The organism is Streptomyces sp. AC1-42W (assembly GCF_003248355.1).
In the GTDB taxonomy this organism is placed as follows: domain Bacteria; phylum Actinomycetota; class Actinomycetes; order Streptomycetales; family Streptomycetaceae; genus Streptomyces.
The window spans coordinates 2177170-2405839 of the sequence record NZ_QKWY01000001.1 but is presented as its reverse complement, the minus strand read 5'-3'; the positions used below and the strand labels follow the sequence as shown (position 1 = coordinate 2405839).

At 72.7% G+C, this 228670-nt stretch carries 211 protein-coding genes, 1 tRNA gene, 1 pseudogene and 1 riboswitch (2 of these 214 running past the window's edge); of the genes and pseudogenes, 74 read left to right on the top strand and 139 right to left on the bottom strand.

Annotated features, from left to right (window positions below; all coding sequences use genetic code 11):
* From tpiA to DNK56_RS10985, 9 genes are all read right to left on the bottom strand, one after another.
* A protein-coding gene (gene tpiA, locus DNK56_RS11025) for a triose-phosphate isomerase (RefSeq protein WP_111333046.1) crosses the window boundary here: on the bottom strand, window positions 1–57 show its 5' portion. It extends 720 nt beyond the left edge of the window; the window shows 57 of its 777 coding nt (coding positions 1–57); the start codon lies at window positions 55–57; the stop codon falls past the left edge of the window.
* 6 nt (window positions 58–63) lie between these two features.
* Complete coding sequence (locus DNK56_RS11020; protein ID WP_111333044.1) at window positions 64–1275, bottom strand: phosphoglycerate kinase; 1212 nt, start codon at window positions 1273–1275, stop codon at window positions 64–66.
* A 111-nt stretch (window positions 1276–1386) separates the two neighbouring features.
* Complete coding sequence (gene gap / locus DNK56_RS11015) at window positions 1387–2397, bottom strand: type I glyceraldehyde-3-phosphate dehydrogenase (protein WP_111333041.1); 1011 nt, start codon at window positions 2395–2397, stop codon at window positions 1387–1389.
* A 259-nt stretch (window positions 2398–2656) separates the two neighbouring features.
* Window positions 2657–3646, bottom strand: a complete 990-nt coding sequence (whiA, locus tag DNK56_RS11010; protein WP_030919772.1) for a DNA-binding protein WhiA — start codon at window positions 3644–3646, stop codon at window positions 2657–2659.
* Entirely contained in the window at window positions 3637–4671 is a 1035-nt protein-coding gene (locus DNK56_RS11005; protein ID WP_111333038.1) for a gluconeogenesis factor YvcK family protein, read from the bottom strand. Before DNK56_RS11005 ends, whiA begins: the two co-directional genes overlap by 10 nt.
* The gene (rapZ, locus tag DNK56_RS11000) at window positions 4668–5633 is read right to left on the bottom strand and encodes an RNase adapter RapZ (RefSeq protein ID WP_111333035.1); all 966 of its coding nucleotides are present in this window, start codon (window positions 5631–5633) and stop codon (window positions 4668–4670) included. Before rapZ ends, DNK56_RS11005 begins: the two co-directional genes overlap by 4 nt.
* Window positions 5630–7675: an excinuclease ABC subunit UvrC gene (gene uvrC / locus DNK56_RS10995; RefSeq protein ID WP_111333032.1), complete on the bottom strand. Its 2046-nt coding sequence runs from the start codon at window positions 7673–7675 to the stop codon at window positions 5630–5632. The genes rapZ and uvrC overlap by 4 nt, the downstream gene beginning before the upstream one ends.
* 108 nt (window positions 7676–7783) lie before the next feature.
* On the bottom strand, window positions 7784–8662 hold the full coding sequence (locus DNK56_RS10990; RefSeq protein WP_111333030.1) for a hypothetical protein: 879 nt from the start codon (window positions 8660–8662) through the stop codon (window positions 7784–7786).
* A gap of 4 nt (window positions 8663–8666) precedes the next feature.
* Window positions 8667–9332: a papain-like cysteine protease family protein gene (locus tag DNK56_RS10985; RefSeq protein WP_111333027.1), complete on the bottom strand. Its 666-nt coding sequence runs from the start codon at window positions 9330–9332 to the stop codon at window positions 8667–8669.
* 226 nt (window positions 9333–9558) lie between these two features.
* Between DNK56_RS10985 and DNK56_RS10980 the strand changes: the two genes are divergently transcribed.
* A complete protein-coding gene (locus DNK56_RS10980) occupies window positions 9559–10485 on the top strand; it encodes a hypothetical protein (RefSeq protein ID WP_111333025.1) in 927 nt (308 codons plus the stop codon).
* 30 nt (window positions 10486–10515) lie between these two features.
* On the opposite strand, the gene DNK56_RS10975 is transcribed toward DNK56_RS10980, so the two are convergent.
* Both DNK56_RS10975 and uvrA read right to left on the bottom strand, forming a co-directional pair.
* Window positions 10516–10944, bottom strand: coding sequence for a Rieske (2Fe-2S) protein (locus DNK56_RS10975; RefSeq protein ID WP_111333022.1), 429 nt, complete (start codon window positions 10942–10944; stop codon window positions 10516–10518).
* A gap of 216 nt (window positions 10945–11160) precedes the next feature.
* Window positions 11161–14169, bottom strand: coding sequence for an excinuclease ABC subunit UvrA (uvrA, locus tag DNK56_RS10970; protein ID WP_111333020.1), 3009 nt, complete (start codon window positions 14167–14169; stop codon window positions 11161–11163).
* 176 nt (window positions 14170–14345) lie between these two features.
* Here uvrA and DNK56_RS10965 point away from each other — a divergent pair, with 176 nt between their 5' ends.
* Both DNK56_RS10965 and DNK56_RS10960 read left to right on the top strand, forming a co-directional pair.
* Complete coding sequence (locus DNK56_RS10965; protein ID WP_111333018.1) at window positions 14346–15035, top strand: maleylpyruvate isomerase family mycothiol-dependent enzyme; 690 nt, start codon at window positions 14346–14348, stop codon at window positions 15033–15035.
* A gap of 10 nt (window positions 15036–15045) precedes the next feature.
* Window positions 15046–15699: an MBL fold metallo-hydrolase gene (locus DNK56_RS10960; protein WP_111333015.1), complete on the top strand. Its 654-nt coding sequence runs from the start codon at window positions 15046–15048 to the stop codon at window positions 15697–15699.
* A gap of 55 nt (window positions 15700–15754) precedes the next feature.
* On the opposite strand, the gene DNK56_RS10955 is transcribed toward DNK56_RS10960, so the two are convergent.
* From DNK56_RS10955 to DNK56_RS34940, 3 genes are all read right to left on the bottom strand, one after another.
* Window positions 15755–16087 carry a hypothetical protein gene (locus tag DNK56_RS10955; protein WP_111333013.1) on the bottom strand — a complete coding sequence of 111 codons (333 nt, stop codon included), beginning with the start codon at window positions 16085–16087 and terminating at the stop codon, window positions 15755–15757.
* 98 nt (window positions 16088–16185) lie between these two features.
* Entirely contained in the window at window positions 16186–16857 is a 672-nt protein-coding gene (locus DNK56_RS10950; protein ID WP_199563793.1) for a phage antirepressor KilAC domain-containing protein, read from the bottom strand.
* Between the two features lie 266 nt (window positions 16858–17123).
* Window positions 17124–17510 carry a helix-turn-helix domain-containing protein gene (locus DNK56_RS34940; protein ID WP_158558530.1) on the bottom strand — a complete coding sequence of 129 codons (387 nt, stop codon included), beginning with the start codon at window positions 17508–17510 and terminating at the stop codon, window positions 17124–17126.
* A gap of 259 nt (window positions 17511–17769) precedes the next feature.
* Between DNK56_RS34940 and DNK56_RS10940 the strand changes: the two genes are divergently transcribed.
* Window positions 17770–18192: a DCL family protein gene (locus tag DNK56_RS10940; protein ID WP_111335677.1), complete on the top strand. Its 423-nt coding sequence runs from the start codon at window positions 17770–17772 to the stop codon at window positions 18190–18192.
* A gap of 141 nt (window positions 18193–18333) precedes the next feature.
* On the opposite strand, the gene DNK56_RS10935 is transcribed toward DNK56_RS10940, so the two are convergent.
* Window positions 18334–19506 carry a tyrosine-type recombinase/integrase gene (locus tag DNK56_RS10935; protein WP_111333006.1) on the bottom strand — a complete coding sequence of 391 codons (1173 nt, stop codon included), beginning with the start codon at window positions 19504–19506 and terminating at the stop codon, window positions 18334–18336.
* A gap of 187 nt (window positions 19507–19693) precedes the next feature.
* On the opposite strand from DNK56_RS10935, the gene DNK56_RS10930 reads away from it, so the two are divergent.
* The gene (locus DNK56_RS10930) at window positions 19694–19894 is read left to right on the top strand and encodes a helix-turn-helix domain-containing protein (protein ID WP_241989838.1); all 201 of its coding nucleotides are present in this window, start codon (window positions 19694–19696) and stop codon (window positions 19892–19894) included.
* A 164-nt stretch (window positions 19895–20058) separates the two neighbouring features.
* Window positions 20059–20445: a hypothetical protein gene (locus DNK56_RS10925; RefSeq protein ID WP_111333001.1), complete on the top strand. Its 387-nt coding sequence runs from the start codon at window positions 20059–20061 to the stop codon at window positions 20443–20445.
* A 7-nt stretch (window positions 20446–20452) separates the two neighbouring features.
* On the opposite strand, the gene DNK56_RS10920 is transcribed toward DNK56_RS10925, so the two are convergent.
* From DNK56_RS10920 to DNK56_RS10840, 18 genes are all read right to left on the bottom strand, one after another.
* Window positions 20453–21184, bottom strand: coding sequence for a hypothetical protein (locus DNK56_RS10920; RefSeq protein ID WP_111332999.1), 732 nt, complete (start codon window positions 21182–21184; stop codon window positions 20453–20455).
* Window positions 21185–21425: 241 nt separating this feature from the next.
* On the bottom strand, window positions 21426–21968 hold the full coding sequence (locus tag DNK56_RS10915; protein WP_111332996.1) for a hypothetical protein: 543 nt from the start codon (window positions 21966–21968) through the stop codon (window positions 21426–21428).
* A gap of 56 nt (window positions 21969–22024) precedes the next feature.
* Window positions 22025–22759 carry a hypothetical protein gene (locus DNK56_RS10910; protein ID WP_111332993.1) on the bottom strand — a complete coding sequence of 245 codons (735 nt, stop codon included), beginning with the start codon at window positions 22757–22759 and terminating at the stop codon, window positions 22025–22027.
* Between the two features lie 161 nt (window positions 22760–22920).
* On the bottom strand, window positions 22921–23097 hold the full coding sequence (locus DNK56_RS34935; protein ID WP_158558532.1) for a hypothetical protein: 177 nt from the start codon (window positions 23095–23097) through the stop codon (window positions 22921–22923).
* A gap of 44 nt (window positions 23098–23141) precedes the next feature.
* The gene (locus tag DNK56_RS10905; RefSeq protein WP_111332990.1) at window positions 23142–23534 is read right to left on the bottom strand and encodes a RapZ C-terminal domain-containing protein; all 393 of its coding nucleotides are present in this window, start codon (window positions 23532–23534) and stop codon (window positions 23142–23144) included.
* Between the two features lie 44 nt (window positions 23535–23578).
* On the bottom strand, window positions 23579–24196 hold the full coding sequence (locus DNK56_RS10900; RefSeq protein ID WP_111332987.1) for a hypothetical protein: 618 nt from the start codon (window positions 24194–24196) through the stop codon (window positions 23579–23581).
* A gap of 55 nt (window positions 24197–24251) precedes the next feature.
* Window positions 24252–24398: a hypothetical protein gene (locus tag DNK56_RS34930; RefSeq protein WP_018850699.1), complete on the bottom strand. Its 147-nt coding sequence runs from the start codon at window positions 24396–24398 to the stop codon at window positions 24252–24254.
* A gap of 69 nt (window positions 24399–24467) precedes the next feature.
* A complete protein-coding gene (locus tag DNK56_RS35320; protein WP_199563794.1) occupies window positions 24468–26771 on the bottom strand; it encodes a winged helix-turn-helix domain-containing protein in 2304 nt (767 codons plus the stop codon).
* An 88-nt stretch (window positions 26772–26859) separates the two neighbouring features.
* Entirely contained in the window at window positions 26860–27279 is a 420-nt protein-coding gene (locus tag DNK56_RS10885; protein ID WP_111332984.1) for a conjugal transfer protein TraB, read from the bottom strand.
* A gap of 5 nt (window positions 27280–27284) precedes the next feature.
* Entirely contained in the window at window positions 27285–29474 is a 2190-nt protein-coding gene (locus DNK56_RS35315; protein WP_111332982.1) for a hypothetical protein, read from the bottom strand.
* Between the two features lie 127 nt (window positions 29475–29601).
* Window positions 29602–30024 (bottom strand): hypothetical protein, encoded by a 423-nt coding sequence (locus tag DNK56_RS35310; RefSeq protein ID WP_199563795.1) that lies wholly within the window; start codon window positions 30022–30024, stop codon window positions 29602–29604.
* Entirely contained in the window at window positions 30024–30530 is a 507-nt protein-coding gene (locus tag DNK56_RS10870) for a hypothetical protein (protein ID WP_111332979.1), read from the bottom strand. The genes DNK56_RS35310 and DNK56_RS10870 overlap by 1 nt, the downstream gene beginning before the upstream one ends.
* Window positions 30531–30695: 165 nt before the next feature.
* The gene (locus DNK56_RS10865; RefSeq protein ID WP_111332977.1) at window positions 30696–32345 is read right to left on the bottom strand and encodes a DUF2637 domain-containing protein; all 1650 of its coding nucleotides are present in this window, start codon (window positions 32343–32345) and stop codon (window positions 30696–30698) included.
* Window positions 32346–32441: 96 nt separating this feature from the next.
* Complete coding sequence (locus DNK56_RS35305; protein WP_241989956.1) at window positions 32442–32981, bottom strand: hypothetical protein; 540 nt, start codon at window positions 32979–32981, stop codon at window positions 32442–32444.
* Between the two features lie 73 nt (window positions 32982–33054).
* Window positions 33055–33345 (bottom strand): hypothetical protein, encoded by a 291-nt coding sequence (locus DNK56_RS10855; protein ID WP_111332975.1) that lies wholly within the window; start codon window positions 33343–33345, stop codon window positions 33055–33057.
* A 73-nt stretch (window positions 33346–33418) separates the two neighbouring features.
* Entirely contained in the window at window positions 33419–33610 is a 192-nt protein-coding gene (locus DNK56_RS10850) for a hypothetical protein (protein ID WP_146610499.1), read from the bottom strand.
* A gap of 212 nt (window positions 33611–33822) precedes the next feature.
* Window positions 33823–34005, bottom strand: a complete 183-nt coding sequence (locus tag DNK56_RS10845; RefSeq protein WP_111332969.1) for a hypothetical protein — start codon at window positions 34003–34005, stop codon at window positions 33823–33825.
* A complete protein-coding gene (locus DNK56_RS10840) occupies window positions 34002–34475 on the bottom strand; it encodes a hypothetical protein (protein WP_111332967.1) in 474 nt (157 codons plus the stop codon). The genes DNK56_RS10845 and DNK56_RS10840 overlap by 4 nt, the downstream gene beginning before the upstream one ends.
* 383 nt (window positions 34476–34858) lie before the next feature.
* Here DNK56_RS10840 and DNK56_RS10835 point away from each other — a divergent pair, with 383 nt between their 5' ends.
* On the top strand, window positions 34859–35590 hold the full coding sequence (locus tag DNK56_RS10835) for a GntR family transcriptional regulator (RefSeq protein WP_111332964.1): 732 nt from the start codon (window positions 34859–34861) through the stop codon (window positions 35588–35590).
* 355 nt (window positions 35591–35945) lie between these two features.
* On the opposite strand, the gene DNK56_RS10830 is transcribed toward DNK56_RS10835, so the two are convergent.
* From DNK56_RS10830 to DNK56_RS10805, 6 genes are all read right to left on the bottom strand, one after another.
* Complete coding sequence (locus DNK56_RS10830) at window positions 35946–36431, bottom strand: hypothetical protein (RefSeq protein WP_111332961.1); 486 nt, start codon at window positions 36429–36431, stop codon at window positions 35946–35948.
* Window positions 36428–37285: a hypothetical protein gene (locus DNK56_RS10825; RefSeq protein ID WP_111332959.1), complete on the bottom strand. Its 858-nt coding sequence runs from the start codon at window positions 37283–37285 to the stop codon at window positions 36428–36430. The genes DNK56_RS10830 and DNK56_RS10825 overlap by 4 nt, the downstream gene beginning before the upstream one ends.
* Window positions 37286–37430: 145 nt before the next feature.
* Window positions 37431–38840, bottom strand: a complete 1410-nt coding sequence (locus DNK56_RS10820) for a replicative DNA helicase (protein WP_111332956.1) — start codon at window positions 38838–38840, stop codon at window positions 37431–37433.
* Window positions 38841–38922: 82 nt separating this feature from the next.
* On the bottom strand, window positions 38923–39900 hold the full coding sequence (locus DNK56_RS10815; RefSeq protein ID WP_146610500.1) for a helix-turn-helix domain-containing protein: 978 nt from the start codon (window positions 39898–39900) through the stop codon (window positions 38923–38925).
* A gap of 285 nt (window positions 39901–40185) precedes the next feature.
* A complete protein-coding gene (locus DNK56_RS10810; protein WP_111332951.1) occupies window positions 40186–40377 on the bottom strand; it encodes a hypothetical protein in 192 nt (63 codons plus the stop codon).
* A complete protein-coding gene (locus tag DNK56_RS10805; protein WP_111332948.1) occupies window positions 40374–40583 on the bottom strand; it encodes a hypothetical protein in 210 nt (69 codons plus the stop codon). The genes DNK56_RS10810 and DNK56_RS10805 overlap by 4 nt, the downstream gene beginning before the upstream one ends.
* Window positions 40584–40729: 146 nt before the next feature.
* Here DNK56_RS10805 and DNK56_RS34680 point away from each other — a divergent pair, with 146 nt between their 5' ends.
* Window positions 40730–41320, top strand: a complete 591-nt coding sequence (locus DNK56_RS34680; protein WP_146610501.1) for a helix-turn-helix domain-containing protein — start codon at window positions 40730–40732, stop codon at window positions 41318–41320.
* A gap of 79 nt (window positions 41321–41399) precedes the next feature.
* On the opposite strand, the gene DNK56_RS10795 is transcribed toward DNK56_RS34680, so the two are convergent.
* A complete protein-coding gene (locus DNK56_RS10795; RefSeq protein ID WP_158558533.1) occupies window positions 41400–42914 on the bottom strand; it encodes a recombinase family protein in 1515 nt (504 codons plus the stop codon).
* Window positions 42915–42932: 18 nt separating this feature from the next.
* Here DNK56_RS10795 and DNK56_RS10790 point away from each other — a divergent pair.
* Window positions 42933–43118, top strand: a pseudogene (locus DNK56_RS10790) (MBL fold metallo-hydrolase); the annotation flags it as partial.
* Window positions 43119–43139: 21 nt separating this feature from the next.
* On the opposite strand, the gene DNK56_RS10785 reads toward DNK56_RS10790, so the two are convergent.
* The 5 genes from DNK56_RS10785 to DNK56_RS10765 form a co-directional block, all read right to left on the bottom strand.
* A complete protein-coding gene (locus tag DNK56_RS10785; protein ID WP_111332942.1) occupies window positions 43140–44117 on the bottom strand; it encodes a TerC family protein in 978 nt (325 codons plus the stop codon).
* A gap of 263 nt (window positions 44118–44380) precedes the next feature.
* Window positions 44381–46318, bottom strand: a complete 1938-nt coding sequence (locus tag DNK56_RS10780) for a TerD family protein (RefSeq protein WP_111332939.1) — start codon at window positions 46316–46318, stop codon at window positions 44381–44383.
* A gap of 169 nt (window positions 46319–46487) precedes the next feature.
* A complete protein-coding gene (locus DNK56_RS10775; RefSeq protein WP_111332936.1) occupies window positions 46488–47066 on the bottom strand; it encodes a TerD family protein in 579 nt (192 codons plus the stop codon).
* A gap of 163 nt (window positions 47067–47229) precedes the next feature.
* Entirely contained in the window at window positions 47230–49380 is a 2151-nt protein-coding gene (uvrB, locus tag DNK56_RS10770) for an excinuclease ABC subunit UvrB (protein ID WP_111332933.1), read from the bottom strand.
* Window positions 49381–49441: 61 nt separating this feature from the next.
* Window positions 49442–50320, bottom strand: a complete 879-nt coding sequence (locus DNK56_RS10765) for an MHYT domain-containing protein (protein ID WP_111332931.1) — start codon at window positions 50318–50320, stop codon at window positions 49442–49444.
* 231 nt (window positions 50321–50551) lie between these two features.
* Here DNK56_RS10765 and DNK56_RS10760 point away from each other — a divergent pair, with 231 nt between their 5' ends.
* The 4 genes from DNK56_RS10760 to DNK56_RS10745 all read left to right on the top strand — a co-directional run bounded on the left by DNK56_RS10760 (window position 50552) and on the right by DNK56_RS10745 (window position 54043).
* Window positions 50552–51487, top strand: coding sequence for a glycerophosphodiester phosphodiesterase (locus tag DNK56_RS10760; protein WP_111332928.1), 936 nt, complete (start codon window positions 50552–50554; stop codon window positions 51485–51487).
* 50 nt (window positions 51488–51537) lie between these two features.
* Window positions 51538–52080 (top strand): methylated-DNA--[protein]-cysteine S-methyltransferase, encoded by a 543-nt coding sequence (locus DNK56_RS10755; RefSeq protein ID WP_111332925.1) that lies wholly within the window; start codon window positions 51538–51540, stop codon window positions 52078–52080.
* A gap of 119 nt (window positions 52081–52199) precedes the next feature.
* Entirely contained in the window at window positions 52200–53141 is a 942-nt protein-coding gene (locus DNK56_RS10750) for a pseudouridine-5'-phosphate glycosidase (RefSeq protein ID WP_111332922.1), read from the top strand.
* On the top strand, window positions 53138–54043 hold the full coding sequence (locus tag DNK56_RS10745; RefSeq protein WP_111332920.1) for a carbohydrate kinase family protein: 906 nt from the start codon (window positions 53138–53140) through the stop codon (window positions 54041–54043). The genes DNK56_RS10750 and DNK56_RS10745 overlap by 4 nt, the downstream gene beginning before the upstream one ends.
* Window positions 54044–54101: 58 nt before the next feature.
* On the opposite strand, the gene DNK56_RS10740 is transcribed toward DNK56_RS10745, so the two are convergent.
* Window positions 54102–54740 carry a uridine kinase gene (locus DNK56_RS10740; protein ID WP_111332917.1) on the bottom strand — a complete coding sequence of 213 codons (639 nt, stop codon included), beginning with the start codon at window positions 54738–54740 and terminating at the stop codon, window positions 54102–54104.
* An 87-nt stretch (window positions 54741–54827) separates the two neighbouring features.
* Here DNK56_RS10740 and DNK56_RS10735 point away from each other — a divergent pair, with 87 nt between their 5' ends.
* Entirely contained in the window at window positions 54828–55193 is a 366-nt protein-coding gene (locus tag DNK56_RS10735) for a nuclear transport factor 2 family protein (RefSeq protein WP_111335672.1), read from the top strand.
* 28 nt (window positions 55194–55221) lie between these two features.
* Here the strand turns inward: DNK56_RS10735 and DNK56_RS10730 are convergent, their stop codons facing one another.
* Window positions 55222–55728: a cupin domain-containing protein gene (locus tag DNK56_RS10730; RefSeq protein WP_111332914.1), complete on the bottom strand. Its 507-nt coding sequence runs from the start codon at window positions 55726–55728 to the stop codon at window positions 55222–55224.
* A 109-nt stretch (window positions 55729–55837) separates the two neighbouring features.
* Window positions 55838–56515 (bottom strand): winged helix-turn-helix transcriptional regulator, encoded by a 678-nt coding sequence (locus tag DNK56_RS10725; protein WP_111332912.1) that lies wholly within the window; start codon window positions 56513–56515, stop codon window positions 55838–55840.
* Between the two features lie 85 nt (window positions 56516–56600).
* On the opposite strand from DNK56_RS10725, the gene DNK56_RS10720 reads away from it, so the two are divergent.
* A complete protein-coding gene (locus tag DNK56_RS10720) occupies window positions 56601–57812 on the top strand; it encodes a pyridoxal phosphate-dependent aminotransferase (RefSeq protein WP_111332909.1) in 1212 nt (403 codons plus the stop codon).
* Here DNK56_RS10720 and DNK56_RS10715 read toward each other — a convergent pair.
* The gene (locus tag DNK56_RS10715; protein ID WP_241989837.1) at window positions 57772–58371 is read right to left on the bottom strand and encodes an HXXEE domain-containing protein; all 600 of its coding nucleotides are present in this window, start codon (window positions 58369–58371) and stop codon (window positions 57772–57774) included. The genes DNK56_RS10720 and DNK56_RS10715 overlap by 41 nt on opposite strands.
* A 98-nt stretch (window positions 58372–58469) precedes the next feature.
* Here DNK56_RS10715 and DNK56_RS10710 point away from each other — a divergent pair, with 98 nt between their 5' ends.
* Window positions 58470–59171: a TetR/AcrR family transcriptional regulator gene (locus DNK56_RS10710; protein WP_241989836.1), complete on the top strand. Its 702-nt coding sequence runs from the start codon at window positions 58470–58472 to the stop codon at window positions 59169–59171.
* On the opposite strand, the gene DNK56_RS10705 is transcribed toward DNK56_RS10710, so the two are convergent.
* The 3 genes from DNK56_RS10705 to DNK56_RS10695 all read right to left on the bottom strand — a co-directional run bounded on the left by DNK56_RS10705 (window position 59063) and on the right by DNK56_RS10695 (window position 64279).
* Window positions 59063–60376 carry an SWIM zinc finger family protein gene (locus tag DNK56_RS10705; RefSeq protein WP_111332906.1) on the bottom strand — a complete coding sequence of 438 codons (1314 nt, stop codon included), beginning with the start codon at window positions 60374–60376 and terminating at the stop codon, window positions 59063–59065. The two genes, DNK56_RS10710 and DNK56_RS10705, sit on opposite strands and share 109 nt — an antisense overlap.
* Window positions 60373–63255 carry a DEAD/DEAH box helicase gene (locus tag DNK56_RS10700; protein WP_111332903.1) on the bottom strand — a complete coding sequence of 961 codons (2883 nt, stop codon included), beginning with the start codon at window positions 63253–63255 and terminating at the stop codon, window positions 60373–60375. The genes DNK56_RS10705 and DNK56_RS10700 overlap by 4 nt, the downstream gene beginning before the upstream one ends.
* Window positions 63256–63361: 106 nt before the next feature.
* Window positions 63362–64279 carry a slipin family protein gene (locus DNK56_RS10695; RefSeq protein ID WP_241989835.1) on the bottom strand — a complete coding sequence of 306 codons (918 nt, stop codon included), beginning with the start codon at window positions 64277–64279 and terminating at the stop codon, window positions 63362–63364.
* Window positions 64280–64504: 225 nt separating this feature from the next.
* Between DNK56_RS10695 and DNK56_RS10690 the strand changes: the two genes are divergently transcribed.
* Both DNK56_RS10690 and DNK56_RS10685 read left to right on the top strand, forming a co-directional pair.
* Complete coding sequence (locus DNK56_RS10690; RefSeq protein ID WP_111335667.1) at window positions 64505–64852, top strand: hypothetical protein; 348 nt, start codon at window positions 64505–64507, stop codon at window positions 64850–64852.
* A gap of 100 nt (window positions 64853–64952) precedes the next feature.
* Window positions 64953–65246 (top strand): DUF6343 family protein, encoded by a 294-nt coding sequence (locus DNK56_RS10685; protein ID WP_111332900.1) that lies wholly within the window; start codon window positions 64953–64955, stop codon window positions 65244–65246.
* On the opposite strand, the gene DNK56_RS10680 is transcribed toward DNK56_RS10685, so the two are convergent.
* From DNK56_RS10680 to rpsA, 4 genes are all read right to left on the bottom strand, one after another.
* Entirely contained in the window at window positions 65243–65623 is a 381-nt protein-coding gene (locus DNK56_RS10680) for a tetratricopeptide repeat protein (RefSeq protein ID WP_111332897.1), read from the bottom strand. The two genes, DNK56_RS10685 and DNK56_RS10680, sit on opposite strands and share 4 nt — an antisense overlap.
* Window positions 65624–65696: 73 nt before the next feature.
* On the bottom strand, window positions 65697–66299 hold the full coding sequence (gene coaE, locus DNK56_RS10675; protein WP_111335665.1) for a dephospho-CoA kinase: 603 nt from the start codon (window positions 66297–66299) through the stop codon (window positions 65697–65699).
* Window positions 66300–66581: 282 nt separating this feature from the next.
* Window positions 66582–67520 (bottom strand): PAC2 family protein, encoded by a 939-nt coding sequence (locus tag DNK56_RS10670; protein ID WP_199563797.1) that lies wholly within the window; start codon window positions 67518–67520, stop codon window positions 66582–66584.
* A 182-nt stretch (window positions 67521–67702) separates the two neighbouring features.
* A complete protein-coding gene (rpsA, locus tag DNK56_RS10665; protein ID WP_111332891.1) occupies window positions 67703–69211 on the bottom strand; it encodes a 30S ribosomal protein S1 in 1509 nt (502 codons plus the stop codon).
* 408 nt (window positions 69212–69619) lie between these two features.
* Here rpsA and DNK56_RS10660 point away from each other — a divergent pair, with 408 nt between their 5' ends.
* Together DNK56_RS10660 and hrpB are read left to right on the top strand one after the other, a co-directional pair.
* Window positions 69620–70420 (top strand): class I SAM-dependent methyltransferase, encoded by an 801-nt coding sequence (locus DNK56_RS10660; RefSeq protein WP_199563846.1) that lies wholly within the window; start codon window positions 69620–69622, stop codon window positions 70418–70420.
* A 26-nt stretch (window positions 70421–70446) separates the two neighbouring features.
* Window positions 70447–72951, top strand: coding sequence for an ATP-dependent helicase HrpB (hrpB, locus tag DNK56_RS10655; RefSeq protein ID WP_111332886.1), 2505 nt, complete (start codon window positions 70447–70449; stop codon window positions 72949–72951).
* A 61-nt stretch (window positions 72952–73012) separates the two neighbouring features.
* Here hrpB and DNK56_RS10650 read toward each other — a convergent pair whose 3' ends face one another.
* Window positions 73013–74767 carry a lytic transglycosylase domain-containing protein gene (locus tag DNK56_RS10650; RefSeq protein ID WP_111332883.1) on the bottom strand — a complete coding sequence of 585 codons (1755 nt, stop codon included), beginning with the start codon at window positions 74765–74767 and terminating at the stop codon, window positions 73013–73015.
* Window positions 74768–74990: 223 nt separating this feature from the next.
* Here DNK56_RS10650 and DNK56_RS10645 point away from each other — a divergent pair, with 223 nt between their 5' ends.
* Window positions 74991–75920, top strand: coding sequence for a DUF4184 family protein (locus tag DNK56_RS10645; protein ID WP_111335663.1), 930 nt, complete (start codon window positions 74991–74993; stop codon window positions 75918–75920).
* Here the strand turns inward: DNK56_RS10645 and polA are convergent.
* A complete protein-coding gene (gene polA / locus DNK56_RS10640; protein WP_111332880.1) occupies window positions 75906–78617 on the bottom strand; it encodes a DNA polymerase I in 2712 nt (903 codons plus the stop codon). The genes DNK56_RS10645 and polA overlap by 15 nt on opposite strands.
* A 155-nt stretch (window positions 78618–78772) precedes the next feature.
* Here polA and DNK56_RS10635 point away from each other — a divergent pair, with 155 nt between their 5' ends.
* The 7 genes from DNK56_RS10635 (at window position 78773) to DNK56_RS10605 (ending at window position 87929) form a co-directional block, all read left to right on the top strand.
* A complete protein-coding gene (locus tag DNK56_RS10635; protein ID WP_111332877.1) occupies window positions 78773–81046 on the top strand; it encodes an FdhF/YdeP family oxidoreductase in 2274 nt (757 codons plus the stop codon).
* Window positions 81047–81170: 124 nt separating this feature from the next.
* Window positions 81171–81641: a PaaI family thioesterase gene (locus DNK56_RS10630; protein WP_111332874.1), complete on the top strand. Its 471-nt coding sequence runs from the start codon at window positions 81171–81173 to the stop codon at window positions 81639–81641.
* Window positions 81642–82287: 646 nt separating this feature from the next.
* On the top strand, window positions 82288–83505 hold the full coding sequence (locus DNK56_RS10625; protein ID WP_111332871.1) for a branched-chain amino acid ABC transporter substrate-binding protein: 1218 nt from the start codon (window positions 82288–82290) through the stop codon (window positions 83503–83505).
* A gap of 102 nt (window positions 83506–83607) precedes the next feature.
* The gene (locus tag DNK56_RS10620; protein WP_111332868.1) at window positions 83608–84537 is read left to right on the top strand and encodes a branched-chain amino acid ABC transporter permease; all 930 of its coding nucleotides are present in this window, start codon (window positions 83608–83610) and stop codon (window positions 84535–84537) included.
* A gap of 5 nt (window positions 84538–84542) precedes the next feature.
* Window positions 84543–86333 (top strand): branched-chain amino acid ABC transporter permease, encoded by a 1791-nt coding sequence (locus DNK56_RS10615; protein ID WP_111332865.1) that lies wholly within the window; start codon window positions 84543–84545, stop codon window positions 86331–86333.
* Between the two features lie 4 nt (window positions 86334–86337).
* A complete protein-coding gene (locus tag DNK56_RS10610) occupies window positions 86338–87216 on the top strand; it encodes an ABC transporter ATP-binding protein (protein ID WP_111332862.1) in 879 nt (292 codons plus the stop codon).
* On the top strand, window positions 87213–87929 hold the full coding sequence (locus DNK56_RS10605; RefSeq protein WP_111332859.1) for an ABC transporter ATP-binding protein: 717 nt from the start codon (window positions 87213–87215) through the stop codon (window positions 87927–87929). Before DNK56_RS10610 ends, DNK56_RS10605 begins: the two co-directional genes overlap by 4 nt.
* 68 nt (window positions 87930–87997) lie before the next feature.
* Here DNK56_RS10605 and DNK56_RS10600 read toward each other — a convergent pair whose 3' ends face one another.
* Window positions 87998–88648 (bottom strand): ANTAR domain-containing response regulator, encoded by a 651-nt coding sequence (locus DNK56_RS10600; RefSeq protein ID WP_111332857.1) that lies wholly within the window; start codon window positions 88646–88648, stop codon window positions 87998–88000.
* Between the two features lie 91 nt (window positions 88649–88739).
* Here DNK56_RS10600 and DNK56_RS10595 point away from each other — a divergent pair.
* A tRNA-Leu gene (locus tag DNK56_RS10595) sits at window positions 88740–88822 on the top strand.
* Between the two features lie 80 nt (window positions 88823–88902).
* Window positions 88903–89688, top strand: coding sequence for a helix-turn-helix domain-containing protein (locus DNK56_RS10590; protein ID WP_111332854.1), 786 nt, complete (start codon window positions 88903–88905; stop codon window positions 89686–89688).
* A 6-nt stretch (window positions 89689–89694) separates the two neighbouring features.
* Here DNK56_RS10590 and pyk read toward each other — a convergent pair whose 3' ends face one another.
* Window positions 89695–91128 (bottom strand): pyruvate kinase, encoded by a 1434-nt coding sequence (pyk, locus tag DNK56_RS10585; RefSeq protein WP_111332851.1) that lies wholly within the window; start codon window positions 91126–91128, stop codon window positions 89695–89697.
* Between the two features lie 146 nt (window positions 91129–91274).
* A complete protein-coding gene (locus tag DNK56_RS10580) occupies window positions 91275–91976 on the bottom strand; it encodes an SIMPL domain-containing protein (RefSeq protein ID WP_111332849.1) in 702 nt (233 codons plus the stop codon).
* Between the two features lie 241 nt (window positions 91977–92217).
* Here DNK56_RS10580 and DNK56_RS10575 point away from each other — a divergent pair, with 241 nt between their 5' ends.
* Window positions 92218–94029 (top strand): bifunctional metallophosphatase/5'-nucleotidase, encoded by a 1812-nt coding sequence (locus DNK56_RS10575; RefSeq protein ID WP_111335661.1) that lies wholly within the window; start codon window positions 92218–92220, stop codon window positions 94027–94029.
* Window positions 94030–94105: 76 nt separating this feature from the next.
* Here DNK56_RS10575 and DNK56_RS10570 read toward each other — a convergent pair whose 3' ends face one another.
* The 5 genes from DNK56_RS10570 to DNK56_RS10550 all read right to left on the bottom strand — a co-directional run bounded on the left by DNK56_RS10570 (window position 94106) and on the right by DNK56_RS10550 (window position 101196).
* Window positions 94106–95518, bottom strand: a complete 1413-nt coding sequence (locus DNK56_RS10570) for a lysine N(6)-hydroxylase/L-ornithine N(5)-oxygenase family protein (protein WP_111332846.1) — start codon at window positions 95516–95518, stop codon at window positions 94106–94108.
* Window positions 95515–96918 carry a pyridoxal phosphate-dependent decarboxylase family protein gene (locus DNK56_RS10565; RefSeq protein WP_111332843.1) on the bottom strand — a complete coding sequence of 468 codons (1404 nt, stop codon included), beginning with the start codon at window positions 96916–96918 and terminating at the stop codon, window positions 95515–95517. Before DNK56_RS10565 ends, DNK56_RS10570 begins: the two co-directional genes overlap by 4 nt.
* A 457-nt stretch (window positions 96919–97375) precedes the next feature.
* Window positions 97376–99916, bottom strand: a complete 2541-nt coding sequence (pepN, locus tag DNK56_RS10560) for an aminopeptidase N (protein ID WP_111332840.1) — start codon at window positions 99914–99916, stop codon at window positions 97376–97378.
* A 66-nt stretch (window positions 99917–99982) separates the two neighbouring features.
* Window positions 99983–100306, bottom strand: coding sequence for a chorismate mutase (locus DNK56_RS10555; RefSeq protein WP_111332837.1), 324 nt, complete (start codon window positions 100304–100306; stop codon window positions 99983–99985).
* A gap of 11 nt (window positions 100307–100317) precedes the next feature.
* Window positions 100318–101196 carry a helix-turn-helix domain-containing protein gene (locus DNK56_RS10550; protein ID WP_111332835.1) on the bottom strand — a complete coding sequence of 293 codons (879 nt, stop codon included), beginning with the start codon at window positions 101194–101196 and terminating at the stop codon, window positions 100318–100320.
* Window positions 101197–101344: 148 nt separating this feature from the next.
* Here DNK56_RS10550 and DNK56_RS10545 point away from each other — a divergent pair, with 148 nt between their 5' ends.
* Both DNK56_RS10545 and DNK56_RS10540 read left to right on the top strand, forming a co-directional pair.
* Entirely contained in the window at window positions 101345–103132 is a 1788-nt protein-coding gene (locus tag DNK56_RS10545; protein ID WP_111335659.1) for a glycoside hydrolase family 35 protein, read from the top strand.
* A 92-nt stretch (window positions 103133–103224) separates the two neighbouring features.
* Window positions 103225–104118 (top strand): hypothetical protein, encoded by an 894-nt coding sequence (locus DNK56_RS10540; RefSeq protein ID WP_111332832.1) that lies wholly within the window; start codon window positions 103225–103227, stop codon window positions 104116–104118.
* 67 nt (window positions 104119–104185) lie between these two features.
* Here the strand turns inward: DNK56_RS10540 and DNK56_RS10535 are convergent, their stop codons facing one another.
* From DNK56_RS10535 to DNK56_RS10525, 3 genes are all read right to left on the bottom strand, one after another.
* Window positions 104186–105724: a DEAD/DEAH box helicase gene (locus DNK56_RS10535; protein WP_111332830.1), complete on the bottom strand. Its 1539-nt coding sequence runs from the start codon at window positions 105722–105724 to the stop codon at window positions 104186–104188.
* A gap of 85 nt (window positions 105725–105809) precedes the next feature.
* A complete protein-coding gene (locus DNK56_RS10530; RefSeq protein ID WP_018104519.1) occupies window positions 105810–106013 on the bottom strand; it encodes a cold-shock protein in 204 nt (67 codons plus the stop codon).
* Window positions 106014–106219: 206 nt separating this feature from the next.
* A complete protein-coding gene (locus tag DNK56_RS10525) occupies window positions 106220–106726 on the bottom strand; it encodes a pyridoxamine 5'-phosphate oxidase family protein (RefSeq protein WP_111332827.1) in 507 nt (168 codons plus the stop codon).
* Between the two features lie 185 nt (window positions 106727–106911).
* Here DNK56_RS10525 and DNK56_RS10520 point away from each other — a divergent pair, with 185 nt between their 5' ends.
* Together DNK56_RS10520 and DNK56_RS10515 are read left to right on the top strand one after the other, a co-directional pair.
* Complete coding sequence (locus tag DNK56_RS10520; RefSeq protein ID WP_111332825.1) at window positions 106912–107835, top strand: rhomboid family intramembrane serine protease; 924 nt, start codon at window positions 106912–106914, stop codon at window positions 107833–107835.
* Window positions 107836–107877: 42 nt separating this feature from the next.
* Window positions 107878–109098: an SLC13 family permease gene (locus DNK56_RS10515; protein ID WP_111335657.1), complete on the top strand. Its 1221-nt coding sequence runs from the start codon at window positions 107878–107880 to the stop codon at window positions 109096–109098.
* A 109-nt stretch (window positions 109099–109207) separates the two neighbouring features.
* Here the strand turns inward: DNK56_RS10515 and DNK56_RS10510 are convergent, their stop codons facing one another.
* The 3 genes from DNK56_RS10510 to DNK56_RS10500 all read right to left on the bottom strand — a co-directional run bounded on the left by DNK56_RS10510 (window position 109208) and on the right by DNK56_RS10500 (window position 116368).
* Window positions 109208–110668: a glutamate synthase subunit beta gene (locus tag DNK56_RS10510; protein ID WP_111332822.1), complete on the bottom strand. Its 1461-nt coding sequence runs from the start codon at window positions 110666–110668 to the stop codon at window positions 109208–109210.
* Window positions 110661–115220, bottom strand: coding sequence for a glutamate synthase large subunit (gene gltB, locus DNK56_RS10505; protein ID WP_111332820.1), 4560 nt, complete (start codon window positions 115218–115220; stop codon window positions 110661–110663). Before gltB ends, DNK56_RS10510 begins: the two co-directional genes overlap by 8 nt.
* A 413-nt stretch (window positions 115221–115633) precedes the next feature.
* Window positions 115634–116368: a VIT1/CCC1 transporter family protein gene (locus DNK56_RS10500; protein WP_111332817.1), complete on the bottom strand. Its 735-nt coding sequence runs from the start codon at window positions 116366–116368 to the stop codon at window positions 115634–115636.
* Between the two features lie 270 nt (window positions 116369–116638).
* Here DNK56_RS10500 and DNK56_RS10495 point away from each other — a divergent pair, with 270 nt between their 5' ends.
* The 7 genes from DNK56_RS10495 to DNK56_RS10465 are packed head-to-tail and all read left to right on the top strand — an operon-like array spanning window position 116639 to window position 124374.
* On the top strand, window positions 116639–117745 hold the full coding sequence (locus DNK56_RS10495) for an ADP-ribosylglycohydrolase family protein (protein ID WP_111332814.1): 1107 nt from the start codon (window positions 116639–116641) through the stop codon (window positions 117743–117745).
* Window positions 117742–118980, top strand: a complete 1239-nt coding sequence (locus DNK56_RS10490; RefSeq protein WP_111332811.1) for an ADP-ribosylglycohydrolase family protein — start codon at window positions 117742–117744, stop codon at window positions 118978–118980. The genes DNK56_RS10495 and DNK56_RS10490 overlap by 4 nt, the downstream gene beginning before the upstream one ends.
* Window positions 118889–120109, top strand: coding sequence for an ADP-ribosylglycohydrolase family protein (locus DNK56_RS10485; RefSeq protein WP_111332808.1), 1221 nt, complete (start codon window positions 118889–118891; stop codon window positions 120107–120109). The genes DNK56_RS10490 and DNK56_RS10485 overlap by 92 nt, the downstream gene beginning before the upstream one ends.
* Entirely contained in the window at window positions 120106–121485 is a 1380-nt protein-coding gene (locus tag DNK56_RS10480) for an ADP-ribosylglycohydrolase family protein (protein WP_111332805.1), read from the top strand. Before DNK56_RS10485 ends, DNK56_RS10480 begins: the two co-directional genes overlap by 4 nt.
* On the top strand, window positions 121482–122366 hold the full coding sequence (gene rbsK, locus DNK56_RS10475) for a ribokinase (protein ID WP_111332802.1): 885 nt from the start codon (window positions 121482–121484) through the stop codon (window positions 122364–122366). The genes DNK56_RS10480 and rbsK overlap by 4 nt, the downstream gene beginning before the upstream one ends.
* Window positions 122363–123562, top strand: coding sequence for a CaiB/BaiF CoA transferase family protein (locus DNK56_RS10470; protein WP_111332800.1), 1200 nt, complete (start codon window positions 122363–122365; stop codon window positions 123560–123562). Before rbsK ends, DNK56_RS10470 begins: the two co-directional genes overlap by 4 nt.
* On the top strand, window positions 123559–124374 hold the full coding sequence (locus tag DNK56_RS10465) for an HpcH/HpaI aldolase/citrate lyase family protein (protein WP_111332797.1): 816 nt from the start codon (window positions 123559–123561) through the stop codon (window positions 124372–124374). The genes DNK56_RS10470 and DNK56_RS10465 overlap by 4 nt, the downstream gene beginning before the upstream one ends.
* A 75-nt stretch (window positions 124375–124449) precedes the next feature.
* Here DNK56_RS10465 and lgt read toward each other — a convergent pair whose 3' ends face one another.
* The 11 genes from lgt to hisI all read right to left on the bottom strand — a co-directional run bounded on the left by lgt (window position 124450) and on the right by hisI (window position 133484).
* On the bottom strand, window positions 124450–125436 hold the full coding sequence (gene lgt, locus DNK56_RS10460; protein ID WP_111332794.1) for a prolipoprotein diacylglyceryl transferase: 987 nt from the start codon (window positions 125434–125436) through the stop codon (window positions 124450–124452).
* A 116-nt stretch (window positions 125437–125552) separates the two neighbouring features.
* Entirely contained in the window at window positions 125553–126371 is an 819-nt protein-coding gene (locus DNK56_RS10455; RefSeq protein ID WP_111332791.1) for a thioredoxin domain-containing protein, read from the bottom strand.
* Between the two features lie 75 nt (window positions 126372–126446).
* The gene (gene trpA / locus DNK56_RS10450) at window positions 126447–127259 is read right to left on the bottom strand and encodes a tryptophan synthase subunit alpha (RefSeq protein WP_111332788.1); all 813 of its coding nucleotides are present in this window, start codon (window positions 127257–127259) and stop codon (window positions 126447–126449) included.
* On the bottom strand, window positions 127256–128542 hold the full coding sequence (gene trpB, locus DNK56_RS10445) for a tryptophan synthase subunit beta (protein ID WP_111332785.1): 1287 nt from the start codon (window positions 128540–128542) through the stop codon (window positions 127256–127258). The genes trpA and trpB overlap by 4 nt, the downstream gene beginning before the upstream one ends.
* Before the next feature lie 148 nt (window positions 128543–128690).
* Window positions 128691–128858, bottom strand: a complete 168-nt coding sequence (trpM, locus tag DNK56_RS36675; protein WP_330238393.1) for a tryptophan biosynthesis modulator TrpM — start codon at window positions 128856–128858, stop codon at window positions 128691–128693.
* A 7-nt stretch (window positions 128859–128865) separates the two neighbouring features.
* On the bottom strand, window positions 128866–129675 hold the full coding sequence (gene trpC, locus DNK56_RS10440; RefSeq protein WP_111332782.1) for an indole-3-glycerol phosphate synthase TrpC: 810 nt from the start codon (window positions 129673–129675) through the stop codon (window positions 128866–128868).
* 125 nt (window positions 129676–129800) lie between these two features.
* Window positions 129801–130283: a DUF2752 domain-containing protein gene (locus DNK56_RS10435; protein ID WP_111332779.1), complete on the bottom strand. Its 483-nt coding sequence runs from the start codon at window positions 130281–130283 to the stop codon at window positions 129801–129803.
* A 74-nt stretch (window positions 130284–130357) separates the two neighbouring features.
* Entirely contained in the window at window positions 130358–130606 is a 249-nt protein-coding gene (locus tag DNK56_RS10430; protein ID WP_111332776.1) for an HGxxPAAW family protein, read from the bottom strand.
* 121 nt (window positions 130607–130727) lie between these two features.
* Window positions 130728–131384, bottom strand: a complete 657-nt coding sequence (locus DNK56_RS10425; RefSeq protein WP_111332774.1) for a TIGR02234 family membrane protein — start codon at window positions 131382–131384, stop codon at window positions 130728–130730.
* 54 nt (window positions 131385–131438) lie between these two features.
* Window positions 131439–132926, bottom strand: a complete 1488-nt coding sequence (locus tag DNK56_RS10420; RefSeq protein WP_111332772.1) for an anthranilate synthase component I — start codon at window positions 132924–132926, stop codon at window positions 131439–131441.
* Window positions 132927–133034: 108 nt separating this feature from the next.
* Window positions 133035–133484: a phosphoribosyl-AMP cyclohydrolase gene (gene hisI, locus DNK56_RS10410; protein ID WP_241989834.1), complete on the bottom strand. Its 450-nt coding sequence runs from the start codon at window positions 133482–133484 to the stop codon at window positions 133035–133037.
* Window positions 133485–133569: 85 nt separating this feature from the next.
* On the opposite strand from hisI, the gene DNK56_RS10405 reads away from it, so the two are divergent.
* The gene (locus tag DNK56_RS10405; protein ID WP_111332769.1) at window positions 133570–134202 is read left to right on the top strand and encodes a TIGR03085 family metal-binding protein; all 633 of its coding nucleotides are present in this window, start codon (window positions 133570–133572) and stop codon (window positions 134200–134202) included.
* 96 nt (window positions 134203–134298) lie between these two features.
* On the opposite strand, the gene hisF is transcribed toward DNK56_RS10405, so the two are convergent.
* From hisF to hisD, 8 genes are read right to left on the bottom strand one after another with little or no spacing between them, the layout of a single operon-like run.
* Entirely contained in the window at window positions 134299–135054 is a 756-nt protein-coding gene (hisF, locus tag DNK56_RS10400; protein WP_111332766.1) for an imidazole glycerol phosphate synthase subunit HisF, read from the bottom strand.
* Complete coding sequence (locus tag DNK56_RS10395; RefSeq protein ID WP_111332763.1) at window positions 135051–135455, bottom strand: RidA family protein; 405 nt, start codon at window positions 135453–135455, stop codon at window positions 135051–135053. Before DNK56_RS10395 ends, hisF begins: the two co-directional genes overlap by 4 nt.
* Complete coding sequence (priA, locus tag DNK56_RS10390) at window positions 135452–136177, bottom strand: bifunctional 1-(5-phosphoribosyl)-5-((5-phosphoribosylamino)methylideneamino)imidazole-4-carboxamide isomerase/phosphoribosylanthranilate isomerase PriA (protein ID WP_111332760.1); 726 nt, start codon at window positions 136175–136177, stop codon at window positions 135452–135454. Before priA ends, DNK56_RS10395 begins: the two co-directional genes overlap by 4 nt.
* Complete coding sequence (hisH, locus tag DNK56_RS10385; RefSeq protein WP_111332758.1) at window positions 136177–136818, bottom strand: imidazole glycerol phosphate synthase subunit HisH; 642 nt, start codon at window positions 136816–136818, stop codon at window positions 136177–136179. The genes priA and hisH overlap by 1 nt, the downstream gene beginning before the upstream one ends.
* Window positions 136819–136835: 17 nt before the next feature.
* On the bottom strand, window positions 136836–137003 hold the full coding sequence (locus DNK56_RS35295; protein ID WP_199563798.1) for a hypothetical protein: 168 nt from the start codon (window positions 137001–137003) through the stop codon (window positions 136836–136838).
* A complete protein-coding gene (gene hisB, locus DNK56_RS10380; protein ID WP_111332755.1) occupies window positions 137000–137602 on the bottom strand; it encodes an imidazoleglycerol-phosphate dehydratase HisB in 603 nt (200 codons plus the stop codon). The genes DNK56_RS35295 and hisB overlap by 4 nt, the downstream gene beginning before the upstream one ends.
* Window positions 137599–138735: a histidinol-phosphate transaminase gene (locus DNK56_RS10375; protein WP_111332753.1), complete on the bottom strand. Its 1137-nt coding sequence runs from the start codon at window positions 138733–138735 to the stop codon at window positions 137599–137601. Before DNK56_RS10375 ends, hisB begins: the two co-directional genes overlap by 4 nt.
* Window positions 138732–140054 (bottom strand): histidinol dehydrogenase, encoded by a 1323-nt coding sequence (gene hisD / locus DNK56_RS10370; protein WP_111332750.1) that lies wholly within the window; start codon window positions 140052–140054, stop codon window positions 138732–138734. Before hisD ends, DNK56_RS10375 begins: the two co-directional genes overlap by 4 nt.
* Window positions 140055–140200: 146 nt before the next feature.
* On the opposite strand from hisD, the gene DNK56_RS10365 reads away from it, so the two are divergent.
* From DNK56_RS10365 to ybaK, 4 genes are all read left to right on the top strand, one after another.
* Window positions 140201–141802: an oxidoreductase gene (locus DNK56_RS10365; protein WP_111332747.1), complete on the top strand. Its 1602-nt coding sequence runs from the start codon at window positions 140201–140203 to the stop codon at window positions 141800–141802.
* Window positions 141803–142024: 222 nt separating this feature from the next.
* Window positions 142025–143062, top strand: a complete 1038-nt coding sequence (locus tag DNK56_RS10360; RefSeq protein WP_111332745.1) for a hypothetical protein — start codon at window positions 142025–142027, stop codon at window positions 143060–143062.
* A 5-nt stretch (window positions 143063–143067) separates the two neighbouring features.
* Window positions 143068–143811, top strand: a complete 744-nt coding sequence (locus tag DNK56_RS10355) for an LON peptidase substrate-binding domain-containing protein (protein ID WP_111332742.1) — start codon at window positions 143068–143070, stop codon at window positions 143809–143811.
* A gap of 26 nt (window positions 143812–143837) precedes the next feature.
* Window positions 143838–144341, top strand: a complete 504-nt coding sequence (ybaK, locus tag DNK56_RS10350) for a Cys-tRNA(Pro) deacylase (protein WP_111332740.1) — start codon at window positions 143838–143840, stop codon at window positions 144339–144341.
* A gap of 156 nt (window positions 144342–144497) precedes the next feature.
* Here the strand turns inward: ybaK and DNK56_RS10345 are convergent, their stop codons facing one another.
* The 4 genes from DNK56_RS10345 to DNK56_RS10330 form a co-directional block, all read right to left on the bottom strand.
* A complete protein-coding gene (locus DNK56_RS10345) occupies window positions 144498–145241 on the bottom strand; it encodes an ABC transporter permease (protein ID WP_111332737.1) in 744 nt (247 codons plus the stop codon).
* Window positions 145242–145275: 34 nt separating this feature from the next.
* Complete coding sequence (locus DNK56_RS10340) at window positions 145276–146058, bottom strand: ABC transporter permease (protein WP_111332734.1); 783 nt, start codon at window positions 146056–146058, stop codon at window positions 145276–145278.
* Entirely contained in the window at window positions 146055–147029 is a 975-nt protein-coding gene (locus DNK56_RS10335; RefSeq protein WP_111332731.1) for an ABC transporter ATP-binding protein, read from the bottom strand. Before DNK56_RS10335 ends, DNK56_RS10340 begins: the two co-directional genes overlap by 4 nt.
* A 153-nt stretch (window positions 147030–147182) precedes the next feature.
* Window positions 147183–148502 carry an NYN domain-containing protein gene (locus tag DNK56_RS10330; protein WP_111332728.1) on the bottom strand — a complete coding sequence of 440 codons (1320 nt, stop codon included), beginning with the start codon at window positions 148500–148502 and terminating at the stop codon, window positions 147183–147185.
* A 222-nt stretch (window positions 148503–148724) separates the two neighbouring features.
* Between DNK56_RS10330 and DNK56_RS10325 the strand changes: the two genes are divergently transcribed.
* Entirely contained in the window at window positions 148725–148904 is a 180-nt protein-coding gene (locus DNK56_RS10325; RefSeq protein ID WP_111332726.1) for a hypothetical protein, read from the top strand.
* A gap of 87 nt (window positions 148905–148991) precedes the next feature.
* Here the strand turns inward: DNK56_RS10325 and dnaE are convergent, their stop codons facing one another.
* Window positions 148992–152528 (bottom strand): DNA polymerase III subunit alpha, encoded by a 3537-nt coding sequence (dnaE, locus tag DNK56_RS10320; RefSeq protein WP_111332723.1) that lies wholly within the window; start codon window positions 152526–152528, stop codon window positions 148992–148994.
* Window positions 152529–152730: 202 nt separating this feature from the next.
* Between dnaE and DNK56_RS10315 the strand changes: the two genes are divergently transcribed.
* From DNK56_RS10315 to DNK56_RS10305, 3 genes are all read left to right on the top strand, one after another.
* Window positions 152731–154056: a DUF2252 domain-containing protein gene (locus tag DNK56_RS10315; RefSeq protein ID WP_111332720.1), complete on the top strand. Its 1326-nt coding sequence runs from the start codon at window positions 152731–152733 to the stop codon at window positions 154054–154056.
* A gap of 81 nt (window positions 154057–154137) precedes the next feature.
* Complete coding sequence (locus tag DNK56_RS10310) at window positions 154138–154854, top strand: hypothetical protein (protein ID WP_199563799.1); 717 nt, start codon at window positions 154138–154140, stop codon at window positions 154852–154854.
* A 47-nt stretch (window positions 154855–154901) separates the two neighbouring features.
* Entirely contained in the window at window positions 154902–155726 is an 825-nt protein-coding gene (locus tag DNK56_RS10305) for a thioredoxin domain-containing protein (RefSeq protein WP_111332715.1), read from the top strand.
* Between the two features lie 80 nt (window positions 155727–155806).
* Here the strand turns inward: DNK56_RS10305 and DNK56_RS10300 are convergent, their stop codons facing one another.
* Window positions 155807–156385: a dienelactone hydrolase family protein gene (locus tag DNK56_RS10300; RefSeq protein ID WP_111335655.1), complete on the bottom strand. Its 579-nt coding sequence runs from the start codon at window positions 156383–156385 to the stop codon at window positions 155807–155809.
* Window positions 156386–156422: 37 nt separating this feature from the next.
* On the opposite strand from DNK56_RS10300, the gene DNK56_RS10295 reads away from it, so the two are divergent.
* Window positions 156423–157556 (top strand): mechanosensitive ion channel family protein, encoded by a 1134-nt coding sequence (locus DNK56_RS10295; protein ID WP_111332712.1) that lies wholly within the window; start codon window positions 156423–156425, stop codon window positions 157554–157556.
* Window positions 157557–157562: 6 nt separating this feature from the next.
* Here DNK56_RS10295 and DNK56_RS10290 read toward each other — a convergent pair whose 3' ends face one another.
* The 4 genes from DNK56_RS10290 to DNK56_RS10275 are packed head-to-tail and all read right to left on the bottom strand — an operon-like array spanning window position 157563 to window position 161532.
* Window positions 157563–159149 carry a Na+/H+ antiporter gene (locus DNK56_RS10290; RefSeq protein WP_111332709.1) on the bottom strand — a complete coding sequence of 529 codons (1587 nt, stop codon included), beginning with the start codon at window positions 159147–159149 and terminating at the stop codon, window positions 157563–157565.
* 13 nt (window positions 159150–159162) lie between these two features.
* Window positions 159163–160104: an RluA family pseudouridine synthase gene (locus DNK56_RS10285; RefSeq protein ID WP_111332706.1), complete on the bottom strand. Its 942-nt coding sequence runs from the start codon at window positions 160102–160104 to the stop codon at window positions 159163–159165.
* A gap of 23 nt (window positions 160105–160127) precedes the next feature.
* Window positions 160128–160751 (bottom strand): signal peptidase II, encoded by a 624-nt coding sequence (lspA, locus tag DNK56_RS10280; protein WP_111332703.1) that lies wholly within the window; start codon window positions 160749–160751, stop codon window positions 160128–160130.
* A gap of 58 nt (window positions 160752–160809) precedes the next feature.
* Complete coding sequence (locus DNK56_RS10275) at window positions 160810–161532, bottom strand: TraR/DksA family transcriptional regulator (protein WP_111332700.1); 723 nt, start codon at window positions 161530–161532, stop codon at window positions 160810–160812.
* A gap of 561 nt (window positions 161533–162093) precedes the next feature.
* On the opposite strand from DNK56_RS10275, the gene ileS reads away from it, so the two are divergent.
* Window positions 162094–165279, top strand: coding sequence for an isoleucine--tRNA ligase (gene ileS, locus DNK56_RS10270; protein WP_111332698.1), 3186 nt, complete (start codon window positions 162094–162096; stop codon window positions 165277–165279).
* A gap of 67 nt (window positions 165280–165346) precedes the next feature.
* Here ileS and DNK56_RS10265 read toward each other — a convergent pair whose 3' ends face one another.
* The 17 genes from DNK56_RS10265 to rsmH all read right to left on the bottom strand — a co-directional run bounded on the left by DNK56_RS10265 (window position 165347) and on the right by rsmH (window position 184482).
* Window positions 165347–166606 carry an IS30 family transposase gene (locus tag DNK56_RS10265; protein ID WP_111332695.1) on the bottom strand — a complete coding sequence of 420 codons (1260 nt, stop codon included), beginning with the start codon at window positions 166604–166606 and terminating at the stop codon, window positions 165347–165349.
* A 105-nt stretch (window positions 166607–166711) separates the two neighbouring features.
* Window positions 166712–167845, bottom strand: coding sequence for a DivIVA domain-containing protein (locus DNK56_RS10260; protein ID WP_111332692.1), 1134 nt, complete (start codon window positions 167843–167845; stop codon window positions 166712–166714).
* Between the two features lie 49 nt (window positions 167846–167894).
* A complete protein-coding gene (locus DNK56_RS10255) occupies window positions 167895–168179 on the bottom strand; it encodes a YggT family protein (protein ID WP_111332689.1) in 285 nt (94 codons plus the stop codon).
* Between the two features lie 71 nt (window positions 168180–168250).
* Complete coding sequence (locus DNK56_RS10250; RefSeq protein WP_111332686.1) at window positions 168251–168868, bottom strand: cell division protein SepF; 618 nt, start codon at window positions 168866–168868, stop codon at window positions 168251–168253.
* Between the two features lie 125 nt (window positions 168869–168993).
* Window positions 168994–169713: a YggS family pyridoxal phosphate-dependent enzyme gene (locus DNK56_RS10245; RefSeq protein ID WP_111332683.1), complete on the bottom strand. Its 720-nt coding sequence runs from the start codon at window positions 169711–169713 to the stop codon at window positions 168994–168996.
* A gap of 6 nt (window positions 169714–169719) precedes the next feature.
* The gene (pgeF, locus tag DNK56_RS10240; protein ID WP_111332680.1) at window positions 169720–170457 is read right to left on the bottom strand and encodes a peptidoglycan editing factor PgeF; all 738 of its coding nucleotides are present in this window, start codon (window positions 170455–170457) and stop codon (window positions 169720–169722) included.
* Between the two features lie 17 nt (window positions 170458–170474).
* Window positions 170475–171698: a cell division protein FtsZ gene (ftsZ, locus tag DNK56_RS10235; protein WP_111332677.1), complete on the bottom strand. Its 1224-nt coding sequence runs from the start codon at window positions 171696–171698 to the stop codon at window positions 170475–170477.
* A 276-nt stretch (window positions 171699–171974) separates the two neighbouring features.
* Complete coding sequence (locus DNK56_RS10225; protein ID WP_111332671.1) at window positions 171975–172769, bottom strand: cell division protein FtsQ/DivIB; 795 nt, start codon at window positions 172767–172769, stop codon at window positions 171975–171977.
* A gap of 51 nt (window positions 172770–172820) precedes the next feature.
* A complete protein-coding gene (murG, locus tag DNK56_RS10220; protein ID WP_111332668.1) occupies window positions 172821–173915 on the bottom strand; it encodes an undecaprenyldiphospho-muramoylpentapeptide beta-N-acetylglucosaminyltransferase in 1095 nt (364 codons plus the stop codon).
* Between the two features lie 6 nt (window positions 173916–173921).
* Window positions 173922–175256 carry a putative lipid II flippase FtsW gene (gene ftsW / locus DNK56_RS10215; RefSeq protein ID WP_111332665.1) on the bottom strand — a complete coding sequence of 445 codons (1335 nt, stop codon included), beginning with the start codon at window positions 175254–175256 and terminating at the stop codon, window positions 173922–173924.
* Between the two features lie 86 nt (window positions 175257–175342).
* On the bottom strand, window positions 175343–176770 hold the full coding sequence (murD, locus tag DNK56_RS10210; protein WP_111332662.1) for a UDP-N-acetylmuramoyl-L-alanine--D-glutamate ligase: 1428 nt from the start codon (window positions 176768–176770) through the stop codon (window positions 175343–175345).
* Window positions 176767–177837 (bottom strand): phospho-N-acetylmuramoyl-pentapeptide-transferase, encoded by a 1071-nt coding sequence (mraY, locus tag DNK56_RS10205; RefSeq protein WP_111332660.1) that lies wholly within the window; start codon window positions 177835–177837, stop codon window positions 176767–176769. The genes murD and mraY overlap by 4 nt, the downstream gene beginning before the upstream one ends.
* The gene (locus tag DNK56_RS10200; RefSeq protein WP_111332657.1) at window positions 177834–179240 is read right to left on the bottom strand and encodes a UDP-N-acetylmuramoyl-tripeptide--D-alanyl-D-alanine ligase; all 1407 of its coding nucleotides are present in this window, start codon (window positions 179238–179240) and stop codon (window positions 177834–177836) included. The genes mraY and DNK56_RS10200 overlap by 4 nt, the downstream gene beginning before the upstream one ends.
* 4 nt (window positions 179241–179244) lie before the next feature.
* Complete coding sequence (locus DNK56_RS10195; RefSeq protein ID WP_111332654.1) at window positions 179245–180960, bottom strand: UDP-N-acetylmuramoyl-L-alanyl-D-glutamate--2,6-diaminopimelate ligase; 1716 nt, start codon at window positions 180958–180960, stop codon at window positions 179245–179247.
* Between the two features lie 18 nt (window positions 180961–180978).
* Window positions 180979–182964: a peptidoglycan D,D-transpeptidase FtsI family protein gene (locus DNK56_RS10190; protein WP_111332651.1), complete on the bottom strand. Its 1986-nt coding sequence runs from the start codon at window positions 182962–182964 to the stop codon at window positions 180979–180981.
* 4 nt (window positions 182965–182968) lie between these two features.
* On the bottom strand, window positions 182969–183466 hold the full coding sequence (locus DNK56_RS10185; protein WP_111335653.1) for an FtsB family cell division protein: 498 nt from the start codon (window positions 183464–183466) through the stop codon (window positions 182969–182971).
* A gap of 50 nt (window positions 183467–183516) precedes the next feature.
* A complete protein-coding gene (rsmH, locus tag DNK56_RS10180) occupies window positions 183517–184482 on the bottom strand; it encodes a 16S rRNA (cytosine(1402)-N(4))-methyltransferase RsmH (RefSeq protein ID WP_111332648.1) in 966 nt (321 codons plus the stop codon).
* Window positions 184483–184860: 378 nt separating this feature from the next.
* On the opposite strand from rsmH, the gene DNK56_RS10175 reads away from it, so the two are divergent.
* The 4 genes from DNK56_RS10175 (at window position 184861) to DNK56_RS10160 (ending at window position 190516) form a co-directional block, all read left to right on the top strand.
* The gene (locus DNK56_RS10175; protein ID WP_111332645.1) at window positions 184861–185400 is read left to right on the top strand and encodes a beta-class carbonic anhydrase; all 540 of its coding nucleotides are present in this window, start codon (window positions 184861–184863) and stop codon (window positions 185398–185400) included.
* A gap of 292 nt (window positions 185401–185692) precedes the next feature.
* Window positions 185693–186745, top strand: a complete 1053-nt coding sequence (locus DNK56_RS10170; protein WP_111332642.1) for an AAA family ATPase — start codon at window positions 185693–185695, stop codon at window positions 186743–186745.
* Window positions 186745–188097 (top strand): DUF58 domain-containing protein, encoded by a 1353-nt coding sequence (locus DNK56_RS10165; RefSeq protein ID WP_241989833.1) that lies wholly within the window; start codon window positions 186745–186747, stop codon window positions 188095–188097. The genes DNK56_RS10170 and DNK56_RS10165 overlap by 1 nt, the downstream gene beginning before the upstream one ends.
* Window positions 188098–188107: 10 nt before the next feature.
* Window positions 188108–190516, top strand: a complete 2409-nt coding sequence (locus tag DNK56_RS10160; RefSeq protein ID WP_111332639.1) for a transglutaminase TgpA family protein — start codon at window positions 188108–188110, stop codon at window positions 190514–190516.
* 62 nt (window positions 190517–190578) lie between these two features.
* Here DNK56_RS10160 and DNK56_RS10155 read toward each other — a convergent pair whose 3' ends face one another.
* From DNK56_RS10155 to DNK56_RS10145, 3 genes are all read right to left on the bottom strand, one after another.
* Entirely contained in the window at window positions 190579–190977 is a 399-nt protein-coding gene (locus DNK56_RS10155; RefSeq protein ID WP_111332636.1) for a DUF3040 domain-containing protein, read from the bottom strand.
* 284 nt (window positions 190978–191261) lie between these two features.
* Window positions 191262–192020: a class I SAM-dependent methyltransferase gene (locus tag DNK56_RS10150; RefSeq protein ID WP_111332633.1), complete on the bottom strand. Its 759-nt coding sequence runs from the start codon at window positions 192018–192020 to the stop codon at window positions 191262–191264.
* A gap of 101 nt (window positions 192021–192121) precedes the next feature.
* A complete protein-coding gene (locus DNK56_RS10145; protein WP_111332631.1) occupies window positions 192122–192649 on the bottom strand; it encodes an SAV_6107 family HEPN domain-containing protein in 528 nt (175 codons plus the stop codon).
* Between the two features lie 165 nt (window positions 192650–192814).
* On the opposite strand from DNK56_RS10145, the gene DNK56_RS10140 reads away from it, so the two are divergent.
* The 5 genes from DNK56_RS10140 to DNK56_RS10120 all read left to right on the top strand — a co-directional run bounded on the left by DNK56_RS10140 (window position 192815) and on the right by DNK56_RS10120 (window position 198755).
* On the top strand, window positions 192815–193573 hold the full coding sequence (locus DNK56_RS10140; RefSeq protein WP_111332629.1) for an ATP-binding cassette domain-containing protein: 759 nt from the start codon (window positions 192815–192817) through the stop codon (window positions 193571–193573).
* Window positions 193545–195632 (top strand): YhgE/Pip family protein, encoded by a 2088-nt coding sequence (locus DNK56_RS10135; RefSeq protein WP_111332626.1) that lies wholly within the window; start codon window positions 193545–193547, stop codon window positions 195630–195632. Before DNK56_RS10140 ends, DNK56_RS10135 begins: the two co-directional genes overlap by 29 nt.
* A 29-nt stretch (window positions 195633–195661) precedes the next feature.
* Window positions 195662–196273 carry a TetR/AcrR family transcriptional regulator gene (locus DNK56_RS10130; RefSeq protein WP_111332623.1) on the top strand — a complete coding sequence of 204 codons (612 nt, stop codon included), beginning with the start codon at window positions 195662–195664 and terminating at the stop codon, window positions 196271–196273.
* 296 nt (window positions 196274–196569) lie between these two features.
* Complete coding sequence (locus DNK56_RS10125) at window positions 196570–197196, top strand: DUF4126 domain-containing protein (RefSeq protein WP_199563801.1); 627 nt, start codon at window positions 196570–196572, stop codon at window positions 197194–197196.
* A 38-nt stretch (window positions 197197–197234) separates the two neighbouring features.
* The gene (locus DNK56_RS10120) at window positions 197235–198755 is read left to right on the top strand and encodes a phytoene desaturase family protein (protein WP_241989832.1); all 1521 of its coding nucleotides are present in this window, start codon (window positions 197235–197237) and stop codon (window positions 198753–198755) included.
* Between the two features lie 25 nt (window positions 198756–198780).
* Here the strand turns inward: DNK56_RS10120 and DNK56_RS10115 are convergent, their stop codons facing one another.
* From DNK56_RS10115 to DNK56_RS10095, 5 genes are all read right to left on the bottom strand, one after another.
* Window positions 198781–199638, bottom strand: coding sequence for a hypothetical protein (locus tag DNK56_RS10115; protein ID WP_111332615.1), 858 nt, complete (start codon window positions 199636–199638; stop codon window positions 198781–198783).
* Window positions 199639–199688: 50 nt separating this feature from the next.
* Complete coding sequence (metF, locus tag DNK56_RS10110) at window positions 199689–200606, bottom strand: methylenetetrahydrofolate reductase [NAD(P)H] (protein WP_111332612.1); 918 nt, start codon at window positions 200604–200606, stop codon at window positions 199689–199691.
* A gap of 152 nt (window positions 200607–200758) precedes the next feature.
* Window positions 200759–201412: a thiamine phosphate synthase gene (thiE, locus tag DNK56_RS10105; RefSeq protein ID WP_111335649.1), complete on the bottom strand. Its 654-nt coding sequence runs from the start codon at window positions 201410–201412 to the stop codon at window positions 200759–200761.
* 110 nt (window positions 201413–201522) lie between these two features.
* Window positions 201523–201888 (bottom strand): Rv2175c family DNA-binding protein, encoded by a 366-nt coding sequence (locus DNK56_RS10100; RefSeq protein WP_111332609.1) that lies wholly within the window; start codon window positions 201886–201888, stop codon window positions 201523–201525.
* 50 nt (window positions 201889–201938) lie between these two features.
* Window positions 201939–203189: an NAD(P)/FAD-dependent oxidoreductase gene (locus DNK56_RS10095; protein WP_111332607.1), complete on the bottom strand. Its 1251-nt coding sequence runs from the start codon at window positions 203187–203189 to the stop codon at window positions 201939–201941.
* 141 nt (window positions 203190–203330) lie between these two features.
* Window positions 203331–203442, top strand: a riboswitch (TPP riboswitch).
* On the opposite strand from DNK56_RS10095, the gene thiO reads away from it, so the two are divergent.
* The 5 genes from thiO to DNK56_RS10070 all read left to right on the top strand — a co-directional run bounded on the left by thiO (window position 203440) and on the right by DNK56_RS10070 (window position 208636).
* Window positions 203440–204639 (top strand): glycine oxidase ThiO, encoded by a 1200-nt coding sequence (thiO, locus tag DNK56_RS10090; protein ID WP_111332604.1) that lies wholly within the window; start codon window positions 203440–203442, stop codon window positions 204637–204639. (Overlaps the previous riboswitch by 3 nt.)
* Entirely contained in the window at window positions 204636–204854 is a 219-nt protein-coding gene (gene thiS / locus DNK56_RS10085; protein WP_111332601.1) for a sulfur carrier protein ThiS, read from the top strand. The genes thiO and thiS overlap by 4 nt, the downstream gene beginning before the upstream one ends.
* Window positions 204855–204857: 3 nt before the next feature.
* Window positions 204858–205652, top strand: coding sequence for a thiazole synthase (locus tag DNK56_RS10080; protein WP_111332599.1), 795 nt, complete (start codon window positions 204858–204860; stop codon window positions 205650–205652).
* 129 nt (window positions 205653–205781) lie between these two features.
* A complete protein-coding gene (pknB, locus tag DNK56_RS10075; RefSeq protein ID WP_111335647.1) occupies window positions 205782–207734 on the top strand; it encodes a Stk1 family PASTA domain-containing Ser/Thr kinase in 1953 nt (650 codons plus the stop codon).
* 8 nt (window positions 207735–207742) lie between these two features.
* Window positions 207743–208636 (top strand): deoxyribonuclease IV, encoded by an 894-nt coding sequence (locus tag DNK56_RS10070; protein WP_111332596.1) that lies wholly within the window; start codon window positions 207743–207745, stop codon window positions 208634–208636.
* On the opposite strand, the gene DNK56_RS10065 is transcribed toward DNK56_RS10070, so the two are convergent.
* Entirely contained in the window at window positions 208600–209232 is a 633-nt protein-coding gene (locus tag DNK56_RS10065) for a sulfite oxidase-like oxidoreductase (RefSeq protein ID WP_111332593.1), read from the bottom strand. The two genes, DNK56_RS10070 and DNK56_RS10065, sit on opposite strands and share 37 nt — an antisense overlap.
* 153 nt (window positions 209233–209385) lie before the next feature.
* On the opposite strand from DNK56_RS10065, the gene bfr reads away from it, so the two are divergent.
* On the top strand, window positions 209386–209865 hold the full coding sequence (bfr, locus tag DNK56_RS10060) for a bacterioferritin (protein ID WP_111332591.1): 480 nt from the start codon (window positions 209386–209388) through the stop codon (window positions 209863–209865).
* Window positions 209866–209878: 13 nt separating this feature from the next.
* On the opposite strand, the gene DNK56_RS10055 is transcribed toward bfr, so the two are convergent.
* Both DNK56_RS10055 and DNK56_RS10050 read right to left on the bottom strand, forming a co-directional pair.
* Window positions 209879–210127: a (2Fe-2S)-binding protein gene (locus DNK56_RS10055; protein WP_111332589.1), complete on the bottom strand. Its 249-nt coding sequence runs from the start codon at window positions 210125–210127 to the stop codon at window positions 209879–209881.
* Window positions 210128–210297: 170 nt separating this feature from the next.
* The gene (locus tag DNK56_RS10050) at window positions 210298–211644 is read right to left on the bottom strand and encodes a class II 3-deoxy-7-phosphoheptulonate synthase (protein WP_199563848.1); all 1347 of its coding nucleotides are present in this window, start codon (window positions 211642–211644) and stop codon (window positions 210298–210300) included.
* A 158-nt stretch (window positions 211645–211802) separates the two neighbouring features.
* Between DNK56_RS10050 and DNK56_RS10045 the strand changes: the two genes are divergently transcribed.
* From DNK56_RS10045 to DNK56_RS10035, 3 genes are all read left to right on the top strand, one after another.
* Window positions 211803–214583, top strand: a complete 2781-nt coding sequence (locus DNK56_RS10045) for an N-acetylmuramoyl-L-alanine amidase (protein WP_199563802.1) — start codon at window positions 211803–211805, stop codon at window positions 214581–214583.
* A 93-nt stretch (window positions 214584–214676) separates the two neighbouring features.
* Window positions 214677–214733 (top strand): trp operon leader peptide, encoded by a 57-nt coding sequence (locus tag DNK56_RS36670; protein WP_073735655.1) that lies wholly within the window; start codon window positions 214677–214679, stop codon window positions 214731–214733.
* 102 nt (window positions 214734–214835) lie between these two features.
* The gene (locus DNK56_RS10035) at window positions 214836–216722 is read left to right on the top strand and encodes an anthranilate synthase family protein (RefSeq protein ID WP_111332584.1); all 1887 of its coding nucleotides are present in this window, start codon (window positions 214836–214838) and stop codon (window positions 216720–216722) included.
* Between the two features lie 29 nt (window positions 216723–216751).
* Here DNK56_RS10035 and DNK56_RS10030 read toward each other — a convergent pair whose 3' ends face one another.
* The 4 genes from DNK56_RS10030 to DNK56_RS10015 form a co-directional block, all read right to left on the bottom strand.
* Complete coding sequence (locus DNK56_RS10030; protein ID WP_111332582.1) at window positions 216752–217756, bottom strand: 2-hydroxyacid dehydrogenase; 1005 nt, start codon at window positions 217754–217756, stop codon at window positions 216752–216754.
* Between the two features lie 90 nt (window positions 217757–217846).
* Window positions 217847–218539 carry a response regulator gene (locus DNK56_RS10025; RefSeq protein WP_111332580.1) on the bottom strand — a complete coding sequence of 231 codons (693 nt, stop codon included), beginning with the start codon at window positions 218537–218539 and terminating at the stop codon, window positions 217847–217849.
* The gene (macS, locus tag DNK56_RS10020; RefSeq protein ID WP_111332577.1) at window positions 218536–219768 is read right to left on the bottom strand and encodes a MacS family sensor histidine kinase; all 1233 of its coding nucleotides are present in this window, start codon (window positions 219766–219768) and stop codon (window positions 218536–218538) included. Before macS ends, DNK56_RS10025 begins: the two co-directional genes overlap by 4 nt.
* Window positions 219769–219804: 36 nt before the next feature.
* Window positions 219805–220542, bottom strand: coding sequence for a lysophospholipid acyltransferase family protein (locus DNK56_RS10015; RefSeq protein WP_111332574.1), 738 nt, complete (start codon window positions 220540–220542; stop codon window positions 219805–219807).
* Window positions 220543–220794: 252 nt separating this feature from the next.
* Between DNK56_RS10015 and DNK56_RS10010 the strand changes: the two genes are divergently transcribed.
* On the top strand, window positions 220795–221580 hold the full coding sequence (locus DNK56_RS10010; protein ID WP_111332571.1) for an alpha/beta hydrolase: 786 nt from the start codon (window positions 220795–220797) through the stop codon (window positions 221578–221580).
* Window positions 221573–222238, top strand: a complete 666-nt coding sequence (locus tag DNK56_RS10005) for a hypothetical protein (RefSeq protein WP_111332568.1) — start codon at window positions 221573–221575, stop codon at window positions 222236–222238. The genes DNK56_RS10010 and DNK56_RS10005 overlap by 8 nt, the downstream gene beginning before the upstream one ends.
* A gap of 10 nt (window positions 222239–222248) precedes the next feature.
* Here DNK56_RS10005 and DNK56_RS10000 read toward each other — a convergent pair whose 3' ends face one another.
* The 6 genes from DNK56_RS10000 to DNK56_RS09975 all read right to left on the bottom strand — a co-directional run bounded on the left by DNK56_RS10000 (window position 222249) and on the right by DNK56_RS09975 (window position 227387).
* Complete coding sequence (locus DNK56_RS10000; protein ID WP_111332566.1) at window positions 222249–223007, bottom strand: endonuclease/exonuclease/phosphatase family protein; 759 nt, start codon at window positions 223005–223007, stop codon at window positions 222249–222251.
* A gap of 252 nt (window positions 223008–223259) precedes the next feature.
* Complete coding sequence (locus DNK56_RS09995; protein WP_111332564.1) at window positions 223260–224201, bottom strand: ROK family glucokinase; 942 nt, start codon at window positions 224199–224201, stop codon at window positions 223260–223262.
* A 74-nt stretch (window positions 224202–224275) separates the two neighbouring features.
* Complete coding sequence (locus tag DNK56_RS09990) at window positions 224276–224731, bottom strand: DUF5304 domain-containing protein (protein WP_111332561.1); 456 nt, start codon at window positions 224729–224731, stop codon at window positions 224276–224278.
* Window positions 224732–224813: 82 nt separating this feature from the next.
* On the bottom strand, window positions 224814–226010 hold the full coding sequence (locus DNK56_RS09985) for an ArsA family ATPase (protein WP_111332559.1): 1197 nt from the start codon (window positions 226008–226010) through the stop codon (window positions 224814–224816).
* A 4-nt stretch (window positions 226011–226014) separates the two neighbouring features.
* Window positions 226015–226464, bottom strand: coding sequence for an SRPBCC family protein (locus tag DNK56_RS09980; RefSeq protein WP_111332556.1), 450 nt, complete (start codon window positions 226462–226464; stop codon window positions 226015–226017).
* Window positions 226465–226580: 116 nt separating this feature from the next.
* On the bottom strand, window positions 226581–227387 hold the full coding sequence (locus DNK56_RS09975) for a metallophosphoesterase family protein (protein ID WP_111332553.1): 807 nt from the start codon (window positions 227385–227387) through the stop codon (window positions 226581–226583).
* A 297-nt stretch (window positions 227388–227684) separates the two neighbouring features.
* Between DNK56_RS09975 and DNK56_RS09970 the strand changes: the two genes are divergently transcribed.
* Window positions 227685–228670, top strand: partial view of an AMP-dependent synthetase/ligase gene (locus DNK56_RS09970; RefSeq protein ID WP_111332551.1) — the 5' portion only. The gene runs 811 nt beyond the window's last position; the window shows 986 of its 1797 coding nt (coding positions 1–986); its start codon is at window positions 227685–227687; its stop codon lies beyond the right edge, outside the window.

The following is a 228670-nucleotide window of genomic DNA, read 5'->3' as shown; positions in this document are numbered from 1 at the left end:
GAGGTGGTTGAGGTTCATCTTCCAGTTGCCCGCCATCAGCGGGGTGCGAGTGGTCATGAAAGGTCAGTCCTCCAGAGCGGCGAGGCCGGGAAGCGTCTTGCCCTCGAGGTATTCGAGGCTGGCACCGCCACCGGTCGAGATGTGTCCGAACGCGTTCTCGTCGAAGCCCAGGATGCGGACCGCGGCGGCGGAGTCGCCACCGCCGACCACGCTGAAGCCCGAGGAGTCGACGAGGGCCTGGGCGACGGCCCGGGTTCCCTCGGCGAAGTCGGGGTGCTCGAAGACGCCCATCGGGCCGTTCCAGAAGACGGTGGCCGCGTCGGCGAGCTTCGATGCGTAGAGCTTGTTGGTCTCCGGGCCGTTGTCCAGGCCCATCTGCCCGGCCGGCATGGCGTCGGCGGGGACGGTGTCCGGGTGCGCCGGGGCCTTGGTCTTGAGGTCCGGGAAGGCGGGCGCGACGACGACGTCGACGGGGAGCACGAACTCCACGCCCTTCTCCTTCGCGCGCCGCAGGTACTCCTGGACCGCCGGGATCTGGTCCTCCTGGAGCAGCGAGCTGCCGACCTCGTGGCCCTGGGCCTTGAGGAAGGTGTACGCCATGCCGCCGCCGATCAGGATGCGGTCGGCGCGCTCCAGCAGGTGGTCGATGACGCCGAGCTTGTCGGAGACCTTGGCGCCGCCGAGGACCACCGCGTAGGGGCGCTGGACGTCGTCGGTGAGCTTCTTGAGGACGCCGACCTCGGTGGCGATCAGGTCGCCCGCGGCGTGCGGGAGGCGGGCCGGGAGGTCGAACACCGAGGCGTGCTTGCGGTGGACGGCGCCGAAGCCGTCGCCCACGTAGAGGTCGGCCAGCTCGGCCAGCTGGTCGGCGAACGCGCCGCGCTCGGCGTCGTCCTTGGAGGTCTCGCCGGGGTTGAAGCGGAGGTTCTCGATGACGGCGACCCGGCCGTCGGTGAGCGCGGCGACGGTGGCGCGGGCGGAATCGCCGACCGTGTCGGTCGCGAACGCGACGTCGGTGCCGAGGAGTTCACCGAGCCGGGTGGCGGCGGGGGCCAGCGAGAACGCCGGGTCCGGGGCGCCCTTGGGGCGGCCCAGGTGCGAGGCGACGACGACCCGCGCGCCGGCCGCGGCCAGCTTGCGGACGGTCGGGGCGACGGCGCGGATGCGGCCGTCGTCGGTGATGGTGGTGCCGCTGAGCGGCACGTTGAGGTCGGCGCGGACGAATACCCGCTTGCCGGCGACCCCTTCGGCGAGAAGTTCGTCGATCGTCTTCATCTGTCTGGACTCCTTGGAGGGCGAGGGAGCATGCGAGGGGGCTCGAACAGCGCAGCGTCGCGCTGTTCGAGCCCCGTGCTCACATCGAGATGCCTGCCGGTGCGGCGGTGCTCAGAGCTGGCCGCCGACGAAGACGGTGAGGTCGACGAGACGGTTGGAGTAGCCCCACTCGTTGTCGTACCAGCCGAGGATCTTCACCGTGTTCCCCTCCTGGACCATGGTCAGGGAGGAGTCGAAGGTGCAGGACGCCGGGTCGCTGACGATGTCCGAGGACACGATCGGGTCCTCGGTGTAGTACAGGATGCCCTTGAGGGCGCCGTCGTCGGCGGCCTTCTTGAACGCGGCGTTGACCTCGTCCTTGGTGACCTCGCGCTCCAGGGTCACGACCAGGTCGGTGGCCGAGCCGGTCGGGACCGGGACGCGCATCGCGATGCCGTCGAGCTTGCCCTTGAGCTGGGGCAGGACCAGGGCGGTGGCCTTGGCGGCACCGGTCGTGGTCGGGATGATGTTCTCGGCGGCGGCGCGGGCGCGGCGCAGGTCCGAGTGCGGGAAGTCCAGGATGCGCTGGTCGTTGGTGTACGCGTGGACCGTCGTCATGAGGCCCTTGACGATGCCGAAGTTCTCGTCGAGGACCTTGGCCATCGGGGCGACGCAGTTGGTCGTGCAGGACGCGTTGGAGATGACGTGGTGGTTGGCCGCGTCGTACTTGTCCTGGTTGACGCCCATCACGATGGTGATGTCCTCGTCCTTGGCCGGGGCCGAGATGAGGACCTTCTTCGCGCCACCGGCGATGTGCTTCTCGGCGTCGGCCTTCTTCGTGAAGATGCCGGTCGACTCGATGACGATGTCGACGCCCAGGTCACCCCAGGGGATGTCGGCCGGGTTGCGCTCGGAGAGCACCTTGATGGTGTGGCCGTCGACGGTGATGGTGTCGGCGGTGTGGCTGACCTCTGCCTTCAGACGACCCAGGATGGTGTCGTACTTCAGCAGGTGGGCCGTGGTCGCGGTGTCACCCAGGTCGTTGACAGCCACGATCTCGATGTCCGCACCCTGCTCGAGCAGCGCGCGGAAGTAGTTGCGACCGATGCGGCCAAAGCCGTTGATGCCTACGCGGATCGTCACGAACCGATCTCCTCGTTAGGTACGCCGGTTTTCGACGCCGGCGAGTTGTATGGGATGTCCCCGACCGCCTACGACCCTACCTCTCCGGAGCCGCCGGGGTGACATCGAGCGGGGCCGTAAGAACGCGGAAAGCCCGTACTCCCCGGTAGGAGTACGGGCCTCCGGCCGCCCTCCGCCGCTTCCTGCGGCGATTACGCAGCGTCAACGCCCGCGGGCCGGCGGGCCGTTCCCCTCGCGGGGGGCGAATCCGCGGCTCGGCTCAGCCGACCAGGCCGTCCGCCAGCTCTTCGCTGAGAGTGGATTCCGTGCCGGGGATGCCGAGGTCCTGGGCCCGCTTGTCGGCCATCGCCAGGAGCCGGCGGATGCGGCCCGCGACGGCGTCCTTGGTCAGCGGCGGGTCGGCGAGGGCGCCCAGCTCCTCCAGCGACGCCTGCTTGTGCTCCATGCGCAGCCGGCCGGCCGCCGCCAGGTGCTCCGGGACCTCCTCGCCCAGGATCTCCAGCGCCCGGCCCACCCGGGCGCCCGCGGCGACGGCGGCGCGGGCGGAGCGGCGCAGGTTGGCGTCGTCGAAGTTGGCGAGGCGGTTGGCCGTGGCCCGGACCTCGCGGCGCATCCGGCGCTCCTCCCAGGCCAGCACCGACTCATGGGCGCCGAGCCGGGTGAGCAGGGCGCCGATCGCGTCCCCGTCGCGGACGACGACCCGGTCCACCCCGCGCACCTCGCGCGCCTTGGCGGCGATGGAGAGCCGGCGGGCGGCGCCAACCAGGGCGAGCGCGGCCTCCGGTCCGGGGCAGGTCACCTCCAGGGAGGAGGAGCGGCCGGGCTCGGTGAGCGAGCCGTGCGCCAGGAAGGCGCCGCGCCAGGCGGCCTCGGCGTCGCAGGTGGCCCCCGAGACCACCTGCGGGGGGAGGCCGCGGATGGGCCGGCCCCGGCCGTCGACCAGGCCCGTCTGGCGCGCCAGCTGGTCGCCGCCCGCCACCACCCGTACGACGTAGCGCGAGCCGCGCCGCAGCCCGCCGGGGGCCATCACGATCAGCTCCGAGCTGTGCCCGAAGATCTCCAGGATGTCCCGCTTGAGCCGGCGGGCCGCCATCGCGGTGTCCAGCTCCGCCTCGATCACGATCCGGCCGCTCACCAGGTGAAGGCCACCGGCGAACCGAAGAATCGCCGAGACCTCAGCCTTCCTGCAGCAGGTCCGGGTCACGGGAAGCCGAGAGATTTCGTCCTTCACCGCGGGCGTCATCGCCATGGGCCGATCCTTCCATGCATCCGAAAAATACGGTCGTACGCGGCGGCCAACAGCTCCGGATCATGGATCGGAACGCCGTCGGGTGAGGCCACGGGCGCCAGCTCGACCGCCGCGCCGAGCCGCTTGGCTGCGTCGGCGAGGGACTCGCGGTCGGGCACGGCGGCCTGGTCGGCCAGCACCACGTCCAGGGCGAGTTTAGGGGCGTGTCGTCCCAAAACCTCCAAATGACGCTGCGGTGAGAAGCCATCTGTTTCGCCGGGCTGCGGTGCGAGATTCAGCGAGAGGACCTTGCGGGCCTGGGTCTCGACCAACGCGTCCAGCAGTTCGGGGACGAGCAGGTGCGGGATGACCGAGGAGAACCAGGAGCCGGGGCCGAGGACCACCCAGTCCGCGTCCCGTACGGCGGCGACCGCCTCGGGGACGGCCGGCGGGTCGGCCGGGACCACGTGCACCGACTGCACCTCGCCCGGGGTGAGGGCGACGGTGGCCTGGCCGCGCACCGTGTCCACGTCGTCCGGGCGGTCCGGGTCGTGGCCCTTGACAAGGGCCTGGAGCTCCAGCGGCACGGCGGACATGGGCAGCACCCGGCCGTGCGCGCCGAGGAGCTTGCCGACGAGGTCCAGGGCCTGGACGTGGTCGCCGAGCTGCTCCCACAGGGCGACGATCAGCAGATTGCCGACCGCGTGCTCGTGGAGGTCGCCCTTGGACTGGAAGCGGTGCTGGATGACCCGGGCCCAGGTCTGGCCCCATTCGTCGTCGCCGCACAGGGCGGCGAGCGCCTTGCGCAGGTCGCCGGGCGGCAGCACGCCCAGCTCCTCGCGGAGCCGGCCGCTGGAGCCGCCGTCGTCGGCGACGGTGACCACGGCGGTCAGGTCGCCGGTGATCCGCCGCAGCGCGGTGAGCGAGGCGGACAGGCCCATGCCGCCGCCGAGGGCGACGACCTTGGGCTGGGCGCCCCGCTTGCGGCCGAGCGGCGAGGGGACTCCCCTGCGCAGCCGGCGCAGACGCATGTTGCGACTGGTCACTCGCGCCCCATGTCCCTGTGTACGAGCACGGTCTCGATCCCCTCCGTGGCGAGCCGGGCGGCCAGCTTCTCGGACATGGCCACCGAGCGGTGCTTGCCGCCCGTGCAGCCCACGGCGATGGTCACATAGCGCTTGCCCTCGCGGCGGTAGCCGGCGGCGACGAGCTGGAGCAGCTCCGTGTACTGGTTGAGGAACTCCTTGGCGCCCGGCTGGTCGAAGACGTACGAGGAGACCTCCTCGTTGAGCCCGGTGAAGGGGCGCAGCTCCGGCACCCAGTGCGGGTTGGGCAGGAAGCGGCAGTCGACCACCAGGTCGGCGTCGACGGGCAGACCGTACTTGAAGCCGAACGACATCACCGTGGCGCGCAGCTCGGGCTCCTCGTCGCCGGCGAACTGGGCGTCCATCTTGGCGCGCAGTTCGTGGACGTTGAGGCTGGAGGTGTCGATGACCAGGTCGGCGTCGCCGCGCAGCTCGCGCAGCAGGTCGCGCTCGGCGGCGATGCCGTCCACGATGCGGCCGTCGCCCTGGAGGGGGTGCGGGCGGCGGACCGACTCGAAGCGGCGGACCAGGGCGTCGTCGGAGGACTCCAGGAAGACCACCCGGCGGGTGACGCCCTTGGCCTCCAGGTCGGCGAGGGACTCGCGCAGGTTGTCGAAGAAGCGGCGGCCGCGTACGTCGACGACGACGGCGATCCGGGCCACGTTGCCCTGGGAGCGGGCGCCGAGCTCCACCATGGTGGGGATCAGCGCGGGCGGCAGGTTGTCGACGACGAACCAGCCGAGGTCCTCCAGACACTTGGCGGCGGTGCTCCGCCCGGCTCCGGACATGCCGGAGATGATCACCAGCTCGGGGATGGCCGCGGCCGTGTCGCCCGTCTCGGTCTGGGTGCCCGTACTCACGTGTGCTGCTCCGTCTGCTCGGTTCGTGCGGTCGTGCCCGTGTTCATGTGCGTGGTCGGTCATGTCGTCGTGCCCCCGTCGTCCTCTTCCATGATCTCTCCTGTGGCCGTGTTCACGGCGGGTGCGGCCGGGGCGGCCGCAGCCAGGGCGACGGCCACGGATTCCGCGGTCCTGCGGCCTATGCCGGGGACCTCGCAGATGTCGTCGATTGTCGCCTGCCGCAGCTTCTTGACGGAGCCGAAATGCTTGATGAGGGCCTGTTTCCGGGTCTCTCCCAGGCCGGGGACGGCGTCCAGCGGGCTGGAGCGGATGCGCTTGGCCCGCTTGGCGCGCTGGTAGGTGATGGCGAAGCGGTGGGCCTCGTCGCGGATGCGCTGGAGGAGGTAGAGGCCCTCGCTGGAGCGGGGCAGGACCACCGGGTCGTCGTCATCGGGCAGCCAGACCTCCTCCAGGCGCTTGGCGAGGCCGCAGACGGCGATGTCGTCGATGCCCAGCTCGTCCAGGGCCCGCTTGGCCGCGGCGACCTGCGGCTGCCCGCCGTCCACGACGAGGAGCTGCGGCGGGTACGCGAAGCGCTTGGGGCGTCCGTCGTCCTCGCGGGACCCGTCGGCGGCCGGGGCGCTCCCGTCCGCGCCGTCCGGGGCCGGTACGGGGCCGGTGGGGGCCGGGCCCTCGGCGGCGGCCTCCTCCCACTCCCCCGTGCGCTCCTTCTCCTGGAGGTAGCGGCGGAAGCGGCGGCTGATCACCTCGTGCATCGAGCGGACGTCGTCCTGGCCCTCGAAGCCCTTGATCTGGAAGCGGCGGTACTCCCCCTTGCGGGCGAGGCCGTCCTCGAAGACGACCATGGAGGCCACGACGTCGTCGCCCTGGAGGTGGGAGATGTCGTAGCACTCGATGCGCAGCGGGGCGGTGTCCAGGTCCAGGGCCCCGGCGATCTCCTCCAGGGCCCGCGAGCGGGTGGTGAGGTCGGAGGCGCGCTTGGTCTTGTGGAGTCCGAGGGCCTGCTGGGCGTTGCGCTGGACGGTGACCATCAGGTCCTTCTTGTCGCCGCGCTGCGGGACGCGCAGGCTGACCTGGGAGCCGCGCCGGCCGGCGAGCCACTGGGAGACCGCCGCCGGGTCCTCGGGAAGGGCCGGGACCAGGACCTCCTTGGGGACGGCGTCGCCGCTCTCCTCGCCGTACAGCTGCTGGAGGGCGTGTTCCACGAGGCCGGAGGTGTCCACGTTCTCCACCTTGTCGGTGACCCAGCCGCGCTGGCCGCGCACCCGGCCGCCCCGGACGTGGAAGATCTGGACGGCGGCCTCCAGCTCGTCCTCGGCGACCGCGATCAGGTCGGCGTCGGTGGCGTCGGCGAGGACGACGGCGCTCTTCTCCATGGCGCGCTTGAGCGCCTCGACGTCGTCGCGGAGCCGGGCGGCCCGTTCGTACTCCATCTCCTCGGCCGCCGCCATCATGTCCTTCTCCAGGCGGCGGATGTAGGTGCCGGTGCGGCCGGCCATGAAGTCGCAGAAGTCGTCGGCCAGTTCGCGGTGCTCCTCGGGGGTGACGCGGCCGACGCAGGGGGCCGCGCACTTGCCGATGTAGCCGAGGAGGCAGGGCCGGCCGGTGCGGGCGGCGTTCTTGAAGACGCCGGCGGAGCAGGTGCGGACGGGGAAGACGCGGAGCATCAGGTCGACCGTCTCGCGGATCGCCCAGGCGTGCCCGTAGGGGCCGAAGTAGCGCACGCCCTTCTTCTTGGCGCCGCGCATCACCTGGACGCGGGGGAACTCCTCGTTCAGCGTGACCGCCAGGTAGGGGTAGCTCTTGTCGTCCCGGTACTTGACGTTGAACCGGGGGTCGTACTCCTTGATCCAGGAGTACTCCAGCTGGAGCGCCTCGACCTCGGTGGCGACGACGGTCCATTCCACGGAGGCGGCCGTGGTCACCATCGTGCGGGTGCGCGGGTGGAGGCCGGAGAGGTCCTGGAAGTAGTTGGCCAGGCGCTGGCGCAGGCTCTTGGCCTTCCCGACGTAGATCACCCGGCGGTGTTCGTCGCGGAATTTGTAGACCCCCGGGGAGTCGGGGATCTGTCCCGGCTTGGGGCGGTAGCTGGAGGGGTCTGCCATGCCCACCACCCTACTTGCGGGCGGTGACAGTACGGGGTGGGCGCGGTCGGCCGCGCTCCGGGGCGGGGATCGCCCGTCCCGGAGCGCGGGGTCAGGGGCGGGGCGGGGTCACCCCGTCCGGCGGCGGCCGCGCAGCCGCAGGGCCGTGGCGCCGCACAGGGCGAGTACGGCGAGGGCTCCCCCGGCGGCCGCGGTGGACCCGGCGGTCAGCGCGGTGTCCGCGGTGCTCGCGGTGTCCGCGATGGCCCGGCCGGACCGCTCCCGCTCGGCGGGCTTCGGGGCGGCGGGTCCGTATCCGCCGGCCTCGCCCTTGCGGGCGTAGGCGGAGCCGGGCAGCTTGTCGGCGTAGGCGGCGTGGACCCGGCTGCGGTAGGCGGACAGGGTGGTGCCCTTCTTGCCGACGGCCCGGACGGCGTCCTGGTCGAGCGGGAGGACCCGGTTGCCCTTCTGCACGTACCAGGCGTTGATCTGCGGTTCGTGGAAGACGATGCCGCCGGGCAGTTTGCGGGCGCCGGCGGCGGCGTAGCGTGCCTCGTCGTCGCCGGTGGCGATGTTCACCACCTGCCAGTCGCCGTCCGCGCCCGGCTCGGGCAGCGTCCACAGGGACGCCTTCTGCCCGTCCGAGGACACGGCCGTGCTGGCCAGGTATTCCAGGGAGGCGACGGGGGCGCCCGGCTCTCCCGCGACGAACCGCGCGGACAGGGTGCGTACGGGGACGGCTGCGCCCGTGATACGGGGTGCGGCGGCCTCCGCCCTGACGGCGCCCTCGCGGGCGAAGAACCGGGACAGGGTGTCCAGGGTCGTCGCGTCGGTGGCCGCCTCGTGGGCGGCGGCCAGGGCGGCGGGGCCGGCCGAGGGTCCGTCGGCGGCAGCGGCCTGCGGGGCGGAGGTGAGGAGGGCCGCGCCGGCCAGCACTCCGGCGGCGGCGAGGGCCGCGGCGGCGCTGCGGACGGGGGTGCGGGCGGGGGTACGGGTGGAGGAGGTCATGCCGTCACGCCCCGATCCGGTAGAGCGAGTGGGTCCAGGAGAACTGGGCGTTGTTCACGTACCAGGCGTGCGAGGCCCAGTTGTAGCGGTTGCTGGAGGGCCAGGGGTCGCCCCAGTAGACGAGGCTGTTGGCGTCGTCGTAGCCGTACAGGACGTGCATGTGGCCGCCGCCGGAGGACCACTGGATGCGGGTCTCCACCGGGCGGCCGTTGGCTATCTCGGACTGCACGGTCGAGTAGCGCAGCCAGCCGTTGACGTACGAGCCGGGGTAGATGCCGGCCCAGTACAGGCCGTTCTGGACGTCGCCGAGGGTGGCCTGCGAGTTGGGGCACTCGTAGCCCTGGGCTCGGCCGAAGGCGGCGTTGCAGAACTGGTTCTGGCTGTAGTTGCGGCCGTACCAGGTGGCGATGGTGTTGCCGGAGGCGGCCCAGCACCAGTTGGACTTCTGCTGCGCCTGCATCGTGATGTTGAGCCGCCGGGTGGAGGCGAGGGCGGCGGTGGTGGTGAGTTCCGGGGCCGCGGGGGCGGCGGCGGTGTGGCCCTGGACCACTGCGGTGGCGGTGCGGGGCTGGTCGGCGGCGGTGGCGGTCGCCGTGGGTGCGGTGAGCAGCGCGGCGGCGAGCGCGGCCGTCACCGACCACCGGACCGACCGGTTTCTCGGGTGACGCATGGCGTTCCTCCCAGAGCGGGGGGTGGGGGTTCGAAGGAGCGCGTCCGGACGCTGTGAAGGAGCATCAACCGTTGTCGGGGACGGGTCAACACGCTTGAATGCGGGTGAACACCGCGGTGTGAACGCCAGGGGCCCCGGTGTGAACGCGCGCCCCCGACCACCTGCGGACCGGCACCCGCCGCCGGGCCCCGTGCCCGGACGGCGTGAACGTTCACCTGGAGGACCCATGCGGCACACCGAGGCCGAACTGGCGCAGGTGCTGCACACCGGACCGTTCCATCTGGCGCTGCGCACCGCGCTGTCGGTGCGCGGACTGCCGCTCCAGCGGGTCCGGCATCATCTGGCGCATCGGGGGATCACCGTCGGCGTGACCAGCCTGAGCTACTGGCAGCAGGGTGCCCGGCGTCCGCAGCGCCCGGAGTCGCTGCGGGCCGTGAAGGCCCTGGAGGAGGTCCTGGGGCTGCCGGTGAACTCACTGCTCGGGCTGCTGGACACCGGGGAGGCCCGCCCGGACTCCGACCGGCCGCCGGCCCGTTCGTACCGCTCCCTGGTGGAGGCGTCCGGGGCGGTGGAGCGGCTGCTGACGGCGATGGAGTCGCCGGCCGACGGCGGGCTGCACACGGTGGGCCACCAGGAGCGGGTGCGGATCGGGCCGGGGCGCCGGATGCTGCTCCGCGACTCCCAGCACGTGGTGCGCGCGCACCGGGACGGCGTGGACCGCTATCTCGCGGTGTACGTGGGCGATCCCGGCTGCGATCCGGCGCGGGTCGTGGTGCACGCGCGGGAGAACTGCCGCACGGGCCGGGTCCGCTGGGACCGGGAGACGGGGGTGCTGGTCGCGGAGCTGCTGTTCGACACCCGGCTGCGGGCGGGCGAGACGTATCTGCTCGGCTACGGCTTCGAGGACGGCACGGGCGGCCCCTGCGGCGAGTACATGCGCGGCTTCACCTTCGGGGGCGGGCAGTACGTGCTCCAGGTCGGGTTCGACGAGGAGGCGCTGCCGGTGCGGTGCCGCAGCTTCGCCCAGGCGTCGGCGGGCGCGCCCCGCGCCGCGCGGGCCGACCTCACGCTGACCGGCCGGCACCGGACCGTGCATCTGGTGGAGCCGGGGGTGCGGCCGGGGGTGGTGGGGATCGACTGGGACTGGGACTAGGGGGTGTCTGACAAATCCCCTACGGCCGGGTCACGCCTTGGGGCCGGCGATCAGCTTTCCGCCCTCGACGCGGACCGGGACGGACGGCAGCGGCACGGTCGCCGGGCCCTGCGTGGCCTTGCCGGTCGTGGTGTCGAAGAGGCTGCCGTGGCAGGGGCAGTGGCCCTCGTTCTTCTCGACCCGGTCGAGCAGGCAGCCGGCGTGGGTGCACTGGGCGCTGAACGCCTTGAACTCGCCCTTGGCCGGGCAGCTGACGATCACGCGCTGCTCGCGGTAGAGCTTGGACTGGCCGACCGGGATCTCGTCGGGCGCGCCGAGTTCGACGGGGGCGGTGGGGGTCGGCGTCTGGGCGTGGCCGAGCTTGGAGTCGGTCGAGCAGGCGGCGGCTCCCAGCCCGGCGACGCCCGCGAGAGCGGCGCCCTTCAGCACGGTACGGCGGGCGGCGGGCTGGCCGGACATGCGGTCTCCACGGGTCGAGGCGTCAGGGGGCAGAGCTCAATGCCGTGCCGGGGCTGCCCGGGGGCGGCGGCGGCATCGGTGACGTAACCGACGATACCGGCGGAGACGGACGGCTCCGCGCGCGGGCCGGTCCGGCCGGGTCGTGGCTGGTCAGTGGCGGGAACGCGGCGGGGCGGCGGCCCTCGTGGGTGCCGCCCCGCCGCTCGCGTCCGGGTGTCAGCCCTTGCGGGCGCGGGCCGTCTTCTTGGCGGCGGTCTTCTTCGCCGCCGGTGCCTTGGCCGTCGCCGTCCTGGCGGCCGGGGCCTTGGCGGCGGCCGTCTTCTTGGCGGTCTTCCGGCCGGCGGACCTGCGGGCGGCCGGCACGGCGGCCTCGCCGATCCGGTCGGCGTCCAGGATGTCCTGGAGGAACTTCCCGGTGTGGCTGGCGGGGACGCCGGCCACGTACTCGGGGGTGCCCTCGGCGACGACCGTGCCGCCGCCGCTGCCGCCCTCGGGGCCCATGTCCACGACCCAGTCGGCGGTCTTGATGACGTCCAGGTTGTGCTCGATGACGATCACCGAGTTCCCCTTGTCGACCAGGCCGGACAGCACCTTGATCAGCTTGGAGATGTCCTCGAAGTGCAGACCGGTGGTCGGCTCGTCCAGGACGTAGACCGTGCGGCCGGTGGAGCGCTTCTGCAGCTCGCTGGCGAGCTTGACCCGCTGGGCCTCGCCGCCGGAGAGCGTCGGCGCGGACTGGCCGAGCCGCACATAGCCGAGACCGACCTCGTTGAGCGTGCGCAGATGGCGCGCGATGGTGGGCACGGCCTCGAAGAACTCCAGGCCCTCCTCGATCGGCATGTCCAGCACCTCGGCGATGGACTTGCCCTTGTAATGGACCTCCAGCGTCTCCCGGTTGTAGCGCGCGCCGTGGCAGACCTCGCACGGGACGTACACGTCGGGCAGGAAGTTCATCTCGATCTTGATGGTGCCGTCGCCGGAGCAGTTCTCGCAGCGGCCGCCCTTGACGTTGAAGGAGAACCGGCCCGGCAGATAGCCGCGGACCTTGGCCTCCATCGTCTCGGCGAACAGCTTGCGGACGTGGTCGAAGACGCCGGTGTACGTGGCCGGGTTGGACCGGGGCGTACGGCCGATGGGCGACTGGTCGACGTGCACCACCTTGTCGACGAGGTCGTCCCCGTCGACCCGGGTGTGCCGGCCGGGCACCGACTTGGCGCCGTTCAGCTCGCGGGCGAGGTGGGTGTAGAGGATGTCGTTGACCAGCGTGGACTTACCGGAGCCGGAGACACCGGTGACCGCGGTGAGCACGCCGAGCGGGAAGGACACGTCGATGTCCCGGAGGTTGTTCTCGCGGGCGCCGTGCACCGTGAGCAGCCGCTCGGGGTCCACGGGGCGCCGGATGTCGGGGACGGGGATCGACCTCTTGCCGGTGAGGTACTGGCCGGTGACCGACTTCTCGTTGGCCAGCAGTTCCTTCAGCGAGCCGGAGTGGACCACCTTGCCGCCGTGCTCACCGGCGCCGGGGCCGATGTCCACGACCCAGTCGGCGACCTTGATGGTGTCCTCGTCGTGCTCGACGACGATGAGCGTGTTGCCCATGTCGCGGAGGCGGACCAGGGTCTCGATCAGCCGGTGGTTGTCGCGCTGGTGCAGCCCGATGGAGGGCTCGTCCAGCACGTAGAGCACGCCGACGAGTCCGGAGCCGATCTGGGTGGCGAGCCGGATGCGCTGGGCCTCGCCGCCGGACAGGGTGCCGGCGGCGCGGTTCAGCGAGAGGTAGTCCAGGCCGACGTCGACCAGGAACCTCAGCCGCTCGTTGACCTCCTTGAGCACCCGCTCGGCGATCTTCTTGTCGCGGGCGTTCAGCGTCAGCCGGCCCAGGAACTCGGCGCAGTCGCTGATGGACATCGCGGAGACCTCGGCGATGGACCTGTCCATCACCGTGACCGCGAGGACGATCGGCTTGAGCCGGGTGCCCTCGCAGGTGGGGCAGGGGACCTCGCGCATGTACCCCTCGAAGCGCTCCCGGCTGGAGTCGCTCTCGGCCTCGGAGTGGCGCCGCTTGACGAACTGGACGGCGCCTTCGAAGGACGGGGTGGTGTAGGCGCGCTCGCGCCCGTACCGGTTGCGGTAGCGGACCTCGGTCTGGATCTTGTGGCCGTGCAGCAGGGCCTTCCTGGCGCGCTGCGGCAGCCCCGCCCAGGGGATGTCGGTACGGAAGCCGAGGGCTTCGGCCAGGGCATTGATCTGGCGGCCGAAGTACTCCTTGGTGTGGCCGTGGGACCAGGGGTGGATCGCGCCCTCGTCGAGCGACTTCTCCTCGTCCGGGACGATCAGTTCCGGGTCGACCTCCATGCGCGTACCGATGCCGGTGCAGTCGGGGCAGGCGCCGAACGGGGAGTTGAAGGAGAAGGAGCGTGGCTCCAGCTCCTCGAAGGAGAGGTCGTCGTACGGGCAGTAGAGGTGCTCGGAGTACATCCGCTCGCGCTCGGGGTCGTCCTCGGGGAGGTCGACGAAGTCGAGCACGACCATGCCGCCGGAGAGGCCCAGCGCGGTCTCGACGGAGTCGGTGAGCCGGCGCTTGGCGCTGTCCTTCACGGTGAGGCGGTCGACGACCACCTCGATGGTGTGCTTCTCCTGCTTCTTGAGCGCGGGCGGCTCGGAGAGCTGGATGGTCGCGCCGTCCACCCGGGCGCGGCTGTAGCCCTTGGTCTGGAGGTCCGAGAAGAGGTCGACGAACTCGCCCTTGCGCTCGCGCACCAGCGGCGAGAGCACCTGGAAGCGGCTGCCCTCGGGCAGGCCCAGGACCTTGTCCACGATGGCCTGCGGCGACTGGCGCGAGATCGGGCGGCGGCACTCGGGGCAGTGCGGCTTGCCGATCCGGGCGAAGAGCAGCCGGAGGTAGTCGTAGACCTCCGTGATGGTGCCGACCGTCGAGCGCGGGTTGCGCGAGGTCGATTTCTGGTCGATGGAGACGGCGGGCGACAGGCCCTCGATGAAGTCGACGTCCGGCTTGTCCATCTGGCCGAGGAACTGCCGCGCGTACGAGGAGAGGGACTCCACGTAGCGGCGCTGGCCCTCGGCGAAGATCGTGTCGAACGCGAGCGACGACTTGCCCGACCCGGAGAGCCCGGTGAAGACGATGAGGGAGTCGCGGGGAAGGTCGAGCGAGACGTTCTTGAGGTTGTGCTCGCGAGCGCCACGGACGATGAGACGGTCGGCCACGCCGGTCCGAACCTTTCTGGAGAGAAGCGGGGGAACTGAGCCCCTGGCCCAGGTTATGGGGGGCGCCACAGCGGTGTACGGAGCTTTCGACTCCGAGCGTATAGCACGCACATTCGAATTGCGGACGGCTGAGAACTCCTTCACCCGATCGAGTGGACGCGGCTAGGCTCGGCCCCATGACGGATCATGCGCACGACCTGGAAGCACTGCGGGAAGCGACCGATCGGCTGCTGAGCGCCACGGAGAAACTGGACGACGCGGCGCTGGCCGGACCGTCGCGGCTGCCGGGCTGGAGCCGCGGTCATGTCGTCGCGCACCTCTCACGTAACGCCGACGCCCTCGTAAACGTTCTCCAGGGCCGGCCGATGTACGCAGACAGCGAAACCCGCGACCGCGACATCGAGCGGGACGCCGTCCGGCCGCCGGCGGAGCAGCAGGCCGACCTGGTCGCGAGCGCGGCCCGGGTCACCGAGGCCGCGGCCGTCCCGGCGGACTGGTCGCGCACGGTGACCCTGCGTGGCGGCGTCACGGACACGGCCTCCCGGCTGCCCTTCCGGCGCCGCGTGGAGGTGGAGCTGCACCACGTCGACCTGGACATCGGCTACGAGCTGGAGGACCTGCCGGAGGAGTTCACCGCACGGGAGATCGACTTCCTGGCCGAGCGGTTCGCCGGGCACCCGGAGGTCGTGTCGACCGCGCTGGTGGACGCCACCGGGCGTACGTGGACGACCGGCGGCGGCGCGGAGGGCGGCCCCGTGGGGGTCCGGGGCACGGCGGCCGACCTGCTGGGATGGCTCAGCGGCCGGCGCGACGGCGCGGCCCTGACGGTCGAGGGAGGAACGCTTCCGGCGCTGCCCCCGCTATAGGCTGGGAACCATGACGTACAGCGGAGCGGTCAGGGTCGGCGGGCCCGCCGACGTGCACGAACTGACGGATCTGATGATCTCGAAGGTCGCCGTCGGCCCCGCGGACAACAACGCCTATCTGCTGCGCTGCCGGGAGACGGGCGAGCAGCTGCTGATCGACGCGGCGAACGACGCCGGGACGCTGCTGCGGCTGATCGGGGACGACTCCATCCTCTCCGTCGTCACCACCCACCGGCACCGCGACCACTGGCAGGCCCTGGGCGAGGTGGTCGCGGCGACCGGGGCGCGCACCTACGCCGGCCGGTACGACGCCGAGGGCATCGAGGTGCCCACGGAGGTGCTGGTCGAGGACGGGGACATCGTCCGGGTGGGCCGGGTACCGCTCACCGCCCGCCATCTGACCGGGCACACGCCGGGCTCGATCGCCCTGCTGTACGACGACCCGCACGGGGCCCCGCATCTGTTCACCGGGGACTGCCTCTTCCCTGGGGGTCCTGGCCGGACAACACGGCCGGAGGAGTTCAACTCCCTCATGGATGGCCTGGAGGCCAAGGTGTTCGGCGTCCTCCCGGACGAGACCTGGGTCTACCCCGGCCACGGCAACGACACCACCCTCGGCGCCGAGCGCCCCCACCTCGCTGAGTGGCGCGCCCGCGGCTGGTGACCATACCAACGACGACCGCCCCCGCTCGAAGTCGAAGCGGGGGCGGTCGCTGCGTTCAGGCGTGCCGACGCTCTGGGAAGGGGCTTGGGGTGGGCTCAGCCGGTCCGTCAGGGTCCGGGGGCCGGGGCCGGGTGCTGGTGAGCCAGGAGGCGACCAGGGTGTCAAGGTCGTCCGGGGTGGCCGGGCGCAGCGTAGGCGGCCGGGGTGTGGTGACGCGCATCCGGGCGCCGGCCTCGCGGAGGAGGCGCTGGACGGTGGATCGGCTGATGTCGTGCCGGGCGACGAGGACGGCCACGGAGGCGCCGGCCTCGTACTCGGTGCGCAGGAGCGCGGCGACCCGTGCGCGGCCGTTGCGTGCGCGAAGGTAGGGGCGGCGTGGGGTGGTCACGGCCGGGGGCGTGAGTCGGGCACGTGCTGCTCCTGGTCGTCGTCGGGGTCGAGGACGGGGCGGCCCGGTGCTGGGGGGCCAGGCCGCCCGTGGTCCTTCTACCGGGAGGGGTTCCAGCCGCTGCCGAGGGTGGGGCCTGCGAGGCGCCGGCCGATGCGTGCGTGGATCAGGGCGAGCCCGGCGGGCCGAACGTACAGGGTGTAGTGCGCGCACTCTCCGGGGCGGTGGTTGTGCCGTACCAGGGTCTCGGAGGCGGCGAAGTGGTCGGCGTGCCCGGCGTAGAAGTCGTATTCGACGCCGCCACAGGGGCGTTGCCGCTGGTAGATGAGCCGTTCAGCGAGGAGGAAGCCGCGGAGGTCGGCCTCCCTCCAGCCGAGTTCCTTCGCGGCCTGGCGGACGAGGCGGTCCCCGCGTTCCGCTGCCAGGAAGCGGTCATGGACGGCCGCTTTCGGCTCCAGCTCGGCCGCACGCTCCTCGGCCTGGCGCTGCGCGCGGACGCTGCCGAGGAGCGCGGCAAGGGCGTCCTCGTAGCTCTGGGGCACGGCGGGGACGGCCGTGGGCGTCTCGGCCTGGCGGGTGCGTACGGCGAAGTACGCCTGTGCTGCGGCCACCTCACGCTTGTTCGGGTCGCCGTTCATCGCGACGAGGTACGCGGCCATGCGCGACAGTTCGTAGTCCTCGCTCGGCCGGCCGCCGTTGCGGGCGGAGTTTCTCCGGGATCCCCGGAAAACCTCCTCGACGTCGAGGCCGATGTTCCGGACCGCGGCCATGGCTCGCTCCAATGGGCGGCGGAAGTGGTCCCACCTGCTGTAGCCCATGAGGGGCTGGAGGTCCCTGGCAGTCCAGAACTCGGAGCCGTCGGGGCGGAGGTGTCGGTGACGGTCGAACGGACTCCCGGCCGGGCCCGGTGTGTCATCTGCCGGTTTGGGGAGGTGCATCATCATCGTGTTGCCTCCGTAGAGGTGTCGCAGAAGTCGCCCGGCCCACAACCAGCGGCGATGACGGCCCGTCCGACTCACCGGGCGGGCCGTCGTGTTCAGCGGGTGGTCGGCGGCTCGACTCCGGAGCGGTGGACCCTCCAGACGCCGCCGAAGTCCCGGCCGGGCAGGGTGCCGGCCGCGAGGTGCTTGCGCACGGTGCGGACCCCGATGCGCAGGATGCGGGCGGCTTCTTCGGTGGTCAGCCACTCGGGGACGGCCGCGGCTTGTTCCAGGCGCTCGACTTGCGCGGCGGCTTCCTGTCGGGCGGCCTTGTCCGCTTGCTGCTGCCGGCGGAAGGCGTGGATGGTCTCGGGGTCGAACCACCAGGAGCCGAGGTCATCGCGGACGGCGGGGATCTTGCCGTCTGCTGCGCGGCGGCGGACGGTGCGGGGGTGGAGGCCGAGGAGTTGGGCGACGTCGTCCACGGCGAGGGTGGCGGGCATGGGGGCTCCACGGGTGCGTTCGCGTGTGTCCGGCCCATAACCAGCGACGACGAGGGATCTTAGGGCATGTGAGGGGATCGTTCCCGGCCTCTGGCTGCTGGTCGGGCCGTGGTCCCGAGACTCCCCCAGGAGCAGCGCGAGGGCCCGCGACGGGCAGAGTGCTCCGTCAGGTCCATCGTCGCGTCCCAACCGGGCGTCGCCCCGGCCGTCCCGGCGCACAGAGAACGCACCTCCCGTCTCACTCTGATGCACCCCCGTGATGCATCCGGCGCAGCCCGACCGCATGCTGGTGACCTGGCACACGATTGGAGGCGGCATGGCCCGCAGCACCCCAGTCTGGATCGGCAACAGGCATTACCCGTCGAAGACGAAGGCCCAAGAGGCGTGCCGGGACCTTGTGGCCAAGTATCCCGGCAACGGCGAAGGCGTCGGCCCTGTGTCGCCCCAGGGACACCCTCAGCTAGTTGACGATCCAGACGATATTGCGTTCCTTCACGACCTGGTGAAGCTCCATCCCACGCCCGACCAAGTCACCGGGTCAGGGGTAAAGCACTTCCTGGTCAGCGTGAACGCTGAGGGCTGGAACAACAACCGATGCTTCTGGGTGTGGCGTGAGGACGATTCGGCGGACGACTTCTCATGGCCGGACTGCTTGAAGAACGCTCCAACCCAGGCCCCTTGATCGCTACTGCCGTTCGCGCAGCCCCCGGCTGAGGGCATGAGCGGCTGCCGGGTTGTCTGGTCGGCACACATCGGCTCTTCTCGGCGGCGGCCGCGCGGGCGGCGGTGACCTGACGGCGGAAAGGAGGGTGTGGGCGGGCAGTCACAGGACGCCCTTCAAGGCGTTGGCCTGGTCGCTCCAGCGGTTGGTGGTCTGGATGTAGCCGTCCAGGACCGGGCTGCCGTCCACGTGGCCGGAGATGGCGGCGATGGCCTTGCGGTCCTTCCCGGCGAGGGTGGCCTCAGTGATGAGCCCGGAGCGGACGGAGTGGCCGGTGAACCGGACCTTCACCCCGGCCCGGGTGCCGGCATCCGTGATGAGCCTGCCCACGGAGGCCGGGGCGAGACTGGCGCGGGTGACGCTCCCGGTCCGGTGCATCCGGCGCAGCACGGGGGAGTCCGGGGCGATCCCAGCGGCCTCCTGCCACGCCAGCCACGCCCGTACGGGACAGACGGCCGGGTCGGAGCCGTACGGGACGGCGACCTTGCGCGGGTGGGTCTTCGAGACGCGCACGTCGACGTCCAGGCCCTCGCCGTCGACCAGGACGAGGTCCCGGCCCATGAGGGCGGCTGCCTCATGCCGGCGCGCGGCGATGGAGAACGCCAGGAGCACGGCCGCCCGGTCGCGCAGCCCGGTCAGGGTGTCCGGGCAGGCGGCGACGATGGCGCGCAGGGCGTCCAGGCGCATTGCGGGCGCCTTGCCCCGACCGCGCGGCGGTTCCTTGCGCTCGGCCGCCTGCCGCTTCAGGTCCTTCAGCAGCTCCCGGGCGGCCGTGGTCACCTCCGGCGGGATGACGACCTGGTGGTCCCGGCGCAGGGTGACGGCGAGACCGGCGAGCTTGCGGTCGATCGTCGTCCCGGCGCGGCCCTGGTGCTCCCACAGCCACGTCACGTACGCGCGGAGGACGCCGACGCGGACGGCGGCCGTGGCCGGGACGCCGAACTGGGCGGCGAACTCGCACCAGGTGCGCCAGTCGGCCGCGTAGGAGCGGGTGGTGTTGGCGGGGCGCTGGGCGGCGGCGTGGACGTCGGACGCGGCATCGAGGGCGTCCAGGCGCGCGGTCAGCTCGGGGCCGTACTCCGAGGGGAGGACGAGGCCCGTCGGGTGGGTGTCGGGTCCGGAGACGCGGCGGCCGTCGCGGGGCGGGAGGAGCGCCGCGTCGAAGAACGGTTCCGGGTGCCTGCCGCGATCGGCCGGCACGGGGAACAGCGCGTCACCGGAGGGCGGCCCGGAGGTCGACTCCGGGGCGGTCTCGGGCGCCTGATTGATACTCACGATATGTGAGCTTATCGCGAGTTGTACGGGGCGGGCGAGAACACGAGAACTCACACGGGGACATCCGGGAGCACCGGAGCGAGGGGCGGACGGCAACGCGGAACCGGGGTCCGGCAGATGGGCTATTGTCCCCGCCCGCCCATGACTGTCCCGGCCTGTCCCCATACGGGCCCGAAGGGAGATTCCCGTGAACCTGCTCGACCCCGAGACGTCGGAGTGGCTGACCCGCGCTCAATTCGCCGCGCTCCTCCAGGTCCACCCCAAGACGGTGTCCCGCTGGATCGCGGCAGACCCGTCCATGCGGGTGCAGCGGCTCGGTCCGACGGGGCACCGGGTCCGCATCCACCGGTCCGAGCTGGAGCGCGCTCGTACGGCCGCCGCGTCCTGAGCTGCCCGACGTCGACCCGGCCCAGGGGTACGGAACCGCTCGCCGGTCCCTGTCCGTCCGGGCCGGGCGTCGGGCCTGTATCGCATACGCGTCGCGGCTGGTCGGGGCCGACGTCGCCGTATGCACCCCGCCCCGCTGTGTCCCCGCTTCCGGAAGGGCCGGTCATGCCGTCGTCCCCTGTCTCCACCCGTGTCCCGCCGTACGTCCACGCCAGGCTCACGGAGCGGGCCGCTGAGCACGGGACGACCCTCTCCGCCCTGGTGGCGTCGCTCCTGACGGCCGCCGTGGACGACGACGGCGACGGGCCCGCCCCGAGGGTCGACGGCCCCCTGGTCGCCGCTGTGCGCCGCGTCCTGGAGGAGGGCGAGGAGGGCGACGTCGACGCGCGCACCGGGGTCCACCGGGAGTTGTGTCTCCTGCTGGCGAGGACGGTGGAGCGGAGAGAGCCCGGGTACCTGTCGGCGATCGCCCCGCTTCACCGGGCGCTGACGTCCGCCGCCCCGTCCCCGGCGGACCAGGCGATGAACCGGGTGCTCGCCGGTCTCCTGTGAGGGGCGGTCAGACGTCGACGTCGACGTCGACCAGCTCCATCACGGCGGCGAGGAGCGCGGCCACGTCGACGTCGGGTTCGGCGTCGGCCGCAACCGCGGCGTCCGTCTCCGCCTGCTCCTCGGCGTCGGCCGCCTCGCGCTCCAGGACGACGAGAGCAGCGGCGACCGACTCCGCCGTCACCGGCTGCCCGGCGTCATGCCGGCCATCCCGCGCCCAGTGCCACACGGTCGACTTCGACACCCGCAGGAGACGGCCCACGGTGGAGAGGCTGAACCCGGCCGCGACCATCGTCCGGGCAGCGTCGACCCGCTCCCGCTGCTCCTGGGCGCACTGCTCGGCGTAGCTGCGGGCGTCGGCGCCGTACGGGAAGCCGAGTTCGGCCAGGGCGCGGCGGAGGACCGCGTCAGGCTTCTCCTCCGCCGGGACCGCGTCCCGGAACCGGTCGGCGGCCCGGCCCGGGTCGTCGGCGATCGAGGCGGCGACGGCTACCTTCCACGGCCAGTAGACGGCCGCGTACCAGCGTTCCCGGTGCTCCCGGCGTTCCCCGGGGGAAAGGCCGGCAGGCGGGGGCGGCATCCTCGGTGCCCACCGTCGGCGAGGGGGCCAGGCGTCCAGGCTCCCCGCAGTGACCTTCCACAGGGTGAGGGTGTCCGGGTCGTCCGGGTCGGGCACCGCGTACGTGCCATCGGGGAGCGTCGGGAGCTTCGGGCGGGCGGCGATCTGCGCGGCGGAGGCCATGTGTGTCCTCGTCTATGTCAGGGCCGGTCGAACGGACACGCCCCGGGGCGACGTCGCGGAGGGGTGTGGGCGGTTGCCGTTTCCGGGTCGGTTTCGGTGCCGTACGGGGGGCGGAGTGTGCCGGTGATGGGTGGCTAGTGCGGGTTCTGTGCCCCTGCGCGGTCCTGTACGACGGGGAGAGGGGCCCGCTCCGGTCTGCCGGTGTGCGGGCCCCTCGTGCTACTCCTGCGCGGTCCCGTGGCTATCGGGCGGTCGCGCGCTCCAGGACCTCGACGGCCAGTTCCTCGGTCGGCAGACCGGCGGCGACGGCGGTGATGAGCTGTCCGAGGAGCGTCTCGGTCTCGTAGACCAGGACCCGGGCCATGCCGGCGAGGACGCCCGGGAAGACGGCGAGGCCGTGCTCCTCCAGGATCTCGGCGTGCGTACGGATGCGGACGGCGTGCTCCGGGTCGCGCTCGCGGGCGCGGTGGTCGGCGAGCGCCGCGGCTCCGAGGTGATCGCGGCGCAGCTCGTCGGAGCTGATGGCCAGGAACCCGCCGGAGGTGTCGACGCGCTCGGCGAGGTGCTGCCCGGGGTCCTCTGTGTCGCGGGTTCCGGCGACGGACGGACGGCCCCCGCATCGGCGCTGCAGAACGGCCGCGGCTGCCTCGACCTGAGCGGCGCGGCCGGGCCAGTTGCCGGTGTCACGGACAGCGGTGAGGAGGAGGTCGAGCAGGCGGCCGGTCGGCTCGTCGCGGAAGGTCTGCCGGAGGGTCGGGGCGGCGGCGGGGGCGGCTGGGCTCACGGGGATCTCCTGGTGTGTCGGTAGGGGGTGCCGGGCGGCGGTATCCGTCCGGCGGGTCAGTGGCGCCGCTGCTCCTGGTGGACGCGGGCGGCGGCGAGCAGCTCGGCGGGCGTCGTGTCCGTGGTCACCCAGTCCTCGCAGGCGACGGCGAACGCTTCGGCGTGGGCGCTCCGGCGCGGTCCGGAGAAAGCCGCGTGCCAGGCGGCGACCGTCTCCGCCCTCTCCAACGAGACGACCTCGTCGGCGACGTGTGCCAGCTCGTGGGCGAGGGTGGGGCCGGTGCGCCCGGCCGGGACGGCGGCGGACACGACGACGTCGACCCACGGGGCGCCGGTGAGCGGGTCGACGGGGAACAGGGCGTGCCCCCTGCGGTCGGCCGGCAGGGCGTCCCGGCGGACACGGAGGCACTGGAACGGACCGGCCGCGACGAGTCCGGCCGCGAGGCGCTGCCACTGCCGTCCGTCCGTCGCGGCCGGGTCGATGTGGACCCACCGCCAGGTGTTGTCGCGGCCGATGAACTGGACCGCGCCGGGCGGACGGTCGGGCCCTCGCATCGCGTACTGGGCGGCCGGTGCGGGCCGTGGAGCGGGCGGGCGGACCGGAGGGGCCGCCGGTCGCTGTACGGGCCGTGGCGGGGCCACTGCGGCCGTACAGCGGGCGCGGGCCGCGCCGACGTCCAGCGGGGGCAGGGTCCGCCCCTCCATGCGGGCCAGGAGCTCCCGTTGCCGGAGGTCCCCCGGATTGCGGCGTGCGTAGTCGCGGGCGGCGTCGATGACGTCCTGTCGGCTCACTGGGTGCTCTCCTCCCGGGGCGGGCGGCGAGTGTGCCACACCGTCAGGAACCCCCCAGCGCAACGCAAAAAGGCCCCCCGGCCGCATCCTCACGGGGAGGACGCGGCCGGGGGGCCACGGGAGTGCCGGCATACCGGGGGTCAGGGGGCGGGGTTGGTCGGTTACGGCCGCTTGCCCAGGAGGGCGGCGCGTACACGCTCGGCGTCCTCGTCGGTCCGGCCCTCCAGGACGGCGAGCGCCTGGAGGATGCGCGCCTCCGCGTCGGTCGACCGGTGGTGCAGCTCGGTGATGGTGGCGTTCAGCTGACGGTTCGTACGGCGGCTGATGATGTGGAACATGGCGGGTACCTCCGTGGTGGTGTTCGGGCGGGGCGGGGCGAGGGTCAGCGGGGGCGGCGCAGAACGGGGCGGTCCACATGGAGGTGGACGACGTCGGGGGCGAGGTCGGCGAGCCGGGCCCCGATGGTGGCGGCCACGACGTACGAGCGGTGACGTCCGCCGACGCAGCCGACCGCGATGTTCAGCGGCCCGGCGCTCGGTCCGGTGAGGAACGCGCGCGCGGCCTGGGTGGCCGCGGCGATCAGCTCGGGGATGCCCGGGGTGGCGAGGACGACCGCGGCCACCTCCTGGTCCCGGCCGGTCATCTGGCGGAGCGCGGGGTTGATGTGCGGGTCTCGGAAGTGGTGCCGGAGGTCGAGGATCAGGTGGGCGGCGGGCGGCTGCTCGTGCGGCTGGTGCCCGTACCCGAAGGAGGTGATCGTGAGGCTGGTCGTCATGCTGCTGCTCCTGGTCGTCGTCGTCATCGGTCGGTCTTCGTTGCTCAGTTGCCGTTGATGGTCAGGCGGTCGATACGGACGCCGGTCCCGCCCCGGGAGCCCCACCGGCCGCCCTGTCCGCCGGTGCCGTTCACGGTGACCGTGACGGGCGCCGGAGGGGCGGCGGCCGGGGCCGTGGAGGACGACGGACGCCCGGCGAAGCCGAACGCGCGGAGGCCGAGGAGACCGGCGAGCGTGGTCCCGAGGAGGACGGCTCCGCCGATGGCGAGGTCAGCGGCGGCGGCGAGGGTGGCGGCTCCGACCATGGCGAGGGCTCCGGCTCCGGTGAGGGTGAGGGCGCAGACCGAGGAGACGACGACGATCGCGCCGCGCTCCAGGGCCGACAGCGGGCGGCGGGACGTGGCGGTGGGCGCGGCCTGGACGATGACCGGCGGCGCTGCCGGCACGTGGGCGAGCACCCACTGGCCGGTCTCCTCGACCTGGACGAGGGCGCGGCGCGGGTCGGTGGCCGGCACGGGGAACGCGTGCTGCAGCTGGTGCCCGTACGGGGCGGGGGCGAGGTGCTGGGGGCGGTAGACGGCCGGGGCCGGGGTGGTGTCGTGCAGCTGCTCGGCGGGGGTCGGCTCGTACATGTCGGGGTCCTCCAGGAAGGGGGCGGGCACGGCAACGGCCCGGACCGTGATGGGTCCGGGCCGTCGGTGTTGCTGGCGGGTGGGGTCAGTCCTCGGGGGTGCTGTTGATGGCTCCGCAGCACCAGCACGACCATTCGGAGTCGAGCCGGTACCGCTCGGTCCAGAAGCCGACCGGCTTGCCCCAGACGAGGCATTCCGCCCCGCACCGCCAGCAGATGAACTCGAAGTGCATCGGGCTCCCTCCTGGTGATCCGTCCAGTCTGGCGGGCGGAGTGCACCGGGAGGGCGGTTATCGGCCGGTTCAACCGGTCGTGAGGGACCAGGTGCCGCGAGTCGGCTGGGTCACCAGGCCCTCGTCGCGGAGCTTGCCCAGCGTGTTGTCGACCGTGCCGGAGGCGGGCCCGTCGGGGGTGCCGACGCCGACCGCCGTCCGGATCTCCCGGGTGCGGCGCGGCCCGTCGGCGAGGGCGTCCAGGATGCGGTCCCGCAGGGTGCGCGGGGCCGAGGGCGGGACCGGCCCGGCGGCGGGCGCTGCGGGCCGCTGTGCGCCCGTCTCGCCCCCCTCGGCGGTGTCGGCGTCCTCTCCGGCGAGGAACCGTTCCGCAGCGTCCAGGGCGACCGTGTAGGCCCGCTGGAAGACGGCGGCCTCCTCCGGGGTGAGCTGCGGGATGGGGGCCGACTCGTACAGGGCGATTAGGCCGGGGAAGGTGCGGTTCTCCTTCACGGCCTTGAAGACGCGGGTGTTGAGGCACTTCCCGCCCTGGATGAGCCAGGCGCGCCCGGCGGTCACCGGGCCGCGCGGGACCTCCTCGCCGGTCCACGCGGCTTCGACGTCGGCGGCCACCGACCCGAAGTGCTTCGGGATCGGGGTGACTTCGGTGCCGTCGGTGACCATGTCGGACGCCATGCTCTTCGTGGTCGAGGAGTTGACCCGCCCCAGCCAGACCGTGCCGTTCTTCGCGTTCGCCCGGATCTTCTCGGCGTCCCCGAGGTCGGCGACGTGGATGGACTGACCGGCGAACCGCAGGCCCATGCCGAGCTTCCGGCCGGTGAGCTGGAAGCGGCCGATCATGCCGGTGATCCACTTCCGGTACTCCTGGGGGACGTCGACCTCCGCCCCGAGGACGCGGTTGATCTCGTCCAGGCTGACGTTCACCAGCGCCCAGGGCTCCCCGAGGGCGAAGGCGCCCCAGCCGTTCGCGGAGCTGACGGTCTCCCGGTAGTCGGCGACGGCGCACGCGGCGGCGAGTGTCGCACCGAGCGCGGCGATGCCGGCACCGAAGTGGAAGACGCGGCCGTTGGCCTCCGGCAGGCTCATGCCGTTCTGCGCGTCGGCGACGATCGAGACGACGCTGCTGATCCGCTCGGCGGCGAGGATCGTGTTCAGCGTGACCGACTTGCCCGACCCGGGGGCGCCGACCACCAGGTCCGTGATCGCGCCCAGCTCCGGGTCGTACAGCGGGATGCGGGCGACGCGGCCGTCATGGCATAGACCGAGCGCGATCGTGCCGTCCGGGCGCATCGTCAGGTCCTCGACGGTGGCCTCCCTGATGTTGATCAGGGGGTGTTCCCGGTAGACGGAGACGACGCCGGAGGCCATGCCGTCCGTCTCGACCATGACCAGCTCGGGGTCCGTGACGCCCAGGGCGCGGGCGAGGCGGACCCGGGGCAGGCTGATCATCTTGGAGTCCTCCGCGACGATCCGCAGGAGCGCCCGGTCCTCCTCGATCCGGTAGTCGGCGAGGAGCATCCCCGGGGCGATGCCGCGCGGTGAGGAGACCTTGGCGGCCCACAGGGCGTCCAGGCTCACCGCGTCTCCCTGGCCGGTCGCCTGCTGGGCGGCGCGGGTCGGGGCGACCTGGACGGCCAGGCGGCCGGGCCCGTACCCGGGCACCGGGGCGAGGCTGACGGCCGTCTCGGGGACGTCGAAGACGGCGGCGATCGCGCGTTCGTCGAGCGTCCGGGGGACGGCCTGCCCGGCCGGGGCGACGATGACGGCCTCGAAGTCGGGGGCGTTCTCGTCGTACAGGCGGACCCGTGCGAGGGTCGTCTCGCCGGTCGACGTCGCGGCGGACCACAGGGCGGGGAGACCGGCGACGTACCGGGCGGCCCGGCCGCCGCGCGCTGCCGGCACGGGCCCGGCGGGCTGCGCACCGAGGGTCGCGGGCAGCGTCTCGGCCGCGTGGACCAGGCCCCGGGACCGGGTGAGCGGGACGGCGACCCCGGCGAGGGCGGCGGTAGCGGCCGGGGCGGCGAACTCCCACCACGACGCCCCGGGGGCGACCAGGGCGGCGGTGTAGCAGCCGGACAGCCCGAGGACCGGGAGCGCCCGGGTGCAGGCCGTCAGCAGGCGGGCGCCGTCCCCGGAGCGGGTCCGGGCCCACAGGCCGCTCACCGCGAGGACACCGGCCCCGATGACGCCCGCGTGAATCCACCCGTTCCCGAGCTGGGGACCGGCGGCGGTGAGGATGCCCCCGGCGCCGTAGAGGACCCGCTCGGCGATGGCGAGGCGGCGGGCGGTGCCCGGGGTGAAGCCGGTCGCCGTGGCGGTGGGAGCGGCCGGGGCGGCGGTGTCGGGGGCGGTCTTGGCGAGGTCGGTGGTCACGGTGTCCTCCAGGACGGCGAGGGCGGGGGGATGGGTGAGGGGCCCGGCCGGGTCGGCGCGGGCCCCTCGGTGGTGCGGTGGCGGGGTGTCAGCGGGTCTCGTAGAACCCGGGCTTCGCCTGCTGGACGCCGGACGCCTTCACGGCCTCGTAGACGCCCCGGTACTCGGCTTCGTGGGCGTCACCGAACGCGCGGGCGTCGGCCTCCATGGAGTCGGCGGCCCCGGCGAGCTCACCGGACGCCTCCGCGACGGCCCGGAGGGCGGAGGCGGCATCCGTCATGAGCGCGGTGAACCGCGGCTCGACCTCCGCCGTGCCGCACTGCTCGGCCAGGCGGTCCAGGCCGTCGGCGTCCTTCTCCATCCGCCGCCGCAGCATCCACAGGCCCTCTTTCAGGGCGAGGGCCGCACCGGTCAGCGTCGTGATGCGCCCGGCGAGGCTCAGGAACGACAGGCGTCCGCCGCTGCGCTCGGGAAGGCCGGCAGGGACGTAGGGCTCCAGCTCGGTCATGGTGATCAGTCCTCGTTGTGGATGCGGGCGGAGGGCATACGCAGACCGGCGTCGGCCGCCGCCTGCTGTACGGGGCGGTAGGCGTCGTGCATCTCGTCGTGCGCGGTCTCGACGGCCTCAGCGGCGGCGAGGGACTTCGGGCGCATCTCCTCGGCCTTGCGGGCGAGGAGGTCCATGGACTCCGACAGGCGGACCATCGCGCCGCTGGTGAGTCGGCCGATGACGTTGTTCCGCTCGGCCAGCTCCTCCGCCAGGTCGGTCAGGGAGTCGCGGAGCTTGCGGGCCTTGTCGGCGAGGACGGCGCACTCGTCGTACGTGGTGAAGCACTCGTCCTTGGCGTCGGTCAGGTCGTCCAGGACGTCATCGAGCGTGACGTCCGTGGTGTGCTCGGCGGCCGGTCCGGACATGCCGGGCAGGGAGAGAGCAGACACGCGTGTGTCCTCCTTCGTGCTGGTGGTGCCGGGGCCAAGGGCGGCTGTCGGCGGTTCTGGGTCTGGGCGGCGTGCGGCGTCCCCGGGCTGGTCCAGGCGCTCCAGGGTGATGACCGTCTCCGTCGCGGCCGTGGCGGTGTGGACGGAGTCGGCCGCGCTGCGGCGCGCTCCTCGGGGCGGCGGCGCCCCGGCCCCGGGAGGCGGAGGGGGCGAGGCCGCGCCGTGGGTGGCGCCTGCCGTCCCCGGGGGCGGCCCGGGTGCAGGGCCGGGCGCTGCTCCCGGGGCCCCTGGCGGGGGCGTGGAGGGCTTCGGCGGGATCGGCCCGGCCCCGGAGCCCGACGGAGTGCCGGGAGCGGCTCCAGAGGGCGGAGGGGGCGTTGCCGGGCCGGGCGTGGCGCCCGGGGTCGGCTTCCCTCCGGCCGCCGCTCCGGCTGCTCCTGGGGGCGGGCTGGTGGGCCTGGGCGGGACCGTCGGCCCCTTGCCCGGAGCGGCGGGGCCGCCCTTGCCGCCCGGGGCCGCCGTCGGCCCGGTGGGGGGCTTGGGGGCAGCGGGCGGGGTGGTGGCCGGTCCGGCAGCGCCGGGCGCGGCGCCCTTGCCGGGGGGCTTGGGCTTCTTGGTCAGGTCCACCTTCGACGTCCCCGGCGGGGCCGTGGTCGGCTTCGGGGGCGCGGTCGGCCCCGTACCGCCCTTGCCCTTCCCGGGGGCCGCTGGCGGGCCGCTGGGAGGCTTCGAGCCGCCGCCCTTGCCGGAGGTCGGCGGCGGTATCGACGGCCCGCTGGTGGGCGGCTTGGGCGCTCCGGGGGCGCCCTTGCCGGACGGCTTCGGCTTCTTCGTCAGGTCCACCCCGCCGCCGCCCTTGCCCGACGGCGAGGAGCCGCCCGGCTTGCCGCTCCCGCCGCCCTTGCCGGACGGCTTGACTGGCGGGGGCGCGGACGACCCGCCGCCCTTCGCCGTGCCGCCCGCGCTCCCGCCCTTGCCGGACGGCGAGGAGCCGCCCGGCTTGCCGCTCCCCCCGCCGCCCTTCCCCGCGGCCGGGGCGGGCTTCGGGCTGGCGGCCGGGCCCTTGCCGCCGGATGCGCCGGCACCCGACGCGGCGCCGTTCGACTTCGTGACTCCGCCCGGCTTGCTCCCGCTCGGGGAGCTGCTGCCGGTCGGCTTGGGCGAGGACGACGGCTTGGGCGGCGAGGAGGAGTTCGTACGGCCGCCCCCTCCGCCGGAGCCCAGGGTCTTACGCCCGTACTCCTGGCTGCTGGGGACCTTCCTCGCGGCGCTGGCGGCTGCCGCCTGCTCCTCCTCGGCGATCCGGCGCTTCATCCGGGCCTCGCGGAGCGGCGCGGCTTCGGCGGCCTGCTCCGTCCTCCGCTGCCGCCAGTCGGACACGGCCGTCGCGGTGCCGCGCAGGGCGGCCAGGGCGACGGCGAGGATCGCGGAGAGGGTGAGCGCGCCCAGCCGGGGCGCCGGGGTCTCCTGCTGGTCGTCCAGGCCGTCACTGCGGAACGTGGCCGGCACGTGCCCCGGCTCCGGGGCGGATACCGGCGGGGGCGGCGCGGTGAGGGCGGCGAGGGAGTCGGCGGCCGACCGGCGGCGGTGGTCCGGGACGACGTCCGCCCCGCCCGCCGGGGTCGGCGGAGGCGGGGCGGCGGGCGGCGCTGCCGGAGGCGGAGGCGGGGCGGTAACGGCCGGGGGCCGGGGCGGCGGGAGGACCGGCGGGGGCGGGGTGCTCGGCCCCCTCGGCTTGAAGCTGATCACGTTGTCGTCGGTCATATCGGGCGTCTCCTGGGTTGACAGAGGGTGACGCCTCGCGTACGCGCGCAGGCCCGCAGAGGCATTACGCGCGCAGGCGAGGCGCTGAGTTCACGCGTGATGAAGATGAAGATGAAGACGGGAGCAGCTACGGGCTGTAGCGGTCGGCGAGGTTCTTCAACGTCAGTCCGAGGTCGGCCCAACCGGTGTCGCCCTCGGCTGCGGCGACCGAACGGGCCCGGTCCCACCAGGCCGACGCGACCGTCTTCGGGTCGGCGTCGGCGAGGTCGGCGAGCCGCTGTTCCCAGTGCTCGGCCTGGCGGACCGTGCGCCGGTCGGCGGGGTCGGCGGGCGGGTGCCGGGAGCAGAACCACTCAAGGTGGCGCGCCAGGTCCTCCCAGCCGGAGGAGTCGCCCCGGCGGGCCCGGTCCCGGGCGACGGCGCGGACCTGCTCGGCCCAGGCCGCGGCGATGCCCTTCGCGCCCAGGGCCTCGGCCTGCTCCGCGCGCTGCTTGTGGTGCAGGCGGCGGTTGTTCTCGCTCCGCCGCCTGCGGTTGACCGGCCGGTCCATCAGGCGCCCTTCTTCCACAGGTCGTTGATGCCGCGCACCTGGTCGGCGGCCGGGGCCGGGGTGGTGTCGGGCCCGGCGTCGGCCGGGGCCGGGGCGAGCGTCGATGCCGTCTTGTGCAGGGACTTCGCCGTCAGCTCCCCGAGCGCCTGGCGGCGCCCGGCCCGCTTGAGCGCCTTGGCCTCGCGCCGTGCCGGCAGGGCCGTGACGTGGGCGATGTGCCCGGCGTACGAGGTGCGCAGGGCCTCCGCTTCGGCGGCGGCCTTCCGGGACGCCTTGGCGAGGGCCTTGATGTGCTTCTCGACGCGGCGGGCGCGGAGCCGGGCGGACAGGGCGCCGTCCCCGGGGACGGTCTCGGAGCGAAGCGCGGTCTGGAACGCGGCGAGGGTGGCCTCGTACGCGGCCAGGTCGGCGGTGTGCTCCCGCTGCCGGTCCAGGGTCCAGGCGGCGAGGGCGTCAAGGTCGAGGAGCCGGGAGTAGTCCGGCTGTCCGGCGTTGATGCTGGTCACGGCGATGTCCTCCGTCAGTCGGGCGGTCGGGGTGTGGCTGGTGGTCCCGCAGCCGCGCCCGGCCCGCAGGGGGAGGGCCGGGAACGGCAGCGGCAGCGCCAGGACGTGCGGGAGGGCGGCGCCGGCAGTGGCCGGGCCGCCCTCCTGGCGGGTCGTGATGGTCGTTCAGTGCCGCGCGGTGACCTCGGGGTCAATGCCGCGCGCCGGGTCGTACCCGGCTTCGATCAGGGCGACCGCGTCGGCCTTCGTCGTGGACGCGGTGCTGCCGGAGGTGACGCCGATCGCTGCGGCGACCTCGTCCAGGGAGACGTCCTCCGGGGACTTCGCGAGGATCAGCCGGGCGACGATCCGGACCCGGCGCTGACGCGGGGTGAGGTTCGCGGCGTCCTCCGCTTCGATCGCGCGGCGGAGGATCTGGGCGGCGGCGTCCCGGGCTTCGGCTGCTCGCCGCTGTGCTTCGGCCACTCCGGCTTCGGCTTCGGCCGCTCGCTGCTCGGCTTCGAGGACCCGCGCCCGCTCCGCCTTCGTGCGCGCCAGCGCGGCCGTCTTGTCCGCTTCGGCTTCGGCCGCTCGGGCGTCGGCTTCGACCGCTCGGGCCGTCGCTTCGGCTGCTCGCTCCCGGGCTTCGGCGGCCTCCTTCGACTCCATCGCTTCGGTCAGCGCGCTGGCGGCCCGTGCCTGCCTGTCAGCCCGCGCCTCCGCCTCTGCGATCGCTCCCCGGGCCTGAGCCCCGGCGACGCCTTCCGTGGCGCTGAGATCGGCGTTCAGCGCCGCCATCTCCTTGCGGTGCGCGACGCGCTCCTTGGCGGCCTGGTGCTCGGCCCGTTCCTTCTCCAGCTCCAGTTCGCGGTCTCGCCGCTCCTGCTCCTGCTGACGGCGCAGCTCCTCGCGGGCCATCTCGTCCGGCAGGGCCAGGGCCTCATCGACCGTCAGGCCGAACGGTGCCAGCTTCTTCGGGAGGCGGGCGAGGGCCTCCTCGCTGCCCTGCTCCAGCCCGGCCTTGGCGACCTCCGCCTTGTACTCGGTCCAGGCGTCGAAGACCGCCCTGCGGCGCTGGCGGGCGACGACCGCGCTGTACGGCTCGCCCCAGACCTTCATCTGCTTGAAGATGCGCCAGGTCGGCAGGGGGGCGAGCAGCCAGCGGTGTCCGGGGATGACGTCGTGGTCGGCCGGCAGTGCCGCCTGGTGGACGAGGATGCGGCGTCCGGCCTCCACGCCGATCACGAACAGGATCGGCATCAGGCCGTGGCTGGCGGCCTTGTCGACGTGGTCGAGGATCGCGCCGTGAGCCTTGGCGTTGAAGTAGATCGACGCCCCGGTCATCAGGTGGGCCAGGAGCCGCAGGAGCGGCCATCCGGTCCGGATCGCGGCCATGAACAGGTCCAGGACCAGGCACGTCACGATCGCGACGTCCACGCCGACGGCGAAGATCCGGGCGTCGTCGGCGGAGAACCCGAAGACGGTGTGCCCGGCCGTGCTGAGGTTCCCGAAGGACAGGTAGAACCCGGCGGCGCCCATCACGAGACCGCCGACGACGGAGGCGACGCCCAGGGCGACCTTCGTCCCGCGTCCGGGTCCGGTAGCCGGTGTGCCCGAAGCGTCCGCCGGAGTGGCCGAAGCGGCGGGGCGAGTGCCCGAAGCGGTGTCGTCGCGGGCGGTGCCGGCAGCGGGGGCGGAGGGCGCCGGGAAGGTGTTCCCGGGGCGAGTGCCCGAAGGCTCGTGCCGAGTGGTCGAAGCCGCGGGGCGAGCGCCCGAAGCGGGCGCCGGTCCGGCCAGGGCCGGGGCCGAAGTCGTCGGCTCAAGGGTGGTCGTCATGTCTCTCCATCCGAAGGTGTCCGGGGGCGCGGCCTCGAGTGGCCGAAGCTGCCAGGGGCCGCGCCGTCGTCCGCGCGGGCGTGATGGGCGGCGGGGTCAGTCGACGCCCCCGAGGGGGAGCGCCTGGACCCGCCACGGGGTCTCTGCAGCCGGGGGGAGCGCGGCTCCGGGCTTGAGGGAGGTCCACCCCTCGCGGGGGGCGCCCTCGGCCTCGGCCGCGGCTTCCGCCGCCTCCGGGCTGGCGTGGACGCTGTGCAGCGCCCCGTACCGGAACAGGACGTGCACGCGGGCCGTGCGGGCGGTCTGCCGCCGCGCGGTGCGCAGGAGCGCCCGCAGGGCCACGCGGTCCTCGGCGTCGAGGAGGACCTGAGCGCGGGCGGCGTCCCGTTCGGCGGTCGCCTGACCGAGGACGGTGCGCATCCCCTCGAACTGCTCGTCGGCGGTGCGCTGCGCCTGGTCGAGCTGCGCGGCCAGGCGCTCGGCGGTGTCCTCGGCGCGGATCGCGGAGTCGTTGGCCATCTCGACGACGGTCTGGGCGGCGGTCAGGTCCGTGCGCGTCTGCTCCAGCTCGGCGCGGACCCGGTCCAGCTCGGCGCGGTCGCCGTGGAGGGCGTTCAGGGCGGCGGTACGGATCATGCGGTACACGGGGCGTCTCCTCGACGGGGGGCGCCGGGCCCGGTGGTGGGCCCGGCGCGGTGTGTGCGGGTGGTCAGCGGTAGCGGCGGCCGGTGCGGTCGACGCGGTCCAGGAGGGCGTCGAACCCGGTGAGGGCCCGGAGCGTGCCGGCAGAGAGCCAGAACGCGAAGGGGTCCCCGGAGAGGCGGCCGTGCAGGCCGTCCAGGAGGGCGGCGAGCCAGCTCGGGAGCGGCTCGTACCGGCGGCGGGCGAGGATCGCGGCCGTCGTCTCCGTGGCCATGTAGAGCGGCACGGAAACGACGGCGACAACCAGGAGCAGGAGCAGCCGGTCCATGTTCCGGGCGAGGGCCCGGCGGGCGGTCACTTCCCGCTCCCGCCGGACGACCGGCGGTTCGTCTCGGCGAGCTTCCGGTGCATCGCTTCGCGCTCGGCGTCGGTCATCGCAGGGCCTCCAGGTGGAGCTCCACGCGGACCTTCGGGGGCAGCTCGACGTGGCCGGTCGTCAGGGCGAGGACGGTGGCGAGCAGCCGCCAGGTGCCGGCATCGGCGGAGCCGGACACGGCGCGGGTCTCGGCCCGCTCCCGGAGCTGGCGCAGCTCCTCGCGGTCGGTGGCGGGGGGAGTCGTCACGGCGGTCACCGGCCCTGCCGGACGCGGCGCAGGGCCTCGTCCATGATCGGGTCGCTGTCGCCCTCGTGGTCGGCGGCCGGGGTGATGTTGGTACGGTCCACGTGCGTTCCCTCTCTCCTGGTGATGTAGGCGGTTGGGGCGCAGCGACGGCCCTCCGGGCTCACGGCGTCTGTAGCGCCGCCGGGGGGGCCGTCGTGCTGCGCCCGGGTGGTTCAGGGGGTGCGGTGCCGGGGGCACTCGCAGGGGGGCCACTCGGAGGTGGTCAGCGGGGCGAGCTTGTCGTCCGTCGTGATCACGCGCGGCGGGCCGTACGTACGGCCGCTGTCGCGGCTGACGCGGAGGACGAGGAGCGGCGTCGGCTCCGGCTTCGGGGCCGGGGCGTCGGGGGCGCTCACGCGGCGACCAGCACGGGGGCGGCGGCCGGGGCGGGCGCGGCCAGTTCCTCGGCGACCGTGACGCGCAGGGAGGCGGCGCAGGAGCGCATGGGGACGTCCCCGAGGTCGAGGCGGGCGTAGGTGGCGCGGATGGCCTCCAGGTCCGGGGTCTGGCGGGAGGACTGGACGCGCTCGATCAGGACCGCGCCGTACCGTCCGGCGGGGACGCGATCGAGTAGGCGGCGCGCCTTGCGCTTGCCCCGGTCCCCGGCGCGGGCCAGGTCGGCGGCGTCGGCGTAGGCGGTGCCGGCCGTCTCGATCTCCTCGGCCATCGCGGCGGCCTCCTCGGGGGTGAGGACGTCGGCCGGGTCCGGGACGGCGGTGGCCGGGGCGTGGTCGCGGACCAGGGCGGCCGGGGCGACGACGGAGCGGACGGCGTCCGCGAGGACGCGGGCGGCACGCGCGGTACGACGGGTGATCAGGTTGAGCATGGGGGGCCTCCTGGTGAGCGGCGGTGCGGTGGTGCGCGGCGCTTCCGGGGGTCTGTAGCTCCCTGGTACGCCGAGTGCCCCGGTCCGGAATCGAACCGGCCTGACCTGCATGAACGTGGTCTCCCTGTCGGGGCTCCATCACCAGTTCCACCAACACGAGCTGGTGGTTGTAGGTCTGGTGACCCACCGTCCGGCGTTGCCCAGGCGCACCCGTGGGCGCGTGCCGACGAACCTCGCCCCGCTCTGTCCCGGGACCCTTCACCGTCTGTGAGGCGGCGCACCCCCAATGTAGACCACTTTCCCTGTCAAGCGCTACTGGTAGCGATACAACTTCACGTCAGTTACGCTCGTAGTGCAACCACCACACCAGGAAGGAGGTAGCTATGTCCGAGAGCACCGGGTACACGGACATCGCGGCGCACTACAGGCGCCGCATCCAGGACGGAGACTTGCGACCGGGCGACACCATGCCGTCGCTTCGGCAGGTCTGCGAGCAGTTCGGCGTAGCGCAGACGACGGCCAACCGCGCCTATCGGATGCTCAAGATGGAGGGTCTGACCCTCGCGAAGACAGGCGTCGGAACGGTCGTTGCAGGGCCGTCAAGCAGCAACATCGCGGCCCGCGTCCAGATGTACGAGGCCACCGGCAGCGCTCTCGGCGGCGGCGAGTCCTCCCGCATTCTGGAGATCGGCACGGTCGGCGCGGACGAGCTGGTGGCTCCTCGGCTGGACGTGACACCGGGGACGCCGGTCCATGTCCGCCGACGGGTCGTGAGCCGGGGCGGTGCACCGGTACACCTCAGCAGCTCCTACTACCCCGCGTACGTGATGGCGGTGACGCCCGAGCTGGCCGAGCCTGTGTCCACTGGCGGGTCGCGGGAGTTGGCGGCGGAGCGCCTGGGGGCGGCTCAGGACCAGGTGCTGGAAGAGGTGACGTCCCGACTCGCCACGGAGGCCGAGAAGACGGCTCTCGGCCTCACGGCGGGGGACGTGGTCGTGACGCAGGTGGTGAGGACCGTGACCCTCACGGACGGGCGCGTGGTGGAGGTGGCCGTGAAGGTCGCTGGCGGATCGACCATCCTCCGCTGGACCACATCCTTGCGGCCCACGCCGTAACCACGATCGGGGTGCATCCCCTTGGCGCCGCCGAAACGCGACGGAGGCCCGGCACCATCAGGTGCCGGGCCTCCGCTGTCGCCTCCGCTGGGAGGGCATCGCGATCGCGGGGATGGAGACGAACCCGCAGTGCCGCGAAAGTATCCCCCGCCACGGCGTCCGGCTCTGTGCCCACCGTCCTCGAGGTGGTCCACGCAACCGGTAGCCTCCACCTCGCCGGCCCCGGCCGCTCCGCTCCGCAGGCGAGCACCTGGGGCCGTGCACAGCACTGCGGCCGTCCCCCTTCCATCAGCCCTCGGCCGAGGTCGTCATAGGGGGACGGCCGCAGTCGCGTCCGCCGGTCAGTGAGCCCGGGTCACCACTCCTCGTACGGGGGCCGGTTGTGCACCGCACGCCCCTCCACGTCCTCCAAGGCGTCCGTGGCGTCCTCCCCGCGAGTGAGGCGGCCCACCAGCGATGCGACCCCGGCGAGCGGGTTGTAGAGCAGCACCAGGGCGTCGTCCTCGACCGGCAGCGGGTCCGGCGCCGAGCACAGGTTCAGCGTCACCCGGTTCCCCATGGCTGCTCGCACTTCCCCGGCCGGGACGGCCAGGAATCCGTTCGCCTGGAAAACGACTCGCCGCATCAGGTCAACGTCTGGCAGTCCCGAGTCGGGGCGCGGGCCACGCGGGCCCTGGTGGAGCGGGAAGCTGTACCGGTACTGGAGGATCGAGGCGGCAGCGGCCAGCTCGGCCGCGCGCCCGGTTCCGCCTGCGAACTCGGCGGCCAGGACGCGCACCTCCTCCAGCAGCTCGGCGCTGCGCATCTTCCTGTACCGGTCGCGGAGGTCGGCCGTCGTCACCGCTGCTCCCCCGTTCCCTGCTGGGAGAGGGCGGCCAGGGACGCCGCGTCGTGCGCCGTCACATGGCCGCACGGCCACGGGTTCCAGCGGTGCCCCGGCGGGGCGGGGCGGGGGTCCACCTCGTACCCGGCGCCCGTGATGCGCTCCACGGCCGCGGCCCGGTGAGCGGCGCACGCGTAGATCACGCCGTGGTGGGTGCCCAGCTTCCCGGGCCCCGGGGCACTGGCTTCCACGATCAGCGAGGCGCCCCCGCTGCACTCCCACCCGGTGTGTCCGTCCGCCGACGCGGTGCCCGGGTTGCCGCGCAGCTCCTCGGCGTAGCGGCGGGTGGATTCCTTCACGGGCTCCGTGTCGTCGTGCTGCTCCTCGGCGGGGGCCACGGTCGAGGCCGGCGCCTCGTCGTCGCTGCGCTCGCACAAGGCGAGCACGACCTCGTGCGCGGCGGTGTCCAGCCCGAACGGGCGGATGCCTTCGGCCTCGTTCCGCAGCCACATGTTCCGCTGCCTCTGCGCCCACGTACGCAGCAGTTCCCTGGCCTCGTCCGGCTCAACGTCCAGCGCGCGAGCCACCTCGGACCAGGACGCCCCCAGCAGCAGCGCCTCATGGACCCGAGTGCCGCGCCCGTGCTCGACGTCCCGGCGGATGGACTCCCGCAGGGCGAGAACGGCCAGGGCGTCACCAGCCGTCCCGCGCTCCACCTCGTGCGGGAAGTCGGCGGGCAGCAGGTTGTTCATCAGCCGGTCCGCGTGGACGGTGTGCTTGGCCACCTGCCACGCCAGGGGCGTGACGGCTGGCACCTGGCCCGGCTCTCGGACCTCCAGCGCGTTCCAGCGAGCGCGTTCCTCGGTCGTCATCTCGGTCTCCTCCTGGTGATCGCTTGTGCGGCCCTGTGCGGGCCTGTGATGGGTTGGCGGGGGGCCCTGGGGGCCGGGTCTGCCCTTGTGCGGGCCGCAGGGCTCCGCCTTGGGGGGCTTCCGGCCAGGTCCGTGCGCGCGGTGATCACATGGCTTCGAATGCCTTGGCGCGGCTGTAGTGGCCCTGGAATGCGGCGGTCACGGTGCCGGTGGCTCCGTGCCTGTTCTTGCCGACGCTGAACTCGATCTCTCCGGCGGCCGGGTGCTCCTTCTGGTAGTAGTCCTCCCGGTGGAGGAGGACCACGGCGTCGGCGGCCTGCTCGATCTCGCCGGACTCACGCAGGTCGGAGAGCTGCGGGCGCTTCTCCTCGCGGCTGGTGGTCGCGCGGGAGAGCTGGGCGGCGGCGAAGACGGTGACGTTGAACTCGATGGCGAGTTCTTTGAGGCCGCGGGCGATGGCGTCCACCTCGTTGGTGCGGTTGCCTCCCCGGCCGGTGGTCTGCTCGGGCTTGACGATCTGGAGGTAGTCCACGGCGACGGCGACGGGCAGCCGGTCCTCGATGGCCCACTTGCGGAGTTGCGCCCGGATCTGGGCGACGGTGATGCCGCCAGGAGGCACGACCAGGCGGAGCGGGGACTGAGCGATCCGCGTTCGGGCGGCCTGGTATCGGTCCCAGTCAGCCGCGTCCAGCTCGCGGCGGCGAATGTGGTGCTGCGGGATGGACGCCTCGGCCGCGATCAGGCGGGAGACCAGTTCGGGACGGCCCATCTCCAGGGAGATGAACGCGGCGGTCATGTCGCTGGCGATGGCCAGGTGGCGGACGAGGTCGAGGAGGACGACGGACTTGCCCATGCCGGGGCGGCCGGCGACGACGACGAGATTCCCGGGCCCGGACGTGAGCATGGTGCCGAGGTCGTCATAAGGCATGGGAAGGCCGGGGGCGGGGCCGCTGGCTTGCTCGCCCTCCCACTCGTCCAGGAGGTCACCCATCGGGGCGTCCCATCCGGCGGGGTCCTGGCCGGTGTCGAGCGCGGGGGCGAGGTTCAGCAGCTCGGCGGCGCTGGCGTCGATCAGGGCGCGAACGTCGTCGCCGCTGGCGGCTGCCGCGTCATAGCCCATCTGCACCAGGCGGGTGCCGGATTCGATGGTGCGGCGGACGAGGGCCTTCTCCAGGACGATCTCGGCGTAATAGGCCGCGTTCCCGGCCGTGGGGACTTCCTGCACGCAGGCGTGGAGGTACGAGGCGCCTCCGACCCTGGCGAGGTCGCCGGCCTTGGCGAGTTCGGCCGCGACCAGGATCGGGTCGGCCTGCTGGCCGCGGCCGTGGACGGCCATGATCGCGGCGTAGATGGTGGCGTGTGCGGGCCGGTAGAACGCCTGGGCTCCGAGCGGGTGGAGCGCTTCGGTGGCGGCCTGGTAGGCGTCGGCGGCGTACGCGCCGGGGAGCAGCAGCGCGCCCAGGACGGCGCGTTCGGCATCGAGGTCCTGCGGGGGGACACGGGTGAAGTCGGCCAGGCCGGCGTGGTCATGCTGGGTCGGTACGGTGGTGGTCATCGGCACTCCCGGGATCGCGTTCGGGTTGGGTGTCGGCGGGCCGTCCCGGGCAAGGGGGCGGCCCGCTTCGTGTTGCTGGTGGTCAGGCGGTGGCGCGGCGGGTGCGGCAGGTGCAGCGCAGCGGGGACTCCTGGCGGGCGTCGTCCGGCCGGTAGGCCACACCCGAGCCGTCGCAGCGGCCGTCAGGGCACGTCCGGCCGCCGGGGGCCTGGCCGTTGGCGGCGGGTCGGGCGGACGGGCAGTCGCGGTGGGTCAGGGCCCGGCCGAGGTCCAGGTAGCGGCGGCTGACCATGAACGGCACCACGGCGGACAGGAGCCAGTCCGGCGCGGCACCGTCTTGCTGTGCTGCGGCGGCGTCGGCGGCGATGTCGCGGAGCTGGCTGCGTCCGGGCCGGACTCCGTGCGCCTGGTGCCAGGAGGCGGCGAGGGCCTGAGCGATGAAGTCGCCGGGCACCGGGGCGGCAGTGCCGGTGACCTCCGGGGAAGCGGCAGGCTGACCCGGGATGTCTTGCCGCGCAGCGCTGGTCTCTCTCTCCGCCGTCGCTGTGGGTTCCGGTGAGGCGTCCGGGCCGTCTGAGAGAGAAGAGGGCTCAGGAGAGGAAGGGAGAAGGGGGGCGGAATCCGCCGGGGGCGTAGAGGCGGGATCCGCCGCCCCTCCTGCGGAATCCGCCGCCCCCCTGGCGGAATCTGCCGGGGGGTTTGACCTGCTGCTTTCCTCGGGGGTGGTGAAGGTGAGTTCCTCGACGACGGTCGGCCCGTAGTCCTTCGGCTTGCGCTGCATCTGCTTGAGCAGATCGACGTTCACGCGGTACAGGTCCGCGATGCGCGCACCGTTCTTCGGGTGGTACCGCTCGGCGGCGGCGAGCAGCCCGCGCTTGATAAGCCGCTGCTTGTTGTCGCGGGCCGTCCGCTCCTTCATGTGCGACTCGTCGGCGAGCTGCTGCATGGACGCGATCACGTAACCGCGATCGTCCGTGTGGTTGCAGCAGGCCATCAGGAACGCACCCTCGCCGACGGTGAGACCTTCGGCGCCGAAGACCAGGTTCATGTGCTGGATCACCGGGCACCCCCATTGATCGAGGCGCCGGCCGTGGCGGCGGTGCGGCAGGCGGACAGGTGCGTCATGCTGGGGGCCTCCAGTAGGAAGCCGCTCGGCCTGGTCCCCAGACCCCCGGAGACGACGGGCCGAGCGGTGTTCGTACCGGCGGCCCAAAACCAGCCCGGATTGTTGGTGCGGACTACGGGGCCCGCTAGGGTGTGGCGCACAGAAGGTGCTCCTACGGAGTGCTTGGAGAGGCCCGGCGACTGTGAGAGGGAGCCGGGCCTTTCGCATGTCTGCGTGCGGTTAGGCGGCATCGGTGTCCGCCTCGGAGGCCGCGCGTTGCGCGACCTTGGCCAGGGCGGGCCGGAAGATCGCGCGTAGCTCGGTGACCTCCGCCCCGGTGAGCGGGGGCCGGGATGCGACGAACTCAGCGATGAACGCCTCGACGTCCTGTCCTGCGGCCGGTGAACACCAGCCGTCCGGGCTGACGTTCACGCGGCGACCGCCCCGCCCAGCAGGGCCTCGACGTCCGCGCGCCGGTACCAGATGCGGCCGGTCGGGAGCTTGATGTACGGCAGGCCGATCCCGAGAGAGCGATTGTTCGCGAGCGTCTGGAGGGCGTAGTGCGTCGCCGCCGACACCTGGCGGGGCGTCATCCACTCGCCCGACTGAAGCGTCTGGGGCGTGGGCATGTGCGACATAACCAGGACTCCTGCCTGTGTAATCAAGACAACCCACTCGGTACAACCGGTAAGTGTCGGAACTATCGCGACACTAGCAGCGACCTTCTTCCGTCGCCACAACGCACACGCACACCTCGGAAATCTCGACAGATATTGTCGCGGTTATGGCGACTGGACCCATGGACCTCGGCCCCACTTCCCGGGCCGTCGCGGACAATCTCCGCAGGCTTCGCGAGGCGCGAGGACTGAGCCTCCGCGCGCTCTCAGCCGACCTCAAGCGGCGCGGCCACAATCTCAGCGCCGACGCCCTCAACAAGATCGAGAACGGGCGGACCCCCGAGGCCGGCGCCGAGCCGGCGAAGAACGTCCGCCGCATCGACGTCGATGACCTGACCGCCCTCGCCGCGGCCCTCGGCGTGAACCCGAACGCTCTGCTGCTCCCCCACCAGGGATCGGGCAGCATCACTCTGACCGGCATGGGCCACGTCGACGCGACGATCGTGTGGGCATGGGCGGAGGGCCGCCGCCCGCTCACCGTTCCCGAGGGCGACGACGGGACCGTGAACGCCGACTTCCAGCGTTACGCCCGGCCTCTGGGCATCCGCAGCTACGACCGCTCACCGGCCAGCAGGGCGGCACATTTCGAGGACTCCGGCGGTCGCGGGTACTACCAGCGTGGCCGGGACGGGAAGCTGCGCGAGGTCAGCACCGGCGAGCAGGTCGAGTTCGACCAGCACGGCAACCACGACGACTGAGCCGCCCCCCGACCTCGGCCGGAACGACAACGTGGCCCCGGGATGTCCCGGGGCCACTCCCGCTACGGCATCCGTGCGCTCAGTCGTCCGTCCGCGCCCACTGGAGCTCGATGGTGCTCTGGTCGAACCCGGGGCCGCGCCGCGCCACCGGGTGCACCCTCAGCCGCAGGCCCAGGCCGTCCAGGACCCGCCGCCGCTGCGGCACCTCAAGTGCTTCCCACGTCTCCGCCGACCGTGGTCCTACGAGGCCGTCGAACGCGTCGAGGTCGAAGGCCGGGCGCAACCGGCGCGCCTCGTTCTGCGCGTCCGTGATCTGCTTCGCCAGCTTCGCCGTGATGCGCCGCAACTGCTCTCGGGTGATGATCCCGTCCGCGTAGTCGTCCGCCGCCGCCTCCTGGCGCGCCTTCAGCCCCTCCGCCCGTTCCAGAGCCGCCAGGGCTGCCGAGTCGTCCCCGCGGAAGACCTCGGCCGCCTCGGGCCGCGACAGCAGCCCCACGACCACGCGCCCCACATGACGGTCGAGCGCTTCCTCATTCCGGCCGACACAGCCGTTCGCGTCGCAGACGTACGTCGGCTTCTTCTTCCCGTACTTCGCGTTTCCCCTCAGCGCGACCCGGAACACGGCCCCGCACGGCCCGCATGTGGCGACCTCACCCCATGTCAGCAGGTGCTTCCGCGCGCCCGGCAGCTCCCGGACCACGGTCCGCTCCGCGAACAGGTTCCGCAGCTGCGCGTACTGCTCGTCCGTGATGAGCGCGGGCCACGCCGCCTTGTACTCCACGCCCTGGTGCACACGCAGTCCCACGTTCGCCGGCCGCAGCGCGAGCTTCTTCACGCTGGTCTTGTTCCATAGCGAACCGTCCTCGTTCTGCCCGACCGCCCGCCGCTTGAGCCGCATGCCAGCTCCGGGCGATGGCACACCTCGTTCGTTCAGGTCGGCCGTGATGCCGATAAGGCTGGCTCCGGCAAGCAGCCGGGTGACGATGTCGCGGACGACGGCGGCCTGCACCGGGTCCTCGACGTCATGGAATCCGCTGACCTGCCCCCGGGCGTCATACTCGTACTGACGCCGCCATCCATACGCCACAGCGCCGTTCGCCCGGCCCTCTTGGGCGCGTTCGAGGGCGGCCCGAGCCACCCGCTCACTCTTCACCTCGGACTCGGCGGTGTCGGACTCACCGAGGTTGGCGAGCTGCGACCGGTCCGACGCCTTCGCCATGTTGAACAGGCCGCCCGACTCGAACGCCACCCAGCACCCCGCGTGCCGCAGATCCTCGATCGCCTGCGCACGCTCGACACGGCGCCGCCAGACACGCGACGGGTGGTAGCCCGCGACGATGACACGAGCACCCGGCTCCTTCGCGGCGTCGATGGCGTCGGCCATCAGCCGGTCGTACTCGGGGCGCTCCTCCCCTGAGTGAGCGGAGACATCGTTCTCGATGTACTCGCCGCCGACCTCCCAGCCGTTCTCCTCGGAGAACGTGCGCAGGTCGCTCATCTGCCGGTTGACGCCCCGCCGGCGGTCGCGCGGGTCCTCGGAGATCCGCGCGTACAAGAAGACGATGGTGCGGCGCGGGAGCGTCTTAGTGTTCACGGGGCAGAACCCTAGGGCTTCCCCGGCGGCCTCGGCAACACACGCCGGGACCCCGAGGCGTTCGCGAGTCTGCTGCACGACGTGGAGACCAAGGTCTTCGACCCGCTGCCGGACGAGACCTGGGTCTATCCGGGCCACGGGCGCGACACCACGCTGGGGGACGAACGGCCCCACCTGCCCGAGTGGCGCGCCCGCGGCTGGTGAACGGCGGGGCCGTCCGTCGCGCTAGACGCGGTCGGCCGTCTTCTCCTGGTCGGCCGCGGCCTGCTTCTTGTTGGCCATCAGGCTGGTGATCGTGGTGATCACCAGGACGCCGCAGATGACGCCGAGGGAGACCGGGATGGAGATCTCCGGGACGTTCACCCCGGACTCGTGCAGGGCGTGGAGCACCAGCTTGACGCCGATGAAGCCGAGGATCACCGACAGGCCGTAGCTGAGGTGGACCAGCTTCTTCAGCAGACCGCCGATCAGGAAGTACAGCTGGCGCAGTCCCATCAGGGCGAAGGCGTTGGCGGTGAAGACGATGTACGGGTCCTGGGTGAGGCCGAAGATCGCCGGGATCGAGTCCAGCGCGAACAGCACGTCCGTGGTGCCGATGGCGAGCATGACGACCATCAGCGGGGTCAGGACGCGCTTGCCGTTGTTGCGGATGAAGAGCTTGGTGCCGTGGTACCGGTCGGCGACGCCGAAGCGGCGCTCGATGTTCTTCAGGAGGCGGTTCTCCTCGAACTCCTCTTCCTCCTCGCCGGCCCGCGCCTCCTGGATGAGCTTCCAGGCGGTGTAGATGAGGAACGCGCCGAAGATGTAGAACACCCACGAGAAGTTGGCGATGACCGCGGCGCCGGCGGCGATGAAGATCGCCCGCAGCACCAGCGCGATCAGCACGCCGATGAGCAGCACCCGCTGCTGGAGGTGGGAGGGCACCGAGAACTTCGCCATGATCAGCACGAAGACGAAGAGGTTGTCGACACTGAGCGACTTCTCGGTGATGTAACCGGCGAAGAACTCGCCCGACGCCTGGGTCTCACCGGCCACGAGCAGCCCGAGCCCGAAGAGGGCGGCGAGCACGATCCAGACGATCGTCCAGATCCCGGCTTCCTTGGTCGACACGTCATGCGGCTTGCGCCCGATGAAGAAGTCGACGGCGATGAGGGCGCTGAGACCGATGATGGTCAGCGCCCAGAGGGTCCATGAAACGTCCACTGCGCCTCCGGCAGTTCGCTACGGGCTTCTGATCAGCGTCGTCGCTGCCGGAGGTCTCTTCCACCTGGCGCACGGGCTGCGCGCCGAGGCCGACGCCCCGGAACCGGTCACGGTCCGTATTGACGGGAACGTCGCGTACGGGAGTACTCCCCTCCGTCCCATGAACGGTACAGGAAGTCCCAAGGAAAGGTAAAGAGAAGCCTAAATAATCTCCAAAAGCCCAGGTCAGAGGCGTTTCACTCGGTGCGGGGAAAGGCTGCGGGTCAGCGGTGTCCGGTACGGCGCGCCTCGGCCACCCGGGCCAGCACGTCGTCCAGGACCGCGCTGCCCGGCGGCGTCCTCGGCGGCTCGTACGTCCAGGCGTGACCGACCCAGGGGTCGGCCAGATGGTCGTCGGCGACCGGGGTGACCCGCAGCAGCGAGCGCCACAGCGGGTCCAGGACCGGGCCGTACTCGGACGCCTCCTCGCGGTCCGCGACCATCATCAGATGGACGCCCACGGAGGGCCCCTCGTCGGCGAGGTAACGCAGCTGGGTGACCGCGCGGTCGTCGAAGCCGTGCGGGAAGTCGTTGACGATCAGCAGCTGCTCGGCCGGGTCCAGGTCGGGCGGCAGCGAGTCCGCGGCACCGGCCCGGATCGCCATCTGCACCAGGTCCACCCGCCGGGTGAGGTGGGCCAGGACCGCGGCGACCCCCTGCGCGCCGGACGCGGGCGGCGAGGGCAGTACCCCGGAGCGGACCAGCGGGGCGAGCGGTCCCGCCGCCGAACCGGCCGGGTCGATGACGTGGACCGTGAACTCGTTGGGCGGGTAGACGGCCAGCAGCCGGGCCGCGTGCAGCACGGCGGCCTCCATCGCCAGCCTGCGCAGCTCGTCGGTGCCGGTCAGCGCGGCGGCCTGGGACGCCGTGCGCCCGCTGTCGATCCACATGCCCCGCTCCAGCGGCAGCCGGACCAGCAGCGGGATGCGCACGTCGGCGCTCTCCGGCAGGTGCAGGTCGCCGATCCGCAGCGCCATGGGGATCTCCATCGGGGCCCGGTAGCCGTGCCAGACGGGGTTGTCCCAGCCGGCGTAGGGGGCCGGGAGCGCGGGTTCCACCACGGCGGACTCGGCGGCGAGCTGGGCGAGGTCGCGGTCGAGGGACTCGCGGGCGCGGGCGGTCAGCTCGTCGCGCTTGGCGCGGGCCTCCTGGCGGGCCAGGTCGCCGGTGTTCCCGATGCGGCTGCGCGGGTCGGACAGGGTGCGTTCCAGCTCCTGGTCCATCCGGGACTCGGCGAAGTCGACGGCGCTGCGGTAGGCGGCGACGGTACGGGACAGGTCCTCGAACATGCCCCACACCTGGTTGTACAGGCGCTCGTCCATGGACCAGCCGGTGGCGTCCCCGGCGACGGGCTGGGCGGGCCGGCCGGGCTCGGCGGGCGGCGCGGCCGGGGGCGGCGGCGGGGGCGCGGTGGACTGCCGGCGCGGGTGCGCGTAGTTGATCGGGCCGCCCGGCGCGGCGGGCTCGGCCAGCGGCTCGGGCTGCGGCGGGGCGGCCGGCGGCACGGGCGGGGCGGGGGGCTGTGCGTCGCCGCCCGGCGCGGGGGCCGGGGCGTGCCGGACGCGGTCGCCCTCCGGGGTGCGGGGCGGCGGCGGGGCCACCGAGCGGGCCAGCCCGCGGGCGACCGCCTCCTGGATGGTCCCGGCCAGTTCGGCGGCCCGGTCCACGCCCTGGTCGGCGAGCATGTCGGCGAGGCCCCCGGCGTAGCCCTGGCCGACCGCCCGGACCTTCCAGGCGCCCTGGCGGCGGTACAGCTCCAGGGCGGCGACCGCGGACTCGCTGTCGAGCCCGGTCAGGGTGAACGTGGCGATCTCGTCGCCGTCGAGGCCGGTGACCGCGACGAAGGGCGAGGCGACGGCGCCGAAGGTGGCGGGGCCGCCGGCGTCCACCGGGAGGGCCAGCAGCACCGTGACCCGGTGGACCCCCTCGGGCAGGGCGTCGAGGTCGACGGCGAGCCGGTGGCCGGCGGCGGCCTGCCGGGAGACCTCGAGGCCGTGCAGCTGCGGGGAGCCGGGGTGGGCGATCCATTCGATGCCGGGCACCCTGCCGTGCTCGTCGCCGAGCGTGGCACCGGCCACGACGGGCGTCCCGGCCGATATCCGGATCTCCAGACGGGTCTGGGGCAAGGTGTGGTTCTGCCCCCGGACCAGCTCGGCCGTCATTGCCCTGTCCCCTCGACGATGTACCGCTGGTGTGCTGTGGTGTGGCGCGTGGTGCTCCCGGCGGAGGTGCCGGGTGGTGGTGCCGCGATGCGGGCAGCTCCCGGCGGCCGTTGCCGCCGGGAGCTGCCCCGGCCCCGGTGCGGACCCGTCCGCGCGGGTCCGGTGCCTGCTACAGGTGCGGCAGGATCGCCGGCATGAGGTCCTGGAAGGTACGGCCGTTGGCCGGAGTGCCGATGGCGGTCATCTTCCAGGCGTTGCCCGCGCGGTGCACCTTCGCCATGATCTGCGCGGTGTACTGCCCGCCGCCGTCCAGCGTGTAGCGCGCCATCTCCTGGCCGTTGGTCTCGTCCACGATGCGGCAGAAGGCGTTCTGCACCTCCTGGAACGTCTGGCCGGTGAAGGAGTTCACCGTGAAGACGATCTGGTCGATGTGGACCGGCACCCGCTGGAGGTCCACGAGGATCGCCTCGTCGTCGCCGCCGGAGCCGGCGCCGCCCACGAGGTTGTCGCCCGTGTGCCGAACCGAGCCGTCGTCGCTGGTCAGGTGGCGGAAGAACACCACGTCGACCGGCTGCTTGTCGGCGAACAGGACCGCCGAGGCGTCCAGGTCGATCTCACGGGTGCGCGAGCCGAACAGACCGCGGCGCGGCGCCGCCTGCCAGCCGAGCCCCATCCGTACCGCGGTCAGGGTCCCCCCATCGCTCTTCTGCAGGCTGATGGCCTGGCCCTTGGTCATATTGACCGTCACGCGCTGTCCCCTCTCCGCTTTCCCCGCAACCGTCCTTGTGCGGTTGCCCAGCACCCTACGCAGTGGTGTCACCCGCGCGGAGGGCGCGGGCCGTTTTGTGTCGTTCCTGCAACACACGGCGGGCCCCTCCGGACCCGCCGCGCGTCCGTCGCGCGCCCGGCCGTCAGGCGAGGCCCGCCTCGCGCATCTGGCGCAGCTCCTTCTTCAGCTCGCCCACCTCGTCGCGCAGCCGGGCGGCGACCTCGAACTGGAGGTCGGCGGCGGCCGCCCGCATCCGGTCCGTCATCTCCTCGATGATCCCGGCGAGTTCGGTGGCCGGCCGGTCGGTGACCGCGGCGGCGTCCCGGCCGCGCCCGGCCCCCTTGCCGGACCGCGCCGCCTTCCCGTCGCCCGGCACGGCGTGCTTGCCGAGGGCGGGCACCGGGGCCTTGCCCTCCTTGCCCTGCCGGTAGCCGGTGCCGAGGAGCTGCTCGGTGTCCACCTCCTCGCGGGCGATGGTGGCGACGATGTCGTTGATCTTCTTGCGCAGCGGCTGCGGGTCGATGCCGCGCTCGGTGTTGTACGCGATCTGCTTCTCGCGGCGCCGGTTGGTCTCGTCGATCGCCTGGGCCATGGCCGGGGTGACCTTGTCGGCGTACATATGGACCTGCCCCGAGACGTTGCGCGCCGCGCGGCCGATGGTCTGGATCAGCGAGATGCCCGAGCGCAGGAAGCCCTGCTTGTCGGCGTCCAGGATGGCCACCAGGGACACCTCGGGCAGGTCGAGGCCCTCGCGCAGGAGGTTGATGCCGACCAGCACGTCGTACTCGCCGGAGCGCAGCTCGCGCAGCAGCTCGATGCGGCGCAGCGTGTCCACGTCGCTGTGGAGGTAGCGCACCCGGATGCCCAGCTCCAGGAAGTAGTCGGTGAGGTCCTCCGCCATCTTCTTGGTGAGCGTGGTGACCAGGACGCGTTCGTCGCGCTCGGCGCGTTCGCGGATCTCGTGCACCAGGTCGTCGATCTGGCCCTCGGTGGGCTTGACGACGACCTCCGGGTCGATGAGGCCGGTGGGGCGGATGATCTGCTCGACGAACCCGTCCCCGCGGGACAGCTCGTAGGCGCCCGGGGTGGCGGAGAGGTAGACCGTCTGGTTGATCCGCTGGAGGAACTCCTCCCACTTGAGCGGGCGGTTGTCCAGGGCGGACGGCAGCCGGAAGCCGTGGTCGACCAGGGTCCGCTTGCGGGAGGCGTCGCCCTCGTACATGGCGCCGATCTGCGGCACGGTGACGTGCGACTCGTCGAGGACCAGCAGGAAGTCCTCGGGGAAGTAGTCGAGGAGGGTGTTGGGGGCGGTGCCGGGGGAACGGTCGTCGAAGTGCATCGAGTAGTTCTCGACGCCGGAGCAGGTGCCGATCTGGCGCAGCATCTCGATGTCGTACGTGGTGCGCATGCGCAGCCGCTGGGCCTCCAGCATCTTGCCCTGCCTCTCCAACTCGGCGAGGCGCTGCTCCAGCTCCTGTTCGATGCCGCTGACGGCCTTCTCCATGCGTTCGGGTCCGGCCACGTAGTGGCTGGCGGGGAAGACGTGCAGGGACCGGTCCTCGCTGATGACCTCGCCGGTGATCGGGTGCAGCGTGGACAGGGCCTCGATCTCGTCGCCGAACATCTCGATGCGGACGGCCAGCTCCTCGTAGACCGGGAAGATCTCGATGGTGTCGCCGCGCACCCGGAAGGTGCCCCGGGTGAAGGCCAGGTCGTTGCGGGTGTACTGGATCTCCACGAAGCGGCGCAGCAGCTGGTCGCGGTCGATCTCCTGGCCGACCTTGAGCTGGACCATGCGGTCCACGTACTCCTGGGGCGTACCGAGGCCGTAGATGCAGGAGACGGAGGCGACCACGACGACGTCGCGCCGGGTGAGCAGGGAGTTCGTCGCGGAGTGGCGCAGCCGCTCGACCTCCTCGTTGATCGAGGAGTCCTTCTCGATGTACGTGTCCGACTGGGGGACGTACGCCTCGGGCTGGTAGTAGTCGTAGTACGAGACGAAGTACTCGACGGCGTTGTTGGGCAGGAGCTCGCGGAACTCGTTGGCCAGCTGGGCGGCGAGCGTCTTGTTGGGCGCCATCACCAGGGTGGGGCGCTGCAGCTTCTCGATCATCCAGGCGGTGGTCGCGGACTTGCCGGTGCCGGTCGCGCCGAGGAGCACGACGTCCTTCTCGCCCGCGCGGACGCGCTTCTCCAGCTCGGCGATGGCCGCCGGCTGGTCGCCGCTGGGCTGGTAGGGGCTGACGACCTCGAAAGGCGCCACCGTACGTTCGATCTTCGAGACTGGCCGCATGCAACCACCGTACGGCCCGCCACTGACAACGGGCTCCGTCGGCGGCCGCGCGGGGGGCGTTTCACCAGTCCACGGGGCGTACGGCGTCGCGCGGCCGGGCGGAGAAGGACGCCGGATCGGCGTACGTGCCGAAGCGGGGCACCCGCGCCGGGACGCCGGGGGCCCGGCCGGGCGCGGTCAGCGGGTCGTCCCAGTCGGGCGTGCCCATGATCACCAGCGGATCGAACATCACCACGACGGCGGCCAGCACCAGGAAGCAGACGGGTCCGAGCAGCATCGGCACCAGCAGGTCGCCGGCGCCGTCCCCGGCGGGGGCCACCTCGGTCAGCGCGGCGGGGTGGAGGTGGACCCGGAGCGCGGCCATGCCGGTGTAGTGCATGCCGCTGACCGCGACGCCCATCACGACGCTCGCGCCGAGGCTCGACAGGAAGCCGCGGACGGAGGCGGCGGCCCACAGCGCGGCGGTGGAGGCCACCACGGCGATGACCACGGAGAGGGCCACGGTCAGCGTGTCGTACTCGAACCGCCCATCAAGCCGTATGCCCGCCATGCCGAGGTAATGCATGGAGGCCACACCGAGCCCGGTGATCGTGCCTCCCGTCACCAGGGCCATCCGGGTGGCGCCCCGGTACCCGACGAGAAAGATTCCGAGGCCGACCACGACGATCGCGACGGCGAGGCTGGCGAAGGTGATCGGTTTGTCGTAGCCGATGGTCACCTCTTCGACGGAGAACCCCACCATCGCGACGAAGTGCATGGTCCAGATCCCCGAACCGATGGAGGTCGCCCCGAGAGCCAGCCGGCCGGCCCTGAAGGATCGCTCGGTACGCAGTGACCGCGTGGTGCAGCGCAGGCCGAGCGCCGCACCGAGGCAGGCCATGAGGAACGCCGCCGCAGGGGTCACCGCCCCGTAGCCGAAGCCGTCGATTGTGCCCTGCATCCTTGTACGCCCTTCGCAGCAGCAAGCTCCGGGTCAGGACGATCCCAGGGCCTGTCGTCCGGACGCAAGGCCCGGCGGACACAACAGAAGTGCCGCATCTTATCGACCGGGCCGAGGGCGCGTGGCGCGGTCCCCGGGGTGCGTTCACACGGTGGCCATCCTTCGCCTGTCCTCCGTTCGGGGGCGGCTGGGACGCTCGGGCCGTCCGCAACTCTGACGCAAGGAGTCCACGTGTACGCAGGCACCGCTACCGCCTCCGTCGCCGCCGCCGCCGTCATGGGCGCCGGCACGTTGCTGATGCCGAACCCCGGCACTCCGGCCGGGGACACCCCCGTGACCCGGCCGCCGGCACAGGTCGCCCCGATGCGCCAGGCCACCGACGCCGCGGCGCGCGGCCCGCGCGTCTACGCCCACCGGGGCGCCTCGGCGTACGCCCCCGAGAACACCCTCGTGGCCGTGGACCGGGCGGACCGGATGGGCTTCGACTGGGTGGAGAACGACGTCCAGCTCACCCGGGACGGGGTGCTGGTCGTCATGCACGACACGGATCTGAAGCGGACGACGAACGCGGAGGAGGTGTTCCCGGACCGGGCGCCGTGGGCGGTCCGCGACTTCACGCTCGACGAGATCTCCCGGCTGGACGCGGGCGGCTGGTTCGACCGGCGGTACACGGGCACGCGGGTGCCGACGCTGCGTCAGTACCTGCGGCGGCTGACCCACAACCGGCAGAACCTGCTGCTGGAGATCAAGAGCCCGGAGCTCTACCCGGGCATCGAGCGGGCCACGCTCCGGGTGCTGAACGAGGAGGGCTGGCTGGACCGGGCCCATGTCCGCGACCGGCTGGTGGTCCAGAGCTTCGGCGCGGACAGCGTGCGTACGGTGCACGCGCTGCGTCCGGACGTCGTCACCGGCTTCCTGGGCAATCCGGCCGTCGCCGAGCTGCCCGCGTACGCGAAGTTCGCCGACCAGATCAACCCGTCCCGGACGAAGCTGTCCGGCGACTACGTGTCGGCGGTGCACGCGCTGAAGGGTCCGCACGGCAAGCCGCTCCGGGTGAACACCTGGACGGTGAACGACGCGGCGGCCGCGGTCGAGGCGGCCGGGACGGGCGTGGACGGCATCATCTCCAACGCCCCGGACGTGGTCCGCGAGGCCACGGGCGGCTGATCCGGCCGGAAGGCGGCCCCGTTGTCAGTGGCCGGCCGTACGGTGGGGGCATGGACAGCAACGGGGTCGTCGAGTGGGCCGTCGTCGAGAGCGACATCGGTCCGCTGATGCTGGCCGCCACCGGAGCGGGGCTGGTGAGCGTCGTCTTCCACGCCCGCCCGGAGATACGGGACGCCGCGCTGGACCGGCTGCGCGACCGGCTCGGCGCGGAGCCCGTCGAGGCGCCCGGCTCCGCCCGGCTGGCGGAGCCGGTCCGCCAGTTCGCCGCGTACTTCGCGGGCACGCTGCGGGAGTTCTCGCTCGACCTGGACTGGTCGCTGACCGCGGGCTTCAACCGCCAGGTGCTGCGCGAGCTGGCGCGGGGTGTGCCGTACGGGGCGGTCGCGGGGTACGGCGAACTGGCCGACCGGGTCGGCCGGCCGGGGGCGGCCCAGGCGGTGGGGGCGGCCATGGGTGCCAACCCCCTGCCGGTGGTGGTGCCGTGCCACCGGGTGGTGGAGAACGACGGCGGCATGGGCGGCTTCGGCGGCGGCCTGGAGACGAAGCGGCGGCTGCTGGCCCTGGAGGGGGTACTGCCCGAACCACTGTTCTGACGGGGGTGCCGTCCGCGTGTTCCCCTGGCGCCCGGACGGGCGGAGGGCTGTGGGGGTTTCGCGCCATCCGGGCAGGCCCGCGCGTTTGCGTCCCGGCCGGCCGCGACAGGGATGTGCACATGTCACTCAATGCGCCTGTCGGTACCACCCCGTACGCGCCGGTCGTCTCCGCCGAGGTGCGGGCCGCGCTCGCCGACGGCCGGCCGGTCGTCGCCCTGGAGTCGACGATCATCGCCCACGGCCTGCCCCGCCCCCGCAATCTGCGGGTCGCCGCAGAGCTGGAGGGTCTTGTGCGGTCCGCCGGCGCCGTGCCCGCGACCGTCGCCGTGCTGGACGGCCGGGCCAGAATCGGGCTGGACGGGGCCGGGCTGGAGCGGGTGGCCGGGGACGAGGGGATGCGGAAGCTGGGCCACCGCGACCTCGCCCCGGCGCTGGCCACCGGGGCGAGCGGGGCGACGACCGTGTCCGCGACCGCGTTCCTGGCGGCCAGGACCGGGCTGCGGGTCTTCGCGACGGGCGGCCTCGGCGGGGTGCACCGGGGCTGGACGCAGACCCAGGACGAGTCGGCGGACCTGCGGCTGCTGGCCCGGACCGGGATCACCGTGATCTGCGCGGGCGTGAAGTCGATCCTGGACGTCCCGGCCACACTGCAACGGCTGGAGACGCTGGGCGTCGGGGTGCTCGGCTACGGCACCGGCATGTTTCCCGGCTTCTATCTGAGCAGTTCCGGCGAGCCGGTCGACTGGACGGTGACCTCGCCCGGGGAGGTGGCCGAGGTGATGCGGGCCGCGGACGCGCTCGGCGGGCCCGAAGCCGCGCTGATCGTGGCCAACCCCGTACCGGAGGAGGAGCAGCTGGACCCCGCGCTGCACGACCGGGTGCTGGCCGAGGCGCTGGCGGCGTGCCGGGAGCGGGGGATCACGGGCCAGGCGGTCACGCCGTTCCTTCTCGGCCATCTGGTGCGGCACACCGGGGGCGCTTCGCTGGAGGCCAATCTCGCGGCGGTCCGGGGCAATGCGGTGCTCGCCGCGCGGATCGCCGGCGCCTGGGCGGCGCGGTGAGCGGCGGCCTCCTCGTCGTCGGGGACGTGGTCACCGATGTGGTGGCCCGGCACACGGCGGCGCTGGCCCACGGCACGGACACGGCCGCCGTGATCCGCACCCTGGCCGGCGGCGCGGGCGCCAATGTGGCCTGCTGGGCGGCGCGGGCGGGCTGCCGTGACGTGCGGCTGCTGGCCCGGGTCGGCGCCGACGCGGCGGACTGGCACCGGGGCCTGCTGCGGCGGGCGGGCGTACGGGGGCTGCTGGCGGTGGACGAGGAGGCGCCGACCGCGACCGTCGTCGCCCTGGTGGACTCCGCCGCCGAGCGCACGTTCCTCACGGACAGCGGCGCGGTGCTGCGGCTGTCCCCCGCCGACTGGTCGCCCTCGCTGCTCGACGGGATCGCCCACCTCCATCTCTCGGGCTATCTGCTGTTCGCCGGGCCGAGCCGGGCGACGGCCCTGCTCGCGCTGCGGGAGGCGGTACGGCGCGGCGTCCCGGTGAGCGTCGATCCGGCGTCGGCGGGCTTCCTGGCCGGTCTGGGCGTCGACCGGTTCCTGGCCCTGACCGCGCGGGCGGATCTGCTGCTGCCCAACGCGGACGAGGCGCTGCTGCTCACGGGTCTGGCGGAACCGGCGGACGCGGCGGCCGAGTTGAGCCTGCCGGACCGCCGGGTGGTCGTCACGCTGGGCGGGGGCGGGGCGCTGCTGGCCGCCGGGGGCGTGGTGACGGGCCGGGTGCCGGCGGCGCCGGTGCGGGCGGCCGTGGACTCGACGGGGGCGGGCGACGCGTTCACCGGCGGGTTCCTGGCGGCGCGGCTGGCGGGCGCGGACGAGGTGGCGTGCGCGGAGGCGGGCTGCCGGGCGGGTGCGGAGGCGGTGGGCACGGTGGGCGGGCGGCCGCCGCTGCCGGACGGCGCGTAACGGGCGGCGCGTAGCGGGTGGCGGACCGGGAACGGCCGCGCCGGACAGGCCCCGGCCCTCAGCGCACGCCGGTCCAGGCCGGGTGGTGCGGGTCGTCGGCGCGTACCACCGCGTCCGCGTGGTCGGCGGGCGCCACCTCGTCCTCGTACCGGGCGAACGCCGGCAGGGTCCACCGTTCGTCCTGCGGGGTGCGGCGGCGCAGCGCGCCCGGGGAGAGGCGGAGGTGGACGGCGAGGTCGAAGGGGAACCAGTGCCCGAGGAGCAGCGGGCCGTGCAGGATCAGCACTCCGCCCTCGGCCAGGGGCCGGTACGGGCTGCGCGTCGCGCGGTCGGTCGCCGGGTCCCAGAGGTCGGGCAGGACGCGTCCGCTGCCGCCCGGCTCCAGGGGTGCGAACACCTCGCGCCACAGCGCGGCGGTGTCGAACCAGCTGCCGAAGTACGAGTCGGGGTCCTGCTTGCCGTACTCGTACCGCAGGCTCGCCGGTCGCAGGAAGCCGCCGGTGGCGACGGGGAGCACGGCCCGGCCGCGCAGCCGCAGGGCTTCGGCGAGCGGCGCGGCGAGGTCGCCGGGGCGGGCGGCGGGGGCGCCGTCGACGGCGATCTTCAGCCAGGGGCCGCCGTCGCCGGGCTCCAGCGCGTCGGTGTGCGCGGCGAGCGCGTCCGTCAGCCGTTCCCGGGAGATCGCTTCGAATCGCACGCGTCCATCATCGCGCGTCCCGGCCCGGACCGTCCGGATGCCGGAAATCGCCCGGTGGCCGCCGCCGGGCCGGTTACGGTCGGCGCCATGGACCTCGCATTCGCCCGTACGTTCGCCGCGCAGTGGCAGGACGACTGGAACTCCCATGATCTGGAACGCATCCTGGCGCACTATCACGAGGACGTGACGTTCAGTTCGCCGATGATCGCGCGGCTCACCGGTGCCCCCTCGGGGACCGTACGCGGCAAGGACGCCCTGCGCGCGTACTGGGCGCGCGGGCTCGAACTCATCCCGGACCTGGAGTTCGAGGTGATGGACGTCCGGGCGGGCGTCGACACGCTGGTCATCGACTACCGCAACCAGATCGGCGGCCGGGTCTACGAGGTGCTGACCTTCCGCGACGGACTGGTGAGCGCCGGTCTCGGCGCGTACGGCGAGACCGGCGCCCGCTGACCGCGGCGGGCCGGCGTCCCGGAGCGTGTCACTTCGCAGGACCGCACATCACCGGGTCGGCGTCGTAGGAGAGTTCGCTGCCCTGCGGCAGCAGATAGGTCACCCAGAGGACGACGGGCTCGCTGCCCAGGTTGCGCCCGATGTGGCGGTGGTCCGACCCTGCGGGCTCCACGAAGGATGTGCCCGCGGGCGTCACCTCGACGGTGCAGTCGTCCAGGGTGCGGGTGAGCGTCCCGGACTTGACGACGACGATCAGCTGGCCCTTGTGGGTGTGCCAGCCGGTGGAGCCGCCCGGCGCGATGGTGGCGGTGGTGAAGGTGACGTCCGCCCGGCCCCGGGGCGCCCGCACGTGCAGCGGGCCGGTCGATGTGCCCTTGGCGACCTCGGTGGCGACCACCCCGCTGCCGGGCGTGGCACCGGCCGCCGTCGGTACGAAGGCGAGGGCGGCCACGCCCGCCGCGGTGACCAGGGCCCTGACCGGCCGGCCCTGCGGTCCCCGCCGTCCTGTGCGCCCCCGCTGTCTGTCGGTTCTCACGTGTCTCTCCCGTCGTCGGGTGTCACGGGCATCCCAAATGCCGCGAAGCTACCCGGAACGGGACCGCGGGAATCAGGCCCCCGGCATCCGGCCCAATCCATGGCGGCCGTCAGCGGCCGCGCAGCTCCTTGGCGAGGGCGCCGTCGCCCGACACCTCGATCCGGCCGTCCCCGACCGCCTCGGCGAGCGTCGGCTCGCCGCGCCCCAGCGCGAGGCACAGCTCCGCGTCGAGGGCGATGCGCGCGTCGGCGCGGTCGGCGGGCCCGTCCCCGTACACCGGCTCACCGGCCGCCACCTCCCCCGTGCGGACGTGGAATTCGCCCTCGTCGAGATGGACGTCGAGCACGCCTTCGGTGGCCGGGCCGCCCGGGGCCCGGAGGGCGCGCAGCAGCGGGAGCGCGAACCAGTGGGCGCGGACCGCGTCGGTGGGCCGCCGTTCGGCCAGCGCGGGGGCGCCCCACTCGGCGAGCGCGGCGAGGACCGGCAGCAGTCCGTGCCCGCGCGCGGTGAGCGCGTACACCGAGGCGGCGGCCGGGGGCGGGAGCCGGCGGCGGGTGACGAGGCCGTTCTGCTCCATGTCCTTGAGCCGGGAGGCCAGGACGTCCGTGCTGACGCCCGGCAGGTCGGCGTGGAGATCGGTGTAGCGGCGGGGACCGGCCAGCAGTTCACGGACGATCAGCAGGGTCCAGCGGTCACCGACCGCGTCCAGCGCGCGGGCACTGGCGCAGAACTGGTCGTAACTCCGGCGGCGGGCCGGGCGGGTTGCGGGCTGTTGCTGACGTGGCATGCGACGCAGTCTAGACATGTTGTTGGACTTTCCAAGCCCGAGCTTGGTAAAACCAAGTATCGCAATCGGGTCGGGGAGGCACCGCATGGAATTCCGCCAGTCCAGCAAGCTCAACGAGGTCTGTTACGAGATCCGGGGCCCCGTCATCGAGCACGCCAACGCCCTGGAGGAGGCGGGCCACAGCGTGCTGCGGCTCAACACGGGCAACCCGGCCCTCTTCGGCTTCGAGGCGCCGGAGGAGATCGTCCAGGACATGATCCGGATGCTGCCGCAGGCCCACGGCTACACGGACTCGCGCGGCATCCTGTCCGCCCGCCGCGCGGTGGCCCAGCGCTACCAGGCGATGGGCCTGACGGAGGTCGGGGTGGACGACATCTTCCTCGGCAACGGCGTCTCCGAGCTGATCTCCATGGCCGTCCAGGGGCTGCTGGAGGACGGCGACGAAGTGCTCATCCCCTCCCCGGACTACCCGCTGTGGACCGCCGTGACGACGCTGGCCGGCGGAAAGGCCGTGCACTACACGTGCGACGAGGCGTCCGACTGGAACCCGGACATCGCCGACATGGCCTCGAAGATCACCGACCGCACCCGCGCCGTGGTGATCATCAACCCCAACAACCCGACCGGCGCCGTCTATCCGCGCGAGGTCCTGGAGGACATCCTCGACCTGGCCCGCCGGCACGGCCTGATGGTGTTCGCCGACGAGATCTACGACCAGATCCTCTACGACGGCGCCGAGCACCACAGCGTGGCGGTGCTCGCCCCGGACCTGGTCTGCCTCACCTTCAGCGGCCTGTCGAAGACGTACCGCGTGGCCGGGTTCCGTTCGGGCTGGATGGTCGTCTCGGGCCCGAAGCAGCACGCCCGCAGCTATCTGGAGGGGCTGACGATGCTCGCCTCCATGCGGCTGTGCCCCAACGCCCCCGCCCAGTACGCCATTCAGGCCGCGCTCGGCGGGCGGCAGTCGATCCGGGACCTGGTGGCGCCGGGCGGCAGGCTGCACGAGCAGCGCGACCGTGCCTGGCAGAAGCTGAACGAGATCCCCGGCGTCTCCTGCGTGAAGCCGAAGGGCGCCCTGTACGCCTTCCCGCGCATCGACCCGAAGGTCCACCCGATCGCCGACGACGAGAAGTTCGTCCTGGACCTGCTGCTGCGCGAGAAGATCCAGGTCGTCCAGGGCACCGGCTTCAACTGGCCCCGCCCGGACCACTTCCGCATCCTGACCCTGCCGTACGCCGACGACCTCGACGCCGCGATCAGCCGCATCGGCCGGTTCCTGGCGGGCTACCGGCAGTAGGGCCGGGGCCGCCCCGGCGTCCCGCCGGGCGCCGGCGCGACAGCAGCCGGGCCGCCGTGTGCACCCCGACCACGGCGACCGGCAGATACGCGAGGCCGGAGACGGCCGAGCGGGTCCCGCCCAGCGGGATGCCCGCCGCCCGCAGCCGGCGCACCGCCCAGAGCGAGTACGGGATGACGACGGTCGGCGAGGTGGCCGCCCCCGGTGTGTAGCCGCCGTACGCGGCCGACTGCGCCAGGTGCACCACGCCGTGCAGCCCGAATCCGGCCAGCGTGGAGCGGAAGAAGGCGCTGCGGCCGCCCGTGCGCGCGCCGTCCGCCGCGGCCGCCGCGACGACCACGCCCATGAGGCCGATGGCCGTGTTCACCTCGCGCTGCGAGAGGTCCAGGCGCTCCCACACCCGGTCGGGCAGCCACGGCAGCCGCTTCCGCAGCTCCGGCCGCGCGGTCCGCAGCCAGCCCGCCATGGTCGCGATCTCCTCCAGGTCGTTGGCCGCCCAGGCGGCCAGCAGCCCCCAGCTCACCGCCCCGGACACCCCGGTGGCCCCGTCGTCCTTCATGAACACCCCTCCGCGCCTCATGTGCCGGCAGTCGGCCGCAGCATATAATGCAACGCAACGTTGCGTTGTATTTTTGTCCCGGACCGACTGGAGCCGCCATGTCCGCCCCTCCCCCGCAGCCCCGCCCGGGCAAGGGCCCCCGCGCCGCCGAGGCGATCTTCGACGCCACCCTGCGGCTGCTCGCCGAGCGCGGCTATCCGGGGCTCACCATCGAGGCCGTCGCCCAGGAGGCCGGGGTCAACAAGACGACCATCTACCGCTGGTGGCCCTCGAAGGCGGCGCTGCTGCGCGCCGCGCTGCTCCGGGCCCCCGTCCTGGACATCGCCGTGCCCGACACGGGTTCGCTGCGCGGGGATCTGATCGCCCTCACGGAGCAGGTGACCGCGCTGGTGACCGGCGTACGCACCCAGGCGATCGTGCGGGCCCTGGCCTCCGGGTCGGGGCTGGCGGACGACGAACTGGCGGCGCTGGCGCGGGACTTCTTCGCGGACCGGTTCGCGCGTGAGCAGCCGGTATTTCGGCGGGCCGCCGCGCGCGGCGAGCTGCCGCCGGGGGCCGACCCGATGCTGCTGCTCGATCTGACGGCCGGGGCGGTGTGGGTGCGGGCGCTGCTCAGGAACGAGCCCGTGCCGCCCGGATTCACCGCGGCCGCCGTGGACGCGGTGCTGCCCGTACGGGGCTCTCGGGTTTCTCAGTCGTCGTCCGGGTCGCCTGCGGTCAGGTCCAGCAGCGCGGTCACCGGGTCGGTGTCCGGTGCGGCGCGGGGCCACCACTCGTCCGCGCCCGGATCGGACTCGTAGCCGTACCAGCGGCCGTCCCGGCCGAAGCGGAGCTGGAGGGCGCCGCCGGGGTGGGTCAGATGGTTGCGCCGGGGCTGGAAGCGGGGGAAGCCGGCCGCCGCGAGGGCCGGGCGGGCCCGGTCGAAGGGGCCCGCCGGCGGGTCCCACGGCGTCTCCAGGACCGCCAGCCCCTCGGCCCCGCCCTGCCGCCAGGCGGCCACGGCCCTGGCCAGGTCCGTGGTGTTGCGGCCGGTGGCGGAGGCCAGCTCCCGGTAGAGGGCGCGGGTGGTCGCGGTGAGCCCCGCGGTGGGTCCGGCCGCCGCGAGCCGGACGGCGTCCTGCCAGAGGGTGAGCCCGGCGACCGGGTCGTGGCCGGTGGTCAGCAGGGCGTGGGCGCGGGCCGCCGCGTCCGTGGCCAGCTGGTCGAGGGCGAGCGGGTCGCGGGCGCCGGGCAGCGCGGGGTAGGCGGGCGGCCGGCCGGGATACGGCTCCACGGGGAGCGGAGCGGGCAGCGGCGGCAGGAAGCGGGCGGCCAGCGCCTCCCCGGCCGGTACGGACGGGGTCTCGGGGGCGGCGGGCCGTTCGCGGGCGGAGTGCGCGGCGTTGCGCCGGCCCAGCTCCTCCAGGAGTTCGCGCTCGCCCCGGCCGCGCAGCAGGAGCAGCACGAACGGATCGGTGTCCAGCAGCAGCGCCATCTGGTAGCTGAGGGCCGCGACGTGCTTGCAGGGGCGGCCGCGGTCGGGGCAGTTGCAGGCGGGGTCGAGGTCGCCCGGCGCGGGCAGCAGGGTCATGCCCGCGTCCGTCGCGGTGTCGGCCAGGGAGTGCGGCATCTCCTTGGCGAGCAGCGCGGCGAGATGGCCGGGGCGGGCGGCGACCGCGTCCAGCAGGGTGTCCCAGTCGGGGTCGCCGAATGTGCGCAGCCGCAGTTCGGCGCGGTAGGGGCGGGGGCGGCTGCCGTGCACATAGGCGACGACGTGCCCCGGGGTGACGGTGATCGCGGCGACGTGGCCGCCGTCCGCGTAGTCCCGGCCGCGGGCGAGCCGGGGGCCGTCCATCGACAGGGACTCCAGGGCCGCCACCCAGGCGCGGCCCCACCAGCTCTCCGTGAACGGCTCGCCCTCGCCCGAGGTGCGCTCGGGGACGGCCTCGAAGGTGCGCCGCAGATCGTCGGGTCCGGGGCGGGAGCGGGCGCCGGGGCGGGCCGGGCTCGGGCGGCCGGGGGTCATGACGGCCTCCGCAGGGAGACGAGGTCGGCCAGGTCCTGGTCGCTCAGCTCGGTCAGCGCGCTCTCGCCGCTGCCGAGGACGGCGTCGGCCAGGGCCCGTTTGGCGAGCAGCATCTCGCCGATGCGGTCCTCCACCGTGCCCTCCGCGATCAGCCGGTGGACCTGGACGGGCTGGGTCTGGCCGATGCGGTAGGCCCGGTCGGTGGCCTGCTCCTCGACGGCCGGGTTCCACCAGCGGTCGTAGTGGACGACGTGGGCGGCGCGGGTGAGGTTGAGGCCGGTGCCCGCCGCCTTGAGGGAGAGCAGGAAGACCGGGACCTCGCCGGACTGGAAGCGGTCGACCATCCGTTCCCGCTCGGCGATCGGGGTGCCGCCGTGCAGCAGCTGGGAGGGGACGGCGCGCGCGGCCAGATGGGCGGAGAGCAGCCGGGCCATCGTCACGTACTGGGTGAAGACCAGGACGGAGCCGTCCTCGGTGAGGATCGTGTCGAGGAGTTCGTCGAGGAGGGCGAGCTTGCCGGAGCGGCCGGTGAGCCGGGACGCGTCCTCCTTCAGATACTGCGCGGGGTGGTTGCAGATCTGCTTGAGGGAGGCGAGCAGCTTCATGATCAGGCCGCGCCGCGCGATGCCCTCGGACGCCTCGATGTACGCCATGGTCTCGCGCACGGTGGCCTCGTAGAGCGTGGCCTGTTCGCGGGTGAGGAAGACGGGGTGGTCGGTCTCCGTCTTGGGCGGCAGCTCGGGCGCGATGCCGGGGTCGGACTTCTTGCGGCGGAGCAGGAAGGGCCGGACGAGCCGGGACAGCCGCTCCACCGCCTCGTCGTTGCCGAGGCCCGCCGCCGTACCGGTGTTCTCCACGATCCGGGCGTGCCGGGCGCGGAACGCCTTGAGCGGGCCGAGCAGGCCGGGCGTGGTCCAGTCGAGCAGCGCCCACAGCTCGGAGAGGTTGTTCTCCACGGGGGTGCCGGTCAGGGCGACCCGCGCCGGGGCGGGGATGGTGCGCAGCGCCTTCGCGGTGGAGGAGTGCGGGTTCTTGACGTGCTGGGCCTCGTCGGCGACGACCAGGCCCCAGCGGTGGGCGGCCAGTTCGGCGGCGCTGGAGCGCATCGTGCCGTACGTGGTGAGGACGAAGCCCCGGTCGGCGCCGGTGAGGGTGCGGCCGGTGCCGTGGAAGCGGCGGACGGGGACGCCGGGGGCGAAGCGGTTGATCTCGCGGTGCCAGTTGCCCAGCAGGGAGGCCGGGCAGACGACCAGCGTGGGCGCGGGGTGGGCGCGGTGGAGGTGGAGGGCGATCAGGGTGATCGTCTTGCCGAGGCCCATGTCGTCGGCGAGGCAGCCGCCGAGGCCGAGCGAGGTCATCCGGTCCAGCCAGGCCAGGCCGCGCAGCTGGTAGTCGCGGAGGGTGGCGTGGAGTCCGGGCGGCGGGGCGGGCAGGGGGTCGTCGGCGAGGAGGCGGTCGCGCAGCCGGGCCAGGGCACCGGCCGGGACCGCCTCGACCTGTTCGCCGTCCACCTCGGCGCTGCCGGTCAGGGCGACGGCCAGGGCGTCCACCGGGTCGAGCAGGCCCAGCTCCCGCTTGCGGGCCTTGCGGACGAGCGCGGGATCGACGACGACCCACTGGTCCCGCAGCCGCACCACGGGCCGGTGGGCCTCGGCGAGCAGGTCCATCTCGGCCTCGGTGAGCCGTTCCTCGCCCAGCGACAGCTGCCAGTCGAAGGCGAAGAGCCGTTCGGCGTCGAAGAAGGCGGTGCCGTCCGTGGCCGTGCCGGGGGCGGGGCGGACGACGGCCGTCGCGGTGAGGGAGCGGGCCAGCTCCCTGGGCCAGTGCACGCTCACCCCGGCGGCGGCCAGCCGGGCCCCGGCGTCGCCCAGCAGTTCGTACAGCTCGTCCTCGCCGAGGGCCAGCACGTCGGGGACGGGCTGGCCGAGGAGCCGGTCGAGCGGGGCCCAGACGCGGGCGGCCCGGCGCAGCGCGAGCGCGGTGTCGACCCTGGCGCGCGGGCCGAAGGGGTCGCCCGCCTCCCCGGCCCACAGCGCCGCCGCGTCGACGACGTGGGTGGGGTCGGCGAGGCTGTGCACCTGGGTGACCGCCGCCGCGGCGTGCCGGGCGGCGGGGCGCGCCGGTGCGGGGCCGCCGGCCGTGCCGTCGGGGCCGGTGGTGTCGAAGAGGGTGTACGCGGAGAGGTCCAGGCGCAGCGAGATCCGCACCCCGGCGTCCAGCCCGGAGGCGACCTCCACGGCCCATTCCCGTGCGCCGGGCAGCCGCTGGGGCTCCTCCGCCGCGAAGGGGGCGCCCATGGCCGGGGCGGCGGCGGGCGTCCGGGGCAGGGTGTCGGCGACGGCGTCGAGGAAGGCGCCGATCAGCGGCTCGGGGGCGGGCAGCCGCGGCGGGGTCGGGCCGGGCAGCGGGACGGCGTGTCCCTCCCAGGGCAGGGCGGCGGCCACCGCGCGCAGATGGGCCACGTCCCCGGCGTCACGCGGGCCGGCCCGCCAGGCGTCGTGGTCGTCGGCGGTGAGGCCGGGGAGCATGCGGCCGCCGGCCACCAGCCGCAGGGCGTGCAGGGCGGCGGCGCCCCAGCAGCGGGTGGCCGGGTGGGCGGAGCGCTGATGGCGGGCGCGGGCGAGCAGCGGCAGGGCGGCGGCGACGGGCAGCAGCAGCGCGGGCACGGTCCGCAGCTCCACCCCGTCCGGTGCGCCGGAGGGCCGGACCACCGTGATCTCCTCGGCGCGGGCGCCGGGGGGCGCCTCGGGGAGCGGGCCGTCCAGCGGGTCCCAGAAGGCGACGCGGCCGCGGCGCGGCGGCGTACCGGGCAGGAAGACGGCGGCGCAGCGCGGCAGTCGGCTGTCGTCCGCGTCCTGCGGCGGCGGTGCGGTGCCCACCCGGTCCCTCCCCTCGCGTCGTGCGCGGCCCTCGCGGGCCGCGTACCGGCGGGCTCCGTGCCTGGTCGGCACGGCTCCCGGCTGTCGTTTCCTCTGCTGCGCGAGTCTAGGCGGAGGGTCTGACAACGTCCTCGGCGACGGACGGCCGCACGTCCTCGGCGGCGGACGGCCGCACGTCCTCGGCGGCGGACGGCCGCACGTCCTCGGCGGCGGACGGCCGCGCGCCCGGGTCCGGGGGCCGCGCGGTGTCGGGCGGGGGCGGGTTCTGCTGGGCCCGTTCCAGGAAGCGGAGCAGCTCGACCGGGAACGGGAGCACCAGCGTGGAGTTCTTCTCGGCCGCGACCGCCACCACGGTCTGGAGCAGTCGCAGCTGGAGCGCGGCGGGCTGGGTGGACATCTGCGACGCCGCCTCGGCCAGCTTCTTGGACGCCTGGAGTTCGGCGTCGGCGTTGATGACGCGGGCGCGCCGCTCACGGTCGGCCTCGGCCTGGCGGGCCATGGAGCGTTTCATCGTCTCCGGCAGCGAGACGTCCTTGATCTCGACCCGGTCGATCTGGACGCCCCAGCCCACCGCCGGGCTGTCGATCATCAGCTCCAGGCCCTGGTTGAGCTTCTCCCGGTTGGACAGGAGGTCGTCCAGATCGCTCTTTCCGATGATCGAACGGAGCGAGGTCTGCGCCATCTGGGAGACCGCGAAGCGGTAGTCCTCGACCTCGACGACGGCGCTCGCCGCGTCGACCACCTTGAAGTAGATGACGGCGTCCACCCGGACCGTGACGTTGTCGCGGGTGATCCCGTCCTGGGCGGGCACGGGCATGGTGACGATCTGCATGTTGACCTTGCGCAGCCGCTCGACGCCGGGCAGCACCATCGTGAATCCCGGCCCGCGTATGTCGTCGCGGAGCCGTCCGAGCCGGAGCACCACGCCCCGCTCGTACTGTTTGACGATCCGCGCGGCCGCCGCCAGATACAGGGCGCCTGCCAGCGCCGCCGCGACCACCGCGATCAAGAGGTCCTGGACCATGACGGCCCCCTGCCAGCCGGAGGACCCCGGCTCTCGGCCTCGCACCTCTTCGTGCGCTATTACCACGGTATGCCTGGTCGCGCCGCGGGTCGAACGGCTCTCCCCCGCCCGGCCGCTCCCCGGATGCCGGGGACCCGGGAAGCGGGCAGGGTGGCCAGCACCGGCACGTACACCCGGCCCGCGCACCGCGGTGTGCGCGGGGACGAGACAGACGAGGACCCGCCCATGCCCGTGATCGACCGCCGACGCCGCCGGCTCGCCATCGCCGCCCAGGCCGTGTTGCTGACCCTGACCGTCGCAGGCTGCTCGGGCCTGGGCCGGACCGCGGTCGGCCCGGTCATCTACACCACCGAGCGGGACGCCGTGATCCAGGTGAACAGCCCCTCCGTCAAGGGCTGCCACCGGCTCGCCCCGGCCGGCGCGAAGGCGGTGGCCAACGAGACGCTGGTCGACATCATCCTGTACCCGACGCCGGACTGCTCCGGGCCGGGGACGGCGTACGTGGCGACCAGCTTCTCCGACGAGAACGCGCACACCGCGCCGGCCTGGCGCAGCTTCAGCACGGTCCACTGACGCGCGGACACGACCGGCCCACTGACCGCGCGACCGGCTCGTCCGGCGTCGGGCCGCAGGTGTCCGGTCGCGGGTCCATGCTGGTAGGTGAGGCGATGCCATGCGTACCGGCAATGAACCGACGAACGCCCGCAGTCCGCTGCGGATGCGGCTCTGGCTGAGCCTGTGGGGCCTGGCCTGGACCGTCTTCGGAGTGACGGCCTTCGCGGTGAACGGCCGCACCGGCTGGGCCGTCGTGTGCGGGGTGCTGCTCGCGCTGGTCCTGGTGGATCTGTGCGTGGTCGTGCACCGGCTGCGACAGGGCGCCCACTACCAGCCGGGCCGCTCCGTGCCGCCGTACGAGCCCGACCACGGACCGGACGGCGGCACGGGCCCTCCACCGGGCACGCCCTAGGAGGCGGCTCCGCCCCGGTCGTCGAAGCGGGCGGCGCGCAGGTATTCCGGGTTGGGGTCCAGCGCGGCCGCGAGCCGGAAGTGGCGTACGGCCCGCTCCGGGTGGTTGGAGCGCTCGAAGGTGCGGGCCAGCGCGAAGTGCGCGAAGGCGTTGTCCGGCTCCCGCTCCAGCACCAGCTCGAATTCCAGCTCGGCCGGGCGCAGTTGCGCCGCCGCGAAGAAGGCGCGGGCGCGCAGCAGCCGGGCGGCGGTGTTCTCGGGGTGGGCGGCGATCACCGAGTCGAGCAGCCGCACGGCCCCCCGGGGGTCGCGCGCGGCGAGCAGTTGCTCGGCCGCGCGGAAGTCGATGACGTCGGTCTCCGGGTTCCTCTCGGGCACGGTCGCTTCCTTCCGCTGGTCCGTCCCGGCATGAACGCCCGCCCGGTCGCGGGTATTCCTCGCGCGGGAGCCCTCAGTCCGTCTCGGCGCGCCGGACCAGCTCGGCCCACACCTCGCGGACCCGGTCCGCCAGTTCCTCGACGGGTCCGTCGTTGTCGATGACCAGGTCAGCGATGGCGCGCCGCTGTTCGCGGGTGGCCTGGGCGGCCATGCGGGCGCGGGCGTCCGCCTCGGTCATGCCGCGCAGCCGTACGAGCCGGTCGAGCTGGGTCTCCGGGGCGGCGTCGACCACGACGACCAGGTCGTAGAGGGGGGCAAGGCCGTTCTCGGTGAGCAGGGGGACGTCGTGGACGACCACGGAGTCCGGCCCGGCGGCCTTCTCCAGTTCGGCGGAGCGCTCCCGGACGAGGGGGTGGACGATCGCGTTGAGCGCGGCGAGGCGGTCCGGGTCGGCGAAGACGACGGCGCCGAGCGCGGGCCGGTCCAGGGCGCCGTCCGGCGTCAGGACACCCGCACCGAACTCCTCGACGACGGCGGCGAGACCGGGGGTGCCGGGTTCGACCACCTCGCGCGCGATGCGGTCCGCGTCGATGAGGACGGCCCCGTGGCCGACGAGCAGCCGGGACACTTCGCTCTTGCCGGCACCGATGCCACCGGTCAGGCCCACTTTCAGCATGCCCGGAAGCATAGGGCCTTTCGTTCGGATCAGGCCGGATCAGGGAGCGGGGGCTGGTGCCGTGCATCGCAAGGCGGAGGATTGAGGCGGATGGGGTCTCCCCTGTTCGAGCACGGCCGAGAACTTGGGGAAGGAGCGTTGGTGATTGACGACAACGCCGCGAGGTGCGGCACCAGCCCCCGCGAGCCCGGCATGATCCGAACGAAAGGCCCTGGGTGCCCGCCTTCCCTGATCGGTGCGGTCGGGGGAGGCGGGCACTGGGAGGCGGCTCGGGTGGTGGGGTCAGGCATCGCCCTCGCGCTCGGCGAGGAACTTCTCGAACTCCAGGCCGATCTCGTCGGCGGACGGCAGGTCCGCGGGCTCGGCGACCAGGTTGCCGCGGGTCTCGGCGCCCGCGACCGCGTCGTACTGGTGCTCAAGGCCCTCGACCAGCGAGACCAGCTCCTCGTCGCCCTGGCCGATCTGGCGGTCGATCTCCGTCTGGGTGCGGTGCGCCTCGGTGCGCAGGGCGTGCGCGACGGACGGGAGCACCAGGCCCGTGGCGGCGGTGATCGCCTCCAGGGCGGTGAGCGCCGCGTCGGGGTAGGCGGAGCGGGCGACGTAGTGCGGGACGTGGGCGGCGACGCCGAGCACGTCGTGGCCCGCCTCCATCAGCCGGTACTCGACGAGCGCCTCGGCGGAGCCGGGCACCTGCGCCTCCTCGAAGGGGCTGCGGTGGCCGGGCATCAGGTCGGTGCGGTTGCCGTGCGGGGTGATGCCGACGGGGCGGGTGTGCGGAACGCCCATCGGGATGCCGTGGAAGTTGACCGCGAGCCGGACGCCGAGCCGTTCGACGACCTCCTCGACGGCGGCGGCGAACCGCTCCCACTCCACGTCGGGCTCCGGGCCGGAGAGCAGCAGGAACGGCGCGCCCGTGGCGTCCTGGACGACACGGACCTCCAGCGCCGGGGTGTCGTACGCGGACCAGCGGTCGCGCTTGAACGTCAGCAGCGGGCGGCGGGCACGGTAGTCGATCAGGCGGTCGTGGTCGAAGCGGGCCACCACCTGGTGCGGCAGCGATTCGAGCAGGCCGTCGACGATCTGCTCACCGGTCTCACCCGCGTCGATGTACCCCTCGAAGTGGTAGAGCATGACCAGGCCGGCCGACTCCTGGGCGAGCGCCATGTCGACGACAGCCAGGCCCTTCGGCTCCCATTCGTACAAACTCTGCGGATCAGGCACGGTTACCGCTCCTCCTTGTGTTCCTGGGAAACAACGTCCCGCGGATCAACGGCATTCCCCGTACCCGGTGTTTCCCCGTACCCGGCGTTTCGGCGGCGGAAAACGCGTGAGGCCCGCCCCCCGAAGGGGACGGGCCTCACGGTCACTCACCTACCGCGGTCGATGCCGGGAGGGCCGGAGCGTCAGCTCTGGCCGCCCGCCAGCTTCTCGCGGAGCGCGGCCAGGGCCTCGTCCGACGCCAGGGCGCCGGAGTTGTCCGAGGACTCCGAGGAGTAGGAGCCGCCGCTGCCGCCCGAGGCGGCCTGCGTGTTGCCGGCGGAGGCGGCAGCGCCCTCGGCGGCAGCGGCCTCGTCGGCCTCGCGGGACTTGATGACCTGGGCCTGGTGCTGCTCGAAGCGCTGCTGCGCCTCTGCGTACTGGGTCTCCCAGACCTCGCGCTGAGCCTCGAAGCCCTCGAGCCAGTCGTTGGTCTCGGGGTCGAAGCCCTCGGGGTAGATGTAGTTGCCCTGGTCGTCGTAGGACGCGGCCATGCCGTACAGGGTCGGGTCGAACTCGACCGAGGCCGGGTCGCCGCCGAACGCCTCGTTGGCCTGCTTCAGCGAGAGGCTGATGCGACGGCGCTCGAGGTCGATGTCGATGACCTTGACGAAGATCTCGTCGTTGACCTGGACGACCTGCTCCGGGATCTCCACGTGGCGCTCGGCCAGCTCGGAGATGTGGACCAGGCCCTCGATGCCCTCGTCCACGCGGACGAACGCACCGAACGGAACGAGCTTGGTGACCTTACCGGGGACGACCTGCCCGATCTGGTGCGTACGGGCGAACTGCTGCCACGGGTCTTCCTGCGTCGCCTTGAGCGACAGGGAGACGCGCTCGCGGTCCATGTCGACGTCGAGGACCTCGACGGTGACCTCCTGGCCGACCTCGACGACCTCGGAGGGGTGGTCGATGTGCTTCCAGGACAGCTCGGAGACGTGCACCAGACCGTCGACGCCGCCCAGGTCCACGAAGGCACCGAAGTTGACGATCGAGGAGACGACGCCGGAGCGGACCTGACCCTTCTGGAGGGTCGTGAGGAACGTCTGGCGGACCTCGGACTGGGTCTGCTCCAGCCAGGCACGGCGGGACAGGACCACGTTGTTGCGGTTCTTGTCCAGCTCGATGATCTTGGCCTCGAGCTCCTTGCCCACGTACGGCTGGAGGTCACGGACGCGGCGCATCTCGACGAGCGACGCCGGCAGGAAGCCGCGGAGGCCGATGTCGAGGATGAGACCACCCTTGACGACCTCGATGACGGTACCGGTGACGATGCCGTCCTCTTCCTTGATCTTCTCGATGGTGCCCCAGGCACGCTCGTACTGAGCGCGCTTCTTCGAGAGGATCAGGCGGCCTTCCTTGTCCTCCTTCTGGAGAACCAGGGCCTCGATCTCGTCACCGACCTTGACGACCTCGTTCGGGTCGACGTCGTGCTTGATCGAGAGCTCGCGGCTCGGGATGACGCCTTCGGTCTTGTAACCGATGTCGAGGAGAACCTCGTCCCGGTCAACCTTGACGATGACACCGTCAACGATGTCGCCGTCGTTGAAGTACTTGATCGTCTCGTCGATCGCCGCGAGGAACGCGTCCGCGTCGCCGATGTCGTTGACCGCAACCTGCGGAGTGGTGGCGGTGGTCTCGGTGCTGCTCGTCATGTGGGAAAGGGCTCCGGTACGGACATTGAGTCGTAGGTACTGCCACGCCGAAAGCCCGTATCGCCTCTGCAGAAGCCGGACAGCCTGGGAAGCGCCCCACCCGATGAACCGGGCGGCGCCTCGACAACCGAGGGACATGCAACAGGTGCGAGCGCGGCCTGCTAGGTCTGAGGAGCGCAGGCTCGCAGCGCAACTTGTAGCATACGGGGGCAGCAGGGCAGGGTCAATGCGCGAAGGCGGACACCACGGGCGAAACGCCCCATGCCCGGCACAACTCGGCTTCACCGAGGCCGGATCGTGTCCGAACACGCCCGGACACACGGATTCCGCACCGCACCCGCCCCTTGGTACGTACCGCGTACGACGGGGTGAAGGCAAACTACAACGACGGACACGATGAGCCAAGAGATGGACGCCGCCGAACCCGAGGCGACCCGCCGCAGCGCCGGTACCGCCGAGAGCAGCCGGGCCAGCCGCGGCTGGTGGGACCGCAACGCCGACGAGTACCAGAACGACCACGGCGCCTTCCTCGGCGACGACCGCTTCGTCTGGGGCCCGGAGGGGCTGGACGAGGCGGACGCCGCGCTGCTGGGCCCCGCCGCCTCGCTCAAGGGCCTCGACGTCCTGGAGATCGGCGCCGGCGCGGCCCAGTGCTCGCGCTGGCTGGCCGCCCGGGGCGCCCGCCCCGTCGCCCTGGACCTCTCCCACCGCCAGCTCCAGCACGCCCTGCGCATCGGCGAGGGCCTGCCGCTGGTCGAGGCGGACGCCGGACGGCTGCCGTTCCGCGCCGGCTCCTTCGACCTGGCCTGCTCCGCCTACGGCGCCGTGCCCTTCGTCGCCGACCCGGTCCAGGTCTTCCGCGAGGTCCACCGCGTGCTGCGCCCCGGCGGCCGCTGGGTCTTCTCCGTCACGCACCCCGTGCGCTGGGCCTTCCCCGACGAGCCGGGCCCCGAGGGCCTGTCGGTGGCCGCCTCCTACTTCGACCGCACCCCCTACGTCGAACAGGACGAACGCGGCGAGGCCGTGTACGTGGAGCACCACCGCACGCTCGGCGACCGGGTGCGGGACGTCGTCGCGGGCGGCTTCCGGCTGGTGGACCTGGTGGAACCGGAGTGGCCCGCCTGGAACGACCAGGAGTGGGGCGGCTGGTCCCCGCTGCGCGGCAACCTGATCCCGGGCACCGCGATCTTCGTCTGCGTACGCGACTGAGCCACCGCCCGTACGAGACTGGGGGCGTGATCCGCACCGACGCCCTCGACCCGCTGCCCGTCCGCACCGCCGTGCCCGCCCTGCGGCGCGCGCTCGACGACCGGGGGGTCGCGGTGCTGTGCGCACCCCCCGGCACCGGCAAGACCACCCTCGTGCCGCTCGCCCTCGCCGGGCTGACCGGGGACGGCCCGGTGCGCCGGGTCGTCGTCGCCGAGCCCCGCCGGATCGCCGCCCGCGCCGCCGCCCGGCGCATGGCGTGGCTGCTGGGCGAGCGGACCGGGCAGCGCGTCGGGTTCACCGTGCGCGGCGAGCGGGTGGTGGGCCCGGACACCGTGGTGGAGGTCGTCACCACCGGGGTGCTGCTCCAGCGGCTCCAGCGCGACCAGGAGCTGGCCGGGGTGGACGCGGTGATCATCGACGAGTGCCACGAACGGCACCTCGACGCGGACACGGTGGCCGCCTTTCTCCTGGACGTACGCGCGGCGCTCCGCCCCGACCTGCGGCTGGTGGCCGCCTCCGCGACCACGGACGCCGAGGGCTGGGCCCGGTTGCTGGGCGACGCCCCGGTGGTCGAGGCGCGGGGCGTGTCGCATCCGGTGGAGGTCGTCTGGGCCCCGCCGGCCGCGCCGGTGCGGCCGCCGCACGGGATGAGGGTGGACCCGGCGCTGCTGCGCCACGTCGCCTCCGTGGTGCGGCGGGCGCTGGCCGAGCGGGACGGCGACGTGCTGTGCTTCCTGCCCGGCGTCGGCGAGATCGGCCGGGTGGCCGGTGAGCTGGCGGGCGTCGGGGCCGAGGTGCTCCAGGTGCACGGACGGGCCCCGGCGGCGGTGCAGGACGCGGTGCTGGCGGGTTCGTCCGGGGGCCGGCGGGTGGTGCTCGCGACCTCGGTGGCGGAGTCGTCGCTGACGGTCCCCGGGGTGCGGACGGTCGTGGACTCCGGGCTGGCCAGGGAGCCGCGCACCGATCACGCGCGGGGCCTGAGCGCGCTGACGACCGTACGGGCCTCGCAGGCGGCGGGCCGCCAGCGCGCGGGCCGGGCGGGGCGCGAGGCACCGGGCACCGTCTACCGCTGCTGGGACCACGCGGAGGACGGGCGCCTCGCCCGGTTCCCGTCCCCGGAGATCAGGGTGGCCGATCTGTCGGCGTTCGCCCTCCAGGCGGCCTGCTGGGGCGATCCGGACGCCTCCGGGCTGGCGCTGCTCGACGCGCCTCCGGAAGGGGCGATGGCCGCCGCGCGCGAGGTCCTGGCCGCGGTCGGCGCGGTCGGGCCGGACGGCCGGGTCACCGAGCGGGGCGTGCGGATGTCCCGGCTCGGGCTGCATCCCCGGCTGGCCAGGGCGCTGCTGGACGGGGCGGCCGAGGTCGGGGGCCGCCGGGCCGCCGAGGTGGTGGCGCTGCTGAGCGAGGAGCCGCCCCGCGCGTACGGGGACGACCTGGCGGCGGCGCTGCGCACCGCGCGCCGGGGCCGGGACGCCTACGCGGACCGCTGGCGCCGGGAGGTGCGGCGGCTGTCGTCCGGGGTCGAGGGCGACGGCGGCGGTGGCCGGCCGGTGTCGGACGACGCGGCGGCCGGTCTGGTGGCGGCGCTGGCCTTCCCGGAGCGGGTGGCGCGGGCGCGGGGCGGCGGGGCGTTCCTGATGGTGTCGGGCACGGGCGCGGAGCCGGGCGAGGGCTCCGGGCTGCGCGGCGCTTCCTGGCTGGCCGTCGCGGTGGCGGACCGGCCGGCGCACGCGGCGTCCGCGCGGGTGCGGCTCGCGGCCGTCGTGGACGAGGACACCGCGCGCCTGGCGGCCGGGCCGCTGCGGTTCGCGGGCGAGGAGGTGCGCTGGGACGGCCGGGACGTGGTGGCGCGCCGGGTGGAGCGGCTGGGGGCGGTCGAGCTGTCGGCGCGCCCGCTGAAGCAGCCCGATCCGGCGCTGGTGCGCGCGGCCCTGCTGGAGGGGCTGCGGCGGGAGGGGCCGGGGCTGCTGCGCTGGGGCCGGGACGCGGCGCAGCTGCGGGAGCGGCTGGCCTTTCTGCACCGGGTGCTGGGCGGGGCCTGGCCGGATGTGTCGGACGGGGCACTGCTGGCGCGGCCCCAGGAGTGGCTGGAGCCGGAGCTGTCGCGGGCGCGGCGGCGGGCCGACCTGGCCGCGATCGACGCGGGCCAGGCGCTGCGCAGGCTGCTGCCGTGGGCGACGGGTGAGGCGGTGCGGCTGGACGAGCTGGCGCCGGAGCGGATCGAGGTGCCGAGCGGTTCGCGGATCAGGGTGGAGTACGGCGGGGAGCAGCCGGTGCTCGCGGTGAAGCTCCAGGAGCTGTTCGGACTGCGGGAGACGCCGCGGGTGGCGGGGGTGCCGGTCCTGGTCCATCTGCTGTCCCCGGCCGGGCGGCCCGCCGCGGTGACGGCGGATCTGGCGTCGTTCTGGGGCGGGGGCTACAAGGCGGTGCGCGCCGAGCTGCGCGGCCGGTATCCGAAGCATCCGTGGCCCGAGGACCCGGCGACGGCGGAGGCCACCCGGTTCACGAAGGCGCGGCTCGCGCGGGAGTGAGCGCGGGGCAGCCCCCGGGCCGGGGTGCGGCGCGGGGGCTGCCGGGCGGGCGCTGACGGGGTCAGGGGGCGGTGGTGGCGGCCGGGGTGGCCGTGGGGGTCGGGGTGGCCGTGGCGTCCGCGCGCTCCTCGACGGTGAGCTCGATGACGAGCGAGCCGCCGCCCTCGGCGGTGAGCCGCAGCTTGTACGTACCGGCCGGGCCGTCCGCGTAGAACGTCGGGAGCTTCAGGCTGCCGTCCGCCGCCGTGGTGAGCACGACGCTGCGGACGGGGTTGCCCTCGTCGTCGGTGCAGTACGGGCCCTTGTCGTTCTGGGCGGGCACCTCGGCGTCGGTGATCATCGTCGCGGTGACGGCGACCCCGCCCGCGGCCGCGCCCTTGTGGGTGGCGGCGACCGTGATGGCGTCGTACGCCCCGCCGGCGACGGCGGTCAGCTCCGCGGTGCCGGTCCGGGTGAGGGCGTCGGCCTGCCGGGCGGTGACCGTCGCCGTGAACGCGACGGCCCGCGCCGAGGTGCCCGCCACCGCGGCCCGGACGGTGAACTCGCCGGTCTTCTCGCCCGCGTGGAGCGCCGGGGCGGTGGCGATGCCGTCCGCGCCGGTCCTGACGGTGGCCGTCCTGGCGCCGCCCTCGAACGTGGCGCCGGTGTCGCCGGCGATGGTGAAGGTCACCGACGCCTTGGCGACCGCGCCGCCGGAGCCGTTGCGCGCCCGGACGGCGATGTCCTGGTCGAAGGTGTCGCCGGCGGTGGCGGTCAGCGTCGCGGAGCCGGTGTTCTGCAGCACCGTGACCGTCTGGGTCGGGCTGGGCTCCGGCTTCGGGGTGTGCGTCGGCGGCTTGCCGGCCTCGCCCGGCTTGGACGGCTCGGGGCTCGGCTCGGAGGGGGGCGTGGGCTTCTTCGAACCGCCCGGCTCGGGGGTCGTGGACGGCGAGGGCGTCGACGGCGAGGTGGAGGGGCCGCCGCCGGGCCGGGTGGGGCCGGGGTTGCGGCTGGTCGGGCCGGTGGGCAGCACGCCGGTGCCGTCCGGGACCTCGTGCGTGCCCCGGTTGTAGTACGAGAACCAGGAGCGGACCGTACGCAGGTACACGTCCGAGTGGTTGTAGCTGAGGACGGCCCGGTCCAGGTCGGTGGCAATCGACAGGTCGCGGGGGCCGGCGCAGAGGTAGCGTCCGGCGGCGAGCGCGGCGTCGTAGATGTTGTTGGGGTCCTTGCGGCCGTCGTCGTTGCCGTCCTGGCCCCAACTGGCCCAGGTGGACGGGATGAACTGCATCGGGCCGACCGCCCGGTCGTGCGTCCGGTCGCCGTCGTAGGCGCCGTTGTCGGTGTCCTTGATGAGGGCGAAGCCGTTGCCGTCGAGGGCGGGGCCGAGGATCGGGGAGAGCGTGGTGCCCTGCGCGTCGACCCGGCCGCCCCGGGCCTGTCCGGACTCCACCTTGCCGATCGCGGCGAGCAGTTGCCACGGCAGCCGGCAGGCCGGGTCGGTGGCCGCGATGGTCCGCTCGGCCTTCCGGTACGCCGCCAGGACGGAGGCGGGTATGCCGGACTCACGGCTTCCGGTCACCGGTACGTCCACCGAACCGCCGGGCTTCTGCGGCGTGTTCAGCGGCGGCAGGTCGGTGTAGTACGGCGAGTCGCCGGAGGCGCCGCCGCCCTGCTCGGTGGGGGTCGAGGCACCGACGGGCGGGTGGTCGCCGCCCTCGGCCGCGACCAGCGGGGAGCCGGGAGCCTGCGAGGCGGAGAGAGCCGCCACCGCGAGCGCTGCGACGGCGGTGGTGGCCGCCCCTCTGTACAGCCGGCGACCGAATTGCGCTGCCATGACGTGTGGGCCCTCCCCCTCGTCGCTCTCGGCGCTCCCCCGCGCCTGGACTCAGGCGACCCTACGGCACGTCTTGCGGTGCGCACACGGCGGCCGGGCCTGTTCTTACCGCTTTCTCACCTTCCTGAACACAAGTTGTCCATGTGCGGACGTGTTCGTGACGTGGGCCGTCGCACGATCGGGCGCCGTCCGCCGGTCCTTCCGGGTCACGCATACTGCCCGCATGCCCTTCACGCTCAGTCATGCCGCCGCCGTGCTGCCGGGGATACGGCGGGACGGCACGGGCCGCGGTCCGCTCATCGCCTCGGCCCTGGTCGCCGGGTCGTTCGCCCCCGATCTCACCTACTTCGCGGATTCGGTGATTCCGGGCGCGATGGAGTTCGGGGAGGTCACCCACGCGGTGTGGGGCGCGCTCACCGTGGATGTCCTGATCACGGCCCTCGCGCTCGCCCTGTGGCTGCTGCTGCGCGATCCGCTGGTGGCGCTGCTGCCTCCGCGCCGGCAGGGGCGGGTCCACGCGTGGCTGCGGGGCGGCGGGTCCGGGGCCGGGGCCGCGACCGGGGCCGGGCTTCGGGCGGTGGGGCTGCGCGGCGCCGCCCGGTTCGCGGTGTCGGCGGCGCTCGGCTCCGCCACGCATGTCGTCTGGGACGCCTTCACGCATCAGGGCCGGTGGGGCGTCCGTCTGGTGCCGGGGCTCGACGGCAGCGCGGCGGGGCTGCCCGTGGCCACCCTGGTCCAGTACGGCACGTCGGCCCCGGCGCTGCTGCTGCTCGGCTGGTTCGCCGTGTCGGGGCTGCGGCGGACCGGGGAGCGGCCGCTGCCCGCGTCGGTGCCTGACCGGCGGGCGCGGCGGTGGGCGTTCGCCTGGATCGGGCTGTGCGTGGTCCTGGGCACGGCGCACCGGTGCGCCCGCTGGTACGCGTACTTCGGGCACATCGACACCCCGCTGGACATCATCCCGACGCTCTGCTTCGGCGCGGGCTCCGGCCTGGCCGCGGGGCTCCTGCTGTACGCGGCGGCGGTACGGCTGGCTCCCGTACGCCGGAACACGGGCCCGCGCGCCGGGGACGGCGCCGAGGACGGTACGGAGACGGAGACGGGCGCGGCCGGGGCCTTCGGGGGCCCCGGCCGGAGCGGGTCAGTGGGCCGCTGACTCCCAGTCGCCGCCGACGCCGACCGACACGTCCAGCGGGGCGCGCAGCCGCACCGCCGTGGACATCTCGTGGCGCAGGATGCCCTCCACCCGCTCCCGCTCGCCCGCGGCGATCTCCAGCACGATCTCGTCGTGGACCTGGAGCAGCATCCGCGACTTCAGCTCCGCCTCGGTCAGCGCCCGGTCGACCTGGAGCATGGCCACCTTGACGATGTCGGCGGCGGTGCCCTGGATCGGGGCGTTGAGCGCCATCCGCTCGGCGGTCTCGCGGCGCTGGCGGTTGTCGCTGTTCAGGTCGGGGAGGTAGCGGCGGCGGCCGAAGATCGTCTCGGTGTAGCCGGTGGCGCGGGCCTCCTCCACCACCCGGTGCAGATAGTCCCGCACCCCGCCGAACCGCTCGAAGTAGGTGTCCATCAGGACGCGCGCCTCGCCCGCCTCGATGTTCAGCTGCTGGGAGAGGCCGAAGGCGGACAGCCCGTACGCCAGGCCGTAGCTCATGGCCTTGATCTTGCGCCGCATCTCCGGGTCGACGGCCGACTTCTCGACGCCGAAGACCTGCGAGGCGACCGTCGTGTGCAGGTCCTCGCCGGAGGTGAACGCCTCGATCAGTCCGGCGTCCTGCGAGAGGTGGGCCATGACCCGCAGCTCGATCTGGCTGTAGTCCGCCGTCATCAGCGTCTCGAAGCCCTCGCCGACGACGAAGCCCCGGCGGATCGCCCGGCCCTCGTCCGTCCGGACCGGGATGTTCTGCAGGTTCGGGTCGGTGGAGGAGAGCCGGCCGGTCGCCGCCACCGTCTGGTTGAACGTGGTGTGGATACGGCCGTCCGCCGCGATCGACTTCACCAGGCCCTCGACCGTGACCCGCAGCTTCGCCTGCTCGCGGTGGCGGAGCATGAGCACCGGCAGCTCGTGCTCCGTCTGGGCGGCCAGCCAGGCCAGCGCGTCCGCGTCCGTCGTGTACCCGGTCTTCGTCTTCTTGGTCTTCGGCAGGCCCAGCTCGCCGAACAGCACCTCCTGCAGCTGCTTGGGCGAACCGAGGTTGAACTCCCGGCCCACCGACGCGTGCGCCTCCTTCACCGCCTGCTGGACGGCCCCGGCGAACTGCTGCTCCATGCCCTCCAGGTGGGCCCGGTCCGCCGCGATGCCGTGCCGCTCCAGACGGGCCAGCAGGATCGACGTCGGCAGCTCCATGTCGTGCAGCAGCTCGGCCGCGCCGACCTCCTTCAGCCGCTCCGTGAACGCCTCGCCCAGGTCCAGGACGGCGCGGGCCTGCGTCATCAGCGCGTCGGCCTCGGCCTGGTCCTCCGCGCCGAAGGCCAGCTGCCCGTCCGCCGCGGCCGCCGGGGCCAGCTCCCGGCCCAGGTACTCCACGGCCAGGGCGTCCAGCGCGAAGGAGCGCCGGCCGGGCTTGACCAGGTAGGCGGCGAGCGCGGTGTCCATCGAGACGCCGCCGATCCGCCAGCCGTGCTCCGGGAAGACCCGCATCGCGCCCTTGGCGTTGTGCATGACCTTGGGCCGGGCCGGGTCCGCGATCCACGCCGCGAACGCCCGCTCGTCGCCCTCGTCCAGCAGCGCCGGGTCGAACCAGGCCGCCGCCCCGCCCGCCGCGGCGAGCGCGATCTCCGTCACCGTGCCGCTGCCGAGCGACCAGGTGTCCACCGTGGCGACGCCGAGCGGCTCACCGCCGTGCTCCGCGAGCCAGGGGGCCAGCTCACCGGCGCCCAGCACCGCGCCGTCCAGCTCGATCCCGGCGGCCGGCGCGGGCGGCTGGGCCTCCGCGGCGCCCGGATCGACGGCGAGCAGGCGCTCGCGCAGGCTCGGATTGCGGATCTCCAGGATGTCCAGGATGCCGGTGACCGCCGTACGGTCGTAGGGGGCGCGCTCCAGCTCGGCCGGGGTCTTCGGCAGCTCCACGTCCCGGACCATCTCCGTCAGCACGCGGTTCAGCTTCACCGCGTCCAGATGGTCCCGCAGGTTCTGCCCGGCGACGCCCTTGACCTCGTCGGCCCGCGCGATCAGCTCGTCGAACGAACCGAACTGGTTGATCCACTTCGCGGCGGTCTTCTCCCCGACCTTGGGAATGCTCGGAAGGTTGTCCGACGGGTCACCGCGCAGCGCCGCGAAGTCCGGATACTGCCGGGGCGTGAGCCCGTACTTCTCGACGACCTTCTCCGGCGTGAACCGGGTCAGCTCGGAGACGCCCTTGGTCGGGTACAGCACGGTCACGTCGTCCGTGATCAGCTGGAACGAATCGCGGTCGCCCGTGACGATCAGCACCTCGAAACCGGCCGCCTCGGCCTGCGTCGCCAGCGTCGCGATGACGTCGTCCGCCTCGAAGCCCTCGACCGCGAACCGGTCCGCGTGCATCGCGTCGAGCAGCTCGCCGATCAGCTCGACCTGCCCCTTGAACTCGTCGGGGGTCTTCGACCGGTTCGCCTTGTACTCCGGGAACTCCTGCGCCCGCCACGTCTTGCGGGAGACGTCGAACGCCACCGCGAAATGCGTCGGCGCCTCGTCACGCAAGGTGTTCGCGAGCATCGACATGAAGCCGTACACCGCGTTCGTCGGCTGGCCCGCCGCCGTCGTGAAATTCTCCGCGGGCAGCGCAAAGAACGCCCGGTACGCCAGGGAGTGCCCGTCCATCAGGAGCAGGCGCGGTCGGTTGTCTGCCGTCTTCTTCGATGCCGTCTCAGCCACACCCCGATCCTGCCACGACCCACTGACAATCCGGACCGGCCGCCTCGCCGGGCGCACCACCCGCCCCGCGTGCCAGGATCAGAGACAAGGAAACACACCCGGCGGACCCACCAGACACCTCCCGGGGGCCCGCAGCAGACCCGAAGGGGAGCAGCATGGCCGGCAAGCCGCCCGCAGGAGACCCCGTCCAGGACGCCCCGCAGGTCGGCCCGGCCAAGCATGCCGCGGCCGGGCTGCCCGCCGTCGCCGAGAGCCTGCGCGTCGCCCAGCGCCAGATGGGACTGCGCCGCTCCGCGCAGACCCTCCTCAAGGTCAACCAGAAGGACGGCTTCGACTGCCCCGGCTGCGCCTGGCCCGAGGGCGACAAGCGGCACGTCGCCGAGTTCTGCGAGAACGGCGTCAAGGCCGTCGCCGAGGAGGCCACGCTGCGCCGGGTGACCCCGGACTTCTTCGCCGCCCACCCCGTGGGCGACCTCGCCGGGCGCAGCGGCTACTGGCTCGGCCAGCAGGGCCGCATCACCCAGCCGGTGTACCTGCCGGAAGGCGCCGACCGGTACCAGGCGGTGACCTGGGAGCGCGCCTTCGAGATCATCGCCGAGGAGCTGGGCGCCCTCTCCTCCCCCGACGAGGCCGTCTTCTACACCTCCGGGCGCACCAGCAACGAGGCCGCCTTCCTCCTCCAGCTCTTCGCCCGCGAATTCGGCACCAACAACCTGCCGGACTGCTCCAACATGTGCCACGAGTCCTCGGGCTCCGCGCTCACCGAGACCATCGGTGTCGGCAAGGGCTCGGTCTCCCTGGAGGACCTGCACCACGCCGACCTGATCATCATCGCCGGACAGAACCCCGGCACCAACCACCCCCGGATGCTCTCCGCCCTGGAACAGGCCAAGGCCGCCGGCGCGAAGATCATCTCGGTGAACCCGCTGCCCGAGGCCGGCCTCGAACGCTTCAAGAACCCGCAGACCCCGCACGGCATGGTCAGGGGCACCCCCCTCAACGACCTGTTCCTGCAGATCCGCATCGGCGGCGACCAGGCCCTCTTCCGCCTCCTCAACAAGCTGATCCTGGACACCGAGGGCGCCGTCGACGAGCGGTTCGTCGCCGAACACACCCACGGCTACGAGGAGTTCGCCGCCGCGGCGGCCGCGGCCGACTGGGACGAGACCCTCGCCGCGACCGGCCTCGACCGCGCCGCCATCGAGCAGGCCCTCGCACTCGTCCTCGCCTCCGAACGCACCGTCGTCTGCTGGGCCATGGGCCTCACCCAGCACAAGCACTCCGTGCCGACCATCCGCGAGATCGTCAACTTCCTCCTGCTGCGCGGCAACATCGGCCGGCCCGGCGCCGGGGTCTGCCCCGTGCGCGGCCACTCCAACGTCCAGGGCGACCGCACCATGGGCATCTTCGAGCGCCCCTCCACGGCCTTCCTCGACGCCCTCGACACGGAGTTCGGCATCACCTCGCCGCGCCACCACGGCTACGACGTGGTCCGCGCCATCCGCGCCCTGCGCGACGGCGACGCCAAGGTGTTCTTCGCCATGGGCGGCAACTTCGTCGCCGCCACCCCCGACACCGACGTCACCGAGGCGGCCATGCGCAACGCCCGCCTCACCGTCCACGTCTCCACCAAGCTCAACCGCTCGCACGCCGTCACCGGCACCCGCGCGCTGATCCTGCCCACCCTCGGCCGCACCGACAAGGACGTCCAGGCGAGCGGCAAGCAGTTCGTCACCGTCGAGGACTCCATGAGCAAGGTCCACGCCTCGCGCGGCAACCTCACCCCCGCGAGCCCCCACCTGCTCTCCGAGCCCGCCATCGTCGCCCGCCTCGCCCGCGCTGTCCTCGGCCCCGGTTCCGCCACCCCCTGGGAGGACTTCGAGCACGACTACGCCACCATCCGCGACCGCATATCCCGCGTCGTCCCCGGCTTCGAGAACTTCAACGCGCGCATCGCGCACCCCGGCGGCTTCACCCTGCCGCACGCCCCCCGCGACTCCCGCCGCTTCCCCACGGACACCGGCCGGGCCAACTTCACCGCCGCGCCCGTCGAGTACCCGAAGCCGCCCGAGGGCCGGCTGCTGCTCCAGACGCTGCGCTCCCACGACCAGTACAACACCACGATCTACGGCCTCGACGACCGCTACCGGGGCATCAAGGGGGGCCGCCGCGTCGTCCTCGTCCACCCCGACGACGCCACCGCGCTCGGGCTCGCCGACGGCTCCTACACCGACCTCGTCAGCGAGTGGAAGGACGGCGTGGAGCGCCGCGCACCCGGCTTCCGCGTCGTCCACTACCCCACCGCCCGGGGCTGCGCCGCCGCGTACTACCCGGAGACCAATGTCCTGGTCCCCCTCGACTCCACCGCCGACACCAGCAACACTCCCGCCTCCAAGTCCGTCGTGGTGCGCTTCGAACCCGCGCGCTGAGAACGCGCGGCCCCGTGAAGGCGTGGCCCCGCGACCCTGCGGACCCGTGGACTAAGCGCTCGCTCAGTCGTCTGATAGGAACAACACAGACACGCACCACCGCACAGCGACGGAAGGCGGCCCCATGGGCGAGCACACCGCACCCACGTTCCCCCAGGAGATCATCGACGAGTACGCCGCGCTCGGCGTGGACCTGCCCGCCCTGTTCTCCGCCGGCCACCTCGGGGAACGCATGGGCGTACGCGTCCTCGAAGCCTCCGCCGAGCGCGTCGTCGGCACCATGCCCGTCGAGGGCAACACCCAGCCCTACGGACTCCTGCACGGCGGCGCCTCCGCCGTCCTCGCCGAGACCCTGGGCTCCGTCGGCTCCATGCTCCACGGCGGCCCGGCCAAGGTCGCCGTGGGCGTCGACCTGAACTGCACCCATCACCGAGGGGTACGGAGCGGCCTCGTCACCGGCGTCGCGACCCCCGTACACCGCGGCCGGTCCACCGCCACGTACGAGATCTCCATCACCGACGAGCACGACAAGCGCGTCTGCACCGCCCGCCTCACCTGCCTCCTGCGCGACGCCCCCGCCCCGCAGGCCGGCTGACCCCGCGCCACACCCCCACCCCGCTGCCCGGCCGTCCGCCAGAACGGCCGGGCAGCGGCATACCCGGGCACAACCACCGCCCCACGCAAGGAATTTGGCCCGCCGCCACCTCAACCCCCTTGACCCGGTGGGCCGTTCCGTGGCCCACTCAGCTACCGCATCCCCCACACCCCCGCCACCACACCGTGTCGCCGCACCCCCGTCACCGTAACGCTGCGTAACCAACGCGCGAGGTGCGGGGCCCCGCCCCGGCGCTCCCAGCCCGGCCCCCTCCGCCGCCGGGCCCTGCGGCCTGCCTCCGTACGCCCGCACCGCGGCCCCACGGGCGACAGCAGCAAGATCAGCCCAAGCCCCTTAGCAGAGCTGCGCGTTCTCACATTGCGGTCACTTCACGGTCCGGTAAATAGCCGTACATGTCCGCCCACCCACCTCAAGCCTTGCTCAAGGGCATAACAAGAGAGTCACATCCTTGGCAGGCAGCACTCCCGACCCCCACCACTGCCCTTAGAGTCACGGCCAGTCACCGCGCCGCCGGGCGCGTCTGCAGCACGGCCCTGTACCAACCCAGTACGGCCCGGCGAACGACACGGCTCCTCCAGCAGAGGAGACCGCGCCAGGGAAAGGACCTTTCGTGCGACACCGTTCTTTGCTCATCCTCACAGCAGTGCTCACCACAGGGGCGCTCACACTCACCGCCTGCGGGTCGCGCGACGACGACAACAAGAGCGACGGCAACAGCTCCGGCGGCAACACCACCGTCGTCATCGGCGTCGACGCACCGCTGACCGGCGACCTCTCCGCCCTCGGCCTCGGCATCAAGAACTCCGCCGACCTCGCCGCCAAGACGGCGAACAAGGAGAAGACGGTCCCCGGCATCACCTTCGAGGTCCAGCCGCTCGACGACCAGGCGCAGCCCTCCGTCGGCCAGCAGAACGCCACGAAGTTCATCGACAACAAGAAGGTCCTCGGCGTCGTCGGCCCGCTGAACTCCGGCGTCTCCCAGTCGATGCAGAAGCCGCTCAACGACGCCGGCCTCACCCAGGTCTCCCCCGCCAACACGGGCACCGAGCTGACCCAGGGCAACGACTGGAAGACCGGCGACAAGAAGCGCCCCTTCAAGACCTACTTCCGCACCGCCACCACGGACCAGATCCAGGGCGCCTTCGCCGCGAAGTACCTGTACAACAACGCGAAGATCAAGCAGGTCTACCTCATCGACGACCAGAAGCCCTACGGCGCCGGTCTCGCGGCCTCCTTCAAGACCACCTTCACCAGCCTCGGCGGCAAGATCGTCGGCGCCGACCACGTGAACCCCGAGGACCGCGACTTCAACGCCGTCGTCACCAAGGTCAAGAGCTCCGGCGCCAAGGCCGTCTACTACGGCGGCGAGTACCCCGCCGGCGCCCCCCTGAGCCAGCAGCTCAAGGCCCGCGTGCAGATCCCCCTCATGGGCGGTGACGGCATGTACAGCGCCGACTTCATCAAGCTCAACAAGAAGGCCCAGGGCGACATCGCCACCTCCGTCGGCAAGCCCGTCGAGGAGCTCGACTCCGCCAAGAAGTTCATCGCCGACTACGAGGCCGCCGGCTACGAGGACGCCTACGAGGCGTACGGGGGCGGCACCTACGACGCCACCTGGGCAATCATCGAGGCCGTCAAGATCGCGGTCGCCGAGAACGGCGGCAAGCTCCCCGACAACGCCCGCGCCAAGGTCCTCGAGGCCATGAGCAAGGTCAAGTTCGACGGCGTCACCGGCCCGGTCTCCTTCGACCAGTACGGCGACACCACCAACACCATGATGACCGCCTACCAGGTCGACGGCGGCAAGTGGGTCTCCAAGCTCAGCGAGGTCTACAAGCCGTAACCACCCCGGCCACCCGCCGACACACCCCACCCAGACCGCGCGGGAGCGCTACGAGCACTCCCGCGCGGCGCCATATCCGAACCACTCCACGGAGGCCCTGCGGTGAACGAACTGCCGCAACAGCTGGCCAATGGACTCATCCTCGGCGCGATGTACGGACTCATCGCGATCGGCTACACGATGGTCTACGGAATCATCCAGCTCATCAACTTCGCCCACGGCGAGATCTTCATGATCGGAGGCTTCGGAGCTCTCACCGTGTACCTCTGGATGCCGGCCGGCTCCAACCTCCTCGCCATCCTCCCCCTCATGATCATCGGCGGCGTCCTCTGCTCCGTCGCCATCAGCGCCGCCGCCGAACGCTTCGCCTACCGGCCGCTGCGCACCGCTCCCCGCCTGGCCCCGCTGATCACCGCGATCGGACTCTCCCTCGCCCTCCAGCAGGCCATCTGGAAGTGGTACCCCGACGCCACCAAGGACCACCCCTTCCCGCAGTTCAAGGGCGCGTCCATCGGCATCTTCGGCGCCCACATCCAGCGCGGCGACCTCTTCGTCCTCATCGCCGCCCCCCTCTGCATGCTCGCCCTCGGCCTCTTCGTCGCGAAGACCCGCACCGGCCGCGGCATGCAGGCCACCTCGCAGGACCCCGACACCGCCAAGCTCATGGGCATCAACACCGACCGCATCATCGTCATGGCCTTCGCCATCGGTGCCGCGTTCGCCGCCGTCGCCGCCGTCGCCTACGGGCTCAAGAACGGCCAGATCGGCTTCAAAATGGGCTTCATCATGGGCCTCAAGGCCTTCACCGCCGCCGTCCTCGGCGGCATCGGCAACATCTACGGCGCCATGCTCGGCGGCGTCGTCCTCGGTGTCGCCGAATCCCTCGCCACCGGCTACATGAACGAAGTCCCCGGCATGGACCTCTTCGGCGGCGGCGCCTGGAAGGACGTGTGGGCCTTCGTCCTCCTCATCGTCGTCCTGCTGCTGCGGCCACAGGGCCTGCTCGGCGAACGCGTCGCGGACAGGGCGTGATACGGATGACCACCCACGCCTTCCTCCCGCTCCCGGCACCCGCCGCACGCGCCGCCACCCTGGCCGGCGCGGCCGCCGCACTCGCCGGAACGTTCCTCCCCTGGACCTGGACCTCCGAATTCCCCGGCGACCTCACCGTCACCGGCTACCCCGGCGGCCTCCAGGTCCTCACCCTCACCGCCGCCGTCCTCACCCTGCTCTTCACCCTCACCGGCTACGGCATCCCCGGACTGCGCACCCTCACCCCCGGCGGCACCAACAGCCCCGTCCGCCTCCTGGCCCTCGGCACCCTCGGCACCACCGGCTACACCATGGGCGCCATCTCCTACCAGCTCGGCGGCGTCGTCAACCTGGAACCCGGAGCCTGGGTCAGCGGCATCGGCGCACTCGTCGCCGTCATCGCCTCCCTCGGCCTCCCCGACGACGTCCCGCCCGCCACCGAAGGCCCCACGCCCAGCACCTGGCAGCGCTTCCGCCACAGCTTCACCGCGCCCTCGGCACCCCGCGCCAAGGCCCTCCCGGCCTGGGCCGAGATCATCATCATCGCCGTCGCCTTCGGCTTCGCGCTGTACGTCTTCACCTACGGCATCGGCATCCCCACCGAGGACTCCGAACAGTTCATCGGCTTCCTCATCACCGCGGCCTTCGGCTTCACCGCGCTCACCCGTGCCGGACTCGTCGCCCGGCTCACCGCACTCACCTCCAAGCACCGCAACGTCACCCTCACCGCGGCCCTCGTCGCGGCGCTCTGCTTCCCCTTCACCCAGGACACCGCGGAATACGCCCTCATCGGCGCGAACATCCTCATCTTCGCGACCGTCGCCCTGGGCCTCAACGTCGTCGTCGGCCTCGCCGGCCTCCTCGACCTCGGCTACGTCGCCTTCCTCGGCGTCGGCGCCTACGCCGCCGCACTCGTCTCCGGCGCACCGCTCTCCGCGATCGGCGTGACCTTCCCCTTCTGGGCCGCCGTCCTCACCGGAGCCGTCGTCTCCCTGATCTTCGGCGTCCTCATCGGCGCCCCGACCCTCCGACTGCGCGGCGACTACCTCGCCATCGTCACGCTCGGCTTCGGTGAGATCTTCCGCGTCACCGTGAACAACCTCAACGGCAACAGCGGACCCGACCTCACCAACGGCTCCCAGGGCATCCCCAGCATCCCCGACCTCAACCTCCTCGGCATCGACTTCGGGCTCAGCCACGACATCGGCCCCTTCACCCTCAGCAGGCCCGCCAACTACTACCTGCTGATGCTCGTCGTCACCGCCGTCGTCGTCCTCGTCTTCCGCCGCTCCGGAGACAGCCGCATCGGCCGCGCCTGGGTCGCCATCCGCGAGGACGAGACCGCCGCCACCGCCATGGGCATCAACGCCTTCCGGCTCAAGCTGCTCGCCTTCGCCCTCGGCGCCACCCTCGCCGGCCTCGCCGGCACCGTACAGGCCCACGTCAACTACACCGTGACGCCCGAGCAGTACCAATTCGCCGGCTCCGTGCCCCCGAACTCCGCGTTCCTCCTCGCCGCCGTCATCCTCGGCGGCATGGGAACCCTCAGCGGACCCTTCGTCGGCGCCGCGCTGCTCTACCTCATCCCGGCCAAGCTGCAGTTCATGCAGGACTACCAGCTCTTCCTCTTCGGCATCGCACTCGTCGTCCTGATGCGCTTCCGCCCCGAGGGCCTGGTCGCCGACCGCAGGAAGCAGCTCGAATTCCACGAGAACGACGAGCCCGACCAGCCCGACGTGCCCACACCCCGGAAGTCCGACGCGACGGACGCCGGCATCGCCAAGGCGGGGGCGTAACACCATGACCAGCACCAGCACCGCCACGACCGTGCTCGACGCCGGCGGGGTCACCATGCGCTTCGGCGGCCTCACCGCCGTACGGAGCGTCGACCTCACCGTCAACTCCGGCGAGATCGTCGGTCTCATCGGCCCCAACGGCGCCGGCAAGACCACCTTCTTCAACTGCCTCACCGGCCTCTACGTCCCCACCGAGGGCACCGTCCGCTACAAGGGCACCGTCCTGCCGCCCAAGCCCCACCTCGTCACCCAGGCAGGCATCGCCCGCACCTTCCAGAACATCCGGCTCTTCGCCAACATGACCGTCCTGGAGAACGTCCTCGTCGGACGCCACACCAGGACCAAGGAAGGACTCTGGTCCGCCCTCCTGCGCCTGCCCGGCTTCAACCGGGCCGAGCAGGCCGGCCGCGAACGCGCCATGGAACTCCTGGAGTTCATCGGCCTCCAGGACAAGGCCGACCACCTCGCCCGCAACCTCCCCTACGGAGACCAGCGCAAGCTGGAAATCGCCCGCGCCCTCGCCAGCGACCCCGGACTCCTCCTCCTGGACGAGCCCACCGCCGGCATGAACCCGCAGGAAACCCGCGTCACCGAAGACCTCATCTTCGCCATCCGGGACCAGGGCATCGCCGTCCTCGTCATCGAGCACGACATGCGCTTCATCTTCAACCTCTGCGACCGCGTCGCCTGTCTCGTCCAGGGCGAGAAACTCGTCGAGGGAACCCCGTCCGAGGTCCAGAGCGACGAACGCGTCGTCGCCGCCTACCTCGGCACCCCCTTCGAAGGCGCCCCCGGCGCCGAGGAGGCCGCCGAGGTCGAGAAGGCCGAAGCGGAAGCCCACACCGGCACGGACGCGAGCACGGAAGAGGAGGACAACCGATGACCGCACTGCTCGAGGTCGAGGACCTCCGCGTCGCCTACGGCAAGATCGAAGCCGTCAAGGGCATCTCGTTCACCGTCGAGAGCGGCCAGGTGGTCACCCTCATCGGCACCAACGGCGCCGGCAAGACCACCACCCTGCGCACCCTCTCCGGGCTGCTCAAGCCGCTCAGCGGCCGCATCCTCTTCGAGGGACAACCACTCACCAACGTCCCCGCGCACAAGATCGTCGCCATGGGCCTCGCCCACTCCCCCGAGGGCCGCCACATCTTCCCCCGGCTGACGATCACCGAGAACCTCCTGCTCGGCGCGTACCTCCGCACCGACAAGGCGGGCATCGAGAAGGACGTCCAGCGCGCCTACGACCTCTTCCCCATCCTCGGGGAACGCCGGAAGCAGGCCGCCGGAACCCTCTCCGGCGGCGAGCAGCAGATGCTCGCCATGGGCCGTGCGCTGATGTCCCAGCCCAAGCTGCTCATGCTCGACGAGCCCTCCATGGGGCTCTCCCCGATCATGATGCAGAAGATCATGGAGACCATCGTCGAACTCCGGGCCTCCGGTACGACGATCCTCCTGGTCGAGCAGAACGCCCAGGCCGCGCTGTCCCTCGCGGACCAGGGCCATGTCATGGAGATCGGCAAGATCGTCCTCTCCGGCACCGGGGCGGACCTCCTCCACGACGAGTCCGTCCGCAAGGCGTACCTCGGCGAGGACTGAACCCTCGCGGAAACGGGAAGGGCCCGCGCCTGGTGGCGCGGGCCCTTCCTTGTCCTTGTACGGCCGCCCTACTCCGCGGCCTTCTTCTTCTCCTCGGCGTCCGCGATCAGCGCCTCGGCGAGCTGCTGCATCGACAGCCGGCGGTCCATCGACGTCTTCTGGATCCACCGGAACGCCTCCGGCTCCGACAGCCCGTAGTCCGTCTGCAGAATGCTCTTCGCCCGGTCCACCAGCTTCCGCGTCTCCAGGCGCTGCGCGAGGTCCGCGACCTCGTTCTCCAGGGCCTTCAGCTCGGAGAACCGCGAAACGGCCATCTCGATGGCCGGGACGACGTCGCTCTTGCTGAACGGCTTCACCAGGTACGCCATCGCCCCGGCGTCCCGGGCCCGCTCCACGAGGTCGCGCTGCGAGAAGGCGGTGAGCATGAGGACCGGGGCGATGGACTCCTCGGCGATCTTCTCGGCGGCGGAGATCCCGTCCAGGACGGGCATCTTCACGTCCAGGATGACCAGGTCCGGGCGGTGCTCCCGAGCCAGCTCGACGGCCTGCTGCCCGTCCCCGGCCTCCCCGACCACGGAGTACCCCTCCTCCTCGAGCATCTCTTTGAGATCGAGGCGGATGAGCGCTTCGTCCTCGGCGATGACGACACGGGTCGTCAGCGGCGGAACGTGCGACTTGTCGTCATCGGCGACGGGCTGGGGCGACTCGGGGGTGGTCACGGGGCTCCTTGAATCAGGGCAGGACTGCTGACCACAAGCCTACCTAGCTGCAACTGCATGTGGTGACCCGGTACACTCCGAATCACACCCAGCCGGGTTGGCGGAACGGCAGACGCTGATTGCTCAAACCAATCTGCCCGAAAGGGCGTGCGGGTTCGACTCCCGCACCCGGCACAGCGAAGCGGATGTTCACGTTCTCGTGAACATCCGCTTTTTGCTGCGCGCGGCAGGCCCGGATTGCTCATCGTATTCCCATGAACTTCCACGGCACGGAATTACGACAGAAGGCCCTCACCCTTCTGCGCGGCGGCGCACGCAACGCGGATGTCGCGCGGAAGCTGAACGTGCCCGCCGGCACGATCAGCTACTGGAAACACATGGACCGGGCCAAGCGCGGCGAGCCTACGAGAACCCGCTACCACCTCTGCCCTCGATGCGATGGTCGGCTCGATCAGGCCGCCTACTCCTACCTTCTCGGCCTGTACTTGGGCGACGGACACATCATTCAGAACAAGGCCATGAAGACGCCCAGCCTGTCTGTCTTCTGCGACGAATCCTGGCCAGGTCTCATGGCCGAGTGTGAGAAGGCGATGCGCGCCGTTCTCTCCGAGAACTCGGTGTGCCGGGTACGCAGAAAGGGGTGCCGTGAAGTGAAGGTCTACTCGAAACACCTGTGGTGCCTCTTTCCTCAACACGGCCCCGGCATGAAGCACACCCGCCGCATCGCCCTCGAACCCTGGCAGCAGGAGATCGTCGACGCCCACCCCTGGGACTTCGTCCGCGGTCTCATCCACTCCGACGGCTGTCGGACCATGAACTGGACGACCAGGGTGGTCGGCGGCGTCAAGAAGCGGTACGAGTACCCGCGGTACTGGTTCACCAACGTCTCGGACGACATCCGGCAGCTCTACACCGACACCCTCGACACGCTCGGCGTCGAGTGGACGCACTGCACGCGTGCGGGCAAGAAGTACAACATCTCCGTCGCCCGACGGGCGTCCGTAGCCCTCATGGACGCTCACGTCGGGCCGAAATTCTGAACCGCCCTACTTCGGGCTGTCGTCCTCGCCGATGTGGTGGACGCGGACCAGGTTCGTCGAGCCCGCCACTCCGGGCGGGGAGCCGGCCGTGATGACGACCACGTCGCCCTTGCGGCAGCGGCCGATCTTGAGGAGCTCCTCGTCGACCTGGGCGACCATCGCGTCCGTGGAGTCCACCTGCGGGCCCAGGAACGTTTCGACGCCCCAGGTCAGGTTCAGCTGCGAGCGGGTGGCCGGGTCCGGGGTGAAGGCCAGGAGCGGAATCGGCGAGCGGTAGCGCGACAGCCGCTTCACCGTGTCGCCGCTCTGCGTGAACGCCACCAGGAACTTCGCGCCGAGGAAGTCGCCCATCTCCGCCGCCGCACGGGCCACCGCGCCCCCCTGGGTGCGGGGCTTGTTGCGCTCGGTCAGCGGCGGCAGCCCCTTCGCGAGGATGCCCTCCTCGGCCGCCTCCACGATGCGCGCCATCGTGCGCACCGTCTCGATGGCGTACTTGCCGACGCTCGTCTCGCCGGACAGCATCACCGCGTCCGTGCCGTCGATGACGGCGTTCGCGACGTCGGACGCCTCGGCGCGGGTCGGCCGGGAGTTGTCGATCATCGAGTCGAGCATCTGCGTCGCCACGATCACCGGCTTCGCGTTCCGCTTGGCGAGCTTGATCGCCCGCTTCTGGACGATCGGCACCTGCTCCAGCGGCATCTCGACGCCAAGGTCGCCGCGGGCGACCATGATGCCGTCGAAGGCGGCGACGATGTCCTCGATGTTGTCGACGGCCTGCGGCTTCTCGACCTTGGCGATGACGGGGAGGCGGCGGCCCTCCTCGTCCATGACGCGGTGGACGTCCTCGATGTCCCGGCCGCTGCGCACGAAGGAGAGGGCGATGATGTCGGCGCCGGTGCGGATGGCCCAGCGCAGGTCGTCGATGTCCTTCTCGGAGAGCGCGGGGACGGAGACGGCGACGCCGGGGAGGTTGAGGCCCTTGTGGTCGGAGACCATGCCGCCCTCGATGACGGTGGTGCGGACGCGCGGGCCGTCCACCTCGGTGACTTCGAGCGTGACGCGCCCGTCGTCGATCAGGATGCGCTCGCCGGGGGTGACGTCGGTGGCGAGGCCGTCGTACGTGGTGCCGCAGCCGTGGCGGTCGCCCTCCAGCGGTTCGACGGTGATGGTGAAGTCGTCGCCGCGTTCAAGGAGTACGGGGCCTTCGCTGAAGCGTCCGAGGCGGATCTTCGGGCCTTGAAGGTCGACCAGGACGCCGACGCTGCGGCGGCCCTCGTCGGACGCCTTGCGGACGCGGTGGTAGCGCTCTTCGTGTTCGGCGTAGCTGCCGTGGCTGAGGTTGAGGCGGGCGATGTCCATTCCGGCCTCGACCAGGGACTTGATCTGGTCGTATGTGTCGGTGGCTGGTCCCAGGGTGCAAACGATTTTGGCTCGGCGCATGGGTCGAGCCTAGACCTTACCTATGGGTAGGTAATTGGCTCTGTATGACTGTCCAACCACCTTTGGATGAAGGGTTATTGACAACTGTTGAATTGTGCGGCGGCGTGCTCGGATGAGCACGCCGCACCGTGCGTGCGGGTGGGAATTCAGAGTTTCGGCGGGGTCATGGTGAAGCGGGCGTTCACCTGTGCGTAGACGGTCTGCTGCTGGGGTTCGAGGTCGATGGCGGGGGCCGGCGGGGCGCCCGCTCCGGCGGGGGCGGGGAGCGCGCCGCCGTAGCCGGCGCGGCGGGCGTAGGCGACGGGGGCGGCGTTCTCGGCGCCTATGTCGGCGAGTTCGACGAGGGCGGCCAGTTCGGCGCCGAGTGCTCCGGCGTATTCGCGGGCGCGCTGGACGGCTTCGCGGACGGCCTGGCGGCGGGCTTCGCCGTGGGCGGGCGAGGTGGGGCGCAGGGCCCACCAGGGGCCGTTGACGTGGGTCATGTCGAGGTCGCCGACGCGGGTGACGAATTCGCCGAGGGCGGTGAAGTCGTTGAGGACGGCGGTGATGTAGACGCGGCCGTGGTAGGCGCGGATCTTCTCGTCGCGGCCCCGGTGGACGAGTTCGGGGCTGATGGAGAGGGCGCCGGTTTCGAGTTTTTCGACGGCGTCGCCGTAGGTGCGGGCGAGTTCGAGGACGGCGGCGTTGCGGCGGGTGAGGTCTTCGAGGGCGGCGCGCCGGTCCTTGCCGCGGGCGGTGACGGTGATGGAGAGGCGGGCGATCTCGGGGTCGACTTCCAGGCGGGCTTCGCCGCGGACGGCGAGGCGGGGCTGGTCCGGGGTGCCGTAGGGCTGGGCGGTGTCGTTCATGGGTCCACTCTGGCACCCGGGTACGACAGCGGGACGTCCGGTGGTCGGTGTGTGGTCATGGCATGGAAACCTGCCGGGGGTGTTGCCGGGGGTGGTGTGCGGGTGATTGTCTACGCGCGTCGCCCGCTCGTTCGTGTGGTTCGTCGGCTGTTCTCCACGCGTCGACCGGCGGGGTGGGCGGCGTGCGGGGAGCTTCGCAGCAAGAGATGCGCAGCAGGAGAACAGAGATGTGGGAGACGAGATGCCGCTGAACCGAAGGACGTTCCTGGGGACATCGGCCGCGGCCGGCGCGGGTGCGGTGGTGGCGGGTGGTGCCGCGTCGCCGGCTCAGGCGCACGGGCGGGGGCACGGTCGGGGGCACGGGCGTCCGCCGAAGCGGTACTCGTTCACCGTGATGGGGACGACGGATCTGCACGGGAACGTTTTCAACTGGGACTACTTCACGGATGCCGAGTTCGACGACAAGGACCACAACGATGTGGGTCTGGCGAAGATCTCGACGCTGGTGGAGGAGGTGCGGCGGGAGAAGGGTCGTCACAACACGCTGATGATCGACGCGGGTGACACGATTCAGGGCACGCAGCTCTCGTACTACTACGCGAAGATCGACCCGATCACGGCGAAGCGTGGTCCGGTGCATCCGATGGCGCAGGCGATGAACGCGATCGGCTATGACGCGGCGGCGCTGGGGAACCACGAGTTCAACTACGGGATTCCGGTGCTGCGGAAGTTCGAGGAGCAGTGCGACTTCCCGTTGCTGGGGGCGAACGCGCTGGATGCGAGGACGCTGCGGCCGGCGTTCGCGCCGTATGTGATCCGGAAGCTGCGGACGCCGCACGGCCGGGATGTGCGGGTGGCGGTGCTGGGGCTGACGAATCCGGGGATCGCGATCTGGGACAAGGCCAATGTGGGCGGGAAGATGGTGTTCCCGGGTCTGGTGGAGCAGGCGGCGAAGTTCGTGCCGCGGCTGCGTTCGATGGGTGCGGACGTGGTGATCGTGTCGGCGCACTCGGGGACGAGCGGGACGTCGTCGTACGGGGATCAGATCCCGCATGTGGAGAACGCGGCGGCCCTGGTGGCGGAGCGGGTGCCGGGGATCGACGCGATTCTGGTGGGTCACGCGCATCTGGAGATCCCCGAGTACTTCGTGGAGAACGAGGAGACGGGGAAGCGGGTCGTGCTCTCGGAGCCGTTGAAGTGGGGGCAGCGGCTGACGCTGTTCGACTTCGACGTGGTGTGGGAGAAGGGCCGCTGGGTGGTCGAGCGGGCGGGTTCGCGGGTGCTGAACTCGAACACGGCGGTGGAGGACCCGAGGATCACGAAGCTGCTGGCGGACGAGCACCGGAAGGTCGTGGCGTACGTCAATCAGGTGATCGGGACGTCGGCGGCGGCGATGACGACGGCGGAGGCGGCGTGGAAGGACGAGCCGATCATCGATCTGATCAATGTCGTCCAGACGGAGACGGTGCGGGCGGCGCTGGCGGGTGGTGAGTACGCGGAGCTGCCGGTGCTGTCGCAGGCGTCGTGCTTCTCGCGGACGGCGCGGATTCCGGCCGGGGATGTGACGATCAAGGACGCTGCGGGGCTGTATCCGTTCGAGAACACGCTGGAGGCGCGGCTGCTGACGGGTGCGCAGGTTCTGGAGTATCTGGAGTACTCGGCGAAGTACTACGTGCGGACTCCCGCGGGTGCTCCGGTCGATCCGGCGGAGCTGACGAATGCGGAGAACACTCCGGACTACAACTATGACGCGGTGTCGGGGCTGACGTATGACATCGACATCGCGAAGCCGGTGGGTTCGCGGATCGTGAATCTCGCGTTCGGGGGGAAGCCGGTCGATCCGGCGGCGCGGTTCGTGCTGGCGGTGAACAACTACCGGGCGAGCGGGGGCGGCAACTTCCCGCATGTGCCGGGTGCGAAGCAGTTGTGGGCGAATTCGGAGGAGATCCGGAACACGATCATCGCCTGGGTGCGGGCGAAGGGTTCGGTGGACGCTGCGGAGTTCGCCTCGGTGGACTGGCGGCTCACGCGGGACGGTGTGCCGGTGTTCTAGTCGGCTGGTGGTTCGGGCGGTCGTTCCGCCTCCTGTTCGGGAGGCGGGGCGGCCGCTTTTTGCTGTGTGTACGGGGTTAGTTGGGGTGGGTGAGGGGGACGAGGGTGGGGGGCTGGGCGGGGATGGCGGGCTGGGTGAGGCCGAAGGTGGTGAAGGCGGTGCGGTGTGGCAGGGGGTAGGGGTTGGTGCCGGTGAGGTCGTTGAGGATGGTGGCGCTGCGCCAGGCGGCGAGGCCGAGGTCGGGGGTGCCGACGCCGTGGGTGTGGCGTTCGGCGTTCTGTACGTAGATGTGGCCGGTGATGGCGGGGCCGAGGTCGAGGCGTTGGTGTGCGTCGACGCGGGGGCGTCCCGCGGTGTCGCGGCGCAGGTGGGGGCGGAGGTGTTCGAGGAGGGTGTCGAGGGGGCGTTCGCGGTAGCCGGTGGCGAGGACGACGGCGTCGGTGGTGATGCGGGTGCGGGTGCGTTGCTGGGTGTGTTCGAGGTGGAGTTCGACGCGGGTGTTGGCGACGCGTCCGGCGGTGCGTACGGCTACGCCGGGGGTGAGGGTGGCGTCGGGCCAGGCGCCGTGGAGGGTGCGGCGGTAGAGCTCGTCGTGGATGGCGGCGATGGTGTCGTGGTCGATGCCCTTGTGGAGCTGCCATTGCTGGGGGACGAGGGTGTCGCGTACGGGTTCGGGGAGTGCGTGGAAGTAGCGGGTGTAGTCGGGGGTGAAGTGTTCGAGGCCGAGTTTGGAGTACTCCATGGGGGCGAAGGCGGGGGTGCGGGCGAGCCAGTGGAGTCCTTCGCTGCCGGTGGGGCGGGCGCGCAGGAGGTCGAGGAAGATTTCGGCGCCGGATTGTCCTGAGCCGATGACGGTGATGTGGCGGGCGTCGAGGAGGCGGTCGCGGTGGTGGAGGTAGTCGGCGGAGTGGATGACGGGGGCGGTGGTGGGGTGGGTGTCGGTGAGGGGTTTGAGGGGTTCGGGGATGTGGGGTTCGGTGCCGATGCCGAGGGCGATGTGGCGGGTGTGGGTGCGGCCGAGTGAGGCGGCTTCGCCGTGGGCGTCGAGTTGGGTGTGGTCGATTTCGAAGTGGGCGGCGTGGGGGTCCCAGCGGATGGTGTCGACCTGGTGGCCGAAGTGGAGTGCGGGGAGCTGGGTGCTGACCCAGCGGCAGTAGGCGTCGTATTCGGAGCGGTGGATGTGGAAGCGCTCGGCGAAGTAGAAGGGGTAGAGGCGGTCCTGGGTGCGTTGGTAGTTGAGGAAGCTCCAGGGGCTGGTGGGGTCGGCGAGGGTGACGAGGTCGGCGAGGAAGGGGACTTGGAGGGTGGCGCCTTCGATGAGGAGTCCGGGGTGCCAGTGGAAGGCGGGGCGCTGTTCGTAGAAGGCGGTGGTGAGGGGGGTGGGCAGGCCGTGGGCGAGGGCGGCGAGGGAGAGGTTGAAGGGGCCGATGCCGATGCCGACGAGGTCGTGGACGCGGTGGGGGTCGGTGGGTGGGGCGGCGGCGGTCATCGGAGGGTGCTGCCTTCCTTGAGTTCGGCGGTGAGGTGGGTGACGAGGCCGAGGAGTCGGTGGAGGTCGTCGGGGGTGGTGTGGGGGTTGAGGAGGGTGGCCTTGAGCCAGAGGCGGCCTCGGGTGCGGGTGCGGCCGAGTACGGCGTGGCCCCGGGTGAGGAGGGTGCGGCGGACGGTGGCGACGGTGTGGTCGTCGGCGTCGGTGGGGCGGAAGAGGACGGTGCTGATGGTGGGGCGGTCGTAGAGGTCGAGGCCGGGGGTGCGGGTGATGAGGTCGGCGAGGGTGTGGGCGGTGGCGCAGGTGCGGTCGACGAGGTCGGCGAGGCCGGTGCGGCCGAGGGCGCGGAGGGTGACGGCGATCTTGAGTGCGTCGGGGCGGCGGGTGGTGCGCAGGGAGCGGCCGAGGAGGTCGGGGAGGCCGGCTTCGGTGTCGTCGTCGGCGTTGAGGTAGGGGGCCTGGTGGTGGAGGGGGTGGAGGTGGTGGTGGTCGGGGACGGCGAGGATGCCGGCGGATGCGGGCAGCCAGCCGAGTTTGTGCAGGTCGAAGGTGACGCTGTGGGCGCGGTCGAGTCCGTCGAGGAGGTGGCGGTGGGTGGGGCTGAAGAGGAGGGGGCCGCCGTAGGCGGCGTCGATGTGGAGTTCGGCGCCGTGGTGGGCGCAGAGGTCGGCGATGTCGGTGAGGGGGTCGATGTGGCCGGTGTCGGTGGTGCCCGCGGTGGCGGTGACGAGGAGGGGGCCGTGTCCGTGGTTGCGGCTGAGGGTGTCGTGGAGGGCGTGGAGGTCGATGGTGCCGTGGGGGGCGGGGACGGTGAGGGGTTCGGGGAGGCCGAGGAGCCAGGCGGCGCGGGTGATGCTGTGGTGGGCGTTGGCGCCGGTGACGGTCTGGACGGGGCCGTTGCGTTCGCGGGCGAGGAGGAGGCCGAGTTGGTTGGCTTCGGTGCCGCCGGTGGTGATGAGGGCGTCGGGGGCGGGGTGGTGGGGGTAGATCTCGGCGGCCAGCGCGGCGGTGGTTTCGGCTTCGAGGGTGGAGGCGGCGGGGGCCTGGTCCCAGGAGTCCATGGAGGGGTTGAGGGCGGAGGCGGCGAGGTCGGCGGCTGCGGCGAGGGCGAGGGGCGGGGTGTGGAGGTGGGCGGCGCAGAGGGGGTCGGCGGGGTCGGCTGCGCCGGCGGTGAGGGTTTCGACGAGGGTGGCGAGGGCGTGGTGGGCGCCGGTGCCCCGGTCGGGGATGAGGGGGGTGAGGGTGGTGCGGGTGCGGGGGGTGACGGCGTCGGGCCCGCCGGCGGGGAGGGGGCCGCCGCGGCGGAGGGCGCCTTCGGTGAGGGCGGTGAGGACGGTGTCGAGGAGGGGGCGCAGTGCGGCGGGGCCGGTGGTGGTGCCGGCGAGGGGCGGGAGGGGCATGGGGTGGCCGGTCCTTCGGGCGCGCGGTGGCGGGGTGCGGGCATGGGTGTGCGTGCCAGCTTGTCCGGGTTTCGAGCGGCGCGGCCGGGGAGCGGGGTGATCTGAACACGAAAGGGTGGCGGGGCGCGAAGGGGGCCGGGTGGCGAGGGTCCGGGGTGGTATGGGGGCGGGAGCGGGCACGGGTGGCGGGGGTGCGGCGGGGGCCGGGGCGGGTCCGGTGTGGCGGCGGGTGCGGTCGACTCCTGATGCGCGGGTGCCCGGCAGCGGTGTGACGCGTCGTCGTACCGGGCGCGCCGGCGGGCAGGGGCTGCCGGAGCGGGGCGGGTTCGGCGCTGTGGCGGGTGGGGTTGGTCACCGGTGCGCGTGTGCCGGGTGGGAGCGGGCACGGGGCGGTCGGCGATGTGCGCGTGCCCGGCGCGCTCCTCGGTGGGGGCGGGCCGGGCACGGGCTGGTGGGGTCAGTGGGCGTCGCGTACGTGCAGGGCGCGGCGCAGGTCGTCCACCTGGTCGATGAGTTTGCGGCGGAGGGCGGGGATGAGCGCGGGGTCGTCGAGGGCTTCCTCGCCGAGGCGGAGGCTGTCCGCGTCGATGACGGACACCGGGAAGGCGTGGCGTCCGGCGGCTTCGGCGATGGCGGGGCCGCGGCGGGCGGCGAGTTCGGCGACCTCGGGGTAGAAGCGGGGCACGTACGCGCGTACGAGGTCGGTCTGTTCGGGCTGCCAGAAGCCCTGGGCGGTGGCGGTGAAGAGGTAGTTGGAGAGGCTGTCGTCGTGGAACATGGCGTCCCAGGCGGCGGCCTTGGCCTCGGGGGTGGGGAGGGCGGCGCGGCAGCGGGCGGCGTTTTCCTGGCCGGTGGCGCTGGGGTCGTTCTCCAGGGCGGCGGCGATGGCCTGTTCGTCGGTGGCGCCGAGGACGGCGAGGCGGGTGAGGATGCGCCAGCGCAGTTCGGGGTCGAGTTCGGGTCCGCCGGGGACGGTGTCGTCGGCGAGCCAGCCCTGGATGGTGTCGGGCTGGGTGGCGGCGTCGATGAGGTGGCGTACGGCGGTGAGGCGGAGGCCGGAGTGGGTGCCGTCCTCGGTGCGGCGGATGAGGTCGCGGCAGAGGGCGGTGAGGGTGGCGAGGGCGGCGGGCCGGTCCTCGGGGGCGGTGTAGCAGGCGGCGACCTGGCCGTCGGCGAATTCGAGGACGCCCTGGAGGAGGGCGAGGTCGGTTTCGTGGGGCAGGTGGGCGCGGGCGAGGTCGAGGTAGGTGCGGGGGGCGAGTTCGCCGTCGCGGACCATGTCGCGGGCGGCGTTCCAGATGACGGCGCGGGTGAGGGGGGCGGGGATGCCGGAGAGGCTGTCCTGGACGGTGGTCCAGGAGGCGGGGTCGAGGCGGATCTTGGCGTAGGTGAGGTCTTCGTCGTTGATGACGACGAGGGCGGGGCGGCGGCCGGGGCGGGTGGTGGGGGCGTCCTCGGGGATGCCGGCCTCGAAGCGTTCGCGCAGGACGAGGGGGGTGGGGCCGTGCTGGGTGTCGAGGGAGTGGTCGTAGGCGCCGACGCTGATGCGGTGGGGGCGGGTGCCCCGGTGGTCGACGGTGAGGGACCAGGTGGTCTCGGTCTCGGTGGTGCGGGCGGTGAGGGTGTCGACGCCGGTGGTGCGCAGCCACTGCTCGGCCCAGGCGTGGACGTCGCGGTCGGTGGCGGAGGCGAGGTTGTCGATGAAGTCGGCGAGGGTGGCGTTGCCGAACTTGTGGCGGGCGAAGTGGGTGTTGATGCCGGCGAGGAAGTCCTTCTCGCCGAGCCAGGCGACGAGCTGGCGGAGTGCGGAGGCGCCCTTGGCGTAGGAGATGCCGTCGAAGTTGAGGAGGGCGGAGGCGGTGTCGGGGACGTCGGCGGGGTCGGGGGCGACGGGGTGGGTGGAGGGGCGCTGGTCGGCGCTGTAGCCCCAGCCCTTGCGGGCGACGCCGAAGTCGACCCAGGTGTCGGGGAATGGGGCCTCCCCTGCTCGAACGGAGTTGAGAGCTCGGGGAAGGGTGGCTTCGGCGAGGGTCTGGTAGCCCATGTACTCGGCGAAGGACTCGTTGAGCCAGATGTCGTCCCACCAGGCGAGGGTGACGAGGTCGCCGAACCACATGTGGGCCATTTCGTGGGCGATGACCATGCCGCGGGTCTGGCGTTCGGTGTCGGTGACGGCGGAGCGGTAGATGAACTCGTCGCGGAAGGTGACGAGGCCGGGGTTCTCCATGGCGCCGGCGTTGAATTCGGGGACGAACGCCTGGTCGTAGGAGTCGAAGGGGTAGGGCTCGTCGAATTTTTCCTGGAAGCGGTCGAAGCAGGCGCGGGTGATGTCGAGGATCTCGTCGGCGTCGGCGTCGAGGTGGGGGGCGAGGGAGCGGCGGCAGTGGATGCCGAAGGGCAGTCCGGCGTGCTCGGTGGTCACGGAGTGCCAGGGCCCGGCGGCGACGGCGACGAGGTAGGTGGAGAGGAGGGGGGTGGGGGCGATGGTCCAGCGGCCTTCGCCGGTGTGGCGGGTGATGCCGTTGCCGAGGACGGTCCAGCCTTCGGGGGCGGTGACGGTGAGGGCGAAGACGGATTTGAGGTCCGGCTGGTCGAAGGCGGCGAAGACGCGCTGGACGTCCTCCATGAAGAGCTGGGTGTAGACGTAGGTCTCGTTGTCGCTGGGGTCCGTGAAGCGGTGCATGCCCTCGCCGGTGCGGGAGTAGTGCATCGCGGCGTCGACGCGCAGTTCGTGGCGGCCCGTGGTGAGGCCGGTGAGCGGGTACCGGTTCTCGGTGAGGTGTCCGGGGTCCAGCGGCTGCCCGTCGAGGCTGATGGCGCGGAGGGTGGCCGGCTTGAGCTCGACGAAGGTGTCACCGTCGGTGCGGGCGGTGAACTCGATCACGGTGCGGGAGTCGAAGGTCTCCTCTCCCGTGGTGAGGTCGAGTTCGATGGTGTATCGCTGAACGTCGAGGATCTGGGCTCGGGCCTGCGCTTCATCGCGCGTCAGTACGGACATGGGGACATGCTGCCGTATGGGCGGTGCGGCGCGCAGGCGGGTTGTGGTGCGCGGGCCCGGCCCGGCTCAGTGGCCGTCCTGGGCGGACTCCTCGGCGATCCGCTCGTGGTGGCGGATGACCTCGGCGACGATGAAGTTGAGCAGCTTCTCGGCGAAGGCGGGGTCGAGGTGGGCGTTCTCGGCGAGCTGGCGCAGGCGGGCGATCTGGCGGGCCTCGCGGGCCGGGTCGGCCGGGGGGAGCTGGTGGGCGGCCTTGAGGTGGCCGACTTCCTGGGTGCATTTGAAGCGTTCGGCGAGCATGTGGACGACGGCCGCGTCGATGTTGTCGATGCTCTGGCGCAGCCGGTCGAGCTCGCCGCGTACGGAGTCGTCGATGTCGTTCGTGGTCATGGGCAGCGAGCTTACGGCGTGATCGTCGGCGGGTGGTCCGGGTCCGGTACGTGGTCGCTCCAGCCGCCGGGTACGGTGCGGCGCTGCTGGTCGCGGAAGCGTACGGGGGCCGTGCCGACGCGGCGGGTGAAGAGGCGGGAGAAGTAGGCGGGGTCGTCGTAGCCGACGCGGCGGGCGACGGCGGCGACGGGGAGGTCGCCGGTGGCGAGGAGTTCCTTGGCGCGGCCGAGCCGGATGCCGAGGAGGTAGTCCTTGGGGCTGCATCCGGCGCTGCGGCGGACGGCGGTGCGCAGTTCGGCGGGGGTCATGCCGTGGCGGGCGGCGTGTTCGGCGACGGTGAGCGGCTGGAGGGCGTCGCGGGCGAGGGCGCGCAGGACGGGGTCGTCGTCCGGTCCGGTGCCGGTGCGGGCGCGGCGCAGGGCGACGAGGAGTTCGTGGACGGCGGCGCCGGTCTCGGTCTCCAGGAGGGGGTTGCCGGGGCGGGCGGCCCTGACCATGCGGTGGACGGCGGCGCGGGGTGCGGTGGTGTCGGTGAGCGGGACGAGGGGGCGGTCGGGTTCGATGTAGCCGAGTTCGGTGTAGGCGGTGGTGGCGGGTCCGGTGAAGTCGACGAAGCTCTCGTCCCAGCCGGTGTCGGGGTCGGCGCCGTAGTGGTGCGGGGTGCCGGGGGTGAGCCAGAGGAGGGCGGGGGCGGTGACGGGCCGGCGCCGTCCGTCGGGGGCGGTGAACCATCCGCTGCCGGAGTGGACGACGACGGCGACGTGGTGGTCGAGGGTGCGGGGGCCGACGGGGGGCAGGGTGCCGTGCTGGAGGCCGACGCCGAGGCAGACGAGGCCGAGGCGGTGGTGGAGTGGTCCGGGGGTGAAGAAGCGCATCCAGGTCTGGTACATCGGCTCCTCCGTGCTCCCCGGTTCTCCTGCCTGTGTGCGTGGTGAGCAGGTGGTTTGTCCAATCAGCCGCGATTTTTGTCCATGGACCGGCCGGGCGCCAGGGGTGAGGCTGGAACGAGACATTTCACGCATCGGGAGAGTGGGCACCATGGCTGAGTTCGGCGTCGGGGACGAGGATTTCCGGATCGGCGGGCGGCCGGTGCGGCTGCTGTCGGGGGCGCTGCACTACTTCCGGGTGCACGAGGGGCAGTGGGACCACCGGCTGGCGATGCTGCGGGCGATGGGCCTGAACTGTGTGGAGACGTACGTGCCGTGGAATCTGCACGAGCCCCGGCCGGGCCGGTTCCGGGACGTGGGTGCGCTGGGCCGGTTCCTGGACGCGGCGGCGCGGGCCGGGCTGTGGGTGATCGTGCGGCCGGGCCCGTACATCTGTGCCGAGTGGGAGAACGGCGGGCTGCCGGTGTGGGTGACCGGGCGGTTCGGGCGGCGGGTGCGTACGCGGGACGAGGGGTTCCTTGACGCGGTGCGGGCCTGGTTCGCGCGGCTGCTGCCGCAGGTGGTGGAGCGGCAGGTGGACCGGGGCGGGCCGGTGATCATGGTGCAGGCGGAGAACGAGTACGGGAGTTACGGCAGCGACGCGGTGTATCTGCGCCGGGTGGCCGCGCTGCTGGGCGAGTTCGGGGTGACGGTGCCGCTGTTCACCTCGGACGGGCCGGAGGACCACATGCTGACGGGTGGTTCGGTGCCCGGTCTGCTCGCGACGGCCAATTTCGGTTCGGGGGCCCGTGAGGCGTTCGGGGTGCTGCGTCGGCACCGGGCGTCCGGTCCGCTGATGTGCATGGAGTTCTGGTGCGGCTGGTTCGAGCACTGGGGTGCGCCGCCGGTGGTGCGGGAGCCCGTGCGGGCGGCGGAGGCGCTGGCGGAGATCCTGGAGTGCGGGGCGTCGGTGAACGTCTACATGGCGCACGGCGGTACGAACTTCGCGGGCTGGGCGGGCGCCAACCGTTCGGGGCCGCTCCAGGACGGGGAGCTGCTGCCGACGGTGACGTCGTACGACTACGACGCGCCGGTGGACGAGTACGGGCGGGCCACGGAGAAGTTCCGCCTGTTCCGGGAGGTGCTCGCCCGGTACGCGGAAGGGCCGCTGCCGGCGTTGCCGGCCGAGCCGGTCGGCCTCGCCGCCCCGGTGCGGGCGGAGCTGACCTCGTGGGCGCCGCTGCCGGTGGTGCTGGAGGCGCTGGGCGAGGAGGAGCGGGCGGAGTCGGGGGTGCCGCCCACGTTCGAGGAACTGGGGCTGGACCGGGGGCTGGTGCGCTACCGGGTGGCGGTGCCGGGTCCGCGCGGCCCGTATCCGCTGGGTGTCTCGGGGCTGCGGGACCGGGCGGTGGTGTACGTGGACGGGGTGCGGCGGGGTGTGCTGAGCGAGGAGGAGGCGACGCTGGCGGAGCCGGTGGCCGGGCCGGCCGGGGTGGAGCTGTGGGTGGAGTCGCTGGGCCGGGTCAATTACGGGCCGCGGCTGGGCGAGCCGAAGGGGATCACCGGGGGTGTGCTGCACGAGCGCCAGTATCTGCACGGGGTGCGGGCGCGGGCGCTGCGGCTGGACGCGTTCGACGAGCCGGGGGCGATGGCGCGGGTGCCGTTCGCGCCGGTGGACGGGGCGGGCGGGCCGGGTCTGTACCGGGGTGTGTTCGAGTCGGTGGAGGTGGCGGGGGCGGATCACGCGGGTCTTGAGCTGCCCGGCTGGACGCGGGGGTTCGTCTGGGTGAACGGCTTCTGCCTGGGCCGGTACTGGTCGGCGGGCCCGCAGCACACGCTGTACGTTCCCGGTCCGGTGCTGCGGGACGGGGTCAACGAGGTGTGGGTGCTGGAGACGGAGGGCGCGGGCGCGGCCCATGTGGAGCTGGGTCCGGGGCTGCCGGTGCGGGCGGCGGGCTGAGGACGGGCGGCTGCGGGGCGGGCAACCGCGGGGCGGCCGGTCGCGTTCTACAGTGAGGAGGGGTCGAGCGTCGCGGGAGCGGGGGTACGGACGTGTCGGACAGTCTCCGCCGCAGCCCCGTCGAGCACGGCTTTCCGCATCTGGCGACGGTCCGTTCGGCGATCACCGCGCTGTACCGGCGGCTGGGGCCCGACGGGGTGCGGCGCTTCGACGCGAGTCTCGTCCCGGCCGACGCGGCGTTCACGGACGCGGAGGATCTGCATCCGGGGGCGCAGCGGGTGGCGCGGGCGATGGTGCGCCACTACCGGCTGCCGGACGCCCGGATGATCGTGGCGTTCCGGGCGATGGAGCACGCGGGGAGTGTGGAGCTGGCGGCGGGCCCGGAGTACTTCGTGGAGCTGAACGACCGCTTCCGTACGCATCGCCGGGACATCGGGGCCGCGCTGGCGCACGAGGTGGCGCATGTGCTGCTGCACCGGCTGGGTCTGGAGTTCCCCGGTACGCGGGACAACGAGATCCTGACGGATACGGCGGCGGCCTATCTGGGGGCGGGCTGGCTGCTGCTGGACGCGTTTAGGGAGGACGGGGTCTCCAGCCAGAAACTGGGCTATCTGACCCCGGAGGAGTTCGGCTATGTGCTGGCGGAGCGGGCGCTGGTGTTCGGGGAGGACCCGTCGCCGTGGTTCACCAGTGCGCAGGCGTACACCGCGTATGTGGAGGGCCGGGCGCGGGCCCTGCGGGACGCCGCGCGGCCGCCGCTGGCGGCGGCCGGCCGGTGGGAGCGCCACCGTTACGCGAAGGACCGGCGGGAGGGGCGTGCGGCGCGCGGCCGGAATGCGGCCGGGTACGCGTTCACCGGGGGCGGGGCAGGGTTGCGGGTGGAGTTTCCGTGCCCGGTCTGCCATCAGTGGAACCGGGTGGCGGTGCGGGGCCGGGTGCGGGTGCGGTGCGCGCTGTGCGGCGCGGTGCTGGACTGCACGACCTGAGACCGCCGGTCCGGGCGGGCCGCTGTGCCGGAGGGGTCCGGGCGGGCCCGCCCCTCCGGCATGGAACCTAGGCGCCCCGGCGGCTGCGCGGTGCCGCACCGCGCGGCGCGGCGCTGCGGGAGCCTCCGGCACCCGTACCGGCTCCGGCTCCGGCGCCGGTGCGGCGGCCGCGGCTGCGGCTGCGGCCCGTCGAGCGGGTGCCGGTGGCGGTGGCCGGTCTGCGCTGGGGCTGGGTCGGCTGCGGCACCTCTATGACGACCGCGACGCCGGAGGGTTCGCGGGCGCCGGTGAGGCGGGAGAGTTCCTCGTCGGTGGACTTGATGCGGGTGGTGCGGGGGGCGATGCCCGCGTCCTGCATCAGGCGGGTCATGTCCCGCTTCTCCTCGGGGAGCACCAGGGTGACGACGCTGCCGGACTCCCCCGCGCGGGCGGTGCGTCCGCCGCGGTGGAGGTAGTCCTTGTGGTCGGTGGGCGGGTCCACGTTGACGACGAGGTCGAGGTCGTCGACGTGGATGCCGCGGGCCGCCACGTTGGTCGCGACGAGGGCGGTGACCTGGCCGTTCTTGAACTGGTCCAGGGTCCGGTTGCGCTGCGGCTGGGTGCGTCCGCCGTGCAGGGCGGCGGCGCGTACCCCGCTGGCCAGCAGCCGCTTGGCGAAGCGGTCGGCGCCGCGCTTGGTGTCGACGAACATGATCACGCGTCCGTCGCGGGCGGCGATCCTGGTGGCGACGGCCTTCTTGTCGGTCTCGTCCAGGACGTGGAGGACGTGGTGCTCCATGGTGGTGACCGCGCCGGCCGAGGGGTCGACGGAGTGCACGACGGGGTCGGTGAGGAACATCTTGACCAGGCGGTCGATGTTCTTGTCCAGGGTCGCCGAGAACAGCATGCGCTGGCCGTCCGGCTCGACCTGCTTGAGCAGGGCGGTGACCTGGGGCATGAAGCCCATGTCGGCCATCTGGTCGGCCTCGTCCAGGACGGTGATCGCGACCTGGTCCAGGCGGCAGTCGCCGCGTTCGATGAGGTCCTTGAGCCGGCCGGGGGTGGCGACGAGCACCTCGGCGCCGCGCCGCAGGGTGGCGGACTGGCGGGTGATCGACATGCCGCCGACGACGGTGGCCAGGCGCAGGTTGACGGCGGTGGCGTAAGGGGTCAGCGCGTCGGTGACCTGCTGGGCCAGTTCGCGGGTGGGGACGAGGACGAGGACCAGGGGTGCCTTCGGTTCGGCGCGGCGGCCGACGGTGCGGGCCAGGAGCGCGAGGCCGAAGGCGAGGGTCTTGCCGGAGCCGGTGCGGCCCCGGCCGAGGATGTCGCGGCCTGCCAGCGAGTTGGGCAGGGTGGCGCCCTGGATGGGGAACGGCGCGGTGACGCCCTGCGCGGTGAGGGTCTTCAGCAGGGCGGCGGGCATGTCCAGCTCGGCGAACGCCTCGGCGGCGGGCAGTGCGGGGGTGATGGTTTCGGGCAGCGCGAATTCGCCCTGCGGCGGGGTGGCCCTGCGACGGGGCGACGCCTTGCCGGAACCCTGTGCGGTTGCCTTCGGCCGGGCCGCGCCGCGCCCTCGGGACGGGCGGTTGCGGGCGGGACGGTCCTGGCGTTCGGAGCGGGTCATACGGGTTTGTCCTCCTGGGACAGCACGAGCCGGGGCCCGCACCCGTGAAGGTGCGGGCCCCGGCTGCGAGGGACGCGTCCGGCGATCAGGCCGGGACGATGTTCTCCGCCTGCGGGCCCTTCTGGCCCTGCGTGACGTCGAAGCTGACCTTCTGGCCCTCGACGAGCTCGCGGAAGCCCTGGGCGTTGATGTTCGAGTAGTGGGCGAAGACGTCGGCGCCGCCGCCGTCCTGCTCGATGAAGCCGAAGCCCTTTTCAGAGTTGAACCACTTGACGGTTCCCGTAGCCATGTTGTTCTCCTTCAGGAGGTGCAGTGCCGGAAATTCGCAGGTCACGAATTCCAAGTCGCCGCATTGAGCCCCATCCGGAGAAAGCCGGAAAACAATAATGCGCCTGACGAAGCATTCCCGTCAGGCGCACATAAAGTCATGGGTACCAAAACTGCAACGGGACCAGCCTAGCACGGTCTGCCGCCGGGCGATGTGAGGCAGGTCGCTCAGCCGTCCCGGGAGAGCGTCCCCTCGTCGTTCCCGCGGCGGACGGTGCGCAGGGGGCGGCCGGGGCGCCAGGTGCTGATGACGATGGTGTCGCCGCCCTCCAGGCCGACGCGCACCACCTCGGTGGGTTCGACGCGGAAGAGGTGGAAGGGCTCGGGCGGGGTGCGCTCCTCGATGAAGCGGGCGAGCACGGCGGGGTCGGTGATCTCGACGGCGCGCCCGGAGAAGCGGACGTCGCCGTCGGTCATCTCCGTACCGGGTCCGGGGTTGGCGTGCACGCAGAAGCGGGGGTCGCGGCGCAGGTCGAGGGCCTTGCGGGAGTTCGGCATCATGCCGAGGTGGGGCTCGTCGCGCCAGAAGTCGACCTCCAGGCCGGTGAGCCGGGGTGATCCGTCGGCGCGGAGGGTGGCGAGGACGTGGTGCCGGTAGAGGCCGAAGCGGTGGCGGACGGTGTCGGCGAAGCCGGGTTCGGCGGTGCGGAAGTCGGTCCAGGTCGTGGTGGTCATGACGCCATGGAATCCGGGATACCCGACATCCTCTGTCCGTTTTTCCGCAGGAGTCCTCGTGCCCACCCGTTCGGGCTCCGGGAGCGCCCCGCCCTGGGTCGGGCGCCCGGTGCCGCGTTCGCTATCTTGTTCGCCGCCGACCCCCCACCGGCCACCGCATACCCGTACGGACGAAGGAGCCGGCCATGGAGGCCGACGTCACCACGTGTTACCGCCATCCCTCGTACGAGACGTATGTGAGCTGCGTGCGCTGCGAGCGGTTCATCTGCCCCGCCTGTATGCGGGAGGCGGCGGTGGGCCATCAGTGCGTGGAGTGCGTGAAGGAGGGGCAGCGCTCGATACGCCGGACCCGGACGGCGTTCGGCGGCACGGTGTCGCGGTCCGCGGTGCCGGTCGTCACGTATGTGCTGATCGGTTTGAACGTGCTGGCGTATCTGGCGGAGCTGATACGTCCGGGGCTCGTCGACCGGTTCGAGATGGCGGGGGCCTGGCTGACCGACGCGGACGGCGGGCGCTACGTCTACGTCGACGGCGGCTATCCGGGGTTCGACGTGGTGGGGGTGGTGGGCGGCGAGTGGTACCGGCTGCTGACCGGGTCCTTCCTCCATCTGCCGCCGGACGGCACGTCGTTCGGGTCGCTGCCGTTCGGGGTGCTGCACATCGTGTTCAACATGTACGCGCTGTGGACGCTCGGCCGGGGCGTGGAGGAGCAGTTGGGCCGGGTCCGTTTCCTGGCCCTGTATCTGCTGTCCGCGCTGGGCGGTTCGGTGCTGGTGTACCTGGTGTCGCCGACGGACGCGGTGGTGGGTGCCTCGGGTGCGATCTTCGGTCTCGTCGCCGCGTTCTACGTCATCGGCCGGCGGCTGGGCCGGGACCGGCGGGAGGTCAACGGCTTCCTGGCCGGGTTCCTGGTGTGGATGCTGCTCTCGGCGGCCTTCACCTCGTGGGAGGCGCACTTGGGCGGTCTGCTGACCGGTGCGGCGGTGACGGTGGTGTACGCGTACGCCCCCGCCGGGCGGCGGACGGCGGTGCAGGCGGCCGGCTGTGTGGTGCTGGGGGCGGTGCTGGTGCTGCTGGTGGTCCTGAAGACGGCGGCGCTGACCGGCTGAGCGGGGCCGGTGGCCGGGTCCCGGTCTGACACGATGACCGGCATGCGGAACGATCATTTCCCGCGGCTCTTCCCTGCCCCGGTGCGGCGGCTGCATCCTTTGGACTGGCTGGCCGGCGGGCTGCTGCTGGCGGGGGCGGCCGCCGTGGCGACCGGGCTGCTGCCGTCCGGTCCCGCGCAGGAGCAGCTGCGGCGCATCGGTCCGCTGCTGGCGTTCCTGGCGACGGTGATCGTGCTGGCGGAGCTGGCGGGCCGGGCGCAGGTCTTCGACGTGGTCGCGGCGTGGGTGGCGCGGGCGGGCCGGGGGCGTTATCCGCTGCTGTTCGGGCTGTGCGTGGCGTTCGCCTCGCTGACCACGATCACGCTGAACCTGGACACCACGGCGGTGCTGCTCACTCCGGTGATGCTGGCGCTCGCCGGGCGGGTGGGCATCGCGGCGGTGCCGCTGGCGATGACGACGGTGTGGCTGGCCAATACGGCGAGCCTGCTGCTGCCGGTGTCGAACCTGACCAATCTGCTGGCGGCGGACCGGGTGGCGCTGTCACCGGCCGGGCTGGCCGCCGTGATGTGGCTGCCGCAGCTGGCCGCGATCGGGGTGACGGCGCTGTGCCTGTGGGTGTTCTACTGGCGCCGGGGGCGGCGGGGCGCCGACACGTACACGCCGCCGGCGCTGCCCGTGCCCGGGGACCGGGTGCTGCTGGGGGTGTGCTCGGTGGCGTGTGCCGGGTTCCTGCTGGCGATCCTGCTGGTCGATGTGCCCCTGTGGTCGGCGTCGCTGGTGGCGATGGCGGTCGTGGTGGCGGCGTACGCGGTGCGGCGGCGCGGGGAGCTGCGGCTCTCGCTGGTGCCGTGGCGGCTGCTGGTCCTGGTGCCGGGGATGTTCCTGGTGGTGGAGACGGTCGAGGCGCACGGGCTGCACGAGGTGCTGGTGCGGGCGCTGGGCTCGGACGAGGGCCTGGCGGGGCTGCTGCGTACGGCGGGGGTGGGTGCCGGGCTCGCCAACGTACTGAACAACCTTCCGGCGTACGTGGCGGGCGAGGCGGTCGTGCCGGCGGATCACCACCGGCAGCTGCTCACGCTGCTGATCGGGGTCAACGCGGGGCCGCTGGTGACGCCGTGGGGGTCGCTGGCGACGCTGCTGTGGTTCGAGCGGTGCCGGTGGCAGGGGACGCGGATCGGGGTGGGGCGCTTCGCGCTGACCGGTCTGGTGCTCGCGGTGGCGGCGACGGGGGCGGCGACCTGTGCGCTGGCCCTGACCGCCTGAGCCGTACCTGTCCCCGGACGCGCCACGGCGCCTGCCGGGTCCGGTCGGGGACGGGCAGGCGCCGCGTTCAGTTCCGCACGCCGTTGTGCGGGACGTCTGTGGTGCCGTATCAGACCGTGAGGGCACGGTCCGTCGGGCGGATCGGGGCCGGCAGGGCGCTGGCTCCGGTCAGAAAGCGGTCCACGCCGCGTGCCGCGGAGCGGCCCTCGGCGATGGCCCAGACGATGAGGGACTGGCCGCGGCCCGCGTCCCCGGCGACGAACACGCCGTCGACGTTGGTCGCGTAGTCCGCGTCACGGTCGATGTTGCCCCGTGCGTCGAGCTCCAAACCGAACTGCTGGACCAATCCGTTGGACTGGTCGGTGCCGGTGAAGCCCATCGCGAGCGTGACCAGCTGCGCGGGGATGACCCGCTCGGTGCCGGGCTTCTGCTCCAGCTTACCGTCCTTGAACTCCACCTCGACGAGGTGGAGGGCCTGGACGTTGCCGTCCTCGTCGCCCTCGAAGCGGGTGGTGGAGACGGAGTAGACTCGCTCGCCGCCCTCCTCGTGCGCGGAGGTGACCTTGTAGAGCATGGGGAAGGTCGGCCAGGGCTGGTTGGCGTTCCGCTCCTCGCCGGGCCGGGGCATGATCTCCAGCTGGGTGACGGACAGGGCGCCCTGGCGGTGCGCGGTGCCGACGCAGTCGGCACCGGTGTCGCCGCCGCCGATGACGACGACGTGCTTGCCCTCGGCGGTGATCGGGGAGACCGTCAGGTCGCCCTCCTGCACCTTGTTGGCGAGCGGCAGGTACTCCATCGCGAAGTGCACGCCGTTCAGCTCGCGGCCCGGCACGGGCAGGTCGCGCGAGACGGTGGCGCCGGCGGCGATGACCACGGCGTCGTAGCGGCGGCGCAGCTTCGCGGCGTCGATGTCCCGGCCGATCTCGATCTCGGTGCGGAACTTGGTGCCCTCGGCGCGCATCTGCTCGATGCGGCGGTTGATGTGCGACTTCTCCATCTTGAACTCGGGGATGCCGTAGCGCAGGAGGCCCCCGATGCGGTCCGCGCGCTCGTAGACGGCGACGGTGTGGCCGGCGCGGGTGAGCTGCTGGGCGGCGGCGAGGCCGGCCGGTCCCGAGCCGATGACGGCGACGGTCTTGCCGGACAGGCGCTCCGGCGGGCGCGGGGTGACGTCTCCGTTGCCCCACGCCTTGTCGATGATGGAGACCTCGACGTTCTTGATGGTGACGGCCGGCTGGTTGATGCCGAGCACGCACGCCGACTCGCAGGGGGCCGGGCAGAGCCGCCCGGTGAACTCCGGGAAGTTGTTGGTGGCGTGCAGCCGTTCGGCGGCGGCGGACCAGTCCTCGCGGTAGGCGTAGTCGTTCCACTCGGGGATGAGGTTTCCGAGCGGGCAGCCGTTGTGGCAGAACGGGATGCCGCAGTCCATGCAGCGGCCGGCCTGCTTGCTGATGATCGGGAGCAGCGAGCCCGGAACGTAGACCTCGTTCCAGTCCTTGACGCGCTCGTCCGCCGGGCGGGTGCGCGCGACCTCGCGGCCGGTGGTCAGGAAGCCCTTGGGGTCAGCCATTGGTCGCCGCCTCCATCATCTTCTCGGTGGTCTCCTGCTCGGAGAGACCGGCGAGCTCAGCGGCGTCCTTGGCGGCGAGCACTGCCTTGTAGGTGGACGGGATGATCTTGCTGAAGCGGGTCACGGCGGTGTCCCACTCGGCGAGGAGCTTTCCGGCGACGGTGGAGCCGGTCTCCTCCTGGTGGCGGCGCACGACGTCGTGCAGCCACTGGGTGTCGGTGTCGGTGAGTTCCTCGACGGCGCCGAGGTTGCCGGCGTTGACGTTGTCGCGGTCGAGGTCGATGACGTAGGCGACGCCGCCGGACATGCCGGCCGCGAAGTTGCGTCCGGTCTCGCCGAGGACGACGGCGTGGCCGCCGGTCATGTACTCGCAGCCGTGGTCGCCCACGCCTTCGGAGACGACGGTGGCGCCGGAGTTGCGGACGCAGAAGCGTTCGCCGGTGCGGCCGCGCAGGAAGAGTTCGCCGCCGGTGGCGCCGTAGGCGATGGTGTTGCCGGCGATGGTGGAGTACTCGGCGAGGTGGTCGGCGCCCCGGTCGGGGCGGACGACGACGCGGCCGCCGGACAGGCCCTTGCCGACGTAGTCGTTGGCGTCGCCCTCCAGGCGGAGGGTGACCCCGCTGGGCAGGAAGGCGCCGAAGGACTGGCCCGCGGAGCCGGTGAAGGTGATGTCGATGGTGTCCCGGGGCAGGCCCGCGCCGCCGAACTTCTTGGTGACCTCGTGGCCGAGCATGGTGCCGACCGTGCGGTTGATGTTGCGGATCGCGATCTGGGCGCGGACCGGCTGGGCGGCCTCGGGGGTGTCGGCCTCGATGGCGTCGGCGGCGAGCCTGATCAGTTCGTTGTCGAGCGCCTTGTCCAGGCCGTGGTCCTGCTCGGTGTTCCGGTACCGGACGGCGCCTTCGGGCAGTTCGGGGACGTGGAACAGCGGGGCGAGGTCCAGGCCCTGGGCCTTCCAGTGGGTGACGGCCCGGTCGGTGTCGAGGAGTTCGGCGTGGCCGACCGCCTCCTCGATGGTGCGGAAGCCGAGTTCGGCGAGGAGTTCGCGGACCTCCTGGGCGATGAACTCGAAGAAGTTGACGATGTACTCGGCCTTGCCGGAGAAGCGGTCGCGCAGGACCGGGTTCTGGGTGGCGATGCCGACCGGGCAGGTGTCGAGGTGGCAGACGCGCATCATGACGCAGCCGGAGACGACGAGCGGCGCGGTCGCGAAGCCGAACTCCTCGGCGCCGAGGAGGGCGGCGATGACGACGTCGCGGCCGGTCTTGAGCTGGCCGTCGGTCTGCACGACGATGCGGTCGCGCAGGCCGTTGAGCAGCAGCGTCTGCTGGGTCTCGGCCAGGCCCAGTTCCCAGGGGCCGCCCGCGTGCTTGAGCGAGGTGAGCGGGGACGCGCCCGTGCCGCCGTCGTGGCCGGAGATCAGGACGACGTCCGCGTGGGCCTTGGAGACACCGGCGGCGACCGTGCCGACGCCGACCTCGGAGACCAGCTTCACGTGGATGCGGGCCGCCGGGTTGGCGTTCTTGAGGTCGTGAATCAGCTGGGCCAGGTCCTCGATGGAGTAGATGTCGTGGTGCGGCGGCGGCGAGATGAGGCCGACGCCCGGCGTGGAGTGCCGGGTCTTCGCGACCCACGGGTAGACCTTGTGGCCCGGCAGCTGGCCGCCCTCGCCGGGCTTGGCGCCCTGGGCCATCTTGATCTGGATGTCGTCCGCGTTGACCAGGTACTCGCTGGTGACGCCGAAGCGGCCGGAGGCGACCTGCTTGATGGAGGAGCGGCGGGCCGGGTCGTAGAGCCGTTCGGCGTCCTCGCCGCCCTCGCCGGTGTTGGACTTGCCGCCCAGCTGGTTCATGGCGATGGCGAGGGTCTCGTGCGCCTCGCGCGAGATGGAGCCGTAGGACATGGCGCCGGTGGAGAAGCGCTTGACGATCTCCGAGACGGGCTCGACCTCCTCGATGTCGATCGAGGGGCGGTCGGAGGTGAAGCCGAACAGGCCGCGCAGCGTCATCAGCCGCTCGGACTGCTCGTTCACCCGGTCCGTGTACTTCTTGAAGATGTCGTACCGGCGGTTGCGGGTGGCGTGCTGGAGGCGGAAGACGGTCTCCGGGTCGAACAGGTGCGGTTCGCCCTCGCGGCGCCACTGGTACTCGCCGCCGATCTCCAGCGCGCGGTGCGAGGCGGAGATGCCGGTGGCGGGGTAGCCCTTGGCGTGCCGGGCGGCGACCTCCTTGGCGACGACGTCGAGGCCGGCGCCGCCGATCTTGGTGGCGGTGCCGTTGAAGTAGCGGTCGACGAACGCCTGGTCGAGGCCGACCGCCTCGAAGACCTGGGCGCCGCGGTAGGAGGCGACCGTGGAGATGCCCATCTTGGACATGACCTTCAGGACGCCCTTGCCCAGCGCGTGGATGAGGTTGCGGATGGCCTGCTCGGCCTCGATGCCCTCGATGAAGGTGCCGGCCCGGACCAGGTCCTCGACGGACTCCATGGCCAGGTACGGGTTGACCGCGGCGGCGCCGAAGCCGATCAGCAGCGCGATGTGGTGGACCTCGCGGACGTCGCCGGCCTCGACCAGCAGGCCCACCTGGGTGCGCTGCTTGGTGCGGATGAGGTGGTGGTGGACGGCGGAGGTGAGCAGCAGCGAGGGGATCGGGGCGTGCTCGGCGTCGGAGTGCCGGTCGGACAGGACGATGAGGCGGGCGCCGTCCTCGATGGCGGCGTCGGCCTCGGCGCAGATCTCGTCGATCCGGGCGGCCAGCGCGTCGCCGCCGCCGCCGACCCGGTAGAGGCCGGAGAGGGTGGCGGCCTTCATGCCGGGCATGTCGCCGTCGGCGTTGATGTGTATGAGCTTGGCCAGCTCGTCGTTGTCGATCACCGGGAAAGGCAGGGCGACGCTGCGGCAGGAGGCGGCGTTCGGCTCCAGGAGGTTGCCCGAGGGGCCGAGGACGGAGCGCAGCGAGGTGACGAGCTCCTCGCGGATGGCGTCCAGCGGCGGGTTGGTGACCTGGGCGAACAGCTGGGTGAAGTAGTCGAAGAGCAGCCGGGGCCGGGCGGAGAGCGCGGCGATCGGCGAGTCGGTGCCCATGGAGCCGAGCGGTTCGCCGCCGGTGCGGGCCATGGGGGCGAGGATGACGCGCAGCTCTTCCTCGGTGTAGCCGAAGGTCTGCTGGCGGCGGGTGACCGAGGCGTGGGTGTGGACGATGTGCTCCCGCTCGGGGAGGTCGCCCAGCTCGATCTCGCCGGTGGCCAGCCACTCCTGGTAGGGGTGCTCGGCGGCGAGGGACGCCTTGATCTCGTCGTCCTCGATGATGCGGTGCTCGGCGGTGTCCACGAGGAACATCCGGCCGGGCTGGAGGCGGCCCTTGCGGACGACCTTGGCGGGGTCGATGTCCAGGACGCCGACCTCGGAGGAGAGGACGACCAGGCCGTCGTCGGTGACCCAGTAGCGGCCGGGGCGCAGTCCGTTGCGGTCGAGGACCGCGCCGACCTGGACGCCGTCGGTGAAGGTGACGCAGGCCGGGCCGTCCCAGGGCTCCATCAGCGCGGAGTGGTACCGGTAGAAGGCGCGGCGGGCCGGGTCCATCGAGTCGTGGTTCTCCCACGCCTCGGGGACCATCATCAGCACCGAGTGCGGCAGCGAGCGGCCGCCGAGGTGGAGCAGCTCCAGGACCTCGTCGAAGGAGGCGGAGTCGGAGGCGTCCGGGGTGCAGACGGGGAAGATCCGGTCCAGGGGCGCGTCGCCGAAGAGGCCGGAGGCGAGCTGGGACTCGCGGGCCCGCATCCAGTTGCGGTTGCCCTTGACCGTGTTGATCTCGCCGTTGTGCGCGACGAAGCGGTACGGGTGTGCGAGCGGCCAGCTCGGGAAGGTGTTGGTGGAGAAGCGCGAGTGGACCAGGGCGACCGCGGTGGCGAACCGGGGGTCGGACAGGTCGGGGAAGAAGGGTTCGAGCTGGCCGGTGGTCAGCATGCCCTTGTAGACGAGGGTGCGGGCGGAGAGCGAGGGGAAGTAGACCCCGGCCTCGCGCTCGGCGCGCTTGCGCAGGACGAATGCCTTGCGGTCCAGGGCGATGCCGGTGCTCTCGCCGTCCGCGACGAAGAGCTGGCGGAACTCGGGCATGGTGGCGCGGGCTCCGTTGCCGAGGATGCCGGGGGTGACCGGGACCTCGCGCCAGCCGAGGACGGTGAGGCCCTCCTCGGCGGCGATGGTCTCCAGGGCGGCGACGGCCGCGGTGGAGTCGTCGGCGGGCAGGAAGGCGATGCCGACCGCGTAGGCGCCGGCGTCGGGGAGGGTGAAGGGGACCTCGGCCCGCAGGAAGGTGTCCGGGACCTGGAGGAGGATTCCGGCGCCGTCACCGGAGTCGGGCTCCGAGCCGGTGGCACCGCGGTGTTCGAGGTTGCGCAGCACGGTCAGCGCCTGCTCGACCATTTCGTGGGCCGGCACACCGGTGAGGGTGGCTACGAACCCCACGCCACAGGCGTCGTGCTCGTTGCGGGGGTCGTACATCCCCTGGGGGGCGGGGCGACCGTCCATGGGCGACCAGGCGTCGGTACGCATCGGCTCTCCCGTCGTCGTCGTGGCATATGCGGTGCCGAGGGACGACGTTGGCCCTCTGCGAAAAGATGATGCAGGTTACATGATGGGGCGCTTCTCACAAAGCGGATGAACCGATCCAACATGCGGACACCGCCGGAGACGGTGAAATGGGTCGCTGTCGGATGATCGGCACCCTGGGAGACCGCGGGGGCAGGCTTCTTCGCCTGCGGTGCCTACGGCTATTGCCCGGTGGCGGGGAAACCCAAACCACCACGCGATGACTACTTATGTGTAGTCCTGCATAGAGACTCATTTTACGATGCGCGGGGCACCCCCGCCCAGGGGCGCCGATCGGGACGTACGTCACACGACCGGCCCGCGCATATCGGGCCGATCGGGTGAAAGCCGGGCCGCCCGGCCCGCGGGGAGGCCGGTCAGCCGCCGACCGCCACGCCGAACAGCGACCCGAGTCCGTAGGTGATCGCGGCCGCCGCGCCACCGAGGGCGAGCTGTCGCAGTCCGCTGAACCACCAGCTGCGGGCGGTCACCCGGGCCACCACCGCGCCGCAGCCGAACAGCCCCGCCAGGGCCAGCAGCACGGCCGGCCACAGCGCGTCCGCGCCCAGCAGATAAGGCAGTACGGGCAGCAGGGCGCCCAGCGCGAAGGCCCCGAACGAGGAGCCCGCGGCCACCAGCGGCGAGGGAAGGTCGCCCGGATCGATGCCCAGCTCCTCGCGGGCGTGTATCTCCAGGGCCTGTTCCGGGTCGCGCGAGAGCTGGCGGGCCACCTCGCGGGCGAGCGCGGGCTCGACGCCGCGCGACTCGTAGAGCGCGGCCAGCTCCCGTTCCTCGTCCACCGGGTGCTTGCGCAGCTCGCGCCGCTCGACGTCCAGCTCGGCCTCGACCAGCTCGCGCTGGGAGGCGACGGAGGTGTACTCGCCGGCGGCCATCGAGAAGGCGCCGGCGGCCAGCCCGGCCAGGCCGGTGATGACGATGGTGCGGTGCGACACGTCGCCGCCCGCGACGCCGGTCATCAGGGCGAGGTTGGAGACCAGCCCGTCCATCGCGCCGAAGACCGCGGGACGCAGCCAGCCGCCGTTGACGTCACGGTGGGTGTGGTTGTCCCGGTGCGCCTCGTGCAGTACGGCGTCGGTCTCGATGATGGCCACGGCGGTCTCTCTCCCCTTCTCCGGAGACGGGCCTTCTGCCCGCCCGCCCCCGCTCGACACCTCGAAAGTACGCACGAAAAAACGCTCCCGCCAGCAAGGCAGGCCGTACTTACCACCCTGCGTAACCGGATAGGTACGGCTTGCCTTGCTGTCCGGACGGCTTCATCCGAGTGGCCCTTTTGTGCGGATGATCTGCCTTCGTCCCCGCTCCGCGTGGAACGGATTCCACAGGCACGAGTACTGGCTCGGTACGAGCGAAGGGTCGACGCGATGGAGACGGTCGCAGGAAATCCGACGGCGCCGCGGGCGGGCGGCACGCGAACGGGCGCGCCGCGCCCCGCGCCGGAGCGGGGCGGGCCGGGTGACCGGGCCAGGGGCGCGCTGCTCGGACTCGCGGTCGGGGACGCGCTCGGCGCCCCGGCGGAGAACATGCGGCCCTCCGAGATCCGCCGCCGCTGGGGCCGCGTCGAGGGCTTCGTCAGCGACGACCCGGCGGGCACCGACGACACCGAGTACGCGATCTTCTCCGGGCTGCTGCTGGCCCGGCACGGCTCCGGGCTGACCGTCACCGACGTCGAGCGGGCCTGGCGGCTGTGGATCGCCGATCTGGACGAGGGCCCGTTCCGGGGCGCCGGGTTCAGCGAGCGCGGCACCCTGGAGAACCTGCGCCGGGGTCTGGCCGCCCCGATCTCCGCCCAGCACCGGCACGCCTGGAGCGACGGGCTCGCGATGCGGGCCGCGCCCTTCGGCGTCTTCGCGGCCGGGCGTCCCGCCGAGGCGGCCCGGCTGGTCGCGGTGGACGGCCGGGTCAGCCACGAGGGCGAGGGCATCTACGGCGGACAGGCGGTGGCCGCCGGGGTGGCCGCCGCGATGTCCGGGGCCTCGGTCACCTCCGTGATCGCCGCCGCGCTCTCCGTCGTACCGATGGACTCCTGGACGGCCCGTTCGCTGCGGCGCGCGGTCACGGCGGCGGGGCGGCGGTACCCGGACCGGCTCACCGGGGAGCGCGCGGTCCGCTCGGCCGTGGTGGTCGGCGGCTATCCGTGGACGGACCTGGCCCCGGAGGCGGTGGGCCTGGCGTTCGGCGCGTTCGCGGCGGCGCGCGGCGACTTCCGTACGGCGGTGCTGACGGCGGTCAACATGGGCCGGGACGCCGACACGACGGCGGCGGTGGCGGGCGCCCTGGCCGGGGCGCTGCACGGCGCCTCGTCGATCCCGCCGCCCTGGGCGGAGGCGATCGGCCCGGTACGCGGCAGCTGCCTGCCGTCGATGCGCGGCTACCACGTCCTGGACGTCGCGGACCTGCTGACCCCGCCGGACGGACCGGTGGCCGGCGGCAGCGGGGCGTCGCGGGGTGCCGGGGCGGTGGCGGGGTGAGCCGCGAACGGCGGGGGCGGATCGAGGGGCTGCTGCTCGGGCTGGCCGCCGGGGACGCGGCGGGGTGGCCGGCCGCGCGGCACCGGGCGGCCCGGATGCCGGAGTGGACCCGGCGCCTCACCCGCGAGCTGGACACCTTCGCCGAGCAGAACGCGACGACCACGCTCCCGGTGCCCATCGCGCTCAACCAGCCGCCCGAGCCGCTGCGGCTGGGCCCGTCCGACGACGCCGAGTGGGCGGCGTTCACGGCCTGGACCGTGCTGGCGGCGGCCCCCACCGGGCGGGTGCGGGCCGCCGTGGCCGGGGCCTGGAACTCCCTGGCGGCCGAGGTCGCCGCGGCGGCGGCCCGCGCGCCCGAGGTCGAGTCCGCGGTGCTGCCGCTGCGCGCCCGGATCTCGGTACGGGCCGGGCTCGGCAATCTCGCCGCCGGGCTCCGGCCGCCCGCCACCGGCCACGACAACCCGCACTACTTCGACGACGCGGCCTGCGTACGGGCGGCCGTGCTGGCCGTCGTCCACCCCGGCGACCCCGCGGCGGCGGCGGAGCTGGCGGAGTTCGACGCCCGCTACACCCAGGACGGCGACGGGGTGCACGGGGCGCGGGCGATGGCCGCCGCCTGCGCCGAGGCGCTGGCCGGGGCGGACGTGGACACGGCGGTGAACGCCGCGCTCGCCCAGCTCCCGGACGGCACCGAGATCGCCCGCAACGCGGCCCACGCGGTGCGCATCGCGCGGGAGTTCGCCGGTGAGCGGGCCGGGGCGTTCGCCCTGGTCCCCGTGTTGGAGCACCAGATCGTGGACCACGTCTACAGCTACGGGATCGCCGCCGCCGAGACCGTCCCGGTGGCCCTGGCGCTGGCCACCGCGGGCCGGGGCGACCTCGCGCAGGCGGTGCCGGCGGCGGCCTGTCTGTCGCGGGTGGCGGACTCGGCGCCCGCGCTGGCCGGGGCGCTGACCGGGGCGCTGGGCGCGGCCGCCGCCGTGCCCGACGGCTGGCGCGAGACCTGCCGGACGCTGGCCGGCTGTGCGCTGCCCCGGTTCGCGGGCACGGATCTGGTCGAACTCGCCGGGCTGCTGGCAGACGTCGAACTCGCCGGACTGCTGGCAAACACGGAACCGGCCCTCCAGGGTGGACAATTCGGACATGACATCCACCGTGCCCCCGGCGCCCACGACGTCCCCCTCCCCCACGAAACCCCCGACACGCACAGCGCCCGAGGCGCCCACGCTCGATGACCGGATCGGGGGCGCCCTCGTCGGCGCGGCGGTCGGCGACGCGCTGGGCGGCCCCGTGGAGGGCCGCTCCGCGGAGCAGATCGCCGCCCGGCACGGGGGCGGGGTCACCGGGATCGTCGGCCCCTGGGACGGCGAGGACTGGCGGACCGCCCGCCCCATCGCCCCGTACCACAAGGGCGACGGGCACGTCACCGACGACACCCTGATGACCCATGCGCTGGTCCGGGTGTACGCGAAGGTGCGCGGCCGTCTCGACGCGTACGCGGTCGCCGAGCACCTCGTACCGGAGCTGATCGGCGAGCCGCGCTGGATTCCGGAGCTGGAGGCGGAGGCGCTGCCGTTGCAGCGGGTCTTCCTGGCGGAGAAGTGGATCGTCGCCCGGCTGCACTACGGCCATGTCGATCCGCGCGAGGCGGGCTGCGGGAACATCGTCAACTGCGGGGCGGCGATGTACATGGCCCCGGTCGGCCTGGTGAACGCCGCCCATCCGCAGGCGGCGTACGCCGAGGCGATCGACATCGCGGGCGCCCATCAGTCGAGTTACGGCCGGGAGGCGGCGGGCGTCTTCGCGGCGGGCGTGGCCGCCGCCTGCGCGCCCGGCGCCACCCCGGAGTCGGTCGTGGAGACGTGTCTGTCGCTCGCCAAGGACGGCACCCGCTCCGCCATCGAGGCCGTGTGCGAAACCGCCGCCCGCCACCGGGACTTCGCGGCGGCGCTCGCTCCGCTGCGCGAGGCCGTCGCCCCGTTCGACACGGTGGGCCCGGACTACCGCGCCCCCTCGCTCGGCGCCCGCCGCCCCTCCCGGCTGCATTCCATCGAGGAGCTGCCCGTCGCGCTCGGCATGCTGCTGGTGGCCGGCGGGGACTACCGGCGGGCGGTGCTCGGCTCCGTCAACTACGGGCGCGACTGCGACTCGATCGCCACCATGAGCGGCGCGCTGGCCGGCGCCCTGCACGGCGAGCGCGCCGTCCCCGCCGACTGGGCGGACGCCGTCGCCACCGCCAGCCGCCTCGACCTGCGCGCCCCGGCCCGGACCCTGGCCCGGGTGGCCCGTGAGATGTTCGCCCGGGACACCGCCCGCCGCCGGGCCCATGAGGCCGCCTTCACGACGCTGGCGGGCACCCCGTGACCACGGCGGTGCGGGTGACCTGGGTGCAGCCGGAGGACCTGGTGGGCCACGAGCTGCGGCAGGCCGCCGAGGACGGCCGCGACGCGCGCGCCCTCGCCCGCCGCTGGTACGAGGCCGGCGGCTCCCCCGCCCCGGAGCGCGCCGGGGCCTCCTCCCCCGGCGCCCCGCCCGGACTGCGCGCGGTCGCCGAACGGCTGCTCGACGGACTCGCCCTGCTGGAGTCCCCGCTGGCCGCCGACGAACCGGACGCCCTGGACGCGATCCGGGCCGCCTGCCCCCAGTGGCCGCGCCCCCGCGGCGGGCAGCCGGCGAGCCGGGAGCGGCTGCACGCGGCGTGGCTGGGCCGGGCCGCCGGCTGTCTGCTCGGCAAGCCGGTCGAGAAGCTGCCGCTGGCGGGCATCCGCGCCCTGGCCCGCGCCACCGGCAACTGGCCGCTGGACACCTGGTTCACCGGCCGGGGCCTGCCCGCGCCGCTGGCCGCCACCTATCCGTGGAACCGGCGCTCCGCGGCCACCTCGCTCGCCGAGAACATCGACGGGATGCCCGCGGACGACGACCTCGACCACCCGCTCCTTGCCCTGCTGCTGCTCCAGCGGCACGGCACCGCGTTCACCACGGCGGACCTGGCCCGGCTGTGGCTGGAGGAGCTTCCGGCGGGGCGTACGTTCACCGCGGAGCGGATCGCGTACCGCAATCTGCTGGACGGCATCGAACCCCCGGACACCGCCCGCCACCGCAACCCGTTCCGGGAGTGGATCGGCGCGCGGATCAGGGCCGACGTGCACGGCTGGACCCGGCCCGGCGACCCGGCCGGCGCGGCGGAGCAGGCGTACCGCGACGCGGTCCTCAGCCACACCGGGAACGGCGTCTACGGCGCGATGTTCACGGCGGCGGCACTGGCCGAGGCGGCGGCCGGCGAGACCGACGTGCACGGCTGCCTGGCGACCGGGCTGCGCGTGGTGCCGCCGCGCTCGCGGTTCGCCCGCGCGGTACGGGACGGCATCGCCGCCGCCCGCGCGGAACGGGACTTCGATACGGTCGTGGACCGGCTGCACACGGCGTACGGCAGGTATCACTGGGTGCATGTGCTGCCCAACGCGGCCCTGCTGGCCGCCGCCCTCACCCACGCCGACGGCGACTTCACCGGCTCCATCTGCAAGGCGGTGTCCGGCGGCTGGGACACCGACTCCAACGGGGCGACCGCCGGTTCGCTGGCCGGGCTGCTCGCCGGACGGCCGGACGCGCTGCCCGAGCGGTGGACCGCGCCGCTGAAGAACCGGCTCGCCACGTCCGTCACCGGTTTCGACGGGGCGGGTTTCGACACCCTCGCCGCACTCACCCACCGGCTCACCCACGAGGAGGCACTCCGCCCATGACCAGAGTCGCGGTGCTCGGCAGCACCAGTATGGATCTTGTGGCCTACGTCGACCGGGCCCCCGAGCGCGGCCGGACCGTCACCGGCCGCGAGTTCCGCACGATTCCCGGCGGCAAGGGCGCCAACCAGGCCGTCGCCGCCGCCCGCGCGGGCGGTGACGTGCTGATGATCGGCGTGGTCGGCGACGACGAGTACGGCGTGCGGATGCGGGAGAACCTGGAGCACTCCGGGGTGGACACCGACCTGCTGCACACCGTCGAGGGCCCCAGCGGCACCGCGCACATCGTGGTGGACGCGACGGGCGCCAACTCGATCGTGGTCGTCCCCGGCGCCAACGGCACCATGACCGCGCTCGGACCGGGCGAGATGGCCGCCATCGCCGAGTCCGACCTGCTGCTGCTCCAGCTGGAGCTGCCGCTGTCCGCCGTGATCGAGGGCGCCCGGGCCGGCCACGCCCAGGGCGTACGGACGGTGCTCACCCCCTCCCCGGTGCGGGAGCTGCCCGCCGAACTCCTCGACCACATCGACCTGCTGGTCCCCAACGAGCACGAGGCGGCGGAGCTGTCCGGCTACGACGACCCGCACGCGGCGGCGGAGATCCTGCTCGCCCAGGTCCCGGCGGTGCTCATCACGCTGGGCTCCAAGGGCTGCCTGTACGCCGACCGGGCCGGCCGCGCCACCCTCTTCCCCGCCCCGGAGGTCACCGCCGTGGACACCACGGGCGCCGGCGACACCTTCGTCGGCACCCTGGCCGTGGCGCTCGGCGAGGGCCGCCCGGTGCCGCAGGCCATCGCCTGGGCCTCGGCCGCCGCCGCGCTCTGCGTGCAGAAGCCGGGCGCCTCGGTCTCCATGCCGTACCGCAGCGAAATCGACACCGCGTGAGCGCCCCCGCGGCGCCGCCGCTGACCGGACTGCGGGTCGTCGATCTCGCCACGCTCTTCGCGGGCCCGCTCTGCGCGACGATGCTGGGCGACTTCGGCGCCGAGGTGATCAAGGTCGAGCATCCGGTGCGCCCCGACCCCTCGCGCGGCCACGGGCCCGCGAAGGACGGCATCGGCCTGTGGTGGAAGATCCTCGGCCGCAACAAACGCAATCTGACCCTCGACCTCTCCGCCCCCGAGGGCCGCGATCTGCTCCTGCGGCTGGCCGCCCGCACCGATGTGGTCATCGAGAACTTCCGGCCGGGCACGCTGGAGCGGTGGGGCCTGGGCCCCGACGAGCTGCACGCCGTCAACCCCCGGCTGGTGCTGGTGCGCGTCACGGGCTTCGGCCAGTTCGGCCCCTACGCCCACCGGCCCGGCTTCGGGACGCTCGCCGAGGCGATGAGCGGCTTCGCGGCGATCACCGGGGAGCCGGACGGGCCGCCGACCCTGCCGCCGTTCGGCCTGGCGGACTCGATCGCCGCGCTCGCCACGGCGTACGCGGTGATGGCGGCGCTGGCCGGCCGGGACCGCACCGGCGAGGGCCAGGTGGTGGACATGGCGATCATCGAGCCGATCCTGACCGTGCTCGGCCCGCAGCCCCTCTGGTACGACCAGCTGGGTTACGTACAGCCGCGCACCGGGAACCGCTCGCGCAACAACGCCCCGCGCAACACCTACCGCACCTCGGACGGGCGGTGGGTGGCCGTCTCCACCTCCGCGCAGTCCGTCGCGGAGCGGGTGATGCGGCTGGTCGGCCGGCCCGACCTGATCGGGGAGCCGTGGTTCGCCTCGGGCTCCGGGCGTGCCGAGCACAGCGACGAGCTGGACGAGGCCGTCGGCCACTGGATCGGCCGGCACTCCCGCGAGGAGGCGCTGTCCGCGTTCGAGAAGGCGGAGGCCGCCATCGCGCCGGTCCAGGACGTACGGGACGTGCTGGAGGACCCGCAGTACCGGGCGCTGGACTCCGTCACCGAGATCGACGACCCGGAGCTGGGCCCGCTGCGGATGCAGAACGTCCTCTTCCGGCTCTCCCGGACGCCGGGGGCGATCCGCTGGGCGGGCCGCCCGCACGGCGCCGACACCGAGGAGATCCTCACCGAGCTGGGGCTGAGCGGGCCGCAGATCGAGGCGCTGCGTGCGGAGCGGGTGCTGTGAGCGCGGCGGCGGCCCCGCTCACCCTGCTGTACGTGCCGGGGGACCGGCCGGACGTGGTGCGCAAGGCGGCCGGGTCGGGGGCGGACGTGGTGATCGTGGACCTGGAGGACGCGGTCGCCCCCGACCGCAGGGAGTACGCCCGCGCCGCGGCCGCCGAGCTGCTGTCCGACCCGCCGTCCGCCGCGGCGCCGCCCTTCCACGTCCGGGTCGGCGACGAGGCGGACGTGCGGGCGCTGGCCGGGCTGCCGGGGCTCGCGGGACTGCGGCTGCCGAAGATCACCCACGCCGCGTCCGTCCACCACATCGCGGCGCTGGCCCCCGGGGTCGCCCTGTGCCCGCTGCTGGAGTCGGCCCTCGGTATCGAGCACGCGTACTCGGTGGCCTCCGCCCATCCCCAGGTCCGGGCCGTCGCGCTGGGCGAGGCGGACCTGCGCGCCGATCTGGGCGTACGGGAGGACGCGGGCCTGGACTGGTCGCGCAGCCGGGTGGTGGTCGCCGCCCGCGCGGCCGGTCTGCCGCCCCCGGCGCAGTCGGTCTTCGCGGACGTCCGGGACCTGGACGGGCTGTGGTCCTCCTGTGCCCGGGGCCGGGCGCTGGGCTTCCTGGGCCGGGCGGCGATCCATCCCCGGCAGCTCCCGGTGATCGAGCGGGCGTTCCGCCCGACGCCGCAGGAGGTGGAGGCGGCCTGGGAGGTCGTGGAGGCGGCCCGTGACCGGGCGGGCGCCCAGGCCCTGCCGGACGGCCGTTTCGTCGACGCGGCGGTGGTCGCGCAGGCGCGGCGGACGCTGGCGCTGGCCCGGCGGAAGCGGTGACCCGCAGCATCGCCCACCACGACGGCGAGGGGCCGCCGGGAATCCCGGCGGCCCCTCGCTCGGCTCTGCGCGGCGTCAGCCCTTGGCGGCTTCCGCCGTACCGTCCGCCTTCGGCGCATCCGCGTCCGCGTCCGCACCCGCATTCGTGTCCGCGTCGGCGTTCGCGTTCGCGTCGGCGGACTCCACCGGGGCCTCGGACGCCTCGGCGGCACCGTCCTTCGCCTCCTCCGGGGATTCCGCCGCCTCGGCCGCCTTGGGCTCGACGATCTCCTCGCGGCCCGGCCGCAGCTTCGCGGAGACCACGATGTACGTCACCGCCAGCGCGAACACGATGATCGCGGTCCACACGTTGAGCCGCAGGCCCAGGATGTGGTGCGCCTCGTCGACCCGCATGTACTCGATCCAGGCGCGCCCGGCGCAGTACGCGGCGACGTAGAGCGCGAACGCCCGGCCGTGTCCGAGCTTGAAGCGGCGGTCCGCCCAGATCACCAGCAGCGCCACGCCGACGCACCACAGCGACTCGTACAGGAAGGTCGGGTGGTAGGTGCCGGCGACCCGGTTGGGGCCCTCGCTGATCTTGAGCGCCCACGGGACGTCGGTCGCCCTGCCGTACAGCTCCTGGTTGAACCAGTTGCCCCAGCGGCCGCACGCCTGGGCCAGGGCGATGCCGGGGGCGAGGGCGTCGGCCCAGGCGGGCAGCGGGATGCCCCGGCGGCGGCAGCCGATCCAGGCTCCGACCGCGCCCAGCGCGATCGCGCCCCAGATGCCGAGGCCGCCCTGCCAGATCTTGAAGGCGTCGACCCAGTTCTCACCGTCGCTGAAGTACAGCTGGTAGTCGGTGATGACGTGGTAGAGCCGTCCGCCGACCAGGCCGAAGGGCACCGCCCAGACGGCGATGTCGGCGACGGTGCCGGCGGTGCCTCCTCGGGCGACCCAGCGCTTGTTGCCGAACCAGACGGCGACGAAGACACCGATGATGATGCAGAACGCGTAGCCGCGGAGCGGGATCGGTCCGAGATCGATCACGCCGGTCGACGGGCTGGGAATGTAGGCAAGGTTCATGGCAGCTTCGACGCTACCCTGCCGGACGGGAGGTACGGCAACCCGTCCGGCAACTTCTGGGTAACGAGCGGGTCATCGATCCCCCGGCCGGCCCCGGTCCGGTTCCCGCGGGTGCGTTACGGCGTGGCCGTGGCGGTGCCGGGCTTCTTGCCCTTGTTGGCCTCGGCGACCCACTTCTCGAAGTTCTCCACGGTGATGGCCTCGTCGCCCTTCTTCGGGAAGATCGACTCGCCGTTGAGGAGCGCCGTGGGGGTGCCCTGGAAGCCGCCGTCGCGGAAGGCCTGATTGGACTTCTGCACCCAGGTGTCGTGCTTGCCGTCCTCGACGCAGGAGCGGAATCCGGGCGTGTCCAGCCCGTCCACCTTCTTGGCGAGGTCGATCAGCTTGTCGTTGTCGCCGAAGGCGTCGTCGGTCTCCGGCGGCTGGTTCCGGTACAGCACGTCGTGGTACGCGGAGAACTTGCCGGCGTCCTGCGCGCAGGCGGCGGCGTTGGCGGCCTTGAGGGAGCCGCTGCCGCCCATGTTGCCGTCGATGATCGTGGCCAGGTGGTAGTCCACCTTGATCCGGCCGTCGCGCTCCATCCGGTGGATCGTGTCGCGGAACGCGTTCTCGAACTGGGCACAGACCGGGCAGCGGAAGTCCTCCCAGATCGTGAGGGTGGACGGGGCGTCGTCCGCGCCGACGCGGATCGCCAGGGCGTCCTTGCCGGTCGCGCCGGACGGGGCGACGGCGGGCCCCGACGCCTTGGACTTGTCGCTCTTGCCGTCGGTGTTGGCCGCGATCACGCCGACCACGGCGGCCAGTCCCAGCACCCCCACCACGGCCGTCGACACGATCAGCGTCCGGCGCCGGCGATCGCGCGCCTTCGCCTGTTCGCGCTGCTGCATCAGCCGGTCTCGCGCGGCCCTCTTACCCTGTTGGTTCTTCTCGCTCACACCGCAGGAACGACCCGGAGAGGCACTCGCGTGCCTCTCCGGGCCCAGGTCCACCCGTTCGGGTTACCTCGGGTGTCAGCGCTTTCGAACACCTTCGGCAAGGTCGGCCGCCAGTGACCGGACGGCCGCGAGGCCGGCCGCCTCGTCGGGGGCGTCCAGCATCCGCTTGACGAAGGCCGAGCCGACGATGACGCCGTCCGCGAAGCCGGCGACCTCGGCCGCCTGCGCGGCGTCGGACACGCCGAGGCCGACGCAGACCGGCAGCTCGGTGGTGGCGCGGGTGCGCCGGACCAGGTCCTGCGCCTGTGCGCCGACCGAGGCGCGGGTGCCGGTGACGCCCATCAGGGAGGCGGCGTAGACGAAGCCGGAGCCCGCGTCGGTGATGGTGGCGATCCGCTCGTCCCTGCTGCTGGGCGCGACGACGAAGACGGTGGCCAGGCCGTGCCGCTCCGCGTGCTCGCGCCACAGCGCGGACTCCTGGACCGGCAGGTCGGGCAGGATGCACCCGACGCCGCCCGCCGCGGCCAGTTCGGCCGTGAAGCGCTCGACGCCGTACCGGTCGATGGGGTTCCAGTACGTCATGACCAGGATCGGCGCCCCGGTCGCCTCGTACGCCTCGCGCACCGTGCGCATCACGTCGGCGATCCGCACGCCGCCGCGCAGCGCGATGTCGTCGGCGGTCTGGATGACCGGCCCGTCGAGCACCGGGTCGCTGTGCGGCAGCCCCACCTCGACGACGTCCGCGCCGCCCTCGACGACGGCCTTGACGGCCTCGATGCCGCCGTCGACGGTCGGGAAGCCGGCCGGGAGGTACGCGATCAGCGCGGCCCGGTCCGCGGCCCGCGCGGCGGCGAGCGTGCTGTTCAGCAGTTCGATGTTGCCGGTCACCGGACGTCCCCCTCGATCTCCGCGTTCGCGCCGTCGGCGTCCGCCTCGACGGCGGCGTCCGTGTCGTACAGCCCGAAGTAGCGGGCCGCCGTGTCCATGTCCTTGTCGCCGCGTCCGGAGAGGTTGACCAGGATCAGCCCGTCCGGGCCCAGCTCCCTGCCGACCTCCAGGGCCCCGGCAAGCGCGTGCGCGCTCTCGATGGCGGGGATGATGCCCTCGGTGCGGGAGAGCAGTCGCAGCGCCCGCATGGCCGCGTCGTCGGTGACCGCGCGGTACTCGCCGCGGCCGATGTCCTTGAGGTACGCGTGCTCCGGGCCGATGCCGGGGTAGTCCAGGCCGGCCGAGATGGAGTACGGCTCGGTGATCTGGCCCTCGTCGTCCTGGAGGACGTAGCTGCGCGAGCCGTGCAGGATGCCGGGCTCGCCCGCGGTCAGGGTCGCCGCGTGCTCGCCGGTCTCCACGCCGTGTCCGGCGGGCTCGCAGCCGATGAGGCGGACCCCGGCGTCGGGCACGAAGGCGTGGAAGAGGCCGATGGCGTTGGAGCCGCCGCCGACGCAGGCCACGGCGGCGTCCGGCAGCCGGCCGGCCCGCTCCAGGATCTGCCGCCTGGCCTCCACGCCGATGACGCGGTGGAAGTCCCGGACCATCGCCGGGAAGGGGTGCGGGCCCGCCACCGTGCCGAAGAGGTAGTGGGTGCGGTCCACGTTGGCGACCCAGTCGCGGAACGCCTCGTTGATGGCGTCCTTGAGGGTGCGCGAGCCGGACTTCACGGCGATGACCTCGGCGCCCAGAATCCGCATGCGCGCCACGTTCAGCGCCTGCCGCTGGGTGTCGATCTCGCCCATGTAGATGGTGCAGTCGAGGCCGAAGAGGGCGCAGGCGGTCGCGGTGGCGACGCCGTGCTGGCCGGCGCCGGTCTCGGCGATGACCCGGGTCTTGCCCATGCGCCGGGTGAGCAGGGCCTGCCCCAGCACGTTGTTGATCTTGTGGGAGCCGGTGTGGTTGAGGTCCTCGCGCTTGAGGAAGATCCGTGCGCCGCCGGCGTGCTCGGCGAAGCGGGGGACCTCGGTGAGGGCGCTGGGCCGTCCGGTGTAGTGGACCATCAGCTCGCCGAGTTCGGCGGCGAAGGCGGGGTCGGCCTTGGCCTTCTCGTACTCGACGGCGACCTCGTCCACGGCGGCGACCAGCGCCTCCGGGATGAACTTGCCGCCGTACGCGCCGAAGTAGCCCTCGGCGCTGGGGATCAGACCCTCCGGGTCCGGGATGAAGAAGTCGGAAGACATGCGGAACGTGCTCCTCGTCGTGGCGGGGCGGATGACACCGTCTGCGCCGTGGGCGGAGCGCCGCCCGCGGCAGGTGACCGGGACGGTTCCGGCCGCACGGGACCGCGCGCCCTGGCGGGCGGGGTCGGTGCGGCGGCCGGGGCTCGCTCTACAGCGCGGGCCCCGTGCGCCATCGCATGCCGTTCACCTGACCGGGCTCGGCCCCGATCACGTACCGCACCCGCCGGCCGCGCACACGGCGCGCCGGGGCCCGGCAGCCGCGGTGCCACGAGGGCAGCGCGCAGCTCAGGGGCTCGGGGTGCGGGAGGAGGGACACGGCCGGGTCAGCCCCGCCCGTGGCGCAGGGCCGGGTGGGCGCCGGCGGCGACCAGGTCGGCGACGGAGGCGCGCGGGTCGCGGCCGGTGACCAGGGACTCGCCGACCAGGACCGCGTCCGCGCCGGCGTTGGCGTAGGCGATCAGGTCGTGCGGGCCGCGGACACCGGACTCGGCGACCTTGACGATGTGGTCCGGGATCTCGGGGGCGACGCGCTCGAAGGTGGAGCGGTCGACCTTGAGGTCCTTGAGGTTGCGCGCGTTGACGCCGATGACCTTGGCGCCGGCCGCCACGGCGCGCTCGGCCTCCTCCTCGTCGTGCGCCTCGACCAGGGGCGTCAGGCCGATGGACTCGGCGCGCTCGATCAGGGAGACCAGCGCCTCCTGCTCCAGGGCGGCGACGATCAGCAGCGCGAGGTCGGCGCCGTACGCGCGCGCCTCCCACAGCTGGTACGAGGTGACGATGAAGTCCTTGCGGAGGATCGGGATGTCCACCTTGGCGCGGACGGCCTCCAGGTCGGCCAGCGAGCCGCCGAAGCGGCGCTGTTCGGTGAGGACGGAGATGACGGACGCCCCGCCGGCCTCGTAGTCGGCGGCGAGCGCGGCCGGGTCGGCGATCGCTGCGAGCGCGCCCTTGGAGGGGCTGGAGCGCTTGACCTCGCAGATGACGTTGACGCCCTCGCCGCGCAGGGCGGCGACGCCGTCCTTGGCGCGCGGGGCGCGGGCGGCGCGCTCCTTGAGCTCGTCGAGGCCGACCTGTGCCTGCCGCTCCGCGAGGTCGGCGCGGACGCCGTCGATGATCTCGTCGAGCACACTCACGCGAGCGGCCCCCTTCCGGAGCGGTGGCAGAAAACGTATCGGGCCGGGGATCAGCCACTCCGATGGTATCCGCAGGTGGCCACCGTGCCCGCATCCGGCCACCCGCTGTCCCATTCCCTGGGACTTCAGGGGGCCAGCGCCGAGCCGAACGGCAGGTTCCGGACAACGGTGAAAACCAGCAGCAGGGCCCCGATCGCCCACCAGTGCACCGGTCGCAGGCCGATCCGCAGGGGCTTGCCGCGCACCTCGCGGACCAGCCATACGGCCCACAGGACGGCGAAGATCGCGTACCCGGCGACGGCCAGGGCGTTGGCGCCGAAGGCGGCGGCGAGGTCGCCGTGGGCGAAGGCGTGGGCGCTGCGCAGGCCGCCGCAGCCGGGGCAGTAGATGCCGGTGAACCGCAGCAGCGGGCAGACGGGGTAGTGGCCGGGCTGGTTCGGGTCCACCGTGGCGACGTAGCCGAAGGCGCCGGTGACGGCGGCCAGCACGCCGGCCGGGACGGCGATCCGGCGCAGCCGGGAGGCCCCGGCGGGGGCGGTGGGGAAGAGCGGCGGCGGGCCGGAGGCGGGTCCGGGGGCCGCGGGGGCGGGGGTCGGTGAGGCGTCCACCCGGTGATTGTCGCCGCTGACGCGGAAAGGCGCAGCCCGGTCCGGGCTGCGCCTCGCGTGCGTACGTCCGGGGGTCAGGACGCCTGCGCCTGGCCGGCGCGGGCACGGGCGGCGACCAGCTCGGCCGACTCCTTCGGCGCGCCGAGGCCGGCGGCCTTCATGCCGACGCCGACGACACCACCGAGAAGGACGACGCCCATGCCGGCCCAGAAGCCGAGCGGGTTGGCCGCGACCATGAAGACGCCCGCGACGCAGAAGCCGATGAAGGCGATGATGACACCGGTCCAGGCGGCCGGGGTGTGTCCGTGGCTGCTGCCCGCCATGAGTTGCTCCTCGTTGGTGTTGCGCTGTTGGAATCGCTCGGGTCGCTGTGCCCACGGCCCGTGCCGCTGTGCCAGCTCGCTGTCATTGTCCCGTACGTGTGGGTAGGACGTGAGCTGGGGGTCATGCCTCGCGCGTCGGGTCCTCGCCGCGGTCCAGGGCCTTCCACAGATCCTCGGGCCGGTCCGGGTCGAGGGGGCGGGGGGCCTTGCGGGGGCGGGGGGTTCCGTCGCGCTCGTAGCGCCCGGACATCGTGGGCCAGCGGTTGCCGTAGCGCAGGGCGAGCAGCCCGGCGAGCAGGATCAGCAGTCCGCCGGCCGCCGTGACGTAGGGCCAGGCGGTGTGGCTGAGGGCGGTGATGGTGGTGGCGGTGTCGCCGCTGGTCTGCGCGGCCTTCTCGTCGAGCGCGGCGCTGTCGGACGCGCCGAGGAAGGCGCTGAGCGCGGCGCCGAGTCCGCTGAGCGCGAGGAGTCCGGCGACCAGGCGCCGGCCGCTGCCGCGCACGGCGAAGACGGCCACCAGGGCGGCCAGGCCGACGATCGCGAGGGCGGCGGGGAGTCCGGTGACGTCCTGGCCGTCCGCGCTGAGCGGGAGGGCGCCGCCGCCGACCGGGGCCGTGCCCTCGGCCCAGGTGCGTCCGGAGGCGAGCAGGACGACGGTCGCGCCGGCCGCCCCGAGGAGCAGGCCGGCGGCCAGGGTGCGGCGGCTTCCCGGCGCGTCGGGCGCGGCGGCGGCTTCGGCACGGGGCTGGGGTACGGGGACGGCACTCACGTACTCCACTATCCCTCACCGGCCCCGAACGCCCCACCGCGCCCCTCGGCGGGGCGGGGCAGGTCAGGCGCCGCCCAGCCGGTTGGCGGTGTGGACGGCGCGCAGGACGGCCGCGGCCTTGTTGCGGCACTCGGTGTCCTCGGCGGCCGGGTCGGAGTCGGCGACGACGCCCGCGCCGGCCTGGACGTAGGCGGTGCCGTCGCGCAGCAGGGCGGTGCGGATGGCGATGGCGGTGTCGGAGTCCCCGGCGAAGTCGAGGTAGCCGACGCAGCCGCCGTACAGGCCGCGGCGGGTGGGTTCCAGTTCCTCGATGATCTGGAGGGCGCGGGGCTTGGGGGCGCCGGAGAGGGTGCCGGCGGGGAAGCAGGCGGTCAGCACGTCGAAGGCGGTGCGGCCCTCGGCGACCCGGCCGGTGACCGTGGACACGATGTGCATGACGTGGGAGTAGCGCTCGATGGACATGAAGTCGACGACCTCGACGCTGCCCGGTTCGCAGACGCGGCCCAGGTCGTTGCGGCCGAGGTCGACGAGCATCAGGTGCTCGGCGCGTTCCTTGGGGTCGGCGAGGAGTTCCTCGGCGAGGGCCTGGTCCTCCTGCGGGGTGGCGCCGCGGTGCCGGGTGCCGGCGATGGGGTGGACCATGGCCCGGCCGTCCTCGACCTTGACCAGGGCCTCGGGGCTGGAGCCGGCGACGTCGAAGCCGTCGAACCGGAAGAGGTACATGTACGGCGAGGGGTTGGTGGCGCGCAGCACCCGGTAGACGTCCAGGGCGCTCGCCGTGCACGGGGTCTCGAAGCGCTGCGAGGGGACGACCTGGAAGGCCTCGCCGGCCCGGATGCGCTCCTTCACGTCCTCGACGGCGTCCTGGTAGGCGGGGCCGCCCCAGAGCGCGGTGTACGGGGGGAGTTCGGAGGGCGGCAGGGTGGCGGGGGCGTTCTCGACGGGGCGGCGCAGGTCGCGTTCCATGGCGTCGAGGCGGGCGACGGCGTCGGCGTACGCCTCGTCCACGCCGGTGGCCAGGTCGTTGTGGTTGATGGCGTTGGCGATGAGCAGGACGCTGCCGTCCCAGTGGTCCAGGACCGCCAGGTCGGAGGTGAGCAGCATGGTCAGCTCGGGGAGCGCGAGGTCGTCGCGGGCGCTGTCGCCGATCTTCTCCAGGCGGCGCACGATGTCGTAGCCGAGGTAGCCGACCATGCCTCCGGTGAAGGGCGGCAGGCCGGTCTCGCGGTCGTGCGGGGTGTGCAGGGCCTCGATGGTGGCGCGCAGGGCGTGCAGCGGGTCGCCGTCGACGGGGACGCCGACGGGCGGGGTGCCGAGCCAGTGGGCCTCGCCGTCGCGGGTGGTGAGCGTGGCGGCGCTGCGTACGCCGATGAAGGAGTAGCGCGACCAGGTGCGGCCGTTCTCCGCGGATTCGAGGAGGAAGGTGCCGGTGCGCTCGCCCGCGAGCTTGCGGTAGAGGCCGACCGGGGTGTCGCCGTCCGCGAGGAGGCGGCGGGTGACGGGGATGACGCGCCGGTCGACGGCCAGCTTGCGGAAGGTGTCGAGGTCCATGGCCGCAGACCCTACTGCCTGGGGGTGTCCGGCCGGTCAGGGGCGGACAGGCCGCGGCGTCTGGTGCGGTGCATCGCAAGGCGCCGGGACGTCCTCATCGCGGAGCGATCAGGGCGTTTCGGCAACGCGGCGAGGTGCCGTGCCAGGCGTCGCGGACCCGTCCCTGACCGGTCGGACACCCCCGAGGAGGAGGACGTCGTCGTCGAAGCAGGTGCGGGCGCCGGTGTGGCAGGCGGCGCCGGTCTGGTCGACCCTGACGAGGACGGTGTCGGCGTCGCAGTCGAGGGCGACGGACTTGACCAGCTGGATGTGGCCGGAGGTGTCGCCCTTGACCCAGTACTCCTGGCGGCTGCGCGACCAGTAGGTGCAGCGGCCGGTGGTGAGGGTGCGGTGCAGCGCCTCGTCGTCCATCCAGCCGAGCATCAGTACCTCGCCGGTGTCGTACTGCTGGGCGATGGCCGGGACCAGCCCGTCGGCGCCGCGCTTGAGGCGGGCGGCGACGGCCGGATCGAGGTCGCTGGCGGTGCGGGGGGTGCCGGGCGGGGGCGTGCTGGTCATGGGGACCATTGTGCCGTGGTGGCGCGGGGTGTCCGGAGGTGCGTCCACTGGGCGGACGGGCGGCGGCGGTCGTACGCTGGCGGGCATGTCGACCCATGCCAAGCGCGAACGTCTTCTGCTCGCCGACCTGTTGGAGGCGGCGGGTCCGCATGCCCCGACGCTGTGCCAGGGCTGGACGGCCCGTGATCTCGCGGCCCATGTGGTGGTGCGCGAGCGGCGGCCGGACGCGGCGGCCGGGCTCGTCATCGGGCCGTTGAAGGGCCGCCGGGACCGGGTGATGGCCGAGTTCACGGCGAAGCCGTACGAGGAGCTGATCCAGCTCATCCGTACGGGCCCGCCCCGGATGTCGCCGTTCGGCCTGAAGCAGGTGGACGAGGCGGCGAACACGGTGGAGTTCTATGTGCACGCGGAGGACGTGCGCCGGGCGCAGCCGGACTGGTCGCCCCGTGAGCTGGACCCGGTCTTCTCGGACGTGCTGTGGTCGCGTACGGAGAAGGCGGCGCGGATGCTGGGCCGGAAGGCGCCCGTGGGGCTGGTGCTGCGCCGCCCGGACGGGCAGACCGCGGTGGCGCACCGGGGGGCGCCGGTGGTGACGGTGACCGGTGAGCCGGGCGAGCTGCTGCTGTTCGCGTTCGGGCGGCAGGAGGCGGCGCGGGTGGAGCTGGAGGGCGAGCCGGACGCGATCGGCCGGATGACGACGGCGAAGCTGGGCATGTAGCCGGTGCACGCGCCCGCCCCGGCCGGGCGGGGCATGCCAGGGGGCGCCCTCCCGGTGGAGGGCGCCCCCTGGTGGTGCACGCGTACGAAGGGCCGGTCAGCGCACCGGGTGTCCGGCTTCCGCGAGCGCGCCCTTGACCTCGGAGATGCGCAGATCGCCGAAGTGGAAGACGGACGCGGCCAGGACGGCGTCGGCCCCGGCGTCCACGGCGGGGGCGAAGTCGGCGAGCCGGCCCGCGCCGCCGGAGGCGATGACGGGCACCCTGACGTGCTTGCGGACGGCGGCGATCATCTCGGTGTCGTAGCCGTCCTTCGTGCCGTCGGCGTCCATCGAGTTGAGCAGGATCTCGCCCGCGCCCAGTTCGGCGGCCCGGTGCGCCCACTCGACGGCGTCGATGCCGGTGCCCCGGCGGCCGCCGTGCGTGGTGACCTCGAAGGTGCCTTCGGGGGTGCGCCGGGCGTCCACCGAGAGGACCAGGACCTGGCGGCCGAACCGCTCGGCGATCTCCCGGATCAGCTCGGGGCGGGCGATGGCCGCGGTGTTGACGCCGACCTTGTCCGCGCCGGCCCGCAGCAGCTTGTCGACGTCCTGCGGGGTGCGGACGCCGCCGCCCACGGTGAGCGGGATGAACACCTGCTCGGCGGTGCGGCGCACCACGTCGTAGGTGGTCTCGCGGTCGCCGCTGGAGGCGGTGATGTCCAGGAAGGTCAGCTCGTCGGCGCCCTCGGCGTCGTACAGCTCGGCCATCTCGACGGGGTCGCCCGCGTCGCGCAGGTTCTTGAAGTTGACGCCCTTGACGACCCGGCCGTTGTCCACGTCGAGGCAGGGGATGACGCGTACCGCGAGGGTCATCGCTCCTCCGCCCGGTAGGCCTCGACCTCGACCTCGACGACCAGGCTCGGGTCGACGAAGCCGGAGACCACGACCATGGTCGCGGCGGGGCGGACGGCGTCGAACAGCTCCTTGTGGGCGCGGCCGACCTCGTCCGTGTCGCGGGCGTGCATGACGTACATCCGGGTGCGGACGACGTCCTCGCGGCCCAGGCCCAGTTCCGCCAGGGCCCGGAACGCGACCTCGAAGGCGTTGACGGTCTGCTCGTACGGGCCGCCCGCGGCGATCTCGCCGTCCACCACGGAGGTGCAGCCGGAGACCAGGGCCAGGCCGCCCGGAAGCCGGACGGCGCGGGAGTAGCCGAACCTCTCCTCCCAGGGGGCGCCGGAGGAGACCCGGCGCACGGATGCGGGTCCGGTCATGCGGAGACCGCCTCCAGCGCCTCTTCGAGGGTGAACGCCTTCGCGTACAGGGCCTTGCCGACGATCGCGCCCTCGACGCCCGCCGGGACGAGCGAGGCGATGGCCCGCAGGTCGTCCAGCGAGGAGACGCCGCCGGAGGCGACGACGGGCTTGTCGGTGGCGGCGCAGACGTTCTTCAGGAGTTCCAGGTTGGGGCCCTGGAGGGTGCCGTCCTTGGCGATGTCGGTGACGACGTAGCGGGCGCAGCCCTCGGCGTCGAGGCGGGCCAGCGTCTCGTAGAGGTCGCCGCCGTCGCGGGTCCAGCCGCGGCCGCGCAGTGTGGTGCCGCGTACGTCGAGGCCGACGGCGATCTTGTCGCCGTGCTCGGCGATGACCTTGGCGACCCATTCCGGGGTCTCCAGGGCCGCGGTGCCGAGGTTGACCCGGCGGCAGCCGGTGGCGAGGGCGGCGGCGAGCGAGGCGTCGTCGCGGATGCCGCCGGACAGCTCGACCTTGATGTCCATGGCTCCGGCCACCTCGGCGATGAGGGTGCGGTTGTCCCCGGTGCCGAAGGCGGCGTCCAGATCGACCAGGTGCAGCCACTCGGCGCCGGCCCGCTGCCAGGCGAGCGCGGCCTCCAGCGGGGAGCCGTAGGAGGTCTCGGAGCCGGACTCGCCGTGCACCAGGCGGACCGCCTGGCCGTCGCGGACGTCTACGGCGGGGAGCAGTTCAAGCTTCGGCATTACAGCGTCTCGATCCAGTTGGTCAGCAGCTGGGCGCCGGCATCGCCGGACTTCTCGGGGTGGAACTGGGTGGCCCACAGCGCGCCGTTCTCCACGGCGGCCACGAACCGTTCGCCGTGCGTGGCCCAGGTGACCCCGGGGGCACGGATCTTGGCGTTGGTGACTTCGAGGTTCCAGTCGTGCGCCGCGTAGGAGTGCACGAAGTAGTACCGGGCCTCGGGGCCGAGTCCGGCGAACAGCTGGGAATCCTCGGGGGCTTCGACGGTGTTCCAGCCCATGTGCGGGACGACGTCGGCCTTCAGCGGGCCGACGGTGCCGGGCCACTCGTCGAGTCCTTCGGTCTCCACGCCGTGCTCGATGCCGCGCTCGAACAGGATCTGCATGCCGACGCAGATGCCCATGACGGGGCGTCCGCCGGCCAGCCTGCGGCCGATGATCCACTCGCCGCGCGCCTTCCGGAGCCCCTGCATGCAGGCGGAGAACGCGCCGACGCCGGGCACCAGCAGCCCGTCGGCGTTCATCGCCGTGTCGAAGTCGCGGGTGATCTCGACGTCCGCGCCGACGTGGGCGAGGGCGCGTTCGGCGGAGCGGACGTTGCCGAAGCCGTAGTCGAAGACGACGACCTTCTTCTTCGTATCCACGTGTCGTTCGCCGCTTCCTAGTCCCAGATGCCTTGGATGCGCAGGACGCCCGCCACCAGGCACATCAGCGAGGCGAGGGAGAGCAGCACGATGACGCCCTTGGGCATGCCCTGCTTGGAGAAGGAGTAGACCCCGCCGGCCAGGAACAGGCCGACGACGATCAGGATGGTGCTCAGGCCGGTCACAGGGCGCCCTTCGTGGAGGGGAGGATGCCGGCCGCGCGCGGGTCGCGCTCGCTGGCGTAGCGCAGGGCGCGGGCGAGCGCCTTGAACTGGCACTCCACGATGTGGTGCGCGTTGCGTCCGTAGGGGACGTGGACGTGCAGGGCGATCTGCGCCTGCGCGACGAAGGACTCCAGGATGTGCCGGGTCATCGTGGTGTCGTAGGCGCCGATCATCGGCGCCATGTTCTCGGGCTCGGTGTGCACCAGGTAGGGGCGGCCGGAGAGGTCCACGGTGACCTGGGCGAGCGACTCGTCCAGCGGGACGGTGCAGTTGCCGAAGCGGTAGATGCCGACCTTGTCGCCGAGCGCCTGCTTGAAGGCGGCGCCCAGCGCGAGGGCGGTGTCCTCGATGGTGTGGTGCGAGTCGATGTGCAGATCGCCGTCGGTCTTGACGGTGAGGTCGAACAGCCCGTGCCGGCCGAGCTGGTCGAGCATGTGGTCGTAGAAGCCGACCCCGGTCGAGACGTCGACCTTCCCGGTGCCGTCGAGGTTGATCTCGACGAGCACGGAGGTCTCCTTGGTGGTCCGCTCCACTCGTCCTGTGCGGGCCTCGCGAGTCATGCGTCGTGCTCCTTCTTCAGTACGCGCACCGCATCGAGGAACGCGTCGTTCTCTGCCGGGGTTCCTGCGGAGACCCGCAGCCATCCCGGTACGCCGTTGTCCCGGACCAGGACGCCCCGGTCGAGAATCCGCCGCCAGGCGGTGTGGCTGTCGTCGAAGCGGCCGAACTGGACGAAGTTGGCGTCCGAATCGGTGACGTCGAAGCCGAGGGCGCGCAGCTCGGTGACGATCCGGTCGCGCTCGCTCTTGAGCTGCGCGACGTATCCGAGGAGCGTGTCGGTGTGCTCCAGGGCGGCGAGCGCGGTGGCCTGGGTGACGGAGGAGAGGTGGTACGGGAGCCGGACCAGCTGGACGGCGTCGACCACGGCCGGGTCGGCGGCCAGGTAGCCCAGGCGCAGCCCGGCGGCGCCGAACGCCTTGGACATGGTGCGCGACAGCACCAGGTGGGGGCGGCCCCCGATCAGCGGGAGCAGCGAGGGGTGGTGGCTGAATTCGCCGTACGCCTCGTCCACGACGACCATCGACGGCTTCGCGGCCTGGGCGGCCTCGTACAGCGCGAGGACGGTGTCGGCGTCCACGGCGGTGCCGGTGGGGTTGTTGGGGGAGGTGATGAAGACGACGTCGGGGCGGCGCTCGGCGATGGCGGCGCGGGCGGCGTCCACGTCGATGGTGAAGTCCTCGTTGCGCGGCCCGGAGATCCAGCCGGTGCCGGTTCCGCGCGCGATGAGGGCGTGCATGGAGTAGGAGGGCTCGAAGCCGATCGCGGTGCGGCCGGGCCCGCCGAAGGTCTGCAGCAGCTGCTGGAGGACCTCGTTGGAGCCGTTGGCGGCCCAGACGTTGGCGGCTTCCACCCGGTGTCCGGCGGTGCGGGTGAGGTAGCGGGCCAGCTCGGTGCGCAGCTCGACGGCGTCGCGGTCGGGGTAGCGGTTGAGGTCGCGGGCGGCCTCGCGGACCCGTTCGGCGATGCGGTCGACGAGGGCGTCGGGCAGCGGGTAGGGGTTCTCGTTGGTGTTGAGGCGTACGGGGACGTCGAGCTGCGGCGCGCCGTACGGGGACTGGCCGCGCAGTTCGTCGCGGAGGGGGAGGGCGTCCCACGGGTTGGCGGTGGGGCCGCCGGCGTTGCTGTGCGTCACTGCTGGGGAACCTTCCAGCCGAACCTGGCCTTGAGCGCGGCGCCGTGGGCGGGGAGGTCCTCCGCCTCGGCGAGGGTGACCACGTGGTGGGTGACCTCGGCGAGCGCGTCGCGCGTGTAGTCGACGATGTGGATGCCGCGCAGGAAGGACTGCACGGACAGGCCCGAGGAGTGGCAGGCGCAGCCGCCGGTGGGCAGTACGTGGTTGGAGCCGGCGCAGTAGTCGCCGAGGGAGACGGGCGACCAGGGGCCGACGAAGACCGCTCCGGCGTTGCGGACCCGGTCGGCGACGGCGGCGGCGTCGGCGGTCTGGATCTCCAGGTGCTCGGCGGCGTACGCGTTGACGACGGTGAGGCCGTCCTCCAGGTCGTTGACCAGGACGATCGCGGACTGCCGGCCGGCCAGCGCGGGTTCGATGCGCTCCTGGACGTGCTTGGTCGCGGCGACCTGGGTGGCGAGTTCGGCCTCGGTGGCGGCGGCCAGTTCCTCGGAGTCGGTGACGAGCACGGCGGCGGCCATCGGGTCGTGCTCGGCCTGGCTGATCAGGTCGGCGGCGACGTGCACCGGGTCGGCGGTGGCGTCGGCGAGGACGGCGATCTCGGTGGGGCCGGCCTCGGCGTCGATGCCGATGCGGCCCTTGAGGAGGCGCTTGGCGGCGGCGACGTAGATGTTGCCGGGGCCGGTGACCAGGTCGACGGGCAGGCAGTCCTCGGTGCCGTAGGCGAACATGGCGACGGCCTGGGCGCCGCCGGCGGCGTACACCTCGTCGACGCCGAGCAGGGCGCAGGCGGCCAGGATCGTGGGGTGCGGCAGTCCGCCGAAGTCGCGCTGCGGCGGCGAGGCGACGGCGAGGCCGGGCACGCCCGCCTCCTGGGCCGGGACGACGTTCATCACGACGGAGGACGGGTAGACGGCGCGGCCGCCCGGTACGTAGAGCCCGACGCGGTCGACGGGCACCCACTTCTCGGTGACGGTGCCGCCGGGGACGACCTGGGTGGTGTGCGGGGCGCGGCGCTGGGCGCGGTGGACGAGGCGGGCGCGGCGGACCGACTCCTCCAGGGCGGCGCGAACGGCCGGATCGAGCTCCTCCAGCGCGCGGGCGAGGGCCGCGGCGGGCACCCGGACCGACTCGATCCGGACGCCGTCGAGCTTCTCTCCCCAGTCGATCACTGCCGCCGAGCCACGATGGCGTACGTCCTCGCAGATGGGCCGCACCGTCTCCAGGGCGGCTTCCACGTCGAACTCGGCACGGGGCAGCAGGTCGCGCAGGGCGCCGCCCTCGGGGAGGGCATCGCCGCGCAGATCGATTCGAGAGATCACACCGCAATTCTCGCAGACCGCCGCGCGCGGCCGGACGGCCGTATCACTGGCTGATACATGCCGCCGCTGTGACGGCTGACTATATGCGTTCATCCGGTCACTCAGAGGGAATAACGGGATCACGCCTCCGAACGAAAGGGGCACCGGTGACGGAGCTGCACGACGAGGATCTCCCGGACGGCCTCAGCGCGGCGGAGCTGGGCATGTGGCAGTCCTTCCGGAACGGCACGACCTACGACCTACGGACCCGCGACCGGGTCCTGGACGATCCCTTCGCCCCGCACGAGTGGGGCCCCGAGCGCAGTGTGGCGGCCCGGATGGTCGCCCGGCTCCTGCTGAGCGGCCCGGCGGCCCGTCCCGGCCGGGTGACGGCGCTCAAGCTCTGGGGCGTACGGATCACGGGAAAGCTGGACCTGGCGGGCGGGCGCGTCGATCCCTATGTGGAGCTGACGGGCTGCCGGTTCGACGAGGAGGTGGCGTTCCCCGAGTGCCACTTCACGACGCTGCGGCTGGTGGGGTGCGCGGTGCCCCGCCTGGAGGCGGCCCGGCTGCGCACGGAGGGCGATCTGCATCTGCCGCGCTGCCGGGTGGAGCGCGGCATCCGGCTCACGGACGCCCAGATCGGTACGGACCTGCTGGTCAGCCAGATCGAGGTGGGCCCGGACCGGCAGGGGCGGGCGCTGCTCGGGGACGGGCTCACGGTCGCCCAGGACCTCCAGGCCGAGATGGTGGACATGCTCGGGGAGCTGAGTCTGCGCGGCGCGAAGGTGGGCGGTTCGCTGAGCCTGCGCGGCAGCCGGCTGCGCGCGGTGCGGGGCCGCCGCGCGCTGAACGCCCCGCAGCTCAGCGTCGAGCGGACGCTGTACATGAGCGAGGCGTGGGTCAGCCTGGACACGGGCTTCCAGGGCACCACTCCCCCGTACGGCATCGCCACCTCGCCGACCCCGGCCCGCGGCACCCGTTCGCAGGTGTTCCGCTGCCGGGGCGGGGTGCGGCTGGACGACGGCAGGTTCGGGGACGCGGTGGACCTGCACAAGGCGGTGTTCGTGCTCGACGCGCACGAGGAGCTGTCGCTGCGCCGGACGGTGACGCCGGAGCTGCGGTTCAACCCCGAGCGCCCAGTGCACGGCCGGGTGGTGCTCAACGGGGCGAAGGTGGTCACGCTGATCGACGTCTCGACGAGCTGGCCGGGCCCCGGCGGTCTGGCGATGGGCGGGTTCGTGTACGAGAACCTCGTCCCGTACGGGCACTTCCCGCTGTCCCGGCGCCTGGAGTGGGTGGCGGCGGCGACCCCGGAGTACGTGCCGGAGCCGTACGAGCGGCTGGCGGCGGTGCTCCGCAACAGCGGCGAGGACGCGGACGCGCGGGAGGTGCTGCTCGCCAAGCAGCGCCGCCGCCGGGAGACCCTGCCGCCGGCCGGGAAGCTCTGGGGCTACCTCCAGGACTGGACGGTGGCGTACGGCTACCGGCCGGGGCGGGCCGCGGTGTGGATGGCGGTGCTGTGGGCGGCGGGCACGCTGGCGTTCTCGCGGTACGACCCGGCCGCGATCAAGGGCGACGAGCATCCCCGGTGGAACGCGGCGCTGTACGCGCTGGATCTGCTCATCCCGGTGATCGACCTCGGCCAGGACGGCTACTGGCGGATGGAGGGCGGCTGGCAGTGGATGGCCGCCGCGCTGATCCTGCTGGGTTGGATACTGGCCACCACGGTCGCGGCGGGCGCCTCCCGGCTGCTGCGCCGCGGCTGAACCGGCCGGCCCGACGCGTACCGGGACCGCCCCGGTACGGCGGGCCGTCCGGGGGCCCGGCACCGCCGGGACAGTTCACGGGCCTTCTGCCCAGGACCGTAGAGAATCAGCCACAATCCGCGTGTTCCTTTACTTCTCCTTGACCATGGTCCTGACAGTGCGTCCACTCAGCACCAAAACTTCACAGCACTCCCCTTGGCGCGGCTCCCACCTGCGCTTTCAATGGTCTGCACCATGCCTTTCCTCAGCGCCCTGCTCCGAACCGCGCGCGTGATCCGGCACTCCCCGGTGCTCTCCACCGGGCTGTCCGCCGATCACACGGTGCTGCTCGACGCCCCCGACGAATGGCTCTCCCCCGCGCTGGTGGCCGCCGCCGCCGGGGAGTACGGACCGGCCGCGAAACTCCTCGCGGCCACCAGGGAAGGGGCCGAGTGGGAGCGCCGGGACCGCTATCTGCGGCGGCTCGTCGCCTTCGCCCGCAACCGGGGCGGCTGGCTCGCGGAGTGGCTGACCGCCGCCCCGCGCGACCCCGACGCCCTGCTCGTCAAGGCACAGCTCGCCGTCGACCACGCCTGGGAGTCGCCCGCCCGCGCGGAGCAGCTGCGCGAGGTGGGCCCGCTGATCACGGCCGCCGCGGCCGGCGATCCCCGCGACCCGGTGCCCTGGCGCCTCGCGCTGGACCACGCGCGGGGCACCCAGGCCACGCACACCACCTTCGAGGCGCTGTGGGAGCAGGCGCTGCGGCGCTCGACGCACCACTACGGCTGCCATGTCGCCGCCCTCCAGTACCTGTCGGCCGCCTGGTACGGCTCGCACCGCGAGTGCTTCGACTTCGCCGAGCGGGCCGCCCACGACTCGGCGGCCGGCTCGCTGGTGCGGGCGCTGCCGCTGCGGGCCGCGTTCGCGATGATCTCCGAGGGGGCGGGCACCCGTTCGTCCTCGGTGCAGGTGGAGCGGATCGACTCGGCGGCGGACCTGGCGATCTCCCTGTCGGCCTCGTTCGCCCCCGGCGACCCGTGGCCTGCCGAGGTCCGCAATCTGCTCGCGTACGTCCTGGTGGTACGGGGCCGGTGGGGCGAGGCGCTGGAGCAGTTCCGCCGGATCGGGCCGCACGCGGCGTCGTTCCCGTGGGCGTCGGTGTCCGGCGATCCGCTGGGCCGGTTCCTGGACGCGCGGGAGAGCGCACGGCTGCGGGTGGCCTCGGCGACGCCTCTGCGCCACGGCGCCGGACGGGGACGGGCGCGCGGCCATTACGCTTGACCGCTGTGACCACCGCTCGCCTGCCCCTGTTCCCGCTGAACGCGGTGCTGTTCCCGGGCCTCGTGCTGCCCCTGAACGTCTTCGAGGAGCGATATCGCGCCATGATGCGTGAGCTCCTCACCCTCGACGAGGACGAACCGCGCCGGTTCGCCGTGGTCGCCATCCGGGACGGCCGGGAGACCGCCGTGACCGGGCTGGGCATGCCGGAGGCGGTGCGCGCGCCCGTCGAGCGCGGCCCGGCGGACGGCTTCGGCCCGGACCCCCTGCAGGCCCTGCACCGGGTGGGCTGCGTCGCCGACGCGGCGACCGTGCGGGAGCGCGCGGACGGCAGCTTCGAGGTCCTGGCCACCGGTACGACCCGGGTCCGGCTGTTGTCCGTGGACGCGAGCGGCCCGTTCCTGATGGCCGAGGTGGAGGAGCTCCAGGAGGACCCGGGCGACGAGGCGGGCCCCCTCGCGGAGGGCGTCCTGCGGGCCTTCCGCGGCTACCAGAAGCGGCTGGCCGGTGCGAGCGAGCGCACGCTGACCACGGGTGCGGACCTGCCGGACGACCCGTCGGTCGTCTCCTACCTGGTCGCCTCGACGGTGGTCCTGGACATCCCCGCGAAACAGCGCCTCCTCCAGGCCCCGGACACCGCGACCCGGCTCCGCGAGGAACTGCGGCTGCTGCGCTCGGAGACCGCGGTCATCCGGCATCTGCCGTCGCTCCCGGCGGTGGACCTGACCGTCGCCCCGACGCACCCCAACTGACCGCGCGACCCGGAGAGAGCCCGCCCGTGGCGAAGAAGCAGAAGAAGCAGGCCCAGTCCGGCGGCACCCCCGCCACGGTCGCGCTCACCGCGGCGGGCACGGCGTTCACCGTGCACGCCTACGAGCACGATCCGGCGTCGCCGTCCTACGGCGAGGAGGCGTCCCGGGCGCTGGGCGTTCCGCCGGAGCGTGTCTTCAAGACCCTGGTGGCCGACGTGGACGGCCGGCTGACGGTCGCGGTCGTCCCGGTCGCCGGCTCCCTGGACCTCAAGGCGCTGGCCTCGGCGGCCGGCGGCAAGCGCGCCACGATGGCGGACCCGGCCGCGGCGGAACGCACCACGGGCTACGTCCGGGGCGGCATCTCCCCGCTGGGCCAGCGCAAGCGCCTCCCCACCGTCCTGGACGCCTCGGCCCGAGCCCACGCCACGATCTGCGTGTCGGCGGGCCGCCGCGGCCTGGAGGTGGAACTCTCCCCGGACGACCTGGCAACCCTGACGAACGCAACCTTCGCAGACATCGCCCGCACCTGACCCGCAGCCGCGTTGTCAGCCCCGCCGACACCCGCCCCCCTCAGCCCCGGCGCCCCGGCCGCGCCTTCAGCCCCGCCGGCGTTTGAGGCGCGGGGTCCGGGGCAGCGCCCCGGTTTCGGGAAGGGGCGGGGTGGGGAAGAAGCCGCGCGCAGCGCCCTACGCCTTGTCACCCGGCGACGGCGCGGCGGGCGGCGTCGAGGGCGTGGCGGGCGCCACCGGTGGCGCGGGCGCCGGGGCCACATCCGGCCCCCACCCACCGTACGACGCCCACTCCCCCTCGAACTCCCGCGGCCCCCACGCCGCGGCCAGCACCAGGTACACCACCATCGCCCCCAGCGCCCAGGCCAGCAGCATCCCCTTCGCGTGCAGCTCCAGCGGCGCGTCGAACACCACCCCCTTGCCGACCTCCCGCGCATGCGCGACGACGTCGTCGGCGGGGCCCAGCCGCGTACCGACCTGCCAGGCCAGCAGCGAACCGAGCACGCTGCCGAGCGCGAGGCCCGCCGTCAGCCAGATCCCGCCGCGCCGCTCGTACCAGAAGGCCAGCCCCGCCGCGACCGCCCCGAACGCCAGCCCGAGCAGGGCAAACGTTCCGTCGGCGCCGATCGACTCCTCGCCCTCGCTGTTGTTCAGGAAGACGGCCGTGCCGTCGGAGATCAGCGGCACCCGGGGCGCCAGCCACAGCCACAACAGCCCCAGCAGCACGCCCGAGACCGTCACGGCGGCCGCGACGACACCGGCCTTGCGCAGCTCCTGGCGCACTTCCGCCGGGTCGGTCTCCCGCACGGGAGGGGCCCACGTCGAACCGTAGTGCTGTCCACCGTTCGCGGCGGCCAGCTCCTGCCAGTGCTGGTATTGGTCGGGCGAGGGCCGGTGCGGTGGCGTCAGGGGTGAGGTCACCGTGCCATCGTGCCAGGCGCCCGTGAGCCGCGCCTCACCGGACCGCCGCCCTGCGGTACGCCCAGGTCGCCACGGCGAGCGAGACGACGCCGACGACGGCGCAGACCGCCAGGTCGAGGGCGACGACCGCCCAGTCGGGGTGGCCGTCGAAGGACCGGGCCAGCGCCTCGACCCCGTAGGTCGAGGGCAGCAGGTCACGCGCCCAGTCCAGTGGCCGCGGCAGCCGGTCGGCCGGCAGGACGCCCAGCAGCAGCGCGGCGGACATGCCGAGCTGGCCGAGCAGGGTGGCCAGCTCCTGGCGCGGGGCGAGCAGCCCGAGCGCGGCGCCGAGCCCGGACAGGGCGGCGCCGGAGAGCGGGATGACGGCGACGAGCACCCACAGATGGGCCATCGGCAGCCCGAACAGCACGCTGCCGGTCACCGCCGTGACCACGGTGCCGGGCACGGTGAAGGAGGCGTACGCCCCGGCCGCGCCGAGCACCACGGCGGCGGGCGGCACGGGCAGCGTGGCGTAGTGGTCGAGCCCGCCGCCGGCCCGCAGCTGCCCGAAGTACTGGGCGAGGAGGTTGAGCGCGACGAAGGCGACGACCAGGACGCTGGAGCCGGCGACGACGGCCCGCGCCTCGGAGCCGCCGTCCACCACCCCGCGCATCAGGACCATGATGCCGATGGACTGGAAGGTCGCCACGAACAGCAGCGGGATGCGGGCCACCCGGGCGCGGGAGAGCTGGGCCCGGTAGACGGCCGCGAGGGAGGGGAACAGCCGGGCCCTCGGGGCGAGCGCCGCCGCCCCGGACACCGTGCCGATTCCGCTCATGCCTTCACCAGTCCCTTGGTCGCGCCGCCGCCGAGCGCGAGATAGACGTCCTCCAGGCTCGGCGTCGCCAGGCTGAAGTCGTCGAGGGCGGCGAAGGCCGCGCCCCCGGTCACCGCGGCGACCGCCGCCCGCGCCTCGTCGGGCGCCAGCCGCAGCGCCCAGCGCCGCCCGGACTCCTGGGCGACGGCACGCAGGGCCGCGACCTCGGGGACCTCCAGCGGGGCGCGTTCGCGCCAGACCAGCTCGACCCGGATCTCACCGGCGACGCGCTCCTTGAGCCCGGCCGGGGTATCGCAGGCGATGACCTTGCCGCGTTCGATGACGGCGACCCGGTCCAGGACGGTTTCGGCCTCGATGACGTTGTGGGTGACGAGCAGGACCGTGGCGCCGCGCTCGGCGCGCCTGCGGTCCACGGCGGCCCAGACGGCGCGCCGGGCGACCGGGTCCATGCCGGTCGTCGGCTCGTCCAGGACGAGGACCGGGCGCTCCCCGACGAGCGCGGCGGCGAAGCAGGCGAGGCGGCGCTGACCGCCGGAGAGCTTCTTCAGGGGCCGCCCGGCGAGGTCGGCGAGGCCGAGTTCGTCCAGGACGGCGTCGCGCTCGGCGCGGGCCTCGCGCGCGGGCAGGCCGCGCAGCCGCCCGGTGGTCTCGGCGGCCAGGGCGACGGTCAGCTCGTCGAGAGCGGTGGACTCCTGCCCGAGGTAGCCGATCAGCCGGGAGGCCCGTTCGGGGTGGCGTACGAGGTCGTGGCCCAGCACGTCCACGCTGCCGGAGTCGGGCCGCATCAGGCCGGTGAGCTGGCGTACGAGGGTGGACTTACCGGCTCCGTTGGGCCCGAGCAGTCCGAAGATCTCACCGCGCCGGACGTCGAGGCTGATGCCGTCGGTGGCGCGTACCTCCGGGGTCGCGGGGGCGCCGCGGCGGCCCCGTGCCGGGGGGTAGGTCTTCACCAGATCGCGCACCGCGCACACGGTCCCGCTCGCCGTCGGCGCCTGCACTGTCCCCGTACTCACGAGGTACGAGGGTACGGGGTCCGGGAACCGGCATTACGCACGGGGCCGCACCGATCGGACACCGACGCGGCGAACGCCCGGCGGGTTGAGCGGCCCCCGGCCGAATCGGTCTCAGTCTCCGGCGGGCCCGGATTTACCGGCTTTCTCCGCCTTCTCGGCCGCCCGCTCGGCGGCCGGGGGGTGGTCGGCCGCCGTCGTCACGTCGATCTCGCGCCAGAAGCCCGCCCGGATCGCGTACCGGTCGTGCTCGTCGATCTGGTCGTCCTTGTGGGCGAGGAGGCCGAAGCGGGCCGCGTACCGCAGGAGTTCGCCGTCGATGCGGTGCGGGATGCGCGGGTAGAGGGCGGACAGCCGGGGCAGGTGGCCGGTCTCCGGGAGCCGCTCCATCCAGCGCCGGGCGAAGACCTGCCCCACCTCGTAGGGGTCGCCGCCGACCGTGGTGATGTCCTCCTCGCGGTCGGCCCAGCGCTGTTCGGCGCTGGTGAGCTGGGCGAGCGTCGGCAGGGACGCGGTCTCGGCGGGTTCGCCGAGGGGGCCGCCGCGCTCCACCCAGCCCCGGTCCGAGGACCAGCGCAGGGTCGCCGCGGGCTGCGGTGCCGGCTGGCGCTCGGGCTGTCCCAGCGGGCCGCGCAGGGTGCCGGCCAGGTCCTTGGGGGTGGGCACGCCCTTGGCGGCGGGGCCGTGCGCGGCCGGGGCGGCGCTCTCGCCGGGCCGGGGGGCCGCCTCCTCGCCGGTGCCCGCGGTCCCGGTCCGCTCGGCGGCGCGGGAGGCGCGCTCGGCGGAGGCGGCGAGGGCCGACTCGGGCAGCGGGGCGGAGAGGATGGCGGCGATCTCGGGGCGCGGGACGGGCGGCGGGGCGCAGGGGCCGCCGGTCTCCTTGGCCCGGACGGCCTGGGTGATCCAGGCGCGGTCCAGGACGCGGCGCTCGTCGGCCTCGGCGACCAGGTCCTCGGACTGGTTGTAGTCGCCGTCGGCGGCCTGGACGGCCCAGAGGTGGACAGCGACGCCGTGTTCCTTGGCGGACATCAGTCCGGGGAGCAGATCGCCGTCGCCGGTCACCAGGACCACGTCGGAGCAGGCGCGGTTGCGGGCGAGTTCGGTGAGCTCGGCGTGCATCGCGGCGTCGACGCCCTTCTGCGCCCAGCGTCCGTCGCTGCGGGTGAGGGCGCCGAGGCGGACCGTGACCCGCGGCATGACACGCAGTCTGCGGTGCTCGGGCTGCGGGACGCGGTCGGGCGCGCCGTCGAACCAGTAGATCCGCAGCAGGGGCTGTTCGGTGTCGGCCTCGGCGCGTTCGCGCAGCTGCTGGATCAGGGCCGCGTGGTCGACGGTGATGCGGGACCGGGCGGGTTCTCCCGCCAGCAGGCTCGCGGCTGCGCCCAGCAGGTAGCCGGCGTCCACCAGGACGACGCAACGGTCCACGCGTTCCACCCTCTTCCAGGCACTCGGGTTCGGGTTTTCCCAGGGTTCCTTCGAGTCTGCCCGACCGCGACGGGGTTGACGGCCGGAACTGGATCATCGGCGTGGCGGATCGCGAAAAGCGCGCATCATACCCCGTCACTACGCACGGTAATGATCCGACATGCGATGTTTATCCGATTATGTGAATCTGACGGTGGTCCTGGCCCCGAGAGTCCTTACAGGAGGAACACCATGGCCAAGAACAAGAACCGCAAGCAGGGCAGCCATCAGGAGCGCGCTTCGCAGGCGGAGCGCGGCACCCAGGAGGCGCGCTCGACGGCTTTCGAGTCGCAGAGCCAGTCCCAGGCGCAGGCCCAGGGCAGCCCTGCCGATGTTGCGCGCAAGCATCAGCGGCGCTTCGGCCACAACTGACCGGGACTTCTCCGGTACGGCCATCGGCCGGCAGACCGGCAGGGGCGGCCCCGCTTCGGCGGAGCCGCCCCTGCCGCGCGCCGGTGCTCAGCCGGCCAGGCAGGAGGGGCCGAGCAGCACCTTCAGGTCGCCGAAGAGCGCCGGGTCGGGCTTGACCCGGTGCCGGTCGAGCCGCAGCACCGTGGTCTTGCGGGGGCCCTGGAGCCTGATGCGTACCTCGGTGTCGCCCCGGTGGCTGTTCAGCACCTCGCCGAGCCGGCTGACCATGGGCGGGGTGACCCGGACGGTGGGAATGGTCAGCACGACGGGCGCGTTGGTCCCGGCCGAGGACAGGTCGGGGACCTGCATCTCCATCGCGACCAGGCGCGGCACGTCCTCGCGCTTGTCCAGGCGCCCCTTGACGAAGACGACGGTGTCCTCGACGAGCTGGGTGGAGACCAGCTGGTAGGTGGCGGGGAAGAACATGCACTCGATGGAACCGGCCAGGTCCTCCACGGTGGCGATGGCCCAGGCGTTGCCCTGCTTGGTCATCTTGCGCTGGAGGCCGGAGATGATGCCGCCGATGGTGACGATCGCGCCGTCGCTGTGCTCGCCGCCGGTCAGCTGCGAGATCGCGGCGTCCGACTTGTCGCTCAGCACGTGCTCGATGCCGAAGAGCGGGTGGTCGGAGACGTACAGCCCGAGCATCTCGCGCTCCTGGGCCAGCAGATAGGACTTCTCCCACTCGATGTCGGAGAACTCCACGTCGAGCCCGAAGCCCGGCTCGTCGCTCTCCTCGTCGCCGCCGCCGAACAGGTCGAACTGGCCCTCGGCCTCCTTGCGCTTGACCTGCACCACGTTGTCGATCATGGGTTCGTGGTGGGCGACGAGCCCCTTGCGGGTGTGGCCCATCTCGTCGAAGGCGCCGGCCTTGATCAGGGATTCCACGGTCCGCTTGTTGCAGACGACCGCCTCGACCTTGTCCAGGAAGTCGGGGAAGGAGCTGTACTTCCCCTTCGTCTTGCGGCACCGGATGATCGAGTCCACGACGTTCTGGCCGACGTTGCGCACGGCCGTCAGCCCGAACAGGATGACGTCGTCGCCCTGGGCGGCGAAGTTGGACTCCGACTCGTTGACGTTCGGCGGGAGCACCTTGATGCCCATGCGGCGGCACTCGTTGAGGTAGATCGCCGACTTGTCCTTGTCGTCCTTGACCGAGGTCAGCAGGGCGGCCATGTACTCGGCGGGGTAGTTCGCCTTGAGGTACGCGGTCCAGTAGGTGACCAGCCCGTACGCGGAGGAGTGCGCCTTGTTGAACGCGTACCCGGCGAACGGGACCAGCACGTCCCACAGCGCCTTGATCGCCGCGTCCGAGAAGCCCTTCTCCTTGGCACCGGCCTCGAAGAGCACGAAGTTCTTCGCCAGCTCCTCGGGCTTCTTCTTGCCCATCACGCGGCGCAGGATGTCGGCCTCGCCGAGCGAGTACCCGGCGACGATCTGGGCGGCCTTCTGCACCTGCTCCTGGTACACGATCAGGCCGTAGGTGAGGCCGAGGACGTCCTTGAGGGGCTCCTCCAACTCCGGGTGGATCGGGGTGATCTCCTGGCGGCCGTTCTTGCGCTCGGCGTAGTTCGTGTGCGAGTTCATGCCCATCGGGCCCGGCCGGTAGAGGGCCGAGACGGCGGAAATGTCCTCGAAGTTGTCGGGCTGCATCTGGCGCAGCAGGGAGCGCATCGGCCCGCCGTCGAACTGGAAGACGCCGAGCGTGTCGCCGCGGCAGAGCAGTTCGAAGGTCTTCGGGTCGTCGAGCGGGAGCGAGAGCATCTCCAGGTCGATGCCCTTGTTGGACTTCACCATCTTGATGGCGTCGTCCATGATCGTCAGGTTGCGCAGGCCCAGGAAGTCCATCTTCAGCAGGCCGAGCGACTCGCACTGCGGGTAGTCCCACTGCGTGATGGTGACGCCGTCGGTGTGCCGGACCCAGATCGGGGCGTGGTCCACGATCGGCTCGCTGGACATGATGACGCCCGCGGCGTGCACGCCCATCTGCCGGACCAGGCCCTCGACGCCCTTCGCGGTGTCGATGACCTTCTTGACGTCCGGCTCGTTCTCGTACATCCCCCGGATCTCGCCGGCCTCGCTGTAGCGCGGGTGGCTGGGGTCGGTGATGCCGTTGAGGTCGATGCCCTTGCCGAGGACGTCGGCGGGCATGGCCTTGGTGAGCCGGTCGCCCATGGCGTACGGGTAGCCGAGGACGCGGGCGGAGTCCTTGATCGCGTTCTTGGCCTTGATCTTGCCGTAGGTGCCGATCATGGCGACCTTGTCGGCGCCGTACTTCTCCGTGACGTAGCGGATGACCTCGACGCGCCTGCGCTCGTCGAAGTCGATGTCGACGTCGGGCATGGAGACGCGCTCGGGGTTGAGGAAGCGCTCGAAGATCAGCCCGTGCTCGATCGGGTCGAGGTCGGTGATGCCCATCGCGTACGAGACGATCGAACCGGCCGCGGAGCCGCGGCCGGGGCCGACCGCGATGCCGTTGTTCTTGGCCCACATGATGAAGTCGGCGACGACCAGGAAGTACCCCGGGAACCCCATCTGGATGATGATGTCCATCTCGTACTCGACCTGCTTCTGCCGGTCCTCGGGGATGCCGTTCGGGAAACGGCGGTTCATCCCGACCCGGACCTCCTCCTGGAACCAGGTGATCTCCGTGTAGCCCTCGGGAATGTCGAACTTCGGCATGAGGTCGCGCTTCTCGAACATCCCGGTGGTGTCGATCTGCTCGGCGACCAGGAGGGTGTTGGCGCACCCCTCCTGCCAGGCGTCGGAGGAGTCGACGCCGTACATCTCCTCGGTGGTCTTGAGGTAGTAGCCGGTGCCGTCGAAGCGGAAGCGGTCCGGGTCGGAGAGGTTCTTGCCGGTCTGGATGCACAGCAGGGCGTCGTGCGCGGTCGCCTCGGAGGCGTACGTGTAGTGCGAGTCGTTCGTCACGAGCGGCGGGATGCCGAGCTTCCGGCCGATCTCCAGGAGCCCGTCGCGGACCCGGCGCTCGATCTCGATGCCGTGGTCCATCAGCTCCAGGAAGTAGCGTCCCTCGCCGAAGATGTCCTTGTAGTCGGAGGCCGCCTTGACCGCCTCGTCGAACTGGCCGAGGCGCAGCCGGGTCTGGACCTCGCCGGAGGGGCAGCCGGTGGACGCGATCAGGCCCTCGGACCACTGGGCGATGGTCTCCTTGTCCATACGGGGCCACTTCTGGAGCCAGCCCTCGGCGTAGGCGTCGGAGGACAGCTTGAAGAGGTTGTGCAGGCCCTTGGCGTCGGCCGCCCAGATCGTCTTGTGCGTGTAACCGCCGGAACCGGAGATGTCGTCGCGCTTCTGGTGCGGCTGCCCCCACAGGACCTTCCGCTTGTGCTTGCGCGACTCGGGCGCCACGTACGCCTCGATGCCGATGATCGGCGTCACGTTCGCCTTCTGCGCCGAGTGGAAGAAGTCGTACGCCCCGTGCAGGTTGCCGTGGTCCGTCATGGCGATGTGCGTCATGCCCATGTCGTTGCACGCGTTGAACATGTCCTTGAGCCGCGCGGCACCGTCCAGCAGCGAGTACTGGGTGTGGACGTGAAGGTGCGTGAAGGGCGGCTTGGTCACGGCGCTGTTCCTCCGGGGGACGTGGGGACGACGGGACGTGGGACGTCTCGGGCGGCTGGGGGGTCAGCGTGAAAGTCTACGTCTCCGGCGGGCGCGGCGGCGGGCACTCCGCGATACGGTCGCGCGTTGGAAGGGCGGGATCACCCGTCCCTTTTGTCATGCACGTCATCACGCCAGGACAGCTACCAGGAGGCACCCAGAGATGTCGGACACGCAGACCGGTGCGGAGCGGCGCGGGGAGCGCATCCTCGAAGTCTTCGACACCGCCTTCGGTGCGCTGCTGGCCGCCGACCCGGCCGCCTTCCGGGTCAAGTTCCGCAAGATGGCGGGCTCGGCCTTCGCGTTCTACCGGGGTACGGCCTGCCTGTTCTACGACGACCTGGAACGCGAGCGGCACGGCGGCCCGTACCTGGACGAGCGCACCGGCCGGGTCTGGATCCACGGCGACCTGCACGCGGAGAACTTCGGCACCTACATGGACGCCAACGGCCGCCTCGTGTTCAACGTGAACGACTTCGACGAGGCGTACGTGGGCCCCTTCACCTGGGACCTCAAGCGCTTCGCCGCCTCGGTCGCCCTGCTGGGGTACGCGAAGGCCCTGGGCGACGACCAGATCGGCGAGCTGGTCCGGATCTACGCGGCGGCCTACCGCGAGCGCGTCCACGCCCTGGCGACGGGCGCCAAGAACGACGAGGTGCCGCCGTTCACCCTGGACACGGCGTCCGGGCCGCTGCTCGGCGCGCTGCGCACCGCCCGCTCGCTGACCCGGTTCTCGCTGCTGGACTCGATGACCGAGATCCGCGACTTCGAGCGCCGGTTCAGCGAGGGCGGCGGGGCCATCGACCTGGACGCGGCGACGCGGTACAAGGTGCTGGCCGCGTTCGACGGCTATCTGGAGACGCTGCCGGAGTCGAGCCTGACCCGGCCGGACTCCTACCGGGTCAAGGACGTGGTGGGCCGGCGCGGCATCGGCATCGGGTCGGCGGGCCTGCCCTCGTACAACATCCTGCTGGAGGGCAACAGCGACGCCCTGGAGAACGATGTGGTGATCTACCTCAAGCAGGCGCAGACCCCGGCCGTCTCCCGGCACATCACGGACGCGGCCGTCCGCGACTACTTCCAGCACGAGGGCCACCGCACGGTGATCTCGCAGCGCGCCCTCCAGGCCCACGCCGACCCCTGGCTGGGCTGGACCGAGCTGGACGGCGCCGGCCAGCTGGTCGCCGAGGTCTCCCCGTACGCGGTCGACCTGGACTGGTCCGACATCGACGAACCGGACGAGATCGCGGCCGTCGTCGCCGACCTGGGCCGGGCCACGGCCACGATGCACTCCGCGGCGGACGACGAGAGCGGCCACTCGCTGGTGCCGTTCTCCACGGAGCGGGCGATCGACGCCGCCATCGCGGCCGACGAGGAGGGGTTCGGGGAGCTGCTGGTGGACTTCGCCCACAGCTACGGCGCCCGTGCCCGCGCGGACCACCAGATCTTCGTGGACCTCTTCCGCAACGGCCGCATCCCGGGGCTGTAGCGGCGGCCCGGCGGGGCCTCCCGGCGGAGAAATCGAACCTTTAGAGCTCGCTTACAGGTTCGCATGCGACACTCCTGGGCGATGGACATATCCGGGACGCAGCTCAGAGCGGCACGCGCGGCGCTTTTCACGGCGCTCGTCGTGACGCTCTCCTCCGCGTCCCACGTCCTGCTCTCGCAGGTCCCGCTGCCGCTGGTGCCCGTCGCCGTGCTGGCCGCGGCCGTCTTCGCGGCGACCTACGCCCTGGCCGGGCGCCAGCGCGGCTTCGGGGCGATCGCCGGCCTGCTGGTTCCGCTGGAGCTGGCCGCCGACACCTTCTTCACCACCGGCCAGCACCTCTGCTACGGCGCGGCGGGCGGCCCGATAGCGGGCCCGCTGCGCTCGGTCGGCGTCGACGTCCTGTGCGGCGGCGGTGACACCCCCGGCAGCGCCCAGCTCGGCGACGTCGGCACCCCGCTGGCCTCGGTGACCGCGGGCGGCCGGGGCGCCGCCGCGCTGCTGGCCTCCCCCGGCCCGCTGGTCCCCTGGCTGCTGCTGGCCGCCCATGTCTCGGTCGGGCTGCTCGCCGCCGCCTGGCTGCACCGCGGCGAGCTGGCGCTCGCCGGGCTGCTGGGGGCGTGCGCGCTGCTGGCGTTCCGGCCGCTGCTGATCGCGGTGGCCGTGGTGGGCGCGGCCGGCCGCGCCGTACGCCGCCGGACGTCCGGCGGAGCACCGGGCCCGCACCTGCTCGTCCACGCCCGCCTCCTCGTGCACTCCGTGGGACGGAGGGGTCCGCCGCTCGGGGTCTGTGCCCTCTGAGCAGCAGACCCCCGTACAACCCCGCGAACCCCACGGAGAACATCACCATGAGCAAGCGCAACAGCCAGGCCAGCAAGTCCGCCGCCCGCGAGCGGCTGCGCGCGGAGCGCGAGCGCCAGGCCAAGAAGGACCGGGCCCGCCGGCAGGTCATCGTCGGCGTGTCGGTCGTGGCCGGCATCGCGGTCGTCGGCGGCATCGCCTTCGCCTGGCAGCAGATGAACAAGCCGTCCCGCTGGGAGGAGGCGGCCGACGCGAAGCTGGTCGCCCCCGCGAACACCTCCGGCAAGGACGGCACCACCGTGGTCGTCGGCAAGGACAGCGCCAAGAAGACCCTCAAGATCTACGAGGACCCGCGCTGCCCCATCTGCGCCCAGCTCGAACAGACCGTCGGCCCGACGATGAAGAAGGACATCGACGACGGCAAGTACAAGGTGCAGTTCATCGGCGCCTCCTTCCTGGACACCAACATCCCCGGCGAGGGCTCCCGCAACGCCCTGAGCGCCCTGGGCGCGGCACTGGACGTGAGCCCCGAGGCCTTCATGGAGTACAAGTCGGCGCTCTACTCGGCGAAGTACCACCCGGAGGAGACGGACGACAAGTTCAAGGACAGCGACTACCTCATCGAGGTGGCCGACACCGTGAAGGAACTCAAGGGCAACAAGGAGTTCCAGAAGGCGGTGCACGACGGCACCTACGACAAGTGGGCGCTGACCCTGAGCAAGAAGTTCAACGAGGACGGCGAGAAGTACGACTTCCAGGGCACGCCCACCCTCGTCATGGACGACAAGAAGGTCACCGGCAGCGACAACAAGAACGCGCCGATGACCGTCGAGGAGTTCAACGCGGCGATGACCACCGCGCTCAAGGGCTGACCGGCACCGGCCGCACCCCACACACGGGGGCCCCGCGCGACCGCCGCGCGGGGCCCTCGTGCGTCACCCCGCCCCGTGCGTCACAGCGTGGCGAGGAAGCCGATCGCGACCCGCCAGGCCAGTTCAGCCGCCGCCCGGTCGAAGTCGGGCAGCTCCGGGTCGGTGAACAGGTGCCCGGCGCCCGGATAGCGGTAGATCTCCACGTCGGCGCCGGTGCGCCGCATGTCCAGGTACCACGAGTTCAGCCAGTCCGGCGTCTCGTACGGGTCCGGGTCGGCCACGTGCAGCTGCACCGGCAGCTCGTCCACCGAGGCGTTCTCCGCGATGTCCGACGTGCCGTGCAGGAGCAGCAGCCCGCGCGCCTTCGCGTCGCCGAGCGCCAGCGTCTGGGCGATCGAGGCGCCCAGCGAGAATCCCGCGTACACCAGGCCCCGGTCGGAGTAGGGCGCGGCGGCGAGGACGGCCCGCTTCAGCAGCTCCTCCTTGCCGGTCCGCTCCCGGAACGCCTCCGCTTCCTCCACCGATTCGAAGGTGTGCCCCTCGAACAGATCGGGCACGCGCACCTCGTGCCCTGCGGCGCGCAGCCGGTCGGCCGCGGCATGGACCGCGGGGCGCGGACCGTACATCGAGTGGAAAAGCATGATGTTCATGAGGCCCATGGTGCCAGTTGCGTTCGAGACGATGGAGAGCGACAGCATGGAGAACGTACTGCGACCGCTGATCGTCCTGGGCGGCTCGGTCGCGATCACCCTGGCGGCCGGCTGGCTGCTGGACCTGCTGCTCAGACGCGCCGACGCCCGGCACCACGAGACCCCGCTGTGGGGTCTGCTGCGGCGCTGCCGTGTTCCGTTCCAGCTGGTCATGTGCGCGGCGCTGCTGCGCGGCACGTACGCGCAGACCCGGCTCGGCGCGGTCCGCGACCACCACGTGGGCATCGGGCGACTGCTGACGCTGGTGCTGATCGGGGCCTCCGCCTGGCTGGTGGTGCGCAGCGCCATAGCGGTGGTCGACTCGGTGTACGCGCGCTACGCGGCGGCCCACAACCGCGACCCCGCGCGGGTGCGGCGGGTGCGCACCCAGGTGACGCTGATCCAGCGGGTGGTCGTCGCGGTGGTGACGATCGTGGCCGTCGCGGCGATGCTGCTGACGTTCCCGGCGATGCAGACGGTCGGCACCTCGATGCTGGCCTCGGCCGGGGTGCTCGGCATCGTCGCCGGTGTCGCGGCCCAGTCCACGCTCGGCAACCTCTTCGCCGGACTCCAGATCGCGTTCGGGGACATGGTCCGCATCGGCGACACGGTGGTGGTGGACGGCGAGTGGGGCACGATCGAGGAGATCAGGCTGACCTTCCTCGCGGTGCGCACGTGGGACGAGCGGCGGATCACGATGCCCGTCTCCTACTTCACGGCCCAGCCGTTCGAGAACTGGTCGCGCGGGGGCGCGCAGATGACGGGCTCGGTCTACTTCCATCTGGACCACTCGGCGCCCATCGCGGCGATGCGCGACAAGCTGCGGGACATCCTCGGCGACTGCGCCGCCTGGGACGGCCGGAACTGGTCGCTCGCGGTCACCGACACCACGCCCACGACGATCCAGGTGCGGGCGGTCGTCACGGCGAAGGACGCGGACGACATCTGGACGGCCCGCTGCGCGGTGCGCGAGCAGCTGGTCGGCTGGCTGCGCGACCACCACCCGTACGCGCTGCCGCGCGTCGCGACGGCCCCCGCGGCGCTGCCGCCCGACGGCGCCCGGCCGTCCGTCCCGCTGAACGGCCGGGACGACAAGCCCGCGAACGGCTGGGACAGGGCCCCGCGCACGGGGCGCGGCTGACCGCCCTCAGCGCAGGCTGCGCACGTCGAGCTGCCGCAGCACCCGGTCCACGACCTCGGGGTCGGCGCCGGGTTCGCTGCGCGCGGCGAGCACCGCGTGGCGGGCGGCCGACATCATCTCGCGCTGGACGCGGCCGACCGTGCGGAACCGCTCGACGCGCCTGGCGTAGGCCTCGCGCCGTTCGTCGTCGCCCATCTCGGGGCTGATCCGGGCCCCCACCTCGTAGGCCAGCCGGTGCAGCCGCTCGACGACCTCCTCGGGGAGGTCCTCGGTCTCCTCGATGGTCTTGAGCCGCTGCCGGGCCGCCGTCGCCGCCCGGACCGCCAGTTCCCGTTCCAGGGCCGCTTCGGCGTCGGTGTCCGCGCGCACCCCGAGCCGCCGCACCAGCCAGGGCAGGGTCAGCCCCTGGAAGACCAGGGTCACCATGATCACGGAGAACGCGATGAAGACGATCTCGTCGCGGCCGGGGAACGGACTGCCGTCGTCCGTCTTGAGCGGGATCGCCAGGGCCAGCGCGACGGAGGCCACCCCGCGCATCCCGGCCCACCACATGACGACGGTCTCCCGCCAGCTGGTGGGGATCTCCTCGCTGACGTCCCGCCGGGTGTGCAGCCGCTTGGCCAGCCAGGTGGCGGGAAGCAGATAGAGCAGCCGTACGCCGACGACGACCGCGACGACGGCGAGGCCCCAGCCCGTCATCTCCGGCCCGCGCCCGTCCGCCGTACCGAACACGTTGTGCAGTTCGAGGCCGATCAGGCCGAAGGCGATCCCGGTGACGAGGGTGTCGACGATCTCCCAGAAGGTGCGTCCGGTGAGCCGGCCGAGGACGTCGTCGGCGTCCGCGGTGTGCTCCGCGAGGAACATCGCGGTCATCAGCACCGCGAGGACGCCGGAGCCCATCAGCTCCTCGGCGAGCGCGTAGCTGACGAACGGCACCAGCAGGGTCAGCCCGACCTGGAGGGTGGCGTCGCCGAGCAACCCCATCAGTTTGATGGTGAGCCAGCCGAGCGCGACCCCGACCGCGACGGCGACCACGGCGGACAGCGCCAGCAGCCCGAACGCCTCGGGCAGCGAGAACGTTCCGCTGACCGCCGCCGCGATGGCCACGTGGTAGAGCACGATCGCGGTGACGTCGTTGAACAGGCCCTCGCCCTCCAGGATGGAGACCAGCCGGCGGGGCAGTCCGACCGACCCGGCGACGGCGGTGGCCGCGACCGGGTCCGGCGGGGCGACGAGCGCGCCGAGGGCGACGGCGGCGGCCAGCGGCAGCCCCGGCACGATCGCGTCGGCCACCACGGCGACCGCCGCGGTCGTCAGGAAGACCAGCGCCACGGCCAGCAGGAAGATGGGCCGCTTGTTCGCCGCGAACTGCCGCCAGGAGGTGCGCTGCACGGACGCGTAGAGCAGCGGGGGCAGCAGGGCGGGGAGGATGATCTCCGGCGGGATGTCCACGTCGGGCACGAAGCTGGCGAAGGCCAGCACGGCCCCGAACAGGGTCATCAGGACCGGCGCCGGCAGCTTCAGCCGGTCCCCGAGCGGCACCGTGACCACGGCTCCGAGCAGCAGCAGGAGCAGCAGTGACATCTGGTCCATGGGGGCGCCTGGTTCAGCGGCTCTCCGCCGCGATCCGGTCCAGCGCCCGCTGGAGGTCCTCGGGGTAGGAGCTGGTGAACTCGACCCAGCGCCCGTCCGAGGGGTGCTCGAAGCCCAGCTTGACCGCGTGCAGCCACTGCCGGGTCAGGCCGAGGCGCTTGGCCATGGTGGGGTCGGCGCCGTAGGTGAGGTCGCCGACGCAGGGGTGGCGGTGGGCGGACATGTGCACCCGGATCTGGTGGGTGCGGCCGGTCTCCAGCTTGATGTCCAGGAGGCTGGCGGCCCGGTACGCCTCGATGAGGTCGTAGTGCGTGACGGATGCCTTGCCGTCCGCGACGACCGCCCACTTGTAGTCGTGGTTGGGGTGGCGGCCGATGGGGGCGTCGATGGTGCCGCTCATCGGGTCCGGGTGGCCCTGGACCAGCGCGTTGTACTTCTTCTCGACGACCCGGTCGCGGAACTGGGCCTTGAGCAGGGTGTAGGCGCGCTCGGACTTGGCGACGACCATCAGTCCGGAGGTGCCGACGTCGAGACGGTGGACGATGCCCTGGCGCTCGGCGGCGCCGGAGGTGGAGATGCGGTACCCGGCGGCGGCGAGGCCGCCGATGACGGTGGTGCCGGTCCAGCCGGGGCTGGGGTGGGCGGCGACGCCGACCGGCTTCACGATGACCACGATGTCGTCGTCGTCGTGGACGATCTCCATGCCCTCGACGGGTTCGGCGACGACCCGGACCGGGGCGGGCGCCTGCGGCATCTCCACTTCCAGCCAGGCACCGCCGTGCACCCGCTCGGACTTGCCGACCACCGCGCCGTCCACCTGCACCTTGCCGGAGGCGGCCAGATCGGCGGCCTTGGTGCGGGAGAACCCGAACATCCGGGAGATGGCGGCGTCGACGCGCTCGCCCTCCAGACCATCGGGGACGGGCAGGGTGCGGACCTCGGGTTGCGTACTCACCAGTCGAGTATGCCTTGCGTCCCCTAGTCCTTGTGCACGGTGCCGTCCGGGTCCAGGCCCTTGAAGGAGAGGAGCACGATCAGGATGCCGCCGCAGACAATCGCGGAGTCGGCCAGGTTGAAGATGGCGAAGTGCGCGGGGGCGATGAAGTCCACCACCGCGCCCTCGAACACGCCCGGCGCGCGGAAGACGCGGTCGGTGAGGTTGCCGAGCGCCCCGCCGAGCAGCAGCCCGAGCGCGATGGCCCACGGCAGGCTGTACAGCTTGCGGGCGAGCCGGGCGATCACCACGATGACGGTCGCCGCGATGGCCGTGAAGATGAAGGTGAACGCCTCGCCGAAGCCGAAGGCGGCGCCCGAGTTGCGGATGGCGTCGAGTTTGAGCCAGTCGCCGATCAGCTCGATCGGCTCCTGGTGCTCCAGCTTCGCCACGACGAGCATCTTGCTGCCGAGGTCGATGAGGTAGGCGACGAGGGCGACGCAGAACAGCAGGATGACCCGGCGCCGGCGGGTGGCCGCCGACCGGTCGACCGCGGTGGCCCCGGCCTCGGCCGTGGCGCCGGTGTCCTGCCCCTCCGGCGCCGCCTCGCCGTCGCCCTCGGTTCCGGTGATGTCCGGCGTGTCGATGATGCGCTCCGCCTCAGCCACGTGAGTCCCTCAACCTAGTTCCCGACTGATAGTCGAGGGTACGGCACAGGTGTGCGGATCAGCCCCTTCGCTCCTGCTTCTGCTTGTCCTCGACACAGAGGGTGGCCCGCGGGAACGCCTGCATCCGCGCCTTGCCGATCGGCTTGCCGCAGACCTCGCACAGCCCGTACGTACCGGCCTCAAGACGGGCCAGCGCCCGCTCGGTCTGGTCCAGCATCTCCTGCGCGTTGGCGGCGAGCTGCATCTCGTGCTCGCGGGTGATGTTCTTGGTGCCGGTATCGGCCTCGTCGTCGCCCGCCCCGTCGCCGGAGTCCCGCATCAGCCCGGCGAGCGCCATGCCGGACGCCTCCAGCTCGTTGCGGAGCCTGGTCACCTCACCGGTCAGCTCCTCGCGCGCGGAGGCGACCTCCTCGGCCGTCCAGGGCTCCTCGCCCGGCCGCACGGCCAGCTCGCCGGGCGCCGTGGCGGCGCGGGCGGGCGGCACCGGCGCCGTGTCCTGGTCGGCGGTCCGCGTACTGGCCGGGCTCTTCTTGGCTGCCACCGTGTGGGCTCCCGTCTGCTCGGCGGCCTCGGCCGCCCCCGTGGTCGCCGGGGCCGCGTCGGCCCCGGTCTTCTTCGGCGTGGTCCTGCGGCCCTCCGCCGAGGAGGCGGAGGTCTTCTTCCCTGCGGACGCCGTCTTCTTCGCCGCCGTCTTCTTCGCCGCCGTCTTCTTCGCCGCCGTCTTCTTCGCCGCTGCCTTCTTGGCCGGCGCCTTCTTCGCGGGCGCCTTCTTCTCCACCATGGCCGCGGCCCCTTCACGGATTGTGATCTTGCACGCGAGTCGTGCTGGGACGATAAGTCGACCCCGCCCGCGCGGCAACGGGGCACGCCGCCGCACCGCCCCTCCCCGCGCCCTCCCGTGTCCGGATCACCGCGTGCCTGCATCCGTTGTGCCCAGCTCCCCGCCGGGTAATCCGGCCTTCGCCCCGTGCGCCCCGCCGCGCTCCGGTCCGGTGCGGGCCGTATGGCCATTCGGGTCACGCCCGGCCCCCGCGCAAACCGGTCGGACAGCGCCCGCCGCGGCCCGTACACTGGCCTCAGCGAGAGGCGTGGATGGGACGAGTAGCGTCGTACGCGGCCAGTAGCGATCCGGGGACGGTGGGAGCCCGGAGGCGAGCGCGACGCGAAGATCACCCCGGAGCCGCCGGAAGAACGCCCCGAGCGGGCCAGTAGAACCGGCATCGCACCCCAATGAGGGGGTCCGGGGCGCAGGCCCGGGGCCAAGGAGGGTGGTACCGCGGGGACCGGCTCGGTTCTCGTCCCTCCGACGGAAGAGGACGCGTCCGCCGGAGGAAGCCCGCACATGACATCGCCGCAGTACCGCCAGGTACCCGCCCAGGTCGACCTGCCCGCCCTCGAGCACGCCGTGCTCGACTTCTGGCGCGAGAGCAAGGTCTTCCGCAAGAGCCTCGACCAGTCCGAGGGCCGCCCCGAGTGGGTGTTCTACGAGGGCCCGCCAACCGCCAACGGCATGCCCGGCGCCCACCACATCGAGGCCCGCGTCTTCAAGGACGTCTTCCCCCGCTTCCGGACCATGCAGGGCTACCACGTGGGCCGCAAGGCGGGCTGGGACTGCCACGGCCTGCCGGTCGAGCTCGCGGTCGAGAAGGAGCTGGGCTTCAACGGCAAGAAGGACATCGAGGCGTACGGCATCGCCGAGTTCAACGCCAAGTGCCGCGAGTCCGTGACCCGGCACACCGACGCCTTCGCCGAGCTGACGACCCGCATGGGCTACTGGGTCGACCTCGACGACGCGTACCGCACGATGGACCCCGAGTACGTCGAGTCCGTGTGGTGGTCGCTGAAGGAGATCTTCGACAAGGGGCTGCTGGTCCAGGACCACCGCGTCGCCCCCTGGTGCCCCCGCTGCGGCACCGGCCTGTCCGACCACGAGCTGGCGCAGGGCTACGAGACGGTCGTCGACCCCTCGGTCTTCGTGCGCTTCCCGCTCACCTCCGGCCCGCTGGCCGGCGAGGCGGCGCTGCTGGTCTGGACGACGACCCCGTGGACCCTGGTGTCCAACACCGCCGTCGCCGCCCACCCGGACGTCACCTACGTGGTCGCGACGAACGGCGAGGAGAAGCTCGTCGTCGCCCGGCCGCTGGTCGAGAAGGCGCTCGGCGAGGGCTGGGAGCTCACCGGGCAGACGTTCACCGGCCGCGAGATGGAGCGCTGGACGTACGAGCGCCCCTTCGCCCTCGTGGACTTCCCGAGCGGCAGCGAGGGAAGCAATGGGAACAGTCCGGCCGCGGCGCACTACGTCGTCAACGCCGAGTACGTGACGACCGAGGACGGTACGGGTCTGGTCCACCAGTCCCCCGCCTTCGGCGCCGACGACCTCCTGGTCTGCAAGGCGTACGGGCTGCCGGTGGTCAACCCGGTCCGCCCCGACGGCACCTTCGAGGAGGACCTGCCGCTGGTGGGCGGGGTCTTCTTCAAGAAGGCCGACGAGGCGCTGACCGAGGACCTGAAGGACCGCGGCCTGCTCTTCCGCCACGTCCCCTACGAGCACAGCTACCCGCACTGCTGGCGCTGCCACACCGCGCTCCTGTACTACGCGCAGCCGTCCTGGTACATCCGCACGACGGCGGTCAAGGAGCGGCTGCTCCAGGAGAACGAGAACACCAACTGGTTCCCGGACTCGGTCAAGCACGGCCGCTTCGGCGACTGGCTGACCAACAACGTCGACTGGGCGCTCTCCCGCAACCGCTACTGGGGCACCCCGCTGCCGATCTGGCGCTGCGAGGAGGGCCACCTCACCTGCGTGGGCTCGCGCGCCGAGCTGGGCGAGCTGGCCGGCTCCGACCTCTCCCGCCTCGACCCGCACCGCCCGTTCATCGACGACGTGACCTTCGCCTGTACGCACGAGGGCTGCGGCCTGGAGGCGCGCCGGGTCCCGGAGGTCATCGACGCCTGGTACGACTCGGGCTCGATGCCGTTCGCGCAGTGGGGCTACCCGTACAAGAACAAGGAGATCTTCGAGAGCCGCTACCCGGCGCAGTTCATCTCGGAGGCCATCGACCAGACCCGCGGCTGGTTCTACACGCTGATGGCGGTCGGCACGCTGGTCTTCGACAAGTCGTCCTACGAGAACGTGGTCTGCCTGGGCCACATCCTCGCCGAGGACGGCCGCAAGATGTCCAAGCACCTGGGCAACATCCTCCAGCCGATCCCGCTCATGGACCAGCACGGCGCCGACGCGGTCCGCTGGTTCATGGCGGCGGGCGGCTCCCCCTGGGCGGCCCGGCGCGTCGGCCACGGCACGATCCAGGAGGTCGTCCGCAAGACGCTCCTCACCTACTGGAACACGGTCGCCTTCCAGGCCCTGTACGCCCGTACGTCGAACTGGGCGCCCTCGGCCGCCGACCCGGCGCCCGCCGACCGCACGGTCCTGGACCGCTGGCTGCTGGGCGAGCTGAACACCCTGGTCGAGCAGGTCACCCGGGCGCTGGAGGGCTATGACACCCAGCGGGCCGGCAAGCTGCTGTCCGCGTTCGTCGACGACCTGTCCAACTGGTACGTGCGCCGCTCCCGCCGCCGCTTCTGGCAGGGCGACAAGGCGGCCCTGCGCACGCTGCACGAGGTCGTCGAGACGGTGACCCGGCTGATGGCCCCGCTGACCCCGTTCATCACCGAGCGGGTCTGGCAGGACCTGGTGGTGCCGGTCACCCCGGACGCGCCGGAGTCGGTCCACCTCTCGTCCTGGCCGAAGGCGGACCCGGCGGCCGTCGACCCCGCCCTCTCGGCGCAGATGGCGCTCGTGCGCCGGCTGGTCGAGCTGGGCCGGGCCACCCGCGCCGAGTCCGGCGTCAAGACCCGTCAGCCGCTCTCCCGCGCCCTGGTGGCGGCCTCCGGCTTCGAGGCCCTCTCCGCCGAGCTGCGCGCCCAGATCACCGAGGAGCTGAACGTCTCCTCGCTGGCCTCGCTGTCCGAGGTGGGCGGCTCGCTGGTCGACACCACGGCCAAGGCGAACTTCCGGGCGCTCGGCAAGCGCTTCGGCAAGGGCGTCCAGGCAGTGGCCAAGGCCGTGGCCAACGCGGACGCGGCGGCCCTGTCGCTGGCCCTGCGCGAGTCGGGCACCGCCTCCGTCGAGGTGGAGGGCGAGCCGATCGCCCTCGCCCCGGACGAGGTGATCATCACGGAGACCCCGCGCGAGGGCTGGTCGGTCACCTCCGACTCGGGCGCCACCGTCGCGCTGGACCTGGAGATCACCCCGGAGCTGCGGCGCGCGGGGCTGGCCCGTGACGCGATCCGCCTGATCCAGGAGGCCCGCAAGAACAGCGGCCTGGACGTCGCGGACCGCATCGCCGTCCGCTGGACCTCCACCTCCCCGGCGACGGCGGATGCCCTCACCGAGCACGCGACGCTGATCGCGGACGAGGTGCTCGCGCTGGACTACGCCCAGGGCGAGGCGGACGCCGCGTACGGCACGCCCTTCGAGGACGAGACCCTCGCCCTGACGTTCCGCCTCCGCAAGACACAGGCGTAACCACCGCACGCGAAAGGGCCGGGCCCCGGGGAATGGCGAATTCGAGGGGTCGTTGCAACACTGCTGGTCAGCTGGCTAGGTCCAGTAGCTTAGCGAGGCGCTCGGCTGGGGTTTCCCAGCCGAGCGTTTTGCGTGGGCGGCTGTTGAGTTCGGCGGCCACGAGCTCCAGGTGGTCGGGGGTGTGAGCGCTCAGGTCGGTGCCCTTGGGGAAGTACTGCCGCAGCAGGCCGTTGGTGTTCTCGTTCGATCCCCGCTGCCAGGGACTGGCCGGGTCGCAGAAGTAGACGGGGATGTTCGTGGCCACGGTGAAGGCTTTGTGGGCGGCCATCTCCGAGCCCTGGTCCCAGGTCAGGGAACGCCATAGATGCGGCGGCAGGGCCTGGACAGTGGCGGCGAGCGCGTTGCGGGTCGCGACAGCACTGTGCCCGATCGGCAGGTGCACGAGCATCACGTAGCGGGTGGCCCGCTCGACGAGGGTGCCGATGGCGGAGCGGCCGTCCTTGCCGATGATGAGGTCACCTTCCCAGTGACCGGGGACGGCCCTGTCAGCGGCTTCGGCAGGGCGTTCACTGATCAGGACCATGTCCTTGATGGGGCGGGAGGTGCGCTTGTGGGCCTGGCGCCGCGGACGCCGGCGGGCCCGGCCCGTGCGCAGGGACTTGGTCAGCTCCCGGCGGAGTTCTCCGCGGCCCTGGACGTAGAGGGCCTGGTAGATCGTCTCGTGGGTCACGTGCATCTCCGGCCGGTCGGGGAAGCGTGCCCGCAGAGCCTGGCAGATCTGCTCAGGGCTCCACCGCATCGTGAGGTGGTCCTGGATGAAGTCCCGCAGTTCGGGGTTGTGGCCGATCTTGCCGGTCTTCGGGCGGGGCCGGCGGGCGTCCGCGCGGGCCTGGGCGGTGTGAGGCCGGTAGTACCAGCCTCCCTTGGGCATGGTCCGCCGGTTGCGGCGTATCTCGCGGCTGATGGTGGACGGGCTGCGGCCCAGCTCGGCGGCGATCTGCCGGATGGACGCCCTCTCGCGCAGCCGGTCGGCAATGTGGATGCGGTCGCGCTCCTGGAGAAACCGCGAGGGGCCGCGAGACGGCGCCTCCAGATCTCCCGCAGCCACGGACCCGTGCCCGTGCTGCGGGTAGATCGGAGGAACTGCCTTGCGGCCCCTCTTGTGACCGTTGCGCCACTTCTTGCCCGTGCGGCGGTCGATGCCGACGATCCGGGCCGCTTCCCGGGTGCTGTAACCCTGCTCCATGAGCTGGAAGTATGCGGCCCGTTCCCGGGTCAACGGCTTGCGCCCCTGCCGGTTCCTGTCCTTGCGGATTTCGAAGTCCATGACACCCCTTGAACTGGGGTGTTGCAACGACCACTAGAACTGAAGAATCCCCGGGGCCCGGCCCTTTGCCTGCCGACGGCTACGCGCTCGACGAGCGCGCGCCGCTCAGTTGTCGTCCTCGTCGATCAGGAAGCCCCGCATCGGCGACGGAGCCTGCATCGGCTGCGGCGCCTGCGGCCGCACCGGTGCCATCGGCTGCGTCATCGCCGGGGACATCTGCTGCTGGCCGCCGTACGACGGGCCACCGCCCATGGACGGGTTGCCGCCACCCATCGGCGGGTTGCCGTGACCGCCGTGGCCACCGCTCATGGAGTGACCCATGGCACCCGCGCCGGCCGGGGCCAGCGAGGGCGACGGCGGCAGCGAGGCGGCGGCCGGCGTCCGCGGCGGAGCCAGCGAGTCGTCCGACTGGGTCTCCAGCTGGCGCAGCTGGCTCTCCAGGTAGGACTTCAGACGCGTGCGGTACTCGCGCTCGAAGCCGCGCAGGTCCTCGACCTTGCGCTCCAGCGTCGCGCGGGCCGACTCCAGCGAGCCCATCGCCACGCGGTGCTTCTCCTGGGCGTCCCGCTCCAGCGCGTCCGCCTTGGCGCGGGCGTCCCGCTCCAGGCCCTCGGCGCGGCTGCGCGCCTCGCCGACGATCTTGTTGGCCTCGGACCGGGCCTCCGCGATCGCCTGGTCGGCGGTCTGCTGGGCCAGGGAGAGGACACGGGCGGCGCTGTCGCCACCGGGGCCCTGCTGCTGCATCTGCGGCGGGGGCTGCATCTGCTGCATCTGCTGCTGCGGGTTGTGACCGCCCATGGGGCCGCCCATCGGCCCGCCCATGGGACCACCCTGCATCGGGCCGGGGCCGTGGGGGCCCTGCGGTCCGGGACCGTGCGGGCCCTGGGGGCCGTGGCCGCTGGGACCGGCCGGCAGCTGCGGAGCACCACCTGGCAGTTGGGGGGGGCCCATCTGCGGGGGCTGCTGCTGAACCGGCGGGCCCGATATGGCGGCGGGCACCGGGGCACCGGGCCGCTCCTGCTGCTCCGGCGGCTTGCGCATGCCCTGCTGCTGGTTCTGCGCGGCGGCACGCGTGGCGGCGGCCAGCTTGGCGCGCAGGTCCTCGTTCTCACGGAGCAGGCGGGTCAGCTCCGACTCGACCTCGTCGAGGAAGGCATCGACCTCGTCCTCGTCGTAGCCCTCTCGGAGGCGGACCGTCGTGAACTGCTTGTTCCGCACGTCCTCGGGAGTCAGCGGCATCTCTTCTTCACCTCTACGTAGTCGTCGGCAGTCGGCAAGACGGTATCGCTCACAGCCCGCTCACAATGCTGATCAGGATGGAAACGATGATCATCAGAACGAAGAAGGACAGGTCGAGTGCCACGCCCCCGAGACGCAGCGGCGGGATGAACCGCCGCAGGAGCTTGAGCGGTGGATCGGTGACCGTGTACGTCGTCTCGAGTACGACCACCATCGGCTTGCCCGGCTGCCATGAACGTGCGAACTGGAAGACGTAGTCCATGACGAGCCTGAAGATCAGCACGATGAGGAAACACATCAACGCGATGTAGACAACACTTTGTGCGACGCCCATCCTCGCGCTTCCCTCTCCCCTGGCTCTCGTAGCTCCGGCCTCCCGGCCGGGTTGTTCCCGGTGTCGTGTTCTCAGCTCTGGTTGAAGAATCCGCCCTCTGCGATACGGGCCTTGTCCTCCGCCGTGACATCGACGTTAGCAGGCGACAACAGGAACACCTTCTGTGTCACACGCTCAATGCTGCCATGGAGACCGAAGACGAGTCCTGCGGCAAAGTCGACAAGTCGCTTCGCGTCCGTGTCGTCCATCTCCGTGAGATTCATGATCACCGGAGTGCCCTCGCGGAAGTGTTCCCCGATGGTACGGGCTTCGTTGTACGTCCTGGGGTGCAGCGTGGTGATCCGGTAGGGCTCCCGCTCGGACACGACCTTGGGCATGATCACCGGTGCGTTCTTCTCCATGTTCGGGCGTTCAGGTGTGATGGATGCCACGGGTGCGATCCGGGCGGGTCGCTCGCGCTCCGCCGGGATCCGGACCGGCTCCCGTTGCGCCGGAGGCTGTGCCGCGCGTACCGGTTCGTCGCGCTCCCGGTCGCGCTCTGCCTGGTGGGCGGGCTGGTGCCGGCGCCGGTCGCGCTCGGGCTCCGGCTCGGGTTCGAATTCGTCGTCGGGGTCGAACCCCGGACCGTCGTACCCATCGTCCTCCACGAGGCCGAGGTAGACCGCCATCTTGCGCATCGCGCCGGCCATGCTCTGAGTCCTCCGCTCTGTGGTGGATCGGCTTCTGTCACCAGGTTGCCGCGATCCACTCCGGCCTGACCGCCACGGGCGGTAATGACCATATTTTCTGCTGTGGTCCGACTTGCTTGGCGACGTTACCCGAGCCCGGCGCGGACTCCGAGTACCGCAGTACCGACGCGCACATGTGTCGCTCCGGCCGCGATGGCGTCCTCGAGGTCCGCACTCATCCCTGCGGAGACCATGTTCGCAGCCGGATGGTTCCCGCGCAGCCGGGATGAGAATTCCATCAGCCGGTCGAACGCGGCCCGTTGGCGCCCGGCGAACGGGCCGGAGAGCGGGGCGACGGTCATCAGTCCGTCCAGCCGCAGACCGGGCGCGCCGGCCACCGCGTCCGCCAACTCCCCGATGCCGTCCGGGGCGACACCGCCGCGGGCGCCCCGCTCGCCGCTCTCCGCGTCGAGCGCGACCTGGATGAGGCAGCCGATCTCGCGGCCGGCCCGTCCGGCCGCCGACGAGAGGGCGGTGACCAGCTTCGTACGGTCCACCGACTGCACAACATCGGCATAACTGACCACAGAGCGGACCTTATTGGTCTGCAACTGACCGACAAAGTGCCACGAGAGGGACAGATCCGAGCACTCGGCGGCCTTCGGAGCGGCGTCCTGGTCGCGGTTCTCCGCGACCTGACGCACACCGAGTCCATGCAGAATCCGCACATCACTCGCCGGGTAGGTCTTGGTGACGACGAGAAGGGTCACCTCCCCGCGGTCGCGACCGGCCGCGGCGCAGGCCGAGGCGATCCGTTCCTCCACCCGCGCCAGGTTCGCGGCGAGTTCTTCCTTGCGTTCCGTCATGCCCTATCAGTCCAGCCAGACATATCCGGCGAGCCGCCCGGTGGTGCGCTCGCGTCGGTACGAGAAGTGGTCGCCCGATTCCAGGGTGCAGAAGGGCGATGCCTGCCGGTCGGTGACGCCGAGGGCCGCCAACTGGGCGTGCACGCCGCCGGTCACGTCGACCGCCGGGGTGCCCCGGCCGGTCTCGGACCACGAACCGGGCACCCGCGCGGCGACCTCGTCCCGCATCGCGGCCGGCACCTCGTAGCACCGCCCGCACACGGCAGGTCCGGTCCGTGCGGTGATCCGGGAGACCTCCGCGCCGAGCCCGGTCATGGCCTCGACCGCGGCCGGCACGACCCCGGCGACCAGCCCCGGCCGGCCCGCGTGCACCGCGGCGACGACCCCGGCCTCCGGGTCGGCGAGCAGGACCGGCGTGCAGTCGGCGGTGAGCACGGCGAGGGCGAGGCCGCGCCGCGCGGTCACCACCGCGTCCACCGCGGGGATCTCGCGGTCCACGCCCCAGGGTCCGTCGACCACGGCGACGTCCCGGCCGTGGACCTGGTTCATCCAGACCACCCGGGCCGGGTCGAGCCCGCGCGCCCGCGCGGCCCGCTCCCGGTTCGCCAGAACGGCGGCGGGATCGTCGCCGACCGCGCCGCCGAGATTGAGCTCCGCGTACGGGGCGGCGCTCACTCCGCCCCACCGGTCGGTGAAGGAGAAGTGAGCGCCGCCCCGCGAAAAGACTGAGACCTTCGGGCTCACCGCAGTGTTCGCACCTATCACTTCAAGAAGTCCGGTACGTCCAGCTCTTCGGCCTGGGAGTCCGAGTAGGGACGGGCCGGCGGGACGTGCGGCGGGGCGACGACCGGCGGAAGGTGGCTCTCACCCGCGACCGGAACCGGCTCCGACTGCACCGGCGGCTCCTCGCGCGGCGGGACCGAACCCAGCCCGCCCGACTGGCGGACCGGCTCGGGGGCGGCCCGCACCGGCGCCGGGGCCGGCTCCTCGCGCTTGGCGGTGTTCGCGCCCAGCACGTTCTCCCGGCGGGCCGGCGGCTGTCCGCCGTCGAAGCCCGCCGCGATGACGGTGACCCGCACCTCGTCGCCCAGGGCGTCGTCGATGACGGCGCCGAAGATGATGTTGGCCTCGGGGTGCGCCGCCTCGCTCACCAGCTGGGCGGCCTCGTTGATCTCGAAGAGACCGAGGTCGCTGCCGCCGGAGATGGAGAGCAGCACGCCGCGGGCGCCGTCGATGGACGCCTCCAGGAGCGGCGAGGAGATCGCCATCTCCGCGGCGGCCACCGCGCGGTCGTCACCGCGGGCGGAGCCGATGCCCATGAGCGCCGAGCCGGCCTCCGACATGACCGACTTGACGTCGGCGAAGTCGAGGTTGATCAGGCCCGGCGTGGTGATGAGGTCGGTGATGCCCTGGACGCCCGAGAGCAGGACCTGGTCGGCCGACTTGAACGCGTCGAGCACGCTGACCTGGCGGTCCGAGATGGACAGCAGCCGGTCGTTGGGGATGACGATGAGGGTGTCGACCTCTTCGCGGAGCTCGGCGATGCCGTCCTCCGCCTGGTTCGCGCGGCGCCGGCCCTCGAAGGTGAACGGGCGGGTGACCACACCGATCGTCAGGGCGCCGAGCGAGCGCGCGATGTTGGCGACGACGGGTGCGCCACCGGTGCCGGTGCCGCCGCCTTCGCCTGCGGTGACGAAGACCATGTCGGCCCCCTTGAGGACCTCCTCGATCTCCTCACGGTGGTCCTCTGCCGCCTTGCGACCGACTGCCGGGTTCGCCCCGGCGCCGAGGCCGCGGGTGAGTTCGCGGCCGACGTCGAGCTTGACGTCGGCGTCGCTCATCAACAGGGCTTGCGCATCCGTGTTGATCGCGATGAACTCGACGCCCTTGAGGCCGACCTCGATCATTCGGTTGATGGCATTGACACCACCGCCGCCGACACCGATGACCTTGATGACTGCGAGGTAGTTCTGCGGTGCTGCCACGTCGAAGGCCTCTCGCCTCGAGTTATGTGTCGTCGCTTGGCGGTGGTCACGCCGCGACGACGGATGCCGATTGGGGCGGTCCGAACGCCGACCCAAACCCTAACGTTCAAGTTTAGGGTTACCAGTGTGTCTGCTTCATGGACTCTTCCGAACAGGACACTAAGTCGACAAGTGGCGCCCGTTCAACGAACACGCCGAACCTCCCGTTTTTCTTTTCACCCTATGTGATCACCCGTAGCGCTGACCAACCAGGGTGCTGGCCGGCCCGAATGTGCGTCAACCACCCGACACCGCCGGGGCGGTGGGCGCACTCACGTCGAAGTGTCCCGCTTTGGGGGCGACTTTCATGAGAGCGGTGAGAACTTTCGCTTTCGCCGCACCCGCTTCACCGCTTCCCCACATCACCGTGCGATCCCCGCCGAGCTCCAGCGAGATGGCGTCGTACGAGGTCACCCGCACGACCCGGGTGTCCCTGGCGACCGCGTCCGGAAGGTCGCCCGCCACCCGGACCGCCTCCCGCACCAGCCGGTCGGTACCGAAACGGCGCAGACTCGGGGAACGGTCGGCGGCCAATTCCAGCAGCGGCACCCGTGCGGGCGCCTTGTCCACCGTGGCGAAACGGATGCCTTCGTCGTCCACTTCAATGAACTTTCCGCCCTTTTTCACCAAAAGGACCGGCTTTCGTTCCGTCACTTTAAGACCGATGCCGTGCGGCCATGAGCGAACGACATCCACCTCGTCGATACGAGGCAACTTCTGGCGCAACCGCCGCTCGATCGCGCCGGTGTCGACGGAGACCAGCGGCGTCCCCATGGGCACCGCCGCCGCGCGCTCCACCTCGGCCGGGGTCAGCACCCCGAGCCCGGTGATCCGGACGTCCTCGGTGCGCAGCCAGGAGGAGCCGTACAGCGCCCAGACGGCTCCGGAGCCGAGCAGCAGCACGGCGGCCGCGATCAGGATCAGCAGCCGGCGCCGGGAGATCCGGGGCTCCTCGCCACCGGGGCGCGGCGGCCGGTCCTGGCTGTCCTGCTGCTTGCCCGCGCCGCGCTGGGCGGTCGTCGGTCCGGCCACGCTCGCTCCTTACGCCGGGTCCGGGGGCCATCGCCCCCGGACCCGCCCGCCTCACGCGTTGCGGCGTGCGGCAATCGCCTCGTACACCATGCCGACCAGCAGATCGTCGGCGTCCCGGCGGCCGAACTCGGCGGCGGCTCGGGACATTTCATACAACCGGTGCGGATCGGACAGCACCGGGAGGACGTTGCCCTGCACCCACTCCGGGGTCAGCGCGGCGTCGTCCACCAGCAGACCGCCGCCGGCGTTCACCACCGGCTGGGCGTTCAGCCGCTGTTCGCCGTTGCCGATGGGCAACGGGACGTAGGCGGCGGGCAGTCCGACGGCGGAGAGTTCGGCGACGGTCATCGCGCCCGCGCGGCAGAGCATCATGTCGGCCGCGGCGTACGCGAGATCCATCCGGTCCACGTACGGTACCGGGATGTAGGGGGGCATCCCCGGCATGTTGTCCACGCGCGGCAATTCGTTCTTCGGTCCGACCACGTGCAGGATCTGGATGCCGGAGCGCTGGAGCAGCGGGGCGACGCGCTGCACCACCTCGTTCAGATGGCGGGCGCCCTGCGAGCCGCCGGAGACCAGCAGCGTCGGCAGGTTGGGGTCGAGGCCGAACGCCGCACGCGCCTCGGGGCGGACGTAGGCCCGGTCGAGGGTGGCGATGGTGCGGCGGAGCGGGATGCCGATGTAACGGGCCCCGCGCAGCTTGCTGTCCGGGGTGGAGACGGCGACGCCGTGCGCGTACCGGGAGCCGATCTTGTTGGCCAGGCCGGGCCGGGCGTTGGCCTCGTGGACCACGATCGGGACGCCGGCCCGTTTGGCGGCCAGATAGCCCGGCAGGGCCACGTAACCGCCGAAGCCGACCACGCAGTCGGCCCTGGTGCGTTCCAGGATCTGCTCGGCGGCCTTGATGGTGCCGCGCAGCCGGCCCGGAACGGTGATCAGTTCGGGGGTGGGCTTGCGCGGCAGCGGTACCGCCGGGATCAGGGCGAGTTCGTAACCCCGCTCGGGCACGAGCCTGGTCTCCAGTCCCCGCTCCGTGCCGAGAGCGGTGATCCCCACGCTCGGGTCCTGCCTGCGCAGGGCGTCCGCGAGGGCAAGCGCGGGCTCGATGTGGCCGGCGGTCCCCCCGCCGGCGAGTACGACATGCACCGAAATTCACCGCTCTCCGGACGGACGCTTCTTGACGCGCCGTCTCATCGTCTTCCATCTCACCCCTGGCCTCCGCACGGCCAGGGCCGCCTTCGCGGCGGGCTCGTCCCGCGCGAACGCGATCAGGAGCCCGACGGCGAACATGGTCGGCAGCAGGGCCGACCCCCCGTAGGAGAACAGCGGGAGCGGGACACCGGCGATCGGCAGCAGGCCGAGCACCGCACCGATGTTGATCACGGCCTGCGCCGTGATCCAGGTGGTCACACCTCCCGCTGCGTACCTCACGAAGGGGTCCTCCGTGCGTCCGGCCACGCGGATACCCGCATAGCCTAGAGCCGCGAAGAGGGCGAGCACCGACAGCGTCCCCGCCAGCCCCAGTTCCTCCCCGGTGATGGCGAAGATGAAGTCGGTGTGCGGTTCGGGAAGTTGTCCCCATTTTTCCACACTCGCACCGAGGCCCGATCCGAACCAGCCGCCCGAGGCCAGAGCATAGATGCCGTGCACGGCCTGCCAGCAGGAGCCACCGGGTCCGGGCTCGCCGGCCCCCATGCACTCCAGCCGGGACATGCGGTTGGGGCTGGTCCGGATCAGCAGGAAGCCGATGAGTCCCGCGACGGCCAGCACCCCGGCGAACAGCCGGGTGGGCGCCCCGGCCAGCCAGAGCAGCCCGAACAGGATGGCCGTGAGAATGATCGCGGTGCCCATGTCGCCGCCGAGCATGATGAGTCCGAGCAGCATGAAGGCGACCGGGACCAGCGGCACCAGCATGTGCTTCCACTGGGTCAGCAGCCGCCTGTCCTGCTTGCGGGCGAGCAGATCGGCCCCCCACAGCACCAGGGCCAGCTTGCCGAACTCGCTGGGCTGGAGCTGGAAGGGCCCGCCGAGGTAGAGCCAGTTGCGGTTGCCGTTGACCGACATCCCTATCCCCGGCACCTGGACCAGCACCATCAGGAAGACGGTGCCCAGGAGCAGCGGGTAGGACAGCGCGCGGTGCAGCTTGACCGGCATCCGGGCGGCCATCGCCATCAGCCCGGCCCCGATCACGGCGGCCAGGAACTGCTTGCGGAAGAAGTAGGTGCCGGGCTTGCCGAGTTCCAGCGCCTTGATCATCGAGGCGGAGTAGACCATCACCAGGCCGAGCACGGTGATCAGGAGTCCGGCGCCGAGGATGACGTAGTACGCCGTCAGCGGGCGGTCCCAGGCCCGCCGGGCCCGCTCGTACAGCCGCCGCGCTCCCCCGCCGCGCGGGCTGCGGGGACCGCCCGTGCTCCGGGCCCGCACCGCCGCGGGCCGCCGGGCCTTGGCAGCGGGCCGCACCCGCACGCTCTCTTCGGCCGGCATGTCCCTGTCCCCTCCACTGCTCGTGCCCAGGGGCTCACCCGCCCCGGCGTGTGGGCCGGGGCGGTGCGGCGCGGCGGCCGGGCCCGTCAGGCGCTGTCGGCGGCGCGTGCGCGGACGGCGTCCGCGAAGGCCTCGCCCCGCTTGTTGTAGTTGACGAACATGTCCATGGAGGCACAGGCCGGGGCCATCAGTACGGTGTCTCCCGGCCGGGCGAGCCGTGCCGCCTCGCGGACCGCCTCGGACATCGCCCCAGTGTCGGTCCGGTCGAGGTCGACCACCGGGACCTCGGGGGCGTGTCGCGTCAGGGCTTCGCGGATCAGGGCCCGGTCCGCGCCCATCAGCACGACGCCCCGCAGCCGCCCGGCGCAGCCGGTCACCAGCTCGTCGAAGGTGGCGCCCTTGGCGAGCCCGCCGGCGATCCAGACGATGGAGTCGTAGGCGGCGAGCGAGGCCTCGGCGGCGTGCGTGTTGGTGGCCTTGGAGTCGTCCACGTACGCGACCCCGTCGACGTCCGCGACGTGCTCGATGCGGTGCGGGTCGGGGCGGAAGGCGCGCAGTCCGTCGCGCACGGCGGCGGGTGCGACGCCGAAGGCGCGGGCCAGGGCGGCGGCGGCCAGGGCGTTGGCGACGTTGTGCGGGACCGGCGGGTTGACGTCGGCGACCTCGGCCAGTTCCTGGGCCTGCTTCTGGCGGTTCTTCACGAACGCGCGGTCCACGAGGATGCCGTCCACGACGCCGAGTTGCGAGGGCCCCGGCGCGCCGAGGGTGAAGCCGATGGCCCGGCAGCCCTCCTCGACGTCCGCCTCGCGCACCAGGTCCTCGGTGGCCGGGTCGGCCGCGTTGTAGACGCAGGCGACCGTGTTGCCCTCATAGATCCGGCCCTTGTCGGCCGCGTACGCCGCCATGGAGCCGTGCCAGTCGAGGTGGTCCGGGGCCAGGTTGAGGACGGCCCCGGAGTGGGCGCGCGGCGAGGGCGCCCAGTGCAGCTGGTAGCTGGAGAGTTCGACGGCGAGCACGTCGTACGTCTCCTCGCCGAGGACGGCGTCCAGCAGGGAGACGCCGATGTTGCCGACGGCGGCGGTGCGCAGCCCGGCGGCCTCCAGGATGGCGGCCAGCATCCGGACGGTCGTGGTCTTGCCGTTGGTGCCGGTGACCGCGAGCCAGGGGGCGGGCTCCCGGCCGTCCAGGCCGCGCAGCCGCCAGGCGAGTTCGACGTCGCCCCAGACCGGGACGCCCGCGTCGGCGGCCGCGGCGAACAGCGGCTTGCCGGGCTTCCAGCCGGGGGCGGTGACGACGAGTTCGGTGGACGGGGGCAGGGTGTCGCCGTCGCCGAGGCGTACGGCGATGCCCTGCGCCTCCAGCTCGGCGGCCTGGGCGCGGGAGCGCTCGTCGTCCCCGTCGTTGACCACGGTGACGACGGCGCCGAGGCCGTGCAGGACACGGGCGGCCGGGATTCCGGAGACCCCGAGGCCGGCGACCGTGACGTGCTTGCCCTGCCAGTCCGCTTTGCTCACTTCTTGGCTGCCCATCCTGCGTAGAAGAGGCCGAGTCCGACGATGACGCACATGCCCTGGATGATCCAGAAGCGGACCACGACAAGGACTTCGGACCACCCCTTGAGTTCGAAGTGGTGCTGGAGGGGGGCCATCCGGAAGACGCGCTTGCCGGTCATCTTGAACGAGCCGACCTGGATGACGACGGACATCGTGATCATCACGAAGAGGCCGCCGAGGATCGCCATCAGGAACTCGGTGCGCGAGCAGATCGCGAGGCCGGCGAGCGCGCCGCCGAGGGCGAGCGAGCCGGTGTCCCCCATGAAGATCTTGGCCGGCGAGGTGTTCCACCACAGGAAGCCGAAGCAGGAGCCCATCAGCGCGGAGGCCACGACGGCGAGGTCGAGCGGGTCGCGCACCTCGAAGCAGGCGCTCGGGTTGGTGAGGGTGGCGGCGTTGGCGCAGGACTCCTGGAACTGCCAGAGCCCGATGAAGGTGTACGCGCCGAAGACCATCACCGAGGCACCGGTGGCCAGGCCGTCCAGACCGTCCGTCAGGTTCACGCCGTTGGACATGGCGAGGATCATGAACAGCGCCCAGACGACGAAGAGCACCGGGCCGATCGACCAGCCGAAGTCCTCGACGAACGAGAGCTTGTCGGAGGCCGGGGTGTTGCCGCGGGCGTCGGCGAACTGGAGCGAGAGCACCGCGAAGGCGATCCCGACTATCAGCTGGCCGGCCATCTTCGCCTTGGCCCGCAGACCGAGCGAGCGCTGCTTGACGATCTTGATGTAGTCGTCGAGGAAGCCGACGAGTCCCATGCCGGCCATCAGGAAGAGGACCAGCACACCGGAGAAGCGCATCTCCTCCCCGGTGATCACCTTCGCCAGGATGTACGCGATGATCGTCGCCAGGATGAAGGCGATGCCGCCCATCGTGGGCGTGCCCTTCTTGGACCCGTGGGTGCGCGGGCCGTCGTCCCGGATGAACTGCCCGTATCCCTTGCGGGCCAGGAGCTTGATCAGCAGCGGCGTGCCGATCAGGGTCAGGAAGAGCCCGATGGCTCCCGCGAAGAGGATCTGCCTCATCGGCCCGCGACCTCGCCCTCGGTCGCGTTCTCCAGCAGTGCGGTGACCACCTGTTCCAGGCCGACCGACCGGGACGCCTTCACCAGCACCACGTCACCCGGGCGCAGTTCCCTGCGCAACAGGTCGACGGCAGCCTGTGCGTCGGACACGTGCACCGACTCCTCACCCCACGAACCCTCGTTGTATGCGCCCAGTTGCAGCCAGGAGGCCTCTCTGCCCCCGACCGCGACGAGCTTGCTGACGTTGAGCCGGACGGCGAGCCGTCCGACCGCGTCGTGCTCGGCGAGCGAGGCGTCGCCGAGCTCGGCCATCAGGCCGAGCACCGCCCACGTACGACGCCCCTTCCCCATGGCGGCCAGAGCGCGCAGCGCGGCCTTCATGGATTCGGGGTTGGCGTTGTAGGCGTCATTGACGAACGTCACGCCGTCCGGACGCTCGGTGACCTCCATGCGCCAGCGGGAGAGGGTGCCCGCCTCGGAGAGCCCTTCGGCGATCTCGTCTGCGGACAGGCCCAGCTCATGGGCGACGGCGGCCGCGGCGAGCGCGTTCGACACGTGGTGCTCACCGTACAGGCGCATGGTCACCTCGCTGCACCCGGTGGGTGTGTGGAGACGGAACGCGGGGCGTCCGTCCTCGGTGAGGCGTACGGCTTCGCCCCGTACGTCCGCATCCGCGGCTTCGCCGAAGAGCACCACACGGGCCCGGGTACGGGAGGACATGGCGCGAACCAGAGGGTCGTCGGCGTTGAGCACGGCGACGCCGTCCGCGGGCAGCGACTCGACCATCTCGCCCTTGGCCAGCGCGATCTGCTCCTTGCCGCCGAACTCGCCGATGTGGGCGCTGCCGACGTTGAGCACGAGGCCGATGCGCGGGGGGACGAGTCCGGTGAGGTAGCGGATGTCCCCGATGTAGCGGGCGCCCATTTCGAGGACCAGGTGCCGGGTCTCGTCGGTGGCGCGCAGCGCGGTGAGCGGCAGGCCGATCTCGTTGTTGAGGTTGCCCTCCGGGTAGACGGTGGGCCCCTTGCGCTCCAGGAGCTGCGCGATGAGGTCCTTGGTGGAGGTCTTGCCCGCGGAGCCGGTGAGGGCGACGACGGTGGCGCCGAGGCGGCCGACGACGGCGCGGGCGAGCGCGCCGAGGGCGGCCACGACGTCGTCCACGACGATGGCGGGCACGCCGACGGGGCGGGTGGCCAGGACGAGGGCCGCGCCCGCCTCGACGGCGCGCGCGGCGTAGTCGTGGCCGTCGGCCCGCTCGCCGGCGAAGGCGACGAAGAGGCTGCCGGGCGTCACCTTGCGGGAGTCGATGACGACGGGTCCGCCGACGGTCACCGACCGATCCGGTATGTCGTGTGTCTGCCCGCCGACGATTTCGGCGATCTCGGCGAGGGTAAGGGCGATCACTTGGTCATCCCTGACTGTTGTTCTCGTGGTGGGAGGCGGCGGGGCCGGCGCCGTGCCCCAGGGTCCGTTCGATGGCCTCGCGCAGGACGACCCGGTCGTCGAAGGGGCGGACGACGCCGTGGACGTCCTGGCCCTGCTCGTGGCCCTTGCCGGCGACGAGCACGGTGTCGCCGGGCTCGGCGCGGCTCACCGCGGCCGCGACGGCCGCGGCCCGGTCCGCGTCGACGAGGACGTCCCCGCGTTCGTGGACGGGCACCTCGGCGGCGCCGGCCAGCATGGCGGCGAGGATGCCGAGGGGGTCCTCGGAGCGGGGGTTGTCGGAGGTCAGTACGGCGGTGTCGGCGAGCCGGGCCGCCGCCGCGCCCATCGGGCCGCGCTTGGTGGTGTCGCGGTCGCCGCCGCAGCCGAGGACGATGTGCAGCCGGCCCTTGGTGACCTTGCGCAGGGCGCGCAGCACGGATTCGACGGCGTCGGTCTTGTGCGCGTAGTCGACGAGCGCGAGGTAGGGCTGTCCGGCGTCGACCCGCTCCAGCCGTCCGGGCACGCCCGGTACGGCGCCGACGCCGTCGGCCGCGGTCTGCGGGTCGATGCCGGCGACGGCGAGGGTGACGATCGCGGCCAGGGTGTTGGCGACGTTGAACGGGCCGGGCAGCGGGGCCTTGGCGGCGGCCCGTTCGCCCTGCGGGCCGACGACGGTGAACGTGGAGCCGAGCGGCCCGACGACGACGTCCTCGGCGCGCCAGTCGGCGTCCGGGTGGCCCTCGGCGGAGAAGGTCGTGACCGGCACGGCCGCCTCGGTGACGAGCCTGCGGCCGTACGCGTCGTCGTAGTTGACGACGCCCCGCCTGCTGAGCCGGGGCGTGAACAGCTGCGCCTTGGCCTGGAAGTAGTCCTCCATACCGGAGTGGAACTCCATGTGCTCCGGGCTGAGGTTGTTGAAGACGGCGATGTCGAAGACGCAGCCGTCGACCCGGCCGAGGACCAGCGCGTGGCTGGAGACCTCCATGGTGACGGCGTCCACGCCGCGTTCGCGCATGACGGCGAGCAGGGCCTGCAGGTCGGTGGCCTCGGGCGTGGTGCGCTCGGACTTGATGCGCTCGTCGCCGATCCGCATCTCCACGGTGCCGATGAGTCCGGTGGCGCGGCCGGCGCCCCGGAAGCCGCCCTCGACGAGGTAGGCGGTGGTGGTCTTGCCGGACGTGCCGGTGATGCCGATCCGCAGGAGTCCGGTGCCGGGCCTTCCGTAGATCTCGGCCGCGAGGTCACCCATCCGGGCGCGCGGTTCTTCGGTGACCAGGACCGGTACCCCGGTGGCGCGGGCGCGTTCGGCGCCGGAGGGGTCGGTGAGGATGGCGGCGGCGCCGAGCCCGGCCGCCTGGGCGGCGAAGTCGGCGCCGTGCAGGCGGGCGCCGGGCAGGGCCGCGTAGAGGTCTCCGGGGCGCACGGCGCGGGAGTCGTGGGTGATGCCGGTGACGTCACCGGTGCCGGGTGGTTCGATTCCCAGCCGCTCGGCCAGTGTGACGAGGGAGGTCGGCCGCAGCCGGTCCGGGCGGGGCGCTCCCGGATAGTTCACAGGCGCGTCCTTCTGGGTCGTTCGGGACTGTTCAGCGTGGGGCACGGCGGTGAGCGTACCGGGCGCACCCGGCCTCTCGCGAAGTGAGGGTGCGGCGGAACGGACGTTCTCGTTCCGGTTCCCTGGATCGGGGGTGATGGTCGTCACTGAGGTGTCTCCGCGAGTTCACTCGCCGGTTCCGAAGAACACCGGCAGATCGGCCGGCGCGCGGCCGGTGGGGGGCGTCTGGAGGGTCTTGAGGGCGAATTCCATGACCTGCTTGTAGATGGGTCCGCAGGTCTGACCGCCGAAGTGGCTGCCCTTGGTGGGGTTCTGGATCGCGCAGTAGACGGTGACCTGGGGGTTGTCGGCGGGGGCGAAGCCGGCGAAGGACGCGGTGTAGCCGTGGTAGCCGCCGCGCACCGGGTCGACGCGGTTGGCGGTGCCGGTCTTGCCCGCGACCCGGTAGCCGGGGATCTGGGCCTTGGTGCCGGTGCCCTCCTCGTCGCTGACGACCGATTCGAGCATGCGGGCGAGGGTCTTGGCGGTCTTCTCGCTGACGACCCGGGTCTGTTCGGGGGCCTCGGCCGGGGTGAAGCGGCCGTCCGGGCCCCGGGTGCCGCGTACCAGCGTCGGCTGGATGCGTACGCCGCCGTTGGCGATCGTGGAGTAGATCGAGGCGGCCTGCATGGCGTTGAGGGAGAGGCCCTGGCCGAACGGGATCGTGTACTGCTGCGAGGTGGACCAGTCCTCGGGCTTGGCGAGGAGGCCGGCCGTCTCGCCGGGGTAGCCGAGCCCGGTGGGCGATCCGATGCCGAATTTCCTCAGATAGGAGTACAGGACCTTGTTGGCCTCGGCCTGCGTCCTGCCCAGCTCGCCGGTGGCCATGATGGTGCCGATGTTGCTGGACTTGGCGAGTACGCCGTTGAGCGTCAGGTGCCAGGTGGGGTGGTCGATGTCGTCCTTGAAGAGGCGGTCGCCCCGGTGCAGCCGGTTGGGGACCGTGACATGGGTGAGGGGGGTGGCGGCGCCCTCCTCCAGGACGGCGGCCATCGACATCACCTTGCTGGTGGAGCCGGGCTCGTAGACGTCCTGGAGGGCCGGGTTGCCCAGCGCCGCGGCGTCGGCGTGCGCGAGGTCGTTGGGGTCGAATCCGGGGGCGTTGGCCATGGCGAGGACCTCGCCGGTGCGGGTGTTCTGCACGACGACGTAGCCGCGGTCGGCCTTGGACTCGGCCACCTGGTCGGAGATGGCCTTCTGGGCCGCCCACTGGATGTCGCGGTCGATGGTCAGCTCGATGTCGGAGCCGGGCACCGCCGGGATCTCCTTGGTGCCCGCCGTGGGCACCCGCCGGCCGCCGGACTGGGCGTACTTGATGGTGCCGTCCTCGCCCGCCAGCTCCTTGTCCAGCTGGAACTCCAGGCCGCCCGCGCCCTCGCCGCCGGCGTTGACGTAACCCAGTATCCCGGCGGCCAGGGCCCCGTTGGGGTAGACCCGCTTGGTGGTGCTCTCCTGGAAGACGCCCGCGAGGACGTTCGCGCCGGGGCCGCCGGCGGCCTTGTCCTTGGCGGCCTTCTCGGCGAAGACGGACTTGAGGTCCTTGATCTGCTTCCAGACCTGCGGCGTCTGCCTGCGGGCCAGGACCGCGTAGCGGCTCTTCGGCTTGGAGAGCTTCTTGACCAGGTCGTCCGCGTCCACGCCCAGGATCGGCGCGAGCAGCGCGGCGGCCTGCTGCGGGGCGTCGGGGGCCTTGCTGTCGGCCGGGGTGAACATCTTGGGGTCGGCGGTGATGTCGTACGCGTCCACGCTGGTGGCCAGCGCGATGCCGCTGCGGTCGGTGATCTCGCCGCGCTCGGCGGCGACCGTGTAGCTCAGGTAGCGGTTCTTCTCGGCCTTGGCGGCGTACGCGTGGGCGTCGACCGCCTGGACCTGGAGGAGCCGGACGACGAACGCGATCATGACGAGCGTCAGGGCGAGGCTGATCAGCCGGAGCCTGGGGCGCGGGCTGCCCAGCCGCAGCGTCCGGGCGGCCCGCCCGCGCGGTGTCCGGCCGCGCGGCGGGGCGGCGGGGGCGCGCCGCCGCTGCTGGGGCCGGGGGCGGCCGGAGGCGGCGGCGTTACGGGGTCGCGCGGGGCCGGGGACCCGGCGGCGCGGCGGTTCCTTGGGGGGCACTGCGTCACCTGCCGGGGCTCGTGGAGGGCTGGGCGGCCGGGGTGGCGCCCGCCGTGCCCGAGGGGCCGGGCGCGGGCGTGGCGGCGGCAGGCGTGGCGGCCTGCGCGGGGGAGGCGGTGGGCGTGGGCGTGCCGGCGGGGGACGCGGTGGCCGCGGGGGTCGTCGGCGGGGGCGCGGTGACCGGGGCGGGGGCGGCCTCGGACGGGACGCCCCGGACCTTGCCGTCCGGGCCGAGGAAGGCGGGGCTGCCGCCGGGGACCATGCCCAGCTCACGGGCGCGCCGCTCCAGGGCGTCGGGCTCGAAGGAGGCGTCGACGTCGCGCTGGAGGGCCTGCTGCTCGTCGGTCAGCTCGGTGGTCCGCTTCTTCAGCTCGCTCAGCTCGAAGGAGCCTTCGTTGAGCGCCGAGTTGAGCAGCAGCAGGGTGATCAGGCCGCCGCCCAGGAGCAGCACGACCAGCAGGACGAACGGGGTCCGGGCGGCGGTGCTCGGCCCGGCGGGCATCAGCCGGGTGAGCCGTGCGGCGCGTCCTTTCACCTGCCCGGCCGGTTTGCTCACCGCTCGTCCTCGCGGATGCGCTGGGCGCCGCGCAGCCGGGCGGGGGCGGCGCGCCGGTTCTCGGCGACCTCTTCCTCGGTGGGGAGTTCGGCGCCGCGGGTGAGCAGCTTGAGCCGGGGCTGGTAGCGCTCGGGGACGACGGGCAGGCCGGGCGGGGCGGTGTTGGCGGCGCCGGCCGCGAGGACCTGCTTCACCAGCCGGTCCTCCAGCGACTGGTAGGCGAGGACCGCGATGCGGCCGCCCACGGCGAGGGAGGCGACGGCGGCCGGGATGGCCCGCTCCAGCACCGTCAGCTCGCCGTTGACCTCGATGCGCAGGGCCTGGAAGGTGCGCTTGGCGGGGTTGCCGCCGGTGCGCATGGCGGCCTGCGGCAGGGCTTCGCGGATCAGTTCGACGAGCCGGGCGCTGTTGGTGAAGGGTTCCCTCTCGCGTTCGCGCACGACGGCGGAGACGATCCGCTTGGCCTGCTTCTCCTCGCCGTACGCGCGCAGGATGCGCACCAGCTCGCCCGGCGGGTAGGTGTTGAGGACCTCGGCGGCGCTGATGCCGGTCGTCTGGTCCATGCGCATGTCGAGGGGCGCGTCGCGGGCGTAGGCGAAGCCCCGGTCGGACTCGTCCAGCTGCATCGAGGAGACGCCGAGGTCGAACAGGATGCCCTGCACCCTGGGGATGCCGAGCCGGTCGAGGACCTCGGGCAGCTCGTCGTAGACGGCGTGCACCAGGGTCGCGCGGTCGCCGTAGGGGGCGAGCCGCTCGCCGGAGAGGCGCAGGGCCTCCTTGTCGCGGTCCAGCGCGATCAGCCGGACGGCGGGGAAGGCGGAGAGCAGCGCCTCGCTGTGACCGCCGAGGCCGAGGGTGCAGTCGACGACCACGGGGGGCTGGGGGCCGGACGCCTCCAGAGCCGGTGCCAGCAGGTCCAGGCATCGCTGGAGCATCACCGGGACGTGTCGGGTCTGGCTCATGCGCCCTCTCAGGCTCAGCTCCCGGAGGGCGGGACGTACGGCCTGGTCCCCGCCCGCTCGCGAAGGGGAGGTCCGCCGGCGCCGGGGAAGGGGCGTCAGCCGACCGGCGAGCGGGAGAGGGCCGGGCCGTACGTACGCCGCGCACACGGGGAATAGTTCGAAATGTGCAGGCTGTCGGTAACTTCCCGTCACTTTAGTCCACCCTGCCACTCGATCGATTCCCGATCAATCAACCCGGCAGCGCGTCGGCGCCCGTCCGTTCACCCGCGCGGATGCCTGGAGGCGGGCTTGTGGATTACCTCACAACAATGGCTGTTGACGTTTTTTGTCCGCTTCGCCGTCCCTCCTGGAGGCATGAGGGGGTCTAACGTCTTGAGCATGTCGACTTCTACGAACTCCCCCGCCGAGCCCTCCGCCCCAGCAGCCACGGTCACCGACCGTCTGGTGGAGGCGAACAGCAAGTACGCCTCAGAGTTCACGGACCCCGGTATGGACGCCAAGCCGGTGCTCCAGGTCGCCGTGGTCGCCTGCATGGACGCCCGGCTCGACCTGCACAAGGCCCTCGGCCTGGCGCTGGGCGACTGCCACACCATCCGCAACGCCGGCGGCGTGGTCACCGACGACGTCATCCGCTCGCTGGCGATCAGTCAGCGCGCGCTCGGCACCCGCAGCATCGTGCTCATCCACCACACGACCTGCGGCATGGAGTCGATCACCGAGGACTTCCGCCAGGAGCTGGAGCACGAGGTCGGACAGCGGCCGTCGTGGGCCGTGGAGGCGTACACCGACGCCGACCAGGACGTCCGTCAGTCGATGCAGCGGGTCCGCACCTCGCCGTTCCTGAAGCACACCGACGACGTGCGCGGGTTCGTCTTCGACGTGACCACCGGCAAGCTGCGCGAGGTCCTGCCGGCCTGACCGGGGGTTCCCGCAGACCGGAGGGGATCGGGGTTTCCGCACGTCACAGGGCGGCGGATGAACACCTTCCGGTGACAAAATCCTCACCCAATCCGACAAATCACCCGCGGTTGTCCACAGGCGAGTGACACGGAGCGGTAACGGCAACAAGAATGCGTGAGTGACACCACGCCGGACCTCGTCCGGCGCGGTGTCCGCATTTCGGGGTGGGCCGGGCCGCACGAGGGCGCCGGCCCGTGACTGGGGAATCCCGTGCTCCCCGTGAGCGCGGGGGCAGGGCCGAGGAGGGCCGGTGACGACCTATGACGATCGAGCGAGCCTCACAGATCTGACCAGCACCGCGGAACGGGTGCGCAGGTCGATGGAGGGCGTGATCGAGGGCAAGCCCGAGGTCGTACGGCTCACACTGACCGTGCTCCTCGCCGAGGGGCATCTACTGATCGAGGACGTACCCGGCGTCGGCAAGACCATGCTGGCCAAGGCGCTGGCCCGGTCCGTGGACTGCTCGGTGCGGCGCATCCAGTTCACGCCCGACCTGCTGCCGTCGGACATCACCGGCGTGTCCATATACGACCAGCAGCGCCGCGAGTTCGAGTTCAAGCCCGGCGCGATCTTCGCCCAGGTCGTGATCGGCGACGAGATCAACCGCGCCTCGCCCAAGACCCAGTCCGCGCTGCTGGAGTCCATGGAGGAGCGCCAGGTCACCATCGACGGGCACAGCTACGAGCTGCCCGACCCCTTCATGGTCGTGGCGACGCAGAACCCGGTGGAGATGGAGGGCACGTATCCGCTGCCCGAGGCCCAGCGCGACCGCTTCATGGCGCGGGTGTCGATCGGCTATCCCAGCGCGGAGGCCGAGCTCAGGATGCTCGACGTGCACGGCGGCCCCTCCCCGCTCGACGACCTCCAGCCCGTGGCGCACGCGCACGACATCGTGAAGCTCATCGACGCGGTGCGCGCGGTGCACGTCGCCGAGGCCGTCCGCGGGTACGCGGTGCAGATCGTCGGCGCCACCCGCAACCACCCGGACCTCCGGCTCGGCGCCTCCCCGCGCGCCACGCTGCATCTGCTGCGCGCGGCCAAGGCGTCCGCCGCGCTGTCCGGCCGCGACTACTGCCTGCCGGACGACGTGCAGGCCCTGGCGGTCGCGGTGCTCGCCCACCGGCTGCTGCCCACCGCGCAGGCCCAGCTCAACCGGCGCGGCGCGGAGCAGATCGTGCGGGAGATCCTCGCCCGGACCCCGGTGCCCACGGCGGGCGGCGCGGGCCCGGCGCCCGCCCACCCGTATCCGGCGGCGGGCCCGGCCTACGGCGCTCCGCAGCAGCCCGGCGCGCGGCGGCCGTGATGGCGGCGGCGCCCGTCGCGATGGACGGCGGCGACGCCAAGGGCGGAATGCGGGCCGCGCTCGGCGGACTGACGACGCGCGGGCGGTCCTTCCTCGCGGCCGGGCTCGCGGCGGCGGCCTGCGCCTACGTACTGGGCCAGGGCGATCTGCTGCGGGTCGGGCTGCTGCTCGCGGTGCTGCCGCTGGTGTGTGTGACGGTGCTCTACCGGACCCGCTACCGGGTCACGGGCACCCGCAAGCTCTCCCCCTCGCGCGTCCCGGCCGGCTCCGAGGCCCGCGTCCATCTGCGCATGGACAACATCTCGCGGCTGCCCACCGGTCTGCTGATGCTCCAGGACCGGGTGCCGTACGTGCTCGGGCCCCGGCCCCGGTTCGTCCTGGACCGGGTGGAGGCGGGCGGCCGGCGCGAGGTGTCCTACCGGGTCCGCTCCGATCTGCGCGGCCACTACCCGCTCGGCCCGCTCCAGCTGCGGCTGAGCGACCCCTTCGGCATGTGCGAGCTGACGCGTTCGTTCAGCGCCTACGACACCCTGGTGGTCATCCCGCGCACCGAGCCGCTGCCGCCGGTCCGGCTGGCGGGCGAGGCGTCCGGCTACGGCGAGGGACGCCGGCGCTCGCCGGCCCTGGCCGGTGAGGACGACGTGATCCCGCGCGGCTACCGGCACGGCGACGATCTGCGCCGCGTCCACTGGCGCTCCACCGCCCGCTACGGCGAGCTGATGGTGCGCCGCGAGGAGCAGCCGCAGCGCGCCAGGTGCACGGTCCTGCTCGACACCCGCCTGACCGCGTACCGGGGCACGGGCCCGGACTCCGCGTTCGAGTGGGCGGTCTCGGGGGCGGCGTCCGCGCTGGTGCACATGCTGGAGCGCGGCTTCGCGGTCCGGCTGCTGACGGACACGGGCGACGCGGTGCCGGGCGAGGGCGAGGGCGGTTTCGCCGGGGCCACCCAGTCCACGGCGGACGCGGCGGGCCTGCTGATGGACACCCTCGCGGTCGTCGACCACTCGGACGGCGGAGGTCTCTCGCGCGCCTACGACGTGCTGCGCGGGGGCGGCGAGGGGCTGCTGATCGCCTTCCTGGGCGATCTGGACGAGGAGCAGACGGGCGTGGTCGCCCGGATGCGGCAGCGCAGCGGCGGCGCGGTGGCCTTCGTGCTGGACGGCGCCGCCTGGGTGAACGGCGAGTCGCCGGAGAGCCGCGAGGAGGCCGCGCGCCGGGTACGGCGGCTGCGCGAGGCGGGGTGGACGGTGGTGCCGGTGGAGCCCGGCGCTCAGCTGTCCGCGCTGTGGCGGCTGGCGGGCCCGCAGGGTGCGCCGGCCGGGTCGGACGGATATTCCGGGGGTTGGTCATGAGGGGGCGGTCATGAGCGGGCGTGGTCGGCTGGCGCTGGGCGCCTTCGCGGCGACGCTGATGGCGGCCTGCTCGATGCTGCCGTTGGTGGACCCGGTCGGCTGGCTCGCGCAGGCGGCGTTCCTGCTGGCCCTGCAGAGCGGGGTCGGGGTGCTGGGCCGGCGGGTGCCGCTGCCCCGGCCGCTGACGGTCGCCGCGCAGGCGCTGGCCATGGTGGTGCTGCTGACGGTGGTGTTCGTCCGCGAGCAGGCGGTGGCGGGCGTACTGCCCGGACCGCAGGCCGTGAACCGGCTCTCGGACCTGCTGACGGCGGGCGCCGACGACGTCGGGCAGTACGCGATCCCGGCCCCGGCCACGCCGGGCATCCGGCTGATGCTGGTGGGCGGGGTGCTGCTGGTCGGGCTGATGGTGGACGCGCTGGCGGTGACCTTCCGCAGCGCGGCGCCCGCCGGGCTGCCGCTGCTGGCGCTCTACTCGGTGGCCGCCGGGCTGTCGGAGGGCAGTGCGGGCCGGTTGTGGTTCGTGCTGGCCGCGGGCGGCTATCTGCTGCTCCTGCTGGCCGAGGGGCGCGACCGGCTCTCGCAGTGGGGCCGGGTGTTCGCCGGGGCGGCGTCCCGCGGCGGTTCGTCGGCCGGTCTGGACACGTCGGGCGGCCGGGCGCTCGCCCCGGTGCGCACGGGGCGGCGGATCGGCGTGCTGGCGCTCGGCATCGCGCTGGTCGTGCCCGCCGCGCTGCCCGCGTTCGACGGCGGGCTGCTGGCCGGTGCGGGCGGCGGGGGCGGCAGGGGGGCCGGTGGCGGCACGATCTCCGCGGTGAACCCGCTGGTCTCGCTCAAGGACAACCTGAACCAGCCGGAGGACCGGCAGGTGATGTCGTACCGCACCGACGCGAGCAGGCCCGGCGACTTCTATCTGCGCATCCTGGCCCTGGACCAGTTCAACGGGAACGAGTGGCGGGCCTCGACGCGCCGGCTCCAGGACGTGCCGCAGCGGTTCCCGACGCCCGCAGGCCTGTCCCCCGACATCGCCGTCACGGAGGTCAGGACCACCGTCTCGGCGTCCGGCTCGTACAAGCAGACCTATCTGCCGCTGCCGTATCCGGCGGCCGAGGTGCGGGTCGGCGGCAAGTGGCGCTACGAGCCGGAGGGCCGCACCCTCGTCGGGGACGACGGGGAGACCACCGCGGGCGCGCAGTACACGGTGACCAGCCTCGACGTGCGGCCGACCGCCCAGCAGCTGGCCCGCGCGGGCGAGGTGCCGACGGCGCTGCTGCGCGAGTACACCCGGGTGCCGGACTCGCTGCCGAAGGTGGTGGCGCGGACGGCCGACGAGGTCACGCGGGGCGCGGTCAACGCCTACGAGCGGGCGGTGAAGCTCCAGGACTGGTTCGCCCGCGAGGGCGGGTTCGTCTACGACACCTCGGTCGACTCGGGCACCGGCGGCACGGCGATCGCCCGGTTCCTCAAGGACCGGCAGGGCTTCTGCGTCCACTTCTCCTTCACGATGGCGGCGATGGCCCGGACGCTGGGGATTCCGGCGCGGGTGGCGGTGGGCTTCACCCCGGGCACCGCGCAGGCGGACGGTTCGTACGCGGTCGGGCTGCGCGACGCGCACGCCTGGCCCGAGCTGTACTTCGAGGGCATCGGCTGGACCCGTTTCGAGCCGACGCCGACGCGTGGCACGGTCCCCTCGTACACGCTGCCCGAGGCACCGTCCGGGGACACGGCGGACCCGGACCGGCCGGAGGCCGCCGCCTCGCTGCCGGCCCCTGCCGTGCCGTCCGCGTCCGAGAGCTGCCCGGCGCAGATGCGCAAGCAGGGCGAGTGCGGGCAGAGCGCGGCGCCCGGTGCCGTAACGTCGTCCGACTCGGGGACGCCGACGGGCGCGGTGCTCGGCCTGGTGGGCGCGGCCGTGCTCGTCCTCTTGCTGCCGCTGCTGCCGATGTTCTGGCGGCTACGGGTCCGGAACCGCAGGCTGGGCTCGTCGGCCGGGCGCACCGGCGCCGACGCGAGGGCGCGGACGCTGGCGGTGTGGCGGGAGGTCACGGACACGGCGTGGGACCACGGCATCGCGCCGGACGAGGCGCTGACCCCGCGCCGGGCCGCCGAGCGGCTGGTGCGGCTGGGCCGGCTGGACACGGAGGCGGCGGACGCGGTGCACCGGGTGGCGGGGGCGGTGGAGCAGGTGCTCTACGCGCGGGAGCCGCGCCCGGCGTCGGGCCTGGCCGGGGACGCCGGGACGGTGCGGGCCGGGCTGGGTCTCGCGGCCGGCCGGGCCGGCCGGCTCCGCGCACGGGTGGCTCCGCGCTCGTCCGTCCGGGTGGTGTGGGCGCTCTCCCGGCGCCGGGCGGCCGCGGCGGCCCGCTTCCGGCTGCCGGCCCGCCCGTCCTGGACGCGGCGGCCGAGCCGCCAGGAGGGCTGAGGGACGGATACGGGTGAGGGGCGGCCGCATGCGGCCGCCCCTCACCCGTAGGTGTTCTGTGGTTACTGTCCCTGCTCGTCGCGGCGGCGCTGCCACCGCTGTTCGATCCGGTTCATCACGGACCGGCGCTGCCGGGACTGCCTGCGGTCACCCGCACCACCGGTGCGCACCGCCTGCTGCTCGCCCGGCTTGGGCGCCTTGCGCCACCCCGTGACCGCGAGCACCGCGCAGCCCAGCATGACGAGGAAGCCCACCACGCTGACCCAGATCAGCTGAGCGACCATTCCGGCCATGAGGAGCGCGATACCCACCAGAAAGCCAGCAACTGCCTGGTAGACCCGTCGCCGGGTGTACGTACGCAGCCCACTTCCCTCGAGCGCTGTCGCGAACTTGGGATCTTCGGCGTACAGCGCTCGCTCCATTTGCTCGAGCATTCGCTGCTCGTGCTCCGAGAGCGGCACGGAGTCCTCCTCGTCGTCGGCCGCGGGGGGCGGCCGGTATGCGGCCCTTCCAGGATAGGCAGGGAATCGCCCCCGTGAAACCCGCCCTCATTGCCAATCAGCCAGTCCGGGCCGCCACGGCGGCTCGGCTGCTGAGGCGTTGATTCCCCAACCTCCGATCCGTCATGCCGGATGGTGTCCCCCGATCATACGGGGCCGGAGGCGCGAACGGGGCTGCCGGTGCGTACTCCGTCTGCCGCTGCGTCGCTGATCAGCCCCGCTGCGGCCGGTAACCCTCGGGGGTATCAGCCGCGCTTGGTGCCCAGGACGTGCAGCTGGGTGGCCACGGAGTGGAACGCCGGGAGTTCGGCGGCCGCGGCCTCCAGCTTGAGCAGGGCTTCCATGGCGCCCGGTTCGGTGTCGACCAGGACTCCGGGGACGAGGTCGGCGAAGACCCGTACGCCGTGGACGGCGCCCACCTCGACGTCGGCGGCGGTGACCAGTTCGGTGAGCTGCTCGGCGGTGTAGCGGCGGGGCATCGGGTCGCCGTCGCCCCAGCGGCCCTCGGGGTCGCCGAGGGCGTGCCGCGCCTCGTTGAAGTGGCCGGCGAGGGCGCGGGCGAGCACGGCGCCGCCGAGGCCGGCCGCGAGCAGGCTCAGCGCCCCGGCGGGCCGCAGCGCCTCCACCGCGTGCCGTACGCCCTCGGCGGGGTCGTCGACGTACTCCAGGACGCCGTGGCACAGGACCGCGTCGTAGCCGCCGCGCTCCACCACGTCGAAGAGGCCGAGGATGTCGCCCTGCACCCCGCGGACCCGGTCGGCGACCCCGGCCTCGGCGGCCCGGCGCTCCAGCGCGAAGAGCGCGTTGGGGCTGGGGTCGACGACGGTGACCCGGTGGCCGAGCCGGGCGGCGGGCACGGCGAAGTTGCCGGTGCCGCCGCCGGTGTCCAGTACGTCCAGGACGTCCCGGCCGGTCGCCGCGGCCCGGTGGTCGAGGGCGTCCTTGAGGACCTCCCAGACCACGGCGGTACGGAGGGAGGCACGGGGGCGCAGCGGGTCCGACACGGCAGTTGACTCCTCGGCACGGGCCGCCGCGGCGGGCGGAGCGTGAACAGCGCAGGTAACAGGTCCTCTCCCTACCCTATGGCCTGGCGCCGATCACGCGGTCAACCCGCGTCGGGACGCTCCTCCCTCGGTTGCGGGAGCACCGGCTGGAGGACGAGCAGCCGCTCGACCAGGCGCAGGAACATGGCGGCGTCGCGCAGCAGATCGTCGGCCTGGCGGCGGGTGGCGGCGCCGGGTATGCCCGCTTCGGCGCGGGCCCGGCGGGCGGCGCCGGAGGCGAACAGGGCGCTCCACTCGCTCAGCTCGGGGGCCAGCTCCGGGAGGATGTCCCAGGCGCTGCGGATCGGCTCGCGGCGCCGGCGCGCGGGCGCGGGGCGGCCCCGGACGGCGAGGACGGCGGCGGCGGTGCGCAGGGCCGCGAGGTGCGCGGTGGCGTACCGCTCGTTGGGGACGGCGAGGACAGCTGCCTCCGCCAGGCCGGTCCGGGCCTGGGCGAGGAGATCGAGGGCGGCGGGCGGTGCGGTGGTGCGCCGGACGACGGGGTGGACGTCGCGGGCCTGGCCGGTCGGTGAGGGAGCAGGGCCGTCTGCGCGGCGTCGCGGAGCGGCGGCTGCGGACGAGTGGGCCATGACAGAACCTCCTGTCTCGGTAACGGCTTCGTGGCCGTCGGTATCCATCGTGACGGCCCCCACTGACAATCGACCTCGATCCACCCCTGACCTGGGCTTTTGCTTCGTTCGTAGCTTCCGGCTACCTTTTGCACTGACCAGTCAGTTCAAAAGAGGGAGGGGTCCGTGGACCGTCCGCACGGGGCCGCCGTCACCGCCGAGGGGCTCGAACTCGAGGGGCCGCGCGGCTGGGCCTTCCGGGAGGTGACGTTCCGCGCGGACCCCGGCGCCCTGATCGCCGTCGAGGGCCCGTCCGACTCCGGCCGCACCTGTCTGCTGCTGACCCTCACCGGCCGGATGCGCCCCACCGGAGGCACGGCCACCACGGGCGGGCTCGCCCTGCCGCGCCGGGCCGCCGCCGTCCGCCGCTTCGCCGCCCTGGGCCCGGTCCCCGGCGTGAGCGATCTTGACCCGGCGTTCACGGTCGCCGAGCACCTGCGCGAGCGGGCCCTGCTCCGGCGCCGCTACGACGGCTCCCCGCGCGCCCTGCTCCGCCCGCCGGGTGCCCGGGCCGCCGCCGCGCGCGCCCGGATCGACGCCGCCCTGGAGGCCGCCGGGCTCGACCCCGCCACGCTGCCCAAGGCCGAGCGCACCGCCGTACGCGACCTGGAGCGGCCGCAGGCGCTGCGGCTCTCCGTCGCCCTGGCGCTGATGGGCCGGCCCCGGCTGCTCGCGGTGGACGACACCGATCTGAAGCTGTCCGACGCCGAGCGGGCCGAGGTCTGGGAGCTGCTGCGCTCCGTGGCCGCCGCCGGCACCACGGTGCTCGCCGTCTGCAGCGAGGCACCCGAGGGCGCCGTCGCCGTACGCACCGGCGTCACCACCGACACCCCCACGCACGAGGAGGAACCGGCCGATGCGTTCGCCGAGACTGGCCGCGCTTGAGCTGAGGCGCTTCGGCAGGGGACGGCTGCCGCGCGCCGCCCTCGCCGCGCTCCTGCTGCTCCCGCTGCTCTACGGAGCCCTGTACCTGTGGTCCTTCTGGGACCCGTACGGCAGGCTCGACCGCATCCCGGTCGCCCTGGTCAACGACGACCGGGGCGCCACCGCCGACGGCAGGCGCATCGCGGCCGGCGACGAGATCACCGGCAAGCTGCTCGACTCCCGGGTCTTCGACTGGCACGAGGTGAGCGCCGCCGAGGCGGACAAGGGCGTCGAGGACGGCACGTACTACCTCTCGCTGCGCATGCCCGCGGACTTCAGCGAGCGCATCGCCTCCAGCGCCGGGGACTCCCCCGAGACCGGCGCGCTCCAGGTGCGCACCAACGACGCGAACAACTACATCGTCGGGCAGATCTCCCGCACGGTGTTCTCCGAGGTCCGCACGGCCGCTTCGGCCAACGCCTCGCGCGGGTTCCTCGACCGGATCTTCATCAGCTTCTCCGATCTGCACGACGAGACGGCGAAGGCGGCCAAGGGCGCGGCCGACCTCCGCAGCGGCAGCGCCAAGGCCAGGAAGGGCTCGAAGGACCTCGCGGACGGGCTGAAGGACGCCAAGGCCGGCAGCGGCAGCCTGGCCGGTGGGCTCGTGAAGCTGAACCGGGGCGCCGGTGACCTGAAGACCGGCTCCGCCGAGGTCGCCGACGGCACGAAGCACCTCGCAGAGAAGGTCAACGGGGTGGCCGCCGACGTGCGCCCGTTCCTCAAGGACAACGGGAAGTCCATCGGCGACACCGCCCGGCTGGTCGCCGACACCTCCGAGGCCGTACGCCACAACCTGGACCTGCTGGTGAAGACGGCCCCGACCGCCGCCACCGCCGCGCACACCGCCGCCGACGACCTCACCGAGGTCCACCGCACCCGCTGCGCGGAGGCCACCGACCCCGACCCCGCCGTCTGCCCGCCGCTGGAGCGGGCCGTGACGGCGGCGGGCGACGTCGCCGCCGTGGCCGACGACGTGAACGCCCTGGTCGAGAACCAGAACGGGGACCTCGCCGCGCTGCGCGGCCGGCTGACCGCGCTGGAGAAGCAGGCCAAGGCCCTCGCCACCCGCTCCCCGCACCTGGACGAGGACCTCGAGGACGCGGTCCGGAGGATCAACGCGCTGAACACCGGCGCCCACAAGGTCGCCAAGGGCGCCGAGAACCTGCACACCGGCCTCGGCACGGCCAAAACGGGCGCGAGCGACCTGGACACCGGCGTCGGCCGACTCGAAACCGGGGCCACCAGCCTCGACCAGGGCCTCGTCGGCATCAAGGACGGCTCGGCCTCGCTCGCCAAAAGCCTCGGCGACGGCGTGGACAAGATCCCCGACTACGGCAAGGAGGACCGCGACGCCCGGACGGAGGTCATGGCCGACCCCGTACGGCTGGCCGCCCAGTCGCTGCACTCCGCGCCCAACTACGGCACGGGCTTCGCGCCCTACTTCATCCCGCTCTCCCTCTGGGTCGGCGCGATGGTGGCGTACATGCTGATCCAGCCGCTCGGCCGGCGCGCCCTGGCCGCCGGGGCGCCCGCCTGGCGGATCGCCCTCGCGGGCTGGCTGCCGGTGGCGGGGATCGGGCTGCTCCAGGTGGCCGCGCTGATGTCCGTCCTGCACTGGGGCCCCGGCCTGGACATGGCGCACACCGCCGGAACGCTGGCCTTCCTGGCGCTGGTGACCTGCTGCTTCGCGGCGATCGTGCAGTGGCTGAACGCCTGCTTCGGGGCGGCCGGGCGCATCCTCGTCCTGGCGCTGCTGATGCTCCAGCTGACCTCGGCCGGCGGCACCTACCCCGTACAGACCAGCCCGGGCTTCTTCAACGCCATCCACCCCTATCTGCCGATGAGCTACGTCGTCGAGGGGCTGCGCCGGCTGATCACGGGCGGCGGGCTCGGCCCGGTCTGGCTGGGCTGCGCGGTCCTCGCCGCCTTCACCGCGGGGGCGCTCGCGCTGACCGCGCTGACGGCCCGCCGCAAGCAGATGTGGACCCTGGAGCGGCTCCATCCGGAGCTGAGCCTGTGAGCGCGCCCGGACCTGTGAGAATCGGAGGCATGGAAAGCAGTAGCAGCGCGCGCCGCCGGGCCACCCGGCAGAGGCTCTACGAAGCGGCCGTCACCCTCATCGCCGAGAAGGGCTTCTCGGCGACCACGGTGGACGAGATCGCCGACCGGGCCGGGGTCGCCAAGGGCACGGTCTACTACAACTTCAGGAGCAAGACCGAACTCTTCGAGGAACTGCTGCGCCACGGCGTCGGGCTGCTCACCGCCTCCCTGCGCACCGCGGCCGAGGAGACCGCGGCGCGCGGCGGCAGCCGGGTCGAGGCGCTGGACGCCATGATCCGGGCCGGTCTCGTCTTCATCGACCGCTACCCCGCCTTCACCCAGCTGTACGTGGCGGAGCTGTGGCGCACCAACCGCGCCTGGCAGTCCACCCTGCTCGTGGTGCGCCGCGAGGCGGTCGCCGTGGTGGAGGGCGTCATCGAGGAGGGTGTGGCGGCCGGCGAGCTGAGCGAGGAGATCGACGTCCCGCTGACGGCGGCGGCGCTGGTCGGCATGGTGCTGGTGGCGGCGCTGGACTGGCAGGCGTTCCAGCCGGAGCGCTCGATCGACGACGTGCACTCGGCACTGTCCCTGCTGCTGCGCGGCCGGGTCAGCGGACGCTGAGGTCCGCGCGCCCGCCCCGTACGCACGGAAGGCGCCGGAGGAGCATCCCCCGTGACCGCGTCCCCCACGGTCCCGTCTCCTCCGCCGCGCCTCCGCCGGAAGGAGGTGCCGCCCCGCTACCGCCGCCCCGTGCCGGCGGTGGCGGGGCGGCGCCCCTTCCGTGCCGCCCACTCTGCCGTCCGGCCGGGTCGCGGCCCATCCGTGCGGCTACTCATCCCGCGCCCTGAGTACGGGTACTCAGGTCCGGGCGTCCGCGCCCTGCCGCGATGGCGCGCCCGCTGGCTACGATCACCTGCGTGTCGGTACTCCCTCTGGTATTCACAAGCGGCTGGGCGAGCGGGATCAACGCGTACGCGGTGGTCCTCCTGCTCGGCATATTCGGCGCGACCGGCGTCAGCGACGAGGTGCCCGCCTCCCTCCAGCGCACGGACGTGCTGGTGGTCGTCGCGGTGCTCTTCCTCTGCGAGGTGGTCGCGGACAAGATCCCGTACGTGGACACCGTCTGGGACGCGGTGCACACGGTGATCAGGCCGGTGGCGGGTGCCGTGGTGGCGGCGCTGCTGGCCGGTGAGAGCGGTTCGCTGCCCGAGATCGCGGCCGGCGCGATCGGGGGTTCCACCGCGCTGGTGAGCCATCTGGTCAAGGCCGGTACGCGCATGGCGGTCAACAGCTCCCCCGAGCCGTTCAGCAACATCGTGCTGAGCGCCGTCGAGGACCTGGGCGTCGCGGCCGTCATCACCTTCGCGATCTTCCATCCGTGGATCGCGGCCGGGATCGCCGGGACGTTCCTGGTCATGGGCCTGGTGATCGTGGTCTTCCTGGCCTCCCGCATCCGCCGGTTCTGGCGCCGCAGGGCGCAGCGGCGCGAGGAGAGGCGCCGTGCCCGGTCGGCCTTCCCCGCTCCGGGCATGCCGCCGACCTGACGGCCGGGCCTGCCGGGGCGGCCGTTAGGGTCGCCTGCATGGCACGAATTGCGGTGATCGGCGCCGGGATGGGCGCGATGGCGGCGGCGGCCCGGCTGGCCGTGGCAGGCCACCGGGTGACGGTGTACGAGCGGTCCGGCGGCTACGGCGGTGCGCTCGGGCGGCATGCCGAGGAGGGGTTCGCGTTCGACACGGGCCCCGGGCTGCTGCATCTGCCCGCGGTCTACCGGGACCTGTTCGTGAAGACCGGCAAGGAGCCGCTGGAGCGGTGCGTGACGCTGACCCAGGTGGACCCGGCGAGCCGTCATCTCTTCGCGGACGGCACCGATGTCCGCCTGCCGAACGCCTCGCGCGCCGGGACCGTCGCCGCCCTGGACGCGGCGCTGGGCGGGGGCGCGGGCGCGAGGTGGGGTGCCTTCCTGGACCGGGCCCGGGAGTCCTGGGACCGCTCGCGGCGGCCGCTCCTGGAGGAGCCGCTGCGCCCCGACTGGCAGGTGCTGGGCCGTGATCCGTATCCGGCCGAGGAGCGCCGGCGGCTGCTGCGTCCGGCGCGGCGGGCGACGACGGTGGCGCAGACGGGTGCCTGGGAGCTGGCCGATCCCCGGCTGGCGGCGCTGCTCGACGGCTGTGCGCTGGCGTACGGGCTCGATCCGCTGCACGCCCCGGCGGGCGCGGCGCTGCTGCCGTACATGGAGGAGACGTTCGGCAGCTGGTACGTCATGGGCGGCATGCGGGAGCTGGCGCGGGCGGTGTACGAGCGCTGCCTGGCCCGGAAGGTGGAGTTCGTCTTCGGGGCCGGGGTGGTCCGTGTCGTGGTGGCGGACGGCCGCGCGGCGGGTGTGGAGCTGGCGGACGGCACGGTCGCGGAGGCGGCGCACGTGGTGCTGGGGGCGCGGCCGTGGCCGGGGCTGCTGCCCGGCCGGGAGCTGTGGGCGGACGGTGAGGTGACAGTGCGTCCGGGGGCGGCGGCCGGGTCCGGGGCGAGCGGCCGGTTCATGGTGCTGCTGTCGCTGCGCGGTGCCCGGCCGGCGGACGCCGCGCACCGGACCGTGGTGCATCCGGCGGACGGGGCGGCCGAGCGCGCGGCGGTGTTCGGGGGCCGGGTCGCCGCGCACCCCACGGTGACCGTGCTGCGTCCGGACGACCCGGCGACCCGGCCGGACGCGGACCACGAGGCGGTGACGCTGACGGCGACGGTGGCGCCGCACGGCCCGGTGGACTGGACGGACGGGGAGCTGCGGACGCGGTTCGCGCGGACGCTGGTCTCGGTGGCGGAGGCGGCCGTGCCGGGGCTCGGGGACCGGGTGCTGCGGACGCGGGTGCGGACGCCCGCCGAGACCGCGGCGGACACGGGGGCCGAGGGCGGCGCGGTGCCGCCGCCTGCGCTGGCGGGGGCCGGGGGCGCGTTCCTGCATCCGGCCAACCGGACCGGGCTGCCGGGGCTGTTGCTGGCGGGCGGCTGGTCGCATCCGGGCGGCGGACTCGCGCACGCCGGCATGTCGGGGGCGCTGGTCGCCGGGACCGTGGTGGAGGGGGACGGCTTCCGGGGCTCGCGGTGAGCCCGGCGCGGGGCGGGGCGCCCGGTCAGTAGCGGTACTGGCCGTCGTGGCCGGTGTCGTAGCCGTCGGGGTACGGGGCCGGCCCGCCGGCGGGCTGCTGCGGGTACTGCTCGCTCTCGCGCTGCTGCGGCACCCAGACGCCGCCGGGCGGGGTGTCGGACCCGTAGACGTCGGGCTGTGCGTACGGGTCGTACTGCGGGGTGCCGCCGTAGCCGTCGTACGCGCCGTACTGCGGGGTGCTCGCGGTGGTGCCGATGTACGGGTCGGAGTAGGCGGCGTAGCTCTGCGGGTCGGTGCCGTAGTCGTACTGACCGGCTCCGGCGTACGGGTCCTGGTCCTGGGCGGGCCGGGCCGGGAAGTCGGTGTAGGGGGCGTAGGCGTCGTAGCCCTGCGCGTCCGGGGTTTCCGGGCCGGAGCGCTGGGGGGCGGGGTCGCCGTAGACGCCGTACTGGCCGGTGTCCTCGGGCATCGGCTCGGTCTCGTAGACCGCGGCGGGGGTGTGCGGCGGGGCGGCGGGGACGGGCGGGGCGTCCGGGGCGGCGCCCTCGTACTCCACCTCCAGGCCGGAGACCTCCAGCGTGGGCTTGCGGGCGGCGCCGCCGCCGCGCCGGCGGCGGCTCTCGCCGGGCTTGCCCCCGATGGCCCAGCCGGTGGAGAAGCCCTTGCGGAAGGAGAGCGTCACATAGGTCTGGCCGGTGGCGAAGGCGATCGCGCCGAGGGCGATGACGGGCACGGACGGCATCAGGACGCCGATGACGACGCAGAGGAAGCCGGTGAAGGCGAGGAGCCGCCAGCGCAGCCGCGCCTTGTACTGCAGCAGTACCTCGCCGAGCAGCCACAGCGCGACGACACCGAACGCGATGTAGAGGACCGTCCAGCCCATGCCCGCCCCCTTCTACGGCCACCGCCCCGGATGGTGGCGGGTACGGCCGGTCACGACTGCTTGTGCAGTCCGAGATTCTCGTAGATCTCGAGCGTCGCAGTCGAGTTGTTCAGCGTGATGAAGTGCAGTCCGGGCACACCCTCGGAGAGCAGCTTCGCGCAGAACCGCGTTGCGAAGTCGATGCCAATGGAGCGTACAGCGGCGGCGTCGTCCTTGACTGCGAGGATGCGCTCTTTCAGCTCCGCGGGCATGGTCGCGTTGCTGAGCTGGGGGAACCGCTCCAGTTGCCGGACGCTGGTGACGGGCATGACCTCGGGAATGATCGGCGTGTCGCAACCGGCGGCGACCACCCGGTCACGCATCCGGAGATACGCCTCCGGGTCGAAGAACATCTGGGTGATCGCGTAGTCGGCGCCCGCGCGGCACTTGTCCACGAAGTGCCGGGTGTCGGTGTCCCAGTCGGTGGAGCGGGGGTGCCGTTCGGGGAACGCGGCGACGCCCACGCAGAAGTCGCCGGCTTCCTTGATCAGCCGGACCAGGTCCGCCGCGTACTTCACGCCCTGCGGGTGCTCGACCCAGGTGCCCATCGGGTCGCCCGGCGGGTCGCCGCGCACGGCGAGGATGTTGCGGATGCCGGCGTCGGCGTACTGGCCGACCATGTTGCGCAGTTCGGCGATGGAGTGGTTGACCGCCGTGAGGTGGGCGACGGGGGTGAGCGTGGACTCGGCGGCGATGTCCTGGGTGGCCTTCACCGTGCCGGCGCGGGTGGAGCCGCCGGCTCCGTACGTGACGGAGACGAAGCTCGGGCGGACGGCCTCGACCCGGCGCAGCGCGTTCCACAGGTTGCGCTCGCCCTTCTCGGTCTTGGGCGCCCAGAACTCGAAGGAGTACGAGGTCGTACCGGTCGCGAGCATCTCACGCACGGTGCGCGCGCGATCTGTCCTGGTGGAAGGTGTGCCAAGGGCCATACGGGCAGGTTAACCAGGGTGGAGCGGACCCCCAACCAAACCGGGACCTTTTGCCGGATTTGACTGATTCTTGTCCACGCTTCGGACAGATTCGTCCCAACCGTCTCCCGGGCCGGCTCCGGGCGGCCGTCTTCCGCGTCCGGCCCGCCCGGTCAGGCTCCGGCGCGCTCGCGGACCCTCCGGGCCAGTTCAGCGGCGGCGGCGCCGGGATCGGACGCCTCGGTGAGGGCCCGTACGACGACGATCCGGCGGGCCCCGGCGTCCAGGACCTGGTCGAGGTTGTCCGCGTCGATGCCCCCGATGGCGAACCAGGGGCACTCCGGGGCGAGCGAGGCGGCGTAGCGCACGAGGTCGAGTCCGGGGGCGTGGCGGCCGGGCTTGGTGGGGGTGGGCCAGCAGGGGCCGGTGCAGAAGTAGTCGACGCCGGGTTCGGCGACGGCGGCGTCCACCTCGGCCTCGGCGTGCGTGGAGCGGCCGATGACCGGCCCGGCGCCGATGATCGCGCGGGCAGCCGGCACCGGCAGGTCGCCCTGGCCCAGGTGCAGCACGTCGGAGCCGATGGCGTGGGCGACGTCGGCCCGGTCGTTGACGGCGAGGAGCTTGCCGTGCCGCGCGCAGGCGTCGGCGAGGACCGCGAGGTGTTCCAGCTCCTCGGCGGCCTCCATGCCCTTGTCGCGCAGCTGGACGATGTCCACCCCGCCGGCGAGCACCGCGTCGAGGAACTCGGGCAGGTCGCCCTGGCGCCGGCGGGCGTCCGTGCAGAGGTAGAGCCGGGCGTCGGACAGCTGCGCGCGAGGCGTGGGCATGGTGCGGTTCCCCCCGGGGAAGGCGGTGACGGCGGTTCGGTGGTGCGGCACGGGGACGCGGACCGCCCGCTCGCGCGGCACGGTCCGCGTCCCCGCGGTGGTGCGGTCGGTCAGACGGCGAGCGCCTGGGCGCGGCGCTTCACCTCCGTGCCGCGATTCTCACTCAGTGCCTGCGCGGGCGTGCCGGGCAGGGTCGGGTCGGGGGTGAAGAGCCATTCCAGCATCTCCTCGTCGGAGAAGCCGTCGTCCTTGAGGAGCGTCAGGGTCCCGGAGAGGCCCTTGACGACCTTGCTGCCGTCGATGAAGGCGGCCGGCACCTGGAGTGCTCGGTTCTCCCCGCGGCGTACGGCGATGAGCTGGCCCTCCTTGACCAGCTGCCGCACACGCGTCACCTCGATGTCGAGCATCTCGGCGATGTCGGGGAGGTGGAGCCAGGCAGGGACGAGAGCATCGATCTTTGCGTCAATCTCGGTCACGGGACAAGCCTGCCATCCCGGACCGACAGCCGAAACCCGGGCGCGGCCCTTCAGGGGCGCGGCCCCTGGCGCAGGGCCGCGACCTTCAGCGCCACGGAGGGGTCCGCCGCCAGGTCCGCGTCGATCCGGGCCCCCGCCTCGATGAGCCGCCGCCCCTGCGCCAGGTCGCGCGGGCGGCCGACCGCGAGCAGCGCGACCAGGACGCCGTCGCGCAGCCAGCACACCGACCAGGCGGGCTCGGCCGGGTCGCCGCGCCACAGCAGCGTGTCGGCGTCCGCGTGGTGCCCGGCGTACTGCACGAAGCGGTCGAACTGCTCGGACCAGAAGTAGGGGACGGGGTCGTAGGGCGGGACGTCCGCCGCGTCGCCGACCGCGATGTGGGCGGCGGCGGTCCTGGGGCCCTGGAGGGCGTTGTCCCAGTGGTGGACGACCAGTCGGGTGCCGTAGCGGGCGGAGGGGAAGGAGGCGCAGTCGCCGACCGCGTAGACGTCGGGCAGCGAAGTGCGCAGCGTCGCGTCGGCGGTCACCGAGCCCTCGGGTCCGAGGGCGATGCCGGAGCCGGCCAGCCAGCCGGTGGCGGGGCGGGCGCCGATGCCGACGACGACCGCCTCGGCGGGCAGGGTGCGCCCGTCCGCGAGGACCACGGCGCCGGGCTCGACGCGGGCGACGCGGGCGCCGGTGAGGAGCCGGGCGCCGCTCTCCTCGTACCAGCGGGCCATCGGGGCCGTGACCTCGGCGGGCAGGGCGCCGGCCAGCGGGCGGTCCGCCGCCTCGACGACGGTGACCTCGCAGCCGGCGGCGCGGGCGGCGGTGGCGAACTCGGCGCCGATCCAGCCGGCGCCGACGACCACGACGGGGTGGCCCTCTTCGAGGACGGGCCGCAGCCGGGCCGCGTCGTCGAGGGTGCGCAGCAGATGGACACCGGGCACGCCGCCGGAGCCGGGCAGGGCGACGGGTTCGGCGCCGGTGGCGAGGACCAGGACGTCGTAGGGGACCGGGCCCGCCGAGGTGTCGAGTTCGTGGTCCGCCGCGCGCACCCCGGTGACCTCGCAGCCCAGCCGCAGGGTGATGTCCAGGCCCTCGAAGTCGATGTCGAAGGCGGATTCCTCGGCCTTGCCCAGGAGCACGGCCTTGGACAGCGGGGGCCGGTCGTAGGGCTGGTGGGGTTCGGCGCCGATCAGGGTGACGGGGCCGGTGAAGCCCTGTTCGCGCAGGGCGACGGCGGTCTGGACACCCGCCATGCCCGCGCCCGCGACGACGACCCGGCGTTCCGTCTGTGCTGCCCGCTGCTGCTCGCTCACCTGTTCAGCTTAGGACCTGTCCGCCCTCGATCCGCTGGACCGTCCCTGGAGCGCCCGTCACCTGACGGGCCGTCAGGACAGGGGCTGCGCGGCCGCCGCCCTCCCTACCCGCTCCGGGCGGCTGGGTCTAGGCTGGCGGCGTACAAGACTCGCGGGAGCCCGGACGCACCGGGCTGAGAGGGAGGCTGGCGGCCTCCGACCGTACGAACCTGATCCGGGTCATGCCGGCGAAGGGAGGGGCTGGACGCCCATGCGCATCCATCGCACCGAAGGGTCCGACGTCCTCGTCATCGGGGGCGGCATCATCGGCCTGGTGACCGCCTGGCGGGCCGCGCAGCGCGGTCTGTCCACCGCGCTCGCCGATCCGGAGCCGGGCGGCGGGGCGGCGCGGGTCGCGGCCGGGATGCTGGCCGCCGTCACCGAACTGCACTACGGCGAGGAGACCCTCCTCGGGCTCAACCTCGCCTCCACCCGGCGCTATCCGTCGTTCACCGCCGAGCTGGAGGAGGCGAGCGGGCAGGACATCGGCTTCCGGGCCTGCGGCACCCTGGCCGTCGCGCTGGACGCCGACGACCGCGCCCATCTGCGCGAACTCCACGAGCTGCAACGCCGCTCGGGCCTCGCGTCGGAGTGGCTGACCGGACGCGAGTGCCGCCGTCTGGAGCCGATGCTCGCGCCGGGCGTACGCGGCGGGCTGCGGGCGGACGGCGACCACCAGGTCGATCCGCGCCGGCTGGCCGCCGCGCTGCTGACCGCCTGCGAACGCGCCGGGGTGGTCTTCCACCGCCACCGGGCCGACCGCCTCACCGCGGTCGCCGACCGGGCCACCGGGGCCGTCCTCGACGACGGCACTGAGCTGGCCGCCGACCAGGTGGTGCTCGCGGCGGGCAGCCTCAGCGGCCGGCTCGCCGGGGTGCCCGCCCACGTCCTGCCGCCGGTCCGTCCGGTCAAGGGCCAGGTCCTGCGGCTGACCGTGCCCCGGGCCTACGCCCCCTTCCTCTCGCGCACCGTGCGGGCGGTGGTCCGGGGCAGCCACGTCTATCTCGTACCGCGCGAGAACGGCGAGCTGGTCGTCGGCGCCACCACCGAGGAGATGGGCTGGGACACCACCGTCACGGCGGGCGGGGTCTACGAGCTCCTGCGCGACGCCCACGAGCTGGTGCCCGGCATCACCGAGCTGCCGCTCACCGAGACCCGCGCCGGGCTGCGCCCCGCGTCCCCCGACAACGCCCCGCTGCTCGGCCCGACCGCGCTGCCCGGCCTCCATCTGGCCACCGGCCACCACCGCAACGGCGTGCTGCTCACCCCGGTCACCGGGGACGCCATGGCCGCGCTGCTGGCGGACGGCGCGCTGCCCGATGCGGCCCTCCCCTTCTCCCCCGGCCGGTTCCCGGCGCTCCCCGCGCCCGCCCCGGCGTCCACCCCCGCACCCCAGGAGCAGCCCGTATGACCGCGCCGTCCCCGCTCACCGTGTCCGTCAACGGCGCACCGGCCGTCGTCGCCGCCGGGACCACCCTGGACACCCTCGTCGCCACGCTGACCGACGCGCCGCGCGGGGTGGCCGCCGCGCTCAACGAGACGGTCGTGCCGCGCGGCGAATGGCCGGCCGCCGTGCTCGGCGACGGCGACCGGGTCGAGGTCCTGACCGCAGTCCAGGGAGGCTGAACCATGTCCGACGACCGCTTCACGCTCGGCGGCACCGACTTCACCTCGCGGCTGATCATGGGCACCGGCGGCGCGGCCGGCCTGGACGTCCTGGAACGGTCGCTGACCGCGTCGGGCACCGAGCTGACCACCGTCGCGATGCGCCGCCTGGACCCGACCGTGCGGGGTTCCGTGCTCTCGGTCCTGGAGAAGCTGTCCGTCCGGGTGCTGCCGAACACCGCCGGCTGCTACACCGCGGGCGAGGCCGTGCTCACCGCCCGGCTGGCCCGCGAGGCGCTGGGCACCGACTGGGTGAAGCTGGAGGTGGTGGCCGACGAGCGCACCCTGCTGCCCGACCCGGTCGAGCTCCTGGACGCCGCCGAGATCCTGGTGGACGACGGTTTCACCGTGCTGCCGTACACCAGCGACGACCCGGTGCTGGCCCGGAAGCTGGAGGACGTGGGGTGCGCGGCGGTCATGCCGCTCGGCTCCCCCATCGGCTCCGGCCTGGGCATCCGCAACCCGCACAACTTCCAGCTGATCACCGAGCGGGCGGGCGTGCCGGTGATCCTGGACGCGGGCGCCGGTACGGCGTCGGACGCCGCGCTCGCGATGGAGCTGGGCTGTTCGGCGGTGATGCTCGCCTCGGCGGTGACCCGTGCCCAGGAGCCGGAGCTGATGGCCGCCGCGATGCGCCACGCGGTGGAGGCCGGGCGTCTCGCGTACCGGGCGGGGCGCATCCCGCGCCGCCATTTCGCCGAGGCGTCGTCGCCGGCGGACGGGCGTGCGGCGCTCGATCCGGAGCGCCCGGCGTTCTGATCCCGGGACGCGGCGGGGGCCCGGTCCGGGCCGCCGTCCACCCCGGCCCTGTCACGGCTCGGCTTCAGTCCTGCGCCGGGTTCGCTCCGCGGCGGCGGGCCTGTCCGCGGCGGCTCGTAGACTCGCATGGTGGATACGACCCTCCAGGACCCCCTCGTCGGGCAGCTGCTCGACGGCCGCTACCGCGTCGATGCCCGCATCGCCGTGGGCGGCATGGCCACGGTCTACCGGGCCATGGACACCCGGCTCGACCGGCTGCTCGCCCTCAAGGTGATGCATCCGGCCCTCGCGACCGACGCCTCGTTCGTCGAGCGCTTCATCCGCGAGGCCAAGTCGGTGGCGCGTCTCGACCACCCCAACGTGGTCGGGGTCTTCGACCAGGGCGCGCAGGGTCAGTACGTCTACCTGGCGATGGAGTACGTCGCCGGGTGCACGCTGCGCGATGTGCTGAGCGAGCGCGGGGCGCTGCGGCCCAGGGCCGCGCTGGACATCCTGGAGTCGGTGCTCGCCGCCCTCGGCGCGGCGCACCGGGCGGGCTTCGTGCACCGCGACATGAAGCCGGAGAACGTGCTGATCGGGGACGACGGCCGGGTCAAGGTCGCCGACTTCGGCCTGGTCCGGGCCGTGGACGCGGTGACCAGCACCACCGGCACGATCCTCGGCACCGTCTCGTACCTCGCCCCCGAGCAGATCGAGCACGGCGCGGCCGACACCCGCACCGACGTGTACGCGTGCGGGGTCGTGCTGTACGAGATGCTGACCGGCGACAAGCCGCGCGACGGGGAGTCCCCCGCCCAGGTCATCTACCGGCATCTGCACGAGGACGTGCCGCCGCCGTCCGACGCGGTCCCCGGTCTCGCGCCGGAGCTGGACGCGCTGGTGGCGGGCGCCACCGCCCGCGATCCGGAGGCCCGCCCGTTCGACGCGGTGGCGCTGCTCGCCGAGGCCCGCCGGGCGCGCGCCGCGCTCACGGACGAGCAGCTCGACGCCGTACCGCCGCGCGCCCTGGAGGAGCGGCAGCCGGGGCCGGACGGCGGGGACGTGGAGCGCACCGACGCCCGGACGACGGTGATCCCGCGCGTACTGCCGCAGGACCTGGGCACCGCCCACCACACCAGTCGGCTGGAGATGCCGCCCCCGGAGCAGCCGCCGCCGCCCCGGCGGGGCGGGCTGTGGGGCGGGCTGCGCGGCGGGCCCCGGCGCGGGCTGATCGCGGCGGTCCTCGCGGTGCTGCTGGTGCTGGGCGTCGGCGGCGGGGTCTGGTACATCAACTCCGGGCAGTTCACGAAGGTCCCCTCGCTGCTGGGCCAGACCGAGAAGTCGGCCAGGAAGCGGCTCTCGGACGCCGGGCTGGAGCTGAAGGGCGTCGAGCGCGCCTTCAGCGACACCGTCGCCCGGGGCACGGTGATCGGCAGCCACCCCGATTCCGGCGCCCGGATCAGGCACAACGACGGGGTCTCGCTGGTCGTCTCGCGCGGGCCCGAGATCGTCGAGGTGCCGGATGTGGCGGGCGCCTCGCTCGCCGACGCCAGGCGGAAGCTGACGAAGGCGGGCCTGCTCCCCGGCATGGTCACCAAGGAGTTCAGCGAGGACGTGGCGGCCGGCGAGGTGGTGCGCACGAAGCCCGCGGCGGGCACCGAGCGCCACGCGGACTCCGCGGTCGCGATCGTGGTGTCCAAGGGCAGCCCCGTCGACGTCCCCGACGTCACCGGGCTCTCCGTCGAGGACGCCACGGAGGCGCTGGCCGACGAGGGGCTCAAGGCGGAGGTGAAGCCCGGCCGGGTGCACTCGCCGCAGGAGGCGGGGGACATCGCGCACCAGTCGCCGGGCGAGGGCGCGGTGGCGGCCGAGGGCGACACGATCACGCTGACGGTGTCCTCCGGCCCCCGCATGATCGACGTGCCGGACGTCGTCGGCGACAACGTGGACGACGCGAGCGAGGAGCTGGAGGCGGCGGGCTTCGAGGTCGAGGTCGACCGGGGCTTCCTCTCCTTCAGCGACAAGGTCGCGAGCCAGTCCGTGAAGGGCGGCGACCGGGCCCCCGAGGGCAGCACCATCACCATCAAGACCAAGGGACTGTAGAGATCCGTATGCGCAACCCCGTCGGCGGACACGTTCCGGTGGCCGGCGGCCTCGCCAAGGTCGGCCTCCCCTACGCCCGCGAGATGGGCGCCGAGGCCGTCCAGGTCTTCGTCGCCAACCCGCGCGGCTGGGCGACCCCGGCCGGCAGCCCGGCGCAGGACGAGCTGTTCCGGGCGCAGTGCGCCGCCGAGTCGATACCGGCGTATGTGCACGCCCCGTATCTGATCAATTTCGGCTCGCACACCCCGGCGACCGTGGAGCGGTCCGTGGAGTCGCTGCGCCACTCGCTGCGCCGGGCCCGCGCGATCGGCGCCCTGGGCGTCGTCGTGCACACCGGTTCGGCGACCGGGGGGCGGCCCCGCGAGGAGGCGCTGGCGCAGGTGCGGACCCATATGCGGCCGCTGCTGGACGAGCTGACGCACGAGGACGACCCGTTCCTGCTGCTGGAGTCCACGGCCGGGCAGGGCTCCTCGCTCTGCTCCCGGACCTGGGACTTCGGGCCGTACTTCGACGCGCTGGACGCCCACCCGAAGCTCGGGGTCTGTTTGGACACCTGCCACATCTTCGCGGCCGGGCACGACCTGGCCGGGCCCGGCGGCATGAAGGAGACCCTCGACCTGCTGGTGGAGACGGTCGGCGAGGACCGGCTGAAGCTCATCCACGCCAATGACTCCAAGGACGTCTCCGGCGCGCACAAGGACCGGCACGAGAACATCGGCGCGGGTCACATCGGCGCGGAGCCGTTCCGCGAGCTGTTCGCGCACCCGGCGACGCGGGGCGTGCCGCTGGTCATCGAGACGCCGGGCGGCAAGGAGGGCCATGCGGCGGACGTGGCCCGGCTCCAGGCGCTGCGGGACGGGGCTGATCAGAGCTCGGGGCCCTCGCCGGGCTCCTCCTGGTAGGAGTAGCGCTGCTCGCGCCAGGGGTCGCCGATGTTGTGGTAGCCGCGCTCCTCCCAGAAGCCCCGGCGGTCGGCCGTCATGTACTCGATGCCCCGGACCCACTTGGGGCCCTTCCACGCGTACAGATGGGGGACGACGAGGCGGAGCGGGAAGCCGTGCTCGGCGGTGAGGAGTTCGCCGCCCTTGTGGGTGGCGAACAGGGTCCGGTCGGAGAGGAAGTCGTCGAGCCGCAGGTTCGAGCTGAATCCGTATTCGGCCCACACCATCACATGGGTGACCTGAGAGGCGGGCGGGGCGAGCGCGACGACATCGCGGGCGAGCACGCCGCCCCACTCGGCGCCGAGCATGCTGAATTTGGTGACGCAGTGCAGATCTGCGACGACCGAGGAGAACGGCAGCGCCGAGAATTGCTCGTGGTTCCAGCAGTGCTTCTCGCCGTCGGCGGTCGCGCCGAAGACACGGAATTCCCAGCGGTCCGGTTTGAACTTGGGAACCGGCCCGTAGTGGGTCACCGGCCAGCCGCGCTGCAGCCGCTGGCCCGGCGGAAGCTCGGACTGCTCTGACGCGCGGTGTTCCCGGCTTTCCGGCTGACCCATGACTCCATGGTGACAGACAGGCCGGGGTGGTCGTGACCAGGGCGGAGGCGATTCGGGCAACTCATACTAAGCGTGCACTTACTGGACGGTCACCGAGTGCGATGCGAAGATGCCGCCAACGTGCCCGGTTCACCGTTGGAAGGAGCCTTTGCGATGCAGGGCGACCCCGAGGTCATCGAGTTCCTGAATGAACAGCTGACCGCCGAATTGACGGCCATCAACCAGTACTTCCTGCACGCCAAGATGCAGGACAACTTCGGCTGGACCAAGCTCGCGAAATACACGCGCGCCGAGTCCTTCGACGAGATGAAGCACGCGGAGATCCTGACCGACCGCATTCTCTTCCTCGACGGCCTGCCGAACTATCAGCGGCTGTTCCACGTACGGGTGGGCCAGACGGTCACCGAGATGTTCCAGGCCGACCGGCAGGTCGAGGTGGAGGCGATCGACCGTCTCAAGCGCGGTATCGAGCTGATGCGGAACAAGGGCGACATCACCTCGGCGAACATCTTCGAGTCGATCCTCGCCGACGAGGAGCACCACATCGACTACCTCGACACCCAGCTGGACCTGGTCGAGAAGCTCGGGGAGCCGCTGTACATCGCCCAGCTCATCGAGCAGCCGGACAGCTGACCGGCCGGTCGGCTCAGGCGGCTTCGGGGAGTCCGGCGGCGGGCGCCGGGGCGCCGGTGGCGGCGGGCTGCTGCTTGCGGTCGAGCAGATCGCGGCGCGGGCAGGCACCGCGGCCGAGCATCGCCTGGATGGTGCGGACACAGCCGCCGCAGTCCGTCCCCGCCTTGCAGGCCGAGGCGATCTGGCGGGGCGTGCAGGCCCCGGCTGCCGCATGATCCTTGACCTGCTGCTCCGTAACGCCGAAGCACGAGCAGACGTACACGCGGGTTCACCTCCCGGCAGGACGGATCGTGAGCGCCGCCCCGATGATCGGTGAGGCAAACCTAACCTTACCCGTCGCCGGGGGGCGGTGAAAGCCCGGAAACGACCGGTGGGGCACGGATCACATCGATCCGTGCCCCACCGTCGTACGGGAGGTGCGCGCCGTGACCGTTACTGGTCGCGGTACATCTCGGCGACGAGGAAGGCCAGGTCCAGCGACTGGCTGCGGTTGAGCCGGGGGTCGCAGGCCGTCTCGTAGCGCTGGTGGAGGTCGTCCACGAAGATCTCGTGGCCGCCGCCGACGCATTCGGTGACGTCGTCGCCGGTCAGCTCGACGTGGATGCCGCCCGGGTGCGTGCCGAGGCCCTTGTGCACCTCGAAGAAGCCCTTGACCTCGTCCAGCACGTCGTCGAAGCGGCGCGTCTTGTGGCCGGAGGCCGCCTCGAAGGTGTTGCCGTGCATCGGGTCGGTCACCCAGGCCACGGTGGCGCCGGAGGCGGTGACCTTCTCGACCAGCTCGGGCAGCTTGTCGCGGACCTTGTCGGCGCCCATCCGGACGATGAAGGTCAGCCGGCCGGGCTCGCGCTCCGGGTCGAGGCGCTCGATGTAGCCCAGCGCCTCGTCGACCGTGGTGGTCGGGCCGAGCTTGATGCCGATCGGGTTGCGGATACTGGCGGCGAACTCGATGTGCGCGCCGTCCATCTGGCGGGTGCGCTCACCGATCCACACCATGTGGCCCGAGGTGTCGTACAGCTGCCCGGTGCGCGAGTCGGTGCGGGTCAGCGCCGACTCGTAGTCCAGGAGCAGCGCCTCGTGCGACGCGTAGAACTCGACGGCCTTGAACTCCGCCGGGTCGGTGCCGCACGCCTTCATGAAGTTCAGCGCGTTGTCGATCTCGCGGGCCAGGGCCTCGTAGCGCTGGCCGGACGGCGAGGAGCGCACGAAGTCCTGGTTCCAGGCGTGCACCTGGCGCAGGTCGGCGTAGCCGCCGGTGGTGAAGGCGCGCACGAGGTTCAGCGTGGAGGCGGAGGCGTGGTACATCCGCTTGAGGCGGTCCGGGTCCGGGACCCGCTCCTCCTCGGTGAAGGCGAAGCCGTTGACGGAGTCGCCGCGGTAGGTCGGCAGGGTCACGCCGTCGCGGGTCTCGGTCGGCTTGGAGCGCGGCTTGGAGTACTGGCCGGCGATGCGGCCGACCTTGACCACGGGCACCGAGGCCGCGTAGGTCAGGACGGCGCTCATCTGCAGGAGCGTCTTCAGCTTGGCCCGGATGTGGTCGGCGGACACGGCGTCGAAGGCCTCGGCACAGTCGCCGCCCTGCAACAGGAACGCCTCGCCCTTGGCGACGGATCCCATACGGGCACGCAGCTGATCGCACTCGCCCGCGAAGACGAGCGGGGGATACGACGCGAGGTCCGCGACGACATCGCGCAGGGCCTCGGAGTCGGGGTACTCGGGCTGCTGCGCCGCGGGAAGGTCTCGCCAGGTGTTGCCACCGGCGACGGAGGTATTGGCGTTCACGGTCACGGGCCCCACATTACGGGGTCGGGTCCACTCATTTTCCGGTTGCTCAGTGACTGAGACAGACATCTCGCGGACAGTCGGTGCCGGGAGTGTCCGTACCGCCTGCTAGCCTCACGTCTTTCAGCGTTGAACAAGTGGACAACGAGGGTGGGCACTTGAAGCGGAATCACCGTAGGGATCTCAAGAAGAGACGGCTGCTCATCAGCGCCGGCGCGGCCGTGGTCGCGACCGCGACGATCGGCACCCTGGCCGTCGCGGCGCAGGGCCCGGACGCCTCGGACGCCGCGCCCGCCTCGCCGTCCGCCGTGCTGCAGTCCCAGTTCGAGGACGCGGCCCGCGAGTTCGACGTGCCGCAGAGCGTTTTGATGGCGGTCTCCTTCCGGCAGACCCGGTGGGAGAGCCACGACGGCGCGCCCAGCACCAGCGGCGCGTACAACGTGATGGGGCTGACCAGTGTGTCGCCCGGGGACGTGGAGCAGCCGGACGACAAGGAACGTCTGGCGCACATGAACATGAGCGGCCGGCCGGAGATCGAGAAGACCTTCGACCGCGCCAAGGCGCTGCGCGCGATCCCGAAGAAGACGGTCGACACCTCCGACCCCCGGCTGCACACGCTGGAGAAGGCCGCCGAGCTGATCGGCACGGACGCCTCGGCGGTCCGCGAGGACACCGGGGACAGCATCCGCGCGGGCGCGGCCCTGCTCGCCGAGTACCAGCGCGAGGCCAAGGGCTCCCTGTCGGAGGACGCCTCCCAGTGGTACCCGGCGGTGGCGCGCTACAGCCAGTCGCCGGACCGGAAGGGCGCCGACCTCTTCGCGAAGCGCGTCTTCGAGTCGATCCGCACGGGCGAGAAGGCCCTCACCCAGGACGGCCAGCAGGTCTCGCTGCCGGCCGCCCCCGCCGTCAAGCCGGTCAAGCCGGCCAAGGTGCCGCTCGCCGCGAGCTTCGCGAGCACCGCCGCGACGCCCACCCCGGAGTGCCCGTCCGGCCTGAACTGCGACTTCGTCCCGGCCAGGACGTCGAGCACCGGCAAGCGCGGCTACACCCCCGCGGTGCGGCCCGACAAGGGCGTCGACATCCGCCGGATCGTGATCCACGACACGGAGGGCGACTACGCCAGCTCGCTGGCCACGCTCACCAACCCGGACACGGCCGCCAGCGCCCACTACCTGGTCCGCGCCTCGGACGGTCTGGTCACCCAGATGGTCGAGAACAAGGACCTGGCGTGGCACGCGGGCAACTGGACCCTCAACATGCACACCATCGGTGTGGAGCACGAGGGCTACGCCATCCGGGACGGCAAGTGGTACACGGAACCGCAGTACGAGTCCTCCGCGGCCCTGGTGAAGTTCCTGGCGGACAAGTACGGCATCCCGCTCGACCGTGAGCACATCGTCGGCCACGACGAGGTGCCCGTGCAGCTGGACCGGAACATCTCCGGGACGCACTGGGACGCGGGCCCGTTCTGGGACTGGAACCACTACATGGGCCTGCTCGGGGCCCCGACGGGCGCCGAGGGCGCCGGCGGTCCGGTCGAGGCCGGCCAGCTGGTGCGCGTGGTGCCGCCGTTCACCACGGCCAACCAGCCGAAGCTGACGTACGGCACCAAGGCGGTCGCCGCCCGGCCGGCGAACTTCGGCTACCTGTACACCTCGCCGTCCACCGGCGCCACCACGCTGAGCGACCCGTACTTCACGTCCCTGTGGAGCGAGGGCTCCAACTGGGGCAACAAGGTCCGCGCGGGCGGCACCTATGTGGTGGCCGAGTCGAGGACCAACTGGACGGCGATCTGGTACGCGGGGAAGAAGGCCTGGTTCTACAACCCCGGCGGCCAGTACACCGTGCCGCTGGACGCGGCCCCGCGCGTGGTGAAGGCCAGGGCCGGCGTGACGGTCCGGATCTACGGGCGTTCCTACCCGGAGACCGCGGCCTACGAGGCGGCGGGCCTGGAGGCCCCCACGGACAACCCGGACTACCTGACGAAGTACACCCTGCCCGCGGGCCAGTCCTACGCGCTGGCGGGCGCCGAGGTGAAGGGCGACGACTGGTTCGGTTCGGTCCAGACGGACGTCATCGGTGACACCTCCTACCTGCCGATCCGGTACAACCACCGGCTGGCGTGGGTGAAGGCGAGCGACGTCCAGACCTCCACCAGCGTCGCCCCGGTCTCCGCCACCGACCGGTACAACATGATCGGCCGGGACAGCGCCGGACGCGTCTGGCAGTACCAGGGCACCGGCAGCGCCTCCGCGCCGTACTACCGCCGCTACCAGGTGGGCTACGGCTGGGGAAGCTACACGGCGATCACAGCCATGACGGCGCTGCGCGCGGACGGCACGGGCGACTTCGTGGCCCGCGACAAGGACGGCGTGCTCTGGTACTACCGGGGCAGCGGCAACCCGGACAAGCCGTACCTGGGCCGGCTCCGCATCGGCAGCGGCTGGAACCAGTACACCAGCCTCACCGGCATGCGCGACCTCGACAGCGACGGCAAGCCCGACCTGCTCGCCCTCAACGGCTCCGGCGACATCTACTTCTACAAGGGCACCGGCGACCCGGCACGTCCCTTCGAGCCCAAGGCCAAGATCGGGTACGGCTGGCAGATCTACAACGCGATCGTCTCCACCGGCGACCTCAACGGCGACGGCAAGGCGGACTTCGTGGCCCGCGACAAGTCCGGGGTGCTGTGGATCTACACGGGCACCGGCTCGGCCACCAAGCCGTACGACAAGCGCGTCAAGATCGGTTCGGGCTGGGGCGCGTACAAGCTGCTGCTCGGCCCGAGCGACCTGGACCGTGACGGCCGGGGCGACCTGGTCGGCGTGGACGGCAACGGAGATTTCTGGTTCTACCACTCCACCGGAAGTGTGACCGCTCCGTTCGCGAAGAAGTCGCAGGTCGGAGACGGCTGGCAGATCTACGACACCCTGTTCTAGCCGACCGGCACGCGGTGTTCGCGGGGCCCCTTTCCCGTCCGGACGGACGGGAAAGGGGCCCCGCGCCGTCCGGCGTGGGCTAAGGTACGGGGCATGTTCGCGCACTCGACCCGTAACTGGTGGTGGACCGCTCATCCGGCGGCCCACTGATCGCGCGTACCCACACCGACGCACAGGCCGCCCGAGGGGCGGCCTTTTCCGTGTCCGCGGGCCGTTCCTCCCAGCAGATCCCCAGGGAAGGAACCACACCCCATGAGCATCACGAGCATCACCGGCATCGACCGGCTTCTGGGCGACGACTGCCCTCCGTTCGCCCTGCTCCGCCGGCGCACCCCCGGCCACGACCACGACACCGTCGAGGTGCTGATCGGCCGGGTGCGCGAGGTGGACCGGCTCGCCGAACTCCCGGTCGGCGAGCGGCCCTCACTGGCCCTGGTGCCGTTCCGGCAGATCGCGGAGCGCGGCTTCGACGTCCGCGACGACGGGACACCGCTGTCGGTCCTGGTCGCCGACGAGTCGTACACGATGACCCTGGACGAGGCGCTGGAGCGGCTGCCCCGCCACGAAGTCCGGGTGTCCGACGGGGCGTTCGACGTCGGCGACGAGGAGTACGCCGGAACGGTGCGGCGGGTCATCGAGGACGAGATCGGCCGGGGCGAGGGCGCGAACTTCGTCATCCGGCGGACGTTCCGGGGACGGATCGAGGGGTTCGGCCGGGCGGACGCGCTGGCCCTGTTCCGGCGGCTGCTGGCCGGGGAGCGGGGCGCGTACTGGACGTTCGTGGTCTACACCGGGGACAGGACGCTGGTCGGGGCCAGTCCGGAGGTGCATGTGCGGATGTCCGGCGGCACCGTCGTGATGAATCCGATCAGCGGCACCTACCGCTACCCGGCCGGGGGGCCGACCCCGGAGAGCCTGCTCGCCTTCCTCGGCGACCGCAAGGAGACCGAGGAGCTGTCCATGGTGGTCGACGAGGAACTGAAGATGATGTGCACGGTCGGCGACATGGGCGGGGTGGTGATCGGCCCGCGCCTCAAGGAGATGGCCCATCTGGCGCACACCGAGTACGAGTTGCGCGGACGCTCCTCGCTGGACGTACGGGAGGTGCTGCGGGAGACCATGTTCGCGGCGACCGTCACCGGCTCCCCCGTGCAGAACGCCTGCCGGGTCATCGAACGGTACGAGGACGGCGGGCGCGGCTACTACGCGGGCGCGCTGGCCCTGCTGCGCCGGGAGCCGGACGGTACGCAGACCCTGGACTCGCCGATCCTGATCCGGACCGCCGACATCGACGCCGACGGCACCCTGCGCGTCCCGGTCGGGGCGACGCTGGTGCGCCACTCGGACCCGGCGGGCGAGGTCGCCGAGACCCACGCCAAGGCGGCCGGGGTGCTGGCCGCGCTCGGGGTGCGCCCGGCCCGGCCCGAGGCGGAGCGGGAACGGCCCCGGCTGGCCGACGACCCCCGGGTGCGGGCGGCCCTGGACGCCCGGCGGGACGGGCTCGCCCCGTTCTGGCTGCGGATGCAGGAGCGCACCGCGGACCGGGCGGGCCACGCCCTGGTGGTGGACGGCGAGGACACGTTCACCGCGATGCTCGGGCACCTGCTGCGGGCCGCCGGGCTCGACGTCACCGTGCGCCGGTACGACGAGCCGGGGCTGCGCGAGGCGGTGCGGGCGCACCGGGGGCCGGTGATCCTGGGGCCGGGGCCCGGCAATCCGGGGGACCCGGCGGACCCGAAGATGCGGCTGCTGCGCGGGCTGGCGGCGGAGCTGGTCCGGGAGCACCGGCACGGGCTCCTCGGAGTGTGCCTGGGCCATGAGCTGATCGCGGCGGAGCTGGGCCTGGAGATCGCCCGCAAGGCGGTGCCGTACCAGGGCGCGCAGACCGCGATCGACCTGTTCGGGACCCCGGAGACGGTGGGCTTCTACAACAGCTTCACCGCCCGCTGCGACGACGCGGGGGCGGCCGGGCTGGCGGCGCGCGGGATCGAGGCGAGCCGGGACGCGGCGACCGGGGAGCTGCACGCGCTGCGCGGGGCGGGCTTCGCCTCCGTGCAGTTCCACCCGGAGTCGGTGCTGACGCTGCGCGGTTCGGCGATCGTGGCCGAGCTCCTCGCCGGGCTGCCGGTCGTCGGCTGAGCGGCCCGGCCCCGGGGCCGGGCGGGCGGTCAGGCTCCGGGGCGGGCGGGCACCAGGACGTTCTCGCCGGTGCGACCGGCCAGATAGTCGTCCACGTTCGCGACGGTGGCGTCGATGATCTGGCCGACCGCGTCGCGGGTGTAGTACGCCTGGTGCGAGGTGACGATGACGTTCGGGAAGGTGACGAGCCGGGCCAGGGTGTCGTCGTCCACGCCCTCCAGGGACTTGTCCAGGAAGAACAGCCCGGCCTCCGCCTCGTACACGTCGAGTCCGACGCCCAGGAAGCGGCCCGCGCGCAGTTCGCCGACCAGGGCGGAGGTGTCGACCAGGCCGCCCCGGCTGGAGTTGACGAGGATCGCGTCGTCCTTCATCAGGGCGAGGGCGTCCTTGTCGATGAGGTGGTGGGTGGACGGCAGCAGCGGTACGTGCAGGCTGATCACGTCGGCCTCGGCGAGCAGCCGCTCCTTGTCGACGTAGCGCATGCCCAGCTCGGCGCAGGCCGGGTTCTCGGTGACGTCCCAGCCGAGCAGCCTCATGCCGAAGCCGTGGGCGATCCGGGTGAACGCCTCGCCGATCTTGCCGGTGCCGATGACGCCGACGGTGCGGCCGTGCATGTCGCGGCCGAGGAGCCCGTCGAGGCGGAAGTCGAAGTCGCGGGTACGGCCGGCCGCCCGGATCACCCGGCGGTTGACCGCCATGGCGAGGGTCCAGGCGAACTCCGCGACGGAGTACGGCGAGTAGTACGAGACCCGCGCGACGCGCAGGCCCAGGCGCTCGGCGACGTCCAGGTCGATGTTGTTGAAGCCGGTGGAGCGCTGGGCGATCAGCTGGGTGCCGCCGGTCGCCAGGGTCTGCAGGACACCGCCGCTCAGGTCGGCGTTGACGCTGGTGGAGATGACCTCGTAGCCGGCGGCGATGGGGGCGGTGTCCCGGTTGAGGAAGACGTCCAGGCAGCGGACCTCGTGCTTTCCGGCGAAGGCCGCCTCGATCAGCGGCTTCTCGTCGGACTGCACTCCGAAGGCCAGGATCTCCACGACGACTCCCCTGCTGTGTGCGGCCGGTCATCGCGAATATACGGCCGGGGGCGCCGCCGCGCCGCTCGGGCCCGGTCCGGACGGCCGGCCCTACACGTCGTCGAGGCCGCGCTCTATGGCGTACCGCACCAGCTCGACCCTGTTGTGCAGCTGGAGCTTGCCCAGGGTGTTCTGGACGTGGTTCTGCACAGTGCGGTGCGAGATGACGAGCCGTTCGGCGATCTGCTTGTACGAGAGCCCCTTGGCCACCAGGCGCAGCACCTCGGTCTCCCGGTCGGTCAGCTCCGGCGCCTTCGGCTCGTCGGAGGCGGCCGGGGCGGGCTCTGAGGCCAGCCTGCGGTACTCGCCGAGCACCAGTCCGGCCAGGCCGGGGGTGAAGACGGCGTCGCCCGCGGCGGTGCGGCGGACGGCGTCCGTCAGCTCCCGGGTGCTCGCCGACTTCATCAGATAGCCGGTGGCGCCGGACTTGACGGCCTCCAGGACGTCGGCGTGCTCTCCGCTGGCGGAGAGCACCAGCACCCTGAGCCCCGGCTGGGTGCCCACGAGTTCCTTGCAGACCTGTACGCCGGGCATGCCGGGCAGGTTGAGGTCGAGGACCAGGACGTCCGGGGTGACGGCCCCGGCGCGGCGGACGGCCTGCGGTCCGTCGCCCGCGGTCGCCACCACGTCGAAGCCCGCCTCGGCGAGGTCGCGGGCGACGGCGTCGCGCCACATCGGGTGGTCGTCGACCACCATCACCCTGATCGCCCGCTGCCCGGTGCCCTCTTCGTGTGCCGTGCTCATCCGACCCGACCCGCCTTCCCCCGTGAAATCTTCGGGACCTTCAGTTCGACTTCGGTGCCCTGGCCGGGTACCGAGATCAGTTCCGCCGTGCCGCCGAGGTCGCGCAGCCGGCCGCGGATCGACAGGGCGACGCCGAGCCGCCCCTCCCCCTCGGCCTGGGCGAGCCGCCCCTCGGGAATGCCGGGGCCGTCGTCCCGGACGGTCACGATCACCTCGTCCGGCCAGTCCTCCAGCAGAATCCACGCCTGCGCGTCCGGCCCGGCATGCACCCGGACGTTGTCCAGGGCCGCGCCGACCGCCGCCGCCAGCTCCGCCGCCGCGGCGGTGGGCAGCGGCACCGGGGCACCCGGCTCCGCGAAGCTGATCCGCGCTCCGGCGTGCGGGGCGAGCAGCGTACGCAGATCGGTCTCGCCGCTCCCCCCGTCGCCGCGCTCGTCGTCGTCCACCTCGACGGTCCGTACGACGGCGCCCTCGGAGGCGTCCTCGGAGGTCCGGGTGGGGGGCACCAGGCCGCTGGAGACCAGGGTGCGCAGGGCGACCTCCTGCTCCCCGGCCATCCGGCCCAGCTCGGCCGCCTCGCCGCCGAGCGCGGCGCCGCGCCGCTGCACCATCGCCAGGACCTGGAGGACGCTGTCGTGGATGTCGCGGGCCAGCCGTTCCCGTTCGCGGGTGGCGGCCTCGATCTCCAGGGCGCGGGCGAGGGTGCGCTCACTGGCGCGGGCGACCTCGACGACGTAGCCGATGGCGATGGAGGCGACCCAGACCAGCATCACGTTGTGCAGGGTGTCGCGGCTGGGCTCGCCGCGCTCGATGAGGTTGACGACGGCGACCAGGCTGGAGGCGAAGCCGGCCCAGCGCCAGCCGCCCTTGATCGCGAAGGCCAGAACGGAGCCCGCGGTCCAGATCGACGGCAGGGTCGATCCGTCCGCCTCCTGCGCCTGGACGTCGGCGAGCGGGGTGATGAGTATGCCGGTCATCGCGATGGCGAGGTCGATGCCGAGGAAGCCCCTGGTGCAGGCGGCGGCACTGGCCACCTTCGGCAGTGTGGCGAGCGTCCAGACGGTGAGCAGCGCGAGGAAGCCGATGGCGATCCAGGGCCGCTCGTACTCGTGCCGGGCGAAGACGGCGAGCAGCACCGCGTAGACCATCGTCAGGACGCGGTAGCCGCTCAGGGCGCGCCACAGCGGCTGCTCCACCGACATCCGTACCACGCGTACGCGTTTGACCATGCTGTTCTCCCCCGTGCGGTGGACCGCCCGCGCCGCTCAGGCGCCGTCGCCGTCCGCCTCCGTGCCCGCCGGCGTCTTCTTCGCGGCCTCGGCCCGGCGCTTGGCCTCGTCGGCGCTCTGCCGCTTGGCGGCGGTCGCGTAGATGTCGACGTACTCCTGGCCCGAGAGCTTCATGATCTCGTACATCACCTCGTCGGTCACCGAGCGCAGGATGAAGCGGTCGCCGTCCATGCCGTGGTAGCGGCTGAAGTCGAGCGGTGCGCCGATCCGGATGCCGGGGCGCATCAGCTTGGGGACGACCTGGCCGGGCGGCTGGATCTTCTCGGTGTCGATCATCGCGACGGGAATGACCGGGGCCCCGGTGGCCAGCGCGACCCGGGCGAGCCCGCCGGGCTTGCCCCGGTAGAGCCGGCCGTCCGGCGACCGGGTGCCCTCGGGGTAGATGCCGAAGAGGCCGCCGCCCTCGACGACCTGGATGCCCGCCCGGATCGCCGCCTCGCCGGCGCCGCGCGCGCCGGAGCGGTCCACGGGGAGCTGGCCGACGCCCTTGAAGAACGCGGCGGTGAGCTTGCCCTTGACGCCGGGCGCGGTGAAGTACTCGGCCTTCGCGATGAAGGTCACCTTGCGGTCCAGGACGGCGGGCAGGAAGAAGGAGTCCGAGAACGACAGGTGGTTGCTGGCGAGGATCGCGGGCCCGCTCGCGGGGATGTTCTCCAGGCCCTCCACCCACGGCCTGAAGGCAAGCTTCAGCGACCCGCCGATGGCGAACTTCATTGCGCCGTAGATCAACTCGGGTGCCTCCTGTGTGCTGTCCGACAGACCTTAACCCGGAGTGTCCCCGCGCCCTCCCTCCCGGCACGGACGGGGCGTGGCACGGGACCCGGCCCGGACGGCGGCGCCCCGGCCGGTGACGGCCCTGGTCGGTGTCGGCCCGGTCGCGTACGGTGAAGTAATCCGCGCGCACTCCCGTACCCCCTTCCGCACACCCGTACGCTCCCCCGCGAGCCCCACGAACAGGAGACCCCGGTGCCGGTCCTTCCCGGAGCCGAGCCGTTCCGCCACGAGGGCGGAGAGGTCGGCGTCCTCCTCTGCCACGGATTCACCGGCTCCCCGCAGTCGCTGCGCCCCTGGGCCGATCATCTGGCCGAGCGCGGTCTGACGGTGTCGCTGCCGCTGCTGCCGGGGCACGGCACGCGCTGGCAGGACATGCAGGTGACCGGCTGGCAGGACTGGTACGCGGAGGTGGACCGGGAGCTGCGCGGGCTGCTGGAGCGCTGTGCGCGGGTCTTCGTCTTCGGGCTGTCCATGGGCGGTGCGCTGGCGCTGCGGCTGGCCGCCAAGCACGGGGACGCGGTCGCCGGTCTGGTGCTCGTCAACCCGGCCAACAAGGTGCACGGCCTCGCGGCGCACGCGCTGCCGGTGGTGCGCCATCTGGTGCCGACGACGAAGGGGCTGGCCAGTGACATCGCGCTGGAGGGCGCGGTCGAGGTGGGCTACGACCGGGTGCCGCTGCACGCGGCGTACTCGGTGCGCAGGTTCTTCCGGCTGGTCGACGCCGATCTGCCGCAGGTGACCCAGCCGCTCCTGCTGCTGCACAGCCCGCAGGACCATGTGGTGCCGCCCGCCGACTCGGCGCGCATCCTGGGCCGGGTCTCCTCGACGGATGTCCGCGAGGTCCTGCTGGAACAGAGCTACCACGTGGCGACGTTGGACCATGATGCGAAGCGGATCTTCGACGAGAGTCATGCGTTCATCGACCGCCTCGCTCCGAGCGGACAGGACGCGGAGAAGGGGAGCACGTCCGGTGGCTGAACACGACGCGGAGCGCGCGGGCAGCGAGGAGGAGCGCGAGCCGCTCCCCGTGGAGGGGGCGGCCGTCGCCGACGACGACGGCAGTGGTGGTGCGGCGCCCGAGGCTCCGGCCGCGCCGGCCACCGCCGAGCCGGAGGGGCCGCTCGACGAGGAGGCCGCCTGGCGGGCCATCGTCGAGGGGTACGGGCAGGAGCCGCCGGACCCGCCGGGCGCGCGGCCCTTCCGGTCGGTCGAGGACCTGGCCATGCGGGAGGACGGTCCGCTGACCGGCCCGGCGCCGGACAAGGGCCTCGACAAGAAGCCGCCGAAGAAGCCGGACCGGCCGCTGGGCAGTTCCGTGGTGTTCGCGCCGGGCGTCGGCCCGCGCGACTACGAGCCGGCCGACCCGGACGGTCCCGGCGGGGACGACGAGGGGCACTTCGTGCCGCCGGAGCCGCCGCCGCTGCCGGAGGCGGACGTCACCACGAAGTTCGGCTGGCTGGGGGTGATCGGCGGTCCGCTGCTGATGCTGCTCGCGGTGCTGCTGTCCTGGGACATGACCTGGTGGCTGACGACGTTGTGCGTCGGCGGTTTCCTGGGCGGTTTCGTGACGCTGGTGGCCCGGATGAACCCCGGTGACGACGGCGACGACGACCCCGGCCGGGGCGCGGTGGTCTGAGCCGGCCGGTTCAGCCGGCCGCCGGCACCCGGAGCGCGGCCAGCACCGGCAGATGGTCGGTGGCGGCCCGCAGGTCGGCGTCCCGCACACCGGGCAGCCCGCTGGGCACCCCGCAGCCGAGGACCTCGATGCCGCCGGTGGCGAGTACGGCGTCGATCCGGCGGCGCGGGTCGTGCGCGGGGAAGGTGTACTCGCCGCCCCGCGGCCTCGTCTCCCAGCAGTCCTGGTAGCGGCCGGCCAGCAGCCGGAAGGCCCGCCCGCCGGGTACGTCGTTGAGGTCGCCGCCGACGACGGCGTGCTCCGTGCCGAGCGCGTCCACGCTCTCCACCAGCCGTTCGGCCTGGGCGAACCGCTCCTGGCGCTGGAGGCTGAGGTGGCAGCTCAGCACGCCGAGCCGGGCGCCCGCGAACCGGACCGCGGCGGTGGCGAAGCCCCTGCGGTGCAGTCCCGGGGTGCGCGGCAGCAGGATGTCCTCGGTGCGTTCCACGGTGGCCCGCAGCGAGCACAGCAGCAGCGGCCCGGCGGCGGTGGCGCCCCCGGAGAGGACGACCAGGTCGGTGGCGGCGGCGAGCCGGGCGGCGTACTTGCGCCAGCGGAAGAAGCGCGGCGCCTCCTGGACGAGGACCAGGTCGGGGGCGCAGGCGCGGATGACCCGGGCGAGGGCGGCGCGGTCGTCGCGCATCGAGCGGATGTTGTAGCTGAGCACTCTGATGACGGCCGCGCCGTCCTGCTCGGTACGGGAGGCGGGCAGCGACGTCATCGTGGCCATGCGCCCCACGATAACGGCGGACGCCCGCCGCTCCTCGGTCGTGTCCGCGAAGTGTCACCTGACCCGCGGCGTCTGGCACGCACTCTCGCGGCGTTGCCGGAGTGCCCAAGTAGCTCTGCTACGAGGGCACTCCGGCGCCTTGCGAGAGCACGCACCAGTCGCCGTGGGCCCCGCCCTTCGGGCGGACGGTGACACTTCGCGGACACTCCCTGGGCGCGACGGGCGTCCGGTGGTTCCGGTGGGGTGGGTGGGTCAGCCCTGGCGGGCCAGGTCCGCCGCGCCCACGAGCCCTGCCTTGCCGCCGAGTTGGGCGGCGAGCACCTGGGCGTGCGGGCGCCACTCGCCGCCGATCAGCCAGCGGCGGAACGACTTGCGGATGGGGCCGAGGACCAACTCGCCCTCGTCCGAGACGCCGCCGCCGACGATGAAGGCGGAGGGGTCGAACAGGGAGGCCAGGTCGGCGAGTCCGGCGCCGGCCCAGCGGGCCAGCTCGCGGAACGAGTCGACGGCCACCGGGCAGCCCTGGCGGGCGGCCTCGCTGATGTGCTTGCCCTCGATGCCGTCCACCGTGCCGTCGCCGAGCGCCAGCAGGATCGTGGCGTTCTCCGGGGTGGCGTTGGCGCGCTGCTTCGCGTAGCGGACGAGGGCGCGGCCGGAGGCGTACTGCTCCCAGCAGCCCTGGCTGCCGCAGCCGCAGAGCAGGCCGTCCGGGACGACCCGGATGTGGCCGAATTCGGCGGCCACGCCGAAGCGTCCGCGGCGCAGCTTGTTGCCGATGATGATGCCGCCGCCCAGACCGGTGCCCAGGGTGATGCAGATGACGTCGTCGTGGCCCTGGCCGGCGCCGAAGCGGTATTCGCCCCAGGCGGCCGCGTTGGCGTCGTTCTCGACGACGACCGGGAGGCCGACGCGCTGCTCGACCTTGTCCTTGAGCGGCTCGTGGCGCCAGTTGATGTTGGGTGCGAACAGTACGGTGGCACGCTTGTCGTCGACGTATCCGGCCGCGCCGATGCCGACCGCCTCGATGGCATGTCCCTCGCTGGCGCCGGAGACGGCCGCCGCGATGGCGTCCACGATGCCTTCGGCGGTCGGCGGGGTCGGGACCTTGAAGGTCGAGAGGATCCGGCCCTCTTCGTCGACCACTCCAGCTGCGATCTTCGTGCCGCCGATATCGACGCCGATGGTGAGTCCCATGAATCCCTCAGTTCCGGTCGAGCCCCGCTGAGCCCACCGTACCCGAGCCGGGACCCCGCCCCGGACGGCGCCGGTCAGTCCAAGTCGATGTGTTCGCCCGCTCCGGACCCTTCGTCCCGGGGGCCGGACGGGTCCTCCGCCTTCTTTTCGCTGCCCGCCGGGTCCCCGGCCCCCCGGGTCCAGCGGCCTTCCTGGCCCTGGACGGCGGAGCGGTAGGCGGCGAGCAGTTCACCGCCGGCGGCGGCGAGGTGATCGAAAACGTCTGGATTGCGTTCGATGACGGGCTCGACGGCCGCCTTGGCCTGCTGGATGACCTGCTGCACGGCGCCCTGCGCGGCGAGCCCGAGCAGCGGCGCCTGGAAGGAGCCCAGCTTGTCGGCCACCGCGTCCATCAGCTTGCGCAGCTCCTCGGCGGCGGAGCCGGGCGGCGGTCCGTAGGCGGCGCGGCGGCGGGCCCGTTCGGCGGCGAGGTCCTCGGCGCACGCCTGCGCCCACGCGTCCTCGTCGGGGCGGTCGGTGGCTTCGCTCATGGCGGACTCCTGCGACGTCGTGGCCGGCGGCCCGGCCTGCCGGACACGTACCTTCGACGTTACCCGAACGGTGGTACGGCGTTCAGCCCGTCCGGGGCCAGAGCGCGGGGTCGGGGGTGAAGCGGACCCGCAGCACCCCGTCGGTGAGGGCGGCGCCGGAGACGGTGCAGCGGCGCAGCGCGGGCTCCAGCGGCACGATGCGGTGGAAGGGCCCGGCGGTCAGCAGGAGTTCGCCGCCGCGCCGGACCAGCTGGAGGTCCTTCTTGACGGCGCCGGGCAGCGGCAGGCACCAGACGAGTGTCCCGTCGCCGTCCGGTCCGCCGGTCTCCTCGATCCACCAGGGGTCGGCGGCCCTGCCGTCCTTCCCGGCGGGCGGTACGGCGAGCGCGCCGTCCTCGCCCGCGAGGTCCAGCAGGTCGGCGGGGCCCCGCGGGTCGCGTCCGAGGTGGGCCAGGGGCACGGGGGCGTACCCCTCGTCCCGCCAGTGGGCGACGGCCTTCTCCTGCTGGGCGGCGAGCCCGGCGAGGAACGGGTCCGCGGAGTGGCCGGGGAGCATCCGGTTGGCGATCAGCGCGTCGGTGCGCAGGCCGTGCAGGGCGAGACCGGTGCGGGCGGTGCGCAGGGCATCGGCGGCGGCCGGGCCGGGTTCGGCGACCAGCCGCAGCGTGGTGGCCCGGTCCTCGATCAGTTCCTGGACGCGGGCCAGTTCGGCGTCGCGCCGGTCGGCGGCCTCGTACAGCCACTGGGCGGGCATGGGCACCCCGGCCAGCTGGGCGAGCATGGGGCGCAGGGCGCGGGCGGCCTGGCGTTCGGGGGGCAGCAGCCGGCGCAGGTAGCGGCGGAGCTGTCCGGGCAGGGCGAGCAGGGCGAGGGCTTCGCGCAGGGGCGGCAGGTCGACGACGAGGAGGTCGTGGCCGTTGCGGGACCAGTCGCCGCGGGCGGCGCGGGCGAGCGTGTGGAGCAGGGCGAGTTCGGCGCTGCCGGGGAGTTCGGTCAGCTCCTCGCCGTCCAGCGGGTTGCCGCCGAGGAGGTCGAGGACGGTGGTCAGCTTCTCCTGGAGGGCCAGGAGCTCGGCGCGGAAGTGGGCGCCGGAGTCGATCCGGACGGCCTGGAGGCCGTCGCCGGCCGGGGTGGGCTCGGTGGCGTCGGGGAAGCCGGGTATCAAGTCGGCGGTGATCAGCAGGGGGCGGGCGCCGGCGCGGGCCGCGGCGAGCGCGGTCGCCGCGGCGACGGTGGTACGGCCCGCACCGCCGGGTCCGGTGACCAGGACCGTACGCACGCGGTCAGCCCTTCGGGACGGACTCGACGCGCTTCTTCAGACCGGCGAGCGCCCGGTCGATGATGACCTTCTCGGCCTTGCGCTTGATCATGCCGAGCATCGGAATCTTGACGTCCACGGTCAGCCGGTAGGTGACCTCGGTGCGGTCGCCCTTGCCGAGGGGGGCGAGCGCGTAGGAGCCGTCGATGGCGCGGAGCATCTGCGACTTGACCAGGGTCCAGCTGACCTCGTAGTCGCCGATCCAGGTGTAGGCAAGGGTGTGGTCGTCCTTGATCGCCCCGGCGTCCAGGACGAGGCGGACCTTCTCGGCGCGGCCGCGGTCGTCGGTGCCGAGGACCTCGGCCTCCTTGACCTCGCCGGTCCATTCCGGGTAGCGGTCGAAGTCGGCGATCACAGCCATGACGTCGGCCGGTGCCGCCTCGATCGTGATGCTCGAGCTGGTGTGTTCAGCCATCGCTGTGGCCCTCCAGTGCGGTGTACCGGTCCGTCGGCAGTGCCTGCCGCCAGAAGGCTATCGCGTGCGTCCGGCGGCCCGTCCCAGGGTCCGCCCGGCGGCCCCGGGGAGGGGCTTCACCACTCCAGGACCCAGGGCCGGCCGGTGGAGGCGAAGTGGCCGACGTTCACGCACTCGGTGGCGCCGATCCGCATCCGCCGGGCGAGCGGCTGGTGGACGTGGCCGAACAGGGCGTAGCGCGGGCGGGTGCGGCGGATGGCGTCGAGCAGGGCCCGGCTGCCGCGTTCGAAGCGGCGCGCGACGGTGTCGTAGACCAGCTCGGGGACGTCGGGCGGGATGTGGGTGCAGAGCACGTCGACCTCGCCGAGGGCCTCGATCCTGGCGGCGTACTCCTCGTCGCCGATCTCGTACGGGGTGCGCATCGGGGTGCGCAGGCCGCCGCCGGCGAAGCCGAAGACGAGGCCGCCGATCTCGGCGCGCTCCCCGTCCAGAACGGTGGTGCCGGGCGCGGCGTACTCGGACCAGAGGGCCGGGATGTCCACATTGCCGTAGGTGGCGTACGTCGGGGTGGGCAGGGCGGCGAACATCTCGGCGTACTGGCGGCGGACGGCCGCGGTGATCGCGGCGTCGCGGTCGAGGCCGGCCCACAGCGTCCGGCCGAGGGCGCGGGCCTCGTCGAAGCGGCGCTCGGTGCGCAGGGCGACGTACCGGTCGGTGTTCTCGACGCCGAAGAGGTCGGGGAAGATGCCGCGCGAGTGGTCGGCGTAGTCGAGGAAGAGGACCAGGTCACCGAGGCAGATCAGGGCGTCGGCGCCGTCCCCGGCGCGGGCCAGCGCCTCGGCGTTGCCGTGCACGTCGCTGACCACATGGACGCGGGTGCGCCGCCCGGCGGCGGCCGTCCGGCTGTTCGCTCCTGCTCGCATGGGGTCACCCCAGGCGCGTCCTCGCGGCCGGGGTAGAGGGTCCGGTTTGCCCTGGCGGGGCCCGGACCTGCGGTTACTTCCCGGTGTGTGTGGAGGTGGACTACTGTGCGCGAAAGGACGACCGATATGTGTGACGCATAAGACATCTGGCCGGGACCCCCTATCCGGAACCGAGTACTGGTGGGTAACGTCCGGGCAGTCCAGTCGTGCTCACCTCCACTGAGCACCCGCCATCTTGGACCGCGCCGGTGCGTCACACAGAGTCGTGGCACCGGAGCCCGATGAGGAGCAGCAGTCTTGCGCGAGTTCAGCCTTCCGGCCCTGTACGAGGTCCCCTCGGACGGCAACCTGACGGATCTCATCCGCCGCAATGCCGCTCAGCATCCCGATGTCGCGGTGATGAGCCGCAAGGTGGCCGGCGTCTGGACGGACGTCACGGCCGTCGAGTTCCTGGCGGAGGTGCGCGCGGCCGCCAAGGGCCTGATCGCGGCCGGCGTCGAGCCCGGCGACCGGGTCGCCCTGATGTCCCGCACCCGTTACGAGTGGGTGCTGCTGGACTTCGCGATCTGGAGCGCGGGCGCGGTCACCGTACCGGTCTACGAGACCAGCTCCGCCGAGCAGGTGCAGTGGATTCTCGGTGACTCGGGGGCCGTCGCGGTGCTGGTGGAGAGCGACGTCCACGCCGGCTCCGTCGCCTCCGTGCGCGACCGGCTGCCCGAGCTGCGCCATGTGTGGCAGATCGACAAGGGTGCCGTGGACACGCTCGGGGAGCTGGGCGCCGGCGTCTCCGACGAGACCGCGGAGCTGCGCGGCGCGGCGGCCCGGGCGGACGACCCGGCCACCATCGTCTACACCTCGGGCACCACGGGCCGCCCGAAGGGCTGTGTGCTGACCCACCGCAGCTTCTTCGCGGAGTGCGGCAACGTCGTGGAACGCCTCAAGCCCCTCTTCCGCACCGGCGAGTGCTCCGTCCTGCTCTTCCTGCCCGCCGCGCACGTCTTCGGGCGTCTGGTCGAGGTCGCCTCGGTGATGGCGCCGATCAGGCTCGGCTGCGTCCCGGACATCAAGAACCTCACCGACGAGCTGGCCTCGTTCCGGCCGACGCTGATCCTCGGGGTGCCGCGCGTCTTCGAGAAGGTCTACAACGCGGCGCGTGCCAAGGCGCAGGCCGACGGCAAGGGCCGGATCTTCGACCGGGCCGCCGACACGGCGATCGCCTACAGCCGCGCGCTGGGCACCGCGCAGGGCCCGTCGCTGGGCCTGCGGCTGAAGCACCGGATCTT

Bases quoted from the DNA above. Each gene is read 5' to 3' on its own strand.
- DNK56_RS11020 (WP_111333044.1), bottom strand. From the start codon at position 1,275: ATGAAGACGATCGACGAACTTCTCGCCGAAGGGGTCGCCGGCAAGCGG.
- whiA (WP_030919772.1), bottom strand. From the start codon at position 3,646: ATGGCGATGACGCCCGCGGTGAAGGACGAAATCTCTCGGCTTCCCGTG.
- rapZ (WP_111333035.1), bottom strand. From the start codon at position 5,633: ATGACCGACCACGCACATGAACACGGGCACGACCGCACGAACCGAGCA.
- uvrC (WP_111333032.1), bottom strand. From the start codon at position 7,675: ATGGCAGACCCCTCCAGCTACCGCCCCAAGCCGGGACAGATCCCCGAC.
- DNK56_RS10990 (WP_111333030.1), bottom strand. From the start codon at position 8,662: ATGACCTCCTCCACCCGTACCCCCGCCCGCACCCCCGTCCGCAGCGCC.
- DNK56_RS10985 (WP_111333027.1), bottom strand. From the start codon at position 9,332: ATGCGTCACCCGAGAAACCGGTCGGTCCGGTGGTCGGTGACGGCCGCG.
- DNK56_RS10980 (WP_111333025.1), top strand. From the start codon at position 9,559: ATGCGGCACACCGAGGCCGAACTGGCGCAGGTGCTGCACACCGGACCG.
- DNK56_RS10975 (WP_111333022.1), bottom strand. From the start codon at position 10,944: ATGTCCGGCCAGCCCGCCGCCCGCCGTACCGTGCTGAAGGGCGCCGCT.
- DNK56_RS10965 (WP_111333018.1), top strand. From the start codon at position 14,346: ATGACGGATCATGCGCACGACCTGGAAGCACTGCGGGAAGCGACCGAT.
- DNK56_RS10960 (WP_111333015.1), top strand. From the start codon at position 15,046: ATGACGTACAGCGGAGCGGTCAGGGTCGGCGGGCCCGCCGACGTGCAC.
- DNK56_RS10950 (WP_199563793.1), bottom strand. From the start codon at position 16,857: ATGGCCGCGGTCCGGAACATCGGCCTCGACGTCGAGGAGGTTTTCCGG.
- DNK56_RS34940 (WP_158558530.1), bottom strand. From the start codon at position 17,510: ATGCCCGCCACCCTCGCCGTGGACGACGTCGCCCAACTCCTCGGCCTC.
- DNK56_RS10940 (WP_111335677.1), top strand. From the start codon at position 17,770: ATGCATCCGGCGCAGCCCGACCGCATGCTGGTGACCTGGCACACGATT.
- DNK56_RS10925 (WP_111333001.1), top strand. From the start codon at position 20,059: ATGCCGTCGTCCCCTGTCTCCACCCGTGTCCCGCCGTACGTCCACGCC.
- DNK56_RS10920 (WP_111332999.1), bottom strand. From the start codon at position 21,184: ATGGCCTCCGCCGCGCAGATCGCCGCCCGCCCGAAGCTCCCGACGCTC.
- DNK56_RS34935 (WP_158558532.1), bottom strand. From the start codon at position 23,097: ATGTTCCACATCATCAGCCGCCGTACGAACCGTCAGCTGAACGCCACC.
- DNK56_RS10905 (WP_111332990.1), bottom strand. From the start codon at position 23,534: ATGACGACCAGCCTCACGATCACCTCCTTCGGGTACGGGCACCAGCCG.
- DNK56_RS34930 (WP_018850699.1), bottom strand. From the start codon at position 24,398: ATGCACTTCGAGTTCATCTGCTGGCGGTGCGGGGCGGAATGCCTCGTC.
- DNK56_RS10885 (WP_111332984.1), bottom strand. From the start codon at position 27,279: ATGACCGAGCTGGAGCCCTACGTCCCTGCCGGCCTTCCCGAGCGCAGC.
- DNK56_RS35315 (WP_111332982.1), bottom strand. From the start codon at position 29,474: ATGACCGACGACAACGTGATCAGCTTCAAGCCGAGGGGGCCGAGCACC.
- DNK56_RS35310 (WP_199563795.1), bottom strand. From the start codon at position 30,024: ATGGACCGGCCGGTCAACCGCAGGCGGCGGAGCGAGAACAACCGCCGC.
- DNK56_RS10865 (WP_111332977.1), bottom strand. From the start codon at position 32,345: ATGACGACCACCCTTGAGCCGACGACTTCGGCCCCGGCCCTGGCCGGA.
- DNK56_RS35305 (WP_241989956.1), bottom strand. From the start codon at position 32,981: ATGATCCGTACCGCCGCCCTGAACGCCCTCCACGGCGACCGCGCCGAG.
- DNK56_RS10840 (WP_111332967.1), bottom strand. From the start codon at position 34,475: ATGCTCAACCTGATCACCCGTCGTACCGCGCGTGCCGCCCGCGTCCTC.
- DNK56_RS10835 (WP_111332964.1), top strand. From the start codon at position 34,859: ATGTCCGAGAGCACCGGGTACACGGACATCGCGGCGCACTACAGGCGC.
- DNK56_RS10825 (WP_111332959.1), bottom strand. From the start codon at position 37,285: ATGACGACCGAGGAACGCGCTCGCTGGAACGCGCTGGAGGTCCGAGAG.
- DNK56_RS10820 (WP_111332956.1), bottom strand. From the start codon at position 38,840: ATGACCACCACCGTACCGACCCAGCATGACCACGCCGGCCTGGCCGAC.
- DNK56_RS10805 (WP_111332948.1), bottom strand. From the start codon at position 40,583: ATGTCGCACATGCCCACGCCCCAGACGCTTCAGTCGGGCGAGTGGATG.
- DNK56_RS34680 (WP_146610501.1), top strand. From the start codon at position 40,730: ATGGCGACTGGACCCATGGACCTCGGCCCCACTTCCCGGGCCGTCGCG.
- DNK56_RS10780 (WP_111332939.1), bottom strand. From the start codon at position 46,318: ATGACGGCCGAGCTGGTCCGGGGGCAGAACCACACCTTGCCCCAGACC.
- uvrB (WP_111332933.1), bottom strand. From the start codon at position 49,380: ATGCGGCCAGTCTCGAAGATCGAACGTACGGTGGCGCCTTTCGAGGTC.
- DNK56_RS10765 (WP_111332931.1), bottom strand. From the start codon at position 50,320: ATGCAGGGCACAATCGACGGCTTCGGCTACGGGGCGGTGACCCCTGCG.
- DNK56_RS10755 (WP_111332925.1), top strand. From the start codon at position 51,538: ATGGACAGCAACGGGGTCGTCGAGTGGGCCGTCGTCGAGAGCGACATC.
- DNK56_RS10750 (WP_111332922.1), top strand. From the start codon at position 52,200: ATGTCACTCAATGCGCCTGTCGGTACCACCCCGTACGCGCCGGTCGTC.
- DNK56_RS10735 (WP_111335672.1), top strand. From the start codon at position 54,828: ATGGACCTCGCATTCGCCCGTACGTTCGCCGCGCAGTGGCAGGACGAC.
- DNK56_RS10725 (WP_111332912.1), bottom strand. From the start codon at position 56,515: ATGCCACGTCAGCAACAGCCCGCAACCCGCCCGGCCCGCCGCCGGAGT.
- DNK56_RS10720 (WP_111332909.1), top strand. From the start codon at position 56,601: ATGGAATTCCGCCAGTCCAGCAAGCTCAACGAGGTCTGTTACGAGATC.
- DNK56_RS10715 (WP_241989837.1), bottom strand. From the start codon at position 58,371: ATGAAGGACGACGGGGCCACCGGGGTGTCCGGGGCGGTGAGCTGGGGG.
- DNK56_RS10710 (WP_241989836.1), top strand. From the start codon at position 58,470: ATGTCCGCCCCTCCCCCGCAGCCCCGCCCGGGCAAGGGCCCCCGCGCC.
- DNK56_RS10705 (WP_111332906.1), bottom strand. From the start codon at position 60,376: ATGACCCCCGGCCGCCCGAGCCCGGCCCGCCCCGGCGCCCGCTCCCGC.
- DNK56_RS10695 (WP_241989835.1), bottom strand. From the start codon at position 64,279: ATGGTCCAGGACCTCTTGATCGCGGTGGTCGCGGCGGCGCTGGCAGGC.
- DNK56_RS10690 (WP_111335667.1), top strand. From the start codon at position 64,505: ATGCCCGTGATCGACCGCCGACGCCGCCGGCTCGCCATCGCCGCCCAG.
- DNK56_RS10685 (WP_111332900.1), top strand. From the start codon at position 64,953: ATGCGTACCGGCAATGAACCGACGAACGCCCGCAGTCCGCTGCGGATG.
- coaE (WP_111335665.1), bottom strand. From the start codon at position 66,299: ATGCTGAAAGTGGGCCTGACCGGTGGCATCGGTGCCGGCAAGAGCGAA.
- rpsA (WP_111332891.1), bottom strand. From the start codon at position 69,211: ATGACGAGCAGCACCGAGACCACCGCCACCACTCCGCAGGTTGCGGTC.
- DNK56_RS10660 (WP_199563846.1), top strand. From the start codon at position 69,620: ATGGACGCCGCCGAACCCGAGGCGACCCGCCGCAGCGCCGGTACCGCC.
- DNK56_RS10650 (WP_111332883.1), bottom strand. From the start codon at position 74,767: ATGGCAGCGCAATTCGGTCGCCGGCTGTACAGAGGGGCGGCCACCACC.
- DNK56_RS10645 (WP_111335663.1), top strand. From the start codon at position 74,991: ATGCCCTTCACGCTCAGTCATGCCGCCGCCGTGCTGCCGGGGATACGG.
- DNK56_RS10635 (WP_111332877.1), top strand. From the start codon at position 78,773: ATGGCCGGCAAGCCGCCCGCAGGAGACCCCGTCCAGGACGCCCCGCAG.
- DNK56_RS10630 (WP_111332874.1), top strand. From the start codon at position 81,171: ATGGGCGAGCACACCGCACCCACGTTCCCCCAGGAGATCATCGACGAG.
- DNK56_RS10615 (WP_111332865.1), top strand. From the start codon at position 84,543: ATGACCACCCACGCCTTCCTCCCGCTCCCGGCACCCGCCGCACGCGCC.
- DNK56_RS10610 (WP_111332862.1), top strand. From the start codon at position 86,338: ATGACCAGCACCAGCACCGCCACGACCGTGCTCGACGCCGGCGGGGTC.
- DNK56_RS10605 (WP_111332859.1), top strand. From the start codon at position 87,213: ATGACCGCACTGCTCGAGGTCGAGGACCTCCGCGTCGCCTACGGCAAG.
- DNK56_RS10590 (WP_111332854.1), top strand. From the start codon at position 88,903: ATGAACTTCCACGGCACGGAATTACGACAGAAGGCCCTCACCCTTCTG.
- pyk (WP_111332851.1), bottom strand. From the start codon at position 91,128: ATGCGCCGAGCCAAAATCGTTTGCACCCTGGGACCAGCCACCGACACA.
- DNK56_RS10580 (WP_111332849.1), bottom strand. From the start codon at position 91,976: ATGAACGACACCGCCCAGCCCTACGGCACCCCGGACCAGCCCCGCCTC.
- DNK56_RS10575 (WP_111335661.1), top strand. From the start codon at position 92,218: ATGCCGCTGAACCGAAGGACGTTCCTGGGGACATCGGCCGCGGCCGGC.
- DNK56_RS10570 (WP_111332846.1), bottom strand. From the start codon at position 95,518: ATGACCGCCGCCGCCCCACCCACCGACCCCCACCGCGTCCACGACCTC.
- DNK56_RS10565 (WP_111332843.1), bottom strand. From the start codon at position 96,918: ATGCCCCTCCCGCCCCTCGCCGGCACCACCACCGGCCCCGCCGCACTG.
- pepN (WP_111332840.1), bottom strand. From the start codon at position 99,916: ATGTCCGTACTGACGCGCGATGAAGCGCAGGCCCGAGCCCAGATCCTC.
- DNK56_RS10555 (WP_111332837.1), bottom strand. From the start codon at position 100,306: ATGACCACGAACGACATCGACGACTCCGTACGCGGCGAGCTCGACCGG.
- DNK56_RS10550 (WP_111332835.1), bottom strand. From the start codon at position 101,196: ATGTACCAGACCTGGATGCGCTTCTTCACCCCCGGACCACTCCACCAC.
- DNK56_RS10545 (WP_111335659.1), top strand. From the start codon at position 101,345: ATGGCTGAGTTCGGCGTCGGGGACGAGGATTTCCGGATCGGCGGGCGG.
- DNK56_RS10535 (WP_111332830.1), bottom strand. From the start codon at position 105,724: ATGACCCGCTCCGAACGCCAGGACCGTCCCGCCCGCAACCGCCCGTCC.
- DNK56_RS10530 (WP_018104519.1), bottom strand. From the start codon at position 106,013: ATGGCTACGGGAACCGTCAAGTGGTTCAACTCTGAAAAGGGCTTCGGC.
- DNK56_RS10525 (WP_111332827.1), bottom strand. From the start codon at position 106,726: ATGACCACCACGACCTGGACCGACTTCCGCACCGCCGAACCCGGCTTC.
- DNK56_RS10520 (WP_111332825.1), top strand. From the start codon at position 106,912: ATGGAGGCCGACGTCACCACGTGTTACCGCCATCCCTCGTACGAGACG.
- DNK56_RS10515 (WP_111335657.1), top strand. From the start codon at position 107,878: ATGCGGAACGATCATTTCCCGCGGCTCTTCCCTGCCCCGGTGCGGCGG.
- DNK56_RS10510 (WP_111332822.1), bottom strand. From the start codon at position 110,668: ATGGCTGACCCCAAGGGCTTCCTGACCACCGGCCGCGAGGTCGCGCGC.
- gltB (WP_111332820.1), bottom strand. From the start codon at position 115,220: ATGCGTACCGACGCCTGGTCGCCCATGGACGGTCGCCCCGCCCCCCAG.
- DNK56_RS10495 (WP_111332814.1), top strand. From the start codon at position 116,639: ATGGAGACGGTCGCAGGAAATCCGACGGCGCCGCGGGCGGGCGGCACG.
- DNK56_RS10485 (WP_111332808.1), top strand. From the start codon at position 118,889: ATGACATCCACCGTGCCCCCGGCGCCCACGACGTCCCCCTCCCCCACG.
- rbsK (WP_111332802.1), top strand. From the start codon at position 121,482: ATGACCAGAGTCGCGGTGCTCGGCAGCACCAGTATGGATCTTGTGGCC.
- lgt (WP_111332794.1), bottom strand. From the start codon at position 125,436: ATGAACCTTGCCTACATTCCCAGCCCGTCGACCGGCGTGATCGATCTC.
- trpB (WP_111332785.1), bottom strand. From the start codon at position 128,542: ATGTCTTCCGACTTCTTCATCCCGGACCCGGAGGGTCTGATCCCCAGC.
- DNK56_RS10430 (WP_111332776.1), bottom strand. From the start codon at position 130,606: ATGGCGGGCAGCAGCCACGGACACACCCCGGCCGCCTGGACCGGTGTC.
- DNK56_RS10420 (WP_111332772.1), bottom strand. From the start codon at position 132,926: ATGGACCTCGACACCTTCCGCAAGCTGGCCGTCGACCGGCGCGTCATC.
- hisI (WP_241989834.1), bottom strand. From the start codon at position 133,484: ATGACCAGCACGCCCCCGCCCGGCACCCCCCGCACCGCCAGCGACCTC.
- DNK56_RS10405 (WP_111332769.1), top strand. From the start codon at position 133,570: ATGTCGACCCATGCCAAGCGCGAACGTCTTCTGCTCGCCGACCTGTTG.
- hisF (WP_111332766.1), bottom strand. From the start codon at position 135,054: ATGACCCTCGCGGTACGCGTCATCCCCTGCCTCGACGTGGACAACGGC.
- DNK56_RS10395 (WP_111332763.1), bottom strand. From the start codon at position 135,455: ATGACCGGACCCGCATCCGTGCGCCGGGTCTCCTCCGGCGCCCCCTGG.
- priA (WP_111332760.1), bottom strand. From the start codon at position 136,177: ATGCCGAAGCTTGAACTGCTCCCCGCCGTAGACGTCCGCGACGGCCAG.
- hisB (WP_111332755.1), bottom strand. From the start codon at position 137,602: ATGACTCGCGAGGCCCGCACAGGACGAGTGGAGCGGACCACCAAGGAG.
- DNK56_RS10360 (WP_111332745.1), top strand. From the start codon at position 142,025: ATGGTCTGCACCATGCCTTTCCTCAGCGCCCTGCTCCGAACCGCGCGC.
- DNK56_RS10340 (WP_111332734.1), bottom strand. From the start codon at position 146,058: ATGAGCGGAATCGGCACGGTGTCCGGGGCGGCGGCGCTCGCCCCGAGG.
- DNK56_RS10325 (WP_111332726.1), top strand. From the start codon at position 148,725: ATGGCCAAGAACAAGAACCGCAAGCAGGGCAGCCATCAGGAGCGCGCT.
- DNK56_RS10315 (WP_111332720.1), top strand. From the start codon at position 152,731: ATGTCGGACACGCAGACCGGTGCGGAGCGGCGCGGGGAGCGCATCCTC.
- DNK56_RS10310 (WP_199563799.1), top strand. From the start codon at position 154,138: ATGGACATATCCGGGACGCAGCTCAGAGCGGCACGCGCGGCGCTTTTC.
- DNK56_RS10305 (WP_111332715.1), top strand. From the start codon at position 154,902: ATGAGCAAGCGCAACAGCCAGGCCAGCAAGTCCGCCGCCCGCGAGCGG.
- DNK56_RS10300 (WP_111335655.1), bottom strand. From the start codon at position 156,385: ATGGGCCTCATGAACATCATGCTTTTCCACTCGATGTACGGTCCGCGC.
- DNK56_RS10295 (WP_111332712.1), top strand. From the start codon at position 156,423: ATGGAGAACGTACTGCGACCGCTGATCGTCCTGGGCGGCTCGGTCGCG.
- DNK56_RS10290 (WP_111332709.1), bottom strand. From the start codon at position 159,149: ATGGACCAGATGTCACTGCTGCTCCTGCTGCTGCTCGGAGCCGTGGTC.
- DNK56_RS10275 (WP_111332700.1), bottom strand. From the start codon at position 161,532: ATGGTGGAGAAGAAGGCGCCCGCGAAGAAGGCGCCGGCCAAGAAGGCA.
- ileS (WP_111332698.1), top strand. From the start codon at position 162,094: ATGACATCGCCGCAGTACCGCCAGGTACCCGCCCAGGTCGACCTGCCC.
- DNK56_RS10265 (WP_111332695.1), bottom strand. From the start codon at position 166,606: ATGGACTTCGAAATCCGCAAGGACAGGAACCGGCAGGGGCGCAAGCCG.
- DNK56_RS10260 (WP_111332692.1), bottom strand. From the start codon at position 167,845: ATGCCGCTGACTCCCGAGGACGTGCGGAACAAGCAGTTCACGACGGTC.
- DNK56_RS10255 (WP_111332689.1), bottom strand. From the start codon at position 168,179: ATGGGCGTCGCACAAAGTGTTGTCTACATCGCGTTGATGTGTTTCCTC.
- DNK56_RS10250 (WP_111332686.1), bottom strand. From the start codon at position 168,868: ATGGCCGGCGCGATGCGCAAGATGGCGGTCTACCTCGGCCTCGTGGAG.
- DNK56_RS10245 (WP_111332683.1), bottom strand. From the start codon at position 169,713: ATGACGGAACGCAAGGAAGAACTCGCCGCGAACCTGGCGCGGGTGGAG.
- ftsW (WP_111332665.1), bottom strand. From the start codon at position 175,256: ATGCCGGCCGAAGAGAGCGTGCGGGTGCGGCCCGCTGCCAAGGCCCGG.
- mraY (WP_111332660.1), bottom strand. From the start codon at position 177,837: ATGAGGCAGATCCTCTTCGCGGGAGCCATCGGGCTCTTCCTGACCCTG.
- DNK56_RS10185 (WP_111335653.1), bottom strand. From the start codon at position 183,466: ATGCCCGCCGGGCCGAGCACCGCCGCCCGGACCCCGTTCGTCCTGCTG.
- rsmH (WP_111332648.1), bottom strand. From the start codon at position 184,482: ATGAGCCAGACCCGACACGTCCCGGTGATGCTCCAGCGATGCCTGGAC.
- DNK56_RS10175 (WP_111332645.1), top strand. From the start codon at position 184,861: ATGTCGACTTCTACGAACTCCCCCGCCGAGCCCTCCGCCCCAGCAGCC.
- DNK56_RS10165 (WP_241989833.1), top strand. From the start codon at position 186,745: ATGGCGGCGGCGCCCGTCGCGATGGACGGCGGCGACGCCAAGGGCGGA.
- DNK56_RS10160 (WP_111332639.1), top strand. From the start codon at position 188,108: ATGAGCGGGCGTGGTCGGCTGGCGCTGGGCGCCTTCGCGGCGACGCTG.
- DNK56_RS10145 (WP_111332631.1), bottom strand. From the start codon at position 192,649: ATGGCCCACTCGTCCGCAGCCGCCGCTCCGCGACGCCGCGCAGACGGC.
- DNK56_RS10135 (WP_111332626.1), top strand. From the start codon at position 193,545: ATGCGTTCGCCGAGACTGGCCGCGCTTGAGCTGAGGCGCTTCGGCAGG.
- DNK56_RS10130 (WP_111332623.1), top strand. From the start codon at position 195,662: ATGGAAAGCAGTAGCAGCGCGCGCCGCCGGGCCACCCGGCAGAGGCTC.
- DNK56_RS10120 (WP_241989832.1), top strand. From the start codon at position 197,235: ATGGCACGAATTGCGGTGATCGGCGCCGGGATGGGCGCGATGGCGGCG.
- DNK56_RS10115 (WP_111332615.1), bottom strand. From the start codon at position 199,638: ATGGGCTGGACGGTCCTCTACATCGCGTTCGGTGTCGTCGCGCTGTGG.
- metF (WP_111332612.1), bottom strand. From the start codon at position 200,606: ATGGCCCTTGGCACACCTTCCACCAGGACAGATCGCGCGCGCACCGTG.
- thiE (WP_111335649.1), bottom strand. From the start codon at position 201,412: ATGCCCACGCCTCGCGCGCAGCTGTCCGACGCCCGGCTCTACCTCTGC.
- thiO (WP_111332604.1), top strand. From the start codon at position 203,440: ATGCGCATCCATCGCACCGAAGGGTCCGACGTCCTCGTCATCGGGGGC.
- thiS (WP_111332601.1), top strand. From the start codon at position 204,636: ATGACCGCGCCGTCCCCGCTCACCGTGTCCGTCAACGGCGCACCGGCC.
- DNK56_RS10080 (WP_111332599.1), top strand. From the start codon at position 204,858: ATGTCCGACGACCGCTTCACGCTCGGCGGCACCGACTTCACCTCGCGG.
- DNK56_RS10070 (WP_111332596.1), top strand. From the start codon at position 207,743: ATGCGCAACCCCGTCGGCGGACACGTTCCGGTGGCCGGCGGCCTCGCC.
- DNK56_RS10065 (WP_111332593.1), bottom strand. From the start codon at position 209,232: ATGGGTCAGCCGGAAAGCCGGGAACACCGCGCGTCAGAGCAGTCCGAG.
- bfr (WP_111332591.1), top strand. From the start codon at position 209,386: ATGCAGGGCGACCCCGAGGTCATCGAGTTCCTGAATGAACAGCTGACC.
- DNK56_RS10035 (WP_111332584.1), top strand. From the start codon at position 214,836: ATGAGCATCACGAGCATCACCGGCATCGACCGGCTTCTGGGCGACGAC.
- DNK56_RS10025 (WP_111332580.1), bottom strand. From the start codon at position 218,539: ATGAGCACGGCACACGAAGAGGGCACCGGGCAGCGGGCGATCAGGGTG.
- macS (WP_111332577.1), bottom strand. From the start codon at position 219,768: ATGGTCAAACGCGTACGCGTGGTACGGATGTCGGTGGAGCAGCCGCTG.
- DNK56_RS10015 (WP_111332574.1), bottom strand. From the start codon at position 220,542: ATGAAGTTCGCCATCGGCGGGTCGCTGAAGCTTGCCTTCAGGCCGTGG.
- DNK56_RS10000 (WP_111332566.1), bottom strand. From the start codon at position 223,007: ATGGCCACGATGACGTCGCTGCCCGCCTCCCGTACCGAGCAGGACGGC.
- DNK56_RS09995 (WP_111332564.1), bottom strand. From the start codon at position 224,201: ATGGGACTCACCATCGGCGTCGATATCGGCGGCACGAAGATCGCAGCT.
- DNK56_RS09990 (WP_111332561.1), bottom strand. From the start codon at position 224,731: ATGAGCGAAGCCACCGACCGCCCCGACGAGGACGCGTGGGCGCAGGCG.
- DNK56_RS09980 (WP_111332556.1), bottom strand. From the start codon at position 226,464: ATGGCTGAACACACCAGCTCGAGCATCACGATCGAGGCGGCACCGGCC.
- DNK56_RS09975 (WP_111332553.1), bottom strand. From the start codon at position 227,387: ATGCGAGCAGGAGCGAACAGCCGGACGGCCGCCGCCGGGCGGCGCACC.